This window comes from Candidatus Photobacterium acropomis (assembly GCF_030685555.1).
In the GTDB taxonomy this organism is placed as follows: Bacteria; Pseudomonadota; Gammaproteobacteria; order Enterobacterales; family Vibrionaceae; genus Photobacterium; species Photobacterium lucens.
Map to the genome: position 1 here is coordinate 2,362,027 of NZ_CP131609.1, position 230,686 is coordinate 2,592,712.

Genomic DNA, 230,686 nt, shown 5'->3' on the forward strand with positions numbered 1-230,686 from the left:
ATGCCAACATCATGTCATTAGGCGGCATCGCTATCGCTATTGGTGCCATGGTAGATGGTGCCATCGTGATGATTGAAAATCTGCATAAACACATTGAACGTACTCCACTCACCAATGAAAACCGTTGGCAAGTGATAGCTAAAGCAGCAGAAGAGGTCGGCACGCCTCTGTTCTTCTCGCTACTGATCATCACACTCAGCTTTGTGCCGGTGTTTGCACTGGAAGGTCAAGAAGGCAAGATGTTCTCTCCCCTCGCCTTTACCAAAACCTATGCAATGGCAGCAGCAGCAGGGTTAGCGATCACCTTAGTGCCCGTGTTAATGGGTTACTTTGTCCGAGGTCGAATTTTACCTGAAAGCAAAAACCCAATTAATAAAGCTCTGATTGCGCTTTATCGCCCGATGCTCAACATCAGCTTACGTTTTCCTAAAACCATCATTGCAATTGCAATTGCGTTAATGGCGTCGTCTTACTATCCGATCACCAAGTTAGGTAGCGAGTTTATTCCGCCATTAGACGAAGGCGATCTGATGTACATGCCGACCACCTACCCGGGGATCTCAATTGGTAAAGCCCGTGAGTTATTACAGCAAACCAATAAATTGATCAAAACCGTACCGGAAGTCGAAACCGTGTGGGGCAAAGTGGGACGTGCAGAATCGGCAACCGATCCCGCACCTTTAACCATGATCGAAACAGTGATCCAATTAAAGCCTAAAGATCAATGGCGAGAAGGTGTCACCAGCGAATCACTGCGTAAGGAATTTGATCAATTAATTCAATTTCCGGGCTTAACCAACGCATGGGTTATGCCGATCAAAACTCGTATTGATATGTTGGCAACGGGGATCAAAACCCCTATCGGGATCAAGATTGCAGGCCCAGATCTGCAAGTGATAGAGAAAATTGGGGCGGAGCTTGAACCTATCCTTAATAACATCACAGGGACAGCTTCTGTGTATGCCGAACGTGTTGCAGGTGGTCGCTACATTACAGTCGATATTAAACGTCGTCAGGCGGCACGATATGGCTTGTCAGTGAAAGATGTTCAACAAGTGATTTCGACTGCTGTCGGTGGTATGAACGTCAGTGAAAGTGTTGAAGGTTTAGAGCGTTACCCGATTAACGTGCGTTACCCGCAATCTTACCGAGATTCTGTCACTAAGTTACAAAACCTTCCGCTTGTAACACCCAATGGCGCACGTATTGCCTTAGCTGATGTGGCTGATATTCGCTATGAAGACGGTCCACCTATGATCAAAACCGAGAATGCTCGCCCTAATGGTTGGGTGTTTGTTGACATTGATGATCGCGACTTAGGCTCATACGTGGCTGAAGCACAAAAAACGGTGGCAGAGCAGCTTAAATTACCCGCAGGCTATTCACTGGCATGGTCTGGTCAATATGAATACATGGAACGTGCCAAAGCCCGACTCAGTATTGTTGCGCCATTAACCATTAGCATCATCATGCTGCTGCTTTATTTTAGCTTCCGCCGAGTTACTGAAGTGCTGGTGATCATGGCAACCCTACCTCTCGCAATGGTGGGTGGCTTATGGCTGATGTGGTACTTGAACTTTAACTTCTCGATTGCCGTTGGAGTTGGTTTTATTGCTCTTGCAGGTGTTGCTGTCGAGATTGGTGTCATCATGTTGGTTTATCTCAACCAAGCATGGAACTTTAAACAGCAAGATAGCGCAGAGAAAAACCTCACCACCGACGATCTCCATGCTGCGATTCATGAAGGTGCCGGACAACGTGTTCGCCCTGTCATGATGACAGTACTTACCGTGATCATCGGTTTAATTCCCATCATGTATGGTGCAGGAACAGGCTCGGAAGTCATGCAGCGTATTGCGGCACCTATGATAGGCGGCATGGCATCAGCGCTGATCCTCACTCTACTTGTCATCCCTGCCGTATTTAAACTTTGGAAAAATATGGCAATGAAAAAGTCGGCATAAACAAGCTCAATCACGTGGTTATCTAATCAGGGTAACCACGCTACTTACTTCAATATAAAGGAATAGAAAATGAAATTATTCAATCACACATTAGTTGCATTATTACTTACCACCTCAAGCGTGGCACTAGCTGAAATGGATCACAGTAAAATGGACCATAGTAAGATGGATCATGGTGAAATGAAAATGGATCACAGCAGTATGGATATGGAAGGTATGTCTGCTGTTGGTATGCCAGCGAAAGGCGCAAAACCTGATAAAGTAGTGCATGTTATCTTATCCGATGACAACAAAATCACCTTTAAAAAAGACGTGGATATCCAGCCCAATGATGTGGTGCAGTTTGTTGTAATGAATACAGGTAAGATTGATCATAACTTCACCATTGGCTCAGAAGAAGAGCAAGCCAAACATCGTAAAATGATGGCAACAATGGATCACAGTAACCATGAGCATGACCACGATGACGGTAGCAGCGTAACTGTCGCACCAGGTAAGGCTAAACAAATTTTATGGCATTTCCACGGTGATAATAATGTTGTTCTATCTTGTAACATGCCGGGACATTCAGAAGCTGGCATGACGAAAACATTAACGCTTTAAGTCAGATTCATCGCTATCTAATTTATCGTGGCTGTGATCCATGCAGCCACGGTAAGTTCATATAATAAGATAAGTAACTCTAACTATAATATTGGTCAAAAATCCTATCAATCACTCCAGAAAATAGTATTTCAGAGCCATATACTGGAATATCAATTGCCGTGAGTTTTTGCTCAATATCTGCTGCATTGGATGAGAAGAACAGTGTCGGTAAATGACTATAGCTACCTGTAATGCATTGCCCTTTCAGGGCTAAGTGATCGGCACTCATAGCAAAAATCATATGTTGAATTTCAGTTATTTCTCTTAATGAATCCACTTTAAAGCACACTGGCGTAAACCAATCTAAATTTGGTCGTTGGTAATTCATTAATGGCTCAGGTAATGCGGCTGATTGCCCTGTTTGGCTCATCAATGACTGTGCAAGTACCATAGAAGCATCGATGATTTCTAGCTCTTGTGGTAATAACCCCTGCTGTTTGAAACGCTGACAACTTTCAGCCGTTAATGCCAAGGGTAATTCAGTACATCCCAGTACCACTTTCTTACACCCTTGCTGAGCTACTTCATCACAAATTACATCACATAATAACTGCTCGGCTTGCTGCGTAATTTTGGCGGTTTTAATCCCATATTCGGAATGGTAAATCGCATCCATGACCTTTCGCTGATTCGTAGCAGAAGGCTTAGTCGCAGCAATACCATACTCTAGTAACGCTGATTGATATAAACCTGAATTCACTAAACTATCGACGCCCATTACCAATACGATATCTTGGGTATCCGATAAGCTTTCAGCTGTTTGCTTGATCATATCAACAAAATTAAATGGCAGTGCTGGCACCAGTTGTCGAAATAATTCATGAGCACTGTTACAAGCAAGCCCAACAGTCTCAGCGCCTAAATACTGCATTAATCTTAATGTATATAATGCAGTATCGTATTTACGCAATTCAGGTAAATCAGTTGGTTGCCATTGTGTACCCAACTCTTCAGGTCGGTACGCTAAACGCGCATTACCAAACGCAACAAACTCACGCTGTGGGTGAGCCTCCACCGTTGCCATTTTTTCAAGTAAATCAGCCATCGCTTCATTACCCATACCACCAATAATGCCAACACGCGTTCTTTCCATATAGGACTCCTTGTCCATCTAATCAAACTGTTAGCAGTCTAATGAGAAAGGCAAGGCGAATCTTTGACAGAATATGGCTATTTCATGTTTGCTATTTATGAATGTGTTAGTGAATATTTCGCTATTAATTATTCGTAACACCACAAGACTGATGATCTGTTTTACATACACAATCAGCTGCTTCTATTTGCACCGTAACATGCTCAATATCAAAGTGATCATGAACATGATGCTTAATATCATCAGCTAGTGATTGCGCTTGTAAATAATCGTCAACAACAAGGTGTACCGTCATGGCATTTTCCGTGGTACTCATCGGCCATACATGCAAATCATGGAAAGTAGCAACATTTGGTAATACTGCTAAATACGCTTTTAGCCCTACCATATCAACGTTGCTTGGTACTGCATCTAATGAATAGTTAATTGAATCTTTTAGCAGTCCCCATGTGCCAATCAAAATGACCACCACAATAGCTAAGCTGGTCGCAGGATCGAGCCAATCCCACCCCGTAACATTAATAATGAACGCTGAAAGAATGACACCAAGCGATACCGCAGCATCGCCTGCCATATGCAAAAATGCCCCTTTCATATTCAAGTCATGCTTTTGACCTTTAGCAAATAACATGGCAGTCGCTGCATTAATTAGAACACCGATAAAAGCAACCACCATTACCGTAGTACCTGCAACAGGGCGAGGATCTGAAAAACGCTGCACCGCTTCCCAAGCAATCGCACCTAATGCAAAAAGGAGCAACACGGCACTGGTTAATGATGCCAAAATAGTCACTTTACGAAAGCCGTAAGTACGATGATCTGTTGCCGCCTTTTTTGCGAGTGCAAATGCGCCCCAAGCTAACACTAATGTGACAACATCACTTAAGTTATGCCCAGCATCGGCAAGTAACGCTAAAGAGTCGGTAATAACGCCGTAAACTGCTTCGACAACGACGTAAATAAGGTTGAGTGCAATGCCGATGGCAAAAGCAAAATTGTAGTTTGAAACGCGTTGATGATGATGATGCGTGTGCGCCATTAGCCAATATCCAAATAATTATTTTCTATTGTTAATCTTACTACTATGGCAAAAAACAGCATGCAACCTCATCTTTCACATATAAAAAAAGCAGCCGAAGCTGCTTTTTTAAATACAAACTAGCAATTCAAGATGAATTATTCAGCGCTTGATTCATCACCACGTAAGTTAATTTGCAACGCTTGAAGGAAATTACGAAGCACTTGATCTTTACATACACGGTAATGTTTATGATCAACCTTACGGAAAAATGCACTTAGTTCGTGCTTGCTTAAACGAAAATCCACCAGCTTAAACAAATCCAATACTTCATCAGCCTTTAGGTTCAAGGCAATTTGTAGCTTTCTGAAAATAATATTATTGGTTAATTTTGTTTCTGGCGCAGGTTGTGGACCTTCTTTCTTACCGCGCTTTTGATTAATAAAACCATTTAAGAACGAAGCAAACTCTTCATCTGAACAGCTTTTGTAATCATCGCTATCATCAGGTTTAAGCCAATTACAGACTTGCTCACGAGTCACGGTTACATCCGCTTGAGCAAATATTTCAATAACTTGGCTATCATTTAAATCAAAGATATAGCGAATACGGCGTAAAATATCGTTATTAGTCACAATTTTTCCAGTTTAGTAGGCTGTCACACAAGGCATCACAGCAAAATTTGCGCCGATACTACCAGAAGCAGCGCGATTATTCACTGCCCTTCATCAATGAGGATACATCCACCGTAGCTATCATGGCTTTTGCTAACGGATTCTTTTCACTAGTGATCAAAAGCTGGTTATCTTTATACCAATGTACCGCTTCCCACTGAGAGTAAATACGTAATCGCTTGTACTTTGCACTCGGCCAATCAATTTGATTATCTTTCACTTTGATCAACCAAATAAACGAATACCCCAGTAATACTTCTTTTCGATAACCCAATAGCACTAACGTCGAAGTTTTAGGATCATAATCAGCACTAGTGATTAGCCCTTCAACTGGGTAATTGCCTTCAGGTGCCACCGTTTGTTGTTTTTTCATCGGGTTTAAGCGATATAGCTTGGTATGCTCATCTTGCCAGTTTTTACTAAACAGCCACAATTGATCACCCACAACCGTAATGGCTTCACTGTCAAAGTTATGCTCGTAAGTTTTGCCATGCTCAAAGTCTTTAAAGCGATAACGCAACGTGCTCACAGGTTTTACTGTACGCTTATTATTTAATGCACTTAGCGGCACCTTATAGATGATCCCACCATTACGACGGGTCGAGTTATTGCCCGTGTCACCGATATATAAATAACGTTGGCTTTGCGCTAACGCTTCCCAATCATAATTACGGCTATTCTGTACCGTTAATGTTTTAGTGATGGTTTTAAAATCAGACGATAATTGATAGATCTGATTCTTACTACCACTGTCATTATGTGACCATACTTTACCGTCAACAATCGCGATCCCTGATGATTCATCCAATGTTGTCGGTAAGTTAGCGATAACATCAACATCTAATGGTTTTCTCACTGAATAGGTTGTCGCTGAGCTACAGCCAGAAACACTTAACAACACCACCAGCAGATATACCTGTTTTTTGAACATCCCCATCACTTATATCAACACCCATTACTCATCATTTTTATCATCACTTTACGGTAACTCCGTTAGAAAAATGTCATCGCTAAATTCAGCAAAAAAAGCACATACCAACCATACTTAGAAAGTTGGAATTACCATGAACACGAAGTTTAGTGTTTAACACCTTGATATGCGAGACATTATGCTAATACGACTTTTATTCCTTAGTATTATATTCATGGCATCCGTCCCCACCTATGGTAGCAGTGAACAACAGCCACCTCCTCTTGTCTTACCTGAGATTCTACAACCTGATAAACCAACACCAAATGTAACACCATCACCTTTTGTAAGAACAGGTCCGACAATTCAAGTCGCTATTTTATTAGATGCGAGTGGCTCAATGGGCGGATTAATCGATCAAGCCAGAGAGCAAATCTGGTCAATCATTAATGCCATTGCACTGGCAAACAAGCATGATAAACCCGTGACATTGCAAGTTGGGCTGTTTGAATATGGTGTAGAACATCAATCAAAACATGATGGGTATATGCGTTTACTGTCGCCATTAACCTCAGATCTTGACCAATTTTCTGAAGCATTATTTGCAATCAAAATTGGTGGTAGTAAAGAATATGCACCTAAAGCGATTCAAGAAGCGACGAATCGATTACAGTGGAGCCAACATCCTGACGATTTACGCTTAATTATCATTGCCGGTAACGAAGAGTTTCAACAAGGTGATATCCCTATCAGTCACGCAGTGCCATTAGCTGTCAGTAAAGGGATCATTATCAATTCGCTCTACTGTGGAAATCATGCAAAAGGCCGTGATTTACAATGGGCAACCCCTGCGCTTTTAGGACATGGCCGCTATCTCAATATCGATCATAAGAAAGACGCCCCTCGCATTGAAACACCTTATGACGACGAGATTATTTTATTAGGGCAAAAGCTTAACGATACCTATATTGGTTATGGTGCTAAAGGTAGCAGTAAAAAGCAGCAGCAAATTGTTCAAGATAGCAATGCCTCTTCGCTATCTAAATCAAGCAGTACCGAACGCAGTATTGCGAAAGCAGGCAAACAGTACAAAACCCAAGATTGGGATCTAATCTCGTTAGCGGAAGAAAATTTAAGCCAAGGCATCGCGCAAGCCAAAAAAGATCAGCTACATTTTAAAGGGCTTAATAATGAAGAAATCAGTAAAAAGCTCAAACAAAAAATCAGTCAACGACAACACATACAACAGCAAATTGCTGATTTAGAAAAACAGCGTAACAGCTATATAAAACAAGCAAAAAATAATAACACCAACAAAACTGATGACTTGGGAAATGCGATCATTTTAACCATTCAGGATCAAGCTAAAACAAAAGGCTTTAGTTTCCAATGAACGCACAACACTATAAACGGATCCGCACATGGTGGATCTGTCTTTCCTTACTGCTCGCTTCATTTAGTGCCGTAGGGCTAACCCTCTCCCCACTAGCAGGTCCGACGTACACTGGTGATTTGGCTGTATTAGAAAAAAAGCGGGTTATTCGCGTGTTAGTCTCTGCCGATCTAGGGTTTTACTACATCGAAGATGGCTTACCAAAAGGGATCATTGCGGAATTACTCCATCACTTTGAACTCGATATTCATAAAACCAAACCTAAACTGAATCTACAAGTGATCCCGGTTCATCGTGATCAACTGTTAAAATACCTTGTTGCTGGATATGGCGATCTTGCGGTGGCGAATTTAACTGTCACAGAGCAACGGAAAAAAATGGTCGCTTTTAGTGATCCCGTACTTAGTGATATCAATGAAGTGATTATTAACAACCTTGATTCTCCTGAAATCACGGACATCGTACAGCTTAGCGATCAGGAGATCTGGGTAAGAAAAAGTTCGAGTTATTATCAAAGCCTACTCGAAGTAAATAACCGCCTCTTGCTACAACACCTCCCCCCGATGAAAATCCAGTTTATCGAAGAAACGTTAGAAGATTATGAATTGCTAGAAATGGTCAATCTAGGGCTAATGAACATGACCGTGCTTGATGAGCATAAAATGAAAATATGGAAAGATTTATTACCTAAACTACGAATTAATACCGCCTTTGTATTACGTAGTAATGGAGAAATTGCATGGGCTATGCGCAAAGACAGTCCTAAATTAATGGCACTGGTCAACGATTATATCGCACAAGTAAAATCTGGAACTTTATTAGGTAATGTTATTTATAACAAATATTTAGACAGCCAAGGTTGGATAGATAACCTACTTAGTGATAATAATATAGATAAAATGGAGAAGCTCTCTGATCTGTTTTACAAGTACGCCTCTGAATATAACTTTGATTATTTGATGATGATGGCACAAGGCTTTCAAGAGTCGGGCTTAAATCAGCATAAAGTGTCAAATAAAGGTGCCGTTGGTATCATGCAAGTATTACCAAGTACCGCCCGTGACAAATATATTGATATTCCAAATATATATAATTCTAATAACAATGTTCACGCAGGTATTAAATATATGCGTTACATTCAAAACAATTACTTAGATGATAATCGCCTTAATTATGACAATAGAATGTACATGACATTAGCTTCTTATAACGCAGGTCCTGGTAATATTCGAAAAATGCGTCGCTATGCTAAAGAAAGTGGTTATAACCCTGATATTTGGTTCAATAATGTAGAGATTGTAACGAGAAAACATATCGGTAAACAGCCCATCGTCTATGTGACTAATATCAATCGCTATTACATTGTTTATAAGCAACTAATGAGCTTGAAGAAATACCGTGAGAAAGGCGTAAAACCCTTTGCTCCCCCTTACCGATTTGATACTCCGAACGTGCTTGATTAAGGGTATTTTCTTACGTTGATAAGCCATCTATACAAGCTATCAACGTAAGTTAAACCCGCGCATTATTTAGACTTCAATCGTTTGTTCAGTCTGGTGTCATTGCGTTGTTCATGTTTATGGAAATACCATAACTTGCGATTTTTAGATGATTTTTTCATCTCTTACTTTCCACAATAGAATAAAATTAAAACAATTTAATTTTTTGATGCAAGGATGTATTGAATCATATTCTTCAAAAACTGATATTTTTTTATTCCAAAAATAATTTTCCAAATTTAATAAATACAATTAAAAATAACAATTTAAATACATATAAAACACAAGTGTTGAATTAACACTCAAATTATTCACTCCTCATCTTATAAATATTCAAAAAATTCCATTTCTAATGCTGTTAACTAAAAACTGAGTGAGATCCACTTCACACATATACCATTTCAGCATATTGCCGATAAGAATATTTAGGCGTATAACGACAGCTCAGTAAATACGGGGCTCTTTCGATCAGCAATCGTTTGCCGCAATCGTGATTCTTTGAAACATCTTTATTGGTGTTAATTTCACCAGCTTAAAAAATGAGATTTGAATCACTTTTAGAAAGAAAGAAATGATTAACCATAAATATATTGATTGATAAGCATCACACTGAGAGCAAACCTACATGGTCTATCTACATTTCATTTTTGGGCTAGTTGTTATTGCAGCCCTAGCACTTGTTGCGAGTAACAACCGAAAAAATATTAAGTTCAGATACATTCTCCAATTACTCATTATTGAAATGGGATTAGCCTACTTCTTATTGAACTCATCAATGGGTACAGGGATCGTTAAAGAGTTTGCCGATGGCTTTAATGGTTTATTGAATTTTGCAGCAGAAGGCACGAACTTCGTTTTCGGTAATCTTGCAAATAATAATGCATTCAACTTCTTCCTTAACGTGTTAATGCCAATTGTCTTTATTTCCGCATTGATTGGTATCCTTCAGCACATCCGACTCCTTCCTCTTGTTATCAAAGCACTTGGCTTCCTACTTTCTAAAGTTAACGGCATGGGTAAACTTGAATCCTTCAATGCCATCAGCGCGTTAATGGTAGGTCAATCTGAAAACTTCATTACCTACAAAGATATTCTTGGCAAGATGTCAGAGCGTCGTATGTACACCCTTGCTGCAACGGCGATGTCAACAGTATCTATGTCTATCGTAGGTTCTTACATGAAGCTTATCGATCCGAAATTTGTTGTTGCGGCACTGTTTTTAAACATGTTTAGCACCTTCATTATCCTATCGATCATTAACCCATATGATCACGAAGCAGAAATGAATATCGATGAGATGATGAAGGCAGAAAGCGGTGAGAAACTAACCTTCTTTGAAATGTTGGGTGAATACATTCTTACAGGTTTTAAAGTTGCGGTTATTGTTGCTGCGATGCTGGTTGGCTTTATCGCACTCATCTCGATGATCAATGCTGGTTTCAGCGCTGCATTTGGTATTAGCTTCCAAGATATTATCGGCTACGCTTTCTACCCATTTGCATGGATCATGGGTATCCCTGCTCATGAAGCCCTACAAGCGGGTAGTATTATGGCAACCAAACTGGTTGCTAACGAATTCGTTGCAATGATATCACTGCAAAAACAAGTGGGTGAGCTATCAACACATACTGTTGGCATCGTTTCTATCTTCCTTGTGTCATTCGCTAACTTCAGCTCTATCGGTATCCTTGCTGGTGCTGTTAAAGGGGTTAATGAAGAAAAAGGTAATATGGTGGCACGCTTTGGCTTACGCCTTCTTTATGGCTCAACCCTAGTGAGTTTCTTATCTGCTTTAATCGCCGGTATCATGATTTAATCTCACAAGCAGCTCCCCCATCAACGCCAGTCACCTTGACTGGCGTTTTTATTTCAGCCTGATTGTCTTACAAACATGACAATATTGATTACCGCTCGTCTATTTATTGTTCCCTTCCCATACTCCTAAAGTCACACGCTTAACAGCGAAACATTCGCCACTATGTTGGAAAATTAACTTCCAATTTCAGATATTTAATTTGTATGACAAATAATTAGAATTGCGGCACTCATCACATAAATTTCGAATTAACGAAGCATGTCCTGAGCCTAATTAACTAATAACAATAATTTTGAGGCTTATATGTCGGATAAAACCATTTCTGGTGCTGAACTTGTCGTTGAAACCCTAAAAGCACACGATGTACCCCATATCTTTGGTATTCCTGGTGCGAAGGTTGATGCCGTTTTTGATGCCGTTTGTGATAACGGTCCTGAAATCATTATTTGTCATCACGAACAAAATGCCGCGTTCATGGCAGCAGCAACAGGTCGTTTAACAGGTAAGGCTGGTATCTGTTTAGCAACCTCAGGTCCTGGTGCATCTAACTTAGTCACTGGTGTCGCAACCGCTAACAGTGAAGGTGATCCTGTTGTTGCACTAGCAGGTGCTGTACCGCTTTCTATGTATTCACACAACACACACCAATCGATGGACACTCGCTCACTGTTCAATCCGATCACTAAGTTCTCCGCAGAAGTCATGGACAGTGCTTCAGTGCCTGATGTGGTACACAAAGCATTTCGTATTGCAGAGCAACCAACCCAAGGGGCTAGTTTTGTCAGCTTGCCACAAGACATTCTAACAAATCGTATCCCATACCAACCTGTACAGCAGCCGAACCCTATTCTATTTGGTGGTGCACATCCACAAGCGATCCGCCAAGCTGCAGATCGTATTAATGCCGCGAAAAATCCCGTGTTATTACTGGGTATGGATGCAAGCCAACCTTTTGTTGCTGACGCTATTCGCCAATTGTTAAAACAGACCCCTATTGCGGTTGTGAACACCTTTGCCGCAGCTGGTGTGATCTCACATGATTTATACAATTGCTTCCTAGGTCGTGTTGGTCTATTTAAAAACCAACCGGGTGATATTGCGTTAAACAATGCTGATTTGATCATTACCATTGGTTACAGCCCAATTGAATATGATCCGATCCTTTGGAATAAAGATGCCAATACCCCAATTATTCATATTGGCTACCAACAAGCCGATCTCGAAATTAGCTACAACCCTGTGTGCGAAGTGGTGGGCGATCTTGCTGTTTCTGTTAGCTCCATTGCGAGCGAGCTTGATAAACGTGAATCACTAGAGCATAACCAGCAGATTCAGCTACTTCGTCATGATCTACAAAACATCATGCAAATGGGTGCGAATAAAACATCACGCCATGGTGTTCACCCTCTTCGCTTTGTTCACGACCTACGCCGCTTTGTCAGTGACGATACCACTGTGTGTTGTGATGTAGGCTCTATCTACATATGGATGGCGCGATACTTCCACAGCTTTGAGCCTCGTCGCTTACTGTTCAGTAATGGTCAGCAAACATTAGGTGTCGCACTGCCTTGGGCTATTGCTGCCTCTTTATTACATCCAAACGAGAAAGTGATTTCAATGTCTGGCGATGGCGGCTTCCTATTCTCATCCATGGAGCTTGCGACTGCCGTTCGCCACAAATGTAATATCGTGCATTTTGTATGGACAGATCACAGCTACGACATGGTGAAAATCCAGCAACTTAAAAAATACGGTCGTGAAAGTGCGGTTAGCTTTATGGGGCCTGACATTGTGAAATACGCTGAAAGCTTCGGTGCACACGGTTTAGCCATTAACACTGCTGACGATATTGAACCAGTATTGCGCAAAGCAATGAGTTTAAGTGGCCCTGTATTGGTTAACGTTAACGTTGATTACAGCGATAACAGCCGCCTACTTGATCAACTACACCCTTGCCAACAAGATTAATCACGGAGCTTTTTATGAGTAACTCAACCAACAATAAGACGTTTTACCAAACCTCCATGATGAGTGCGCTCATTGCTGGCTTATATCAAGGGGATTTCACTATCGGTCAATTACTTGATCACGGTAACTTTGGTATTGGTACTTTCAATGATCTTGATGGTGAGATGATTGTGATGGGTGATGAAGTTTATCAATTGACGAGTACAGGTGATGTTCACCTTGTTGATCATGACATCACAACCCCGTTTGCTTCTGTGGTTAACTTTGCACCAACAGACAAACTAAGCTTAATTGAGCTGAGTAAAAATGAGTTTGAAGCGTGTTTAGAACAAGACTTATTAGCCCATAACGCCATTAATGCGATTCGTTTAACCGGTAAGTTCTCATACGTAAAAACCCGTACAGTACCAGCACAGCATCGTCCTTACCCACCAATGGTAGAGGTGGTAAAACATCAGCCTATCGCTGAAATGACTCACGTCTCAGGGGTTATGATTGGTTTTAAAATCCCCGACTACATGATTGGTATTAATGTACCGGGTTTCCACTTCCACTTTATTAGTGATGATCGTACTCAAGGTGGTCACGTGAGTGATTTCATTTTGACTGAAGGCGAAGTTGAAGTTGAAGTGTTTAAAGATTTCCACTTACGTATGCCAGCCTCACAAGAGTTTGACCAAGCCGATCTTCATCCTGAAGATTTGAAAGCTGCTATTCATGTAACAGAGAAATAATTATTCATTTTCTCCTTATGAGCTTTGCAACTCATAAACCATAAAAAGGAGCCGTAAGGCTCCTTTCTTATTGATGTTTTCATACCTAAGTAACTTCAAGATGCTTGGGTATATATCAACTTATTGCTTTTCACTTAACTTAAAGTTATTGAGATCAAATACCCAAGTCTGGGCAGGGTTACCCGGCAAAGCGACTGTGATATCGTCTTTATTATTGGTAATTGTTGGCATATCACTGCAATTCCCAAACTCTGTTGTGATCAAAGGGAGTGAATCTTGCCTTGCCACAACGTACATGAACATGGCAGGACAAGCTGTGCCGCCTGTCGATAACCAAATCAAACTCACCTTGCCATCAGCGATAGGAAACTCTTTTTCAACGCCTAGATTGCCGTACTCGTCCGATGCATAAATTTCGTTATCATCTAAATATAAACTCGCAGTACCATCTCCAGTACTTTTGGTAAATTTTAATGGTTTGGCTTGTGGCGCTTGATCAAACTTAGGCTGAAAATACTGACTTTTATCGGTGTAAGTTAATATCGCCCCTTTTAATGTGATCTCTTGCCCCACCTTATCCATAATAAAAGGCTCGTTATTTTCATTAATACGTAATTCAAAGCTGTTCCCTTCAGGGGTAACTAACCAATAATTAAGTGTCGCATAATTTAATTTCCCCGTTAGTTTCGCTGGGATCATCGATTCTAGCTCTGCCCCATGAGCTGGCACTGCCGCTACAGCTCCAAGTAACAGTAATGATTGAAGAAATAACTGAGATTTTTTAAACATAGTAAAGCCTTCCAATGACATAACATCGACTAGTAGCACCTTTCCACTACTATTATCGCTGTATGTTACGCTCAAAAGCACTGATTTGTATGATGTATATCAATAACCTTTAATATCTCTTTATCCTTTTGTTTTTTAATCATATTTGATGATTTAGTACGATCACTTTTGATATTCACTACAGCTATAACAATAGAAAACCAACCCAACTAAATATCACGATATTCCCAAAAGACATTTTATTATTACCAATTAGTAAAGGTTATTTATGATTTATGGGTATTATCAATTCATAAGAAATAAATATACTAAGCACCATCACAGCAAAGTTAGTTTGTTTAAAAAAAATGACGCTTTGGCTCACAAAACTTGAATTTTGATGAATTTAATTGTCTTATATCAAAGAAATTCATCTCACAAATGATAGGGCATACCATTCCATATAGGTATACCCCAAAAATTAAACGAGTAGCAACGGATTAGCTCATTGATTTAACGATGGTAAGAACCATCCCCTGAGGAATGAAGTCCAGGGTGCCTTTTGAGGAATTCGTATGTCACGAATCGTTATTGTAGGTGGCGGTGCCGCAGGTTTAGAGTTATCGACTCTATTAGGAAAAACCGTACGTAAAGAAGATGAAATCATTCTTGTAGAACCAGAAACACACCACTTCTGGAAACCACGTCTACACGAAATCGCAGCAGGTACTTTTGATAGCGATCTTGATACAGTTTGTTATTTCACCCATGGCGCACGCCACGGCTATCAACACTATCAAGCAGCTATGACAGATGTTGATCGTGAAAACAAGATGCTATCAGTACGTCGTCCAGACGGCACTGAAGCGGCAATAAAATACGATTACCTTATCATTGCAATCGGTGCGGTAAGTAATGACTTTAATACCACAGGTGCTAAAGATCATTGTTTATTCTTAGATTCTGCAAGCCAAGCGCGTCAGGCATGGCACCAAGTAAGTCAAATTCTTCGTGCAAGCGAAGATCGTACAGTAAACATTGTTGGTGCTGGTGCTACAGGTGTTGAGCTTGCGGCAGAGCTAGCACGTGTAAGCCAAAAACTACAACGCTACAATGGTGCACCGCTTCATATCAACTTGATTGAAGCTGCTACTCGCGTATTACCTAATAGCCCTGAAAAAATGTCTGAAAAAGTACTCAAAGAGCTAGAGCGTAATAACGTGAACGTGCTTTTGGACACACGTATTCGTGAAGTAACAGACAAAGGTATGCTAACTGTTGATAACCGCGAACTGGATGCTGATGTTCAATTCTGGGCAGCAGGTGTTAAAGCACCAGATTGGCTAAACGGTATTGGTGGCTTAAGCTACAACCGTATGAACCAAATTCAAGTAAATGCGAACTTAACAACAACCGTTGACGACAGCATTTTTGCACTCGGTGACTGTGCATCTATCCCACAAGCGGATGGCAGCTTTGTTCCACCTAAAGCACAAGCAGCAAACCGTGCAGCAGTACACCTAGCGAAAAGCTTAGGCGGTATGCTACGTGGTAAACCATTAACTGACTTTGAATTTAAAGACAGCGGTATGGTTGTAGCAGTAGGTCACCACTTTGCAGTCGGTTCGTTTGCTCCAGGCTCAAAGATGGAAGGTAAAATGGTACTGCAAGGTCGTTTAATCCGTCGCTTATACGATACGATCTTCCGCCTACACCAGCGTACAGTTACTGGTATGTTCACTGTTTCACGTTTAATGATTGCTAAACGTCTTAAAGCGGTATTTAAGCCAAACGGCATTTAATCTGTACATTGCCTTTCAACTATAACGGTCAATATTACGACTATATTGACCGTTATTAATCTCTCTGATTTAAAATATAAATATCTAAAATCCTACTATTTTTATTAATAGTGAATCTGCACATCTAAATTAAATAAGTATAATAATGCTAAATCTATTTGCTAAATTTTTTAAACCTAAAAACAAGCCGACTATTATTAATATTCACCCTGCTGTTAATCATGGTCTTAACCCAACAAATAACACATTAAATGGTGGTAAATTACAATGCCATTGTCGACATAATAAAGTCGTTGTTAATTTAGAATCACAAACAGCACATAATCATATTTGTGGTTGCTCTAAATGTTGGAAGCCTAACGGTGCTTTATTTTCACAAGTGGCGGTTATTCCTCGTGACAAATTAAACGTAACCGCTAATGCTGATAAATTAGCGATTATTGATGATGCAACAGTGATCAAGCGTTATGCATGTAAAGACTGTGGTGTACACATGTACGGCCGTATCAAAGACACAAACCACCCTTTCTATGGCTTAGACTTTGTGCATACTGAGCTATCACCAACACAAGGCTGGTCTGCACCAACATTTGCCGCCTTTGTTTCTTCAATCATTGAGACTGGCACTGAATTGAAAGACATGGCAGCTATTCGTGCTCGCATTGAAGAATTAGGTATGGAATCTTACGATTGCTTATCTCCAGATCTAATGGATGCTATCGCTACCCATATTGCACAGCAAAACAAGTAATAATTAATTTCATTATTTCAAAACAGTAATAATCATTTACTGGAATGCTTATTGTTTAATAGCGTTAACAATTTAAAATACTTTTATTCTCTAATTAAACATAGTTAGTTGAATAATTAATATAAAATAAATAATACCCTACAAATAATTAAGAATACTAATATGACTATTAAATTACATCCATCCATTGATAATGGTTTTAAACCAACTAAAGAAAACTTTGCTGGTGGCGTATTAAACTGTAAATGTGAAAGCAATACAGTTCGCGTAAAACTTGCAGGTCAAACAGCACATAACCATGCTTGTGGTTGTTCTAAGTGTTGGAAACCTGAAGGTGCAATTTTCTCTCAAATCGCTGTTATCTCTCGTGACAATGTAGAAGTTATTGCTAACGCCGATAAGTTAGTGGTTGTTGATGAAAATGCAGTAATCAAACGTCATGCATGTAAAGAGTGTGGTGTACATATGTACGGTCGTATCGAAGATACTAACCACCCATTCTATGGTTTAGACTTTGTTCACACTGAGCTTTCTACTGACGAAGGTTGGTCTGCTCCTGAGTTTGCTGCTTTTGTTTCTTCAATCATTGAAACAGGCACAGATCCTAAAGATATGACTGCTATCCGTTCTCGCCTTAAAGAGCTAGGTCTAAATCCTTACGATTGCCTATCTCCAGCACTAATGGACGCTATCGCAGCTCACGTTTATGCTCAAAACCATAAAGACGCATAATCAATAAAACAAATCCAATAACGTTTTAAGCCCGAATCTTACCGCTAGGATTCGGGCTTTTTTCGATACTAAGCCTTCGTAAACTGCAAAATTATCTCACCTCGTTATTTTCCTGCTTCCAAAGCATCTTAGGGACTGAATAAGAAAAAGGTCTTCATGCAGTTCAGAATGCATAAAAAATCAGTTTCTCATCTGCGTATAATGGTAGAGTCACGCATGAAAGATTGCCCCAACTGATGTCCAACTTATGTAACAAGCGATTATTTGCATCTACGAAAGCAAAAAATTTTATATTAGATGATGTGAAATCTAAACGTTTAGTTTTGCTTCAATACACTATTATTTACTTCTCCTTTCAAATACCAATAAACGATTCCACCACATCAAACGAAATCAAAACATCAGAATAATAAAAACAACAAATACAATTAAATATCAATCAGTTAAAATAAATAAAGCAATAATCAAGCATTCCTTATTATCATAAACTACACTAGCCTATAGGTGTTCTATCATAGGTAGACACCGTTTTTTTATGCTTATAGATCAAGAAATAATTCGCAATTATTACCATTAAGTAATAATAATTTTCCATTTGATGGGATTATCAATAGGTAAGAAATAAATATAATGGTGCCATCAAGACGACATGGAGAGATAACTTTTCATGTCGACACGAACAAGAAAATCGCCATAAAGTTGGCTTAACGGAGTGAATGAAAAATGACTGATAAATTTATCAAATCAAAAGCAGCAATTGCATGGGGTCCTAAACAACCTCTTTCTATCGAAGAAGTAGATGTAATGCTTCCTCGTAAAGGTGAGGTACTAGTTCGCATCGTTGCTACTGGTGTTTGTCACACTGACGCATTCACCCTATCTGGCGACGATCCAGAAGGTATCTTCCCTGCAATCCTTGGTCACGAAGGTGGCGGTATTGTTGAAATGGTTGGTGAAGGTGTAACTGGTCTAGAAGTTGGTGACCACGTTATCCCACTTTACACTGCAGAATGTGGTGAGTGTAAATACTGTAAGTCTGGTAAAACAAACCTATGTCAAGCTATCCGTGAGACACAAGGTAAAGGCCTAATGCCAGACGGCACAACACGCTTCTACAAAGATGGTCAACCTATCTTCCACTACATGGGTTGTTCAACTTTCTCTGAGTACACTGTTCTTCCTGAGATTTCGCTAGCGAAAATCAACAAAGAAGCACCATTAGAAGAAGTATGTCTACTAGGTTGTGGTGTAACTACAGGTATGGGTGCGGTACTAAACACGGCTAAAGTTGAAGAAGGTAGCACTGTTGCTGTATTCGGCCTAGGTGGTATCGGTCTAGCAGCTATCATTGGTGCAACAATGGCTAAAGCAAGCCGCATCATTGCTATCGACATCAACGAAGACAAGTTCGACCTTGCTCGTAAACTAGGTGCAACTGATTGTGTTAACCCTACTAAGTTCGACAAGCCTATCCAAGAAGTGATCGTTGAGATGACTGACGGTGGTGTTGACTACTCATTCGAATGTATCGGTAACGTAAACGTGATGCGTTCTGCACTTGAGTGTTGTCACAAAGGCTGGGGTGAGTCTGTAATCATCGGTGTTGCAGGTGCAGGTCAAGAGATCTCTACTCGTCCATTCCAACTAGTAACGGGTCGCGTATGGCGTGGTTCTGCATTCGGTGGTGTTAAAGGCCGTTCAGAGCTTCCAGGTATCGTAGATCGTTACATGGCGGGTGAGTTCCAGTTAGATGACTTCATCTCATTCAACATGGGTCTAGACAAGATCAACGAAGCATTCGATCTGCTTCACGAAGGTAAGAGCATCCGTACTATCATTCACTTTGATAAGTAATTTGCCTCTTATTTAAGCAACATCCTGTCTTCGTAACGACTGCCTGTTACGAAGACAGGCGAGATTTTTATCTCACACCTTTGTTCAAAACCAGCTACGGATCAGCACTTCCTCTTTTAACGAAAGTCATACTAAACCGAATTTTTTCAGTCAGTCGTAAAGACAACAAACTTATCGTTAATTGAGAATTGGCATTTGCCACGCTCTGGTACTTAGTGTCAGAGCGTTTTTTCTTATACAAAGAAGTTATATCCAAGTGATTTCAATCGTCAGTGTTAACCATGACAACAAGCTCCACACTGCACCTTGAGGTTACTTAGCTATAACTACTCTAACTATTATATTTTTTAATTTTTATTCTCAACGAACGTTACAAGAGATTCTCATGCATCGCCGTTTATTAAAATCACTACCCTTTCAGCTACTTATAGCTGGCTTGTTAGCATGGGCGTTAGCAACACTGCTACCACTATCGTCAGAGTTTGAAACAAGCACAACATTCAAGCTCCTTATGCTATTAAAAACCACTTATATTGGTTTACTTAAAATGCTTGTTGGTGCCGTAGTGCTGTTTTCATTACTGCGTGGTATCACTAGCATTGGCTCTACCATTAAATTAAAAGCATTGGGTCTAAAAACAGTTTCGTTTTATGCCTTTACCTCAACACTTGCTATTGCATTAGCCCTAGGTGTTTCACTGTCACTGCCAAAGTGGCCACAATTAGTTGATACCTCAAAAGTTCATGTTGGTGATCATGTTCAATTAATTGATCAAACGTCGGCTTCTGGTGGCGCGATTGTTGAAAAGCTCTTTAACATGGCATTGGTAAACCCTTTCCAAGCCTTAGCAACAACTAACTTATTAGCGATTGTCGTATTTGCACTGTTACTGGGTATTGCACTGCTAGCAAGTTTGCCAGAGAAACACCCTGTATTTGAAGTTATAGATGGTATAAACAGTGCTGTTAACCGTGTGGTATCGTGGATCATCAAGCTAGCACCACTGGCTGTTTTTGCGATTGTTTTCCAATTTACCCTACAAAGCGGTAATGCCATTTTTGGTGAGCTTGCCCGCTTTGCGTTACTGGTATTTACCCTAACCTTTATTCATGGTGGTTTTGTTTTACCTATCATTGCAAAAGTGGTGACGGGTATTAAGTTCAAAGACTTGTTTAAAGCGCTGTCTGCACCAATGGCGATGGCATTTGCAACATCATCAAGTTCGGCAACACTGCCTCTTTCTATGCAAACAGCAGAAGAAGAGCTGAAGATTTCACAATCCACCAGCAGTATGGTATTGCCGTTAGGCTCTATTATGAATATGGATGGTACCGCGCTATTTGAAGGCGTAGCAGCTATCTTCCTAGCTCAGCTTTACGGCATCGATTTAGGCACAGGCGGTTTGATCATGATCTTTATCATGGCAATGGTTTCTTCTGTTGGTGCCCCAGGTATGCCATCAGGATCAATGTCAGGTATGCAGTTAGTCATGCTCGCTGTCGGTATCCCTTTAGAAGCGATTGCCATTCTACTGGTGATTGAGCGCCCATTAGATACCTTCAGAACAGCCGTGAATGTTGAAGGTGATTTAATTGCCGCATTAGTTGTCGATAAATGGCAAAACAAGTAATCAATTCAGAAAAGTGCATCAAATAACGTAATATTATGATGCACTTTTTCTTTTGACATTATTTTTACCGTTCAATAAAATCACCTCCACTGAGTCCCTTCTCAGTTGCAACACCATTCTTAACATCCTTTATATCACTAGGACTAAAATACTTACTTTGTTTATTGCAGGACGTTGATACAACTTAGGTTCAGTATTACTTGGTATGTTATGGAGCATAAAGGAACGCTCAATACGATGTTATTTAATTATTGTCTGAATTTATTTAACGATAAATTCTAATGAGTTAAAAGGTTACAGAATGTTAAAGCAATTTCTTAATAATGTATTTCATAAACGCCAAATCAATAAATCCCAACAATTAAGAACGCGTCTTGAATTTGTTATTCAGCAAAACCTCGGTCAGCGTGAAGCACGTTATAATCGTGAACAACGCCACTCGATAGACTAATCGTTCATTATCGTCACGTAGCTATTCATATAATTATTTATGAGATATGAACACTGTAATATTATTGATATTGATTGATTAAACAATAATTTATAAATTAACAATCAATAGACAAGCAAATCAAAAACCAGCAAGCGATTGATTTAAAAGAAATTAAACAAAAAGATAGAATATTTTAAATTTAGTCATCATTAAGATTTTTAACCTTTAAACCACCAATTAAAAGATATTTAACTCTGTTTAATTGTTATGTCTTAATAATGAGTCATCATTTTTAGTACAAAAATACTTATTAGGCATCATATCTATAATTATAAGAAATAAATGACACTCGTCGCACTACTCTGTAACTAACGGTGATGACTTTTTTGTTATATTATTGTTAAAAACAGAGATGAGGATAATTTATGATTAAACAATTGCTCGCATCTATAATGAATAAAAAAAACCAAAAGAAAAAACAGCAAGCATTAAAAAATCGTCTCGATTTTGCAATGTCACAAAACGTAGGAAATAAACCTAGCCCAAGCCATGATTAATATTAATTATCTCAATAAATCGGCTTAACGTTTATTAGCTATATCTTCTAGCCTTTGCTTTCGCTATTACAATAAGTCGATTTACTAACACTTTCTCTTTTGTGATATCCGCTTTCTTTAAATCACGTAATATTCTATTCAATTCTGTTTCTAAATATTTCGCTGTTTTGTTTTTTACCATACTGCGGATCAGCTTTTCTGCATTCTCAGGTAACGGTTGCTCAACCGCCCATAAATAACTGTAAGCAATGTTTCCATCTCGCCCTGATGCAGGTAATACAATTTCTACCGGCTCTGGTGCTGATTGCATGTGATCAATACGACCTAAACGGGTGTAGTAGCCCTGTACGATCGGGGATTTGTGATAAGGCAGCTCATTACCCTCTTGATACAACAATGGACCAATTTCTTGCGCTAATGGCGCTTTTGCTTCAAGAATAAATTGGCTAGCATTTTTATCTTTGCGGATATAACTCTCTTTCTTAGTATTCTCTACCGAGTAGTAGATCTTAGCGCTGTGTTTTGCGCGTGTGATGGCAACATACGCTAAGCGACGTTCTTCTTCAGTATCAGCAGCAATCCCAACCGACGAACGATTAACATATGGAAAGGCGTCTTTATCCCAATAAGGCAAATACACTTGACTATATTCACAACCTTTCGCCCTAAAGATGGTAGTTAATTGTACCTGTGACATTGAGGCTTCTGTTTGGCGTAATGAATCAGAGCGTTGGGTATAGTACTCAAAGTAATTCAACGCCTTTTCACACGCTTGATCCATAGAGGCTAGCACAGTCTCGACACTATCTAACCTTTCAACGGCTTCTTCGATCTCAGATGCTGTCGCTTCAGTTTTCCAAATCCAATTATCCAACTCGCTATCACGACGATATTGACGGTAAACATCTAACGCTTTAAAGCTACCTTTGCGGCGTAGCGTCATCAATAATTCGACGCGTGCTGTAAAGTTATCAAGATTTAAATTGGGTTGTACCTTCTCTGTTTTGCTTACCACGTTTAACCACTGTTCTATGGGGGTATTCGCCAGCTCATCACACAATGGACGTAAATTAGCATTCGGCACATAACAGTGAGGAAACGACATTAAGTTAAACACTAATGCCGCTTTTTCAAACGGCTGTAATTGGTTATAGCGTCCCGTTGCAAAACGCATTACATCCATCAGCAACTTTACTTCTCGGCTATTAGAAAGCACCGAGCCCACAGGCATATAAAACGGAATATTCTTAGTTAAGAACGCCAATTCAAATAACATGGTTTGTGACCAGCGACGAACCAAAATCGCCACATCAGAAGCATCACCACCTTGCTCAATAAATTCAGCAATGGATTGGGCAATTTCCCCTACTTGACGGGCGGTGCCGATCACCTCAACAGGGGTATCATTCACAGACTGATGAGAAATGGTCTGAAAATCATGGAAACGTTGTTTGTTATTGGCAATTAAATGACTCGCAGCGAGTGCTAGACTATGACCAAAACGGAAAGTATGCGACAAACTATAGGTTTTCGCTGGCGCAAAATCTTGCTCAAAATTAAGCATAAACTGCGGCGCACTACCACGCCATTTGTAGATACACTGATCCACATCGCCAACAGCAACAAGCTGTGCTTGAGGGCCTAATAACAGCTTTAATAAACGGTATTGTGCGGTATTAATATCTTGAAACTCATCAACCACCATAAACTGAATCTGCTGATGATAGTGGGCACGTAAAGCGTCATTGTTGCTAAGTACATTAACGGTTTCCACCAACCAATCATCAAAGAACAACTGCTTACGCTCTTTACGAATGGTTTCAAAATTCCAATAGGCTTCAATAATGAAATGGTATTCATCACTGATATCAGACAATTCAAACACTTCTTTCGGTGGCAGCATATGCGCTTTCACCAAGCCAATGAAGCTCATCAATAATTCAATAGTGCGAGGATCTTTAAACGTCTGCTGTTTTTGGTAAGACTTTTCGTTCGCAGCCATTTGACGCAGCAATTGTTTTGCAATCGCCTTATCACTATCCCCATTATTAAAATCAACCTGATAGCCCGTTTCAGCCAAATAACCAGACTGGCGTAATAACTGATAACAAAAGCTATGAAAAGTATGTACTGGGACATTGGCACCAATGCCATTGCGCTCAAGTTTAGCTTTAAAATCAGTGCGAATATCACGGTTGAACATCAGCACCAACATATTCTGTGGTGCAATTGTGGTTAATTTATTTTCAACTAATCCTACCAAGGTGGTGGTTTTACCTGTCCCCGCCCCCGCAACACAAAGTGCATTGCCAGTTTGGTGATTGATAAAAGCCGTTTGTTCAGCAGTAAAGCTTGTCATGACATGCACCACATGATGGTAGAAAAGTGAATGGGCGAGTATAGCAAGTACCGGATCAGGTTTAAATTCATTGCTGGTGATATATACAGCACTCAATAGTAACCAATTGCTATTGCACTATTATCTTGACCGACAAACGGTAGTATTCCCCCACTTCAATTGCTAGAATCTCGCCCAATTAGCCATATCTTGGGCTTACCTCTTTTTAAAACATATTCTGTGTGATCCACACTGAGAACAAACCTGCTATGAATAACAAAAGTTTCCTCACCAACCTTATTTCACTGATTTTGCTGCTCATTGGTTATATTACAAACCAACAAGTGATCTTGTACTGTGGTCTATTCGCTTTCTCTGGTGCTTTAACCAACTGGTTAGCTATCCATATGCTATTTGAGAAAGTGCCTGGCTTATACGGCTCAGGTGTTATTCCCGCACGTTTTGAAGAGTTTAAATCTGCTATTAAAAACCTGATGATGGAGCAGTTCTTCACCCAAGAAAACATCAGTCGTTTTCTTAACAAAGAGATGGCTGGCGCAACGAACTTAAACCTTCAACCTGTGATTGAAAAAATCGATTTTGCCCCAGCGTATGATTCACTATTAGATGTGATCATGAATTCACAGTTTGGTGGCATGCTTACAATGATGGGTGGTGCAGAAGCCTTACAACCGTTACGTGAACCCTTCATTGAAAAAATGCAAAGTGCTGTGACAGATATTAGCCAACAAGATAACTTCAAAGCGGCACTCAAAGATCAACTCGCAGCACCAGAATCTCTGCATGATATTGAAGGCACCATTGAAGAGATCATCGATCAACGCCTAAACGAACTAACACCTAAAATGGTGAAAGAAATGGTCCAAAAAATGATCAGCGAGCATTTAGGTTGGCTAGTGATTTGGGGCGGTGTTTTTGGTGGTTTGATCGGTATTATCTCAGCCCTTATAGCTGGCTAACTGATACTTCACTTTATACCCATAATAAAGCCTTGCTTGAATTGCATACATTCAAGCAAGGCTTTTTCTTGGATACATTGTTTGGATGTAGAGACACGCCATTTCCCACTCTATTTCTATAAAGACAGACAACTGCTCGTGTTCGATGGTTATTTATCCGAAAAAACATCAATTACATACTAAAAATGTGATATTGGTTGAAAATTATGACCGAAAAATGATAAATACAACTGTATAAATACCCAGTTGGACTCTTCTTCCTTGGCAAACTTTTCTACTCATTTCAGTGTTGCAGCCGTTGCTAGTGGTTTAACCGCCACCGCCTTTCTTTCGGCTGATCACATTACGCCTTCAATGGCGATATGGATGACCTTTCTAGGCACCATTGGTGGCTTATTGCCTGACATCGACTCAGATCACTCCACATCAATGAAAGCCTTATTTAATATTTTGGCTGGCTTTTGTTGTTTCATCTTGATCAGTCATATTTATACCCAAGTCACTATGCTAGAACTGCTGCTTTATACCGCAGCTTTATTCATTACTATTCGTTACATGGGCAAAGCAGTATTTGAGCGTCGTACCGTTCACCGCGGCTGCTGCCATTCCATTGCCTTTGTATTACTGATCTCTCTGTGCTGTGTACATGTGAGCTCTATTATTGGTCATACTGCGGAGACTAGCTGGCTTACCGGTGGTTTTGTTCTATTTGGGGGCTTAGTTCATCTAATGCTTGATGAAATTTACAGTGTGGATTTATCCAACCAGCGTTTAAAGAAATCCTTCGGCACTGCTTTAAAGCCTTTCTCATTTGCTAACCCTCTGATTAGTTTGGCGCAAATTGTTGCTATCGTCTTACTCTTTTCCACTGCCCCGTCCTACCACAAAACGCTGCATATTTTGAGTAACTGGCATCATTTTAAATTTAGCCCAGCGTGGTTTAATTGGTCAGATATAGAAGTATGGGTGAATCATTTTATTCATCAAGCCCCACAGAAATTGAGCACTATTCATAAGCTGTTCTAGAACAACCTTCGGCGATAATCATCTTAATGAATATCGCCTTTTTTATGCTTTAAAATCACGATGCAAACGTTTGCTTTTTCTCTGGCAGTCAATTCTATAACCTTGTATGATGCGTCTACGATGATGTTTAGCCATATGTTCTTATGGCAAAAACTCTGCATTTCTGCGTAATCATTTGAATAGGATTTTCACGATGAGCCTTGCCGATCAAGTTTTAGCTGTTAATGATGATCTCCCAATCCGTACTGATAAGCCTGTACACAGCGGTAAAGTACGCTCTGTTTACTGGCTGACTGAAGCTGACAGTCGACGTTTGATTAAGGAAAAAGGCTACAATGTCCAACCTGATGCACCATTAGCCATTATGGTGATCAGTGATCGTATCTCTGCATTCGATTGTATTTGGCATGGCGAAGGTGGCTTAAAAGGTGTGCCGGGTAAAGGCGCTGCACTGAACGCCATTTCAAATCACTGGTTTAAGCTATTTAAAGACAACGGCTTGGCTGATAGCCATATCTTAGATATTCCCCACCCGTTTGTTTGGATCGTCCAAAAAGCCAAACCTGTGATGGTTGAAGCCATTTGCCGTCAATACATCACAGGCTCAATGTGGCGAGCTTACAGCAAAGGTGAGCGTAACTTCTGTGGTATCGAACTGCCAGAAGGGTTAGAGAAAGATCAAAAACTGCCTGAGCTACTAATGACGCCATCAACCAAAGGTATTCTAAAAGGCATTCCTAATGTTCCTGAGGCTGATGATGTCAATGTCACCCGCGATGATCTCGTTAATAATTACGCTGCATTTAACTTCCGTAATACTGATGATATTGCGCAATACGAAAAGCTATTAGCTGAAGGCTTTAACGTGATCAGCGACGCGCTCGCAAACCTCGATCAAATCTTTGTCGATACCAAATTCGAGTTCGGATACGTCACAGATGCAAGTGGCACTGAAAAGCTAATTTATATGGATGAAGTAGGTACACCTGATTCTTCACGTATTTGGGATGGTGCTGCTTACCGTGACGGACAAATCGTCGAGAACTCGAAAGAAGATTTCCGCCAAGTGCTGCTAAACACTTTCCCTGATCCTGATATCTTATTAAATAAAGATCGTATGGAAGAACGTTTCGCTCTTGCTCGTGATAACGAGTTACCACAAGACGTACTGATGCAGATCTCTAAAGTTTATACTGGGATAGCTGAAAAAATCACCGGTGAACAAATCAAACTAAGCCAAAATCCAAAAGCTGAAATTATCGAGATTTTGCGCAATCAATATCAATTAATCGACTAATCACTTCAACGTCTTTTCTTCAACATAAAAAACAGGCCATAAAATGCCTGTTTTTTATTCTTTCCAACCATTAATATTGTTCATATTTAAACAACCTATAATAATTTTGATTATTCTTTCTTCCCTACTTGTATTATTTTATTGCTCTAATTGATACTTGTTTTGTTGTATTTGATTACAATCACCCAACTAATAAAACAATTACCACAATCAACCAACCCTATTCCCACGTTGACACTATTAATATATTTTTATATTTTATAATATTTATATTTATATCAATATTTGCTATTAATGTATTCGTTTAAAATCAAAAAACCCTTCAAAACATAAGCATAACCATAAAGTATTAATTGAATTATGTATGACGGTTACTTTATGATCGTTATATAAATAGATTTAATAAAAATATTTATATCTACTCATTTTTTACAAAACAGGAGGTTCTATGACCAGTGTGACTGATCAAGAAACCAAGCAAACACGTAGCCGAGAATGGAAGATGTTCCTTTTTATTGTCATCTTTTTGTTTCCTATTCTCAGCGTCATTTTTGTCGGCGGCTACGGCTTCACCGTTTGGATGCTACAACTATTTGTTTTTGGTCCACCAGGGCATGGCGGTTAATCCCTACTAATTACCGTGAGCATCCTTTTAAAGAGAATTAATAATGAAATCATTTTTAGCTAGAGCTTGGCAGACCCTATCACGCCCAAGCGTTCATATTAGTCTAGGTGTCCTAACCCTTGGTGGCTTTATTGCTGGTGTTATTTTCTGGGGTGGCTTTAATACCGCACTAGAAGCAACAAACACTGAAGAATTCTGTGTCGGCTGTCACGCTGAAAACGTTGCGCCTGAATATGCAAACACAATCCACGATAAAAACCGTTCAGGTGTTCGTGCAACGTGTCCTGATTGTCACGTTCCACATGATTGGACAGATAAAATCGCCCGTAAAATTCAAGCAAGTAAAGAAGTCTTTGCCCACATGGCAGGCTTTATCGATACTCCTGAGAAATTTGAAGAACGTCGTATTGTGCTAGCACAGCACGAGTGGGAGCGTTTCAAAGCAAACGGCTCACAAGAATGTCGCGACTGTCACGATTACAAAGGCATGGACTTCAATAAGATGTCTCCTGTTGCGCGTGTTCAAATGAAGAACGCTGCAGAGCGTGATCAAAGCTGTGTAGATTGTCACAAAGGTATTGCTCACCACTTACCAAAAGACATGGACACAAGCGGCGGTATGATTTCAGAGCTGGTACAACTTTCTCACAACACGTCATACAACAAAGGTGAAGAAGTTTACAGCGTACGTTTCCTTCCTGTGTACGAAGATAAAGATCTTAAAGTGGAAGCAGGTCTACTTAACCCTGCATCTGGCGTAAAAGTGATTGATGAAACCGACAACGCCGTTGAAGTTGAAATTGCAGGCTGGCGTAAAGATAAGGGTTACGGCCGTGTGATCCAAGAAGATTTCGGTATGAACATCCCTGTGGCTTCACTACTGAAAGAATCTGCACAAAACGACAAAGTTGTTAGCAAGTACGAAGAAAAAGTTGACGATCTAACAGGCCTTCCTTGGCAGCGCGTAACAGCAACTGTTTGGATGCCGAAGGATTCTCTTGTAAACGACATCACACCAGTTTGGGAAAAAGCGAAAACCGCATATACCACTAACTGTTCTGTATGTCATACCCAACCTGCTGAGAACCACTTCGATGCCAATACTTGGCCGGGCATGTTCGACGGTATGTTAGCGTTTGTTAACTTTGACCGTGACAGTGAAGCAGTTGTACGTAAGTACCTTCAGAAGCACTCTTCTGACTTCTCTGAAGCACAACACTAAGTATTGATGGAGTAAAGAATTAATATGTCTGTATCAAGAAGAAGTTTCCTTAAAGGCATTGCAACAACTAGTGCTGCTTCTGTGATTGGCCCTAGCCTACTTGCATCATCAAAAGTGTTTGCGGATGACACTATCGGTCAAGGCACGTGGCGTTTCTCTGGCTCACACTGGGGCGCATTCCGCGCCCACATCTATGCGGGTAAAGTGCAAGAAATCGAAGCGATTGAGATCGATAAGAACCCAACCGAGATGCTAAAAGGCATCAAAGGTGTGATCTACAACCCTTCTCGTGTTCGCTACCCAATGGTGCGTCTAGATTGGTTGAAGAAAAACAAATTCAGCGGCGAAACTCGTGGTAATAACCGTTTTGTACGTGTGACTTGGGACGAAGCGTTAGATCTGTTCTACCGTGAACTTGAGCGCATGCAAAAAGACTACGGTCCATGGGCAATTCACGCAGGTCAAACTGGCTGGCGTCAAACAGGTCAATTCCACAGCTGTACTAGCCACATGCAACGTGCAGTAGGTATGCATGGTAACTACATCACTAAAGTAGGTGACTACTCAACGGGGGCGGGTCAAACCATCATGCCTTACGTGCTAGGTTCTACTGAAGTGTACGCACAAGGTACTTCATGGTCTGAAATCCTAGATAACTCGAAGAACGTTATCCTATGGGCGAACGATCCTGTGAAAAACCTGCAGGTGGGTTGGAACTGTGAAACACACGAATCTTTCCCTTACCTAGCACAACTAAAAGAGAAAGTGGCTAACGGTGAGATCAACGTGATCTCTGTCGATCCAGTTAAAAACAAGACTCAACGTTACCTAAACAACAAGCACTTATACATCAACCCACAAACTGATGTGCCGTTCATGTTAGGTGTTGCTCATACCCTGTACACCGAGAACCTTTACGATAAAGAGTTCATCAAGATGTACTGTTTGGGCTTTGACGAGTTCATTGGTTATGTGAAAGGCGAAACCAAAGACAAAGTTGAGAAAACACCTGAATGGGCAGCTCCAATCTGTGGTGTTCCAGCAGAACAAATCAAAGAATTTGCTCGTATGCTGGTTAAAGAGCGTACTCAGATCTTGTTCGGTTGGTGTATTCAGCGTCAAGAGCACGGTGAGCAGCCTTACTGGATGGGTGCGGTTATTGCTGCAATGGTTGGACAAATCGGCCTACCGGGCGGTGGTATCTCCTACGGTCACCACTACTCAGGTATCGGTGTACCATCAACGGGCTTTGCTGCACCGGGTGGTTTCCCACGTAACGTAGACGAAGGTCAAAAACCTAAGTGGGATAACAACGACTTTAACGGTTACAGCCGTACTATCCCTGTTGCGCGTTTCGTTGACTGTATTCTAGAGCCGGGTAAAGAAATTAAATACAACGGTTCTAAAGTGATCCTGCCGGGTTACAAGATGATGGTGATCAGCGGTAACAACCCTTGGCACCACCACCAAGATCGTAACCGTATGAAGCAAGCGTTCCAGAAACTACAAACCGTTGTCACCATTGATTACGCATGGACTGCAACCTGTCGTTTCTCTGATATCGTGCTACCTGCATGTACGCAATTTGAACGTAACGATATCGACGTAATGGGCTCATACAGTGGTCGTGGTCTGTTAGCGATGCATAAGTTAGTTGACCCACTATACCAATCGAAAACTGACTTCGAGATCTTCACTGAGCTGACACGTCGTTTCGGTAAGAACAAAGAATACACCCGTGGCATGGATGAAATGCAGTGGGTTCGTATGCTGTACAACGATTGCCGTAAAGCAAACGAAGGCAAGTTCGATATGCCTGAATTCGATGTATTCTGGGAGAAAGGCTACCTAGATTTTGGTACAGGTAAACCTTGGGTTCGCCACGCAGCGTTCCGTCAAGATCCTGAAATCAACGCACTAGGTACACCATCAGGCTTTATCGAAATCACCAGTCGTAAGATTGGTCGTTACGGTTACGAACACTGTCAAGAACACCCAATGTGGTTTGAAAAGACAGAACGTTCACACGGTGGTCCTGGCTCAGATAAACACCCGTTCTGGCTGCAGTCTTGTCACCCAGACAAGCGTCTGCACTCACAAATGTGTGAAGCTGAAGAGTTCCGTGCAACATACACAGTACAAGGTCGTGAACCTGTTTACATCAACCCACAAGATGCAGCAGAAAAAGGCATTAAAGATGGTGATGTAGTACGTGTATTCAACGATCGTGGTCAGCTATTAGCAGGTGCCGTGCTTACTGATAGCTACCCTCGTGGTGTTGTGCGTATCGAAGAAGGTGCATGGTATGGTCCATTGAACGAAAAAATTGGTTCAATCGACACTTACGGTGATCCAAATACCCTAACTATGGATATTCCATCTTCTGAGCTTGCGCAAGCAACCAGTGCACAAACCTGTATTGTTAACTTCGAGAAGTTCAAAGGTGAACTACCACCAGTAACCTCCTTCGGTGGTCCAATTGAAGTAAGCTAATTCACTTCATTATGTAAATAAAAGGCTCCTCTTATGGAGCCTTTTTTACATCTGTTATGCCGTATTTAAATCAAATTGTTCTAAATCGCATAGCAACAATGATTCCAAAAAGGAATTTGTACATTTTTGTTTAATCATTTTATAACTTTTTTGTCATATTCAATCACTAGTATCAGCGCGTTATTGTTATTCTTATAAACATCAGGAAGTAAGTCATGACGACTAAGAACGTGCAATTTAGTGACATCATCAATAAAGGTTTAAGCCGCCGTAAATTTCTTCAAACGACAACTACCACGGCTGCTTTCTTTGCTGCATCCCCTACTATTGCATCTGCTACAACGCAAACGAAACAAAAAGAGCCTGCTATCAACTTCAAACCTGTACCCACTTCAGTTGCCGATACAGTCGTTGTGCCTGAAGGCTATCAAGCTGAAGTGTTAATTTCTTGGGGTTCACCACTGTTTGCCGATTCTCCAGCTTTTAATCCTTCAGCAAATAGTGAGGCTCAACTAAAACAGTTTGGCGATAACAACGACGGTATGGCGTTCTTCACCCTCACTAATGAGCGCGCAGTATTAGCTGTAAACAATGAATACACCAATTACGAATACTTATTACCAAACCAAGGTAAGACGCTCTCTGCTGACGATGTGAAAAAAGCCCAAGCGGCTGTTGGTAACTCAATCGTAGAGCTAGTAAAGAAAAATGGGCAATGGATCGTGAACCAAAACGGTCGCTTAAATCGCCGTATCACTGCGAATACACCAATGGAAATTACCGGTGTTGCAGCAGGTCACCCTCTTCTAAAAACCAAAGCAGATCCAACCGGTACACGTGCTTTAGGTACTTTTGCTAACTGTGCAAATGGTGCTACGCCTTGGGGAACGTACCTCACCTGTGAAGAAAACTTTGATGATTTCTTTGGTACTGATACAAATGTAGCGGTTGATTCGAACCAAGAGCGTTACGGTATCAGCCCTGAAAATAAAGACTACCGCTGGTATGAGCATGATCCACGTTTTGATATTGCTCAAAACCCTAATGAGCCAAACCGTTTTGGTTGGGTTGTAGAAATCGATCCAATGAACCCAAATTCAATGCCAAAGAAACGCACTGCATTAGGACGTTTTAAACACGAAAACGCCGCAGTTACTATCAACAATGACGGTTATGTTGTGGTGTATTTAGGTGATGATGAGCGTGGTGAACACTTGTACCGCTTTGTATCAAAGAACAAATATAACCCAAGCAACCAAGAAGCGAACCGTGATCTTCTTGAAGAAGGTACACTGTATGTCGCGAAATTCGACGCAAAAGACGGTGAATTAAAAGGCACAGGTCAATGGATTGAACTTACGTTTGGTAAAAATGGCCTGACACCTGAGAACGGTTTTGCTAGCCAAGCAGAAATCATGATCTTTGCTCGTAAAGCAGCAACACATGTAGGTGCAACAACCATGGATCGCCCAGAGTGGGTAGCCGTGAACCCACATACAAGCGAAGTTTTCTGTACCCTAACCAACAATAAGAACCGTGGTGTTAAACCGAATCAACCGGTTGACGCAGTGAACCCTCGCGAGAAAAACCCGTATGGCCACATCCTGCGCTGGAATCCATCCAACGGTAACCATACCGCTGAGACTTTTGACTGGGATCTTTACCTCATTGCAGGTAACCCAACGGTACACAAAGATTCATTGATGGCTGGTAGCAAGAACATTAACAAAGACAACATGTTCAACTGTCCTGATGGCTTAGGTTTCGATAAAGACGGTCGTTTATGGATCCTAACAGATGGCGATGATTCCAATGAAGGTGACTTTGCTGGTATGGGTAATAACCAAATGCTTTGTGGCAACCCAGTAACCGGTGAAATACGTCGCTTCCTAACAGGTCCTATCGCTTGTGAAATTACAGGTATTACCTTTAGCCATGATAGCAAAACTATGTTTGTTGGCGTTCAGCATCCAGGTGAAGAGCAAGCACCATCTCACTTCCCTGATGGCGGTCGCAGTACTCCTCGCTCTTCTATCATGCGAATCACTCGTAAAGATGGTGGCGTGATTGGCGCATAATTCACAGCGCTAACAACCAAGATCCCCCCGATGATTAAGGTTCGTTAAAATGTGATTACATATATTAAAGCCCTAGTATTATTTACATCTCTTATTGAATTCGTATCTAATGCTAGGGCTTTGTTTATTCTTTATTTTTACTTTTAACTAAACGGCATTGTGCCAATACTTGCTGCTTGTTGATTGGATACTGGCTATCAAGATCCAAAGAACAGGTATAGTTGGCATTGAATGTATTCAAGTTAAAATTAAGCGAATGCTCCCCCCAATGAAAATCTTCAAACCACATATCACCTTCAAGATCATCTTGTAAATTCACCACTTGATGATCAGGCAGTGCAACCTTACAAATCTGTTGCGATGATGTCAGCCCTTGGCTTGTTCCTTCTTTGAAGTTCTCAAGTGTAAAGCAAGGATTCACTTCTGAATTAAACACCACAACGCGAAAGGTGCCTAAGTTATCAATCCATTGGGTCGAAACAAAATCAATGTCGACCGATATAACTGGAGCAGGCTTGGCATGGACTTGAAATGCGGTGAGTAAACAAAACCCTAGCCATTTGGTGTATTTCATCATCTCTTACTCAGTATTTATCTAAATTAATGATGTTGCTTGTGCTGTTACTTTGAAAACACATGTAATAAAAAAGCCACCGCGAACGGTGGCTTAGTATGTTTACTGCGTTTAGATATTAAACGTCGTAAGTAGTAGAAGCAGTGTTACCGCCTGTACCAGTCCAGTTTGTGTGGAAGAACTGACCGCGAGGCTGATCGATACGCTCGTAAGTGTGAGCACCGAAGTAGTCACGCTGCGCTTGGATCATGTTTGCAGGTAGTTGTGCTGTTGTGTAGCTATCTAGGAACGTTAGACCAGATGTCATTGTTGGCATTGGTAGACCGATTTCTAGAGACTTCGCAGCAACCTTACGCCATGCAGCCATGCTGCTTTGTAGGATATCTTTGAAGTATGGGTCAGAACCTAGGAATTTAATGTCTGGGTTCGCTTCGTACGCATCACGGATATTGCCTAGGAATGCACTACGGATGATACAACCACCACGCCACATTAGAGCTACGTTACCATAGTTTAGATCCCAGTTGAATTCTTCAGACGCTTCACGGATAAGCATGAAACCTTGTGCGTAAGAAATAATCTTAGATGCTAGTAGCGCTTGACGTAATGCATCAACCCACTCTTTCTTATCACCTTCAACTGGTGTAATTGTCTTACCGAATAGCTCTTGCGCTTCTACACGTTGATCTTTCATTGAAGATACACAACGTGCGAATACTGATTCAGTAATTAGCGTTAGTGGAATGCCTAGATCTAGTGCGTTAATACCTGTCCACTTACCAGTACCTTTTTGACCAGCAGTATCTAGGATTTTCTCAACAAGTGGTTGACCATCTTCATCTTTGTAGCCAAGGATTTCAGATGTGATCTCAACTAGGTAGCTGTCTAGCTCAGTTTTATTCCACTCTTGGAAGATAGATTGCATCTCATCATGAGATAAACCAAGACCAGACTTCATGAAGTGGTATGCTTCGCTGATAAGCTGCATATCACCGTATTCGATACCATTGTGTACCATCTTAACGAAGTGACCTGCACCGTCTTTACCAACCCAATCACAACATGCTTCACCAGCATCTGTTTTAGCTGAGATCGCTTGGAAGATTGGTTTGATTGCAGGCCATGCCGCTTCAGAACCACCAGGCATGATTGAAGGTCCGAAACGTGCACCTTCTTCACCACCAGAAACACCAGAACCTACATATAGGATGCCTTTCTTCTCAAGTTCAGCAACACGACGGTTAGTGTCTGGGTAGTTAGAGTTACCACCATCAATAATGATATCGCCTTTATCTAGAAGTGGAACTAGTTGATCAATAAATGCATCAACAACGTCACCAGCACGTACCATTAGCATCACTTTACGTGGTGCTTCTAGCTTAGCGACTAGATCTTCTAGAGAAGTCGCGCCAATGATGTTTGTGCCTTTTGCTGGGCCTTCAAGGAATTCTTCCACTTTTGCTACAGTACGGTTGTAAGCAACAACTTTAAAGCCGTGGTCATTCATGTTTAGGATCAGGTTTTGGCCCATTACTGCCAAGCCAATTACACCGATATCGCCTTTCATATTATTCTCCTTGCGCCAGCAGTTTTGCCGCTGCTGAATCTAAAAACCATTCTGTTTTGCCATTGACGGCTTTAATCTTCGCTGCAGGATAAGCTAATATTTCTGCAGGATTATTATTAATTTCTTGTAGTACTTCAGCCTTGCTTTCACCTAACACTAGGTAGGTAATGCGATCTGCATTTTCAAGTAAGCGTGCTGTTTTTGAGATGCGCTTTTGACCGCTCTCTGGATGTGTTGCAATCACAGATAACGCAGGATCATCGAAGTTGGTTTGATTAGGGAACAATGACGCAGTATGGCCGTCAGTACCCATGCCCAATAAGATCCAATCAAATGCTGGCATACCATTTTTATGTGGGATAACCGCTTCCATCTCTTGGGTAAAGCGCGCGGATTCTACAGCAGGATCTTCTTCGCCACGAATACGGTGGATGTTTTCTGCTGGGATCGCCACATTTTGGAACAATAACTCGTTCGCTTCACCGAAATTACTTTCAGGATCAGTTGGCTCTACACAACGCTCATCGCCCCACCAAAAATGTAAGTTGTTCCAATTAACGTCTGTCGCATAGGGTGCTTGCGCTAATGTTTTGAACAGCAGTTTTGGTGTACTACCACCTGATAACGAGATATGTACAGGCTTTGGTTGCTTGCTCATCGTCATCATGGTGTCAGCCAATGAAACGACAACGTCCTGCGGTGTTTCAAATACGCGATAATTAATCATGCTTATAGCTCACAATAATCAGTGTTTGCTAAGTTCTTACAAGGGAAACGCCATTCACGATTGCTTGATGCTAATAAATCGTCAGCTTCTTTTGGTCCCCACGTTCCTGCGGCATAACCAAATAAGTGCTCTGGGTTTTCTTTGTATTCAAGAATTGGTTGAACAAATTTCCAACATGCGCGAACAGCATCAGTACGAGCAAACAACGTCGCATCTTGCTTCATACAATCAAGCAGTAGACGCTCGTAAGCGGTTAACATGTTAGTTTCTTCAAGTTTGTCGTAGTGGAAATCCATTGACACTTCTTGAGATTCAAAACCTGCACCTGGTTTTTTAAGGCCGAAGCTCATTAAAATACCTTCATCAGGCTGAATACGGATGATCAATTTGTTCTCTGGTGCTTTAGCGCCAAATACAGGGTGAGGTGTTTTCTTAAAGTGAATAACCACTTCAGTCACACGGGTAGGTAGTCGTTTACCAGTACGTACGTAGAACGGCACACCATTCCAACGCCAGTTTTCGATAAACATCTTCATACCGACGTAAGTTTCTGTACGTGAATCTTCTGCTACACCCGGCTCTTGACGGTAACCTAAGTAGTGCTTACCACGTACTTCAGATTCTGTGTACTGACCAAGCACTAGGTTATTCTTCAGATCATCGTCCGATAATGGCTTAAAGCTTTGCATTACTTTAACCACTTCATCACGGATAGAATCAGCATTAATTGCTGCAGGTGATTCCATACCCACCATTGCTAAAACTTGTAGCAAGTGGTTTTGGAACATATCACGTACCGCACCTGCGCCATCGTAGTAACCACCACGATCTTCTACGCCTAATGCTTCTGCTGCTGTGATTTCAACGTAATCAATGAAGTTACGGTTCCATAGCGGCTCAAACATACCGTTAGCAAAACGGAAAACCAGTAGGTTTTGTACTGTTTCTTTACCTAGGTAGTGGTCGATACGGTAGATTTGATGTTCTTTGAAACAAGCGTGAATTTGCTTATCTAGAGAAATTGCAGATTCCAAGTCGTAGCCAAATGGTTTTTCAACAATCAGGTTTTTCCAACCTTCTGTTTCATCATTTAAACCATGTGCCGCTAGACATTCAGGGATCACACCGTAAAGGCTCGGTGGTGTTGCTAGATAGAAAACCGCATTACCATGAGTGTTATGGGTTTCTTTAAAGGTATCTAAACGCTCTTTAAGTACACCGTATTCATTTTGATCTGATGTATTTAACGCTTGATAGTATAAGTGCTGACAGAAGTTAACCAATGTTGCTTCATCGACTTTTTCATTTTCTGTCAAAGATTGCTTTAACTTATCACGAAATTCTTGATCGCTATAAGATGTACGGCTTACCCCTAAAATTGCAAAATCTTCAGGTAATAACCCATTAGCATAAAGGTGATAAAACGCAGGTATTAATTTTCGGTGAGTCAAATCGCCTGACGCACCAAAAATTACAATTGAGTTATTTTCTGGTTTAACCATATCATTTTCCCATTAATTTCAGATCTTCAGACCTGCGGCAGCAATCAATTGCTTGGTATAACGGGGGCTTATTATGCCGTATTTTTTTCATCGATTACGCAAAAATATGAAAAAAATAAAAAGTTTTCGTTATACCTTATTATTTTTGTTAAAAAACGGAACGATTATCAACTTCATTCAATAACTATAAGACACTGAATGAATGGCGTTTAAATCCTTCACGCTGAAATTTATTGAGTTGTATGTTAACAACATTTGTTATCAGTGCCAGTCGAAATTACCTATCATGGTGATAGGCTACGCCTTTTATTATCACTGTTTCCTCATGTTATTTTTAAGCTAATCACTATTTAAAACGCTCGGCAATCTAAAATGAAGTCCGACCATTGCAAACGTTTAAACCCTCACCAAATCACACAGTTTATGTATGGTTATGTGCTATTCATTGTGGTTTTGTGCGCGCTAATACCCTGCGCTAACTATTGATAAGCGCCCTAATGGCGGTTATTATGCCCGCAATTTCAACCACCTTAGCGGTGGTTTTTTATTCATAACAATTAATCAAACACTTTAGTTTGATTACTTCATGGTAAGTAGGTTCACCCATGTCTAAATTCTTCTATAAAGGTCGTATCGAAAAGAAGCCGAAATACGAAAGCTTTGGCTACAACACGAAACGCGCAACTAAACTGGGCACGGAAACCAACCCTCTCACATTGATTGTGAATAGCGAAGAACGTAAACAAGAATTACTGCAGCAAATTGAAGAACATAACCTTTTTGCGAATATCACTGTAGATGCAAACGTGGCTGAAAATACTGCCGAGTTCGATGGTATCTTCAATAAGCCAAAAACAACGGTATTTGAAAAAACACCAAACCGTAATGATCCATGCTCATGTGGCAGCGGTCAGAAATACAAAAAGTGTTGTGGTAAATAACATTCTATAAAGCAGGTATTCGTACCTGCTTTGTTTTTTAAGCTTCATGTAAAAATTAAGTAGATAGTAGTATGAGTAAAAATAGCCAAGGTTATTCTTGTATTGGTCTTTTTAACCCTAAAACGCCAGAAAATGTCGGCTCCGTAATGCGTGCTGCTGGCTGCTACGGTGTCAACTCTGTTTTCTATACTGGCACGCGCTATGATCACGCTGCGCAGTTTTGTACAGATACTAAAAAAGCCGCTTTAGACATTCCGCTAATTGGTGTTGAAGATCTGCGTGATATCATTCCTGTTGGCTGTGTTCCTGTTGCCGTTGATCTGATTGATGATGCCAAGCCATTACCTGAATATAAGCACCCTAAACGTGCGTTTTATATTTTTGGCCCTGAAGACGGTACGTTAAAGAAAGACATCACTGATTTCTGCCGTGAAACCATCTATGTGCCAACTAAAGGCTGTATGAACCTTGCAGCAGCCGTTAACGTGATTTTGTATGATCGACTAGCGAAAGGCGATAATTTCTCAAACCATAAGTAATATTGTTATAGACGCCTATAAAAAAACCTCGATACCAATATCGAGGTTTTTTATTATTCATCCATCGGAATAAATGGCTATTAACGAGGAGTTAACCCTGTCGATTCATAGAATGCTTTTTTATCTAAATACATCGCTTTATCAGCAACTTGATAAATATTCTGTGCTTCATGCGATTCCGTACTTGCACACCCCATCGCAAAATGAATTTTCACTTTATCGCCAGAAGGCAAGCTTGCGTAATGTTCTTGTTCTAGCAATGATCTGAGTCGTTGCTTTAAGAACTCACAGCCTGTGTTATCGCCAAGTTTAACAATAATCGCATATTCATCCCCGCCTAAACGGTAAACCTTGTCCGTTTGACGACATACACTTTGAATTAAATTCCCGGTTTCAATCAGTAATTGATCACCCATATGGTGTCCATACTCATCGTTCGCTTGCTTCAGCCCATTCACATCTATCATAAATAAGCCAAAATACTGCTCTGGGTAACGTTGCGATACTTTCAGCCATTCTTCTAAATCGACATCAAACGCTTTACGGTTACTCAAACCTGTTAGTGGATCCGTAATCGCAATTCGCTCCAACTCTTCGTTTAGCAATCGACCTTCTAGTTCCGCTGAAAGTTGATACACGAACAGTGAAATCACTTCAAAGTCATCGCGCTCAATATTCGGGTATTTCATTACAATGACGCCTAATGTCTCATTATGGGTATCCATAATTTTGAAACATTGGAAAGTCTGATCATTTATCTTGGCACGAAAATACTCACTACAATGCGCATCAACATCAATGTCCACTAAAGCATCAGGATCAATGCCTTCACACACCCAATCTCGCTGATGATTTATATTCAATCTCATTGCCCATCCGGCATAAGGGTATAGACTAACAAGTTGCGTCATCACCGTTGAATGTACATCGCCATGTTGCAGTTTATTACTAAATGACAATAACGATTGCAGCATGGTACGGCGCTTTTCTTCACGCTGTAATGTCTGAGTTAACTGAAGTGTTTTCTCATGCACCTTCTTTTCTAATTGCTCATTAAAGCTCATCAATTTGGTATTTTTATCTTCTAAATCGTCAAATTGTGCTTTAATCGTGCTCGTCATTTTCTGAATTAAGTCATTAACCATAATTAACTCAGCAAAGCGTAAATCCTTGTCTGGAATACTATAACTGCCACTCAAGCAAGCGCGCACACTATCCATTAAATACGTTAATGGCTTAGCAAACCAACGGTAAGAGATAGTGGCAGTTAACAAAGCTAACATAACGATTATCACCGTTACGATAGAGAGTATTTTTAAGGAATTAGTAAAAGGATTCTCACCCAAATACTTATTCATAAACACTTCAGCCTCGTAAGACATGGGTTCTGAAACATATTTATTATCAATTGTCACAACTTCGGTTTTAGAAACCGTCGGAACTGATGGCTCTAATTTACCTTTAAAAACGGTGATGTTATCCATGCCGTTATGTTTAAATACGACATGCTCACCATCTTTTAAATAAGGGCGAAGGACTTTAATGATATTTTCAACAGGTACAATTACAATCAGATAACCTAATGGCTTACGCTTAAGCCCTTCCGTCAGTGTCGATTGATAAATAGGTACCCCTATCACAACCCCTTTACGACTAGGATTGAATTTTTCAGGCATCAACATTTCATCAACGTAGTTAAACACCCATTGATCACCGGATGTTTTGCTGGTACTGACGTGAACACTTAATAACTGCTGTAACCCTTCAAATGATTTTATCCCATTGATACCATTGTAATTTTCAACTTCATTCCAATGATTATCAACAAGATACGCCGCTTGAATCAATGGCGTATTATCAACAAGGTTTTTTAAGGTTGCATCAACATGACTAGTAAGAAAGAAGTCATCTATCCCCTGCACAAGCAACCTATCACGAGAAAGCACATCGAGTGCCGTGGAAAGTAAATAAAAGCGGTAATTGAATTCTTGCTTTAGGGTTGTAGATAAACGATCAATTAAGTCTAAACGGTAGTTAGTTTCAACTTCTGTTTGCTGCTTAATAAGTAAACCACCAATAATGGAGGCAGGCAAAACTGCCACAAAAACCATTAACAATGCGAGTGATGATTTGAGTTTTAATTTTAATTTCATTCGTTCTTTAACCGACGCATTTGCTGTATAGCAATATGCTGCATATATTTTGCAGATTCTTCGGCAGATAGCCCATCTTCATAACGTTTAAAACCAATGGCGATAGCCTGCCATGCAATCGACATTTTAATACTAGAGGGCATAGGTTTAGAAAGCTCAAATTGCTCAAAAAGTACTTTGTCACTCCCTTTTGCTTGCTTTTTATACTCATTCAGTAATTGTTCTGAAACTGGTAGTAAATGTGTTTTTTCATATACCAATTTCTGAATAGTTGGACGTTGAACAAATTTAACAAACTGTTCAATCAGTTTTCTTTTTTGTTTTGAGCGTACTGAATAGTTTGGCAATGAGATGACAAAGGTACTCTTCATCGAACGCATTTGCTTACCATCTATCGTCGGTAATAATGCGACACCTAGGTTATCACCCATGTTATTTTTGAGGTCTTGATACGCCCAATCACCATTAATGGCATACGCTTCTTTGCCTTGGATAAAATCCGCTTGCGAACAAGTATATTCACATTGCTCATTAACCATTTTTTGCTCTGAAACATAACGATAATATTTTAAAGCAGCCACCATTTCCGGCGTATTCAGCGTTATTTTATTATTCGTAATAGGCCAACCGTTAAACGCCGATAAAAACGGAATAAAGTAATACATATCTTGATAATTCCAGCCAATTGGCAAGATATTATTATCAATGTATTGCTGCTTTTTCGCTAACAGCGCTTCCCACGACTTAACAGGTTCAGGTACTAGCTTTTTGTTATAATATAACAGCAAATTATTACCTTGGATCACTGGCACTCCCCAATACTTTCCATCAGTAAAAGCGGTCACTTTTGCTGATGGTGAAATATCAGATAAAAACCAATCATCAGGGATACGAGATAATTTCATTAAACGATGCAAGCCAACAAAATCAGATGGAAAAATCACCAATTCTGGTAAACCACCATATTGAGCACCCAATAAAATTTCGGCTTTTATCTTCTCAGGATCAAATTGAACCAACGAAATATTGATATCATTTTCTTTTTTAAACTCATTAACTAATAGATTAATAAAACTATTGTCTTGATGAGAATACCAAAGTGTTAAATTCTCCTCAGCATCAGCTGAAACAGAAAATAAAGCATATAAAAACAATACGATACTTCTAAACATAACTAATTCAATTTCCTAACGATTCGCGTTAAGGATAAGACAAAGTTGAACTGAATACAGCAATCAAAAATGATAGGGACGACATCATATAGCATTCTCATGAAGAATAAAACACTGCATTATTATAGATATTCATCACATAAATGATGTTGTGTTTGATCATTGCTATAACGTAAACAATTTAACTGCTAAACCATCAACATGATAAATAATATTCAATTATATAATTTGAATAACCATTAAATTTGTAACTTTTATAAGTGAGAAATCAATAAGCTATATGTAATGAGGATGTAATGCCCTAAAAACAGTTACACAAAAAAAAGCAAAGCGTTATCATTAACATCTTAATCGCTCTGTTACTTATTGAAGCACCTAATTATCATTATGACATTACCAAAATCCACATTAGCGCTTTTCGGCTGCTCTCTTTTCTTTCTCGTTGCTTGTGAATCCACGGTAAATGCATCACCGCAAACAGAACAATCAATTAAAAAACCCGTTGTTACGACAACAACGCATCAAAAAACAGTAAAACACATCGCTAAAGCTCAACGACAAAAAGAGCAAGAGATGGTTAAGTTTGCTCGAAAATACATCGGCACAAAATATGTGTGGGGTGGCAATACCCCAAAAGGCTTTGATTGCTCCGGCTTTATAAAATACGTATATAACAAGTACGATATCAGTATTCCACGTACTACTGCTGCTTATCCTTCTCTTTTCTCGAAGAAAGTCTCATTAAAAAATGCGCAAGTGGGTGATTTAATTGTTTTTACAGGTACTAACCCTAATGTACGTAGACCTGGACACGCAGGCATTATCACTGAAGTAGGTAAAAACACTTTAAAGTTTGTCCATAGTTCATCATCAAAGAAACACTTTGGTGTGACAGAAACAGATTACTATAAGAGTGGTTATCCAAAGCGTTATTTAACCGTGGTTCGTATGTAATTTTCTCAATCAAAAAAGGAGCTTAGTGCTCCTTTTTTAGTGTCATTTATTCTTTACACTTCTGAAATTGCTAAAATTCCTATCATCTAGCTCTATAACCAGAAACTTTGTATCATCTGGCTCAACTAAGGTAATTGCTAACGATAGCTGTATCGTACTCCAATAGTCATTACCATTTGGTTATACAGGTTCGGTCACCTTGTATATACCAAGAATAAGGGGCTGTTAGATCGGTCAATCTAACAGCCCCACACTTTCCACTATCGTTAGGTTTAAATTACCTGAGCGCCAATCAAGAACAAGCCAAAGCCAAGGCAGATAGCCATCGCAACTTGTCCACCAGCAACTTCATAATGTAACTCATTCGCTGATACAGCCTGATGTGTTTTATCGTCTTTACGCAAGTGTCTTACCATCAACATCGGTATAAAAATAGCGATGAACACTAAGATTAATCCTGCATAACTTAACACTGGTAAGAACTTATCAGCGGCAAACAATGCCCCTAGCAATGGCAAAATAAATGTAATCACATAAGTTACAGCACGATTTTGCTTAAATAGATCAACGTTTTGATCAAACAGGGATAGCGCAACACCAAAGAACGATGTCAATAACGCTAGACCCGTAAACAGTGACAAAATCACATGAATACCATCAAAGCGTGCAGCTAAGACATTGATCAACTCAGACACATTATTAAATTGTGATAACTGCTCAGAAGATAAGCTCCCCACTACGGCATACAACCAAAGTAGGTAACATAACAGCGGGATAAAGGAACCAATCAGGATCATATTTCTAAGCTGTTGATGCGTCGCTTTATGGTTGTATGACACAAGCGATGGGATCACAGGGAAGAAGCCAAAACTGGTAAATAGCACCGCACTGGTTTTGATCAAATCAATATTGCTATCGTTACTTGAGTTAAAGAAATGTGCTAATGACATATTAGGCACAAGAGCAAATAAGGTAATAACCAACATCGCTAGCATCGATAAGAACAATACACGATTGAGTTTATCAATAACGCCAGTCCCTGCTGCTACAATCGCACCAGCAATTACAGTAAATATGATTTGGCTTTGTGCTAAAGACAGATCTAAGCCCACATTTAGCATGAGTTTATGAACTAAATCCCCTGCTCCAATGATGTAAGCCATTAATAAGCAGATCAAAAGAGCGTAAAGCAAACCATTGGTAATTAGCTGACCGCCTTTACCTAATGTCTGCTTAGCAATGGTATTCATCCCTAATCCGCCACCAACTTTGATGCTGGCTTCTAACAATAACAAAGCAGCGTAAGTTGTTCCGCTCCAAATAACTAACATCAAAATCGTGCCAGAAAGCAATCCAAACTGAGCTAATACCATTGGAATAGCTAACATGCCGGCACCAAGCGCCGTGCCCGCAATAATTAGCGAGCTACCTAATAATTTTAAATTCACACAAAACCCTTACTTCATACTTGCAGCACTAAGCCTCAGCGGTGAGCTGCTATTTCTCGAATATATAAAAACAATATTGGCGGCTTTTATAAGCCGTAACTAAATCGAGATGAAAATAAGGACTGAACTGGTAGGACAGACGACAGTAAATGTCGTTGTATTGATTTTTTTGAAAGGTCACACAACATTAATCGTACTCCAAAAACGATATTATTTATGATGAGTGGTCATGATGTATTGTTTCGGTCAAAACGCACATCGCTCATCTGTTGTCATACTAAAACACATTACAGTGGAATGAAATGGGATATTGTATCCTCAGACCAGCAAAATGCTTATAAAAGTCTTCAGTAGTTATAACTAAAGGCTTATCGAATACTTCAAAGAGGCAGTTCCTCAGAATAATGAGTGGCTACCCCATTTGTTTTTCAGAGGCAAGACTTACTAATGTTAAGCTGTTAAATGAACCTGGCTTTACCGCAATTAAACTACCATCACCAAACTGGATACCATCAAAAAATTGAGAGCCCCACTTCACACGTTTAAAGTGAGCATAACGCGCTTTGGCATACACAGTTTCTAATGCGTTCAATGCACCATCACGCTTTACTTGTTCAAGAATAGCTTGGCTCAATAATTTATCAGCAATAGACATAGTTGCCTCCTACAAAACAATTGCGTTTTTCCATATCCGCTCATTTCTTTGTACCAAACATAGCAATTTATGCAAGGGCACTATCCTCAGTTTATGCGTTTTTCCACTTATTAGTTTAAAATTCACCCATAAAAAAAGCTCAGCATGTGAATCTGAGCTTTTGAACTTAATAAAGATATTAATAGGTATTTACACCGTGAATGAACCGTTTTCTTGTTTTGGATTTGGCCCAAATCGGTTATCACCAGGCTTGCTGTCTTGTACCATAAAATAGATCAGCACTAAGATACCCACAATCGGAACAAACATGATCAATGCCCACCAACCTGTACGATCTTGGTCATGCAAACGACGGACAATCACGGCAAGATTAGGGATCACAATAAAGAGTGAATACAATGCTGCTAATAGCCCGTAGCCATCACCAAATGTAGGCAAGCCTAAAACACTATCTGCAACACCAAGTGCCAAACTGACTAACGCACTAATTAAAGTAAAAAACCAAAACTCTTTACGACGAGAACGTCCATTAAACTGCGCGTACTTTTTTAATACTGCAATGTACCAATCCATCTTTCTTCCCTTTATGCCAAAATATAGAACCGAATAAATATGTTTAAAATGTATGCCTTTTCAAGATAGTAGCCAAGTCTTTTATCAGTAACTTCAGATGTGAGGCTGCTCGAAATTAAAAATAATAATAACTGTCTATTTTATCGACACTGTGAGTAAGGTTATAAAGCCTATAAATTATGCATATAGTTTTACGCTTATTAACCTTTCCTATCTCATTATTAGTGCTACTAACACTAACTGCAATAGGGATAGACAATGCAAAAGACACTTCTTACCTGTGCATTAACCGTCGCTTTTAGCGCATCACAGGCATACGCAGCAGATTGTACCAATATCGATGAGTGGCAAGCTGATATCGCATATAACGGTGGCAGCCAGGTGCAACAACAAGGCAGCCTTTATAAAGCGAATTGGTGGTCACAAGGTAACGCGCCAAGTAGTCATTCAGGAGATTGGCAAGAATGGACGTTAGTTGATAGTTGTGATGCAGGTGGAAACCAAATGCCAACGGTTGCGCTTACCTCACCAGTTGATAATGCACAACTCAGTGAAAGCAGTGACATCACTATTGCAGCCAATGCAAACGATAAAGACGGTACAATCAAACAAGTTGAGTTTTTCTTAAACCAACAATCCATCGCAGTTATTGATAAGGCACCGTACCAGATCAATTGGACTACCATACTCGGTAACCACACAATCTCAGCAGTTGCGACTGATAACGAAAACGCAACCCAAACCGATATCGTCACTGTAAGTGTTATCTCTGCTAATGAGAACATAGCACCAACGGTTGCTATCAGCTCACCAACGGCAGATGCGAATGTAACTGAAGGCGATAGTGTTACGATAACTGCCAACGCGCAAGATAAAGATGGCTCTATTAGTAAAGTAGAATTTTTCGTTGATGATCAGCTTATTGCAACGAGTACATCATCGCCGTTCACAACTCAATGGACAGCCACTGCTGGCAGCCACCAGATCATTGCCAAAGCGACAGATAATGAAGGCAGTGCAACAACCTCAACAACAGTCAGCATTAATGTTAGTGAAGTCATCGTTGGCGGCGGTTGTGGCGATATTCCAACCTTTAAGTCAGGCTCTCAATATGCGGCGGGTGATTTAGTTGAAAATAACAACCATAAATATCGCTGTGATATTGCTGGTTGGTGCTCTTCCTCTTCAGATTGGGCCTATGCGCCGGGTGAAGGTCAACATTGGAGTGATGCATGGACTGATCTCGGTATTTGTGCCATTGCACCTGAAGTGACATTAACATCATTAAGTGGTCAACAAACTGTACTAGCAGGCACAACATTAACCATTGATGCTGAAGCCACTGATGCTGATGGTACTGTGACACAAGTGAGCTTCTACGCTAACGATCAGCTGATTGAAACAGATACCAGCGCACCGTACAGCGCACAATGGTTAGCATCAAGATTAGGTAATACCACCATCAAAGCTGTTGCAACCGATAATGAAGCCAATACAGGCGAAGCAAGCGCAACTGTGACCGTCAGTGATCAAGCCATAGTGACTAGCCTCACCTCACCTGCCAGTGGATCGGTAGTTACCTTAGGCAAAGCATTAACCCTTTCAGCAACTGCAACTGCACTCACAGGTGATGTACGTCAGGTTGATTTCATTATTAACGGCAATATTGTTGCTACTGATACAACAGCTCCTTACAGCGCATCTTGGACTGCCCAATCAGCAGGCAGTTACACCGTGACAGCCCTAGCAACAACTGGTAATGGTGAAACGGCATTATCTACAGCTGCTAGTATTAAAGTACAAGAGCCTATTGATACCAAACACAACCTAATTGGTTACTGGCATAACTTCGTTAATGGCTCTGGCTGTCCTATCCGTCTTGGTGATATTTCACCTGACTGGGATATTATCGACATTGCCTTTGCTGATAACGATAGAAACAGTAACGGTACCGTGCACTTCAATTTATACAATGGCGATATGCACAGCAGTTGTGCTCCGTTAGATCCCCAACAGTTTAAAGATGACGTACGTAAGCTTCGTGCCCAAGGTAAAATCATCGTACTATCACTCGGAGGTGCTGAAGGTACCATCACGCTAAATACCGATTCAGACCAAGCTAACTTTGTTTCAAGTCTAACTGACATTATCAACGAATGGGGTTTTGACGGTTTAGATATCGATTTAGAAAGTGGCTCTAATCTACTTCATGGCACTCAGATCCAAGCTCGTTTACCTGTCGCATTAAAACAAATTGAGAAAAATATTGGTGGTGATATGTATCTCACCATGGCACCAGAGCACCCTTATGTACAAGGTGGCATGATTGCTTACTCCGGTATCTGGGGCGCTTACATTCCAATGATTGATCAATTACGTGACATGCTGAACTTGCTTCACGTCCAGCTATACAATAATGGCGGTCTAGCCAATCCATACATGTCAGGTGCTGCACCTGAAGGCTCGGTTGATATGATGGTAGCATCAGTCAAAATGCTGATTGAAGGTTTTGAGTTAGCAGATGGTAGCCAATTTGCCCCACTTCGTGATGATCAAGTCGCTATTGGTTTACCTTCAGGCCCAAGCTCAGCTAACTCAGGTCAAGCGCCTACCCAAAACATTATTGATGCCCTTGATTGTGTCACGAAAGGCAGCCGTTGTGGTTCAGTTGTACCAACAAAACTCTATCCTAACTTTGGTGGTGTAATGACATGGTCAATTAACTGGGATATGCATGATGGTTTTAACTTCTCAGGCCCTATTGGGAAAAAACTGCAAGAAATGAATAGCCAGCGATAACGAAAGCAGTAAAAACAACAACGCCAAGGCAAATAGCTGCCTTGGCGTTTTTTATTCTTCTTATGACTTACAATTAGTAACGCTTAATTCGCACCACTTTCATGGTCTCGACTTCAAAGCCTGCAACCGTCACCGTTTCAGGGTAGTAGGTCATATTCACTTTCGCACCTTTTAGGCTTTGGTATTTTTTCTTTCGCTTAAACTTAAAAGGCACATCATAGCCTTCAATCATCAAGGTATGCAGGATCCAATCACCATCTTCACGTTGAGTATGAGAATACACTTTTAAACCATCGCTATGGATCAATTCAGCATGTTTAGTTACTAATTTATCAACATCCGATTTCATCGCATTTAGATCCTTTTAATCAATGAATAGCCCATACGAAAACAGAGAGCCTAAGCTCTCTGTTTAATCTTAACCGCTTACTGAGCGATGTTACTACGAAAGTGGAATAAATAAACCCGCTAACGTTGCACTCATTAAGTTTGCAAGGGTTGCTGCAAAGATCGCTTTCATACCCAAACGTGCAATCTCAGGACGACGTTGAGGAACGATACCGCCTAAACCACCCATTAACATTGCAATAGACGTTAGGTTAGCGAAACCACACAGTGCGAAAGTCACGATTGCTTGAGAGTGCTCACTAAGCTTTGCAATTGTTTCAGGCTTCATTAGCTCTGCAAATGCAATAAATTCGTTAACCGCAATCTTAGTGCCGATCAAGCTTGCTGCTGTGTTCGCTTCAGACCATGGTACACCGATTAACCAAGCAACAGGTGCAAATACGTAACCAAAGATCATATCTAAGCTTAGGTGATGTAGACCATTCCAATCAAAGCCTAACCATTGACCAACAGAAGCTAACCAATTACCAACATGACCTAAACCACCGTTTACTAATGCAATTAAGCTGATCACTGCAAGTAAGCTAGCACCAACCGCCATTGCAATTTGTAAGCCGCTAAGTGCACCACGAGATGCCGCATCAACCATGTTTACTGGTTCATCTTCTTCGCCATCGTCTTCTTCTTCCATGGTGTGCACACCTTCAGTTTGAGGAACAAGCAATTTTGCCATCATCAAACCTGCAGGCGCAGACATAAAGCTTGCAGCAATAAGGTATTTTAGCTGAACACCTAAACCTGCATAGCCCACCATCGTACCGCCAGCAACAGATGCAAGACCGCCAACCATGACAGCAAACAGTTCAGAACGTGTCATACGAGACAAGAATGGACGAACAACCAATGGTGCTTCTACTGAGCCAACAAAAATATTGGCTGTTGCCGACATCGATTCTGTACGTGTTGTGCCTAAAAAGTACTGTAGCACGCCACCAATACCACGGATCACCCACTTCATTACGCCAAGGTAGTAAAGCACAGAGATCAACGCAGAGAAAAATACGATAGAAGGAAGTACGTTAACCGCAAAAATAAAACCAAGTTTAAATTGTGCTAATTGACCAAATAGGAACTCTGTACCTTCATGACCATATTCAATGATGCCGGATACCGCACCAGAAACACTGTTTAAAACTACACGACCGATAGGCACGTATAAAATAAAGCCTGCAAAGATCACTTGCACGCAAAATGCACCTAATACAGTGCGCCAATTTACCGCGCGACGATTTTCAGAAAATAAAAAACCAACGGCAAAGATTACGATAATGCCTAAGATGCCGACCAAATAATGCATGGTCATTCCTCAATGTGTAGTAGTAAACGATTGCGGGGGGATTTTAGGGAGAAATAAAAGTGTGACAAGGATCAAATTGTTATTGCAATTAACGATTCAATAACAAGAACACTCTGATTCGCTGTTTTTTTCAGCTAAGCAAACGAAATTCGTTAGATTGGTTCCTATAAGGAATACTATTGTTTCCAGAGTTTACAATTGGAAACGTTTGCGACAGCGTTTGGCTAACCGTTTGCGTCATACTGTCGCTTTTTACATCATATAATTGGCGAAAATAAAAGCCCTTTACTGACGCTAAGTGACTTCAATAACGTTTGTTCATTATATATGGCAAGAAATATTCCCCAGCTCGATATGCTCACGAATAAATTCAATAAATAAATTTACCTTTGTCGGCAAGTATTTATGGCGAGGATAAACCGCATATAACGGCATATGCTGTGTTAATTGCCACTCCGGCATCAAACGAATAAGTTTGCCTTGGCGAATTTCATCTTTTAATAGATAAGTCGCTAAGTACCCTACTCCATTACCTGCAATAGTGGCATCACGGATAGCATCGGCAGAATCAACACGATAATTACCGGTCACTTTTACTTGCAACTCCTCTTCTTTTTGGCTGAAGTTCCAAATATTGTCTTTACGCTCACGACTGAAATAGGTAATACAGTTATGTTGTTTCAAATCATCCGGATGATAAGGCACACCATGTTTGGCAAGGTAGTCAGGGCTTGCAACTAAGACAAAGTCACAATTAGTAAGATGGCGAGCAACAAAACCTTCCGGTGGTGAATCCATAAAGCCAATCCACAAATCAAGTTGCTCAGCTATAAGATCAACACGATGATCAAACAGGCTTAATTCGAGATTGACCAATGGGTGACGCTCGTGAAATTCATTAATGTAAGGCGCAACATGGTTAGACGCAAAAGATTGAGCGATCCCCACCCTTAACGAACCTTGCTGGCTATCACCCAGCGCTAACAACTCACTTTCTGCTTCATTAATTTCATCGACAACCTTTTCACAATGCTTAGCAAAGATACGACCTGACTCAGTTAGAGCAAATGAGCGAGTGGTTCGCTGTACCAATTGAACCCCTAGTCGCTCTTCTAGTTGCTGTACTAATTTACTGACTTGGGTACGGGAGATCTCAAGTAACTGTGCTGCTTTGGTAAAACTCTGCTGTTTTGTCAAAGCATTGAACACAACCATTTGCTGCGCTTTTTTTAACATTGATAACCTTTATGACTTCAAATAGTTGTAATGACTTTTAAACGTAAAAGCATACTAAACAACATACTTTCCTATTCTACTATAGATAGAAAGAGCGACAACCAATTGAAACCTTGGAAGGAAATCACACTAAAATTCAGATTGAAATATGACTGTCATAAACTTATATGGTCATAAATATGTACCACTTCAGCACAATTAAAATACTTTCCAATATTTCATAAGACACCAAAAAATCAGATCTAGCCTCGCAAAAACATATACTTAAAAGAAATAACTTAATAAATATCAAATAATACGATCGAATTTAAATCAGTTTTAATTCCCATTAAGTATTTATGACAACATTCATAGAGTGTTCAAAGTTCTGAAACATAAGTGTCACATAACTTTCCTAATCTTTGTCACGTTCATTCAAACCTATAGTAATCAGCAAACACGAAAGGACTAGGAAAATGAAAACAAAGATTATCGGCGCAATCGCATTAGCAGGAACAATGGTCGCTAGCACTGCAGCAATTGCAGGCGAAACTATCTCTGTTGTAGGTTCAAGCTCTGTATCACCACTAATGGAAGTATTTGGTGAAACTTACGCAAAATCACATGATGTAACAGTAGAAGTTCAAGGCCCAGGCTCATCTGCAGGTATCCGTACTGCACACGATGGCTCAGCCGATCTAGGTATGTCTTCACGTGCTCTTAAAGCATCAGAAGAGTCACCAGAAGTAAAAGAAGTGGTTATCGCTCGTGACGGTATCGCCGTTGTTGTTAACAACAGCAACCCTGTTTCAGACTTAACTAAAGAACAAGTTGCTAAAATCTACAAAGGTGAAGTGACAAACTGGAAACAAGTTGGCGGTGAAGATAAGCCAATCGTTGTTGCTACACGTGATACAGCATCAGGTACTCGTGGTGCATTTGAAGACATCATGAGCCTTAAGAAAAAAATCAATGGTGTGAAAGTTTCTGCAATTTCACAAAAAGCACAAGTAGCAAGTGGTAATGGTCAGCTAAAAACAACTGTTGCTAACAATCCATTTGCAATCGGCTACATCTCTCTAGGTTCTGTAGATAACACAGTTAAACCTCTAGCAATCGACGGCCACAAGCCATCAGTTGCAGCTATCAAATCTGGTGACTACACCGTTCAACGTCCATTCCTTGTTGTTTACAAAGAAGGTCGTCCATCAGCTGAAGCACTTAAATTCCTATCTTGGATGAAGACTGCTGACGCACAAAAAATTGTTGAAAGCAAAGGCTTCATCTCTACGCACTAATAAGTATTTTTACGCTCAGCTCATTGAGCTGAGCGTTTTTTATTTTTCTCAGTAACTGGTCACCTTTGTACTGGTTCTGGAGTAAGTAATGACCATCGCGAATATTGAAAAAACAGCAAAGAAGCAAACTTCGCTTAAATCAAAAAAACGCATTGATTGGCGAGAAGTTTTCTTTAAAAACCTCTTCATGTTAAGTGCTGCTATTGGCATATTATCCCTTATCACTATCGGCTATTTTATTTTCCGTGAAGGCTATGCAGCTTTTGCTCAAGCCGGTGTAGCAGGTATCGTTTTAGGCACAGATTGGTTACCACCAGCGCTTTACGGTATCGCCCCTATGATTGTGGCTTCATTAGTATCTACAGCAGGTGCTGTGGTTATTGGTGTGCCTATCGGTGTTCTCACCGCTATATTTATCGCAGAAGTTGCACCTAAACGTTTAGCCGATCTTATTCGTCCTATGATTGAGCTACTGGCAGGTATTCCTTCTGTTGTTTACGGTTTCTTCGGTCTTGTAATTATCGTTCCACTTATCCAAGACTGGTTCAATGTACCTGCTGGTAATACGATTTTAGCCGGTATTATTGTTCTGGCTGTGATGATCCTACCTACGGTAATCACAGTATCAGAAACCTCAATTCGTGCTGTACCACGCGCATACAAAGAAGGCTCATTAGCGCTAGGTGCATCATCGATGTTTACTATTTTTAAATTACTCGTTCCAGCCGCTCGCTCAGGCATCATGACAGGCGTGATCTTAGGTGTAGCACGTGCATTAGGTGAAACAATGGCAATCATTATGGTAATGGGTAACTCCCCTGCCATGCCTGAAGGTTTACTTGAATCAGCGCGTACGTTAACCGCTAACATCGCCATCGAAATGTCTTACGCAACAGGTATCCACGCAAGTGCACTTTATGCTACCGGTATTGTACTGCTGGTCTTCATCATGCTGCTAAATGGTGCGCTTCTATTCTTAAACCGTGAGCGTGCGAGGTAATAAAGAATGTCTTTAACAGCAAATAATTCTGCACTTCAAAGTGCAAACCCTAAAGCCCAAAAGCGTAAAGATCAGATTTCTTTAGCACTCATTTGGTTATCAGCGGGTATCACTGTTGGTTTCTTACTTTGGGTTATCTGGTACATCTTAAGTAATGGCCTTGCTCATGTTAACTGGTCATTCATTACGTCGAATTACACCACTATCGGTCAAGAATCAGGTATCTGGCCTATGGTTGTTTCGACCATTTATATGGTGCTGGCATCCATTTCCGTTGCTGCTCCTCTTGGCATTATGACGGCCATTTACTTAACAGAATATGCAAAAGTAGGTAGTCGTTTAGTAAAAGTTATTCGATTCTGCACAGAATCGCTGGCGGGTATTCCATCGATTATTTATGGTTTATTCGGTATGACTTTCTTCGTGGTTGTGCTTGGTTTTGGTTACTCGATCCTATCGGGTGCATTAACACTGAGTATTTTGATCCTGCCTGTGATCATCCGTACCACTGAAGAAGCGTTAATGGCTGTGCCTCAAACTTACCGTGAAGGTTCTTATGGTTTGGGTGCATCTAAAATTTACACCATTTGGAGACTGATCCTTCCTAGCGCAATGCCAGGTATTGTCACTTCAATCATCCTCAGTGTAGGTCGTGTTATTGGTGAATCGGCACCTGTATTCATGACAGCTGGTATGGTTGCACGTATCCCTGAAAGTGTTTTTGACTCAGGTCGAACACTTACCGTGCACCTTTATAAATTAACTCAAGAACTTTACACCGTTCACGAATGGAATCAGGCCTACGGCACTGCCACTGTTCTGATTGTCATTGTTCTTGTTATTAACTTAATTACCAAACTGATTGCTAGCCGTTTTAACACTGCGACTTACTAATTTTGAGGAAGAGAAAATGAATAAATTTAACATTGAAAATCTAGACCTATTTTACGGCCAAAACCAAGCTCTAAAGAAAATCAACTTACCGATCCCAAACCGCCAAGTAACGGCGCTTATCGGTCCATCTGGTTGTGGTAAATCTACCCTACTACGTTGTTTGAACCGTATGAACGACCTTATTGAAGGCGTAACAATCAAAGGCTCATTAACAATGGATGACGAAAATGTATACGGCAATATCGACGTATCACAGCTTCGCATTAAAGTTGGTATGGTTTTTCAAAAGCCAAACCCGTTCCCAATGAGCATCTACGAGAACGTTGCATACGGTCTACGCGCTCAAGGCGTAAAAGACAAAAAAGTGCTAGATGAAGTCGTGGAGCAATCGCTACGTGGTGCAGCATTGTGGGATGAAGTAAAAGATCGTTTGAAATCACACGCATTTGGCTTATCAGGTGGTCAGCAACAGCGTTTATGTATCGCCCGTACCATTGCGATGAAACCTGAAGTGATTTTAATGGATGAACCAACATCAGCACTTGACCCGATTGCAACCAAAAAAATCGAAGATTTAATGGAGTCTCTGAAGAAAGATTTCACCATTGTTATCGTTACTCACTCAATGCAGCAAGCACGTCGTATTTCAGATCGTACTGCATTTTTCTTAATGGGTGAGTTGGTAGAACATGATGAAACACAAAACCTATTTACTAACCCTAAAGATGATCGCACTCGTGGTTATGTAAATGGTGATTTTGGTTAATAATCAACATATTCAGATTATTAACACTCTTCCTCCTCGCGTTTTTAAAAATAATAATAGCGATGGTACTTTTTGCCTCTTCTTCGGAAGAGGCTTTTTTGTTTCAATCACAATCTTTCTGATTGCATGTTTACTCAGATAATCATGACATCTCAACTGAGCACAAATGAAACCCATCACCTCTATAAGAACAACGTATTTTGATACATCACGTCACGATTTTTTACATCTACAAATAACCTTGTTAAATTTTTATCCACTTCCACACATGCTTATTAGAAGATAAAAATTCAGTTACTTATATTTGGCCATGAAATCAATAAACTAGGAAATAACACCTATTGTGATAAATAACTCACAACAACCAAACATACTTAATAAGTTGATACATCATTCTGATATTTTCCTATAGCGAAAAAACTAGATCCTGCTATATAATCCGCGCTAATTTTTTCAAATTTAAGCATAGTTATGTCATAAACCAACATAACTGTGACGATACTAATCGTATTAATCCCTGCAGGAGTTAATTACCCCATGCGCTTACTGGCACTCATGTTATTGCTAGTTTCTTCTCTTAGTTTTGCCCAAGCAACTAAGACAGAAGAACCACAACAAGCAGCAACGAACCCTAAAGTTGAACAACTTCTTGAGCTAAATAATGAGATTTCTACCTTAGCAAAAGAAGCCATGACCACAACAGGTTCATCTCTTGATGTTATCCGCTTGCAAGTTCTTAATAAAAACAATGAACTTCGTGATATTTTAGCATCGCTAATTGATACAAAAGATTCAGATAAAAAGCTATTACTTGAGCAAGTTAAAAAGCAAATCTCTTTTGTTAAAGAAGCCAATAAATACCTTGATGATAAGTTAACCCGCGATCAAAAAGCCCTTGATAAAGCAAAAGATGCAGAAAAACTTATCTCATTAAAATCACTGGCAGAAACTCGTCAATATTCCACATTGATCCTTAATGAAGAGTGGCAGAACTACCAATGGTTAGAGAAGCTAGATAAACCTTCACCTAAAGCTGTGAAAGAATTAACTGAGAAAGTTAATCACCGCCTAGACTTTATGTCTGCGTCACTAAGCTTTGATAGTCAAGCGCTTGAACTGGCGAATAAACAGCTAAAATCTGCAACAGAAAGCGAAAAAAGTGCGTTGCAAATGTCACAGATTCTTGCGCAACGCCAAGTTGATAGTGACACTGATAATCTAAAGCAACTGATTGTTATTGCAGATAAAATAGGGATTGACACTGCTGAGTACAAAAAGCAGTTATTTGAACAAACAGGTAATGTTACTGACGACTTACTTAATAGTAAGGTAATTTGGTCAATTGCGTCAGGTTGGACTTCAGAACTAAAAGAATGGTTACTTGATAACCTGCCACAAATGCTCTTTAAAGTGTTTGTTTTTATTGCAATCATCTTTGCATTTAAAACATTAAAGAACATTGTTAGAAAAATGGTTAAGCGTGCCGTTTCTGCAAAGAACTTGAAAATGTCGATGTTGATGCAAGAGTTCTTCATTTCGATGTCAGGAAAAGCGGTATTTGCGATCGGTATTCTGATTGCGTTATCACAAGTGGGTCTAAACCTAGCCCCTATCCTTACCGGTTTCGGTGTTGCTGGTATTATTGTTGGTTTCGCATTACAAGACACATTATCTAACTTTGCTGCTGGTATGATGCTGCTGATCTATCGTCCATTTGATGTTGGTGATCTTGTAGAAGCAGGTGGTATTACAGGTAAAGTAAGCCATATGAGCCTAGTTAATACCACAATCAAAACGTTCAGTAATGAAATGCTAATGATCCCAAATAGTAAGATTTGGGGTGATATCATCAAGAACGTAACCCATGAAAAAGTACGTCGTGTCGACATGGTCTTCGGTATTGGCTATGGCGATGACATTGAAAAAACTGAGCGTGTATTAAATGAAATTGTCTCTGAGCACCCTGCTGTACTACGTAGCCCAGAGCCAACAATTAAACTACACACATTAAACTCATCGTCTGTTGATTTCATCGTTCGCCCTTGGGTGAAAACTGATGATTACTGGGATGTTTACTGGGATATTACGCGTGAAGTGAAGATGCGATTCGACCGCGAAAATATTTCGATTCCATTCCCACAGCAAGATGTACATCTGCACATGGTTGAAAAAGCGTTAGAAACTAAAGACGCATAATTCACTTTTGTGTAAACCGTACAAGGCAAGAGTTAACGTTAAAAACGCGACTCTTGCCTTTTTATTAGCCAACTATCTTCATATTCATTATTCAGTAAGTCTTTCACTGTTAATGTATAATTCATGCGCCCTAACACGTTATAATCCGTTTGCTTAACCAATTAGGTTACATTTACTTACGTAAAAGACTGTAAAGTAATACACAGGCAAAATAAATTCAGCTATAGTGCCTGCACACAATGAAACAGCGTACAATTTCGCTGATATAAAATTAAAATGTGTTTGTCGCGCTTTAATCTCTTTAAAACAGACTTTATTCAGGAATGATTATTATGAAAAAGCGTCTTCTGTCAGTTTTGGTACTTCCTATGATGCTAACAGCATGTGCAAGCAATGGCGTAGTTAAGGCAACTACACCTCATAAAGTTACAGCTAACGAAATCAGCAATGGCAGCTGGGAGCTAGTTCAAATCGATAACCAAGATGTAAAACTGCCAGAGCCTTTCCAAGCACCAAACCTTGAGCTTGCATCAGATCTTGCTGCCAATGGTAATGCAGGCTGTAACCGCTACTTTGGTCAAGCTGAGCTGAAAGATGGTCAACTACGCATTGAGAAAATGGGTATGACAATGATGCTATGTCCAGACGAAGCAATGAAAGTTGAACAAACTTTTGCAGACTCACTGGCCGATTGGAACAAAGTTTCGGTTTCTGATGACACGCTAACGTTAACCAATGCTAAGCACACCTTAACGTTCACTAAAAAAACAGCTGATGCACAATAATTATTTGTACATCAAACTCTAAATTCAAAAGGCAGCCTCATCGGCTGCCTTTTTCATTTCTGTTTTCCAATACCAGCTATATATATCATCACTCACACTCTGAAAACCTAGTGTTCTCAAGTATCTTTTCGTTCTCTATCTTTCTTATGTTGTACTTGTGAGAATTATAACGCATTCAAACAACTACAGACGTTTAGCCATCTAGATGTTTACATTAAACATCAAAGCCGTTAGATTGGTGAAGAAATACCCATGTTGACAAGGATTGTGAACACTTATGATTGAGATAAAACACCTCAGAACCTTAACCGTATTGCGCGATACAGGCTCACTTACTGCAACAGCCAATACACTGTGTTTAACCCAGTCTGCCCTGTCACATCAGCTAAAAGATCTCGAACAGCGTCTTGGTGGTCAACTTTTTTTGCGCAAAACTCGCCCTGTTAAATTTACCGCAGAAGGCGATATTTTATTAAACTTGGCTGATGCCATTATTCCTCAACTCACGCAAGCTGAGCATGAACTTGCCAATATTAAGCAAGATGCGAATGGTCGCTTACATATGGCCATAGAATGTCACTCATGTTTCCAATGGTTAATGCCAGCCCTTAAGGAATACCAAATTCATTGGCCGAGTGTGACCCTCGATTTTTCTTCTGGTTTTGGCTTTGATCCTATCCCTGCTCTAGCCTGTGGTGAGTTGGATTTAGTGATCACTTCAGATATTCAACCACGCAGTGAAATCCATTATGAGCCCCTGTTTGATTTTGAAATGCGGTTGATTGTGAGCGTTAACTCACCACTTGCAAATAAACCCTATATCACACCGCAAGATATCGCAGAACAAACCATGTTGAGCTACCCAGTTCAGAAAAATCGTTTAGATGTCGTAAAGCATTTTCTTCAACCAGCAGGTCTTGAACCCAAAGCATGGAAACAAGCAGATAATACTTTGATGCTGGTACAGATGGTTTCGGCAGGATTAGGTGTAGCGGCACTACCTAACTGGGCAATACATGATTTTGCACGCCAAGGATTGGTGGTGAGTAAACCGTTAGGAAAAGGATTATGGCGACGTTTATTTGCGGCCATTCGTGCTTCAGAGCAACAACGGCATTATTTACAAGCATTCTTTGCTACAGCTCGTCAGCAATGCCAGCAACACTTAGAAGGCATAAAATCTGCTTAAAATATCTCGTAGTAACCAGTAACCCCCTTCATATAACAATAAAGCCTCTCACTAATGACTTTTAGCAGGAGGCTTTATTCATTGATGACTAACGAAATTGATTGGTCAATGGATCATATTGATAGCCTAATTGTGCCATCTTATCGATGAGTTCATTCTCATCCAGTTCGTAACGGCTTATAAGTTCAGACATGCTATTGCACTCTAAACGTAAGCGCTCATTAACAATACCAATCACAATATTGCCATCCATACCTAATAAGTTATTAATTTCCATACGTCCTCCAACTCCTATCTACAGCCAGATCAAGATGCATTCAACGTTACTTATAAAGCATAGTCGTCAGATGATAAAACATAGAAAAAAAGCCGCTGAATCAGCGGCCTTATCATGCTTTTCTTTGATTTTAAAACAAGACTAATTGCAAACCTGCTGAAAAAACTAACACCACCAGTGCAGTCGCAATCTGCCAATTATTTGCCTTTTTATTAAGTAGAATATGACCTGCCCAAATCACAAGGCCAATCACCATCAATGCTAATGCTGTGATGATTTCGACCATATGGTGACTACTTTTCACCTGACCTAATGTCATGATCTGCCAAATCATAAACAGGATCGTTAAAATCGCACTAATAAAGCCGACAAAAGGTAAAATACGATGGAATGCTTGCAAGCGAGTACGGGCAAATATCAGTAACATATGTGCTAATGCACTACCGTACAATGCTATCGCAACTAAGCTAATCGCAATTTCTGGCATATTCAATGTAGGTAGCAGCACTAACCAACAAACAAACGCCAGCACGTCACTGCCATACAACACCTTAATTGGCCCAGCATCGCGAGTTTTACCCGTTTTCACCTTCATGGTAAAGAACGCTAACGCCAGTAAAGGCAATACGGCCAGTGGTTGAGCAATAGCTGCTACTAACCAACCCACCAGCAATACAGGTAACATTTTGTGTATACGACCACGCTGTCCAGGACAAATTTCGCCCTTCGTTAGCACAATAGTCAGAATAAGTTGCGCTCCAAGTAACGCAGGAACAAGAAACGTGAGGTAGCCAGCCATGATAAACGTCATTAAATAAATAAAAATTGTCGCAATTATACCTAGTTCATCGGTGATGTGAATCCGTAGCATGATGCATCAAGTATCGCCACGCGCCTCTAAGCTATTTATCATCGCTATACCTTTATTATTTCCAAGACAACTTTTGCATATTTCAATCAGAATTTCTTAACTCTAAGAAATTCTCATATTCAAAATATATCTATAAGGACAAGGTATAAAATTAAAAAGAGGTTTAGCTATTTGACGTTTTCTTCAATTCTCATAACACTAACAAATAGCAGGAGATAACTATGTTAAATGTAAAACTACTTCCATTGTTGTTCCTTATAAGCAGTTCACCAACATGGGCTGCTATTTATTCTTGTGCCGACATACCTTCTGGAAAAAATGCTTTAGAAACCAATGACTCCAACGTTAATGCCTATTATGTTATTAATTGTACCGAACAAACATTAACTTATAGTTATCAATATAATCCGAGCTCTTACAATGCTGAGCAATTAGACGGTTTAGCAAAAGAAATGTTAAACAGCATGCACTACGACAAAATGATACTTAATCAACAATATCCTTTTGTTAATTTTCTGAGCTTTAAGATTTATCATGGTTCGACATTATTAGATTCGGTTGTAGAGAAAATAAAATAATGTATTTTATAGAAATGATATTAAATCTTCAGTGGCAGCATCGTCATCAATTAATATATCTAAATCATGCTCGCTTGCCACTTCTCTTACACGACGATCAGGATCATTAACCAATATATCAATGCATTTTCCTTGCTCTGCAAGCACTAAACGCTGCTGTACCGTTAAGTGATAAATTAGGCTTTTATCTTCCATAAGCTCACCTGTGGCATACAAACAATATGCACATAGAATAGCTTAAAAAAAACGTATTGTTAGTTGATTTTTTTGCCATCAAAACAAAAGCTGTTTATTGTCACTAGATACGCATTCATTTTAAGCATTGATATACTTGCCTTATGTTATCTCCATTTCTTTGATATCACTTAACTGGATCTCACAATGAAATTATTCTCTCGCGTCAATACTGTCTTGCTTACGCTATGCCTAAGCCTATTTTCTTTCTCTGCGCTAGCTGCAAACAAAGTCCAAGATGTCCACTTTAAAAAAGGGGCAACCAGTGCAGAATACACAGGCAAAGTCCAAGGTTACGATTACAATGAATACGTTTTTTACGCTAAAAAAGGTCAAGCATTAAAAGCAACATTAGATACTAAAAGTACTAAATTATGGTTTATTCTTCTCAACCAACACATTGAAAACCGCGTAGATTTATCTGAATATTCAGAATCATTGACCCCTCAAGGCACTTATATTCTGCCATACAGCGGTAAGTATACGATTCGTATTGGTCAATACCGCGCTTTTGCTCGACGTGGTGAGCACAGTGAATACAAACTGAAGATTGAGATTAAATAATGCATCTTGTGCGTTATAACTCAGTTACCGAGCTATAACGCACCTATTTTAATGACTATACGGCAGGTTGTACCAATAAGGATTTATTGCGTTCAGATACTTTTGCTAGTAACCAACAAAGTACAAACATTGCTCCATAAAGCACAGTACCGCCAGTAACAACACCACCCCATGCTCCATGCTGCCAGCAGTAAATCAGTAAGAAACCACCAACACTACCGCCCACATAATAATGAACTAAGTACATGGCTGTGGCTGTCGCTTTTGCTACCTGAGCATTTTTGCTAACCCATGCATAAGCCAGCGAATGGGTAAAGAAAGCACCAGAGCTGATCAATAATAAGCTTACAAATATCATTGAGCGAGCTTCTACTAAGCCAAGCCACATACCAACTAAACTCACAATGCCACCCAATAACATACCGCTGATCGGACTAAATCTATTTGCCCATTTACCACTCATTTTCGCTGTTATTGTGCCACTTAAATAACAAAGGAAAATCAATGCAGCCCAACTTAATGGCAAATTAAATGGTGCGGCCACTAACCTAAAACCAGATACCGAGTAAAGATTCACAAACAGTGCAAAGTTAATACCGCCAATCAGCATCGCTAGCCATAAAACAGGCTGTTTAAGGTGATAAACAAGGTGTTTCGAATGTGCCTGTAAACCTTGACGATTAGGTTTAAAATGCTGTTGCTCTGGCAATAGCTTAAAAACAATCACAGCACCAATTAAGCTAAAAATAGCCAAACCCAACACTGCTAAGTGCCAGCCATAATGCTCACTGATAATGCCGCCGTATAATCGACCAACAATACCACCTAAGGAATTAGCACTAATATAGCTCCCGACTGCAACCATTAATGCTTTGGGGGTAAATTCTTCTGCCATATAGGCAACCGCAACGGCAATAAAGCCTGCCACCGAAATTCCCATTAATGCTCTTAATATGGTTAGCGTGAGTAATGAATTACTGAAAACCATGACCCCACCAACAATGGGCAGTAACGATAAACTCACTAACATGATCACTCGTCGACCAACCACTTCTGAAGCAATCGCCCACGGGATCAAACACAATGCCAACATCAAGGTTGTTGCTGCCAACACCCAGTTAATCGCTGTCGCACTCACACCAAATTCTTGCGCCATAAGCGGTAACATAGGCTGAAATAAATACAAATTACAGAAAACAATGAATGAGCCTAAAGCAAGGGCAAAACACGCTTTTTTATAATGAGAGGAGTGGAGTTCAATCATACATTCACCAAAAGGAATACTCGACACGATACCCCTAGTTCTGTGTGTAAGTACAAAGATGGTAAAGCGTGATCTAGCTAAAGAGAGCTGAACGGTATCAATTGCTAGGTGATAAAGAAAATATATAATAACTATCACCACGATAACTTTGGTTTATAGCGATGGACTCACGTCAACTCACTCACTTTTTAGCTTTAGCAGAAACAAAGAATTTCACTCGTGCCGCAGAAAAATTGCATATCGCTCAACCTGCATTAAGCATGACAATCAAGAAGTTAGAACAACAACTTGGTTTATGCTTATTTGCGAGAAATGATCGTAAAGTAGAATTAACCGATGAAGGTAAAGTGCTATTACCTCACGCTAAAGCCATTATTCAGCAGATCAAGGATGCACAAACTGCAATGTCTGAACTAAAAGGATTAGAAAAAGGCGAAGTGCGTGTCGGTATACCTAGCATGTTAGGCTCTTATTTCTTCCCTGAAATCATGATGGGATTTAAAAATGAATATCCAAACTTAAAGCTCAGTATTGTGGAGGCTGGCACACAATCTATTCGAAAAATGATCATTGATGGCGAATTAGATTTTGGCGTGATCATCAATCATGAGTTACCAGAAACACTGCATCCAGAACCCATTTTAAAATCACAAATGGTAGCCGTTGTTTCCGAACAACATGAGTTTGCAACGCGCAAAAGCCTTTCATTTAATGATTTCTTTAGTCAAGAATTGGTGATGTTTAAACATGGTTATTTTCATCGAGAAACCATTGATAGTATCTGTGAACAGCATCAATTTACGCCAAATATTTCCTTTGAAACCAACCTACTTGCAATGATTTTCAAAATCGTAAGGCAAGATTTTGCGATTACGACCCTACTTGAAATGGTGACTGAATATGAGCCACAGCTGATCCCTATTCCTTTTGAAGATCCCATTCAATTAGATATCGTCATGGCATGGCGAAAAAATGGCTATTTATCATTAGCAGATAAAGCGTTTATTGACTATGTGAAACAACATTGCCCTAGTTAATAATATTCATAACAAAAATGAACGCCTGCTATTAATATTTATATTATTTGTATAATTAATAAGCATTCTAATTTATTAAATAATAATAAATACTATTTACACACAGTTATTAACGTTATTACACCACTATTAAAAACAAATTAAATCATTGTGTTATCATTCCTATAACATAACAGTTAAAATACTGCTTTAGATCATAAGTTACATCATTAAATCTCGTTAATAATTTTATTTTTAGTTAAATTAACCGTCGCAAACACTTCTGAATAGTAACAAGTTTTAATAATTAGATATTTGTGTAGTAAAGGAGTTTCCATGACGGAGCTATTAATAGGCTTGGTGATCACCATCGCTGTGGGCTATTACATTGTAAAAGGATATAAGGCTGCGGGTGTGTTATTAACCGCAGGTATTTCTCTATTAATTATTGCAGGTTTATTAGGGCATTCAGTTCTACCCGCTAAAGTAGCGTCAACGGGTAACTTATTCACTGATTCTCTTGAGTATGTGAAATACATGCTGCAGTACCGAGGCGGCGGCTTAGGTCTACAGATCATGTTACTTTGTGGTTTCGCTTCTTACATGACACACATTGGTGCTAACAATGTTGTTGTTAAACAATTCTCTAAACCACTGTCATGCATTAAATCACCGTATGTTTTGCTGGTTGCAGCTTACATCGTGGCATGTTTAATGTCGCTTGCCGTAAGTTCAGCAACAGGTCTTGGTGTGCTATTAATGGCAACCCTATTCCCAATGATGACAGCAATGGGTATTTCACGCCCAGCAGCGGCTGCAGTGTGTGCTTCTCCTGCGGCAATCATCTTATCGCCAACATCTGGTGATGTTGTTGTTGCGGCTGAGAAATCAGGCTTACCACTACACGTGTTTGCGGTAGAAACCGTTCTTCCTGTTTCTATCTGTGCCATCATCGTAATGGCTGTAGCGGCTTTCTTCTGGAACAAATATCTTGATAAGAAAGACAACACCCCAATGGAGCGTGTTGATATTTCTGAAATGGAAGTGAATGCACCGGGTTACTACTCTATCCTACCGTTCCTACCAATTATTGGTGTATTCGTATTCAACGGTGAAACAATCCCTGGCTTGAAGCTAGATATTTACACTATCGTTGTTCTGTCGATTGCCATCGGTGCATTGGTTGATTTCTTAACTAACCGCCTAAACGGTAAGATCACCCTTGATAACCTAGAATCTTGCTACGCAGGTATGGGTGACGCATTTAAAGGCGTAGTGATGCTATTAGTGGCTGCGGGCGTGTTTGCACAAGGTCTAATGACGGTAGGTACTATCGATAACCTACTAGCACTTGCTGATAAAGCAGGTGCAGGCGGTATCGCGCTAATGCTATTACTAACAGCACTAACAGTAGCTGCTGCAATTGCAACGGGTTCAGGTAATGCACCATTCTATGCATTCGTTGAGCTTGCACCACAGCTTGCGGGTAAACTAGGCCTAAGCCCTGCTTTCCTTATTATCCCAATGCTTCAAGCATCGAACCTTGGTCGTACCATCTCACCTGTTTCTGGCGTTATCGTTGCAACATCAGGTATGGCAAAGATCAGCCCATTCGATGTAGTTAAACGTACGGTTGTTCCTGTGGTTTGTGGTCTAATCACTGTGATTTTAGGTACGCTAGTATTAGTGCCTATGTACGCATAAATATTGCAATAAACTCAATACGAAAGCCTGTTACCGATGTAACAGGCTTTTTTTATGAGCGTTAACACGGCAAAATAGCGCACCACTCTTTTTATAAGTGCTTTGAACGTGGATAAACAACAAGCTATTTTCCAAATCCTCAGTTTTGGTCCTCAGCGTGATGAGGCTTTTTCTGTTTACCTAAATGCGGAATCTCAACCTGATGACGCCCCTTTTCTTGTCACAAAAACATTACTCATAAGCGTCTTACATCAATATTTAGCGCAAACCATTGATGACGACGATTTAGAACAATGGGCAAACCTGATCAACTTTCGTGACGATATTAACGGAGAGGCAATTGAAGACTGGCTATATGCGCTAGCCAATCAAGAGATGATGGGAAATGGTGATAAAAAAGCGAACATTGAACGTATGCTCGCTTTACTGAGTGATAGCGAATAAGGCGTGATTAACCTGCTCTCAGGGCTAAAATCGTCTCAATATCTAATGGCTGATCATATTGGCTAAATGGCATTTCTTGCTTATCAACAGCTAAAATCGACATGCGATCTGCCAATTCATTACCTTCAATACCAACGTGACCATTCACATGATGAATTTGGATCTTACTTTTAAGTGACTGATAACGCTCAAACATAGGCTTAATTAAATCAAGGTTCTTGATCTCGCCCCCTGCTTTCTTCCAACCATTTTTCTGCCATGTAACTGCCCATTGCGTGATGCATTGGATCGAGTATCGAGAATCACAAAAGATAGCGACAGTTTGATTCTTTTCAATCATGCTTTGCGCCATGATTAAAGCCTGATTTAGGGCATTTAATTCCGCTGTGTTATTTGTGCCATTGGGGTTATATAAGCCAAACCACAACTCACTTAGTTGATTATTGTTATATACCGCAAGCCCAGATCCCGCTTTACCCGGATTAGGATCGCAACCACCGTCTGTAAAAATTTTAATTTTAGTTTCTACTGCCAATACTTGTTCAGCAGTCAGTGAGCCTTTACTGGTTGTTGGCTTTTTAACTGGGGCTTTTGTCACTGATGTACGAGAATATGTCGGTGCTTTGTTACCAAAAGCGGCTTGTGCTTCTGCTTGCGTTGGAAAAGACTTATATTTTGCACCTGCAAATTTATCGACCTGTTGTTTGCAACTCGCCCAATCGGTATAAATTCCCGGCGTTCGTCCTTGCCATACTACATAAAACTTTTTAGCCACATCGGTCTCCGGCATATATCATTGTGTATTCAGTTATATACTAACCTTGTCAGGTAACTTTTTCAGGTAACTTTTCAAGTATCAGAGCAGTTTTATTTTCGCCAACATCACTATTAAATGGAGAAAACAGTTGAGTAAAGAGATACGCGCAGATATTGCCCATGTTTTATCTCAAGTAGGTATAAACATTGAGCCACAAGATAATATTTCTACTGCCTTTTTTATGGTGCTATGTTGTGCGGGTGCTTTTCTATGCTACGTCATTGTGCGCTGGGGATTACTTAAAATCGTCAATGCTATGCTTAGGCGATCCCAAGCCACATCAGGACCTATTATTGTCAAACATGCGGTTTTTGAAAAATTATCTCTAACAATCCCAGCGATCGTTCTTAACTTATTAATCCCTTTAGTACTTGATAAGCATGCCATTTTAAGTGGGCTTTTCGATCGAATATTAAGCCTATGGTTGCTTTTTGCACTAATACGAAGCATCTATGCCTTACTTGATGCAAGCAACGATATTGCTGATGTGAAATTGATGAGCCGCGATTTACCTATTAAGAGCTTTGTTCAATTATTCAAATTGATCATTTTCTTAATTGGTTTCATTATTGCGATCTCAGTGCTCGCTGAACGTTCACCTATTTACTTCCTCAGTGGCTTAGGTGTGGCTACAGGTTTTATGCTGTTAATCTTCCGAGATACTATCTTAGGTTTTGTGGCAGGTATTCAATTATCAGCAAACCGTATGGTCAAAGTCGGTGATTGGATCCAAATGGATAAGTACGGTGCAAATGGTAATATTGATGAAGTGTCATTAACTACCGTCAAAGTAAAAAACTGGGATAATACCGTCACTAATATTCCAGCTTACGCACTGGTTCAGGACTCCTTTATCAACTGGCGACAAATGCAAGAGTCGGGCGGTCGTCGAATAAAACGAGCCATTTTAATTGATATTGATAGCATTAAATTTATTAACAGCGATGAAGAACAGCAGCTACAAACGATCGATTTTGTACCTGCTGTGATTGCGAATATAAAACAAAACTTAAATCCATATAGTGGGCTAACAAATATTGCTGTATTTAGAGGCTACCTTGAGGCTTACCTCAAACAACACCCAAAAATTCGTCAAGATATGACATTTCTAGTACGCGAACTCGATCCTTCACCTGAAGGTTTACCCGTTGAGATCTATGTCTTTGTTAATGATACGCGTTGGGCATTCTATGAAGCGGTTCAGTCTGATATTTTTGATCACATCTTTGCTATTCTGCCGCAATTTAACCTTGCCGCTTACCAAAGCCCGGCATCATTTGATTTACGCAGTTTAAAAACACCAGAAGAGCCGACTCCAGAATCACCGTCGCTTTCGCAACGCAACAATATAGAGGCCGAATAAGCCCAAAAGCCATCTTATCTAGAAAGATCACGAGTAAGATGGCTTTTTCTCGAGTACCTAATGTCATCAAATAAATTTCTCATTATCAGGTAATTTCACACTGCGTCTAAAAACATTCTGCATCGGAACATAATTACAGTAATAACCTTGAATATTCGCTTCTAACCATTGTTCTGCAGTCACGCCACTAAAGTTAATGTTATAGCCACAATTAATCACAATATGCTCAAACAAAATCCGTTGGGTACGCCCGTTTCCCTCTCTAAAAGGATGTAAGACATTAATATCACAATAATACTGCGCTAACCGTTCCACCAACTGTTCAAATGGCAATCCCACTAAATAATGCTCTGATTCTAACTGTGCAAATAAACGCTCAGCTTCAAGTTGTAACCGATTCACATTACAAAAACGGGTGTCATCTTTTGATATGTCAATAGTTCGACATTTCCCCGCCCATTCAAACAAATCATCAAATAGCCATTTATGCAATTGGCAAAAATACGTGAAATCATAAGGCGGCGCTGAAAATTCAATCCCCATGGCGGCAAGGGTATTAAATTGTGTTTCCGCTTCATCTAATAACACTTCATCGTAAATATTTAATTTGTTGATCAAGACGCCAGTGTCATCATATGTGTATGGGTCTTGCTCGGTACCGTACTTATTTGCCACATCTACACCTTTTCAGTGTCTGCCTGCTTATAATGACGAATGAGTTGCTGGCGTAATTCATCACGTTTACGCACATTTTCTACTAACGAAGGAACTTCAATTTCGTAGCCTTCTAACCGCATACTTTGCGCAAAGTTTTCCATTTTCACTTGCTCACAATACGCATGTTTATCAGCAAAACTCGTTAATGGTGACGGTTCCTGTTGTCCTTGCTTCTCCTCTTTCATCTATCCCCTCGCTTAATCGTTATATGTATATTTGTAGTTATGAACTGCTCGATAAAACATTTTTAGCATAGTTGGCTATTATAAAAATGATGCTTCAGTATTGATTTATCCTTAAAAATTCTCAGGTTTTATAAGGGCTAGTCAGTGATACTGCTAACCGCTATAATTCCCGCCTCAAAATATAGAGGTCAAAACATGCACACTAAAGTAACACCAATTAATAGCTACCCGAAATATTGGGCTGAGTGCTATGGCACAGCACCATTCTTACCGACATCACGTAAGGAAATGGATGCGTTAGGCTGGGATAGCTGTGACATTATTATTGTTACTGGTGATGCCTATGTCGACCACCCTAGTTTTGGTATGGCGGTTATCGGTCGCCTACTTGAATCTCAAGGTTTCCGTGTCGGTATTATTGCCCAGCCTAAATGGGATAATAAAGATGAATTCATGAAACTGGGTAAACCAAACCTATTCTTTGGTATTACCGCAGGTAACATGGACTCTATGATCAACCGCTACACAGCCGATCGTAAACTTCGTCACGATGATGCTTACACCCCGAACAATGAAGGGGGTAAACGTCCTGATCGTGCCGTATTGGTTTATTCACAACGTTGTCGTGAAGCATACAAAGAAACACCGATTGTACTTGGTGGTATTGAAGCAAGTCTGCGCCGTTTAGCGCACTATGATTACTGGTCTGACAAAGTACGTCGTTCAGTATTAATGGATGCGAAAGCTGACATTCTTCTCTTTGGTAACGCAGAGCGTGCACTGGTAGAAGTTGCTCACCGTCTTGGTAATGGCGAAGACATCAAATCGATGACACGCATTGCTGGTACTGCTGTGATGCTAAAAGACGTACCTGAAGATTACAAAGAAATTGATTCTTCACGTATCGAAAAACCAGGCCGTGCGATGGTGATGCCAAACCCATACGCAACGGAAGAGAACTGCGATAACAACAAGCAAGAACAAAAAGAACAAGCACAAGTAGTGCGTGTTCAACCTTCTCGTCACGATGCTGCATCAACAGTCGTTCGTCTACCATCGTACGAAAAATTGGCTAATGACCGTATTCTTTACGCTCATGCAAGCCGTGTGATGCACTTAGAAACAAACCCTTATTCTGGCCGTGCTCTCGTGCAGAAACATGCTGATCGTGAGCTTTGGGTTAACCGTGCACCTATTCCTCTAACTACAGAGGAAATGGACTTTGTATTCGGTTTACCGTTCGCACGGATTCCTCACCCAAGCTATGGTAAAGCGAAGATCCCTGCTTACAACATGATCAAAACATCCGTTAATATCATGCGTGGCTGTTTTGGTGGTTGTTCATTCTGTTCAATTACCGAGCATGAAGGTCGTATTATTCAAAACCGTTCAAAAGAGTCGATTTTGAATGAAATTGAAGAGATCCGTGAAAAAGTACCGGGCTTTACTGGCACCATTTCTGACTTAGGTGGCCCGACTGCGAACATGTACCGTTTAGGCTGTTCCGATGAACGTGCTGAAGCGAACTGTCGTCGCCCTTCATGTATCTTCCCTAAGATCTGTGAAAAGCTTAATACCGATCATAAACACACGATCGATCTTTACCGTGAAGCGCGTAACTTAAAAGGCGTGAAGAAGATCATGATTGCATCGGGTGTACGTTATGACTTGGCGGTTGAATCACCAGAATACGTTCGTGAGCTTGTCACTCACCACGTGGGTGGTTACTTAAAGATCGCCCCAGAGCATACCGAGAAAGGCACGCTTGATCTGATGATGAAGCCGGGTATGGGTACTTTTGATCGCTTCAAAGAAATGTTTGATAAATACAGTAAAGAAGCAGGTAAAAAACAGTACCTGATCCCTTACTTTATTTCAGCGCACCCAGGCTCTACTGATGAAGACATGCTTAACCTTGCATTATGGTTAAAGCAAAACGATTACCAGTGTGATCAGGTTCAAAACTTCTATCCATCGCCAATGTGTAATGCTACTGCGATGTATCACTCTGAAACCAACCCACTGAAAAAAGTGAAATACAAAGGTCGTGACGATCTGTTTGTGGCTAAAGGTGAACGCCAGCGACGCTTGCATAAAGCTCTGCTGCGTTACCATGATCCAGCAAACTGGGCGCTAATTCGTGACGCATTGATTTCAATGGGTAAGAAGCACCTTATCGGTAATCGTCCAAGCTGTTTAGTACCGCCTGCAGGTACAGAAGCAGAAATGACACCTGCGGAGCGTCGCGGATCGGGTCGTCATGGTGCAAAACGCTTTGCGACTAAGCACCCTAACCAGCCAGATATTCGCAAAGATGGCAAACGTAGCCCATCAACTCGCAATGGCAAGCCAGCTGGTAATAGCAAACCGTCTGCAAACGGCGGTAACGGTAACCGCAGTAATAACAACGGTGCTAAGCGTCCGACATCAGGTAATAACGCTGGTGCTCGTAATGGTAAACCAGCAACAAACCGTAACGGGAAAGCGGGTCGCCCAAATAAGCCAACACGTAGTCGCGCTGGTGCATAATTCCTAACAAGAATAAACAATGCTATATAAAAACGCTGCTTTTAATGCAGCGTTTTTTATTTAACCAAACATTGACAATTGATATGTATAATAGGAACGTATTGATAGTAAGTAACTAAAATATCTTATATTTTATTTACGTAAGTATTCATAACGACTTATTCAGGGAAGTTTATTCACTGTGAAATCTATTACTCATTTTTTCTTATTCACGCTATTCACTGCGCCCACAATGGCTTTAGCCTCATCTGACGACGACTATGACGCGTGTCTATTAAACGCAGTAAAAAATCAAAGCGGTGAATTGACCATTAACCAAATCCGTACCCGTTGCCAGAAAATCGTCACTCATGCAGATAATACGCCTGAAACTCCGATGATCACGCAACGTCTACAACATGAACGTGAGACTACATTTGACCCGTTTGTGATCACCCCTCATCGTATGAACTACTTTCTGCCAGTCACGTTAACTGACAGTATTAACCGCGCTGCGTATGCAGGTTCTGAGTGGGATAACCATTTAAAAAATGCTGAAGCCGAATTTCAGATCAGCTTTAAAACCCCACTGAATTACGATGATCTGTTAATTGATGGTGATGGGCTATTCCTTGCCTTTACGCTTAACTCGTACTGGCAGGTTTATGCAGGTGATATTTCTCGTCCATTTAGAGAAACTAACTATCGACCAGAAATGTTTTATCTTGCACCAACCCCTTGGACACCATTTGGTGGTAATACATGGGCAACCATAGGTATTGAGCACCAATCGAATGGCAGAACTCAAGGGCTTTCGCGTAGTTGGAACCGTGTATATACGGATTTGATTTTTGAAAAAGGTAACTTTGCCTTTACTGTACGACCTTGGTGGCGCATTCCCGAAGACGACAAGAAAGAGCCTAATTCTCCGTCAGGAGACGACAACCCAGATATTGAAAAATACATGGGGCATTTCCAAGTCGGCGCAGTTTATAAGTGGGATGATTATGAATTTAGCTTTGTTGGTCGTGAAAACTTCGCCACCCATAAAGGCTATGGTGAATTAGGCTTAACCTTCCCACTATGGGGTAAACTACGTGGATATACTAAGTATTCTACGGGTTATGGTGAGAACCTAATTGATTATAACCACAAGCAGCAACGTATTGGTGTCGGTATCGCACTAACAGATCTACTGTAATTACGGCTAAAGTAAGATACTAAAAGACAACAAAAAGGCATGAGAGATCCTATCTTCTCATGCCTTTTTATTAACGAAATAATTCAAACGCCATAAAAATAATCGCAGCGCTTCCCAATACCGAAAACAGACCAAGCACCACTTTTCGTTGATTGGTTGGTGACATAAAACGCATCACCCAGTATGCAAAAAGTAATAGACCAATAATCACTGTAATCTTTATCATTCGTGTCTCCTATCAGCCTTAATTACTTTTAATCCCCTAAGTGTACTATCACACGCAGACGTTAATTCTTCCTTAAAATACACTAGCTTATTAATGCTTTATCTTATTAGCTTAACACATAGTTCAAATTTAGAACAAAAAGTGAACACAAACAAAAATAGCGCAAAACTGCGCTATTTTATCACTCACCAATGCGATTAAATTTCAAACATAGGTACATCTTTAAGTTGCGGGATCGCTTGTTGAAGTTGCTTCTCTTGCTCCGCTAATCCTTCAATCGAGCCACAAAGCGCATTCGCCTTCACTTTCATTTCATCACTTCGCTGTACCATTTGCTCACTTAAACGATTCTTTAAATCAGCAAACTTACTCTGTAGCTGAGTAAAGTCTAAATTACCATTTTTCATTTCTTCAGAAAGTGCTGCAAACACCCCAGCGACGGATTCAACGCTCACTTGTTTCATGGCAGATTCAAACTCTGTTTTCCAATCACCATCCATTGAAGAAAAGACCTCAGCTGGCATGACAAATTCGCCTTTCGAGTTATAAAACTTGTCATGTGCTTGCTCACCTAAGTGATTAATCAAACTTTGCACCTGATTAAAGGCATCTTTAGATTCAAAACTATTAGCAACCGTGCCTAATACATCTGTCGCCATCCCTACCCCTTCTTGGGCTAATTGCGCCATTTGTGGCAAATAGATTTGAACATCTTTACTGTAAGCATCTATCGCTTTTTGCTGCACCGCTGTTAAATCCACCTTTGAGCCATTGATGTACAGATCATTATTTTTATCGATCACCAATTTAGGCTGACCTTGTTCATATACAGAAATACCGCCATTTTCAAAATGGATAGGATTGGGTACATCAATCGGACAGCTCTGAGCAAAAGCAGAACTTGACGTTAATAACAAACCGCCAATCAATAACTTATTCATATGTATCGCATCTCTTAAATCGTCTAATGACAATATTTTTCTTTTTATTAAGACCACATTTTTCTGTTTTTATTCCATCTAGTATCGCAACAGTATGCGTTTAACGCCTAATACTTAACTTACTGATGAAAAAACAAGCAAGAACGGTACAGTGTTCAATAAAAGTTGAATTATCAACGTCAATTCTGCACCATAGCCTTTATATTCAACCAATTTGGAATTCTCGTGGAAAAAGTTGCTATCTTTGTCGATGTACAAAACATCTACTACACAGTAAGAGAAAAATATCACGCTAACTTCGACTACAACGCCTTCTGGTCTGAAGTATCACAAGACAGAGAAATCGTTGCAGCTTACGCCTATGCCATCCACAAAGGTGATGAGAAACAGAGACAATTTCAAAATATTCTGCGAGCAATTGGATTTGATGTAAAACTGAAGCCCTTTATCCAACGTAGTGATGGCTCAGCTAAAGGTGATTGGGATGTGGGCATCACGTTAGATGTGATTGAACATGCGCCAGAAGTGGATCGTATTATCCTACTTTCAGGTGACGGTGACTTTGATCTACTGGTTGATAAAGTACAAACCAAATATAACGCCATCGTTGAAGTCTACGGCGTCCCAGGATTAACAGCTGCTTCTCTTATCAATAGCGCAGCGCATTACCGCGAAATTGAAGATACCCTTTTACTCGGTCGCTAAATTTACCGAATAAAAATAAGGCCAGTTCTATCGTAATAGGACTGGCCTTATCTTATTTATTTCATTTCATCGCATGGGCAAACTGATGACCATGATGATGGTGAATATCTAATAACTCGTGAACTGAATGCCATACCATTTTTACTGGTACAATGATGAAGTATACAGAAGCTAACACTACCATCACTGGATCGGCATAGGTTGCGTAGTCAGCATATTTCGTCATCATCAATAATTTCGCGATAAAGAAACCAGCTAAAACAGCCACACTGATCACGGTATCCATCACCCACTGCTTAGCTTCAGCTTGTGCTAATGCAGAATCAATGTTCTGACTTTTTAATTTAATATAACGGTATGTAGCATAACAACCCACTACGCTTACCATACCAAAGGCTAGTGCTACGCCTGCGTTAATGTCACGACCACCAGCTAAAATTGCTTCTACTGCAGAGTAGAAAGACCATAAACACATCACCGCAATTACACTACCTTTGATAGCTATTACAGATGGTTCAATCATTGCAAATTGAGGGGTGTTTTTATCCACTTCAGGCTTATTAATATAGTGCGCTGCACCAAGTGATAGCATTGTTAATGCTAAGCTGACCAGTGAATAGGCACCATCAAACACAATTACCAACGAGCCAACAATTGACCCTAAAACAATCCCTATTACCGCAAATGAAAATGATGATACTGTTGACAACAACAGCAAACCACGCTCTTGTTGTATCTTGCTAGACATATAAACCTCAATCGACAAATTATTCGTCGTTTTTAACTTGAAAAATGATTCTGAATACAGAATAACGTGAGTTATAGTTATAGCATAATCACTGAGCGACAATTTTTTCGTCGCTACATTGAGCATCAACGTTCTTATTCTTAACTGGTGATACCCTGTATGAGAACCAACCAAATTGAAATGTTTTTGTATGCAATAAAAACAGGTTCTATCGCAGAAGCCGCGAGAAAACTCGGAAAAAGTCGTACAACAGTCAGTGCAGCATTAAGTGCATTAGAAGATGAATTAGGAATAGCCCTATTAAACCGAACGGGAAACCAAATTATTCCCACCGACGTTGGTGATGCCATTGCTAACGATTTCGAGCGTATGTTGTTAATTGCCCGTGACATAGAAACACGCTGTGCGCAGCATCTTGCAGGTGTTGAATCAACTATTCGTATCGCGCGTGATGATTCGTTGCCTGAATCGGTATGGCGAAAACTATTACGGGAAATTCGTCATCAATTCCCGCAAACCAGTGTGTCTATCTATAGTGCGCCACCGCAAGAACTAGAAGATATGGTGACGCAAAACCTTGTTGATGTCGCATACGGCTTAATACCTGACACTCATCAACTCTCACGTTTACATCAAATCGATTTAGGCCAAATTCGTGTCATGTCAGTGGCGCACAAAGATCACCCTTTGAGCCAACTGCGTAAAGTGACCAGTGCCGATCTTGAACGCTTTACTGAAATTGCCGTGGCTTACATTGATGAAGAAAACTTAAAAATCGTCACGCCGAAAGCTGGTAAATACATAGCCTTATCATTTTACGAGCATTTGCGTGATGCGGTATTAGATCAAACCGGTTGGTCATACTTACCTGCAATTTTAATCAAGCAGCACCTACGTGAAGGTACATTAAAAGTCATTAAATATAACCGCGCCATGAACTGGCAAGCATATGGTGAAGTGGTAGAAAGTGAGTCTCGTCGAACACCTGTGATCAAATGGCTCTCCGATCAAATTGAGACTTACCTGTTTGACGAAAGTGATTAATGCTTGTAAGCAAAGTAAAAAATCGCGACACCGGAAGTTCATCAAATAGCCACCTAAGAGTCATATAACAGCGATAGCGTAAAAATTCATCCTAAACAGAGTACTGTTGATCATGAATATCAATACTTATCGCACCCTATGGTTATCCGATATACACCTTGGCTGTCGCGATTGTAAAATAGATTATCTGCTCGATTTCTTTGAGCATAACCAAGCAGAGACCATTATTTTAGTTGGCGACATTATTGATCTCTGGTCACAAAAACATCGCGCCTACTGGCCTCAAAGTCACCATGCCCTTCTTAACCTACTCATAGATAAAGCACATCACGGCTGTAAAGTCATTTATATCCCAGGTAATCACGATGAGAAAATTCGTGACTTCTTACACTACGATTTTGGTCATATCCAACTCGAACGCCAATACATTCATACCACGGCAATAGGAAAAAAAATCTTAGCGCTCCATGGTGATGAGTTTGATGATTACGTTACCGTTAACCGTTTTCATAGCTATTTAGGCGACAAAGGTTATGACTTTTTACTGTTCCTCAATCGTTGGTTACACGTCACTCGTCGCAAAATGAACAAGCCCTATTGGTCACTGGCAAGCTATTTAAAACAGCGGGTCGATAAAGCTCATCAAGCCATTGCTCGTTTTCGCCAAGCAGCTATTAGACATGCTGAAAGCCAACAGGTCGATGGCATTATTTGTGGCCATATCCACCAGCCTGACTTACGTCTATGTAAGGAAATAATGTATGCCAACTGCGGTGATTGGGTGGAAAATTGTACATTATTGACCGAAACCCATGATGGCATGATCCAACTTCGCCATTGGACTGACACACATTGCCATATAATTGCTGATACAAAAGACTTCTTTAAAAGTGAAAAAACGACTTTACGACCACCTTCACACGATCACGCAGCATAAGAATACATTTACTCAACAATTTTCGTAACTCGTTGATTAACTGACATAAAAATGACAATTTAAGAATTTTCACCACCTTTAGCTTTCGTAATTTTTGCTATAATAACCATGAATTTAGTTGAATTAAGATAAATTAAGATAATTTAACTTTATAAAATATGGACGTCTCTAGATTGAACGGTGTTTTTAATTCATTATGTGCGCCGTTTTTAGTTAAGTAAGGAAATGAAATATGATGAAAAAATTGGTTGCCGAGTTCATCGGTACATTCTGGTTAGTGCTAGGTGGTTGTGGTAGTGCTGTTCTTGCTGCTGCTTATCCAGATCTTGGTATCGGTTTCCTAGGTGTTGCACTAGCATTCGGTTTGACTGTTGTAACTATGGCATACGCGATTGGTCATATTTCAGGCTGTCACCTAAACCCTGCTGTTACTGTAGGTCTATGGGCGGGTAACCGTTTTCCAGCAGGTGAAGTCGTTCCATACGTAATTTCTCAAGTTCTTGGTGGTATCGCTGGTGCTGCTGTGCTTTACGTTATTGCAAGTGGTCACGCAGGTTTCGATCTTGCTGGCGGTTTCGCCTCTAATGGCTACGGTGAGCACTCTCCAGGTCACTACTCACTACTATCTTCTTTCGTAACTGAAGTAGTAATGACATTCATGTTCCTATTTGTGATCCTAGGTGCAACGCACAAGTTAGCATCACCACAAATGGCTGGCTTAGCAATTGGTCTAGCACTAACACTAATCCACTTGATCAGTATCCCTGTAACAAACACATCAGTGAACCCTGCTCGTAGTACTGGTCCTGCTCTGTTTGTTGGTGACTGGGCAACATCTCAACTATGGATGTTCTGGGTTGCGCCACTTATCGGTGCGGTTCTAGCAGGTTGGGTATACCGTTGGTTAGCACCAAATAACGACTAATATCGTTATTGCATCAAACACAAAAAAAGCGAGCATCAGCTCGCTTTTTTAGTATCTACGCTTGATCAAATCATTAAGCTTCTTGTACCGCTTTTAATAGCACTTGTACTGGATGCTTAAACTTAATGTGTTCAAAACGTTTTACTTGGCTTCGGCAAGAATAACCTGTTGCCATACAACGTGAATTATCAAGTTGCTCAATATTTGGTTTCCAGCTTAAGTTATACACCCCTTTTGACGTCTCTAACTTATCTTTCTCATGACCAAACGTTCCTGCCATCCCACAACAACCCACCGCAATAGATTGTAGTGTGACACCAAAGTGATTGAAGATCTCTCCCCACTGCTTTTCCGCATTTGGCAGCTTGGTTTTTTCTGTACAGTGAGCAAAGAGATACCAAGGCTTATCATCCGTTGAACTGTATTGCTTTAGCTCTGGTAACAAAGGTAATAACCACTCATGCGCAGTTAACACTTCAAACTTACCACGGGTTTCTTTCAATACTTCTGCGTACTCATCGCGATAACACAGCACCAGAGCAGGATCGACGCCCACCATTGGAATATTGAGCACAGCTAATTGATTCAAGAAATCAGCGGTATTACGTGCAGTTTTAGCAAATTGACGTAGGAAACCTTTCACATGCTGCGCTTTACCATTGGGCTTAAACGGCACCAAAATCGGCTTTTTACCAAGCTTTTCAATTAAAGTAATGAAGTCTTTCACCACTTCAGCATCATAGAAACTAGTAAATGGGTCTTGAACAATCAAAACGTAATTCTTACGCTCTTGCTCTGACAAAGCCTGAAGCCATTGCAGATCAAAACGCAATGCATGATGTCCATCTAGCTGCTCGTTCAACGTTGGTAACGACAGTAATGGCATATCAACATAACCGATGGCTTTTTCTGTCAGCTTTTTCGACCACTGCGGACGTGTAATCGCATTCATCACACCCGGCGCTTTTGCCATTAATGGCAAGTAACTTTCAACGTAAGCCACCAGATAATCTTTGGCTGGACGTTGATATCGGCTGTAGTAAATGTTCATAAAACGAGAACGGAAACTAGGTACATCGACCTTGATTGGACACTGACTCGCACACGCTTTACAGGCTAAACAGCCATTCATTGCATCCATGACTTCATGAGAGAAATCGTACTGTTTACGACGCTCACCATAACTGTTTTTTAGACGATCAATGATTTGTTTAATCGTCGGTGTGGTGGTTAGTAGCTTTTGCTCTAACTCATCAGCATTAACGCCTTGCTCTGCTAATTGACGCAACCATTCACGAACAAGCCCTGCTCGCCCTTTTGGTGAATGACGACGATCAGCGGTGATCTTCATGGATGGACACATAGGTGAGCTTGTATCGTAGTTGAAACACAAACCATTACCGTTACATTCCATCGCTTGTTTAAAGCTATCACGGGTATTAACTGGGATCTGGCGATCGTAGAAACCACGCTTACGATCATCAACTTTCACTAATTGATCATCGCTACCGAGTGGCGTACAAATTTTACCCGGATTTAAACGGTTATCAGGATCAAATGCCGCTTTAATACGACGAAGTTCAGTAAATAACTCATCACCAAAAAATGCAGGACCATATTCAGAGCGGAAACCTTTGCCGTGTTCGCCCCACATTAAACCGCCATACTTCGCCACCAGCGCAACCACTTGATCAGAAACTTCCTTCATCAAACGTTCTTGCTCAGGATCGCACATATCAAGAGCTGGACGCACATGAAGCACCCCTGCATCGACGTGACCAAACATGCCATAATTCAGCTGTTTTTCATCCAGTAACTGGCGGAACTCAGCGATAAAATCGGCCAAGTTTTCAGGTGGGACACAAGTATCCTCTGCAAATGCAATCGGCTTTTTACTGCCTTTAGCTGCACCTAATAAACCTACTGCTTTTTTACGCATGGTGTAGATCTTTTGAATGCTGGCTAATTCATCACACACTTGATAGCCAATGATCCCTGCTTGGTTAGCAGCAATCATTTCATCGAGTTTTTCACACAACGCACTCACTTGCTGCTGGTTTTCTGCCACATCATTACTGGCATACTCCACCATGTTAATACCAAGCATTTCTTTACCCGGTACATCGGTCAGCAAATCATTTACGGTGTTCCAAACAATATCTTGCTTCGCTAGGTTTAATACTTTTGAATCAATAGTTTCAACAGATAACGCCTGCGCTTCAACCATCATAGGTGCATTACGCAAGGCAGAATCAAAACTGTCGTATTTAATGTTCACTAATGTGCGCGATTTAGGAATAGGTGTAATGTTCAGTTTGGCTTCTGCGATAAATGCCAGTGAGCCTTCTGCACCACACAATAATCGACCAATATCAAACTGAGTCAGCGCATCATCGTAAACATTTTTTAAATCATAACCGGTAAGAAAACGGTTTAATGGTGGGAACTTATCAATAATTTGCTGGCGTTTATCACGACAAATCTGTGCCGTGGTTTTAACGACTTTCGCCGCAAGATCATCACCATCAATCGCATTAATTTGAGTATAGTCTAATGCTTCTGTTGTTAATACCGAGCCATCGACTAACACCGCAGTCAGTGATAATACATGATCAGACGTTTTACCGTATTTTAGTGAACCCTGCCCTGAAGCATCAGTGTTAATCATGCCACCCACGGTAGCACGATTACTGGTTGAAAGATCGGGTGAGAAAAAGTAACCGTGTGGGCGTAACGCATCATTCAGTTGATCTTTCACAACACCGGTTTGAACACGTACCCAGCCCTCTTCAGGATTGACTTCTAATACCTTGTTCATGTGGCGAGAAATATCAACCACCACACCCGGTGTTAATGATTGACCATTAGTACCAGTACCCCCACCACGAGGTGAAAACGTAATTTTCTGATATTTATCTTGCTGACCAACTTGGCCAAGCAGTTTCAGATCATCAATATCTTTTGGTAAAACGACAGCTTGAGGAATAACTTGATAAACACTGTTATCCGTTGCCACTGCAAGACGGCTGGCATAACTCTTTTCAATGTCGCCACGAAAGCCAGCTGCTGATAATTCGTCAAGATAAGACAGTACCAATTGCTCAATACTGTTTTGATGGGTTAATGCAGGTAACATTGTGCTCCTTTTCCAGTGTGCGCTATCGCTGATAGCGAAGTCGTTTCCTACGACTACTGGCCTTCTCTAATTGAATATTTATGGAGCCGTGAACACTAAGAATATACTCACGGCAAATCAAATTTTAGAAATAGTTATCCCTTCACTTTACCTTACAACGACATGGAACAAAACAAGCAATCGCACTTAGGCTGTAATCACTCAATAAGTTTTACGCCCATATCTTCGGTAGATGTAATCTGTTAAAGCAAAAGTGGCTCCAACCAGTGCCATAACCGTGATGACTTTAATCAGCAATAGCGCAGCTGTACTGATCACTATATGGGAAAGCCCCAGTCCTGCAGCACTGATGACAACGACAGCCATGATTAAACTACACCCTAAGAAGAAACGAGTTGACCAAGCAATTGTGTTGTCCTGTCGTTTATGCAAAACAAAAACAACGCTGCTGATCGCTAATGTACATGCCAGTAGATAGACTTGTTGAGGTACTTGGAAATAGCACACTGCAACAAAAATCACGGCACTAAATAAAGCCCAGCATCGCCAGTTCCAAATATTATTTAGCATCAAGCCTTTTCGCTGCCATTGAATCAAGGCTAAAGCGAGTAGCATTCCAACAGTTACACCCAATAAGGTATCAGACATAAAATGTACCCCTAACCATACGCGTGCGACGGCTTGCAGCACGATAGCCAAGATAAAAAACGGCAGTACCTTCATACGAAATACTTTTATATTCGTAATCGCATCTGTTTTAAAACGGTTAATGAATAAAGGTAAGTTGTACCAAAGCATTAACCACAACACCGTCGCCATAAAGGTATGCCCACTCGGCAATCCAAAACCGCTGGCAGAGGCTTGTTGTAACTCAGGCCAAATATAAAAAGGTCGAGGAGATGCCAACCAAAGCTTCATCACTGATGCGGTAAAAGTCACAGATAACAAAATACTCGCAAGAGCAAGCAAGCCTGTTGTACCAAATCCAATCGCAGCAATGAGTAATAACACACCAATAAATGGTTTCTCACCCGGTAAATTAAATACCTGCATTACAGTGTTAAAAATACGATAAGTGAGCTCTGAACTATGCTTAATTGTTTGCTGAAACGCTTGGATCTGATGTAACTCCCACTGATGTAGCGGGCTAATTGATTGATAATCTAACCCGTTATCAGTCACAGCGCTTTCTGGTACTTGTTTAAGCCAAGGGCTAAGCAATGGCACATCATTCGGGTAGCGATAATCAGCTTTAGTAATATTATCAACCGAGAGTAAATATACCCGCTTCACTTCTTTGGCAAAATGCTTGGCTTGCCATGCGCTTACCAATAAATCATCGGGCTCTATTTTGGCTAATGGCTTTAAGTAAGGCGTTACTTTTGAGGTAGGGATCGGCTGTTTAGCCACACAAGCAAATACCGTGGTATTGCCACGAAGTTTTAGCAGTTTTACTGCTTCAACATGTAAACCCGTTTCTTCATAAACTTCACGCACTGCCGCTTGTTCTGGCGTGTCATTTGGATCGATTTGTCCGCCGGGTAACGCTAATTTTCCTGATATTTCTTCTTTGATCACAAGCACCTTATCACCATGACGAATAACACATGCCGACCCCACTAATGGAATAGCTTGTGCTGGCAATGCAGAGAAGAAGAAAAGAATAAATGACAATATGCCTAGCAATGATTTAAATACAGTTAGATTAGATTGAGGCATATCGATTCTCATCATGAAAAATGCCATCATAACAGGAATGAAGAAAGGAAAAATAGCTAAGAAACATCTTGTAACTTAGCTACTTAATCATTTAACGCTTACACAGTATGCGCACGAAAAGGCTTATAAGCCCCCCATTAAGGTATATTTCATCTCAGTATATTCTTCGAGTCCTTGATGCGCCCCTTCTCGGCCAATACCGGATTCTTTTACCCCGCCAAATGGCGCAACTTCAGTTGAGATCAAACCTTCGTTTACCCCAACCATACCGTATTCCAATGCTTCACTGACTCTAAAAGCGCGTGATAGCGATTGAGTGTAAACATAAGCCGCTAAACCTGAATCAGTATTGTTGGCACGATCGATAACATCTTGATCCTCAGTGAACTTAAACACGGCTGCCAATGGGCCGAAGGTTTCTTCACTCGCCACCAACATATTATCAGTCACATTGCCAAGAACTGTTGGCTTTACAAAACATGTCGCTGATGGTTCACGAGTACCGACAACAAGGTTAGCCCCTTTCATCATTGCATCGTTGATATGTTTCTCAACTTTTTCTACCGCAGCACGATTGATCAACGGACCAATGGTAACGCCATTGTCTAAACCATTACCGACAGTCAATGCAGACACTTTTTCAGCCAATTTATCCATGAATGCATCGTAAATATTGCTATGGACATAAATACGGTTTGTACATACACAAGTTTGCCCAGCATTTCGAAATTTCGCGATCATCAATCCATCAATAGCACGATCTAAATCAGCATCATCAAAGACGATAAAAGGCGCATTACCACCAAGCTCTAATGAGACTTTTTTTACTGTTGGTGCTGATTGCGCCATCAATAATTTGCCAACAGCAGTAGAGCCAGTAAATGAAATTTTACGTACTCGTTTATTGCTCGTAAGCTCTGCACCAATTTTTACTGCATCACCAGTGATCACGTTAAATAAACCTGCAGGAATACCGGCACGATGCGCAAGTTCAGCTAGGGCAAATGCAGTATAAGGAGTATCAGGTGCAGGTTTTAATACCACCGAGCAACCTGCAGCAAAAGCGGGACCGCATTTGCGCGTGATCATTGCGGCCGGGAAATTCCAAGGCGTGATTGCTGCAACCACACCAACAGGTTGGCGAGACACTAAAATACGCGCATCTTCTTTATGGCTAGGGATCATTTCGCCATTCAAACGTTTTGCTTCTTCAGCGTACCACTCAACAAAGCTTGCTGCATAAGCGATTTCACCTTTTGCTTCCGCTAAAGGTTTACCTTGCTCTACAGTAAGAATATGAGCTAATTCATCACTGTGTGAAACAATTAACTCATACCACTGACGCAAGATCGTCGAGCGATGTTTCGCCGTGGTTTTTGACCACAAACGATAGGCTTTATCTGCCGCATCAATCGCAATATTGGTTTCTTCAACACCCATATGTGGAACATGACCAATCACTTCATTTGTTGCAGGATTGGTAATATCCATAGTTTTGCCAGAAAAAGCATCGCTCCACTGACCATTAATGAATGCCTGTTGTTTAAACAAACTACCAAAAGAAAGGGACATTTATGTTTCCTATAATCTCATCAATATAATGAGTAATAACTCATGCCCAATTATTGTATTACAAAGAAAACATAGGTGCAGTAATAGTCATAAAACATGTGTTATTTCTTATTCTGCAATAACGATAATATTACTTTATTGCCTTATTTTTATTCTGAGAAAACACTAAGATAGGAATATTGAAGAAGGGGAAAATGACAACGAATACGTTATAAACTGTTGATATAGTATTGTTTTTAGATATGAAAGATGAAGCGGAATAATCCGCTTCACTAAAACCTGATATTAACAGCGACCTTTCTTCGCAAGACCTGGAGGACAGTGACCACCGTGGCTGCCTTCAATAACAACACCTGGAACCTTAATGGTTGCTGGCTTGATTGAAGGACCAGAAACTGTACATCCACCTAATGCGATAAGACCTAGAACTAAAATAAACTTTTTCATAACCACTCTCTATATCTAAAAGGGTTTTCATTCAAAAATGTTAGCTGAATTCTAAATGTCCCCCTAATTCCTTATGTTAAATTAAAGTGAGGATTGATATTTATTTAGCCATTCCAATTTATTTGACCTTCACTTTGTCGTTACTTTATTAACAACAAATCCTGCAAATCAGCCTATTAGCAACTAGGCTTTAGAAGAGTTCAATATTTCTTTTAAAGGTTATAGATGAACGTGTTTTCTAGTTTTACGAAAACAGGTAACAGCAGCAATGAATAGAAAAATTGCAGCCATTCGGCATGGCGTTAAACATGGCAATATCATCACCTATATCGATAATCATCATCTTCCTGATACCAATCCTTTTATCCTTTGGGATCATTATCTCTCTATTAACCACTCACAAAGCGAATTAGATCTTCATGGTCATTCAGGCATTGATGCCATTAGCTACCCTGTTGTTGGAACAATTCTTCATTTTGATAGTATTACAGGTAAAAATCGGATTAAAAGTGGCGATATTCAGCTCACGAGTTGCGGCAATGGAATGGCGCATAAATCACTGATGATGCACCATCATGGTACTGCAGAAGCGTTCCAAATGTGGACAGCATCACCTGCTAACCTTCAAGGTGAGATGGTAGCGCCTTCAAGTACGCAGATAACCAATGAACAGCTACCGTTAATTGAAGATATTCATGCAACAACTAAGGTACTTATAGGGAGTTATGAAGGTGTAGAAAGTCCATTAAAACATCGTTGTAATATTATTTATTTCGATATTATTGTGTCATCTTACGGATGTTGGACATTTACCCCCCCAGAGACGCATCAAGCTGGGTTTATTTATGTGCGTTCAGGTCAAGCATATGTAGCAAACAACCAATTACACCCAAATCAAATGGGGCTCTTTGAACACTCCTCACAGCCAATCAAGGTATTAACGACAAATCATAGTGCGCGATTTTTTATCGCCTTAGGTGAACCACTGAGCCAACCTATCATAACTGAAGAAGGCTCTGTTCATTCATCACCAGAGAACCTTAAAAAAGCATTAAATAATATTAAACAGTGTATTACGAGGCTAAAACAACAAGAATAGTCCAGATGCAACAACGCCCTGTAACGCACAGAGATGTTTGCATTACAGGGCGTAATATTATGGTCGTGACGCTAATTGATAAGTACCGTTTGACTGGAACCACAACGCTTGTTTTTGTTTACGACCAAGTAAGATTGGGCCGTCATCAAAAAACAAAAAGTTCTTCCAATTGCGCTTAAATACGCCCCATTTCGTCTCTATGATGTTGTACTTTTCATAGCAGAAGTAAACAGTCGTATTATCTTCCCACTTAATTGCCTCAAGAATAGCTTCAGGCAATGCTGGTTCGTCATCATCCCAAGCATCTTGCCAATCTTCAGCTGTTGACCAGATTTTAGCATCAAATGCCCAGTCACCATGTTCAAAGTGATCAGCATCAGGACTTTGTTTACTAATATGCTCTTGCCAAAGCTGCGCAGAACGCGACTGGGTTAATGGCTTTATTTGTTCAAGATCTGCCGTAGGAACTGGCATTGAAGCGTGGGTAAAAATCCATTTACGCGTGTAATTATCGAGTTCAGTATAATTCATCAATTAGCCTAAAAATGTAAAGACACCGCAATGTACAACAGACACACTGTTTGTTCCAGTTGCCGATGAATAAAAACCTTACTTCAACGTATTCCTCACGATCAAAAAAGGTACGATCTCAACCGTACCTCATCCATCACTTCCAGCGAGTGTTGCTATCCTATTTTGGTTCGTCCCATAAATTGCTTACCCAACCACCCGCATGATCGTCATAATGACTGTTATCAAAAGTCGTTTTAGGTTTTACAGGTCTATCGTTTTTATGACTTTCTAGTAGCTGTGAGATATGCATCGCCATAGGATCATCAGTCGATTTCATACGTTGTCTAGTCGCAACTTCTTTTATGATCTGTAATCGATATGACGAGTTCATTTTTTTCATCACTCACTCCTCTTTCTTTAGACATAAGCGAATAAAAAATAGACACCTCACAACAAAACGTCAAATTACTGCCTTCATAATGTCACAACGATAATGTAAAGCCTTTTGAACGAATTCTGTTAAATAACAATATGTTATATTTTAGTAAAATTTCCATTTATTCATTATCACTTCAGCTTTCGTTTAACCTTATGATTTATAATAAAAAGACTAAATATTAATTTTTTATTTCATTTGATTCTTATTATTAAAAATAAGCTATAAGAATAAAGATGAGACACTAAATATCTGACACTTATAATTGAAACTGTTGTTAGTATTTAATCCGTGCTAAATGATCATCTTGTTATCAAATCTGGTAAACTATGAAACGCTATTATTCTTTATATTTTAATGCTGTAGGAGTGCTTGTGCGTTTATTGTCTTTATTTGCTGCGTCAATTTTACCCTTGTTAAGTGTCTCAGCTATGGCTGCGGCTACGGGGAGCACAGAAGTAACACAACAAACACAAAGTCATGCTGCTTACGCATTTCCAAACAAGTTTCACCAGTGTAAAAAGACACTGAATTACAATGTCTATTTCAAAGGCTCAAAAATCGGCAACTACCAACGTAGAATTGTATGGAATGGTAACCAAGCAGATATCTACACAACTGCTGAAGCGGATGTATTGATCACTAAATCAAAAATGAATATGCATTCTAAGTTACATTGGTCTAATGAACATCAACGTTTTCAAACTGATTCGTTCCAACGTAATATTCGTGGCTTGATGGCTGGTAGCGTCAGCGCAACATTCAGTAAAGATGGCCGTAGTAGTACGGTGATTGAAGATGGTAAAACCCAAAAATACACTGAAGATCTTATGCCGATAATCGATGGTGATACCATTGGTAGCCAAATGCGTCTTGATCTGATTGAGGGTAAAAAGAACTTTGATTTCATCATGCAAAATAGTGATGAAACCAGCCACTACTACTTCACAGTAGCAGGTACTGAAACTATTGATACTAACTTTGGCAAAATAAAAGCTATTCGTGTCAACCAAACACGTAAAAGTGATCGTCAGCTATCACTATGGTTTGCACCATCGTTAGATTATCAATTAGTAAAAGCGACTTATCATCGTAAGATCATTGATTTAAATGCGGTGCTAATGAGTCAAAAGATTGATTGCCCACCAAAGCAGTTGTTTAAATAATAGAAAGCCGAGTGATAATCACTCGGCTTTTTCTTTCTATTTCATGATAGCTTTGCCACCAATAATTTTAAACGCTGGCGTTCCTCGAATAAGCGTATCACGGGCAAATATACCGCCACATTCAGGACAAGTAGCTGGTTCTATAGTGAAATCTTTTACAATACGTTCTTTAAAACATTTCACTAAGGCGCCTTTACCCCCTTTACGGTATTTAAATAAAAGCGTTTTACATTTAGAACAACAAATATCGACGGTTTTCGTTGGTCCTTTTTTATTCGGTTTCGCCACCGTTTACTTCACCTTGTTATTTATAATTCGTCACTGCAAGCGAGCTTGCGATAACCTCTTCAATCAGCAAATCTATTAACTCTCTCGCTTTATCATCAACCCCAGCCAGATTGCCATATTTCGGTTGATGGCGATCATTGCAATACGGATGCTGCCAGCCTGACGTCGTTGCCACAAACATCTCAGCAAATTGATAAGAAACAGATAGACAGCCAGCAATCACGGTATCCACATAAGTTTGAGTAATTGGATACTGCTCACAAGGATCTTGTGCCCTAGTGTTAATATAAACCCAAATAGGCTCAGCAAGTGCTAGCCCTGTATGTTCTAATAGCTCAACTTGCTCTGCAGAAATTTGAATACGTTGATAACCGTGTTCACGTAGATCAAAATCACGTAAACCTTGCTCATCCACTTCAATCAACACACCGTTACATACCCCTTTGCCAGGCTTAACTACCAAAGGTGCGATAGGATAACTACCATCCACATTTCCCCATGCTCGTTGCAAGCCATGTACCAAAACAGGATAAGACTTGCCTGTATTACCAGTACGATTTCGAGAACACGTGTTGATCAGGCTTCCATAGCCAAATATATACATCCAATCACCTTTATTTCTTCTGCTGTTAGGTCTGAAAAACATTAAAGAATCGACAGAAAGTAAACCATTTCTGCTGTTCTAGTTCAAATTGCTGCGGTGTTAAACATGCAAATCGAATACTGTCACCGGGTTTTAGCTGGCAGACTAAGGACAAATCGTGCTGCGTAATACAACCAATGATTGGGTAGCCGCCCAGCGTTTGCCGATCATTGAGTAACACAATCGGCTCTCCATCTGGTGGCAGTTGAATCGCTCCCTTTGCTATCGGCTGTGATACTAATGTTGTTTGCTGTGGCATTATTTTCTCGCCAGTTAAACGACAGCCCATACGATCACTATGCTGGGTAACTTGATACGGCGACGAATAAAATCGTGATTTTTGCTTAGCAGTAAAGCTGTCTGCTTGATACGACTCAATCACAGATACGGTTATTTCATGCTGATAGTGAGGAATAAAACGGGCAGGTACCGCTTGATAACAATATGGGCTAGATGATGCCTTCGCATAGAAACATTGACCAACAGCTAGAGCATTACCTTTACCATCAGCTCCACCCAAATGATTACGCTGTACCGTCGAAGCACTACCAAAGCATTTAGGACCATCAAATCCTCCTTTGATAGCGAGATAAGCACGAAGCCCATAACGAGCATACCCAAAACGTAATAGTTGTCCTTGAGTTAATTGATATGTTTGCCACGGAGCAAGCACATTGCCATCAAGTGTGGCATGCATATCTGCTCCCGTTAACGCAATACAGCAATCCTCTAGTACCTTAAAACAAGCTTGACCCAACGTAATTTCGATCTGCGTGGCATTTGGATCATTATTTAATAACAAATTAGCCCAGCAATAGGCATGGAGATCCATTGCACCACCCTGGCTTAATCCATGCTCGGCAACACCATACCGTCCTAAATCTTGCAGTTGGATCAGCATGCCTGACTCAAGGATCTCTAACGCTGCCATAACTGCCCTCCCAGATCGAAAAACGCTTCTCTGGTGATCGAAACAAACTGCACACGATCCCCAATAGAAAAAATGGATAACGGATAGCGACCTTCAACAAACAGTGATTGAGGGCAATTACCAATAATGTGCCACCCACCAGGGCTTTGATCGGGATAGATCGCTGTTTGCTGATCAGCGATACCAACGCTTCCTGCTGGAATTTGTAATCTTGGTGTTGAATGTCGTGGTATGGCTATCTCATCATCTACTGACGATAAAAAGGCAAAACCTGCGGTAAAGCCAATCGCTCCTACGTCATAAATCTTATTGCAATGATGTTCAATGACCTGCTGCTGCGTTAATCCTTTTGCCTTAGCAACAACCGCTAAATCAAGAGCAACATCCTGATGATAGTAAACAGGTAACTGGTGTAATTGACGTTGCATACTGCTGTGTTTTGATTCGTGACTTTGTCGGTCTAGATGCCATGATTCAATACCAGCGATCATCGTTAGATACACATTTGAATGTGGACGATATTGCACCATGACTTTGGTGTAAGACGGCGTGATATCAATACAATCGTGCTGAAATCTATCTTTCATAAACGCAATAAATTCTGAAATGATCAAGGTTGTTTCTGAACAAATTTCTTGCCCAAACTCGACCATAAATGCATTTTCAGTTACAGGAGAAATCTTCATACTATCTCCCATTTAACTTTGTGCGGTATTCAGCAACTGCGAGAGCTCTTTAATCGTTGCAATAGATTCAGGATTATCCCCATGCACACAAATAGTATCGACAGGTAATGAGAGTAATTTGCCACATGTTGTTTTTACTTTCCCTTGTGCCAGTTGCAATACCTGCGCCTTGATAAGATCTGGGTGATGATGTACCGCATTAGGTTCTGTTCGTGGTACTAAGAAACCGTCAGGGGTATAAGCTCTATCAGCAAACGCTTCAAATAACAGTGTTACACCATATTGCTGCGCTATTTGACTGTAAGCCGTATTTTTTGCACCTGATAAGATCATTAATGAAAGCGGATGTGGACGAGAGAAATTCAATTTAGAAACAGTAAGAACAATAGCTTCAAACAAAGCCGGATCTTTCATCATGTCATTATATAAAGCCCCATGTGGCTTAACGTACACCACCTGAGTTTCATGTAACGCACACAATGCATCAAGCGCACCGACTTGATAAGCAATGCTATGGCGGATTTCATCTAGCGTATGCGGAATATAACGACGACCAAACCCCTCTTTATCTTGATAACCTGGGTGAGCACCGATCATCACATTATATTGCTGTGCAAGTGCGACTGTTGTCGCCATCACATTAGGATCTGATGCATGAAAGCCGCAAGCAATATTCGCCATATTAATCCATGGCATGACTGAAGCATCATTGCCCATTATCCAAGCTCCGAAACTTTCTCCCATATCGCAATTTAATTTCATCCCGCCCTCCTTGCGATGCATTCACGTTATTACGCTATAAATTTCAAAATAAGTATCACGTAAAATGACAATTATTTCTTTTAAAGTACAGCATCAATACCACGCTTTGTCATTGAAATATGACACAATTTTAACAAGAAACCCGTTAAAAAATTTGCTAATCATTAACCTTTCAGCCATTCTTGCTGCGTGTGAGTTACTTGCAAAATTTTAACGCTAAAACAATTAGCAAATGATGTATAAAGGAAATAAGATGAAAAAGTTATTGGTATTATTAGGTGCAGTAACGCTATTAACTGCATGTTCACCAGAAGTAGGAAGCGAAGACTGGTGTAACCAATTAAAAGACAAGCCAAAGGGTGATTGGACAGCTAACGAAGCGACTGAATTTGCCAAAAGCTGCATTATTCGCTTCGGTACAGATAGCGAAAAATAATGAAGAAGAGCCTGATGGCTCTTTTTTATTTCATCATTTTTATAAAAAATATTGATAAACGTTATTGAAAACTAACAGGCGAAAAAAAAGCCCATCAACTGATGAGCTTTCTTAATAGATGGTGCCCCGGGCCGGACTTGAACCGGCACAGCGCGAACGCCGAGGGATTTTAAATCCCTTGTGTCTACCAATTCCACCACCAGGGCACGCAATTTATTGCGATGGGTAAGACACCATCTGTAGATATCGCTTTACGCCATATCCTTTAATTCAATTTTTATACTTAAAAGTAAGATGGTGCCCCGGGCCGGACTTGAACCGGCACAGCGCGAACGCCGAGGGATTTTAAATCCCTTGTGTCTACCAATTCCACCACCAGGGCACGCAATTTCTTGCGATGGGTAAGACACCATCTGTAGATACCGCTTTAACGCCATATCTTTTAATTTGGAGCGACACACGAGGTTCGAACTCGTGACCTCAACCTTGGCAAGGTTGCGCTCTACCAGCTGAGCTAGTGTCGCAATAGATTCTCATAAGAGAATGGAGGCGCGTCCCGGAGTCGAACCGAGGTCCACGGATTTGCAATCCGCTGCATAGCCACTCTGCCAACGCGCCTTTGTTTCTCACCGAGAAGCTAGCTGCTCTTCGGTATGGGGTGCATTCTACGGAATGTAGCATTTGAGTCAATACTATTTTTTAGAAATTAATGCTAAGCGATTATTTTGCAACCAGATTATAGAATTCAGCTCGTAAGTTATGCATGCATTACATCATATCCCGCATCGCTGCAGCAGGGATCACAGCAGTAGGATGCTCAAGTACTCTCTGGGACAATACTTTTCCTAGCTTCACAGAATGCTCCACACTTTTTCCACTGATCCTGCCAGTCAGATAACCAGCAATAAATGCATTATCAGTAAAATAAATTGTACTTATATTTGGTTGTATCGCTTGGATCACCGATACACTCACTGATGTGTGTCCCGAGGAAACAGCAAAATCATCTAACTGACGTTGATAATTATAAAGGGATGGGTATTGCTTAATGATCAACTCACGACAATTAACACGGTTATACCGCTCAATGATCTTATCTTCTTTTCCCCATATATATTGCTCATCTTTCGCATCAATAAAAGCAATATCAATATAAGGTAATAACTGGCATATCCAATATTTTGCTTGTTGTGGCGTCCACAATTCTGCTCGATATCGGTTATCAAAATAAACCTTACCTCCTTTTCGTTTAAATTTTTCTATTAAAACTAGCAGGATGGCTTTAGCCTCTTCAGTTAATAAACCAAAACTGACCGCACTAATATAAATAGCATGGTAATTATATTTATGAAGAGCAACTTCAAGCGGTGATATGCTTGATGAGAATGTACCAGATGAAAAGTAATAGCGAGCTGCATTATCTTTATTCCAAAAGTGTCGGAAGTACATGCCTTCACTATCGGTTTCGATATAACACAAGTTGGGAAATTTAGTCGAAAAGTAACGCACCAAACTAGTATCTATATTCTCCTGCTGCCAACATGCCAATAACGATAAAGATAGCTTATCCGTCCCTAACGCCGTCGCATAGCTGACTGAGATAGAGCGTGATTGCCCTAGGCGAGAGAGATACAACGCAATATTCGGAACATCCCCACCATAAGTAGAAAACTTAGTAGAGTGATTAATTTCAACAAGCGCTTCACCAAAGAAAACAATTCTCACACTGATACCCCATCGTCAGATATCTACATTATGCTTCCCTTCATGACACTACAGATCTCACTTCCTTAAAGCCTAATACAGTTTCATTTTATATTGATACTACAATCACCTAGATTAACCAAATTTTCAGATTAATATATTGAAATACATCCATTCTCTTTTTTGCATTCTATTAAAATCAATTTACAAACTGACTTTTTTGAAAATATATTATTCTTAATAATATATTTCTGTCTCATTAATACGAATAAGCCTATTAAATAAATGGAATTAAAAATTCTATTTTTTGTCGATAAGATCCCATCTTGAAATATTTTTTTTGCAGTCACTTATTCTCAAGCTATTATATTTAGTCGTTATTATGTTATTTGACTAAAGGATTTAATTTACATGGAAGTGTTAGATTTTATTCAAGCCGTGTTATTTAGCTTAGGTGTACTTCTCTTTGCCATGTCGGCTGGCTTCGCTGTTTCATTTCTAACCATAAAACATGATGAAGTTGATGATGTAGCAGAAAGCCGTATTGAATCAGGCTTTTTTTCAGGTGCTTGTCTTATCGGCAGCGGCTTTATCGCTTACTTATTGATGTAATTCAATAATCCCCTATAATTTTACCTATCTTTAACGCTTGCTCCTCTAGCAAGCGTTTCAATTTTCACCTTTATGCTTTACCCTTATTTGTAAGTTATAAGTTAAACAATTCATACTTAATAATTAATCTTAATTGTCTTTAAGCCAGAATATTAAACATGATAAGTGACAATTAAGTATTCAACGCAAAATAACGGGACTCAAATGGAAGCGGAACAAATAGAAATTCTTAATTTTATCTCTCAATATCCGCCTTTTGATAATTTGCCAGAAGCACAGCTTCATGAGCTTGCAGTAGAGATAGAAGTCGCCTATTACCGAGCCAATACCATGATCCTTAATACGGGTGATAGTATTCATGATTTATTTCTTATCCGTAGTGGCTCCGTTGAAATTTATCGTCGAGAAGGTGAACTCTATAATCGCTTAGATGAAGGTGACATTTTTGGGCAAATGGGGCTACTTATGAATAATAGAGTCCGAATGCCAGCCAAAGCGCTAGAAGATACCCTACTCTATTGCATCCCTAACGCCCTATTTATCAAACTTTGCGATCAATACGATAGCTTTGCTGATTTTGTCGAAGTCGAAGATGGTGCTCGTTTACGTCACGCAGTGTCTAGCCAACATAACGAAAATGATCTCACCACATCCAAGCTTCGCACCTTAATTACCCGTGATGCAGTGATCATCGATAAACATGCATCGATTCAGACAGCAGCGCAAACCATGGCAACTGAAGGTGTATCTGCTCTGCTGCTAAGTGACAATACCGCAACAGAAGATGATGACGAAACAGATTATGTCGCAGGTATTATCACTGATCGTGATTTATGTACCCGTGTTCTTGCCGAAGGTGTCTCGACATCAGAGCCTGTATCTTCAGTGATGACTGCCGAGCCAATTACGCTCGATCATAACGCCTATGTCTTTGAAGCCATGTTAACCATGCTGCGCTATAACATTCATCACTTACCTGTATTGCGTAACAAGCACCCTGTTGGTGTGATCAGCGTCTCTGATATTGTTCGTTACGAATCACAAAACAGCCTGTTGCTTGTAAGCAGTATTTATCAACAACAATCGGTAGAAGAGCTGATCCAGCTTTCTTCTCAGGTCAAAGATTGTTTCGTACGCATGGTCAATGAAGATGCTAACTCGCACATGATTGGTAGTGCGATGGCTGAGATCGGACGTAGTTTCAAACAACGTTTATTAGAACTTGCTGAAGAAGAACTTGGCCCACCACCTATCCAATATTGTTTCTTGGCTCTCGGCTCTATGGCTCGTGATGAACAACTTATTGTTACTGATCAAGACAACGCGATTATTCTTGATAACAACTACGATCACGATAAACACAATGCTTATTTTGAAGCTCTGGCTAAATTTGTCTGTGATGGTCTTGATGCCTGTGGCTATAGCTATTGTACTGGCGGTATCATGGCAACCAATCCTGAATGGCGTAAAACTCGTCAGGAATGGGAGCAATGCTTTGCAGATTGGATAGATAACCCTAAACCTCAAGCGTTATTAAACAGCTCAATCTTTTTTGACTTGGGCGGTGTATGGGGAAGATTACGTTGGGCAAAACAACTGAACGGTTTTATTGTGCGTCGTGCACGTAACAGCCCACGATTTTTAGCTTGTTTAGCTCGCAATGCAATTAATCGCACTCCACCACTCGGCTTCTTTAAAGACTTTGTGATGGAAAAAGATGGTCGACACAACAACTCGATTAACTTAAAACGCCGAGGTACTGCCCCACTTGCGGATCTTATTCGTGTCCATGCGCTTGCTGTGGGTTCACGCTCACAAAACTCATTAGAGCGTTTAGATGACATTATCGAGAGTGGCATTCTACCACCGGGTCGAGCGCAAGATTTACGTGATGCAATGGAATACATTTCCCTGGTACGTATTCGTCACCAAGCATTGGATGTAGAAGCCGGGCAAGAAGCTGATAACAGCATTGAACCTGAAAATATGTCTGACTTTGAACGCCGCAATCTGAAAGATGCTTTCCAGATCCTTAGTAAAGCACAAAACTTTGTCAAATACCGTTACCAAGGTAACCGTTAATAGTACCCGTTATGTTTAGAGAAGCATTCAAACAAACATCTTCAGGCCATTTTATTCGTCATACTCGGATACTTGATTGGCAGCAAACGTTCCTCGACTTTGCCCAAACAGCTAAAGATCCCCGTATTGCTCAATATTATCAACATGGCATGATCGCCGGTGATACTCCACTCAGCGAGGTTGAGTTTGTTGCCCTTGATTTTGAAACCACAGGATTAAATGCCACTAAAGATGACATTATTAGTATCGGTTTAGTGCCTTTTACCATTAACCGTATTTACTGCAAACAATCTCAACATTGGGTCGTAAAACCTAAAGCTAAACTGGATGAAGAATCGGTGATCATCCACGGTATTACTCACTCAGATATACAAACAGCGCCCGATCTCCGTCGTATTTTAGAATCAGTATTAGATTCATTGGCTGGTAAAGTGGTGGTGGTTCATTACAAAGCCATCGAACGCCAATTTATGGATAAAGCTTTGCGGGTTCGCCTAAATGAGGGAATACAATTTCCTGTTGTTGATACCCTAGCTATTGAAGCGCAAATTCAAGCACAACAATACCGAGGTTTTTGGGCCAAGTTACAAGGTAAAAAGCCCGGCTCTGTTCGATTAGGCAAATGCCGTAGCCGTTATGGACTACCCACCTATCAACCTCATCATGCGTTAACAGATGCGCTGGCAACAGCAGAATTACTCCAAGCACAAATTGCTTACCATTTCTCGCCAGATACGCCCATCAATCATCTTTGGGAATAAAAAAACCGCAGCGAACGCTGCGGTTTTTATTTACCTTTTACGACAAATTTCATCATCAAATAGCTAAGTTATTTATACTTTTCAGTTCTAAAACCAAGTAGCAAACTTAGACACATCAGTAGCAAAATAATCGTAAATGGTAACGCTGTAGATATCGTACCGGCTTGTAGTGCCTCAATGGCTTGAGTACCACCTACCCACAATAGTGCAATGGCAATTAACCCTTCGATGACCGCCCAAAACACACGCTGAGCAACAGGATTATCCACTTTACCACCAGCGGTAATACTATCGATAACCAATGAGCCTGAATCTGATGAAGTAATAAAGAACACTAATACCAGACCTACCGCAATCACAGAAAGAACAGTCCCCATTGGCAGCGCATCAAACATTTGGAACATAGCCAATGGCACTTCAGTGATGCCGTGCTGACCTAACGAGCCAATTTTATCCATCACTTGGTGAATCGCCTGACCACCAAATACTGACATCCAAACAGTTGTTACTAGTGTCGGTACAATCAGTACAGCAATCAAGAATTCGCGAATAGTACGGCCTTTTGAAATACGAGCGATAAATGAACCAACAAATGGTGACCATGAAATCCACCACGCCCAGTAAACAACGGTCCAACCATGTAGCCATGCCTGATCCGTTCGGCCATAAGGATTACTCAGAGGAATAAAGTTCTCGACATAACCCATGATAGTCGTTGGAATGGTATGCATCGAAACAGAAAAGCCCACCGCGCCCACAAACACCAGTAAGATCAACGCCACAATCATATTGATATTACTTAGCAGCTTCACACCAGAGTCAATACCTTGAGCTACTGAGTAAATCGCAATTAATGTCACGACAACAATAATACCAATTTGTAAGCCTAATCCGCCCTGTGTACCAAACACATGATTAATACCACTGGCTGCCTGTTGCGCACCTAAACCTAATGACGTTGCTAAACCAAATAACGTCGCAAGTACCGCTAAGATATCAACAATATGACCAGCCCAGCCCCATGTACGGTCACCTAAGATTGGGTAGAAAACAGAGCGGATAGAAAGTGGCAAACCTTTGTTATAAGCAAAGAATGCCATTGATAATGCGACAACACCGTAAATAGCCCAAGGATGTAAACCCCAGTGATACATGGTTGCACCCATCGCAACTTTAAACGCTTCAGGTGTTTCTGGTGTCACATTTAAAGGAGTGCCACCCCATCCAGTGTAATAAGCGGCAGGCTCTGCCACACTCCAGAACATCAAACCGATACCCATACCCGCGGCAAATAACATTGCCAGCCAAGATAGCGTTGAGTGTTCAGATTCTGCATCCTTACCACCTAAACGAATGCGGCCATAAGGAGAAATGATAAGTCCTAAACAAAAGATAACAAAAAAGTTACCTGCCCATAGAAACATGGAATCAAATTTATTCACGATAGCGGTTTTAACACTATCTAATGTTGCTTTTGCTGTTGCAGGATCGCTGATAAGAATGGCAGCTAAGAAAAGAACGATCAGCCCAGCACTCACACCAAATACCGCATTGTGGACATCGAAGCCCCATTTTTGAACATTATCTTGTCCAATCGTGTAGTCGGTATTTTCAATACTATATTTATCGTGCTTACTCATTAATAAAGTCCCATTATGATTATCGCCCAAATGAACAATATTTAGTCCTGTAAATAAAATTCGAGCTGCAATATATAAACATTTGACTGTCACAACTGTCAATAGAGAGCATAACTGACTAAAAAACGGATAATTAGCATTCGAGATGTCACTTCACCCATCAAAAAACAGAATATACACAACAAAATAAGCCCAATATTTACATCGTATTCTAACTATTATCTCATCAACATTAGACTATTTGATTATAGATAACGTAAAATTTTGCACCACCTTATAAAAAAGACTATTTTTTCTTTTTATTCATATGGATAACTAACTGGTGCAGACAGAACACACAGAAAATAAGCATGATTTGGATGAAAATAACTCTCTTGTTGTCGTAGATACAAGAATAGTTTCCCAAGTAACCGCTTCAGAGTGGCAATAAAGTAAAGAAAAGGAGAAATAATACTAAGAAATGCTGAATAACATGCAGAGAATAAGAATAGTATAAACAGTGCAAGTGCTGTTTTTTTAAACAGAGCATGAATAAATAAACAGCACAATTGTTTATGAAAAATCTAAATGAATATGTGTACAGCCTTTTTGGCATGCAATGCCCGGAGTATCGCTTTGCTCAGGAGTGATCAGAAATAAGGCTTGGCCGCAATCAGAGCAATTCACTGTTTTACCTTGCATCACTTTCTTTATCGTTGCCTGTTGATCACCAAAAGATCGCTTGGACTGTTTATTCAATTGTGAGAAATCGAGTTTCATTAAATAACCTTTAAATACCGTATAAACAAAAAGGGCTTATTAGCCCTCTTTGTTATAATTCGAAATCATCAAACTCAGATGTTTCTACTTGACGTTCAAGAAAAGCGACTAAATCGTCATGACCGCCAATGTATTTACCATCAAGAATGATCTGAGGCACTGTACGAACCGTTATACCTGTTTTCTGCTCAATAAAATCGACCATTACAACTTTAGATAACTCTTGGCCTAATACAAGAGTTGTGTACTCTGTACCACGCTCATCCAATAATACCTTTGCCTTTACACAGTACGGGCAATTAGGTTGTGTGATAACCAGATTTTCATATTGCTCAAGTTGTTCGATAGTAAGATTTTGTGCTTCAGTCATCGCTCTGCCAATTCTATGGTTAATTCAAGTCAGTCAAGATAATGGAAAGTGTTTCGATAGTAAAACATCTGTTTTCTTAATGTTTAGATTATAAACAATATATCGATTTATTTTTATTGTTCACTTTCTGTTCTTAAATTTAGTTAAAAATAACAATGAACAATATTAAAAACGGACAAAGATATCTTAACCAACTGTTTTAAATGGACTAAAACGAGTAAATATCCGTAAAAATATTTATTACTAACTTAACAAATTTTAACCTTTCGCATATTGAAAATTAGTAGAAAATAGCTGATATTGATTCTCATACTATTGTTATTCGTTCCTTCATATCTATACCCAAGTGACTTCAAGATAGGCGATTCAAACGTGGTCACGACTTCGAGTTCAATGCACACTGAACCGTGTAATAGCTAACATCTTCTCAGTTGCTAAAACATAATCAAAGGTGTCATACATTTGCTCGTCGGCATACAAAGCCACTCTCGCTAAACCTCGTACCTTGAGGTTATTTGGGTATACATGTAAAAACGCTAATAGTTTCTAAAAAGCATAAAAACCAAGATAAACAACAATAAATTGCTTTTATTACACGGAAATTTGCTGCTCTGTAACACAGAGTAAAGGAGAACGTTGTGGCTATAATATCTGCTTCACCACTAACCTATGATAAAGGTGAATTAACACAGTTACTTGATATTGCACGTAATGCAATTCAAGACCATTTTTCAGATCAATCAATTGATGCCCCACGGCTTGAGCATTACACACGAAAAATGCAGCAGCCCGGTGCATGCTTTATTACTTTAGAAGTAAACAACGAATTACAAGGTTCAATGGGCACAACAATCCCGTCCCGTCCGCTGGTTATTGAAGTACACAATAAAGCCATTGCAAGTGCCTATGAAGATCGTCGTTTCATGCCCCTTTCAGAAGAGCAACTGGATGATTTAACAATTGAAGTCGAAGTGTTGTCACCATTAGAGACGGTCGACATTACCTCACATCAAGCATTAGTTGAGTACTTAAAACAAAAACCTGTTGGTGTTGTTCTAACTGACCGTCAAACACAAGCGATCATCTTACCGAGTCGCTGGAAAAAAGGCGTTACACCTGAACAATTTGTGCAACAATTAAAACAAAAAGCGGGTTGGGCACCGCATTATTGGTCGCCAACCATGGTTGTTAAAACATTTACAACTGACTCTCTCAAAGAAAAGTACGCAAAAATCCGCAGTAAATATTTCTGATCATCAAAGCAAACAGCAGTAACTACTGTTGTTTGCTTATTCAGAACTTTTCAGTATTCTATTTATAAAATTTAGCTCATAATGTTCACTTAACAATCAATCATTTATGTAGGTGAATAACTTATGGTCGCATTTTTACGCACATTTTTACTAGGTACCTTAGTCATACTGACGCTAAATGGATGTAACAGTACACCTAAAGTAGAAAAAGATGGCTGGGTAAAAATTGCTACTAAAACAGCTAACTTTAAAAGTGAAGAAGATGTCGTCGATATTAATAACTATTTCTCTAAGCAGAAATACGATGCACTTAAGCTCACTTGTATCCAAGGCACGGTGAATATTAAAGATATTAATGTGAGTTATGCTGATGGCAAGACCCAAAGTTTACAAACACTGGGTGTACTAACAACTGACAGTTCAACTCGCCCATTGATCTTAAACACTAAAGAACAAACAATTAATAAGATCACGCTAAGTTATAAAAGCCTAGGTAGCCTTGCATTAAATGCAGCAGGTGTAACAAAAAAAGCGAAGATTGAAATTTGGGCACGTAAACCTAAAGAAACAAACTAAGCATTCACGAACAATAAAAAAGGTGAAGTCGATATCTCGTACTTCACCTTTTGTATTTTCTACCGTTAACAGCTTATTTAGCAATCAAGCCGTAAGGAACATGTTTAAACATATCTGGCTGACGATTCACCGTAGGGCCAATATGCGCCCCTTTCCAATCAAGCAGCATAATGGCAAGTACATTACGATGCTCACCAGATTCTAAATCAAAATCCCCTGTCACAGATGGGATCATCCCATGCTTATCATTAATTGCATGTTGGATAGCATAGCGTGTTTTATCAACAATAGGATCATTCTCAAGACCGGCTAATAAGAATGACACGCCAACTTCAGCAATGACGTCTTCTTTGGTGTTTTTGATAATGTGATCGATATTTTTACGGTAGTAATCAAAAATCCATTGAAAGTCTTTTTCTTGAATAGGTAACTGGTAATACTGCGATGCAGCAAAAATTATATGGGTTAATATATAAATTTTATTGCCGTATTGCTGCTCCGATAACTTACTATCTTGGCTGTCAGGGTAAGTTTCACGAAAGGCAATAACGAACTCATTCACCACATCTTGTTCACCCAGTTGACGTAACCAATAAACCTGATTGGCTAATTGTGCGCCCCATGCACGGATCATTTCAGGATCAGTCGCATACTTTTTGAAATCATAGCGACGGATCACTTCTCTTAACTTAGTGTCATCACGGTGTTTTAAACCATATTCATTCGCACGCGCCATTGAGCCGAGCAACCCTACCCCTAAATACATATATTCAGGCATCGCTTTGGTTGCAGCTAATCGACGTTGACTACGTTCTTTAGGGGAATCTTTATAGCTTTGTAATCGCTTTAAACCATATTGTGTGATCTGCTCTGGTGTGGTGAGTTCAGCTGAAAACTTATTAAGGTTGCTGGCAACACGTGCCATATCTTGCCAAATAGCAGCACTGTATTTAGGATCTAAGGATTGGCGATACATTCTTAAGCCATAATGTCCCGCTGTAAACGCTGGCAACGTATATAACTGAGGCTCAAAAGTTTGGCGAATTTGCTCAGCACTTTGCTGATAGGAAATCGTAAGCTGTAAACTATTCGCAGCATACGACCAGCAGAATAAAAGAATTAAAATCCAAGAACGAAAAGATAGCAAACGCATAATCACTCAACAGTCAAAGCAAAAACGAGCGCGCAGATTATCATTTTATCTATCGCAAGCTATTAATTTTTCATCATATACTATTCATATGACCCATAATTGTTAGCATGATCACAGACACAATCTACTGAGAAACAGTGATATCAACCCACACCATTCGGTGATCTGAACCTGCCGTTGGCTTTTCTTTCCCTTTACAATCGAGAATTAAATGACGTAAAGGATCGTGTTTATCAGGCCAAAAAACACCGCTATTCATTACGGTTAAGTGCGTCGAAGGTAAAACATAATCTAAACGAAGACCTGCCAGATGTGTCCATTCATTTTTACGACCTTTGCGCTTTTGCCAAGGATAGTAATGCTGTCCACCTTCACTTTTCGGTGTATTTACTCCGCGACTAACTGCACGATTGATCTTATCGTGTTTAAGCAAATGCTGAATAGCAGACTTAATACCGTCACCATCATCCATATCAGCATTAAGATCCCCCATCACAACAAAAGCATCCTCAGGCTGTAAACCACCAGCTTGCTTTTTATCATCAATAAGATACGGCGCATTCTCTATGATATCGATTAACAGTTGGATTTCATCATGATTTCGTTTGGCGTTACGACGCTCATTGCCATCAAATACTGGTGGTGTTGGGTGACAACACAGTAAATTAATTTCTTTACCATCAACTAAAACAGGCACTACGACATGGTTTTTTGATGATAAGCGAAGGACTTCTTGTGCCGCTTTTGAATAATAATCGGTAGGTAACAATGCATTCGGCATCGTTTTCCACAGTAACGTCTGCCAAGTGCGAATTTTATCTTCATTTAATGGGTATTTAGATAAGATCACAAAGCTAAAATGACCATGAAATTCACCAAAGCCCAAACCATCTTCAGGTAATGTACACACACCATCACCATTAAGATCGACAGGACTCAATAAGCCAGTGTTGGACGGAGGACAATAACGATAAGGATAGTGAATTGCAGCTTGTTGATATTGAGACTGTGCTAAGTAATGCTGACAAAAGTTATCAAGACTGCCGTCATCACCACCTTGTCCGAAATGATCAAATTCGCACAAAAGTAATACATCAGCATTAACGTGTTGAATGATCGCAGCTAACCGCTGAAACCTTTTGTTATCAGTTTTTGCCGTTTGATGTAGGATACGCCCTGATTCAGGCTCTGACATCGAAACATTGAACATAGCAACACGTATAGATTTATCCGTATCTAGAAAAGACGATCTACTCTCAGCCACTCGATTTCTCATCATCAATAATTAAAGTGGCATTGTAATCATCCCGTTCCAGTTAGCAAATGCAAACCTCGAAACTTAATTTTTCTAAATATAAAGAATGAATTAGGATGGTTTAACAAGAGTATCAATCACTAAACGTATTTGCGTGGCATCATAACCCGCCTGATGTTTCATCTCGCACAAATTATCCAATGCCAACTTAAAATGCCCGCGTTCTAAACCATTTTGATTTTTAAGCCAATGGCTCACTTCTGTTAAAACAAAAGAAGGACGCATATGTGCGGCATGATAAAGACGCCCTAACCAAAATAAATCCCATTCACTATCACAAAATACCAATTCATACGGACCTAATACCTTGTTTAAATGCTGGCAAACATCCATCACTTGCATGCCGTGTTGCTCTAGCGTTTGGCGAGAGATCTTATGGATATCTGATTGCGCAGTTTGATCCCAATGCGTCCAGTTATCTGAAGCCGATAATGGATTAATGAATATACTATTGCTTGTACCATCAGGCAGTGAATACCCTACTTCAATAGGATAAGAATGCTCTGATAAACCTGATGCTTCAAAATCGACAATTGCCCACATTACACACTCCCTGTTTATATTATTTGGTTGTTAATCATTCACCTCCATGCAATGACAACAACGATAAAATAAATTGCTAGTGACGAACTCATCACTTTTTAACTTTAGACCGTGAGGTTAAACGCAACAAAATTTCCTAGCAAAAGATTATATTTAAGACACTCCAACCAAAAATAATAAGAGACAATAAAAGGCTTATCTCTGATTTAATTGTTCGAAAAGTCCTCTCTTTCTGCCTTTCCCTTTTCATTAACGGTATAATTACCTGCATTATTTCTTCTCACAATGATGCGCTATGATTACGTCCACAACTCCTTTGATTGGCTTTGCCGGCTTTAGTGGTTCAGGTAAAACAACCCTACTTGAAAAAGTCATCCCTTTATTAACACAAAACGGCATTCGTCTCGGTTTAATTAAGCATAGTCACCATGATATTGAGCCTGATGTTCCCGGCAAAGACAGTTACCGTCTGCGTCACGCAGGTTGCGGGCAAACATTACTGGCCACCAAGTCACGTCATATGTTGTATTTCGAGTATCCAGAAGAAGAGCGAAAAGATCCTGAGCTTAATGACTGTTTAGCACAGCTCGATCACAGCAAATTGGATTTAGTATTGATTGAAGGCTTTCGTGAACAACCTTTCCCTAAAATTGAAATTCATCGCCCGTCTTACAATAAGCCTTTGCTATACCCAAACGATCCCTACATCATGGCATTCGCAACAGATGACAACACGCTATCCTGCCCGTTGCCTCTGCTTGATATAAATGATCCACAAGCGATTGCACAATTTGTTTTAGATTGGTTAAGGGAACAACGTGAGTCATAGTCAGCCTCGCTTTTGTCCTCAATGCGGGCAAAAAACACTCTCTCAATACAGTGCAAAACAATTTGTATGTACACATTGCCAATTTACTTATTTTCACAATCCTGCAGCTGCAGTGATGATTGCCATTACGGTTGAAGATGAGTTACTCATTGCAATTCGAGGCAGAGAGCCTGGCTTAGGTGGTTGGGACTTACCCGGCGGTTTTGTTGATCCAGATGAATCATTAGAGCAAGCCGCGATAAGAGAAATTCAGGAAGAGCTTGGTATTACCATTGATACACTTACTTACCAAGGTTCTTTCAGCAATACCTATCGCTATAAAGAGGTCGAATACAAAACTTGTGATACCTTTTTTGTTTGCTCTTTACCAAGTAAACCAACGTTGGTAGCACAAGATGATGTTGCCGAAGTATTATGGGTTAAAAAACAGGATATTGAGCTAGAGCGATTTGCTTTTCTCTCCACGCAACATGCTGTTTCTCAGTGGTTACAGCAAAAGTAATAGACATAAAAAATCTCAGCACATCTCATCATGGCTGAGATTTTTATTAGGTGACTCGCACTTATTTTGCTGTTGTTTCCGCTTTTTTCAGAGGAACACGAGAATAAATCATCACACCAAATTGACCATTAACACGGTAAGACAAAGCAAGTTTGCCTGCAAAATAGGTAAATTGACTGACACCGCCCAACTGCTCCAAATAGCGTTGTTGCTGCTCTGCGGCTAACGGGCTACTGCATTGTTTCTCTGTCACTGATACATGATTTTCTAGTACATCGATAAAGCCCGGTTGGGTTTCTGACTTAACCGTTACCGTATACCGATTACAAGCAACGTTCCCCATGAAATGACCATTCGCATAGCGAAGGCTAATATTGGTATTGTCACTAACAGGATCACCGTAACGCCAGCTTTCTAATTGCCATTGAGTATTAGCTAATATATTCGGTGTTAAGCGAACTACTTTATGTAATATTGGCTCTTCTACTAGCTTATTCTGCCCGTTTAAATACCAAACATGCTGTACAACATCACCAGGGCAACAAGCAGGATCCCCCTTACCTGGTTGAATCACATCTAAAATAATCTTCTTATTAACAATCTTCAGATCTTTAACACGGAAACGATCACCAACAAACGTCGTCGCTATATTGTTTAAATGACCACTTTGCTTATCCACGACAGCAAGGTAAAGAAACTGTCCCGTACCGCCAGGTGAATAATTAAGTAACACAACGGCCATATCTTTATTGCTAACCGTTAATGGCCCCACCGCTTTAATATCATCCAATAAAATCACTTGTGGCATCACAGATCCACCAGGCTGGTACGGCTCACCAGCCCATAAACCATGTTGGAGTTTAATAGAAGTACCGATGTCTTCAATGCCTTTAAAGCGTGCTTGTTTTAAATCTTGAAAACTGTAGGTTGCTAAAGGAGGTAGGATGGTTGCATTGATCTCTTTAATATTTTGGATACGAGAACGATAACTATCAATCAAACAACGTTGTGGTGCTGAGTGCTTCAAACACAATTGACGAGCTTCTAGCCAATTTTTCTGTGTCTCTTTCATCACAGCAGCTTCATTCACCATCGATTGAGTCACCGCTTGTTGATAAACCTCAGATAACTGCTTATTGAGAACAACCAATTCAGCATCATGACAAATAAGCTTATCAAGCTCGGATGAGACTGAATGACAATCTGATGCATCTAAGCTGGCAGCCATTAGCGCTGGGCTAAATATAACAACAGCTCCAGCAAAAAAGGGCACCAAACGTTTCATACTGCTTCCTCTACTTTCTACTTTCACTGTTTTTGAAAACAGCTTAATAATCAATTTCGACACAGTACTTAGTAATAAGTTCCTTTCCTAAGCTTGGTATTAACTTAGCAATATATTCGCAGTGTTTACGCTTTACTTACGCGCCATCAATTGTATAACAAATAAAATTCGCTAGAATGTGGCCTCGTTTGCTCATACCGCAGCTCTAACAGGTTTTTTATGCGCGCTTTAAATCAACTTTTTGTGACATGTCTTTTAGCTATCAGCAGCTCATGTTTTGCTCAAGCAAACACAGTGTCGATGCCGATCACGACATTCAAACAATTAGCCCAACAACAAGTCGATCCAGACATTCAAGTAATTGACTGCCGAGACAGTAATTACTTCAATGGCTGGCCTCAAGGTAATGCAACACGCGGCGGTCATATTCCCAATGCGATTAATATCGATAGCAAATGGTTAACATTACTCACCCCAGAGCAACTAACTACCTTTATTAAAAATCGAGGATTATCACCAACAAAACCAACTGTTTTATACTGCGATACAGATGGCGTATCAGCCATGAAGAAGGCATTAAAACAACAAGGCTTTACATCTCTATCAAGCATTACAGAGCCGGTGACTGACTACCAAGGTAAATTACAAACCTTGGCAAACTTCGAGCACCTTGTTTCCGCGCAATGGGTGGATCAGCTTATCAATCACAAGCAGCCTCTTTACGCACCGCAACATGGTTACAAAATCGTAGAAGTAGAATGGGGACCACCATCAACCTATTTGCTTTCCCATATTCCTGGCTCGCTATATGTCAATACCAATGACATCGAAAGCAAACCTTGGTGGAACAAAGTCAGCAATGCAGATCTTAAAAAAGTGATCAATGATCTAGGGATCCGTTACGACACGACTGTGATTGTTTATGCTCGTAACAATATGTCAGCAGCCCGTTTCGCTAACTTCCTCATGTATGCAGGTGTACAAGATGTACGCTTACTCAATGGTGGTTGGAATGCATGGGTAAATGCAGGCTACCCTACTCAAGCTTTTATTAATGAAAACCACGATGACGTCAGTTTTGGCAAAACCATTCCAGCCAATCCACAATACTTGACGAATTTACAACAAGCTAAAGCGTTATTACAGCAACCTCGTGATACCCATTCATTAGTCAGTATCCGTACTTGGCAAGAATATATCGGTAACACCAGCGGTTATGACTACATCAAACCTAAAGGTCGAATTAAAGGGGCGAAATGGGGTCATGCGGGTTCAGATTCTTACCATATGCAAGATTTCAACAACCCTGATGGCACCATGAAAAGCGGCGCACTAATCGCAAAGCAATGGGCGAAATGGGACATTAAGCCAACTCAAAAAGTTGCTTTCTTTTGTGGTACAGGCTGGCGAGCATCTGAAGCCTTTTTCTATGCCTATGTCATGGGCTGGAAAGATATTAGTGTCTTCGATGGGGGCTGGTATCAATGGAGTGCAGATAAGAATAATCCAATTGCTGAAGGCGTCCCTGCACACACACCTTACGCTTCACATTAAAAAACGGTAGCCATTGTGCTACCGTTTTTCTTTAAAATTTAGAATATTTATCTTTAAAATCATCACAAAATAGGTTGCTGACAATTCTCTAACCAATAACTTACTAGAAGCTTACAAAAGCCATATTGAACAACATCTAACCACCCATTAGCATTTGCGCTCTTTCATTATTTACAAAGAGGCAAAGCTATTTATGTTTAACATCGCCCCTGTCTATTTAGTGAATAATCACAGTAAAAGAGCACGCTACGCACAGGCAAACATACCATCAACGCCCCCCAATAACACGACGACTCAAAAAACCGAATCCACCACGCTGCGCTTTCATGGCTATGATCATCGTGGAGAAATACAGCCTCAAACGACAGTAAAAGACTGTACTATCAATGTTAGCGTTTAACACAAATCTCTGAGCGCAAAGGGACTTGCTCGATTTCTGCCATCACCTTACTTGGATTGGCTTGATAGGCTTTATTTAGCGAAGATACGCCCAACTTATGTTTAAGATAATTGGTGTAATCATTAAATTTGTATTCGCTGTAAGCTTTAGGGTACATACGACTACAACTGTTATACCACTCTACATAATGCTTGAAGAATAATGTCGCTTGCTGCGCACTCATCGTCGACATCATCACTGCCATTTCTTTTGATAATTGGAAATGCTGATAATCAATTGGCGAATTCCAAAAACCGCCCCAGTATAAGAAGCCATTGCGAGCAAAGATATCTACAACTGTTTCAGCCATCCCTTTTCTATCAGGCTTACCATAACGATAGATTTCACGGTTCGCATATTTTGTTCCCTCTACCGGACTATATTTCGCTTGCCCTGGACGAGGAAAAGTCACAAAAGGATTCTGAACTGGATTTAAATCAATCGCAGCACCATAAGCATGCAAAGATAAACTGCTCGTTCCTTCTACCGGACGGTAATTAAAAGCAGAAGTATTATTGTCCGTCATTGATTTCGTATCATCGCCACGATACTTTTCAATCGGTACCGCTTTATGAATAGGAAAACCGACTTGATATAACTCATCAAAAATCTTACCTACATAAGGAGCAACCGCATCCATCACAATGATCTGACCATTACTGTGACTACGCCCAGAAAAATCACGGTATTTAAACGCCACCTTTTTTAAGCGCTGACATTGAACAGGTGCTGAAGTACTCATTACGCCTACACTCGACATCGCCTGACATTCAGCTGAAGTTATCGATGTTACCGTTGCTGCTGTTGCACTACCAACAACGCCCATCATACCTAGAGCAAGTCCTAGTTTAATTAGTTGCTTATTCATCATCCATTCTCACTTAATATACCCAAGTGACTTCAATATGCCTGATTCAGAGCGAGGTCACTGAGTTGAATTCAAGGAAGACAACGAAGCGGAATAGCGAGCTCTTTCCAAGTTGTCTGACGCAAGAAGTCGGTTCAGTGACACGCTCCCAAAGGGCGAGCGTCCTTAGCTCTCAGACTTTGTTAACAAGAACCACTATATCTACGAATCGTTGCCGCGCCTGAGAACTAAGGTCATCTCGCTGAACACTGCATCTTGAAGTTACTTGGGTATAGACAATAAAAAGACGCCACTCTGTGCGCCTTTCTTTTATATCTCTTTTAGCTATTACGATTAAAAGCTAATTGGCTTACGACCTGTTGCTGTATCCGCTTTCGCTTCAGTCGCTTTATTTGCCGCTTTCTTCGTCACGGAACGATTACCAGCAGCCTTTGGCTTATTACTCGGCGCTTTTTTCTTATCCGCTTTTTTAGGTGTAGGCTTAGGCACTGGTTTAGGTTTTACTTGCTCAACCTGCTCTTGTACTGGTTGGTCACAAAGCACAACGTAAAATTCACCGTTAAACTCAATCACATCACCGTCATACATTTTACAACGCTTACGCAATTCAACTTCACCATTCACTGCAACATAGCCTTCAGAAATGGCATATTTTGCTTCACCACCACCACTTACAAGGTTGGCAATCTTTAGCACTTTATAAAGTTCGATAGGTTGAGCTGAAACTTCAATACCAATCGCTTCAACTTCAATTTCTTCAGACATGTTGATAACTCAATACGAGATTAAAAAGGAATTTGATACCAATTCTAACCCACATTGCAACATGAAGGAAAAAAATGACGAAATAGAACAGCATTTCGTAAAGTAATACTCAAAATCATTGATAGTAAACAGCAAAATGTTCAGTAATCTTTACAAGATATGTTAATTATTGTGGATTCTCATCCCAAGAAACATGACAAAAATATAACTTTTTCAACTTACATTTCCCAAAAACCTAGGCTAATCTTTTTTTTTGTAGTCTTATTTGCTTGGTTATTGGGCAAGAAAGCGGATTGCTAGAATAAAAAGCAAGCGAATAACGATTTAATTACGCATAGCTATGTTCTGATTGACATAAGTAGTGCTATAATCCGCCACCTCACATGTGACAGTAATTGTTTATAGAGAAAAACAATGACAGATTTATCTAAATACAGAAACATTGGTATTTTCGCGCACGTTGATGCGGGTAAAACTACTACTACTGAGCGTATCCTTAAGCTTACTGGTAAAATCCACAAGATCGGTGATACTCACGACGGTTCAACTACTACTGACTTCATGGAGCAGGAAGCTGAGCGTGGTATTACAATCCAGTCTGCAGCAGTTAGCTGTTTCTGGAACGATCACCGTCTAAACGTTATCGATACTCCAGGACACGTTGACTTCACAGTTGAAGTTTACCGTTCTCTTAAAGTACTTGACGGCGGTATCGGTGTATTCTGTGGTTCTGGTGGTGTTGAGCCTCAGTCTGAGACTAACTGGCGTTACGCTAACGAATCAGAAGTATCTCGTCTGATCTTCGTTAACAAACTAGACCGTATGGGTGCTGATTTCTACCGCGTTGTTGACCAAGTTAAGAACGTACTAGGTGCTACACCTCTAGTTATGACTCTACCAATCGGCCGCGAAGAAGACTTCGTAGGTGTTGTAGACGTTCTAACTCGTCAAGCTTTCGTATGGGATGACACTGGTCTTCCAGAAAACTACTCAATCCAAGAAATCCCTGCGGATATGGTTGATGACGTTGAAGCTTACCGTGAAGAGCTAGTTGAAACTGCTGTTGAGCAAGACGACGACCTAATGGAAGCTTACATGGAAGGTAACGAGCCTTCTATCGAAGATCTTAAGCGTTGTATCCGTAAAGGTACTCGTGACCTAGCATTCTTCCCAACTTTCTGTGGTTCTGCATACAAGAACAAAGGTATCCAACTTGTTCTTGACGCTGTTGTAGATTACCTACCAGCTCCAGACGAAGTTGACCCACAACCTCTAACTGATCCAGAAACTGGTGAAGAGACTGGCGAAGTAGCAACTGTATCTGCTGACGAACCATTCCGCGCACTAGCGTTCAAGATCATGGACGACCGTTTCGGCGCCCTAACTTTCGTACGTATCTACTCTGGTAAGCTAAACAAGGGTGACACTATCCTTAACTCAGCTACTGGTAAGACTGAGCGTATCGGCCGTATGGTTGAGATGCAAGCAGATGAGCGTAACGAACTAACTTCAGCTCAAGCTGGTGATATCATCGCTATCGTTGGTATGAAGAACGTTCAAACTGGTCACACTCTATGTGATGTTAAGCACGAGTGTACTCTTGAACCAATGATCTTCCCAACTCCAGTAATCTCTATCGCTGTAACTCCTAAGGACAAAGGCGGTTCTGAGAAGATGGGTATCGCTATCGGTAAGATGGTTGCAGAAGATCCATCATTCCAAGTTGAGACTGACGAAGAAACTGGTGAAACAATCCTTAAAGGTATGGGTGAACTTCACCTAGACATTAAGGTTGATATCCTTAAGCGTACTTACGGCGTAGACCTAATCGTTGGTCAACCTCAGGTTGCTTACCGTGAAACTATCACTCAACCTGTTGAAGATAGCTACACGCACAAGAAGCAGTCTGGTGGTTCTGGTCAGTTCGGTAAGATCGACTACCGCATCAAGCCTGGCGAGCAAGGTTCTGGCTTCAAGTTCACATCAACAGTTGTTGGTGGTAACGTGCCTAAAGAATTCTGGCCTGCAGTAGAAAAAGGCTTCGAAGGCATGATGAACAACGGTGTTCTAGCTGGCTTCCCAACGCTAGACGTTGAAGTTGAGCTATTCGACGGTGGTTTCCACGCAGTTGACTCATCAGCAATCGCGTTCGAAATCGCAGCGAAAGGTGCATTCCGTCAATCTATGCCTAAAGCTGGTCCACAGCTTCTAGAGCCAATCATGCACGTTGACGTGTTCACTCCTGAAGATCACGTTGGTGACGTAATCGGTGACCTTAACCGTCGTCGTGGTATGATCAAAGACCAACAAGCTGGTGTTACTGGCGTACGTATCAAGGGTGATGTACCACTTTCAGAAATGTTTGGTTACATCGGTACTCTACGTACTATGACTTCTGGTCGTGGTCAGTTCTCTATGGAGTTCGCACACTACGCACCATGTCCTGCAAACGTTGCTGAAAAAGTAATCGCTGAGCAGAAAGAAAAGAACGCTAAGAAGTAATTTTTAATTACTCTAAGTGATCTTTTTAACCCCGAGGGCTAGGCTCTCGGGGTTATTTTTTACCTGAAAACTATGCAACCATCACAATAACAGATCACCATTAATTCTTTTCTGGTATATCTTATTTCTCTTCTTGTACACTTCTCTATCCCATCGCAATAGGTATTTATCACAAAGGATAAGGATAGTGCATGAAACACCGAAAACAGATTGGCTTTACCTTAATTGAATTAGTCATTGTTATTGTTATTCTTAGTATCATCGCTGTAACTGCTGCCCCCAAATTTCTCAATATTTCCAGTGATGCTAGAGTAGCCGTACTCAAAGGTATTGCAGGTAGTATCAAAACAATCAACACGATAGTGAATACCAAAGCGATCATTCAAGCTGTACCAGATAAAGGCTTCGATACTAACAGAACCATCACAACTAATTTAGGCCCTGTTGATACTTGGTATAAGTATCCGGAAAGTGTGGCAGAGAAAGGCAAAGGGTTGGGAATTGCAGAGCTCATTGAGCTTGAAGGGCACAATATTACTATCTTTAATGAAGATAAGAGTAATCCGCAATGCTATTCGATTAAAATGGGTTATAACGAAACAACCTGCTATGTAAAATATACAGAAGCATGTAGTACAACAGTACCAGCTAAAGTCGAGGTTGTTTCAAGCCAGTGTTAGCTTAGAAACACCTATTGCAGATAGTAAAAAGGGACGCTAGACGTCCCTTTTATTTTATATGTAGCCTAACGTTTAACTGTTAATAAACGTTGTTTCCAATATCGCGACGGATTGTTCAAAGATAGTTTGTAATAAACTAGGATCAAGTCCATCAATCGAGCCTTCTTTGGAACCTTTTTCAAATTCTAAACAGATCTGATGTAACTGCATTAAGCCCATCGTACCAGCAGCGCCTTTTAATGTGTGCGCATCTTTTGCTACATCTTGCAGATTATTATCTTCAATCGCTTGCTGCAGCTTAGTCAATGTTTGGCTAGATGAGTCGCCAAATAAATGAATTAACTGTTTAACTTGCGCCTCACCCAATACTTTTAAGTCACTGCCTAACACTGACTCTTGTAGTAAAGGAATTGAGTTTTCAGTTTGCTCAGGCTCTATCACTTCGCCTCCAATACCTTTTTCTATGATCACGCGTTTCTCACCTTTTAAGATGCTGTTCATCGTATCAATCAGCTGTTTTTCGACTAATGGCTTAGGTAAGAAACCTGCAAAGCCCGCATTCAAGTAAATTTCCACTTCTTCACGGAACACATGAGCTGAGAATGCGACCATTGGTGTCGGCTCTTCCCATGATTCATGGTTATTATCTTCTAAGCGACGTAAGCGTGATAACAATTGTACGCCATCGGTATCCGGCAAATTAATATCTAACAGTGCGATATCAAAGCGTTGATTTTTATATATCTCTTCCGCTTCAGCACCGTCAGCAGCGGTAACAACAGTATGCCCTAAACGTGTTAAGAAACCTTCTGCCACCATACTATTTACTGGGTTATCTTCCACAAGAAGAATGTGAGCTGATGGCATATGAACACGTTGGTCATCTGATTCTAATGAGCCTTCACCATGCTCTAACGGTAATGCAAACCAGAAACAGCTACCTTCACCTACAACAGAATCTAGGCCGATTTCACCATCCATTGCAGCAACAATATGCTTACTTATCGCAAGACCTAAGCCTGTACCTTCGATAGACTTCCGCCCTGCTTCTGCTTGCTTAAAGGCATTAAAGAGTAGGTTTTGCTCTTCTTCATCAATACCGATACCAGTATCTCGTACCGAGAACAGTAGTTCATCTGGCATATCTGGGTGAGGCTCTACGGTGATAAACACCTTACCGTTATCAGTAAATTTAATCGCATTACCAACAAGATTAACCAGCACTTGGCGAATTCGGCTCTCATCGCCGTACCACATGCCCTCCACTTCAGGTGCAATGTGATATTCCAAACCAATACGTTTGGCTAGTGCCCGCCCTTCCAGCATATTAGCAACATCCGTCACCATACGTGAAACCGAGAAGTCGCTAGGACGGATATCAAGATGCCCAGCTTCAATTTTTGAGTAATCAAGAATATCGTTCAATATATCAAGTAAGGTTTCACCACTGCGGTTGATCACATCAAGGTAACGTTTCTGCTGTGACGTCAATTGTGTATCGGCAAGTAAGGATGCTGTGCCCAATACACCATTCATTGGAGTACGAATTTCATGGCTCATGGTTGCCAAGAATGCAGATTTTGCTCGGTTAGCTTTCTCGGCTTCATCACGAGCTTTATAGTGGTTATACACCTCTTCATTTAGACGACTGTTGATCTTCTCTAACTCACCAGTACGTTTAGCCACTAGACGTTCTAAACTCGCTTTATGTTGTTGCAACTCTTGACGGGCTTTTGATTCGGCTTGTGCTAACCGATACCTTTCATTAGCAGTATCACGAGCAACCAAAATCGCTCGTCCCATTTGCGCCAATTCATCATCACCACGTACATTAATACGAACACCCAAATCACCACGAGTTAATGCTGATAGTGCACGGCTGTATTCATTAATTCGGCAAATCACACGAGCGTAAACAAAACGCCACATGATCAATACCAGTGCCATTAAACCAATCGCCGAGATCACAATCAGCGTATTGCGGGCAAGGGTTAAGGTATGATCAACGCGTTTAACCGCTTGTTGAGTATTAACATTCGCTGCATCAATAATGTCATCAACGGTATTATTTAATTGCTGGAATAACACCAAGTTTTGCTGATCAAGTCGCTCGACATCTTGTTTGGCATAAATCAATTGTTCAATTACGCCAAATAATAGCTGCCCACGATTCAACTTGGTGGTTAATGCTGTTAATTGCTCTGAACGACTTGGATCTTCGACTGATTTCACTCGCTGACTCATAATACGAACCGCATCGTTATAACGTTTCTTGAGCGCCACCAGCGATTTAATGTCTGCCACACGATTAGAGTCATCGAGCATATTGATCACTTGCAGCGATAAAAAGCGCAATTCAAACAAACGCTCAGACAAATCCATATCCACTTCAACCAGACTATCAAGCGCTTTATAAACAGCTGGCTTATTGCCATCAGCTACAAGATCATAAATACGCGAAACGTTGGCAACCGCAATGGTGTTAGCATTGGATACTTGCGATTGGGAAAGATTATCAATTTGGTGGGTAGCCTTAGTCATATCTGCTGTCAGCTTATCTAACTGACTTTGCAGATCAATTTGTCGCCCTACTAACAAACCAAGTAGGGCTAAATTATCGACGATACGTTTCACATCATCTTCAAGTTTTGCCATTAACGGTTGATCAAAGGAATACTGCTCTAACGAGTGTAAGCTACGATTCAACGCTTCAATATGAATCGTCAATGCTCGCCCTTGGCGCATACGTTCAGATTCCGCTTTTGATTTCGCTAGCACTTGCGCATTAAAAATAATACGAGAGCTTAAATCAGAGAGTTGGCGAGCCTCAGCCAAAGAGGGAACGGCTGAATTAATTACGGTTCTTTCTGTTTTAGCCACTAATGAAAAGCCAGCTACCCCAATCATTACAGCAATGATCATTAGGCCAGCCATGGCGGAAAAGGCTAATAGCAATTTTGCTCCGATACCTTTTCGGGTAAACGTCATAAATAGTCTCTACATCAAAATGGTTGCAACCCATATATAATATCGTATATCTGTCGTTGCTCAGTCATGCTTTCTATTTCACCTCAGGAAATAAAGCGGTACTATTTTGCCAGCGATACCGCTTTAAACCTAAAAATAATGTTGGTAAGAATGCGCATTTTTTGTCTTGTTATATTTTTATTATCTATCCAATCCGCTTTTGCTAGAGAAGTAATTTCATATCAGCCACCTTTTCAAGCTGATAAAAAAGCCACGAAAATTCAATATGATTTTTTAACATCTGTCACTAAGCCGTGGAAGATTTGTGCAGTTTACCCACATTTAAAAGATTCGTATTGGTTATCGATCAATTATGGAATGGTTAAGCAAGCAAAAAAATTGGGTATCACCTTAAAAGTCATGGAAGCTGGCGGCTACCCTAATTTGGATAAGCAGACATTACAGCTACAAAGTTGCCGTAAATGGGGGGCTGATGCGATTATTTTAGGTACGGTAGATAGCCAAGCATACAACGGTAAATTATCCCAACTCATTGGTGATATTCCGGTATTTCTAATGACTAATAATATCGACTTCTCTGATCCTGATATTCGCGAACACGTAAAAGCCAAAGTGGGTGTCAATTGGTATGACATGGGTAAAGCCGCTGGTGAGTATTTAGCGAAACATCATCCTAAAGGCTCAGGTGTTGTAAAAGTAGCATGGCTGCCAGGCCCTCAACTTCGTGGTGGTACAAAACCAGTTTCTCGAGGTTTTAGAGATGCAATTAAAAACAGTGATGTGGAAATTGTTACCACACTTTGGGGCGATAACAGTAAAGAGCTGCAACGAAATCTAATCCAACATCTATTTGCTACTAACGTAGATTTTAACTACATCGTCGGTGGTGCAGTTGCCGCAGAAGTTGCCATTAGTGAGCTGCGTACACACAATATTCATGATGTGAAAATTGTTTCGACTTACTTAAGCCATGGTGTTTACCGTGGTCTGCGTCGTAACCGTATTTTGTTCGCGCCTACAGATAAAATGGCAGAGCAAGCAATGCTATCGGTCGACCAAGCTGTGCGCTATCTTGAACATAAGCCAGTGGTACTTGATGTTGCGCCATCCATTGTTAATTTAACACCAAACTACTTACCACCAAAAGTAATTGCCGAATCGCTATCTCCAGCTGAGTTTCGCCCATCATTTTATGTGAAAGATCATAAAGTAAAACATTAAAGCTCTCCCCTACGTGATCGTTTGATCACGTAGGGAAATACCTGTCTCCAATAATACCTGTGTCACCACAAAGATTTAATCTATTGTATTTTACTCGTAACCAAGGTTCTGCTATTCATACGTGGCAACACGTTGAATATAGAACCTCATCGCAAGGAAGTATGATGGATAGAACAACCCGTACAATGGCACGCTCAAAACATATCGCTCTTGTTGCTCACGATAACTGTAAAAAAGATCTTCTCCGCTGGGTAACTGAGCATAAAGATAAGCTCGCATCTCATGAGCTTTACGCCACAGGCACAACTGGTCATCTTCTATCGAAAGAAACGGGCTTACCAATCACCTGTTTGATCAGCGGTCCAATGGGTGGTGACCAACAATTAGGCGCACTGATCTCTGAAGGCAAAATCGATATGATGATTTTCTTCTGGGATCCACTCAATGCCGTTCCACACGATCCTGATGTAAAAGCACTACTACGTATTTCCGCGGTTTGGAATGTTCCTGTAGCCACGAACCGTGCGAGTGCTAACTTTATGATCACATCTCCACTACTTGATCAAGAAGTCGCGATTGAAGTACCGGACTACGACTCCTACCTCGCAGAACGTATCAACTAACCCCTTTCCTTTCTAAAAAAGCCTTTTATAAATGTCCTCATTTAAATAATCGTATAAAAGGCTTTATTTGCTTTTTCTATGTGAGAGTCCTCTCATTAAGCGAAATTTCATCCTGTTTTAACACTATTCCAACAACTTCATCATGAAAACTTGTGTAATGCGTTATATTGTTATTTAGATTAGCAGCATAGTAGAGGAAGTTGCCTATGAAAGCGTGGATGTTAAAGCAGCCAAATGGAATGAGTGCACTATCTCTCGAAGAAACCGATAAACCAACCCCCGCATCTGATGAAATCTGCATTAAAGTTGCCGCTGTCGGTGTTAACCCTATGGATTACAAATTAACGGAATGGGGTTACGCAACATGGAACTACCCTCAAGTCATTGGGTTAGATGTGGCAGGTACCGTTGAAAGCATGGGGAAAGATGTAAAACAGTTTTCAACCGGTGATAGAGTGATCTTTTTTGCCGATCCAAGAACAGCAGGAGGCTTTGCCGAATACGCATGTGTAAAAGCTTCAGCAGCCAGCCGTATTCCGCTCACTCTCTCATTTACCGATGCTGCCGCCTTACCGTGTGCAGGTTATAGTGCATGGATAGCAGTACATGACAAACTCCAAGTACAAAAAGGTCAACGCATAGCTATTACCGGTGCCGGTGGTGGCGTGGGTGGTTTTGCCGCACAATTAGCCAAAAAAGCAGGTGCGACCGTCTACGCAATCGCAGAGCGTCAGCACCATCAACGTTTACTGAGTTATGGACTGGATGCTGTTATCGCTCCCGATCAAAACGTGGCATTGGAAATCATTAACCTAACCGAAGATCAAATGCTACACAGTGTGATTGATTGTGTTTCAGCCCGCTCCGGCAGCATGATGAGTGCCTTGATCCGTTATAACGGACATATCGTGATGGTGGCTGATCAATTTGACCAAGTGCCACTACTTGCTACGACTAAAGCATTGAGTATTCATGAAGTCGCATTACATGGCACCTATGCCCATGGTGCACCAGAGCATATTGCGCATCTTGCTAATATTGGTAACAAACTCAGTGAACTTGTTGCAGATAATGAGCTTAAAAGCATGGTGGGAAAAATCCTCCCCTTTGAAAAACTGCCTGAAGCACTAAATTGCATTAAAGAGAAAAAACATAGTGGTAAAGTGATCGTGTACGTTAACGGCTAGACAAGACGATTATTTATTAAAAATACGTTATATACCCAAGTGACTTCAATATGCCTGATTCAGAGCGAAGTCACTGAGTTGAATTTAAGGAAGACAACGAAGCGGAATAGCGAGCTCTTTCCAAGTTGTCTGACGCAAGAAGTCGGCTCAGTGACACGCTCCCAAAGGGCGAGCGTCCTTAGCTCTCAGACTTTGTTAACGATTCTCAATGTAGAACCACTATATCTTCGAATCGTTGCCGCGCCTGAGAACTAAGGTCGTCTCGCTGAACACTGCATCTTGAAGTTACTTGGGTATACAGGACTCTTAAAGAGTCCTTTTTATTTGCCTCCCCTCCTACTTCTAAATCTTCTTTATCTATCACATATACCTTTTAAGATTCGTAGAGCAACTATCAATATGTTCAAAACCATGAGCAAGTTAACAATTCAGATACATAAAACAACAACAAAATGCTCGAACGCTCATTTTCAGTGTCTTTTTGTTTTCGAAATGTGAATATTGTGGAAAATGCTCACCGTGCTCAACCAATAACAAAACATTCGGTATAACAAGGATAATAAAGATGAAAACAACGAAACATCCCTCACTCCTCGGCGAATGCATTGCTGAGTTTATAGGAACCGGACTATTAATCTTCTTCGGCGTAGGCTGTGTTGCCGCTTTAGTATTAACGGGGGCTGACTTTGGTCAATGGGAAGTCAGTATTATCTGGGGCTTAGGCGTCACAATTGCAATCTATTGCACAGCAGGTGTTTCAGGTGCACACATCAACCCCGCAGTAACTATCGCCCTTGCTGCTTTTCATGGATTTGATAAAAAGAAAGTTGCCCCTTACATTATCAGCCAACTTTTAGGTGCATTCTGCTCAGCAGCCCTTGTCTATGCGCTTTACAGCAACTTATTTACCCAATACGAAACCACTCATCACTTCATTCGAAGCAGTAATGAAGCTCTTGCTACTGCTGGCATTTTCTCAACTTACCCACACGCTAGCATTTCACTCTTTGGTGCTTTCGCGGTTGAGTTTGTTATCACTGCAGTATTGATGTTCGCCATTCTTGCTCTCGGTGACGAACATAACGGTGCTTCTCGTGGCGCATTGAACCCATTACTTATCGGTATCTTAATCGCGGTGATAGGTAGCTCTTTAGGTCCATTAACCGGATTTGCCATGAACCCTGCTCGTGATTTTGGTCCTAAATTATTTGCCTACTTTGCTGGCTGGGATAAAGCACTATCAGGTGGCTTAGACATTCCTTACTTTATCGTACCAATTTTAGCACCTATTGCAGGAGCTTGTTTTGGTGGTTGGTTATATCCAAAAGTCATTGCCCAACATCTGCCACAAAAAGGTCAAGGATGTACGATCCCCAATCAATGTGAAGAAAACAAAGACGTAGAAGTGCGCGTATAAAACAAAAACGACTAACTATAATAACAATGCTCTGAAATAAAGGACCAAACATGAACGAACAAAAATATATCGTCGCGTTAGACCAAGGTACAACAAGCTCACGTGCCGTTATTCTTGATCACGATGCCAATATCGTTAGTGTGTCACAGCGAGAATTCACCCAAATTTATCCCCAAGCAGGTTGGGTTGAACATGATCCTTTAGAAATTTACGCGACGCAAAGTTCGACACTGGTTGAAGTGCTGGGTAAATCCGGTATTCGCAGTGATCAAATTGCAGCAATTGGTATCACAAACCAACGTGAAACCACCATTGTATGGAATAAAGAAACGGGTAAACCAGTATATAACGCAATAGTTTGGCAATGCCGTCGTACTGCAGACACCTGTGAAGAGCTCAAAAGCCGTGGTTTAGAAAACTATGTTCGTGACAGTACAGGTCTTGTGCTTGATCCTTACTTCTCAGGCACTAAAGTAAAATGGATTTTAGATAACGTCGACGGTGCACGTGAAGATGCCGAAGCCGGTAAACTGTTATTTGGTACGGTCGATACATGGCTAGTATGGAAGATGACACAAGGTCGTGTTCACGTAACAGATTACACTAACGCCTCTCGTACCATGCTATTTAATATCAACACACTAGAATGGGATCAGAAGCTACTCGATGAGCTTGGTATTCCAGCCTCTATGATGCCTGAAGTGAAACGTTCATCTGAAATTTACGGCCAAACAAACATTGGTGGTAAAGGCGGTACACGTATTCCTATTGCAGGTATTGCGGGCGATCAGCAAGCCGCATTATATGGGCAAATGTGCGTAGAGCCAGGACAAGCGAAGAATACTTATGGCACTGGTTGCTTCTTATTAATGAATACCGGACAAGAAAAAGTTTCGTCAAACCACGGGCTTTTAACAACGCTAGCTTGTGGCCCTTCAGGAGAGCCATCTTACGCACTAGAAGGTGCGGTCTTTATGGGTGGCGCATCCATTCAATGGTTACGTGATGAAATGAAGCTATTGGCGGATGCAAAAGACTCTGAGTACTTTGCCACAAAAGTCGATACATCCAATGGCGTTTACGTTGTACCTGCGTTTACCGGATTAGGTGCGCCTTATTGGGATGCTTATGCGCGAGGTACCATCGTTGGGTTAACCCGTGGCGTGAACTCAAACCATATTATTCGTGCAACCCTTGAAAGCATCGCTTATCAAACCCGTGATGTAATTGATGCAATGAAAGCAGATTCAGGAATTCAACTTGCCGCACTGCGAGTTGATGGAGGTGCTGTTGCCAATAACTTCCTAATGCAATTCCAATCAGATGTGCTTGATACTGAAGTACACCGCCCAGAGGTTACTGAAGTGACAGCATTAGGTGCAGCTTATCTTGCTGGATTAGCTGTCGGTTTTTGGGGAAGCCTTGATGAGTTAAAAGATAAAGCCGTACTCAATCGCACATTCTACCCTCACGCATGTGATGATAAACGCGACCGCCGCTATAAAGGTTGGAAACGCGCAGTCAAATGCGCACAAGCTTGGGCTGAGATGCATGATAGCGAAGATTAATCGTTAAAAATGCGCGTAAACGATAAAAAGAGCGTTCTTTGTAACGCTCTTTTTTCATTTGAGAACAGATAAGAGAATTGAATCACTTCAATGACAAAGAGAATTGACGCACAATAGATCAGGATAAACGAACATTTGGCAACGCCAAGTCATACAAGGAAAATGTTGTGAAACAAATACCAAGACACCAAGAAATTGTAGAGTTGGTGATGAAACAAGGTTACGTCAGCACAGAAGAGTTAGTGGAGCGTTTTAACGTCAGCCCTCAGACCATACGACGCGATCTTAATGAATTAGCCGACGCTAATAAAATACGTCGCTATCATGGCGGCGCGACAACACCGCTAAGCTCTGAGAATACCTCTTATAACACCCGTAAATCGCTGCACTTCAGTGAAAAAGATTTGATTGCTGCAAATCTTGTTAAACATATTCCTGATGGCGCTTCTTTATTTATTGATATCGGTACGACACCTGAAGCCGTTGCACGTGCCTTATGTTTACAGCACAAGCAATTACGCGTTGTGACCAATAACCTAAACGTCGCCACTATTCTACTACCTAACCCAGAGGTTAAAGTCATCCTCGCAGGTGGCGAAGTCCGCGATCATGATGGCGGTATTATTGGCGAAGCCACTCTCGACTTTATCCAGCAATTTCGTCTAGATTTCGGCATTTTAGGTATTAGCGGCATTGATAATGACGGCTCATTACTGGACTTTGATTATCATGAAGTTCGTGTGAAACAAGCAATTATTGAAAATAGCCGTAGCGTGTTCCTAGCTGTTGATCATTCAAAGTTTGGTCGTAACGCCATGGTAAAATTAGGCAATATTTCACAGGTTGATGCCCTATTTACTGATATGTCTCCACCTGAACATATTTTATCTATCATTAATGAGCATCAAATCCGAGTTGAAGTGATCGCAGCAAGCGACATAGATGAATAATTTCACCAAAATTCTCGACTAAAATTGGCGCATTTTTTTATATAAATCACATAAACGAGCAAAAACGAACAATAAACGAAAACTTAACATGATCATAATCGAAACTTATCCTATGATTGATTCATGCTCATTTATGTTCGTTTGCTCATTTAAGGTCGATTTATGGATATCTCTAAAAACAAAAACGCAACAACTCTATTTGATATTATCGTTATTGGTGGTGGTATTAACGGTGCGGGTATCGCAGCAGATGCAGCAGGTCGCGGTTTAAAAGTAGGGTTATATGAATCCAACGACTTTGGCTCAGCAACATCATCCGCAAGTTCAAAACTTATCCATGGTGGTCTTCGCTATCTTGAACACTATGAATTCCGTCTAGTTTCAGAAGCCCTTGCAGAGCGTGAAGTATTATTAAAGAAAGCCCCTCACATCGCTCAACCAATGCGTTTTCGTCTACCACATCGCCCTTTTCTTCGCCCTGCTTGGATGATCCGTTGTGGGCTATTTCTTTACGATAACCTTGGTAAACGAACAACATTACCTGCCAGCCAAAAAGTAAATCTTGCTCAATCAGGCTTACTGAAACCTGAAATGAAAATCGGTTTTGAATACTCCGACTGCTGGGTTGATGATGCACGCCTCGTACTACTTAATATTATTGCCACCCAAGAAAACGGTGGTGAAGTCGCTAACTATTGCAAAGTAGAGCGTGCTGTTAGAGAAGGTGATATTTGGCGTGTCACTATGGTTGATCAACGCACAGGAGAAACCTTTGAACGTTGTACAAAAGCATTAGTTAACGCGGCAGGTCCTTGGGTTAAGCAATTCTTTGATATTGGTTTAGAGACCCCATCACCAAGAAATATTCGCTTAATTAAAGGCTCACACATTGTTGTTCCTCGTATTCACAATGAAGAACAAGCATATATTCTACAAAATAAAGATAACCGCATTGTTTTTGTGATCCCTTACCTTGATGACTTTTCAATTATTGGCACCACGGATCTTGAATACAAAGGTGATCCACGTACTGTTGCTATTGACGATACTGAAATCGACTATTTAATAGATATTGTTAACCAACACTTTGTTAAACAACTGAATCGAGAAGATGTCGTTTGGACATTTAGCGGTGTACGCCCATTATGCGATGATGAATCTAATTCTCCGCAAGCAATTACGCGTGATTACACATTAGAACTTGAACAAGAATTAGACCAAGCTCCTCTTCTGTCTATTTTTGGTGGAAAATTAACCACTTACAGAAAGCTGTCAGAATCGGCAATGAAACACTTAGCCCCTTTCTTTCCACAAATGGGCGCATCATGGACTGCAACACAAGCCTTACCTGGCGGTAATTTCAGCTGTTCACGAGAAGAATTGGCCAATAGTCTGCAACAACGCTACCCATGGTTAACCACCAAACAAGCATTACGCTATGTAAAACAATTTGGCAGCTACTGCCACAAAATGCTTGCAAATGTAGACTGTATTGAAGATATGGGAATACAGTTTGCTGATGGTGTGTTCCAAAAAGAAGTCGACTACATGATCCATCATGAATATGTAAGAACAGTGGAAGATTTCTTGTGGCGTCGAACTAAGTTAGGACTTTATCTGAATCAAGAACAACAAGATCTAATTAAAACCTACATTGAAACCAACGTACCATCAAATAACATTGTGAGTTTACATAAAGTCAGCTAAAGCAAAGTCTAAACTAACGGAAATAAAAAAGCCGACCTCATGGTCGGCTTTATATTATTTGTAACGTTTTATCTTGTTATTCACTGGATACTTATCATCAATTAATTCATTGATAAACGAAGAAGTATTGTGTGAATTTGCACAAACCCAAACATGTTTACGAGCACGCGTTAAGGCAACATAGAACAAACGACGCTCTTCTGCATCAGTGTAGTTCTCAGTACGTGGCTGCATCACTGCCGCCAAGCCCGTTTCACGATCAGGTGATGGGAAAATACCTTTGTTCACATCAACAATGAACACATAATCCGCTTCACGACCTTTACTTGCATGACACGTCATGTATTCCAAGTTCAATTGCGGCCATTGTGCTTGCCATTCATCAAACTTCGCAGGGCGTTGCTTGTTGTTACGACCTAAAATCAACACGCTTGTTTCTTTATTTTCATAAAGTTTGGCTAAACGTGTTAGATCTTGCAGCATTAAGTCGCTATCTAGCAAGGTTACCGCTTTCTTACTTTGTTTAGTAAAACTAGTGAGATCCTTTTTGATTTGGCTTGGGTTTTGTTGAATAAACAAGTTTGCCACTTCACCAATCATGCTATTAAAGCGATACGTTGTAGAAAGCTCAGTAATGCAGCTAGAACCAAAACGACCTTCAAAGTCTGTAGTTAGGTTAACATCGGCTCCCGCAAAACGGTAAATCGCTTGCCAGTCATCACCCACCGCAAACAGCGTTGGAGTTGATTGACCTGCGACTTGCTGCTCACATAACGCTTCAATTAACGCTAAACGCTGCGGTGAAATATCTTGGTATTCATCAACCATGATAAAGCGCCAAGGTGAAGTAAACTTACCTTCTTTCACATACTTGGTTGCCACATCAATCATGCTGTTAAAATCAATTTGCTTCTTCACTTTTAAGTGCTGAAGGTATGCTTGATAACACGGCCACAATAACTCCAGCTCACTCTTCATACGAGGACGCATCGCAGGGTTATTGTTATTTTGGATCTCTTCGATAAGCGCGTCTTTACCAAGACTTGATTGACCAAGCAACTCGATATGACGCCAAACCCAAGCTTGTAACTGCTCGTTCTCAGCTTGCTGCTCCATTGAGTTTTCTTTACTGAAACCCGGAACACGCCATTGCGTTAAGTGACGCTGCCACTTCTTCGCTGATTCCGTTTTGTTCCACTGCTCAATCAGCATACGTGCAATCCAAGCAGCACGAACACGAGGATCAAGAGTAACCGCAGCAACGTTTGGCTTTTCACCTTCAACTTCGGTGATGATCTGCGAACCTAAGCTGTGGAAAGTCGCCACTTTAACGCGATCGCTGACTTTCTCACGCATACGCTCAGACATCTCTTCTGCTGCTTTACGACCGAAAGCCAACATTAGAATATCTTCAGGTACCGCTTGCTGACTCGCAATCAAGTAACCTGCACGCGCCACTAATACACTTGTTTTACCTGTACCTGCACCTGCTAATACAAGGTTGTGATCTTCGTTAATTAACGCTGCTTCACGTTGTGAGTCATTTAATGGTGAGCTTTCAAAACTATCAAACCATGAGCCCCACTTTTCAGATTGTTGTTGAATCCACTTCGTATTGTGCTCTTCAACCCAATCTTGATGTTCTTCTAACCAAGGTGAGATTTTTTCAAAACTACGAGGACGGAATGACGCAGCAAGCTCGGGCGTTAAATCCGTTTCTGCCAGAGATTGATGTAAGAACTGATGTAAAGATTCATGTTCAGAACTACGTAAATACCCCGGTTGCGATGAGAACTTGCCAATACGCTGGAGAATTTCAGGCAGTACGGAATCAAGTTTATCGACACGGTTTCTCGCCCAATCTTGATAAGTTCGGATAAGGAAAGCTGCAAACGGTTTACATTCACCCCATGGCAAGCCATGAACAGTCCAACAATATTGTTGATCGGAAGAGGTAAGCTCTAACGCTCCCCATAATACGCCGCGGTGAATTTCAATTGAGCCATCCCAATCATCGAATGAGATCACTTCAGAACCCACTTGGCTATCTAATACCAAGGAGTTGTCATCCAAAGCAATACTGTAATAATCACCCTGCACTAACCACTGTGCTAGCCAACTGGCACTTAATTGCATTATCTCACCAACTTTTCCATATTCTTATATGGGTGTAATACTGAATATAGCCGCGTAAAATGTGCCGCTAAAATAGAAAAAGTCCAATCCGCCTTGGGATCGGAGTACCCAAAATCGCTTGGGGTTATATCCCTATAGAGTACCAATAACTCATGCTCAGCCATAGCACTCTAGGCTTTATTTGCTGATAAATTCTTCGAGAAAAGTAAATCGGCAATGGCTTTTGATCTCATCATTTAAACAAAGTTCAGTAACTGAACAAAAGTTATACATTTTTGATTAAACTAATCTTTCTAAACAGAATGGATCAAGTAACGATGTTTAAATTCTGATATCGTTAAGCCTATTTTTAACAAAAAATGCCAAATAATTTCGTTATTTACATGAGCTTATTTGGAACATATTTATTACTAGATTATTCTAGTTGTTTCGTTGTAATTCTTTATCAGAAGATTGTTAATATCCATATGCAAACTAACAGGTTACATCTCAATTTCCGACGCTATTGGGTTAACGATAGAATTAACTATTCTATCCGTGTACTCATCGCCTTAGTTGGCGTCGTGCTACCATGCTGGTATTACAATTCAAACAATGAAGTCACGCCGTTAGTACTTGGTGTTATTGCCGCCGCTCTGGCTGAAACTGACGATAACCTAATCGGTCGAATTAAAGCCCTAACCCTGACTTTACTGTGTTTTCTTATCGCTTCTATTTCTATTGAAGTGCTATTCCCTTATCCGATTTTATTTGCGATAGGATTATTCACTTCAACCTTTGGCTTCATCATGCTGGGCGCGATGGGGCCGCGTTACGCCAGTATCGCTTTTGCCTCATTGTTACTGGCGGTTTACACCATGCTCGGCGCTGATCATAGTGTGAATCTATGGTATCAACCGATGTTGTTACTAGGTGGTGCATTTTGGTACGGCTGTTTGTCGTTAACATGGCATATTTTATGGCCTAACCAGCCAGTACAACGCAGCCTCGCTAATGTCTTTAGTGAGTTTGCCGATTATCTTGACCATAAAAGTCAGCTTTTTGAACCTGTCGCTGATCTCGTGCCTCAACCTTTACGTTTAAAAGCAGCAAGCCAAAACGCGCGCGTGGTGAATGCTTTAAACACCGCTAAAGCAACACTATTGCATCGTGCTCGCCGTGGACAACCTAATACCACAGGCGATCGCTTCTTGACCATTTACTTTATGGCGCAAGATATACACGAACGTGCCAGTTCTTCACATTATCGCTATCAAGATCTGGCGGCTAACTTTAATCGCAGCGACGTATTGTTCCGCTTCCAACGTTTATTACGTTCACAAGCGGTTGCATGCCGTGATATTTCCACTGCATTAGCCATGGGAAAATCATACTCCCACGATGAAAAGAGCCTAAAAGCATTAAACGAGCTACAAGAGTCACTGCAATATTTACACGATCAAAATAAGCCTGAGTGGAAGATGTTGCTGATCCAGCTCGATTTTCTATTCAACAATTTAGCGACCGTTGAACGTCAGCTAATGAATATCAATAACCCCGATGCCACACATACAGAAGAAGAAAATGATATTCAATTAGCCGATAACGAAGCCCATGGTATTAAAGAGTTAGCAAAGCGTATCAGTGCACAATTTAATACTGACTCAATGCTGTTTCGTCACGCAATTCGAATGGCGGTTGCATTAACTGTCGGTTATGGCTGTATTCAAGTCTTGGATTTACAACGTGGTTACTGGATTTTGCTCACCACGCTATTTGTTTGTCAGCCCAACTACAGTGCTACTCGCCAAAAACTTCGCCAGCGTGTGATAGGTACTATTGCTGGTATTTTAGCGGGTATTCCCCTGCTCTACCTATTTCCGGGGCAAGAAGGTCAGTTAGTGCTAATGGTGGTGGCTGGCGTGCTGTTCTTCTCGTTTAGAATGGTCAAATACGGTTGGGCAACAGCATTTATTACTTTGCTGGTATTGTTCTGTTTTAACCAATTAGGTGAAGGTTATGCGGTTATTCTGCCTCGTTTAGGCGATACCTTGATTGGCTGTTTACTGGCAGTGTTAGCAGTAACCTTTATTCTGCCAGACTGGGAATCTAAGCGTTTACACAAAGCAATGTCTGGGGCGATTAATGCCAATAAAGATTACTTAGCGCAAATCATTGGTCAGTACCGTATCGGCAAGCGTGATAGCTTGAGTTACCGTATTTCACGTCGTGATGCCCACAATACCGATGCGCATTTAAATACAGCGATCAGTAATATGTTGGCAGAGCCTGAGCGTTACCAAATTGACGCGAATGAGAGCTTCCGTTTCTTAACCTTAAACCATGCCATGCTGAGTTATATTTCGGCATTAGGTGCTCACCGAACGCAACTTGATGATGACAAGACGCATCAGTTAGTGTCAGAGGCACACCGTATAATTCACACTCACTTAGAATGTTTAGCGGCGCAGCTGGCAGGCAACGCATGTCAACAAGCACCCGCGCTAGATGTCGATTTAGATCAACGTTTAGGGCAATGGCGTGATGAAGATTGCACCTCTGTACGAATGGTGTTACAGCAACTTCACTTGATCCACCGTATGCTACCTGAAATGCACAAACTGGCAGATCAGCTTGCGCCTCAAGTGAAAAAGCAAGAAGTGATTGCATAAGACAAGTTAGCGCAATAAACAAAAGGACTGGATGGTGACATTCAGTCCTTTTTTAACGATAAGACATTCTTTATAACTCAGCCGCTAATATTTATATACATCCCAATGGAGACTCACAATGACGGCTAAAGATCAAACTTTAAAAGATACTGATACAAAACATTTAGCGAATAAAATTAATACTGCCTTTGACAAGTTTAAAAATGGCAAATCCGTATTTATCGCTCATGACTTAGCTAAATTACGGTTAGAGAAATATAAAGCCAATATTCGTAGTAAATACTAAATAACTCTGAATCATTTTATAACAGTTCAGACCTAAAGATCTAAGCACATTTAGAATGGAACAAACCACAAACAAAAAAGGGAACCTGATTTCTCAGATCCCCTTTCGGTTATTGGCATTACGTTTAACGCAAGCTATCTATTTTTCAACGAGTGATTTACTCAGTTGCTTGCTCAGCCGCAGCTTCTGCTGGTGCATCTTTAGCGTGAGCTTGTAGATATTTAAGTAGTACACGCTCTTCGTTCTTATCAAGTGTGTAGTACTGTTGCATTGCTTTTAGACCATCAACCCATGCGTTTGCAGTTAGGTGTTTTGGATCTGGCGTTGCGTGACACTGATTACAGCTTGCGTCTAGGATTTCTTTGCCGTAACCCCAGATTGGTTTGATGCTTGCAAGCATGTCACGTTGTGTCATCCACGCTTCAACTTGTACTTGCTGCCATACTTGACCATCAGTCGCTGTTTGTGTGTTTAACACTTTTTGTGTTTTTTGTAATTCAGGATCGATAGACGCAGTTTGGATTTGCTTCGCCATATCTTGAACTAGCATACCAGCTGTTGAGCCTTTGATTTCCCAACCAGTGATTTCAACTTTTAGCATGTCGCCACTTTGACCAACCACTTTCACTTCAGATGCTGGGTATAGTTGACCTTGTGCATCGTCAGAAGCTGCATCTTTCACAAATAGTTGCTTAGACGTTAATGAGTAAAGCGTTGTTGCTTCAGGTGCTTTCGCTGCATTAATGCTTAGCTGTTTAAATGTTGCTTGGAAGTCGTTATTAATGTGAGGTAGCTGGTGAGCAATACCTTTGTGACATTCGATACAGTTCATGTCTTTCGCTGCAGCACCTGTCATTGCAGCCGCTGCTGCTGGTGATTGCTTAGCGTGATCCATCGCTGAGTAAGAGTGACAGCTCTTACAAGGCGCTGAATTGGTATCTTTCATCATTTTCCAAACATTTTGCGCCATACGTAGACGGTTCTCTTCGAACTTCTTAGGCGTATCAATATCTTTACCAATGAATTCGCTGTAGATATCGCCAATACCGCCCATTTTCGCTTTCATGAATGCAATTGGGTTGTTTTCTGGGATATGACAATCACGACACTGAGCACGTACACCATAAGCGTTCTTAAAGTGGATGCTTGTTTTATATTCGTTGTAGTTTTCCTTCATTGAGTGACACGAAGTACAAAACTCGTTTGTTGATGTGAACTCAATTGATTGGTGGAAAGTAAATACGCCTGCAAGTGTGATTAAAATACACACAACAGCAATCGCTAATACAGAATAGCGACTACTTGGCTTAATAAGAAAGTGCCAGAGCTTCTTCATTGGTGGTCCAAAATGAATTAAACGTCAAACTAACGTTAAAAGAAAATGTTATAGATAAAAATAGCAGTCGGATATGAATACGGCAACGCAATCTATTAATAAAAACAAATTTATTATTAATATAATTATTTACCTGCGCTTAACGCATAATTATAACAAAAAAAAGATTAGAGCACTAAATAGTTATCTTGTGTCAATAGACTTTTACCACCTGTTACATAATCTTAAGAAAACAACGAAACATCAATATTTGTCTTTTAAAATCAACATATTATTTTTGTTACATTAAATACAAAATTTCTTATTTGATATAAATCAACATGTTACTGATAATGATTTTCAATTAAACTTTGCTTAATACGCTAAATATTCTACGATTTATATCGACCATTAAACATCTTGATCTATGGCGACTAATAATGAAAACTAATTTTCCAATACACCCTATAATATATTTCTTATTTCCGTGTAGCCTATCAAGAATTAATAAAAAAATAGGCATCAAAACCGAATGAATATTAAGCACTAATTGTGCTTTGGTTTATTTATTACTCGGACTGTCTCGGAATTAAATTATGACCCTATCACGTCGAAACTTTTTAAAAGGTTCGGTAGCAACAGCGATTGCTGCTAACGGACTTACCCTTTTCCCAGCAGGTAAAGTATTTGCAGACGACACGCAAGTTATTCCATCTGCATCCCACTATGGTCCGTTCAAAGCTGTTGTTAAAAACGGTAAATTAATTGGTGTTCAACCACTAAACGATGTTGACCCATTCCCAACAGAAATGCTGACGAAAGGTGTATTAAGCCGTACTTACTCTGACACACGTATTAAGTACCCGATGGTACGTAAGTCACTACTGGAAGATCCACTGGGTAACCACAACCCCCACCTACGTGGTAAAGAACCGTTTGTTCGCGTTGATTGGGACACTGCAATTGCCCTCACCGCTTTCTGTATTGCTCGTACAATCGAAAATCACGGTAACGAAGCAGTATTCAGTTCTTCTTACGGTGGTTGGTCTCACGCAGGTCTTAACCGCCCACAAACCCTACAAGGTCGTTTCTTCAACCTGATCGGTGGTCAAAGTATCTGTGCCGGTGACTACTCTGCAGGTGCCTCTGAAGTTATTCTTCCTCATATCATTGGTGATATGGAAGTGTACTCGCCACAAACCGCATGGAAAATTATTGAAGAGAACACTGAGGCTGTTCTATTCATCGGTTGTGATCCTTGGAAAACCAACCGTATTGAATTCCGTGTTGCTGATCACTCCATGCAAAAACACTGGGAAGCGTTTAAAGAGAAAGGCATTAAGTTTATCTCTATTAACCCTCAGAAGACCCAAACTGACAAAGCCCTTGGCAGTGAGATGATCAATATTCGTCCTAATACGGATACTGCACTATTTACTGCAATGTCTTACCACCTATGTAAAACAGGTAAGAACGATCAGGCTTACTTAGATAAGTACACAGTAGGTTTTGATAAGTACCTTGATTACCTAATGGGTAAAGAAGACGGTATTGAGAAAACACCTGAGTGGGCAGAAAAAATCACAGGTCTTCCTGCCGCTAAAATCGTTGAAATTGCTGAGCTTTGTGTAACTAAACGTACTCAAATCGCAGCAGGTTGGGCACTACAACGTGCTGACCACGGTGAAATGATCCACTGGTCAATCATCAACTTTGCCGCTATCGCAGGTAAAATTGGTAAGCCGGGTGAAGGTGCGGGCTTTAGTTGGCACTATGGTAACGGTGGTATGCCTTCTTCTGGTAAGCGTCTACCTATCGGTCTTTCTCAAGGTCGTAACCCAATCACTAAAACATGTCCGGTTGTTATGATTTCAGACATGTTGAAAAATCCGGGTAAAGCCTACACCCGTGATGGTGCAAACCTAACGTTACCTAAAGCGAAATTGATCTATAACGCAGGTAACAACCTTCTTTCGCACCAACAAGATACAAACGAGTTAATCCAAGCACTTAACGAGAATATTGACACAATTATCTGTCAAGACCCTTGGTGGTGTGCAACGGCGAAGTACTCAGATATCGTGCTACCAACAACCACAACACTAGAGCGTGACGACATCACTTCTGGTGGTACTTACAGCAACAACAAGATTTATGCGATGCGTAAAGTAGTTGAGCCTGTAGGTGAAAGCCTAGACGATTACGAAATCTTCTCTCGCCTTGCATTCATGTTTAACGTACATCAAGAGTTTACTGACGGTAAAACCATGTACCAACACATCAAAGCCTCTTACGAAGCTTCTGATGCAACAGATGATTTCAAAACATTCTGGCAAAACGGTATTACTCACCTATCAACACCTGCTGATGCTAACAGCTTTGTTCGTCATGGTGACTTCTACGCTGATCCTGTTAAGAACCCACTTCATACACCAAGTGGTAAGATCGAGCTTTACAGTGAAACACTAGCGAAATTTAAAGCGTTTGAGTGTCCACCAATGCCACAATGGATGCCTCCATTTGAATGGTTAGGTAATGCGAAGAAGGATCAAGTTCACGTACTAAGCCCACACCCATGGATGCGTCTGCACTCACAAATGGCTAACGCTGATGTGAATAGCTACGAGTCTGTTGACGGTCGTCAGATCGTACTTATCAACAAAGATGACGCAGCAGCACGTGGCGTGAAAGATGGCGATGTAGTTGAAGTGTACAACGACCGTGGTGCGCTACTTGCTGGTGCTCGTATTACTGATGAAGCAATGCCGGGTGTTATTTACATTCACGAAGGTGCATGGCTACAGCTTGATGAGAAAGGCCGTTGTAACTCTGGCTCTATCAACATGCTAACCAGCAGTAAAACAAGTAGTGGTTTAGCACAAGCAACCAGTGCAAATACCTGTTTGGCTTACTTCAAGAAATGTACTGATGTACTAACACCAAACAAAGCTTACGAGCCACCACAAATTGTTAAGTCTAAATTCCAAGTGGATATTTGGTCACTACAATTAGGTAAGCGCTTGAAAGCGGTAGCGGCAGAGCAAGGTCCACAGCAATCTCCTGGTGAGAAACTGTTCTACGGTAGCTGTACTCTATGTCACGCAGCACCACACCCAAGTGACTTCACTTACAAGCAGTGGAAAGGTATTACAACAAGTATGTTCCCACGCGCAGGTCTAAACGATAAAGACCGTCAGCTTGTACTTGATTTCTTAAAAGAGAATGCAAAGAAAGAGTGATTTAACCCACTCTCTTTAAACGCTGAAATATTATCGGTGACAAGATAATAAAAACAAAACGCAGCCAACTCGGCTGCGTTTTCTTTATCGATAACACACGACTAATGCGCTAAGATTCGATAGCGTTATTGTTCTTTTTACGCTTGAACTTTTGCACCATCAAATACACGCTTGGCACAACAAATAATGGATCAACAATACCTAAAGCCATACCTGCAATAATAATGATCCCCAATGAGCCCATCGCATTTGCCCCAGGACCTGCTTCCCACAATAATGGCAAAGAGCCTAATATCATGGTCAGTGAGGTCATTAGTATTGGACGCAAACGGGTTTTCGTCGCTTTGAGTATCGCTTCTCGCGGTGCTAATCCTTCAGCTTGCAGCTCATTCGCAAATTCAGTGATCAATATACCGTGCTTACAAATCAAACCAATGAGTGTGACCAAGCCTATTTGCGAATACACGTTTAAAGTAAAATCACTAAAGTACAATGCCCAAAGTGCTACAGATAAGGTGATAGGTAATGACAACATCACTACTAATGCATCAACCACACTTTCAAATTGCGCACTCAGTACCATGTAAATAAAAACAAGTGCAGCCACAAAGACAAACAGCATTTGTTGGTTTGCATCCAGATACTGTTTCGCTTCGTCCACATAAGCATAACTTGCATTCGCTGGTAGAATATCAGGCAGCATTTGGTTTAGCGCTGCAATCCCTTCTCCCATACTTACGCCATCTTCTAATCGTATAGATAATGATGCAGACGTGGCTCTGTCGTATTGCTCAAGTGAACGTGGCCCAACTTCATTTTCAATATTTATCAGCGCCGACATCGGCACTAATTGCCCTTGTTTATTAGCAATCATCAATTGTTTTAAGGAGTCAGGTGTTAACGTAAATACTGATTCTAACTGCACATGTAGCGGATAATTTGCCCCTTGATAGCTCATATCATTACTGAAACTTTTACCACTCATTGCTAGTTTCAATATTTGTTGAATGTTACGTAGAGGCACATCATATTGTGAAGCTAGTACCCGATTAATGGTGATCTTAAATTGGTTCTGATCGAATTTAAGATTACTTCGCGCATTAGAAAATAACGGTGACTGCTGAATTTTATAAGTAACTTCAGTGAGCTCTTTCGCCAGCACTTGCTCATCAACACTACTGCTAACATTAATGTCGATACCACCACTGTTACCACGACGACCGCCGCCAGTTTCAATCGCAGGGATCACACCGGTATAAACACGATTACCACCCTCTTTGAGCCTAGCGTTGATCATTTCACTGATTTTCTGGGCTGATAAATCACGTTCTTGCCACGGTTTTAACGTCACAAAACCACGGATAAAATCGCTACTGGTAAGGATAGCGACATGAGCAATATCAGGAATATGCTTTAATTGCGTATTCATGTTATCGATCATCTTTTGCTGACTAGCTTCATCACTACTTCCCACCAATGGCTGGAATAAAAAGATTTGCCCTGAATCCTCAGCAGGTAGCATTTGCGACGGTGTTTGGGTGAAGGGCCAATAACTACTCGCAAAAATAACGACCATCACCAACAACGTTGTTTTACGCCAATCAATGGTGGCAGAAAGCACATTATGATAAGCATGAGAAAGACGATCTAACTGTTTATTCACCCAATTTTCAAAACGTCCAGCAGGTTTATGATTCATCATTGTGCTGCACATCATGGGCGATAATGTCAGTGCAACAACACCAGAAATAATCACAGTGCCCGCTAAAGTAAAGGCAAACTGCTGGAATAATTGCCCTGTAATACCGTCAACTAACCCCACCGGAATATATACCGCAGCCAGAGTTAAGGTTGTGGCAATAATGGCAAAACCAATTTGACGACAAGCCACTGCGGTAGCTTTAAATACAGAATCATGATGACGTAACTGACGGTGAACGTTTTCTACCACAACGATGGCATCATCTACCACCAGCCCAACGGCTAATAGCATTGCAAGCAAGGTCAGGGAGTTAATGCTAAAACCTGCCAACTTCAGAATGATAAATGAGCACGATAAACAAACAGGAATGGTAACAATTGGAATTAACGCAATTCGCAAGTTACCAAGGAACAACCAGATAACACCAGCAACCAGTATGACGGCTAGACCAATCGCAACATACACATCTTCTAGTGCGGTAATAATAAAGGTCGATTTATCCAGTAATACTTTTGCTTGCATGCCGCTAGGTAGGGTCATTGACTCTAATAAATCATGTACCTGCTCAGATAATACCAGTGGATTTGCCGTGGCGGTGTATTGTGGATTTAATACGAACAACATGGCATTTTTCTTCGAGAAATCCACCAGCGGCTTTACTTCACGTTGGCTACTTGGCGTGCCGATTTTTATATCAGCCACTTGCTCTAATCGGATAGGTTGCTGCTGATAAGTAGCAATAATGATGTTTTTAATATCATCAAGGCTTGCGATCGCCCCTGTAGCAATAAGCTGATACTGACTTTCGGTTCCAGACGTTTTACCACTGATAGTTGTAATGCTATCAACATCAGTAATTTTATTAATCACGCTATTAAGCGTTAAACCATAAAAATAAACCTTGTCAGGATTTAAGGTGATCAGTACTGATTGCCCTGCACTCGGTGCCACACTTACGGAACCTGCTGCGGGTAGCTGCTCTAACTGGGGTAATAAGGTATCAGTACCATATTGATGAAATTCATATTCCGCTTGATGAGGACCGGGGGTTAAGCCAATCAACATTGCAGGCATACCCTGATCATCAGATTTGGTCACTTTCGGCGAAATATCATCAGGCAATTTATTTTCAATGTTGCCAATATCATTATGGATTTCACTAACTAGCGTATCGATTTCACTGTCATCAATACTCGATGCCACATCAATAATGATATTGCCTCGCCCTTGTCGCGCTGTCGCTGACATATGGCTGATCCCTTCTGTACCTGCAATGGCATTTTGAATAGGAATTAGCACTTCCGTCATCATGTTTTGTGCCGCTAGCGCGCTATCATGAACAGTGACTTGAATTTTAGATTGGCTGATTTGTGGGGTATAACGCCAAGGTAATTTTTGACAAAAAATCAAACCAATAAAGACAGGGATCAACCACAGCACAGTACATAGCACCGGACGGCGTAAACACAGCTCAGTTAACTTCATTATTTACCTGCCGTCTCTGACTGTAATGATTGCGTCGGTTGATCTTGTTTATGAGCAGAGAACACTTCAACTTTTTGATCGGTACGTAGATAGTTTTGACCATTAACCACTAATTGATCGCCAACCGCCAACCCCGACACGATCTGCACATAACCATCATAGTATTGCCCAACTTTCACATCACGTAGACGTGCTTTGTTATTCACAACAATAAACACCTGCGCACCTTGGATATTAGTCATTAACGCAGCAGTAGGAATCGTAACTTGTTGTAATAAGTCTCGTGTTTGTTGAACCACTTTAACGTTTTGTCCTGGTGAGAACTGTTTAGCATCAGATAACTGTGCTTTTAAACTCACCAACCCTAAAACAATATTAGGTGAAACATAGCTCACCGTACCTTGAGCGTGCTCTGTCGGTGTTAACTCCGAATAAACCGTCACTTGTTGCCCCAGCTTATAAGCTGACTTTTGTGCTGCTGGCAGTTGATATTCAATGGTTAATTGATCTGGTGTGTACAAGGTGGCAAGGGTGTTTCCCACCGTAATAACATCGCCAACATGATAATCAGTTTGGCTGACCACCCCATCGAAAGGCGCTTTAATAGCAAGCTCAGCAAGCAGCGATTTATCTTGCTCTAATTGCGCTAATGCCTGCTTATAATCACTCTCGCTATCATCATAAGTACTACGAGCGACAACACCTCTATTCACCAACTCTTTTTGACGTAACCATGTTTGTTTAGAGGCGTTTAGTAAGGCTTGATCTCGAGCAACTTTGGCTTTTGCGGCACTGGGATCAAATTGCACTAGCACCTGCCCCTTTTTAACTGTTTGCCCGGCTTTAAAATGAATAGCTGTAATTTGGCTAGTTTGTAGGCTCTTTAACACAACGGAATTATGACTTTTCACCACACCATAACCCGTGATTTGTTCGGTTAGTGTTCGTGCTGTCACAGGCTGCGTTTCTACTTGAGTAATTTTAGAGCCATGTTTCTTAGGGTGGGATGCTAATTGGCTATCCTTGTCACAGCCAACAAGCACTAACGCCATAGCAGCGAAAACCATCGCTGTAATGCATTTTTGTTTCATCATGATCAACTTATCTGAAAATTAAACAATATAAGCAAGTCGCTGATATTAATTTCCAGCACCTCCTAACATACCTTTAAGGAATTATATATTAACAAGGCAGTTAAGTGGTTTAAGTCAGAGTTGTGTCGCTTTACGTTTTTTTACATTCATATTTTTCATTATGTTAAGCGTTTTATACGCTCTACAAATCATTTAAAAATATTCTCACCGCCACAAAAGCAAACGTTTGCGTTTGTCGATTTTTTATGTAAAATCCTGCGCAATTTTAAACAACCCTCTGCAATAAACTTTATAAGCAGCTGAAATAACGCTGATTTTTACAATTAGAAACATTTTCATCCACTCATACGATTTTCAACGCTGGTTTTATTGGCGTGCTTACTGGTAGATAAAAACCATGATTAATATTGATGAAAAAATCTCGTTACCTCGTGCGCTATCGCTAGGCGTTCAACACGTTTTAGCCATGGATCTGTATATTGTTCCCATTATTCTGGCTGGCTTACTTTCCTTAACTGTGGCAGATACTTCATCGCTGATCCAAATGACCTTTGTCGTCGCAGGTTTAGCGACTATTTTACAATCAACGCATCTATTGAAAATGCCAGTAATGCAAGGGCCTTCTTACATTCCTATTGGTGCGATTGCGGCTATTGGCAAAACCTTGGGTATGGGTGCGGTATACGGGGCATTAATTCCTGTAGCGTTGTTTATTGCTCTACTCGGCAAGCCGTTTAACCTATTTAGCGCCATTGTAAGAAAGCTGATCCCACCCATTGTCGGTGGCACGGTGATCATTGTGGTCGGTATTTCACTATTACCGATTGCCTTTAATGGTATTTATAACAGTGAACAACCTAGTGCCAATATCGTCATTGCACTAGCAAGCATGACATCGTTATCAGCGTTTATCTTACTCGGTTGTTTATTTAAAACCTTACATTGGCTGCGTTTAGTGTCGGTATTAGGCGCAATTGTGATTGGTACTGCCACTGCTTCCATGTATGGCATGGCAGATTTCTCATCGGTAAAAGAAGCAGCATGGTTCCAACTTCCAAGCCTGTTACCTTTTGGCGAATTGGTGTTTGATCCTATCGCTATCCTAACCATGCTATTTATCTCGGTTATTGTGCTGGTTGAAACCACTGGAACATGGTGTGCGGTCAGTGCTGTTACCAATGTACAACTAACCGATGATCGCCTAAATCGAGGGGCAACCGGTGAAGCGGTGGGTAATCTATTTTGTGCTGCGATTGGTGGAAGCCCAGTAACCGGTTATTCAACCAATGCTGGCATTATTGCCGTCACTGGCGTGGCTTCTCGTCGCGCTATTATTGCTGGTGGCTTTATCTTATTGCTACTCGGTTTAATGCCGAAACTCACCAGTATTATTGCCTCTATTCCGCACCCTGTGATTTCGGGTATTTTTGCGGTGATCTGTGTGGTTATTGCAATGAATGGCTTCCGCGTTATTCAAAATATCCAACTCAATGAACGCAATATGTTGGTAATTGGTTTACCGATTATGCTGTCACTCGGTGCAGTGCTGATGCCGCGTGAATTAGTCTATGCCCTACCTCAACTGTTAGGCTACCTAGTTAATTCCGGTATTGCGATTGGTGCTATTGCAGCTGTTGTGCTTAATTTTCTGCTGCCAGTAAGCCAAGAAGAAACTGTAGCAACGGAGAATGAACATGCTTGATCTAGATAATATTCAGTTCGCTATTCAAGGTGATAGCTATCATTGTCCGATTAAAGGTGAGATTGAATTTAATCCTAATGGCTTGATCTTAGTTGATCATGTTGGTGACATTATTGCCACTTACCGCCAAGACGATCTGCAATACACCCAAGTATTAGCGCAGCTACAACATGCCAATAAATTACAGGTGTTAAACAAAGGGCAATATTTACTACCGGGTTTAGTTGATTTACATTGTCATGCATCGCAGTGGCCACAAGCAGGTAAAGGCTTAGACTTACCACTGTATGATTGGCTACAAAACTATACGTTTCCGCTAGAAAACCGTTATCAAGATAATCAATTTGCGACTGCGGTTTACCAAGATGTGAGTCAACGTTTACTTGCTAACGGGACAACCAGTGCGGTGTATTTTGCTTCGATTTATCGCCAGTCTACAGAGCTATTGGCTAAAACTTGTTTATCCATCGGTCAACGTGCGTTCGTCGGCAAAATCAATATGGATAACCCAGCGCAATGTCCTGATTATTACCGTGAGGCCAGTGTCGCTGATGCGATAGATGATACCGAGTTATTCATTCATAACGTTCAGTCCCTACATGGTAATCAGGCTGGATTAGTCAAACCTGTGATCACCCCACGCTTTGTGCCAAGCTGTAGCCATGAATTACTAAAAGCCTTAGGTGGTTTAGTCCAACAACACGATTTGCACATGCAAACCCACTGTTCAGAAAGTGATTGGGCACGAGATTACAGTCAGCAACACTACAATATGACGGATATTGAGTTATATGCCGAAACAGGGCTATTAACCAATAAAGCGATTTTAGCGCATTCGATCTTTTTAACCCAATCAGACATTGCCACTATCAAGCAAGTGGATGCAGGTATTGCCCACTGTCCGTTATCTAATATGTTCTTTGCTAATGCAGCCATGCCTGCTCGTGAGCTATTAAATCAAGACATTCATATTGGTTTAGGCAGTGATATTGCAGGCGCGCCAACCCCTTCAATTTTCCGCTCGGCTTTTGATGCGGTATCTCACTCTCGAGTGCGTGAAGAAGGTGTCAACATTTACTTATCTGCAGAGCAACGCGGTATCGCTAATAGCCGTATCAGTTTCAATGAAGCATTCTGGATGGCAACTAACGGTGGCGGGAAGGTATTAAAAGAGAAGATTGGTATATTTGTGCCAAGTTATCACTTTGATGCCATTGTAGTGGAAGCCAAAGCGCAAGTCGGCAATCTGCGTATCTGGCCTGAGTTTGATTCGCCACAAGATGTGATTGAGAAGATCATCGCTTTAGCACAACCAGAAAACGTATCTAAAGTTTGGGTACAAGGTAAACAGGTAATTTAATCACTTCTTAACTCTTTAGGGGTTAAGACTGAGAAAAATAAAAGGGTGATGGTACGTTGAACTCGCTATAGTCAGTATCCATCACCCTTTTGTTATTTTGTTGTTTGGCTTATATCACACTCAAGCCAGCATCTGCTCCATGGCTTGATGCGGAATATTAGCTTCCATAAACTCATCACCGTATGGCATGAAACCTAGCTTACGGTAAAAATCGACAGCATGGGTTTGCGCGCCTAAGTCCACTCGTGGGTAGCCTTGCTGCTGGGCATATTCGACTAACGCTTGAACGACTTTCGCCCCTAAGCCTTGTCCACGTGCCGCTTTCATAATTGCAATACGACCAATATGACCGTCCGCTAAAATACGACCTGTACCTAATGGTTGCTCGCCATCCATCACCAGTACATGTACCGCTTCTGAGTCTAAATCATCAAATTCAATCTCAGGATCGATGTGCTGCTCTTGAATAAAAACCTGATCACGTACTGTGCGGATCAACCCTCGATGGGCGTCATCAAAAGCGACAATCTTAATCTCTACCATGATACTTTTCCGTTTTACTTCCTAGCCTAAGTTAACTGATGAACTTACAAGCCTTTCTTATATTGATGATGGATCGTGCCAACAATGGTTTGCTCTAGCGTTTCACGAGCACTCATATCACCGTGAATGTAGGCATTAAACAGCGATACTAGCGTTGCTTTATCAGCACTGATTTGTGTGTCCGTTTTAATATCACGAAGATCAATCATAAAGCGAGTAAACTTGTCAGGGAAATCTGTAACCGCTTGTAAGTTCATGTAGTTCTGCTGACTGTATAAGGCGTTATGCGCACCTCTTTGTTTATCTAATACAAACGAGGCATCTTTTAAGCTCAAGATAGACGCTGACTTATCACACTTACGTAAGCACTTATTATCAAAACGCTTTTTCTTACAACCCACAGTTTGATGGAATAAACACTGACGGCTCATTAGCATCATTAATGGGTGGTAAATGCTATAGTGCAACTCAAAGTTTTCAGGGCACACCAACGGGTTAATTTGCTTACGATTGATCTCGTTAGAAACAAATGCACCCTTCGCATTAAATTCATCCGCAATACACTGCAAACTAAAGGAGTTCGTCAGGTTCAGATAAGGACCTGCAATCCAATCAATCCCCTGCTGGTAAGCCACATACGCAATACCGTTATTGTTAGTAACAAGTCGAGTCGGTTTAACACGCTCAATAAACGCCACTGCCGCTTGGTAGTTTTCACCAATTAAGATCGCAGGGAACCAAGGGATGAGGTGCGGATTTTCTTCAAACAGTGCGACGGTTTTCTCCAACTCCATTGATAAACCTTCAGCAATGGCGTAGTAAAGTACCGCATCGTTATCTTGATTTAATGCCACATAACTTGGCTCTGAAATCAAAATGGCCAGCTCTGGCTTAATGCCTGTAGGTTTACGATGACTTGCGCTGTTACGTGGTTTTGGTGTATCAATCGGCGCAACAATCGCTACTTCACCATTTAATACATAACCAATTTGATCTTTAAGCTGTGCTAGCTCAGCAAACGGAATCGATGTGCCTTCCGCCAAATCTGAAGTATTGAATTCAGTGATTTGGTATTCACCTTCATTTGCCAAACTTTGGAAACGCTTTTCCAGCATGTCATGGGTTAAGGTGTGCTTATGGCTACCGATCAGTGCCGATTCAGATTGCAGCGTGATATTTTTCTCAGGCGCGGTTACTACAATCGTTAATGGTTGTCCTTCTTGACCACTAAAGACAATACTGAGTGGTAGCGAGCTAACATCCATATCTTTAGTGACAGCTTCAACGTTTTGGATAATCGCCGTTTTATCGTCATACAGCTTTTGCTTAACACCTTTCACATCATCAATGGTGGTCGCTTGATAGATTTGTGAGAAGTGCTTCACCGAGTTATCTCGTGGGTTATCAATAAACATACTCTTATTGATATCGCCTTGTAGGTACGAGTTAGAAAAGTCACGGTTAAAAACGGTAAACAGTGATGTGGTATCGGTTAATAGCGGCTTTTGCTCGCAGTAACGGTCGATCTGCTGACGCCATTGATCCACCACGGTATAGACGTAGTGTGATTTCTTAATACGTCCTTCCACTTTTAATGAATACACGCCAGCATCAGCAAGCTCCGCCATATTGCCGAACGCTGAGTTATCTTTCATGTTCAGTGGAAAATCTTTACCCGCAGCGGTGGTTTGGTATTGATCGCGACAAGGCTGACTACAACGACCACGGTTACCTGAGTTACCATTTTTCACAGAGCTGATGTAACACAAGCCAGAGAATCCAATACAGTAAGAGCCGTGAACAAAGACTTCCATTAACACATCATGCTGATGACCAAACTGCGCCAGATGTTTAATTTCACCAATATTTAATTCACGGGATAAGTTAACACGGCTTGCTTGTAGCTGTTTTAAAAACAGAATTTGACCATCGTTATGGGTATTGATCTGAGTAGAAGCATGCACATCCAAGGTAGGGAAATGCTTTTTAATGATGTGGAACAAGCCTAAATCTTGCAAAATCACACCATCAACCTTGGTATTGACTAGCTTATTTAATAAACGGATCACCGCAGGAATTTCGCTATCTAATACTACGATGTTTAAGGTCAGGAAGATCTTACAATTGTTCTGATGAGCCAAACGAATGATGCCGCTGAGAACATCAAAGGTTAAGTTAGTTGCTCGGTTTCGTGCGTTGAAACTGTCCAAACCACAGTAGATCGCATCCGCACCCGCAGCAATAGCTGCTTTAATGGATTCAATATCACCACCGGGTGCCAATAACTCAAAATTCTCTTTCATCGCAACATTGCTCATCAACAACTGCACCTTTATAACCGCATTTTTTGTATGGACGGCTATTTTACGCGTAAGCTTTTAACAATGTCCAATAGTGAGATTTAAATCACATTAATTTGTCATGATGTTTATTAACACTCATAACAGCAATGTCTGATTACAGATATTCCAACTGATAACTGATCTCGATATGATGAAGAAAATTGGCAAGTAAGCAGTTATCTACTAGCTTGTTCTCACTGTCTGTAGGATAAAAACAATGACAAATGCAAACCAAGTTGAATTAACAGAAGCACAAAAAGAAGCGATTGAAGATATGGTGATCAACCGTGTTAACGCGATGAACAACGACAAAGTGCTTTGCGATGCCATTGATGCCAAAGTTCATGAAATGGAAGAGCACCTAAAAGAATATTTCCACCAGCGTTTCCACTTTCACAGCAACAAGGCGTAATACGCTGATCTGTAACTGTACCAATATTAAAAAGATCGCTTCTATTATTAGTAGTGATCTTTTTCTTTATCAGCTTCGATACCCAAATTAATTAGGTATCGCAATGACAAAAAGCTAACTGGTACTAAAGCTCGATTGATTAAATAGCTCAGTAATAAGCTGGGTACTGGTTGCAGTATCCGCTAAGCCTAAATCAGCTGCTTGGATATTATCTAAGGTGATATTTTGGGTATTACTGTTACTGGCTGTTACCGTCAACTCAACTTTGCCACTGGATGCATCAGCATTAATGCCTGCCAGTAAATCATCTAAATTCAGCCCATCCCCTGCACTGTCATCTAATACTTCAGTGAGATCGATCTTATCTTCACCCAAAGTAAAGTCAGTGATCACATCCGTTGAACCATCAATATCACCCAGTTGCCACACAAACAGATCATCACCTGCGTTACCCGTTAAAATGTCGTTACCACCACGGGCATAGAAAATATCATCATCATCACTGCCGATTAAGGTGCGATCTTGATCATCATCGACAATCAATTCACCACTACCACTAGGTGATGTACTGGCATCTATCGTAGTAACAGTATCGGGTTCAACATTAATGTTTAAGGTGATAGATGTTGCAGATAATAAGCTATCACTACCGACGGTAGATTCGGCTTCCACCGTTAACGTATTGGTGCCAGCAGCAAGTCCTGTGAGATATAAATCCTCTAAGCTGCTAACAGGTACACGATACGTACCTGCTGAAATTTGTGTGCCGACAATGGTGCCATTGCCATCGACCAAATCCCCATCATTTAAACCACTGATAACAACAGACAGCTCATTAGGCGCAGGATTGACCACCGATGCCATTAACCCTATTAACGGTAATAAAGAGCCAGCCACAGTGTGGATATTGGCAGTTTGTGGACGTTCTAACTCAATAATCGGTACATCGGGCTGTGGGGCGACCGTGATCTTGGTTTGAGTACTATCAATTTTCGCACCACCTGATCCTGTATTGCCATTATCATTGGTGAGCATGGTTAAAGTGTCGTCACCAAAGAAATTAACATCATTGAGATAATGCACACCTGCGGCTAATGCATCATTCAGGTTAGTCAGCGTGCCCGTTAAGGTAACTGAAGCGGAATTATTATCGGTGACTGTAATTGCAGTGGTACTTAATACATTTAATACACCATGTTCAACCGATAAGGTTACCGTCATATTGCCACTTTCAGCATCAACATCTTTCACGCTGATCCCTGAAATAATCACACCTACATCTTCATCAGTATTAATACCGGCAGGTAATGTATTCACAGGGGCATCATTTACCGCAGCAACATCAAAGGTTAAGGTTTTAACCACCGCTAAACTGTTATCTGCCAACACGCCATTATCGACAGAGCGCATATCAAAATTCATGGTGTAATTGCCGTTAGCATCACCAGGATGATAAACCAGTGTATCTAACGTTGTGCCGCCAGAAATAATAATCCATGAACCATCGGGCTGCTTTTCAGCACTGCCGCCAGCTGGTGCATCAAAAGAGCTTGAATCTGGCACATCAGTAATAACAACATGCAATTTTTCAGGGGCATTTTCAGATGTATTAGATTGGGAAGGCACGATGCTATCTGCGTTATCTCGCACCGCTAAATCTAGTGTAATAGTAATAGGCTGATCTTCAGAACCGGTATAGGACGTGGTTACATCGGAATCAATTTTATCGCCGACTGGTAACACCTCAAGATTCACTGTTGCTTCATTTTGCGCAATATCAGTGAGCAAATCTTCTTTGGTAAACACCAACACGCCAAGAGCTAAAGTACCGCTATAGTTTTCCGCTGGCACCACATTCACCCCAGCTAAACTGCCAGATTGCATTCCTACAGGCAGCGACACACTCCACTCACCACTACCTAAGTTACTTACTGGTCCTGTTAATACGAAACCATCAGGCACGTTGGTGATTTTGGCAGAAATAATTTGCTCAGAGCCATCACTGTCACCGACATCAAAACTGATACTACCAAGGCTAATACCACCAGCCTGATCTTCATCGCCCTTAATAGTGGTATCAACCCCAGTAAATTTGACCGGATCATCAACGGGGATCACATCAAAATCAACCGTGGCAGTAAACGTGCCTGTCGCTTGCGCGGTTGCTGGGGTGGTAAAGCTATACGTCACATCATCTTCAACAGTAGCAACCGCAGACATGGAAACATTACCGCTAAAATCTTTCACTGGCTGAAATGGAATATTATCGAGATTTACCTTATCAACAGTGATGGTTTGTACCAAGCTACCATCACTTTGGACAAATGCCCCTTGGCTGGCATCAACCGTCAGTTCAACCTGCTTTAAACTCTCCAGCCCTTCATTCAGCGTCGTGCTAATGTCTTTTAAGGTAGCTGAAATGCCTAAAACGACTCGACCATCTTCGTAAGCTTGCCCATTGATGATCACTTCCGCCTTACCCGTATCAGGTACAGGTTGCTCATCAACATCAAGCTTTTCTGTACGTAATACTTCAATAGAAAGGGTTGGCGTACCATTTGGTGGTACATCTACTACAGGCTCAATACGTACGGTAACAGGCTTAATTAAGTTTTTAGTATTACCACTGGTGGTATCGGTGTTAACAATATGCAGATCAAACTGAAAATCACCGGCAAAATCTGTCGCTGGATTTAATGCGATACCACTTAAATCAACGTTACCTGCACCATCGACAGGCACAATCATGACGTATTCGCCATCAATAAAGTCAAAGTCAGTCCCTGATATTGTCACTCCACTTGGCAGATCAGACGCTTTAATAACGATGGTAACAGAGTCATGATTTTGCTCGCCATTAACCGAGCCAATGATAATGTCACCTTCAATCTGATCGCCGAGATTAATAGGATCATCTTCAAACCCTGTTACCACATCAGGATTAAAGACAATATCACCGGCTAATTCGGTGATCATGCTGGTATTAGGGGTAAAATCTAATGTAATGGGAGTAGTAAAGGGAACAAGAGAGCTAACATCACCTTCACCATTATCACCAAGATCTTGCACCTCAGCACTAATGGTTATATCTATTGTGGAGTTAAACCCTGTTGGTGCAGTGATTTTCAAATTATCTAATTGCGATTCAGGTACCGTCCACGCCCCTGCACCATCGCTGATCCCGCCAATGACCACGAAATCCCCGGGCTCTGCCACTGATTGAGGAAACTTCACCACAATGCGACGTATCACTTCATCACTATGATCAATAACGACTGGTGTTGATTCCCCCGTAAAAGACACCCGCCCAATAGAAGCAGCATCGGTTGATAAATCAATCACACCACCTGTGGTACTGGTGAGCGTGGTCAGAATCATATCGCTACTATCACGTACCGCCAGCACACCATCAGGCTCTACTACTGCCTGAATATCGACTTCTAATTGGCCAATGATTTCTTTTATTGCAGTGTTTTCACCATCATTATCGGTTTGCTCAACAGTGAGATAGGACTGGAACGTTAAATCGCGATCAGAGTCTTGTGGCGCACGTAGTTGTAGTGGCTTGCCTGCCAGTAGTTCATCACGCTGACTATCACTTAAGGTGATCTCTCCTGCCACCAGCATCAGCGGAGTGCCGTCAATTAATAAGGTGTAATCCGATGGAATACCACCAAAGCGAATTTGCGTAATGGTTTCAGCACTATCGGTAAAACCTTGCGCTGCAGTTGGTCGCCACAAAACAACATTATCTTGATCTTCTAGTACATTGTTATCACTGACAATGGTGTAGTTTGCCGCATCAATAACAGGCTGAATATTAATCAGAATTTTTCGATCAAAACTACGTACATCACCATCATTTTCAGTGACTAATATCTTGGCATCAAGTTCAATATCTTGAGTACTGTTAAGTGGTGGGATCACCTGAATATCTTTTAGTGATGATAACTCTACTTCATAAATAGGATTGCCTTCAGCATCGTAACCAGCAAACACTAAACTTTGCTCATTCCCCTCTGAGTCTTTTAACATCACACCTTCAGGAATACCCGATAACACCAAGCTCAAGGTTTCTGAATTATCATCTGGTTGTTTAAAAGGGGTTTCGCCACTGACGATTGAAAAATCAAAGACCGCAGCACTGTCTTCATCAATTAAGGTTTCAATGCCTTGAGTCGGATCATTGTTGATATACGCCCACTCATCAACATCTAATACCCCATTACCGTTACTGTCGATATTGATATCAAAAATCGGAATATCTGCGACACCTTTTAAACTCACTTCAAGTTGCTGCGTAGGTGTTAAGTATTCATCGTTAGCATTCACCACCACATTACTGCTGTTAGTAATACTGGCACTGTCTTTCACGACACCTTGTACTGTGATTTCAAAATCTACATTACTTTCTGGAGTAGGTTTTAACTGCGCATTGGCAATATCGGCGTAATTAACCTCATAAACGCCAGAGCCCGCAGGGCTCTCAACGACCGCGGTACCGTTTAACAGAATTTGTGCACCAACGGGTAAATTTGAAAAACGTACACATTCAATTTCAGAGCCATCTTGATCGACGGTTTGTGACAAGCTGACATGACTGGCTAAATTAATCAGTTCATCTTCATTAGAAGATACCCGAGTCACTTTTAATGTGGTTTCATCAGCGATGGGCTCAACATTGATAATAATGTCACGCACCACCGAATCAGCCGTTTGTTTACCTGTAACAAACACCACTTCTTCTTTACTTTGCGCCACGGCAGTTAGCTTTATATCACCACTGTAATTGGCATCTGGCGTGACGACTAAACTTCCCACATCAGCGGCAGCAACTTGGTATTGGTTATTGCCTAAATCAACCAAGTTATTACCTTTTAACTCACCATGTATATGGCCTTCTCCATCGGGTTCCATGGTGATGATATACGACAAGGTTTCTGAACCATCGGTATCATTCAAGTCAGCTTTTAACTGTAAGCTCACTCCTGTTGAATCTTCATCAATGGTGTAATGTACTTGGGTTTCACTGTCATCCCACGTTGGAATATCGGCAATCCCTTCAACTTTAATTTCAAAGGTTGTCACAGCTTCTGGTAATGGTGTACCCGATGTCACCCCCACTTGCGCTTTGACTTCAAATTCCAAATTGCCATTCGCGGTAGAAAAGTCAGCATCAGGAATAAAACTGAGCCCAGCTAAATCGTAAATAATGTTATCTGTGGTGGTAAAATCAGTCACCGGAATAACATAAGACAGCCCATCAGCACTGGTCGCAAGTGCAGTGCCATTTAAATAAAAAGTGCCGTGAGTTTCGGCTGGAATAGTGATTAAAACTTGCTGTAAGAACTCGCCACGATCATCATCACCCACATTGATTTTCAGTGAGACTGGCGCACCACTCGGTGGCTCAATGAGCACTTCACTCGGATCGTCTTCTCGTCCAACATCTTCATAAGTAACTATCGGATCAGGCTCGATAATGATCTGTGCTTCACCATCTTCAATTTGTAAAGTAATGGTACGCAGCTCAGTATCACCATCACCATCGGTGACACGGTAATTAAAGGTATATTCAAGCAACGCATCGGTTTGAGTAATATCAGTTGCTGCGGTGAACTTGACCGTCCCATCAGGTTTTATCGACAGTTCACCCAGCAATTGCCCCGGATTAGTAGTATCACCGCCCTCATGAATAGGAATAACAGTAAAATCGGTGCCTGTAAGGGGTTTTTCTTCACCTAAATCAATCACACTGACGACAGTGGCGTTATCGGCCCCTTCTCGAGCATTAGTTAGTAAGGTTTGCCCTGCAACATTTTCTTCCCCTTCAGATAAAGCAATGGTGATGTTACGTCCATTGGCAATATCATCGACCACAGTCACTCGAATATTGGCAAAAGCACTTTCATCACCATCATCATCAATAGCCGCCACAGGTAGGATAATATCTTTGCTGTCTTTACCGGGATCGGGGTGATCGATCGCACCAAACAGGTTAACGGCATATTCCCCATCTGGCGTAAATATCACAGTAAATATGGTGCGAGTATCAGCAAAGCCTGAATAAGTACCAATCTCATGTTCATACAAGGTCACTGCTGTACCTTGGCTAGTTAACGTCGGATTAAGCGTGGTAAATAAATCGCTATCTAAGCGAAAGTTATTGATGAAATCACTGCCTTCATCTAACACTAAGATCCCAGATGCACGATCATCACTGCCTGATGGTGTTGAACCTTGATGATTTGGCCCATCTTCACGAATATCACTCTCTTCTACGGTTAAATCTTGAGTGCTGATAATAGTTGGATCAAAACCATCATTAATATTGATCGTCACAGGTACAGGGGTATCTAAATGATCACCATCGGTATCTTGGATTTGTACTTGTAAGTTAATACTGATCAAATCACCGCTTACTTGTACATAGCCGCTATCGTTACCTTCTTTATTATGATCAAGCGGTAAAAATTGCTCATAGGTCACCAAGACTTCTGCATCTTTACTGCCCACCACATTGGCGGCAGTTAAACTGATAGTAAAATAAGTATTACCATCATATTGGGCGGTTAAAGTGTGGCTATTTTGATCAAAGCTATAGTTAAGTGTTTCACCACCAAGTGTCGTCACTTCAGACTGTAACTCACTCAATAAATCATTCAGGAAAGGATTAACAAAAGTCACCGTATCAGGATCTAACCTGTCTACTCCTGCTGTTAACGTAAATAAGGCCGAATTCGATACTGGGTAACCATTAGGCGATCCAATGGGTTCACTAACATCTCCTTCCGTCACATTAATATTAGTGGTGCCTACAAAGTTACCAGTTGGATCTAACCCATCTACAATAGTGATGTTAATTTCACCGTCAGTAGCACTCACATCTAAATCTTGATCGGTAGCGCTAACGGCTAGGGTTATTTCTAATTTATTAGTCGTTTTTAACTGATCTAAGGGTTGATATTGCACCACCCTGTAATCACCAGTTTGGTCTAACTGAACCACTAACACTTCAATGGTGGAATCATCTTGCCTGACTACCGTCACTGTATTACCCACCACATTATATTGCGTGGCATAGCCGTTACTGGTCAGTGAGGCTAACGAAGGTTGATCGGCTTTTAAATCAATATGAATGATTTCATCACTGCCAACATTGAGCGCAATATTACCTTCAGCTGTATTAATTTCCGTAAATTCAGTATTCGTATCTGCGCCAAAACTCGGTAAATCCCCATCCGCAAGATTAACGGTTAAGACTGTGTGATTTTGCAATGGGTCATCATCAGCATCATGCAATTGAAGTGGAATACCAATGGCTAAATTGGCTTGCGTCATGGTTACAAGCCCTGTGGTGAGCACATCATTAAGATGATCAATCGGTAATAATTCCACCAGCTGAGATTGCAGCTCGACGTTACGTCCGTTTTGCACCGGAGTAATGGTTAGTTCAAAGACGGTATCTTTCGCTGGATTGTCTTTAGTCATGACCAGTGAGATAACCTTGCTGGTGGTATCTTGCGTTAGCGCCACTAATACCGCTTCACCTTGCGAGGTGATCTGTTCTAATGCGGTTTTAATGGCAGTAATGTTATCAGCGGTTAGCAATAAACTGTTAGCAACTAAAATGTCATTGGTTGCAGGAACGATAGTGGTGTTATTCGTCGTAACCGGATTGGTTGATGTCGATGGGCCAATCGTTGGCGGAATTAAATCCCCTTCAACCACATTAAAATCTGCGTTGACTCCATTCGGATCGATACCATCTTTGATTATAAGTTGTAGTGTTGCTACATCACTTTTATCCCCATCAAAATCTTCTAACTGAACACTCAAATCAATCACGTTTTGGTTCGGTATGACAGGTTGATCAATGGGAAGGCTTTGGCTAATGGTGTAACTGCCATCTGGCGTAATAGAGACACTTAATACTTCTGTGGTAGTTCCAGCTAATTGCACTTTAAATTGATTAGGCGTTGCGGGATCAAACACCACTTCAAGTGCAATACCATCACTGGTGATCCCCGCAAAGGCTTGGCTTGGATCGATGAACAGAACTTCTTTTATCGCATCACTGTGACTGCCATACACCAGCGAACCCGTAATTTGTTGTGGCTGTGTAATCGCACCATCAAAGCCTTCTGTCCACGTTATAGATTGCTCATTAATGATAGGAGCAATACCATCACGAAATACCATTTCAATATTAACGGGCTCGACCAGTGGATCAAAGTCCGTATCATGCATAGTAATCGGCACCGTTACCTTAATATTGCCCTCATCTACTGATACATAGGTACCATCTGAAAATTTGGTAGGATCGTGATCTAATGGCTGATACTGAGTTAACACCATATCCACTTTAACGTTATTACCTTGCTGGATAGGCGTTAGGGTTAAATTAAAGACCTTTTCTCCACCTGATAGCTCATTGACTTCAACTGTTAGCACCCCATTTGGCGCATTAATCACTTCCACTTCAACTGCTTTACCGCTGGTGGTTAACTTTTGTAGCTCTCGTCCTAGCGTAAAAAAGACAAAATCAGTGACATTTAAACTAGAAGGTACCAATGCATCATTTACCGCAGGGACAATAAAGCTGCCTGATGACGCAACAGGATAGCCTTGATCATCACCGGTTGGGTTTAAGTCTCCTTCCGTGACTTCAACTTCAGCAATAACACCTGCGCCTGTTGGGTTTTCTCCATCATTTATATGAATAATAAGCTGACCTACATTGCTGTTATCGCCGTCTTTATCTGTGACAGTCACATCTAATGCGAGGTTATTTACATTGGTATCAAAATTTTGATCTAGCGGCCTATCTTGCTCAACGCTATAGCTCCCATCGACATTAAACGTAACGGTTAATACGTTTTGCTCTGAGGTAGTGCCACTGGCAGGAACATAGAGTTGTAATACATTATCGTTAACCCGATAACTGGTCGCTTGAGCGTTACTGGTTAACCCATTCAAAGTCGGTTGAGCGATGGCAATATCCACATGGTCGATATCATCACTGCCAATTTCAATCGGGATCTGACCTTGCTTAACCTGTGTTGTCATGATCTCGGTATAGTCGGTTCCGGGATCTTTCCCTAATACTGGATCAACACCGTCTTTAACAATAATGACTAACTCACCTTGGGCTTTATCACCATCATAATCTTGTCCTGTGATAGCAATTTTCAAGGTATCTTCATTAGACTCAACAGGCTGATTTAATGGTAAATACTGAGTTACGGTGTATTTACCATCAAGCCCAATTACGACACTTAATACTACGGAATCATCACTGGCTAATCGCAGGGTGAGATTATTACCGAATGATTGAACATAAGTTTCAGTACCATTACTTAACCATCCCGTTAAGCCTGTTTGGACGCTATCAAAAGTAATGGTTTCAAGATTATCACTGCCCAATTCAATCCCAATTTCCCCCTCTGCCACACTGGCTGCAGCCCCTTTTGTCGGATCAGTGATTGTCGTGCCCGCATCAATATCAAACTCAGGGTTAGCCCCATCTTTTATGCTAATGGTCACAATGGCTGGCTGAGTAAAAGGATCATCATCACCATCATGCATCATCAACGGCACTGCGATGTCTAAGGTATCGTCTTTTAAAGTGACATAAGTACCACCGCTATCCAGCTGTTGATCAAGCGGCAATAACTGTTGCCATTGAATTTGCAACTCGGCATCTCGTCCATTTTGAACAGGCGTAATCACTAAACTAAAAACATCTGCTTTCGTGACACTGTCTACTGCCGTAATGGTTTGCGCGCCACTAACACTGTTTGCGGTATGCAGAATAGTTAATGCTTGCCCTGATGAGGTTAAGCTAGCCAACTCGTTTTGTAATTCAGTCAATACACTGGGAGTAATCGATAACGAGGTAGCAACAAGACTGTCATTTGCCGCCACTATGGCTAAATTTTTACTGCTTTCTATTGGGTATAACGAGGTTGATGGCGCACGAATTGGCGCAGCGAGATCCCCTTCCACCGTGGCTATAGTGGTGTTGGCTCCCGTTGGATTTTGACCATCGGTGATCACTAACGTTAGTGTGGCATCATTACTGCTATCACCATCAAAATCGACCACATGATAAGGTATCGCAATGGTATTCGTATTGGGTGTGACAGGCTGATCAATCGGTAGATACTGAGTAATATCATACTTACCATCCGTGTCGATGGTGAGTGATAACACAGGCGTGGTAGTCCCCGTTAAATACAAGATGACTTCATTGGTTTGCGAATCTGCCAGTCTCGCATCTAACGCAATACCATCACTGGTTAAACCAGCAAAAGCAGAAGTAATATCGCCTAATACTACCTGTTTGATTTCATCACTGTGCAGTTCAAAACTTAACTGCCCATTGATTTGTTGCGGCTCTGCAACTGTGCCTGAAAAATCTTCCGTCCATGCTTTGGTTTGATCGGCAATCACGGGCGGTTTGCCATCTTCTAATGTGATCACTGCATTTACAGGCACAACTAACGGGTCGAAATCACTGTCATGCATTTCAAGTGGTACTCGGATATCAATGCCATCCCCCGTCAGTGAGACATAATCACCACCTGAGTACACAGTAGGATCGTGATCCAATGGTTTTAATTGCTCAACGTCCATCGTTACGGTGACGTTTTTAGGATCTTGAGTTGGCGTAAAGCTAATAATAAGCACATCAGCATTGTTACTGTCTTTGCCTACTAAGGTCATAGTGCCATTAGCACTCTCAGGCGAGAAACTAAAGCTCATGGCTAAACCTGTTGCAGTAAGCTGCTCTAACTCACTAATCAGTTGTGATTGCACATCTGCTGCAATCGTTAAGCTCGATGCCACTAAATCATCATTGACCGCTGGAACAGTAAACTGAGACTCAGCTTTTACCGGGTAACCACCGTTTTCGGTTGTCTCTGATAAATCTCCTTCTATGAGCGTGACATCAGCAGCAATGCCTTCACCTGTAGGGTTCTCGCCATCATTAATATTGATCAACAATTGCCCGACATTACTGGTATCACCATCAGCATCCGTTACGGTCACATCAAGGGCAAGGTTATTCACATTAGTATCAAAATTCTGATCTAACGGTTGATGCTGAACAACGCTATAACGCCCTGTGGTTTCAAGGGTAACTGTTAATACAGGTTGCAAAGGCTCACTGCTTGTCGCTGGTACAAATAGCTCAAGGACGTTACCAGAGATAGTGAAATCCGTCGCTTGCCCGTTACTGGTTAAGCCATTTAAAGTGGTTTGCTCTGCGGTGAAATTAGCTTGAAGGATATCGTCACTGCCAACATCTACCGTGATTTGGCCATCAAAGGTTTGCACTGCCATGGTCTCGGTAAAGGTGATCCCTTTATCGGTATCGATAACAGGGTTAGGCCCATCAACAATAGTGATATTGAGCTCGCCCACATTACTTTTATCACCATCGGTATCTATAGCAATAACACCAATAGCCAGTTTATCTTCATTAGTACTAACGGGTTGGTTTAAGGCTTGATATTGAGTAACGGTGTAATCACCAGAGTTATTAATTTCAATCGTCAATACATCAGTTTGTGGCGCATCAGCAAGACGTAAGGTGATTTTATTGCCGTCGACCACATACACCGTTGGCTTATCATTACTCAAGAGCCCAACTAATGTTGGCTGCTCAGATTCAAATTCCATTGCCGCAATTTGATCGCTTCCTACATCCACAGGTATTCGCCCTGCCACCGTTTGCGGTGTAGCAATATCTTGGTCTTGTTCAACAATCCTTGTGCCAGTATCAATACCTAATTCAGGGTTAGCGCCATCATTAATATTAATGATCAATTCACCCACATTACTAACATCACCATCTTTATCTGTGGTGGTTAGTGCCAAGGCTAATTGAGTTTGATCTAATGCGTTATCTTGGTTTAGGGCTTGATATTGGCTAACGGTGTAACGTCCATCAGTGTTGATTTCTATGGTTAATACCAACGACTGATTATCACTACGGACAACCGTAATAGTACTGCCTGACACGCTATAGCTGGTGGCAACATCATTACTCAATAATCCCTCTAACGTAGCTTGTTGCTGGGCAAAGGTCATTACGCCAATTTCATCACTGCCAATTAAGACTGGGATTTCACCTGTCACCACTTGAGGTGTTGTTATATCACTATCTTGCTCTGTAAATGTGGTGCCATCATCAATACCGAGTCCGGGGATTTTTCCATCTTCAATCACAGCGACAAAATCAATCGGGGCTTTAACAAGGTTGCCATTACTATCTGCAATTTGAACCGGTAAAGATAAGCGAATTTGCTCACCATTGATCACAATCGGTGCACTAGTAGATTCCCCTGCAAAGTGATCTAGCGGTAAAAATTGTGTCACTGTCATGGTGACATTGGCATCTCGTCCATTAGTCAACTCAGCCACCAAACCTATGGTGAGTACCGTACCCTGATCGCTACTGCCTATGATTTGATTACTTACGGTGTCATAGCGAAAGGTCATTGGGCGATCACTGGATGATATTTTCTCCGTCATCAATGCCAGCAACCCAGCAAGTTGTGTCGTTTCAAATGCCACACTATTGGCATCTAAAGGCAGTGTTGCAGCCGCAACAGAGACACTGGCACTGTCCGATACTGGATACGTGATCGGCACTAAATCCCCTTCGACAAAGAAAAGATCATCATCAAATTCGCCACCATCAGGCGGCAATATAATTAACGGTGTATCTTGTTGGCGAAGAGAAGCTGGCACATAAGCAGTATCAAACCCCGCTTTAGCTAAGATCTGATCATTGTCATAAGGAATCGTAATAGAATCGGTAATAGATGAGCTTAGATCACCAGAAGCACTGGGGTTTGATGCTGGCCCCGCCGCCGTTGCTTCTTGTGTTTTAGTGGGATCTTCCCCACCAAGAATAGCCGCTTGCAATGCTGCTATACCGGGATCTAAATCAGGCTCAGGCAAAGGGAGATGTATTAGCTTTTGGTCAGAAAGACATGCCTTACAATGTTGGTTCAGCCACAGATCTGTACCATCGAGATCCACTAACACTTCGCTGCGATCAGCAAAAAATAACACCGCTCCAACAGAAAAACTATCGCCAACTTTAACGGGAACATAATCACCATTATCGGTCAGAACAAACACTTGCCCCTTTACTTGTTCAATAACGATGTTTTGATCAACATTTATTCTAAACACTGCGCTTTCCCCTTAGCCAAAAGGATCTTTTAAGTATGAATCAGACGCAGAGTTTTGAGGTTATTCACACCTCTTAAATGTAAGAATGTAATAAGTTTGTTACCATCAGCAATTGCCAAACAATATAAACCTTCAAGTTAAAAACAAAATTCAAACATATGGATTACAAAATAAGTAAATAGTGGAAAATTAAACCAATAAATACGCAAAACAAATGAATTAATCACTATCGACAGGTAGAATATGTTCCCCTGCTCAACTTAGTTAAAAAGCCATGATTGATTTAAACGTATTACCCCTCTATTTAACTGCGGTTATCGCACTGTTATTAATTCCCGGTCCCGACATGCTTCTGATTGCCAGCTCAAGCCTAAGCTATGGGCGTAAGGTTGGTATCTTTGCCAGTTTAGGTAATGCGACATCAGGTATTCTATTAACCATCATGGCTGCTATGGGTGTATCTGCATTAATTGCTGTTAACCCAATCGCCCTGCAAGTACTTCGTCTATTAGGTGGTGCTTACCTATTAAAGATGGGTTGGGATTGTTTACGTACGCCACCAGTCGATGCCCCAGAAGAGCTAAAGAAAAGCAATAAAATGGCCGTTACGCTTTACCGCCGTGCTGTATTTAGTAACTTACTTAATCCAAAAGCACTGATTTTCTTCGTTCTGTTTTTGCCACAGTTTGTTTCGACTCATGTAACAGCGACTTCTGGTCAACAAATGCTGGTACTTGGCTTACTGCTTAACGTACTTGGCTTATTGTTTAACTTATTCCTAGTGACCACAGTCGGTACGTTTGGTAAATCACTACTGAAAAGTGAGAAATTCCGCGCTAACCAACATAAGTTCATGGGACTCGTTTTCTTTGTACTAGCGATCTGGCTATTAGCATCACAGCTACCTAACCCTGTGACTCACTAATTGAGCAAATAGCACAACGAAGCAACAGCTTATTATTTAATCTATAACGCCATCTTTTTTAGATGGCGTTATGCTTTTTAAGAGCATTAAATTGTTAATTAACAATAATGGAATACGTAGAGATCATTTATCGATATCTAATAATGAAAAATAAAATCCCTGCGTGTTTTAGGCTTGAATTTCGCATTCAAAATCCTCATATAACCTATTAAAGTGTGCTGCGTGCCCCTTTATTCACTTCTCATTAATTAATGCGCGCACAAAATATGCCCCCATAAGAATTTGGCGCATTAAGGATTATTATGATTATTCATGTTGGTATTATTGATCAGGACCCCGTCCGTTTGATCACTCCCTTGCTTGATGAAGCAGTCCCCGTTCGAAAAATGGTATTTATCGGGACTGAAATTCAGCGAGAACAATACGACCGCTTAGCTTCTATTTTGACACCAAGACACATCGATGTTGAATTCTTCGTTATTCCAGACATCATCAACATCAGCCAAATTCGCGACCGAATTCATCAACTCGCAGAACAGCTAAAAGACACGGGTTGTGACGTTTGGTTTAACGCAAGCTGCGGCTTACGTCACCGTCTACTTTCTGCTTACGAAGTATTCCGCTCTTATCACTGGCCAATTTACGTTATCGAACCTTACAGTGATGAAATGTGCTGGCTATTCCCATCTGATCGCGAACAACAACAAGTTCAAGACCGCATTCAAATTACCGATTACCTGACTATTTTCGGCGCTCGTTGTGAGCTATCAGAAAACCCAATGCCTGAATCCCTAAACGCACAGCTTTGGGAACTAGGACAACGCTGGGCAAGTTCAGCTCTTGAATTAGGCCCAGGTTTAGCGACCTTAAACTATCTAGCAACGACCTGTCGTAAAGAACAAATCCTGCATGTAGAACTGAGTGAAAAGCAGCAAGGCTACAAAGAGCTCGGTACACTATTAGCGGATTTAGAAGAAACAGGCTTAGCCACTTATAGCGATGGCGTTCTAACATTCAAACACGAAGAAGCGCGTCGATTTGCTAATGGCGAATGGTTAGAAAACCTTGTTCACAGCACAGTACGTGCGATTCAAAACGAACTGCCAACAATCCAAGACCACTCATTAGGTGTGCAGGTTTACCGTAAGATCGGTGAGCGTGAGGTACGTAATGAATTGGATGTAGCAACTATCGTTAATAACAAGCTACACATCATTGAATGTAAGACCAAAGGCATGCGTGACGATGGTGATGATACGTTATACAAACTTGAATCACTGCGTGACCTATTAGGTGGCTTACAAGCCCGCGCAATGCTAGTGAGTTTCCGCCCACTACGTCATCACGACTTAGTACGTGCACAAGATTTAGGTCTAGCAATCATTGGTCCTGATCAATTAGGCGATTTACAAACGCACCTTTACGAGTGGCTTAAAGGCGCAGGTGGTGAAGCACACATCCACAACCCTGCATAAACCTTACGCTCAAAAAATAAAGCACACATAAACAAAAAGACCTCACATGAGGTCTTTTTTAGTTTCTAACTTAAATTTCTATTATACCCAAGCAACCTCAAGATGCAGTGTTCAGCGAGACGACCTTAGTTCTCAGGCGCGGCAACGATTCGTAGATATAGTGGTTCTACATTGAGAATCGTTAACAAAGTCTGAGAGCTAAGGACGCTCGCCCTTTGGGAGCGTGTCACTGAGCCGACTTCTTGCGTCAGACAACTTGGAAAGAGCTCGCTATTCCGCTTCGTTGCCTTCCTTGAATTCAACTCAGTGACCTCGCTCTGAATCAGGCATCTTGAAGTCGCTTGGGTATATTTAGATAACATTAAGCTACGCCATGCCCCTTTGAGGCTTCTAATAGGCGATACCATTGCTCATGGGTTAGATCGAGTTGCTGTGCTGCCACAGCGGTTCTCACACGCTCTATCTTGCCCGTTCCAAGTAATAATGCCGGTTTTGTTGGTAAACGCATTAACCATGCAAAGATCACCTGATCGATGCTGTCTGCATTTAACTCTTCTTTTAATACATTCAACGTATCACGCACACGACGTGCTTGCTCTGAATCACCGTTATAAATATCGCCGCCTGCTAAACATGACCACGCCATAGGACGAACACGATGTTGCTGTAATTGCGCTAATGTACCGTCTTCAATCGCTTGAGCATGTAGAGGGTTAATTTCGATTTGATTGGTGACTAATGGCTTTTCAACACGCGATTGCAACAGAGCAAATTCATCTTTCGAGAAATTCGATACCCCGAAATGTTTCACTTTGCCTGCTTGATACAGCTTTTCAAACGCGTCATTAATTTCATCGGCATCCATTAATAGATCAGGACGGTGAATAAGCAGAATATCGAGGTTATCAACACCTAAACGTTGCAGTGATTCATCGACCGAGCTCAAGATATGGCTAGCACGACTATCGTAGTACGCCACCTGAGATGTACCATTCACCTCTTTGCCCGGCACAATACCGCACTTAGAAATAATGGTCAGATCATCACGTACGCTTGGCTGTAGCTTTAATGCTTCACCGAATAACAATTCACAAGATGGTTTGCCATAAACAGGCGCATGATCAACCGTTGTAATGCCCAGCTCCATATGCTGTTTAATAAAGGTTAATCGCTCTTGCGCTGTCATTCCCCACTGCGCCATGCGCCAATAACCTTGAATAAAGTCAGTAAACAAAGCGTCATTACGTGGTTGTTGGTTCTTCTCAGTCATCTTTACATCCATCTTGTATTTATCGTCAGCACAATTTGCGCTCACCGAACGTAACACAGGGATACAATGACTAAAGTGACAGGTTTCAAAGAATTTTGTTTGTTTACCACTAGCATTCAAAACTAAGCATGGTGGTTGCTATACCACGCATAGCTACGGCGTAGCGTAAACACAGTCAACGCTAAGTAATACACCGCTAATATAATCGCAGGAAGTGCATCTCGATCTGACACACTGATAATGGAATACCCGCAGTACACAACAATAATGGCAGGAATAACCAAGGCAGGTTTTACCGAAGAATAAAGGTTGGTAGCAAGAAGCACCACATGCGCTATTACTAAAATCAGTGGTAAGGTAATCATCAAAAACCACAACATAATCAATCCCTTTATCTATCAGCAAGCTACACATCATAGCTCTGAACAAGGTTTGCGCCAATACATTGTGGTTCAGTGATAGATAACTATACCTAAGTGCTCTGGGTATAAAGGCAGTTAAGCTACACCGTTGCTCCCCAAAGGTTATCTAATTTTGCTAATGGCTGATTTATATTAATCGATAATTCCACATAGCTGTGCGCTAACTTAATTTGGTGATCATCGTTAAAGTCACGCCCCCAGATATTTGGATCCGATAAATCAAATGGTTTTGGTATCACCTTTTTTAGCCCTGATTCAGGTTTTCGATCATTAAGTTCTAATTGAATCAGTGATTGTTGAGCCGCTTGCTGTGCTAATTCTTTGTAGCCTAGTTTATCGAGTAGAAATATGGCGTGAGCATGAGTAATACCATGCAATTTATCACCAGAGAAAAAATGCTCATCAGTATTATGATGAAGATCTTGTGTGCTGCGAGTCACGGCAAGAATACAAAGTTGATGAATATCTATCTCGCCTTTATTTAATAAGCTTGTCGGCTGGTATTGACGGTAATCCGCCAAGCCATAATAACGCCCCCAATTATCATCCATACAATTTATAATAAGTTTGGCAATATTGGTAACCATACGTTCAGTAACAACAACGCTATTATTTGTAACTGCATTTAAAAACAATGCGCCATAAATGATCCCATGACCTGAATGGCATAATTGCTGTGCGTTGAGCGCAATGGCATTTACTACTTTACTGTAATCGGTGGTTTCAGGGCTGGCTGCTAATGGATTCATTAAATGCAGATTATCATCAACAAACTGAGCTAATCTTTCTTGCAAACTCTGCTTAGCTAAATCATTAAGCACCCCACTATGAAGTAATGAGTTACCTGCCAGTAATGCCGCCCCCGTATGCCCTTGAAACCATGCGTTACTGTCAATTTCCACTACATTCGCTAACGCTAAAATCCCTTTATCAACAAACTGTGTCATTGTTTTTCTCCTTGCTTTAATTTCTGTAATTTCGCCACCAGCGAGATTGATTTAAAGCAAGGATAAAACCTCAAGTTAAGTTGAGGTCAAGGATCGTAGTTAATAACTTTAAGCTTTGTGGTATTTTATTATTTATCATAAAGTTATAGAGTTTTAGAGAATGAAAAACAGTATTACTGATGAAAAAATTTCAAATTTTAGGGATTTAGTAAATTCCAATTCAAACTTTGTCTTTAATGCTTATAGTAATAACAATGGAAAGAACCACTGGAATTTAATTTGCTCTTGTATGGATTGGTTGACCGTATCAATAAGACACTTGCAGCACGCTCCAGAACTAGATGAAAATATTGATGTTCGTGTCATGCAGATGTTCTCTCTAATATCATCAATCGATCTTGTTTCTGAGTCTATAGCACAACTGCATCGTGTATTTATAAATCCCAAAACAGTACCTTTCTCGGGAGAGAGAATCTGCTTTTCACAACGAATATTTGATGAAGATGATAACAGTTATTTTAAATCGATAAGAGCGTCATTCGGAGCTCACCCTGTAAACCTTAACCAATCGACTTCTAAAAGATTTGCAAGCTGGCCATTTGATAGCTACTCCAATGACGGAGAACTTACCGTCCATCTATATAGTAATAAATTAGATGAAGATGATTTAGTTATGAACCTTAATTCAAAAGAGCTCATGCTATTTCTTATTACCAGATACAACTACTTAGATGTGATTTCTAAAAAAATTAATACTTTATATGATAATTTCAAGAAAAAGTTATCACTGCAACGCATTGAGACTAAAGATAATTTCATTGAACAATTATATATTTTAAAAATCGAATCAACCAAAAGACTTAACAATGATTACTACAATGATGTTATTTCCAATCTGATCACAATTTTTGAAAATGATATACATCAGCAAGAACTTGAAATAATGTTTGAAGATTACAAAAAAGCACTTGTACCTCTCATCTATGAAATAAAAGATAATCTTCAATCCATGAATATAGTAGATTTAGAGTATGCATCTCTTCTATCACCACGTTCAGATTTCAGCCGCAAAGTCAGTTACGAGTTAGGCAAGTTTTACACTTGGATTAACAGTAGTAAATATGATCCACTAGCTGATTATTATTTAGATAGATTTAATAGCGAAACAAATTTCAAATATCACTTTAGTAATAACGACTCATCAAACTGCTTATTTATTAAAGCTAAACTAATGCTATTCAACCAACGTCTTGATTAATCATTTATCTCAAACAAAAAGCCGCTCCTAAGAGCGGCTTTCTAATATATTCTTTAAAAGAATTAAATTTTATTCAGCTAGCATTTTACGTGCAGCTTCTACCACGATCTTAATAGATTTCGCTTCTGTTTCTTTAAGCGTTGCGTGGTCTGGAATCTCTTTTTGAGTACGGTTGATAATAACACCAGCGACACAACCAGCACGTAAGCCAGAGCTTGCACACATAGTTAATAGCGTTGCTGATTCCATTTCAAAGTTAAGCACGCCCATTTCCTGCCACTCTTTCATCGAGCCTTGGAAACGACGAACAACACGGCCAGAGAATGTATCGTAACGCTCTTGACCTGGGTAGAAGGTATCACTTGATGCAGTTACACCTGTGTGTACTACCGCATGTGCTTCATCACACGCTTGTTTCATTGCTGTTGCCACACCGAAGTCTGCCACTGCAGGAAATTCCATTGGAGCAAAGTGCAGGCTTGCACCGTCTAAACGTACTGAACCTGTTGTTACAATCATGTCACCTGGGTTGATGTTTGGCTGGATTGCACCTGTTGTACCCACTCGTAGGAACGTCGTTACACCAAGCTGTGCTAGCTCTTCTACTGCGATAGACGTTGATGGACCACCGATACCCGTTGAACACACCACAACAGATTTACCGTCTAGTTGAGCACGGAAAAGTGTGTACTCACGAGAGCTTGCAAGAAACTCTGGGTTATCCATTAAGTTTGCAATCTTCTCAACACGTGCAGGATCGCCAGGAATGATGGCAAGCTCAGCACCATTAAGATCAGCTTTATTAACACCTAGGTGGAATACTTTATTGTCAGACATAATGTTACCCTTTAGTTTAAACGGCTCTGTTGTAGGTTCAGAGAGGTTCCATGAAACTCATTATTAATAGAATGTTTTGATAGAAAGAGTCAAAAACATAGCAACATGCTCTATCAAAAGACCTAGTTACAATACCCAATGATTTAATGAGTTTTAGTGAGCCCAATCACACCTACAAAAAGTAACGAAAAATTTTGTTACATGTAAATATGATTCAAGTCACAAGTAAACGTTATCTTATTGCAACAATCACAAAAAATTTTCTCATTCTGCTCGGTTATTTTTCTTAAATTCTCCACTTTTCTAACAAATCAGCCCCATAAAAAAACGGCATAACTCAGCGCTTTGCTCTGTCATGCCGTTTAAAAGATTAGCTCAATTGCTAATAACTGTAGTTATTTTTTAGGTTTAAAGCGAAGTAAGCGCAATGCGTTTAAGGTTACCAATGCAGTTGCACCACTATCTGCTAATACCGCGACCCAAAGCCCTGTAAAGCCAAGTAATGTAGTGACTAAAAAGACCACTTTTAAACCGAGTGCTAATGTGATGTTCTGACGAATATTGCTCAATGTAGCGCGAGACAATTCAATCATCACTGGCAACTCTGACACCCGGTTATGGGTGATCGCCGCATCTGCTGTTTCTAGTGCCACATCCGTACCACCGCCCATTGCAACACCAATGGTGGCAGTTTTCATCGCTGGCGCATCGTTAATACCATCACCAACCATAGCTACTGTGTGATTGGTATTGAGTTTACGCACTTCAGAGACTTTATCCTCTGGCAGTAAACCTGCGCGGAAATCAATGTTGATCTCTTTAGCAATCGCTGCAGCGGCACGTGGGTTATCACCCGTTAGCATGACTGAATTAACACCGATGCGTTTTAGTTTGGTAATCGCTTCAAGTGCGTCACTGCGTAAGTTATCACGCCATGCTACAAGACCAACCGCTTGTTGATTACGTACGGCAACCACCAGCGTTTTACCTTCTCCTTCTAGCGCAATGCCTTGCTGCTCTTGCTCTGCTGTTAAGCTAATGGTTTCTGGAAGACGATCGGCTGCACATAACATGAAGTGATCGTCTTCGGTTGTGCCTTGAATACCACGACCAGCTAACGCTTCACGGTTTTCAGCTTCAACCACTGGTAGTGATTTTTCTCGCGCAAGGTTCACAACAGCTGTTGCTAATGGGTGTAACGAGCCAGATTCAACCGCTGCTGCTTGACGCAATAGTTTGTCGTCATCGTTATCCCAGCTAATTAAATCAGTCACAACAGGCTTACCTTCCGTTAGCGTGCCGGTTTTATCAAACGCCACGGTTTCAATATGACCCAGTTGCTCAAGGGCTGCACCACCTTTTATTAATGCGCCACGACGTGCTGCTGCTGCTAAACCTGAGGTGATCGCTGCAGGTGTTGAAATGACTAGCGCACATGGACAAGCAATTAACAGTAATGCCAAGCCTTTGTAGATCCACTCATCCCATGATTGACCAAAGACTAATGGCGGAATGATGATGACTAATGCAGCCAATAGGATCATTGCAGGTGTGTACCAACGACTGAATTTATCAATGAAACGTTCTAGTGGCGCTTTACGTGATTCAGCTTCTTCAATCATATGAAGAATACGGTCGATAGCATTTTCACCTTGGGCAGAAATAATGGTTAAGCGCACCACTTTATCTGACGCCATGCTACCTGCCATGACTTTCTGACCGGGTGTACGCTCTACTGGCACAGATTCACCCGTTAATGCGCTTTCATCAAAGCTCGCAACCACATCTAACACTTGACCGTCGGCTGGTAAACGCTCACCCGGTACGACTTCAATCACATCACCCGGTTGTAGCTCGCTAGCTGGCACTTTTTTCTTTTCACCATTTGGAAGCACAACATTGGCTTGTTCTGGTACTAAGTCCATGAGTGCTTTCACGCCACTACGGGCACGAGATGCAGCATATCCTTCTAATTGTTCACCAATTAAGAACAGTAAGATAACCATTGCTGCTTCAGCGGTTTCCCCTAAGTACAACGCGCCAATAGCAGCGATACTCATTAGGGTTTCAATTGAAAATGGCGAGCCTGATTTACCTAAGCTAATGGCTTTTTTCACAATCGGCACTAAACCGACAATCGTCGTTAAGGTAAAAGCGACCAAACCAACGCTGTGTGACACTTGGTTAATGAGGAAAGACACAAACATCATTGCCGCAATCACAATGACTTCTAAATGCGTTTGGATAAATGATTTTTTCGGCAACGCTTCTGCTGCCGCAGCATTAGCAACTAAAGTAAAGCCAGTATCTTGCGCTTTATCTTCAATGCGTTTTTTTAGTTGCTCTGTTGTCGCTTGCTGAGATGGCTGCATATTCACGATCAGTTTTTCTGTCGCAAACATCACTTTTGCCGTTTCAACTTCAGCAAGGCTTGAAATAGATTTTTCTAATTTAGCGGCGCAGCTTGGACAATCCATCCCAACTACTTTCCAGCTAAAGGTTTGACCATGTGCCGTTTGCGCCAGTGTTGCTTCGAGTGCTTGTTCTTGCTCTTTGGTCATACTCGGTGCAGACGATGCGCTACAGCTTTTTACTGAGTGTGAATGGGCATGATCATGCTCTGAATGCGCGTGATGAGAATGCGTTGTTGCTGATGAAGTAGCAGAGGCTATCTTAAAGGCAGTTTTGGGTGACGCAGAATGGATCGCATCAACCTGAGGTGATGTTTTAGATGAACAACAGGAAGCGGGGCCGTCGGTATCAGATTCTCCACAACCTTCCGTGTGTTTTTTCACACCGTCAGCAGGTGTTGATGAGCAGCAAGACGCAGATTCACAAGATTCTACCGTTACTGTCGCTTTGGTTACTGCCGTTGGTTTTGCCGCATGAATGTGCGGTTTCTTATTATGGCATTGAGCACACATAATCGTTCTCCTTGAGTGCTATTTTGATTATCTGTGACTAACTATAAACCTTGGAGTAAAGTCCAAGGTCAATAAAAAAAGCCAAATATTTACTATTTGGCTTTTTCCGTAATCACACTCAAAGGGCTAAACGAGTAGCGTTAATGTTAACGTAAACGACGTAATACCGTGGTGTTATCTAACACTTCACCCCATTCTTGGTAATCAAACCCCATATCGAAAATGTATTCCGTCAACAGTGTTCTGGCGCAGCTTACCAAAGTTTCTGCATCCCATGGTTTTTCAAAATAGCTTTCAATACGGGCTTGGTTGATTGCAGCAATGGTATCTTGGTGCGTTGCTTGCCCTGTTAGTAAGATCTTTTTGGTTTTGATAAAACGACTATCGTTAGTAACATCAGTTAATAACTCCACGCCATTTTTACCCGGCATAACATGATCTGAAATCACTAAACCAATGTAGTGCCCTTCCGCATCTAACTCATCCATTAGCTCTAGTGCTTCTTCACCTGAATCACACTCTTCAATCATAAAGGAAGCCTGTAACGGTGAGAGATCTTTTAGCACTGCGCTTAATACTTCTTGTTGATCATCAACACAAATAACGACTATTTTTTCCATAACTCATCCCTTAGATTATCGGTAGCTTAATCCGAAACGTGGTACGTTCTTCATCACTTTTCACCACTACCGAACCGTCATAGCTTTGTATGATCCGTTGTACAATTGATAAACCTAATCCTAATCCAAACGATAACCCGCCTTTCTTAGTAGTAAAGTTGGGATTAAAGATCTGTCTGCGCGTTGCTTCATCAATCATGGGACCATTATTGGTAATAGTAACTAAGATTTTATTTTTCACATGGCGTGTCACTATCTCAATTTGCGGTGCTGTGGTGTGCTCCATCGCATCACAAGCATTCTTGATCAAGTTTACCCACACCTGTACTAACTCGGTAGAGCTTGCCATTAATGGTGGCAATACCGCTGGGCGCAATATCACTTCAACAGGACGCAAATTACTTTGTAACAACGCCAGTGATTTATGTAGTGTTTCATTGATATCAACATCAGGTTGTCGCACATGATCGCTACCCCCTAACTGTTTTACCGATTTCACAATGCTGGCAGAATGCCTTGCCGCTAAGCGCATATCACGTAAATCACGACCACAGTCCCAATAGCGTAAGGCTTCGTCTAAATCCACAAACCATGACGCTGGCACTTCGCCTTCAGGTATTGCTCGGGCTAAAGTTTTGGCTTTATCGCGTGGTAAGTGATATTGCTTCATCAATACTTTAGCTCGTTCACGCACTTGCTGAGAGCCAGCTGCTTGCCCAACGTTAATACCATGTTGGAGAAAAGGCAGCATCTCCGGCTTTATTGCCGTCACAAAATCCATGATATCGGTTTGGATATTCTCGGTCTTACTGCTAATCACACCAATCGCATTATTTAGCTCATGAGCAATACCCGCAGCAAGTTGACCAAGGGTGCGCATTTGCTCGCTAGAGTAAAGTTTTTGTAATGCCTTTTCTTTCTCAAGCGCTTCCATCCCCGTTAGCATTTGTCGACGTGCCAATTCATGTACCATCACTGGCATAAATTGCTCGGCAAGTGAACCATAGGTTTCAGGTTCGACAGCCTGTGTTAACAGATCAATCCAAGCTATTTCACTGTCTTTTTCTGCAACAACGGTCGTGGTTGCCATTAAGGTTTGGGCAAAGAAGCTATGCACCCCAAAGAACATCCCTTCTTTAACCACAAACACCTTGGCACTTGGCCCCTGCTCATCATTTTTTAAATACCCCGATAACTCACCACTTTTTACCCAGTACAGTTTATCGTTGTAATCATTCTGACGAAGCACTTGCGTCCCAGCTGTCACTGACATGGTTCGCTCCGAATCACGGAAATAAGTATCAATGATCCGTGTTAATGCTTGGGGTTGAACCATTTCTGTATCCTTATGGTTAAGCAAATATGCACTCATTAAATATGATCAATTAAGTGCAAGACCCAAATCATGGCAAAGCTCATTGCAACACCGACCACACCGATGATCACCCCGACTTTCGCCATTTGGTTACTTTCAACATGACCTGTTGCGTGTGCCAATGCGTTAGGTGGTGTACTGATTGGTAATGACATACCCAGTGATGCCGCAAAAGTCACCACCAGAATCAAGGTCACTTCTCCACCTAATGGCGTAAGAGAAGTCATAGATGTACCCAATGCCGCCATGATTGGCATTAACAAGTTCGCGGTTGCGGTGTGTGACATAAAGTTAGCCATCACTAAACACAGTGTCGCCGCACCGATTAATACGATGTATGGCGAGAAGCTATCAAACGGAATACTGTTGACCACCAGCTTAGCTAAACCTGTTTTATCCAGCGCTAACCCTAATGCAATACCGCCCGATACCAGCCACAACACATCCCAAGAGATCTTCTTTAAATCTTCTTTATTGATGATCCCTGTTAGCGAGAAAATTGCCACAGGAATAAGTGCCACAGTGTATGAGTTCATACCGTGAGTAGAGCCCATTAACCAAAGCAGGATCGTTAATGCAAAAGTGACATATACCGTGATTGCTTTTGGTGTTTTTAAGAATTTACCTTGAATGGTTAACTCGATTTTCTCTTGTTTAGCAGGGTAAAACGCATTAATAAGCAGCCATGCAAACACTAACAATACCGCCACAAATGGCACACCAAAGAACATCCACTCACCAAAGGTGATCATGTTCTCTGCTGACAAGTATTTAAGTGCAATTGCGTTTGGTGGCGTACCAATTGGGGTGCCGATACCACCGATGTTCGCAGCCACTGGAATACATAATGCAAAAGCAATTTTACCGGGATCTTTTGCACCAAACAGCGCAATCACAGGTGCGAGAATCGATAACATCATGGCTGTGGTTGCCGTGTTCGACATGAACATTGAGAAAATCGCGGTGATCAGCATTAAACCAAACATTACGTATTTCGGTTGATGACCAAAAGGCTTAAGTAACACTCGCGCTAAGTTGACATCTAAACGGTATTTGGTTGCAGCCATAGCAAGGAAGAAACCACCTAAGAACAGCATAATGATTGGGCTGGCAAAGGTTGCCATGATCGCACTGTAATCAAGCAGTTCACCAAAATGGGGTTGCCCATGATCCATTCGGAACAAGTACAAACCTTTATCAGAAAGCAGTAGCAATTCTAAAACGATGATCACAACAGAAGTTGCATAAATTGGAATTGGCTCTAATACCCAACATAAGGCCGCCAATAAAAAGATCGCAATAACACGTTGCTGAATAACTGTCAGTCCCTCAACCGGAAAAAACGAAGCCGGTAAAAGCAGGATAATTAATGGCAGCAAAATAGGTATGATGTAACGAAGACTTTGACGCATATAGCATTATTCCCTTAACAATAACTACGCCATCACCTTTTTATTCCAAACGTAAAAGATGAAGTAAATGGCAAAATCACAAGACTGAATAAATGGGCACCAAATGAGACTCTCCCATCATAGTCAACACTGTGATTAAAAGCGTAATTATTGTGTAATGCTGATAGGCGAATTTCACCGCGTTAGATCAATAAAGCGGTGAAATTTAAGTTTTTTTGCAAAGTTTGCGGTCACTAAATTCGGCTTTTTCTGCCAACAAATGAAACGCCACAATCGAAAAATTTCGGTTCAATCACAGTTATCGATTTACTGTGATTGAACGCTAATTTATGACTTTTTCTGCTCACTCTTTTCACTGTCTGTTTCTGACTCGCTATTTATCACTTCTTCTAATACCCCATCCGTCCCCATATAAGTACGAGAAGAACAAAATGGCGTAATAGGAACCACTGGCTCTAAACTCTCGTGATCTTCAATATCTTGATGCTCATGAGCAACGCCCATTTTCTTCACTTGCTGAATAATTAAAGCAAAGCCTAGAATACCAAACACCACTGAGCCCACTGCTTGCCCGACAAGTACACCGCTAGCGCCTGCTAAATGGCCTCCAATAAGCACAAACGGAATCGTACCTATCGTCGCTTTACCCATGTTCAATGCCGTTGACCATGTTGGACGATTCAAATTATTAAACGCCGCATTTGCCACAAACAATGCACCATTAAAGATAAAGGTCACCGCAATAAAGGTACAAAATACCCCAACAATTTCAGCCGCATCACCAGTTAAGCTAAATATTGAAATTAAGTAATCTTGTCCCGCCCATAGCGCCAGCGACACTACTACACAGTAGGCTGCGGTAAAAATCATGGCATCGCGTAGCACTAACTGAATACGATCCCAACGCTCAGCACCAAAGTTCTGTCCGATAATTGGGCCTACAGCACCTGATAGTGAAAATACCAAAGCAAAACAGACTGGCATAATACGACCAATAACGGCGTAACCTGCGACAAAATTCTCACCAAACTGGGCAATATTGCTGGTTACCACCGCATTACCAATCGGCGTTGCGGTATTAGTTAAGATCGCTGGAAATGCAATTTTAGCGACTGTCGGAATTGCTTGCTTAAAGCCAGTAAAATCAGGTTTTGCTAATAGCTGATGCTTATAAATCACCACATAAAGCGAAAATAGCATCACAGCTAAACGCGCAAACACTGAAGCTATCGCTGCGCCTTGGATCCCCATTGAAAAACCAAAGATAAACAACGGGTCCAGCACTGCGTTAACGGCACCACCAATTAAGGTTGCAATCATTGAACGTCTTGCATCACCCACTCCACGCAGTGCTGCACCAGCCGCCATTGAAACAGCAATCAGCGGTGCGCTAGGTAATAAAATCGTTAAATATTGGCTTGCCGCTTCTGCTACATGCCCTTTTGCACCAATTAAATCGAGTAACAACGGCAATTGCCATAGCATCAAAGAAACCATCACGACACTAATCAATACCGCAAACAACATAACATTGGTTGCCATACTTTTAGCATGTTCACGATCATTTCGACCAAGCGCACGAGAAACTAACGCCCCTGCTGCGATAGATGTACCAATGGAAATAGAGGTAGAGAAAAAGACTAAGGTACCGGCAAAACCAATCGCAGCAGCAAGCTCAACTTCACCCAATAAACTAATGAAGAACATATCAAGTAAATCGACCAAAAACAGTGCCATTAAGCCTATTGCACCCGTTCCTGACATCACTACGATGTGCTTCATCGGTGAACCGGTAACAAATTTTGCTTGATGCACTGGCTCTGCTTTAGATGATGATTGTTTCACATAAACCTCTAGTTAATTGCCTTAAATAATTCAGCAAATTGTTCATTGTAAAGACAAAAAGAAAGGCGCTAAAAAGCGCCTTTATATCATGGTTAATTTTTAATATATCGCATCACAGTGGATGTTTAAAGCTGTCGCCAATTTGATTGCTGATCGCAGTCAACACATCACGACGCGTGATCACGCCTTGTAACTGCCCGTTATCCACTACAGGATAAATTTTCGGTTTCTGTCCTGTCATAATTTGTGCTAATTCAATAATTGAATCATCACCTGTGACCGTCAGTACATTCGTATGCATACAGTCTTTCACCGTATGAGAGTCTTGGCAGTGATAACCCACTTGAAGCAATCTATGGAGCATATCTTGCTCTGAAATAAACCCAACCACCTGCTTGTATTCATTAACCACAGGTCCACCAATTTGTTTCGCTGTTAAAAGCTTGTCGAGCGCAACTGATAATGACATAGCTTCGCTAAATGTCACTGGGCGGACATTCATATAATCTTTTACTTTTAATGATTCCATATATCCCCCAAACAACCTTTTGAGTAACAATTGACTGACAAGCTTTATTATTATTGTGGCTAAAAACCTGCCCCTACTTACAAGTAAAGTTCATTTCTTTAAAATTACTAAATTAAAATTTTTATTTTTATCAACGACTAATGAGAACTGGCTCAAAAGTAATACACCTGAATTGACTCAGATACAAAAAAGCGCCTCTAAAATAGAGACGCCTTTCACTATTAAACCAGACTATTAATTAATGCATCATTAGCATAGATAGCATAGCCAGTGGGATCTTAAGGCCAGAGCCAAAGACTAACTGTGAGTTTTCAATCTTCACCGTTAACTGATAACTATCTTGATTTTCAGTGATCATTTTTTGCTTTAACAAGTTCGGAATTTGCTCTGCTAATAATGGCTCATTAGCAACAAAGCCTTTTGGCATTGCGATATTCACATTACCTGCCAATTTACTTGGTAGTGCTGCAAGGTTTTCTGAAGCACGCGCTAAACCAGGTTGAAGCTCAAGTAACAGTGAAGCATTCACTTTACCTTGCTTCGTCATCACGCTGAGATCAGATAAATCAACTGTTGCACCTTTTGCCACCAGCAGATCAAGTGCCAACATCGCTTCTTGCATTTGCTGTTGTTGCTGCTCGTGATTTGTCACTTCTTCCATTGCAGCTAAACGACTTACCGCTTTGTAATTTAAGTCTTTCAATGCCAGTGCAAAGTTAAAATCCGTGTACTCATGACCATCAAGCGTCACAATTTTCTTCACTGATACATTATTAGTATTCGTTACTTGCTGCGTTTCCTCATTCGGTGCTTTCTCATCTTTCGGCTGGCTTAACGCGTTCTTCATCACGACATTCATGCCATCAATTTCAACGTGATGTTGATTATCAAAAGAAGCGAAGTTAGCTTTACCAAGTGTAAATGTTTGCTCACCAATCCAGAAGTTACCTTCCATGTGGCCTTTACCATTACCATCAAGAGCCGTTACTTGCATGGTCTCACCGCTGTCTGTTTTCACATTTAGTGTTGGTAATGAATAGCTGAAATCACCGGTACCTTTGGTATCAGCGGTACCTTTAAGCACAAAAGCTTGGCTGTTAACAAAGGCATCTGCATGCTTGTAATTAACTGGGCTGATTGTCATGGTGAAATCAGTATTACCTGTTAGCGATGAATCCGTCACTAAGGTAATAGGTTGAACGTTCTCACCCCAAATGTCTTTTACAGTTGGTGCAATGTTCTTATCAATTTCCAACTCACTGGTTGATTTCACGCCCAAGAAACCATTTTTGATGTGATGTTTCACCAGCCATGTTGTTGGTAAACCTTCATTTTCAAACGTCGTTTTTAGCGTATCTTTTAGCTCAATACGAGATACCGCATCTGACGATAAGTAACCACGCTCAAAACTTTGATTAGTGATTGTCATATATGGGCTGTGATAGTTCTTAATTGCACCCATGTATAAGCTTTCACCAATTTGACCTGTCGCTAGCGGCCAACAAAGGATCACGGCAACCGCACCTGCTCCTGCAACAACGTTCTTCAACAACATATTGAATCCTGAATAATTAAATTTAAGTGCAAATGAATTGCCACATCATCAACTTTTTACAGGGCTTACGTCAACTAGAACTCTCTGATAAATAAGAAAACCGATCAAGTTTGCAATATGTCTTTTTGATCCTTTTATTATCAATAGTTGAGTTATTTGATATGGTATTTAATAAATACAAATGATAATAACGAATAGATAGGTAGTCAGTCTTATGAAAATCGCACTCTTTAGCGCCAAGAAGTATGACGAAGAGTCCTTCTCTAAAATGAATCAACAATTCGGTCACGATATTACTTACTTTGATTTTCCACTCAATGAACAAACCGCCAAAATGAGTGAAGGTTTTGATGCCGTTTGTGCCTTTGTTAATGATGATCTTAGTGCGCCAACCCTAAGGTGCCTCGCCAAACAAGGGATTAAAGTCATTGCGATGCGCTGTGCAGGCTTTGACTTAGTCGATTTAGAAGAAGCAAAAAAACTGGGAATGCAGATCGTGCGTGTACCTGCATACTCACCAGAATCAATTGCTGAACATACTCTTGGCTTAATGCTAAGTCTTAACCGTCATATTCACCGCGCATACCAGCGTACTCGTGATGCTAACTTCTCCCTTGATGGTTTAACTGGTTATAACTTCCACGGCAGAACGGTCGGTGTCATTGGTACCGGTAAAATTGGTTTAGCTACGATTCGAGTTCTTAAAGGCTTTGGTATGAATATCTTAGCCTTTGACCCATACCCAAACCCTGCGGCGGTTGAATTAGGGGTTACTTACGCAAGCCTTGATGAAATTTACAAAGTGGCAGATGTGATCACATTGCACTGCCCTATGTCAGAAGAAAACTATCATATGCTTGATAAAGCGGCCTTCGACAAAATGAAAGATGGTGTCATGATCATTAATACCAGCCGTGGTGGACTAATCAATTCAAGCGATGCTATTGAAGCGCTGAAATCACGTCGTATCGGCGCGCTAGGTGTGGACGTTTACGAGAACGAAAAAGATTTATTCTTCCAAGACAAGTCTAATGATGTGATCCAAGATGATGTCTTCCGTCGCTTATCATCTTGTCATAACGTACTGTTTACAGGTCACCAAGCTTTCTTAACCGAAGAAGCCCTTGGCAATATCGCAGAAACGACACTGCAAAATTTATCTGATTTTGAGCAAGGTAAAACATCAGGTAACGAAGTATTAAACTAAGCCTATAACGCAAAACGTCGCTAACATTAACCTGTTAGCGACGTTTTATTACTCTGTTACAGACTAACTTGTAGCACTTCAATTTGAATATTCAGCGTCAATTTCGCTAAATAACCAGTCTCGAAATGCTTTGATTTTCGGGGTGTTCTGCATGTTCTGACGACACACCACATAATAACTAAACGGTGAATTTGTCATCATATCAAATGGCGTCACTAATCGTTGTTGGGCAAGTTTCTCAGCAATGAAAGATTGTCGTCCCATTGCGACTCCCATACCACACTCTGCCGCCTGCAACGCAAGATCTGAACGATCAAACGTACATTCAGATTCTGGCAATTGAATTCCGTATTGCTCTGCCCATAATTGCCATTCGTCATTGCGTCCCGCTCTCGCCCACGGAGCAGCATCATGCAATAACAAACAACTCATTAAGCTTTCAGGATGATCATATAAATTATGCGCTACTGCATAATCATGACTACACACAGGCTGCATGGATTCATCCATCAACTTACAAGTATGCAACCCTTGGTATTCCCCTTTACCAAAGTAAATTGCACAATCGAAACTTTCCGTTTGAAAATCCACCAGATCATTACGTGTTCGCAGATGAATTCGCATGGAAGGATAAAGATCAATAAAAGATTTTAAGCGTGGTAACAGCCATGTTTGCGCAAATGTAGGTGGCACTGAAATATTAATATCACCACTTAATTCAACATTTTTCAGATCGCGAATTTCATGGGCGATATCACCGAAATTAGCCGCTAATACTTGTTTTAATCGCACGCCTTCATCTGTCAGGATCAACTTACGTGGCTGACGAATAAATAATTGTACGCCTAAAGCATCTTCAAGATTTTTGATTTTATGACTTACTGCACTTTGCGTTAAAAACATAACTTCAGCAGCACGAGTGAAACTCATTTGCTCTGCCGCAATAAGAAAACAATGTAAACCAGAGAGGACTGAACCAGAAAGGTTAGTTAGTTGCATAGTACCGCCACGTAGAAAATCTTGTAGCAAGCATAGCAAGAAAATAATCGGGGCTCAGCTTTAAAATGCTATTCCCCGATGTTTATCAATTAATTAGCAACGCTGTGATATTGCTCAAGAAGATTTGCTTTGAAATCATCTGTTAATAATTGCCAATGACATCCTTCTACCGCACCAGCAAAAATCCATAACAGCTTACGATCAAGCTCTTGTCCATTATGTTCACACACTTTGCGGTAAACATTTAACGCACCCAACTCAAGAAAAGCAGCCACATCTGCAATACCTGCTTTTTTCACCATACGCTCTAGCGTTAATCTCATATTAGGTAAATCGCGTAAACGCTTATTAGCGCCAGACTGCTTATACGCTTTATCCTTACATGAAAATTCAATTGATTTAGCGACAAGCTCACTACACGTTTGTGGATCTTTTTCAAAAAGCTCTCTTATCTCGTAATAGTTCACTGTGGCTGTTTTACTTTTTTTAATATGTCTAAACTTTGAGCACCCTAACTTTACTAACTGTGGATCCAACTTTTCACCGCCACGAATGTACATAGATGCAGGAGTCACAATGGCAAACATTGCCCCATCCATAAACACACCCGTACCACCAAACATGGATCGCTTTTCTTGTTCTCCGAATTTCTTTAAATAGTTTAAGTAATCGTCCTTAAGTGATGTCACAACTAATTCTCCATAACTCGGTGATAATCAATTATTCCAAACACGTCAAATAACCTAGCCAAACAATAGATTACATTGTCAATTATTCGACGAAGCAATTGTATGCTTTTACTTACAATGGATTAAATAACCATCAATCAAATATGAGATTACTCGCATATTTTTTGTCGCAAAATAATGTAATCAAAATAGATTTGCAGCTTTTATCACGCAAGAATCAATAATTGGTTGCATCTCTTATCATCATTATTATCAGCGACGACTATCTTTAAGATATTCAGTCTCATTAACGGTATTCGCTGTAGCTATGATCAAAATTCCTCTCCTGCCACACACAGAGCATGTACTGCCTTCAGGGCGTGTCAAACTAACGATCGCTCAAGCTCATCATGTGCGTATGGTAAAAGAGGCCTTATCGTCTAATGAGGGATTTGTCATGGCAATGGTAGATAGCAATAGGAAGGATCGTGAAATCACCGAAGTCCCTGCACTGACAACTCGTGTACAAATTATTGACTTTCATCGCTTAGCTGGTGAATTGTTGGGGATAACGGTTGAAGGCGTTGATATTTTAAGAGTCATGAAAATCGATGTCGATTATGACCACTTATTACTTGCTGACTGCAAACCTTATTTTATTTGGCATTCCATCCCGGTTAATTCCACTAATCAGTCCCTTGCAGACAAGCTACAACAACTTCATAGCAGTATTCCTGATGTTGGTGAGCACTATCCCACGCCATGCTATAACGATATCACTTGGGTGTGCCAACGCTGGCTTGAAGTGCTGCCCATTGATGTAAAATACAAACAATTATTGATCCATCAAGAAAGTCCTAAACTGGCTGTTCGCTTCCTAATGAAACTGCTACAAGATAAGAATTTAATTTATTAATGGGATATGCATACGTAATTTGTAAATTATAAGCTACTCACTTCAAAGAAATAACGTGACAAACTACTCGGTAACTCGATAAACCGTTAGAATTTCGAAAATGTCTTATAACGTTAGTTTTGCATGTCACACTTATCTTTTTTTTGGTTAAAACACAGTCGAGATCATCAAGTTAAAGCGCTTGAATCTGAGTTCTGCAACTTAGTTAAACAGTCTGCGCAACAAAATAAACTTGCTCTTCCTCCGATCCCTGATGTGTTAATCAAGCTGCACCAGCTTTGTAATAATGATGATACAACGATCCATGATGTTGCTGATTTACTGCTCGATGATCCAGCCTTAACTGCCACCATTATCCGAACCTCAAATACGGTTTTATTTAATCGTCGTAATGTGGTGTGTAACGATCTACTGACTGCGGTTTCTCGTTTAGGTCTACTCCGTGTTCGTGATATTGCAACAGCGCAAGCCATTGCTGAATTACGTAAAAGTCAGACCGAAAACATTGAATGTAATCAACTACTCAATCAAAGCGCACTTCGCTCTCGCCAGTTTGCGGGTACAATGGCGCTGATTTGCCAAACCCTCATCAAGCGTAGTGAAAAGCCGCTAAAACTGGAGCCAGAAAAAGCTCTACTGACTGGTTTATTAGCTGATATCGGTGTCTTTAGTTTGATTTATGAATATCTGAACTATTTAAAAGACGGTAACTATTTAGATATTGATATTGCGAAATTTATCTTCCAAGAAACCTGTACCCAAACAAGCTTGGTGGTACTTAAAGAGTGGGGATTTGATGATGACTATCTTGAAATCGCATCAAATAAACGCATGGCATACCGCACTCAGCAAGATTCCCCGACCTATTTAGATATTGCTCGTATGGCGCATCACTTATTGCTATTTAAAAATGACGATGATGCCATTGATGAAAATGACGTAGAGCTGGATTTACTTGGTGCTGAAGTCATGTATGAGCTAACCAATCTACCTAATGAAGAATTCCACCAGCGAGTCAAAAATATCGCACGTGAAAGCGGTTTTTAATACTTTAGCCCATCTATCATGATGGGCTTTTTATTTGCCCACAAGTTTCTCCCTCTATACTCCCACTTCCTTGCTGTGTTACATTTCCATTATGTTAAAAATGTAAACGAAGCGCATCAATATCACTGCGTTAGCTTGTTTAGATAAACACATCCACTATCACAGACCATCACACCCGATGATTACATTTAAGGATTGATATGTTTTCAGGGATCTTATTGATTTTTTTACCACTGATTATTGGCTACCTTATTCCTGTCCATAATAAAAAGCACCTCGAGTTTATTAATACTCAAACAAGTCGACTGGTTCTAGTTATTCTAACACTTATGGGATTAAGCCTTGCGGCACTTGATAACCTCAGTCAAAACCTCAGCCAGATCCTGATCTATACCACCACATTCTTTATTGCAATTAGCGTGTGTAACTTAGCAGCACTGCCCTTTTTAGATCGCTTGTGGCCAACCGAAACCGTTGATGGACATCATCATTTACCCATGAGCAAAATGATGGTGGAATCGGTGAAGTTAGTCTTTGTTGTTGCGGCAGGATTAATTGTAGGTCTTGCGCTTGATATCGATTTAAGTTGGGTAGATCAAGCCAGTGAAGCTATTTTACTTCTTCTACTTTTCTTTATTGGTATTCAACTGCGCAACAGTGGCATGACACTCAAACAAATCGTGCTAAACAAAAAAGGGATCATTATTGCCGCAGTGATCATTGTGACTTCGTTTGCTGGCGGGATCATTGCAGCACTGATCCTTGATATTCCCATTACTCATGGTTTAGCCATGGCATCAGGATTCGGTTGGTATTCACTGGCAGGTATTTTGATTGGTGATGGTTTAGGAAGTGTATTTGGTGGTGCCGCTTTTCTTAATGAGCTGCTACGTGAAATGCTTGCACTTATGCTGATCCCACTGCTTATCCATCGCTACCCTAATACGGCTATTGGCTATGCAGGCGCAACGGCAATGGACTTTACGTTACCAGTGATCCAAAACACGGGTGGTGTTCGTTGTGTACCGATTGCGATTGTCAGTGGTTTTATTCTTAGCTTACTCGTACCTGTATTTATTTTGTTTTTCTTATCACTTTAAACCCGCTTTCTAATAAATATAGATATAAAAAAACCGCAGCTTTTGCTGCGGTTTTCATTTTAACGCTCTACCACATTAGTATGATTTTTCTTGTCATGCCAAGGTGGATTGGTAAACGTAAGGTATTGCACACCAGCGTAGAGGGGGTACAAGCCCAGTGTGGCAATACAAAGATAAATCTTGTCAAACTCACGTTTTAAGTAACGTTGCTTAGTGAGTAACTCATCGTCATTAGATACCACTTTCACGCTTAACAACACACGTGATAATGACGTACCTAGTAAGCGATAACACAACCAGTGATAACCCATAAAGACACCAATAAATAACGCCATGATGCCAATAATTAACAGTAACAACACTGGTAGCGCCATCGAATCGTTAAGCGATAACGTGACCCCTGTGCCATTGGTGATATAACCAATTACACCAAGGAAGATATCTTTGGCAATCATTGCAAACATCTGCACGATAGCCATATCAATCATAAATGTACCGACACGCCTATATTTTAACGAAAAGCTACTCATCACTAATTACTTACCTAGTTTCGAGTTAATTTGTGCTTTAAAGCCAGCCGCTTGTGCACCGTAGATAGCTTGGATACCCGTACCGCCTACTTTCACTAAGCCTTTCGCACCTAGGTTTTCAGTCCAGTACTTGTTGTCTTTAACCAAGTCACCATCTTTAACTGTGATACGTAGACGTGTAATACATGCATCAACGTCAACGATGTTATCTTTACCGCCTAGCGCTTCGATCATCTCATCAACTTGGCTGTCGTTAGCACCGCCCGCTTTTGCTTCTTGGTAATCTTTCTTACGAACAACCGCTACAGCACTACCCTTACGACCAGGCGTCTTGATATCGAACTTCACGATGAACCAACGGAACAACAAGAAGTACACAGGACCATAAATTAGACCTAGTAGTGGGATGTAGTACCAATGGTTCTCAGTACCCGTTAGGCCAGGAAGCATACCGAATAGTGCGAAGTCAATGAAACCACCACTGAACGTCATACCTACTTTCACGTTTAGTAAGTCCATGATCATAAATGATAGACCTGCTAGTGGCACGTGGATGAAGTAGTAAAGCGGTGCAGATAGGAATAGGAATGTGAATTCGATTGGCTCTGTAATACCTGTTAGGAACGCTGTTAGCGCAACAGAGAATAATAGGCCACCTACTTCTTTCTTATTCTCTTTATCAGCTAGTGTGTACATTGCGTATGCAGCAGCTGGTAGACCGAACATCATGAATGGGAATTTACCAGTCATGAAGTTAGTTGAAGAGAACTGAGAGTAATCACCATTAGCTAGAGAGCCAAAGAAGATGTTTTGTGTGCCTTTGTAAACCTGACCTGCGATTTCAGCTGTACCGCCGATCTCTGTCTGCCATAGTGGAAGATAGAATACGTGGTGTAGACCAACAGGGATAAGTGCACGCTCAATGATACCGAAGATGAATGATGCAATGTAACCGTGACCAGATGCAGTCATTTCACCCAGTGTTGCACCGATAGAACCGAATGCAGCACCGATGTAAGGCCATACGAATACTAGCGCAATACCGTAGAACAATGCAGAGAATGCACTTACGATAGGAACGAAACGTGCACCACCGAAGAAGCCTAGGAATTCTGGTAATTTAACGTCATGGTATTTGTTATGCAGAATAACAGTGATACCACCTGCGATCAGACCACCAAAAACACCCATACTTAGCGTATTTTGAATGCCTAGTACGTCTGCTAACACACCAGCGTAATGGTTACCCATTAACACAACAGTATTGTTAGTAGTATCTACCATGCCAGCAACAGAAAGCGTTTTCGCAATCGCAACGTTCATTACTAGGTATGAAATAGTTGCTGCTAATGCTGCTGCGCCTTTTTCAGCACGTGCAAAACCAATCGCAATCGCTAATGCGAACATTAATGGTAGGTTTGCAAAAACGATACCGCCCGCTGCGGTCATAACCTGTAAGAAACTATTTAAAAGTGTTCCGTCTTGCAAAATACCAATGTTGTATGCGTCGATCATACTTTGGTTGGTGAAGCTACCACCTAGGCCAAGCATAATACCGGCTGCTGGCAGTAGTGCTATCGGCAGCATTACCGCTTGCGATAGTTTACTAAAGAAGGCTTTCATTACCTTATCTCCTCGATATGGGATCTAAACTTGTATCAAAAAATAACTCAGACTTTATTGGTCTTTTTTAACATTATTTTTACTTCAATAAGCGTAGTAATGAACACTTACGTATGCGAGACAAGCTCAAATCACCGAGGTGAATTGATACGTTAGTGAACATTGTGCTCCTGAGTACAATATTGGTTGAAATAACATAGACACTAACGACATACCCCCGTAGCCATACTGTTAGTCTCTATTTTTTGCTATTTCGGCATCAGTATAGAATGCGGTGGCTAATATAACTTGATGAATGTCATATTTGCTAATTACATCGATGACTAATATTGCAAAATATAAGCATGATCACAGCGGGTTACATCTGTTAACTTTGAACAGAATAAACATAAGCCATTGATTTAATTTGATTATGAAAAGTAAAAGCAAGCCAAATACTGCATATTTATTTCACCAGCGCAACGTTTGTAACGCTATGTAACAGAGCGCCATCATTAAATAGATTTAAGAGAGATAAAGGTAAGTATTATTTCGAAGATAATAAGCAGAATAGCTAATATATTAATATTCTCCTTTTATTGCCAATATTTTATAAATAGATTAAATATTAACGTTATTCAATAATAACAAATATTTCTCTGCTTATTTAAAACAAAAAAAAGACCGCATAATGCGGTCTTTATCTATTGTTATTTCACTCAGAAACGTATTCGCTCTTGAGCCTTAGTAACAACAATTATTTTTTGTTTTCAGCCACTTTTTCTTCTGCCGTACGGTAGTCGAAGAAGAAGATAAGTAGCATAGGTACTGCAAACGCCACTGCAATCGCAATTGCGTATACCCACATAGGGTTAAATACAGGGATGGTTAGCAGTGAAGTAAATGCAAATGCAGTTGTCTTCACACCACCGTATGGTGCACCAAGAATAGCAATCACAAGACCACCCGCTAGACAGCCTGGAAGCATACGAGAGTACACTTTCTTAAAGCGTAAGTGGATACCGTATAGTGATGGCTCAGAGATACCACCGAACAGACCAGCCGCTAGTGCACCTGATGCTGTTTGACGCATCACTGCATTCTTCTCACGTAGTGCAATAAGTAATACACCTGCTGTTGCACCGAAACATGCAAAGTTCCAAACACCCATAGGACCTTGAATGAAGTCATAACCTAATGTTTGAATATTCATTAGCATTAAGGCATTTAGCGGCCAGTGTAGACCTAGTGGTACTAGGAATGGGTATAGTAATGGGATCAGAATCGCAAACACGAATGGTGCGTTAGTATTCAACCATGCTAGACCTGTACCTAGGTAAGTACCAATCCAAACACCTAGAGGACCAATCAAGAACGCAGTTAGCGGTACCATGATAATTAGCGACAAGAATGGTACGAAAACCATATGTAAATTATCAGGAATAAGTTTCTTTAAGAAACGGTAAACAAGCGCTAATACAGCTACCATGATCAAAGGCACGAATACGTTACCTGAGTAATCATTTAACTGCATTGGTAAACCAAAGATATGCGCAACATGACCAACAGTACCTAAGGTTGCATCTTTAACTGTTGTTGTAGAAGCCATTGTTGATAGCTTGTGGAATTCAGGTGTCATTAATGCACCCATGATCGCAGCACCTAGCCACGGATCCACATTCAGTTTCTTCGATGCGTTGTAAGCTACCATGATTGGCAAGAAGTAGAAAACCGCATGCCACATTGAGTCAACGAAAACCCAACCAGCTGATTTTTCACCACGGAAATCAACAATATGAAGCGCATCAAGTACAGATGCTAAGGCGATGATCAGTGATGCACCAAGTAAAATACCTAAAATTGGGCGGAATGAATCTGAAAGGTATTCAAAAAAACTATCAACCCACGCCACTTTACCTCGGATACCTTCCGAACGCTTAGCTGCTTTAATATCATCGATAGATTTTTCATTGTTTGCAGGAGCCGCAGGTGCTTCACCGCCTTCACCTGATTCAATCATCTGCTTTAGCGTGTTATGCATAGATGCAACACCACCACCAACAACGATTTGGTAACGGTCACCACTTTGTGGAATGCTACCCATCACTTCTGGAATAGCGTCTAATGCAGCTTTATCAACAATTGATGCATCATTTAATTCAAAGCGTAAACGTGTAGCACAGCATGACAAGAACTTAATGTTTCCTGCCCCACCAATCCCTTTCAGAATTCCTTCTGCTGCAACTTTATTCGACATAATTTTTGCCTTTCTGTTCTAAACCCAAACTAGCAAGTAAACCGTACTTACTAGTGAAACCTAACAATTATTTTAGCTGATTGATTAACATCGACTTATTTATGTGCTTTGTTTACTTTAATAAACTCTAGGGAACTCAATGAGTATTAGCACAATATTACCAGCAAGCAATAACGAACATGATAATAACAATCAGGTTACTCATAAAAATTAATTAAAGTATTTTTTACTCATTATAATGACGAATAAAATCAACTCGATTCGAGTATGTTCATTAATATACATCAAAGATAATTCTGAAATATAAAACATTGATCACAATAAAATGAACACCGCAAAACATTAAACCATAACCAATTGATTTTATTTAAATCATTTGTACAACCAAGATCAGAAACTATTATTTCATTAATGAAAGTAATACAGGTTAAAAAACGTTAATTTAAATAATAAAGGTATTTCTTTTACTTTATTGTCAACGCTTACTTGTGTTTCCATTTCAAACAAAGGCGTTATTTTTTAAACAGAAATAGCCAAACTCAACTAATCAATAGACATAAAAACTTTATAAACATCAGCAACCTCTTAGATTAAATCCATCTTCTATAATATGTTACATCTGTTACGTAAGTAATAATTCACCTAATAAATAATAAACCGCTTTATCATAAATAAAAAAAGAGAAGCCTGAGCTTCTCTTTTGTATTTCTCGTGTTTCAATTAGCGTTTCGCTAGAGAAAACAGTGTAAAGAAATTATTAGTCGTAGCCTCTTCCACTTCTTCCACTGAGACACCTTTCAACAACGCAATGTATTGCGCTACTTCACGTGTATAAGCAGGTTGATTTTGTTTGCCACGATATGGGATAGGCGCAAGAAATGGTGAATCGGTTTCAACCAGTAAACGATCAAGAGGGAGTTGGCTCACCACATTTTTCAGATCGCTTGCTGTATTAAATGTCACGATACCTGAAATCGAGATATAGAAACCCAACTCAATCGCATCTAATGCCATTTCTAATGATTCAGTAAAACAGTGAAGTACACCACCACACTTTTCAGCCCCTTCTTCACGTAAGATACGCATAGTATCTTCACGAGCCATACGAGTGTGAATGATCAAAGGCTTATTAAGCTCTACTGCAACACGTACTTGCTGACGAAAGATCTCTTGCTGCAACTCGGCAGTATCAGGTTGGTAATGGTAATCCAAACCTGTTTCACCAATCGCCACCACTTTTTCATGTTGAGCGAATGCCTTGAACTGTTCGTAGTTATAACCTGACTCAACATCTAATGGGTGAATACCACAAGATGCAAAAACGTTATCGTAAGGAGCGATCATTTCCATCATCTTTGGAAATGCTGCAAGTGTTACCCCAACAGAAAGAAAGTATTCAACCCCTCTTTCTTTCGCTTTATTAATTACATCATCAATCCCTGTGTGTAACTTTTCATAATCGAGTTTATCGAGATGACAATGTGAATCGACTAACACGGGCCTTCCTCTTTTATTTCAGAATGTTGCTTATATAACTATAAATGCTAATGAGTAATATTACGCTTAACCTTGAATAAATCCAGTTAACCATTCAACAACAAGCAATTCAATATTCAAGCCAGTATGCTGCTCAAGCTTGCGATACAAGGTATTAATCTTACGCGATTGCTCGATTAATAGCGCTGTGGGTACGCTTGATGCCACCTGCTGCACTGATGCAAAGGATTCAACATGAACAAAATGATCACCCACACCTTGTTGGTACTTAATACAATCAACCAAAAAGTAACTCAGCCATTTGAGCGTTACGATACCATCAGCCGTACACAACGCAGTCACATCATAGATACCTAAATTAGGCGGCTGAAGAAAATCTGCAAAGGCTTTGATCAAATTACCATGACGAATATCCATCCCACTTTCAACAAACGATAATGTGGAAAGTGGCGCACCACTATTAAGACGGATTGACTCCTGTTTAATAGATTGCATCAGTTTATGTTCAACCCATTGCTTCACATTCACTTCAGCGGGAATAGGTAAACGCCATTTATTACAACGACTAACAATGGTTGGTAATAAGCTATCTAAACTTTGTGCGGTTAGAATAAACTGACAACCTTGTGGTGGCTCTTCTAAGGTTTTTAGAATCGCATTCGCACCCGCTTCACCCATGGCATCCGCATGTTCAATTAAAATCACACGTTGACCATTAAGCTGAGATGTTTCCGTTGCCCAGCGGTTACATTGACGTACCGCATCCACACCAATTTGCTTGCCTTCTTGCTCTGGTTTAATTACATGAAAATCAGGGTGGTTATTCGCTTCAAATAATTTACAGCTATGACACACGCCACAAGGCTCTGTTTCACTGTTTTGGCAAAGTACCGTTTTAGCAAGCTGTCGAGCTAAGACATCACGTCCACTTCCCTTCACCGCTAATAATAAAATAGCGTGGTGTAAGCGACGTTGCTCCAGTAACTGTTGCCAGTTTTGCCATAAAGATTCTTGCCATGGATACAACATCTTATTGTTGCTCCAACCAAGTGTTAAGTGCAGAGCGCAGATCGGCTGTTACTTGTTCCAGAGTTTGGCTTGCATCAATGATGATCACGTTAGGTTGATTTTCAGAAAGCTCAAGAAAACGTGCACGCGCGCGATGGAAGAAATCGATATTCATTTGCTCAATACGATCTAATGCGCCACGGCCACGCGCACGTTGCAGACCTAACTCAGGATCAATATCCATGTAGATAGTCAAATCAGGGCGAAAATCACCCAATACCGTATCTCGTAGATTTTCCATCAAGGCCTTATCAAAGCCACGACCACCACCTTGATACGCTTGTGATGACATATCATGACGATCGCCTACCACCCACTTGCCTTGGTTCAATGCAGGTTTAATAACATTATCAACAAGCTGAATACGTGCTGCATAAAGAAGTAGTAACTCTGCCATATCAGTTAATGGCTCATCAGGATGCCCTTCTTTAACTAACGCACGCATTTGCTCTGCTAGCGGGGTACCACCCGGCTCACGGGTTGACACAGGATCATTAATGCCATGCTGAGCTAATGTATCCATCACCTGATTGATTGCTGTACTTTTACCAGCCCCTTCTAGGCCTTCGATGACAATAAATTTACCGATCATTGTGCTTGTTTTCTTAATGTTTGCAGGTATGCACGAACCGCACGGTTGTGCTCAACCAAAGTTGTAGAGAATTTGTGTCCACCTTTACCATTGGCAACAAAGTAGTAGTAGTCACTGGTGTCTGGGTTCACTGCCGCGAATACTGATGCCTTACTTGGCATCGCAATCGGCGTTGGTGGTAAACCTTTAATGGTATACGTGTTATATGGTGTTGGTGTTCTTAGATCTTTTTTACGAATATTACCGTCGTACTTATCACCCATACCGTAAATAACCGTTGGATCGGTTTGTAATGGCATGCCTTTACGAAGACGATTCATAAATACAGATGCCACCAAACCACGCTCGGCAGGTACTGCGGTTTCTTTTTCAATAATCGATGCCATGATCAATACTTGATAAGGATCTTTTAACGGCAAATCTTTTTGACGTTGATCCCATGCACTCGCTAGCTCTTTATTCATTGCTGCATAAGCACGCTTTAAAATCGCCAGATCAGTGGTACCCGCTGTGTAATGGTAGGTATTCGGGAGCAAATAACCTTCCACTTTCACATTATCAATACCTAATGCCTTAGCAATCTCAGGCTCTGTCATATTATCTGTGACATGCTTTAATTCTGGCGCAGCTTGGATCTGCTTTAGCCATTCACTAAAGCGTTCACCTTCAACCAAAGTGATCGAATATTGAAACTCTTTACCCGAGGCAATAAGTGCAAGCACCTCTTTCAATGTTTGCTTTGGCTCAATGCCATAAGTACCAGCTTTGATATCCGTTAAACTTGGATCAAGTTTTCCTACCCAACGTGTCCATGATGATTCTGTGATCACCTTATCTGTAACAAGCTGATTAATTAATCCTCTAAACGATGTCCCTGTCTTAACTGTTAACATTACCTGCTCAGTGTTAATCACGGGCTGCTCCAGCTCGTTCTTCACTTGGGTATACGCCCAACCAGCAGCACCTGCCGCTAATGCAGCAAGAATGAAAACAATAAGAATCAACTTCTTTAACACGTATATAGCCTCTTTTGTAATACGTCGAGTAGTAACTGTTCTTGAAAGTGAGTAGTGCTGACGGTGTTCACTGGCACTAGCTCCATTAGCGCATTGGTTATAAAGACTTCATCAGCACAAAGCAAATCAGCTAATGAATAATCACCAAACTCTAACGAATATGGCAAAGTTGAAAGTAATTCAATGATGTGTCGACGCATCACGCCTTCAACGCCAGATCCGCTTAAATCCGGCGTATAGACGACATTTCCTTTACGCCAGAATAAATTAGATGCAGTAGTTTCGACCACATGCTGATTTATATTAAGTACAACAGCATCTAACCACTGATTTTGTTCGACTTCCTGTTTTAAAAGCACCTGCTCTAAGCGATTTAAATGCTTCATACCAGCAAGCATTGGGCTATAACCTATCTGTTGCTGGCAAATACCAAGATCTATCCCTTCTTGTTGCCATTGCTCATAATGAGCAGGCCACGAAAAAGAAGAAAAGATCACTTGAGTATCACTGCAACCTGTTGAGCTATAACCTCGGCCACCACTTCCCCGGCTAATTAATATCTTAATCCCACCACGCTCAGCGAAAGATTGAGCAAGTTGATTAGCCTGTAAAAAGACTTGCTCCCAATCAGGCTCTGTAATACCTAATCGTTTTAGCGTGGTCTGCAAGCGCTCAAGATGAAAAGGCCAAAGCAATAACTTTCCTTGTTTAACGCCTATTGTCGTAAAACAGCCATCGCCATATTGCGTCGCGCGATCGGTGATCGCCAATTGCGGCTGTAGCTGACTGTTAATAAACGTCATAACACATCCTTTTTCAGATAAAAAACAGCCCGGTATCTATAAAGAAACCGGGCCGCTTATAATATCAGGTTATCAAAGGATTTTCCTGATGGTATTTGTTACGAATGGCGATTAAATCTTCTTAAATAGTAGAGAGCCGTTCGTACCACCGAAACCGAATGAGTTACATAGTGCATACTCTAGGTTAACTTGACGCGCTTCACCTGGTACGTAATCAAGATCACAACCTTCACCTGGGTTTTCCAAGTTAATTGTTGGTGGAACCACTTGATCAACAAGGCTTAGAATTGTGATGATTGATTCTACAGAACCTGCAGCACCCAATAGGTGGCCTGTCATAGATTTAGTAGAAGACACCATTACGTTATCAACTGCGCTACCCATAGCACGTTTGATACCTAGTGTTTCAGCAACGTCACCTGCAGGTGTTGATGTACCGTGTGCGTTGATGTAACCAATTTGGTCAGCATTAATGCCAGCATCACGAATACATGCTTCCATTGCTAGTGCACCGCCTGAGCCGTCTGCACTTGGTGAAGTCATGTGGTAAGCATCACCACTCATACCAAAGCCTACAAGCTCAGCATAAATTTTAGCACCACGTGCTTTTGCGTGTTCGTACTCTTCTAGCACGATAACACCTGCACCATCACCTAGTACGAAACCGTCGCGATCTTGGTCCCATGGACGAGAAGCCGCTTGAGGATCATCGTTACGCGTAGATAGTGCTTTTGCTGCTGCGAAACCGCCCATACCTAATGGCGTTGATGCTTTTTCTGCACCACCAGCAACCATCGCATCTGCATCGCCGTAAGCGATCATACGCGCTGCATGACCAATGTTATGAAGGCCAGTCGTACATGCGGTAGAGATTGCGATATTTGGACCACGTAGACCGTACATGATAGACATGTGGCCTGCGATCATATTTACAATTGTTGAAGGAACAAAGAACGGGCTAATTTTGCGCGGACCTTTTTCCATTAAAGCTTGATGGCCAGCTTCAATTAGACCTAAGCCACCAATACCAGAACCGATAGCAACGCCAATGCGTGCTGCGTTTTCTTCAGTAACTTCAATACCAGAATCTTTAAATGCTTGTACGCCAGCAGCGATACCGTATTGGATAAATAAATCCATTTTACGCGCATCTTTCTTAGACATGTAATCTTCACAATTGAAGTCTTTTACCATACCAGCAAACTGAGTCGCGAAACCGCTAACATCAAAATGTTCGATAGTGCTGATACCGCTAGTGCCTGACTGTAAAGCTTTCCAAGAAGATTCAACAGAATTACCAACCGGGGTCAGCATACCCATGCCAGTTACAACTACACGACGCTTCGACACGATTAATTTCTCCGGGAATTGAGGATAAAACAGGTAGTATAAAAAAATCAGGCGGTCATGAAGACCGCCTGGAGGTGTTCGTTATTACTGTGCGCTGTTAACGTAGTCGATTGCAGCTTGAACAGTAGTAATTTTTTCAGCTTCTTCGTCTGGAATCTCTGTATCGAATTCTTCTTCAAGAGCCATTACTAGTTCAACTGTGTCTAGTGAGTCTGCACCTAGATCGTCAACGAAAGATGCTTCGTTCTTAACTTCTGCTTCGTCTACGCCTAGTTGCTCAACGATGATTTTTTTTACGCGTTCTTCGATGTTGCTCATACTAATATATTTCCTTAACAAGAATTCGCTAATGCGATTTGCTGTAGTTTATTCATTACGACAAAAGTTGCAACACTCATAGTGCTGGTCAAACCACGATTTTACCACAAAACCTGACCAGTTTGACGTGGGTCATCAAGTATTGCAAATCTTTTGATTAAATCATGTACATACCGCCGTTAACGTGCAAAGTTTCGCCCGTTATGTAAGCAGCTTCATCAGAGGCTAAAAATGCAACTGCTGCTGCAATTTCACGCGGATCACCTAGACGACCAGCAGGTACGTTTGCAAGCGTTGCTGCACGTTGGTCATCATTAAGGGCTTTAGTCATATCGGTTTCGATAAAACCAGGCGCTACTGCGTTCACTGTAATACCACGAGAAGCTACTTCACGTGCCATTGATTTAGTGAAACCTAATAGGCCAGCTTTTGCTGCTGCGTAGTTCGTTTGACCCGCATTACCCATTGTGCCTACCACAGAACCAATGCTGATGATGCGACCATTGCGCTTTTTCATCATTGCACGTAGCACTGCTTTAGATAGACGGAAGATCGATGTTAGGTTGGTATCAAGGATATCTTGCCACTCATCGTCTTTCATACGCATCAGTAGATTATCACGAGTGATACCAGCGTTATTCACGAGAATGTCAACATCGCCAAAATCTGCTTTAATTTGTGCAAGAACAGCTTCAATTGATTCAGGTGAGGTTACGTTTAATGCAAGACCTTTACCTTTATCACCAAGATATGCGCTGATAGCTTCTGCACCACTTTCAGATGTTGCAGTACCAATCACAGTTGCGCCACGCTCTGCTAGAATTTCAGCGATAGCACGACCGATACCACGGCTTGCACCAGTAACTAGTGCAACTTTACCTTCCAGGCTCATTATTATTCCTCTTTAAAGCTGAATGACTACTTAGCCATTGCTGCTTCTAATGAAGCAATATCATTAACTGCAGCGCCGCCAAGTGCGCGATCAATACGCTTAGTTAGGCCAGTAAGTACTTTACCTGGGCCCATTTCAAGTAACTCTTCAATACCTTCAGCAGCCATACGCTCTACAGACTCCGTCCAACGAACTGGGCTGTATAGTTGTTTAACAAGCGCAAGCTTAATCGCTGCTGGATCAGTTTCCGTCGCCACATCTGCGTTATTAATAACAGGGACAGATGGTGCGTTAAATTCGATAGATTCTAGTGCTACTGCTAGTTTATCTGCAGCAGGCTTCATCAGTGCACAGTGAGATGGCACTGAAACAGGAAGAGGCAATGCACGCTTAGCGCCAGCTTCTTTACATAAAACGTTTGCACGCTCTACGGCTTCTTTATTACCCGCAATAACAACTTGACCCGGTGAGTTAAAGTTAACAGGAGAACAAACTTCACCTTGTGCTGCTTCTTCACATGCTTTCGCAATTGCATCGTTATCAAGACCGATAATTGCAGACATTGCACCAACACCTGCTGGTACTGCTTCTTGCATCAGTTGACCGCGAAGCTCAACCAATTTAACCGCCGCTTTAAAATCGATAACACCAGCACATACTAGTGCTGAGTATTCACCTAGGCTGTGACCTGCAAGAACAGTTGGTTGCTCACCACCTTGTTGTTGCCATACACGCCAAATTGCAACAGATGCTGTTAACAATGCAGGTTGAGTACGTTGTGTTTGATTTAAATCTTCCGCTGGACCGTTTTGAACTAGTGCCCAAAGATCGTAACCTAGCGCATCAGATGCCTCAGAGAACGTTTCTTTAACCACATCAAATTGTTCTGCTAACTCAGCTAGCATACCAACGGTTTGAGAGCCCTGACCTGGGAAAACAATCGCGAACTTAGACATTCGAGAATCCTTCTTTATTGACTAATCATTAGTCGATTAATATGCATTAAAACTAATATATCGCTTACTAGTTTTAATGCACTAAAAAATAGATGCAATTTAGCTATTTGGAAGGTTTTATCTTACTAGATTAAAACTTCACCAATGCTGAACCCCAAGTGAAACCGCCACCAAACGCTTCTAATAATAAAGTTTGGCCACGTTGAATACGGCCATCACGTACCGCTTCATCTAATGCTGTTGGGACTGTTGCAGCTGACGTATTACCATGACGATCAAGCGTAACAACAACTTGATCCATCGACATTGACAGTTTCTTCGCTGTCGCAGAGATAATGCGCATATTCGCTTGGTGAGGTACCAGCCAATCTAACTCTGACTTATCCATATTATTTTCAGCAAGCGTACTTTTTACTAAGTTCGATAACTGTGTCACCGCTACTTTAAATACTTCGTTACCTGCCATGTAAAGCCACTTATTTGGATCAAAGTCTTTACCATGCTCAGGGACAGCAAGACTTAATAAACCGCCAAAATGACCATCAGCATATAGATGCGTTGAAATAATGCCAGGCTCTTCACTTGCGCCAATAACAACAGCACCTGCAGCATCACCAAATAAAATAATGGTTGAGCGATCTTCAGGATCACAGCAATGAGATAATGCATCAGAACCGATCACTAACACATTTTTTGCCATACCCGTTTTAATATGCTGATCAGCAACACTTAACGCGTACACAAAACCAGTACATGCTGCAGATAGATCAAATGCAGGACAGCCTTTAATATCTAACATGCCTTGCACTTGGCAAGCTGCTGATGGGAATGTGTGACTTGCACTTGACGTTGCAACGATAATCAGATCGATATCTTCTTTATCAATGCCCGCCATTTCAATTGCTTTTAATGATGCTTGGTAGCCCATTACAGCAACAGTTTCATCTTCAGATGAAATACGGCGTTCACGAATACCTGTTCGTGCTACGATCCACTCATCACTTGTTTCTACCATTTTTTCTAAGTCCGCATTAGAGCGCACTTGTTGCGGCAGGTAGCTGCCTGTTCCTAGAATTTTGCTATACATGAAGACTAATAGTGCCTCTCGAGTAGGACCTCTTCTAAACGGTCACTGATTTTGTTCGGTATTTGTCGTTTAACTTCGTAAACCGCTTCGCTTATCGCATTGGCAAAAGCGACAGTATCAGCACTTCCATGGCTTTTCACCACAATACCGCGCAATCCTAACAGACTTGCACCGTTATACTGGTCGGGGTTCAACTGCTGTAAGCCATCAAATAGCTCACTAAACAGCCATTTAGCAATAATGCGTCGAATTGGGTTACGACCAATGGCGTGTTTTATCCGTTCGATAAATAAATTTGCGACCCCTTCACTGGTCTTCAAACTCACATTACCGACAAAACCATCACACACGATCACATCCGCTTTATCTGAATAAAGCTGATGTCCTTCAACGTAACCAACATAATTAATATCAGGAGATTGGATCAACATCTCTGCACAACGTTTGACCAAATCATTACCTTTGATCTCTTCTTCGCCAATATTAAGCAAAGCTACACGCGGTTTTTCGCCTAATGATTGTTCCGCCAATACAGATCCCATTACGGCAAATTGGAATAAGGTATCTGCATCACAAGAGACGTTAGCCCCTAGATCAAGCAACCACGTAGGATGTTCACCACGGTTAGGAATAGCAGAAATTAATGCAGGTCGTTCAACGCCAGGTAATTGCTTTAACACATAACGAGAAAGAGCCATTAGCGCACCGGTATTACCGGCACTAACACAAGCATCGGCTTGACCACTTGCCACCGCATCTAAAGCCATGCGCATGGATGAACCTTTACTATGACGAAGCGCTTGTGATGGTCGTGTTTCGTTGGCTATGACGTTATCGCAATGCACGATAGTTAGCCGAGGATGATTTAGCTTATTGAGGAGAGTTAATTGTGCTGTGATTGCACTCAGATCACCAAAAAGAATCAGTTTGAGCTCAGGCGAATGCAACAGTGCCTGCACGGCGGCAGGCACTGTTACTTGAGGACCGAAATCCCCGCCCATTGCATCAAGTGCAACGGTAAGACCCATCAAGGTTCAACCTTACTTGTTGATAACCTTGCGGCCACGGTAGAAACCGTCAGCTGTCACGTGGTGACGTAGGTGAGTTTCACCAGATGCTTTATCTACAGAAACTGCTGCTGTAGTTAGCGCATCGTGTGAACGACGCATACCACGTGCTGCACGTGATTTTTTGCTCTTTTGTACGGCCATTAACCCTACTCCTGTTAAATTTAACTCTTAAGATTTTTCAATACTGCAAACGGATTCGGACGCTCATCAGCAACGGGGATCTCACCAAAAGACATGTTCTTCGAGCCAATATTACAATCAGCATCGTCGTGCATTGCGACTTGTGGTAATTCCAGAATCAATTCGTCTTCAACGAGTTGAATCAAGTTGATCTCGCCATTTTCGTCGACAATAGCCGGCTCATAGGCTTCCGGTAACTCATCTACGGCTTCTTCGTTGCGAACCGGACTATAACAGAATTCCACATGAATATGATGTGGAAACTCTCCCTGACATCGCTGACAGGTCAACATCACGTCTACATCGGCGATACCGCTGATGAAAGGGATACGACGTTGGTCAAGGTCAAAAGACAAGTTGACGTTTGCATCACTTATTACGCTCTGGGTTGATTCAGCTAAACGAGACAAAATCTCGGCTTTGATGATGCCATCATAGTCGAGTCTTTTTTGTGCTGCGCGTACTGGATCTACCGTTAGCGGCAATTTTACCTTTTGCATAGGGCGCGAATATTAGCCTTATAGTCTGTTTGAGTCAAAGGAAATGTGTGTGAATTAACAGCTTTTGACCAATTCTCATGCTGTGATGAAAATTACAAAACGCTTATACAGCACATCTCAGTAATAAAATTATAAATGTCTGCCACTCAACCACTTGATGACATCATTACAATCGATGAAATAACACTCACCTTTGCTTAAAGAATAGCTAAATGTCAGCGTAATCTGCTTTAAAAGCGAACTTATACATTGTCACAAATTCAACAGAAATCAGCATCACCGAATTATGTTCGCGAACATACACTGAAACGTAAGCAGAGACAACAAGCTCTCAATGATTACAGCACAACAACTATGGATACAAAAGATACCGCCCAAAGCTTGTGAATTCAGCTATGATAGCGTTAATCTCAACCCTAATCATTTGTATCCTAAGCTTATGACACAACCATTATTGCTTGCTTCTACTTCCCCATTTCGTAAAGCATTATTAGAAAAACTATCGCTGCCATTTGAAACTGCTGATCCACAAACAGATGAAACCATACTAAATAATGAATCTGCACAAGACTTGGTATGTCGCCTTGCCGAACTAAAAGCAAAGGCATGTGCTAGTCGTTACCCTGAACATGTAATCATCGGTTCAGATCAAGTCTGTGTCATTGATGAAAAAATTCTAGGCAAACCGCACACAGTTGAAAATGCATGTTTACAGCTCAAAGCAGCCAGTGGCAAAACTATTACCTTTTATACTGGGCTTTGTTTATACAACGCAAAAACAAATCAAGCGCAGGTGATTTGTGAACCTTTCCATGTTCACTTTAAATCTCTAACCGAACAGCAAATTCAAAACTATGTAGAAAAAGAGCAACCACTGTATTGCGCAGGTAGTTTTAAGAGCGAAGGCTTAGGCATTGCTCTGTTTGATAAGTTAGAAGGTCGCGATCCCAATACCTTAGTTGGATTACCTTTGATTGCACTGACTGAAATGTTAACCAATGAAGGTATCTCTGTTTTGTAACCGGCGAGTATCGTTCACATAATAAAAAGGCGAGCATTGTAGCCCGCCTTCTTGTTTTACATTTGACGCAATTTTGCCAGACATCGCTCAAGTACAGGCTCCATTGGCGCGCTGATATCCATTGCTTCATCCGTATTAGGGTGAGTAAACTTGATATTAGCCGCATGTAGGAATAAACGTCCTAACCCTGTTTTCTTGGTATAAGCATCAAATCGTGGGTCGCCATAACGATCATCCCACGCAATTGGATGCCCTTCATATTGACAATGCACACGGATCTGGTGCGTACGGCCTGTCACAGGGCTTGCTTGTACTAATGTCGCCTGAGGGAAACGCTCTAATACCTTAAAGCGTGTATCAGACGGCTTACCTTGTGGATTTACGCGTACGATACTGTTCACTTCATTTTTCAACAGTGGCGCAGTGACTTTCTTGCAACTTGCCTTCCATTCCCCCATCACTAAGGCAAAGTAATATTTCTGCACCGTTTTATTTCTAAATTGCTCTTGCAGTTTACGCAGCGCAGAACGTTTCTTCGCCACCAATAAAATACCAGAAGTATCTCGGTCAATACGGTGAACCAGTTCCAAGAAACGTGCATCGGGACGTAATGCTCGTAACGCTTCAATCGCACCAAATTTTAAGCCGCTACCACCATGAACTGCCGTTCCTGAGGGTTTATTTAGAATCAACATGTGATCATCTTCATAAATGATGCAATGTTCTAATTCTGCCACTTTATTTAATTTGGTACTCACCTGCTCTTGTTCTTCTTTCTCAGGAACAAAAATTGGCGGTACGCGTACTAGATCACCATCCTGCAATTTATATTCAGGTTTAATACGTTTTTTGTTTACTCGCACCTCGCCTTTGCGCAAAATGCGGTAAATCATGCTTTTGGGTACGTTTTTAAGCCTTGCGCGGAGAAAATTATCAATCCGCTGGCCTGCAAAATCATCGCTAATGTCGATGAATTGCACTTTAGGTTTATCTTCTGTCATGGGTATGATTGTATCACGCAAATAAAGCAGATTGCCGCAAAAAAGTGAGCCTGCTATCATTGTGTGCTGAGATAGGTTTTTTTGCCTATTTCACTGACAAGGCGAGCATGAACTCACCTTAACGGCTATTTTTTATACAACTCAGATAACAAACGCAGCAGATGGCGTAAGACGTTAGGGTTATCGGAGTTTTTTTTAGTACGTCAAATTACACTTTTTTTTGATGTGACAGATACAACCACTTAAGTGTGGTGATACCAGCTGTATATTTCAGATCTAACCATCTCACATGCAGTTGGCTGATAAGTGTGGCCAAAAAGCACTCCTGAATTTCCAACCGTGAGGTTGCAACCGTACAATCAGTCTTGGAGTCCGGCGCCATCGAAAAGTAGATGTAATTAGCGTACTAATACAACGACAATAAATGAGTACAATATAATGAAAAGAATGTTGATTAACGCAACTCAGAAGGAAGAGTTGCGCGTCGCATTAGTTGATGGCCAAAAGCTATTTGATCTTGATATCGAAAGCCCAGGTCACGAATCTAAAAAAGCAAATATCTACAAAGGCCGCATCACTCGCATCGAACCAAGTCTGGAAGCAGCGTTCGTTGACTATGGTGCAGAGCGTCATGGTTTCCTTCCTCTTAAAGAAATCGCGAAAGATTACTTCCCTGCCAACTATTCTTACCAAGGTCGTCCTAACATCAAGGAAGTCCTTAAAGAAGGCCAAGAAGTTATCGTGCAAGTTGATAAAGAAGAACGCGGAAACAAAGGTGCAGCCCTAACAACTTTCATCTCTTTAGCTGGTAGTTACCTTGTTCTTATGCCTAATAACCCTCGTGCTGGCGGTATTTCTCGTCGTATCGAAGGTGAAGAGCGCACCCAACTTAAAGCAGCACTAAGCACGTTAGAACTACCACAAGGTATGGGTCTAATTGTTCGTACTGCAGGCGTAGGCAAATCAGGTGAAGAACTTGAGTGGGATTTAAACGTTCTACTTAACCACTGGAACGCAGTAAAAGAAGCAGCAGATTCTCAACCTGCACCGTTTCTAATTCACCAAGAAAGTAACGTTATTGCACGTGCTATTCGTGATTATTTACGCCGTGACATTGGTGAAATTCTGATCGATAGCCCGAAAATCTTCGACCGTGCACGTGATCATATTAAATTAGTTCGTCCTGATTTCTTATCTCGTGTTAAGCGTTACGAAGGTGAAGTACCACTATTTAGCCACTACCAAATCGAAAGCCAAATCGACTCAGCGTTCCAGCGTGAAGTTCGTTTGCCTTCTGGCGGCTCTGTCGTTATTGATCCAACAGAAGCATTAACATCTATCGATATCAACTCGGCTCGCGCAACTAAGGGCGGCGATATCGAAGAGACAGCACTACAAACTAACCTAGAAGCGGCTGATGAAATTGCACGTCAATTACGTCTTCGTGACTTAGGTGGTCTTGTGGTTATCGACTTTATCGATATGACACCTGTACGCCATCAGCGTGAAGTTGAAAACCGTCTACGTGAAGCTGTTCGTATGGACCGTGCACGCGTTCAAATCGGTCGAATTTCACGTTTCGGTCTACTTGAAATGTCGCGTCAACGTCTAAGCCCTTCTCTAGCAGAAGCAAGCCACCACGTTTGTCCTCGTTGTACGGGTACTGGTGTTGTTCGTGATAATGAGTCGCTATCTCTTTCTATCCTACGTTTAATTGAAGAAGAAGCGTTAAAAGACAACAGTGCGCAAGTATTAGCGATTGTTCCTGTACCTGTAGCCTCTTACCTACTTAACGAAAAGCGTCGTTCTGTACAGCACATTGAAAAATACCATGGTGTTCGTGTTGTTATTGTTCCAAACGCAAACATGGAAACACCACACTTCGAAGTGCTACGTGTACGTGAAGGTGAAGAGCAAGATACGCTTTCTTACCACATACCGAAAGCACTTGAAGCAATGAAGGAAGCTGAAGCTATTGAGTCTCCGCAGCCTGAGCGTATCGTTAAGAAACGTGAAGAGCCAGTACTTCAAGGTTTTACTGCGCCTAAACAGCCAGCTCCTGTAGCGAAACCAGCAACAAAACCTGCACCTGCTGCTGTAACTAAACCAGCAACAGCACAGAAGCCAGGTCTACTGAGCCGCTTCTTTACTGCTTTAGCATCTTTCTTCTCTGGCAGTGCAGAGCCACAGCAAGAGAAACAAGTAGAAGCGAAGCCAGAGCAAGATAACAATCGCAACAACCGTCGTAACAATAACCGTCGTAATGACCGTAACGACAACCGCCGCAACAACCGTCAAGACAATCGTCGTAATAATCGTCAAGATAACGATGTAGACAACAGCGGTGAACGCCAAGAGCGTAACAACGAGCAACGCCAGAATCGTCGTCGCAACGACCGTAATGACAAAAACCGTCAAGACCGTCAGCAACAAAACGAGAAGGCAGCAAAAGCACCTCGCCAAAATCGTAATAACGATGAAGCGAAAGAGCAAAAACGCCAAGCTCGTAAAGAAGAAATTCAAGCTCAAAAGCAGCAACGCCAGCAACAAAATGAGCAAAAAGCAACGGATCAAAACACGGTAGATGCACAGCGTGACAACGAAGAGAAAGCCGTTAAGGTGAAACAACGTCGTCAACGTCGTCAATTACGTAAAAAAGTCCGTATTACTGACGATGTAGAAACACGTGCAGAGCAGCAAAATGCTGTTGAAAACGTTGAAGCTGTAGTAGAGAAAACACCATCTCCATTGATGGCACTAGGTACAAGCATTGCTAAAGAGGCGCAAAACCAACCTGAGCAAGAGCCTGTTGCTGCAAACGAGCAAGGTGAAAATACTGAGCAAGAAGGTACTCAACGTCGTAACCGTCGCTCTCCACGTCACTTACGTGCAAGTGGTCAACGTCGTCGCCGTATGCGTGATACTCGTGTTGAAAAACCTGAGTTTGCAAATGCTGAAGCACCAGTGGAAAACAGCGTTGCTGATGCTGTAGAGCATGCTGTTGTTGATGCAACTGATTCGATCAGCGATATGGTAAATGTAGTTTCTATTGTTGAAAAACCAAAAGCTGTTCGCCCTGCTACAGGTGTCGCATCTCCTGAAATGGCAATGGGTAAAGTTTGGTCTCGTATCAAACCTTCTGTTGAAGTGCCAGTTGTCGAAAAAGCAGTAGAGCAAACAATCGTGGCTCCATGTGTTGAAGCTGAAATCATCGACGAAGTAGAAGTTAATGACATCATCATTAACACGCCAGTTGTTGAACCAAAAGCACAACCAGCTGTAGTAGAAGCACAACGCACTCAGCTATCTGGTGTGGCAATGCCTGAAATGGCGATGGGTAAAGTTTTCCCTCGTTTTAAAGCAGAGCCTGCAGCCGTTGAGGTAGTAGAGACCGCGACGACTGAAACAGTAACAGAAGAGCCGACTCCTGCTATCATTGAACAACCAGACGTTGTTGAAGCTGTAGTTGCTGAGCCTGAAGTTATTGAACCAGCGTCAGTTGAGCCTACTGCATCAGTTGAAAAAGCAGACAACAATGTCGTTGAGCTTGCGACTAAAGCTGCGGTTATGGCAACGTCTCCTCGCGGTTTCCATGCAGTTTCTGGTATGGCGAAAGCACCTGCACCAGAAGAGAATGTTGTAGCGACTGTCGTTGAAGCGGCACCATTACGCGAGCTTGCAAACGCACGCCCAGCCGGTAGCCAAACAGCAACAAATCGTGCAGCTGCACCAATGACGAAACCTTTATTTGATTAAGCGCTAAGTTAACACTGACAAAAAAGCCATGCTTTTGCATGGCTTTTTTATTTTCTAAATTTGAGTCAATTTCAGCGCACTTTCTGTTTGATTATTACATATGCTTCTAAATTTTTGCTTGTAACCAGAGTAAATGTCGTAATAAGACAACTAAAGTTGATGCAAATAACAACTTTCTGTAGCATTCTGTTAACCAAAATGCGCCAATTTCATACAGCGAATAATAGAAGAATTATTAACTCTCATGCTAGATTTTCCCCAAAAAACACATCAATCCGTCAAAAATGACGTTCTTTCAGGTTTAACTGTAGCGCTTGCACTAGTACCTGAAGCCGTTGCTTTTGCCTTCGTTGCAGGTGTCGACCCAATGGTTGGTCTGTACGCTGCATTTATTGTCGGCTTAGTCACCGCTATTCTAGGTGGTCGTCCTGGTATGATTTCAGGTGCAACCGGCGCAATGGCCGTGGTTATGGTAAGCCTAGTTGCTGAGCATGGTATCCAATACCTATTTGCAGCCATTATGCTAGCAGGTCTATTACAGATCCTTGCAGGTGTCTTCCGCCTCGGTAAATTTATCCGTATGGTGCCACACCCTGTTATGATAGGTTTTGTAAACGGTCTTGCGATTGTTATTTTCTTAGCCCAATTAGGTCAATTTAAAGTACCTTCTGTTAACGGTGGCTTAGAATGGATGCACGGCACACAGCTTTACATCATGTTAGGCTTAGTCGCATTAACGATGGCGATTATCCACTTCTTACCTAAGCTAACCAAAGCGGTACCCTCTTCACTTGTTGCCATTCTGACCGTGACTGCGTTAGTTCATGTACTTGGTTTAGAATCTCGCACCGTGATTGATTTTGTTCGCACCATGAGTGGTGATAGCAATGCAACACTTGCAGGCTCTCTCCCAACGTTTGCTTTACCTGATGTAGGCTTTAACCTAGAGACTCTAAAAATCATCTTGCCATATTCATTAATTTTGGCAGCTGTTGGTTTAATTGAATCACTACTAACCCTGACAGTAATTGATGAAATGACTAATACCCGCGGTAAAGGTAACCGTGAGTGTGTCGGTCAAGGTGTTGCAAACATTACCTGTTCAGTATTTGGTGCGATGGGTGGTTGTGCGATGATTGGTCAGTCAATGATCAACATTAACTCTGGTGGTCGTGGTCGCTTATCAGGTATCACAGCAGCCATCGGTTTACTGTTATTTATTCTATTTGGCTCATCATTTATTGAAATGATCCCACTTGCAGCACTTGTTGGTGTGATGTTCATGGTTGTGATCGGCACATTTGAGTGGGCAAGCTTTAAGATGATGCGTAAAGTGCCTAAGCATGACTTCTTTACCATTATTCTCGTAACAGGTGTAACCGTTATTGCTGACCTTGCTGTCGCGGTATTAGTCGGTGTGATTTACTCTGCACTTGTGTTTGCTTGGAACCATGCAAAACACATCTACGCATCAAGCTACATTGATGAAAATGACGCAAAAGTGTACCAAGTGAACGGCCCACTATTCTTTGGCTCTGTTTCGCATTTCCTAGAGTTGTTTGATGCGCCGAATGATCCAAAAGAAGTGATCATTGATTTTGCTAAATCACGTGTTGCAGACCACTCAGCTATCGAAGCGATTGATACCATTGCTGAACGTTACGCTAACCGTGATAAAACAATCCACATTCGCCATTTAAGTCCTGAGTGCCGTAAGCTACTACAAAAAGCAGGTAACTTAGTAGAAGTGAATGTTCTGGAAGATCCAACCTATAAAGTCGCTTCTGACGTACTAGGTTAATATACCAATCAGCCCACTACCTCAGTGGGCTGTTTTCTATCTATTATCTATCTTTTCATTCATTTGCTTTATTCCTTCTCCCTTTCTGTTCCTTTTTCTGGAACAATAACTGCATTAAACAATTAATAGTGAAACATTCGGCAAAGGATAATGACAGTGTTTACCATTTCTCCTATAGATAAATCTCAAGCAAAACAAATCAAACATCGCATTGATAATAAGACAAAACCATTAGGTGCATTGGGACAATTAGAATCTCTTGCTGAGCAAATTGCACTGATCCAGCAATCAGACACACTCACGGTCACTAACCCTCATTTGCTAATTTTTGCTGCTGATCATGGGATATCACAACACGGTGTCAGTATTGCTCCTGCTGAAGTCACCACTCAAATGGTGCATAACTTTCTCGCTGGCGGCGCTGCGGCAAACTGTTTTTGTCGAAGTAATGATATGGCGCTGAAGATCATTGATGCAGGGATTTTAGGAGAGATCGACAATCATCCCGCTCTAATCAAGCAATCTTTAGGTAAAGGCACAAAAGATTTCAGCGCTGAAGATGCAATGTCACTAGAAACGGCACAACAAGGTATTGATGCTGGTGCTCATGTTGTGAAGTCACTTCATCAATCAGGCTCTAACCTTGTTGCTTTTGGCGAAATGGGGATCGGAAATACCAGTAGTGCAGCCGCTATTATGGCATTACTGCTTAATCTTCCTGCCGAAGCGTGCACTGGTCATGGTACGGGAATTGATGACAGCCAGTTCCAAAAGAAACTGTCTTTGATCCGCCTTGCTTGCAAACATCACTATGAATGTACAGGCGATCCGATGAAAGTACTTGCTGCTGTCGGTGGGTTTGAAATTGCCCAAATCACCGGTGGTATATTACAAGCAGCTGAAAGTCGAATGATAATCCTCATTGACGGTTTTATTGTTACAGCAGCAGCACTGCTAGCTGTCGCAATTAATCCCAATGTGCGAGATTACTTGGTGTTCTGTCATCACTCGGAAGAAGCAGGACATAACCGTATGCTGCAACATTTAAATGCAACGCCTTTACTTAACCTTGGTTTACGCCTTGGTGAAGGCACTGGTGCGGTGCTCGCTCTGCCATTAGTAAAATCAGCCTGTGCTTTTTACAATGATATGGCAAGCTTCGATGACGCCGGAGTCACAGTGTGAACACAGATAAAGCACAAAGCCAAGATGTCTCAAACGGCTGGCAATACCAATGGCAGCTATTTCTCGTTGCCTTGGCTTTTTTCACTCGTATCCCGATCCCCAAAGAGACACCTTTTACCACAGAGCGATTAAACCACGCTAATCGTTATTTTGGTGTCATTGGTATTGTTGTCGGCCTACTTGTTAGCTGCGTCTATTTAGTTAGTTCGATACTGCTTCCCGTTTCCGTTGCGATAGCATTAGCCATGATCAGTGGATTACTCATCACCGGTGCTTTTCATGAAGATGGATTGGCTGATGTATTTGATGGTTTTGGCGGTGGCTGGACAGTGGAATCCAAGCTCAATATCATGAAAGACTCCCGGCTTGGGACTTATGGGGCTGCCGCGCTATTTATGGGATTAGGCATTAAATGGGTAGCCCTTATTGAACTTGCCAAGTTAAATCCTTTATTACCAGTTTATGCCTTTATTGTGGTGCATTCACTAAGCCGAGTCGCGGCTGCAAGTCTTATCTTCTCATACCCTTATGTACGAGCCGATCAAGACAGTAAAGTGAAGCCGTTAGCCAATCAGCAAACACGTAGTGATCTACAGATACTATTAGGAACTGCGGTTATTACTCTTCTTGTATTACCTTGGCCGATTGCCATTATGTTAGCAATTATCACTCTGCTAGTACGACAAGGCTGTGGTTATTGGTTCCAACGTCAACTTGGTGGTTATACCGGTGATTGTTTAGGTGCCACACAACAACTTGCAGAAATCGCAGGCTATCTGACATTATTAGCTTTTGCGACCCATTATCATTTTTAAGGAATTTCCATGACAGATACAACGAGCAAGGATGATCGCCACAAAGCTCGCCAACAAAAACTCAAAGAACAAGTAGATGCCAAAATTGATGCCGCCCAAGATGAAAAAGGGTTAGTGCTGATCATTACAGGCAACGGTAAAGGTAAATCAACTTCAGGTTTTGGTATGGTGGCGCGCGCAGTTGGTCATGGTCAACATTGTGGTGTCGGGCAATTTATCAAAGGTACATGGGATTGTGGCGAACGTAACTTGCTAGAGCAACACGGTGTTAAATTTGCTGTGATGGCGACAGGCTTTACCTGGGAAACCCAAAATAAAGCCGCCGATACAGCAGCAGCCCAAGAAACATGGCAGCAATGTAAAAAAATGCTTGCAGATGAAAGCCTTGATGTAGTGCTGCTCGATGAACTGACTTATATGATCACGTACGATTATATCGATTTAGAAGAAGTGCTCCACGCGATTGAAAACCGCCCCGCGATGCAATCGGTGATCATCACAGGGCGTGCTGCTCATCGTAAACTTATTGAAATTGCAGATACGGTATCGGAAGTGCGTAACGTAAAACATGCATTTGAAAGTGGCATCAAAGCACGTAAAGGTATTGATTGGTAATTAACTTTAGCCATTACAAGAATACTTACTCTTTTTATGGCTAAATTTCACACACTTAATACTTATTTTACATCTATTTACTATCTGTAAAGCTATAGCTTCATATAATAGCAGTAGACTTATACCCAAGTAACTTCTGCCTTTTGTTGGAGCTATCATGCCTTCGCATTTACCTAAAGCGTTTAGCAAACCTTTTCTCAAAGTTTTTCATATTCTCGAAGCCATTCTTTTAGTCGGTATCACCCTTTCTACTGTTGTGGCTATGTTTAATGAGTTTATGCATGTCATTGTAGAAAGAAAGATTTTGCTTACCGATATTCTATTAATGTTTATCTATTTGGAAATTTTAGCCATGGTTCAGCAGTTCGTTGCGAATGGTAAAATTCCAGTACGGTACCCTATTTATATCGCCATTATGGCAATCGCTCGCTATATCACGCTTGGCATGAAAGAGCTAGATGGCCCCTTTATTATCTGGCTATCATTAGCCGCTTTTGTTCTCGCTGCAGCAACGGTACTTATTCGTGTTGGTCATCACTACTGGCCGTATGAAACTCCAGAAGATCCACGCCGAAAGCAAGCAGATGATTAATAATGGGTATTTAACTCATAATAAAAAAGGCACCTGATTGGTGCCTTTTCTCTATTGCTATCTTTTAAACTAATTAGCGTTTAAAGGTAACACTTTCAGATTGTTCTAAATGAATTTGCGTTACCGCAGGTTGAGTCTGCGCGATCACTTTACCGTGACGCACTGAGTATTGAACTGGCACTTGGCGACGCACCGCATCAAAACCATTCTCAGCAGGTAAAACCAATAAACTGCCCGGCTTACCAATTTCAATGCCGTAATTATCTTGAATATTTAAGGTGCGTGCTGAGTTTTTGCTGATCAAATCTAACGATTGATTAATTTGCTCATACCCCATCACTTGGCATACATGCAGACCCATGTGAAGCACTTGTAGCATGTTTGCCGTACCTAGCGGATACCAAGGATCAAACACATCATCGTGACCAAAACATACGTTGATCTCAGCCCCTAGCATCTCTTTAACACGTGTCACACCACGACGTTTAGGATAATCATCAAAACGCCCTTGCAGGTGAATATTTACCAACGGGTTAGCAACAAAGTTAATCCCTGACATACGTAATAAGCGGAACAAGCGTGAAGCATAAGCACCGTTGTAAGAGCCCATTGCAGTGGTATGGCTTGCTGTTACTTTCTCGCCCATATTATATTTATGTGCCAGTGCGGCTACTGTTTCAACAAAACGTGACTGCTCATCATCAATTTCATCACAGTGCACATCAATCAATCGATCATATTTACGTGCTAATTCAAACACGTAATGCAGCGATTCAACACCGTATTCACGAGTAAATTCAAAGTGTGGGATAGCACCGATAACATCAGCACCAAGCTGTACTGCTTCTTCAAGTAGCTCTTTACCGTTTGGGTAAGACAAAATCCCTTCTTGTGGGAAAGCAACAATCTGAATATCCACCCAAGGCTTCATTTCTTCACGTACTTCAAGCATCGCTTTTAATGCAATCAAGGTCGGATCGGAAACATCCACATGGGTACGAACATGTTGAACACCATTAGCAATTTGCCATTTCAAGGTCTGCTTAGCACGTGTTTTTACATCTTCAATCGACAGTAACGGCTTACGCTCAGCCCAACGCTCAATACCCTCGAATAAGGTGCCTGAAATATTCCAGCTAGGCTCGCCTGCTGTTTGCGTGGTATCTAAGTGAATATGTGGCTCACAAAATGGCGCTACGACTAAGCCACCAGCGGCATCTAGCATCTCACCTTGGTGATCTGTGATGGTATGGTTATCTACGATTTGTGTAAAAACACCATTCTCAATCAGAATTTGCTTTAAGCCGGCTTCATTTTGCAACGTCGCATTATTAATCAATAAACTTGTCATCATTTTCCCTTACGCCACTTGCTTTGCTGCATGTGTCTTTTTATTCATTGCTGTATTTAGTAGTACATAACTTATTGCACCACCTAATACCGCATTCACTGGCACAATCCCCGGTAGGAAATGTCCTGCCACAACACCGATAGCTATCGCTAACATGCCAGCCCAATTAACTGTTTTAAATTCTGCTTTAGTAAAATCTTGGTAGCGTTTACGGTTGATAAAGAAATCCGCAATGATCACACCACCAATTGGAGGGATCGCTAACGATAGAAATGTTAGCCAACCCACGAAATTGTTATAAAGCCATAGCGCACAAAGTGTGCCGATCAAACCATTCACCACTGAAATATACTTACTCGGTAACCCCGTGATATTTGAAAAGCCTAAGCCTGAAGCATAAAGCGCATTATCATTGGTCGTCCAAATATTAAGACCTAATACGATAATGGCAGGGATCAATAGCCCTTGTGCAATCATCACTTCAGAAATATCAGAATGTCCTGTTACTGCGGCCCCTGCTGCGCCAAAGATAAACATCAGCGAATTACCCAAGAAGAAAGCAACCATGGTCACGAGTACTGCTGATTTAGGCTTCTTACCAAAGCGAACGAAATCTGCGGTTAACGTTCCCGCACTCACAAATGAGCCAACAACCATTGCAAGTGCTACCGTGAAATCAATAGGCTCGACTGGTTTCATCATCTTTAACTGATCGACACCACCAATGCTTTCAATGGCTTCAACAACAGAATAACTTCCTAACAATGCAATGGCAGGTACTGCAATAGCAGATAAGATCATTAATGCAGACATACCAAAGTACACAGTAACCGTCATCAATATACCGGATACGACAATTAATACATTGGTATCAATACCTGTAGCTTTATGAACAGGGATCGCAAACATCGCAACACCAACGCCAAACCAGCCAACTTGTGTACCACCAAGCAATGCAGACGGTAACCATGAACCTTTAATACCAAAAGAAAAACGAGCTAGAAGATGGGTAGAAAGTCCGGTGGAAGCACCAATATAGCCAAGAAAAGAAGTGTAAATACCGAGGATAAGATTGCCGATGAGAACAGCAAGGAAGAAGTCGTCAAATGATAGTCCAGTACCCAGTGAACCACCGGTCCACATGCTAGCGGAGAAAAAAGTGAGACCTAACATGACCATTGTCAGTGAAGCGACACCCTTTCGAGCGGTAAGGGGTACAGGCCCTAAACTGTAATTATTATCAGCAGCCATTTTTATCTCCGATATGAATAAATTCGTAAATCCAAGTTAAACGGCGCGCATTATGCTGATAATAAAAAAGCAATCAAGAACAATAAATTCCAACAAATATGTAAAAAACAGCAAATAATAAATAAATTACTTTAAATACAGTCAATTAAAAAAATGAAATGGAAATCATACTGTACAATTTGAAACACTTAATTATTAACCTAAGAATAATTATTCATTTTAACTATTAATTATTCTAAATAGACATCAGAATTACAGCAAACTTCTCAGGTAAGAGTAAATACAATAAAGGCACCCAACGGATGCCTTTCAAAAACTCATAAATCCTTATTAAATAAGTACTTGTGCAATGGCGTAACCAATACAACAAGCTGATACCACACCAATTAAACCTGGCATCATAAAGCTATGGTTAAAGTACCATTTACCAATTTTCGTTGTGCCCGTTACATCAAAGTTCACGGTTGCAATGTCTGACGGATAATTAGGAATAAAGAAGTAACCATATGTAGCAGGCATTAAACCAATTAATAACGCAGGGCTTAATCCCATCGCTAAACCAACAGGTAACATCATACGTGCTGTTGCTGCTTGTGAGTTAACGACCACTGATACAATAAATAGCGCTAGTGCGAACGTCCATGGATACTGCTGAACCATTTCCGTAATGCCTGATTCAAACGATGGCATTGCATACTGGAAATATGTATCACTCATCCATGCAATACCAAAAATCGCAATCGCAGCGACCATACCAGATTTAAATACCACCCCTTCTGGTACTTTCTGCACATTGGTACGCGTTACTAATAGAATTAAACCACCGAAACCTAACATCATCATCTGAATAATCAATGACATAGAAATAGGTTTTGCATCACCAATCGTGCGAATTTCCGGTACCATCGCGACAATGACAATCGTGATTAACGCTAAAATAAACAGCATTACCGCATGCATGGCTGATTTTGGTAACTCTTCATTTAATGATGTTGAAGTGGTATGCAGAATTTGATCGCGCCAAACTGGGTCATTTAAACGACGTTGATACTCAGGATCATCAGCGAGCTCTTTACCACGACGTAAGCTATACAGAGACAGTAATAACGTACCGCCCAAAGTCGCAGGCACAGTTACCATCAAAATAGATAACAAACTAATAGATTCATTAATGCCCGAAAGTTGAGCAAGATAATACACTACAGCGGCAGAAATAGGACTCGCCGTGATCGCTAATTGCGATGCGACAGAAGATGCAGCCATTGGTCGCTCAGGACGAATACCATTTTTCAGTGCCACATCACCAATGATTGGCATGATTGAGTACACTGCGTGACCCGTACCTAGCATGAATGTCATCACGTAAGTGACTAATGGACCTACGATAGTCACACGTTTTGGATTACTACGTAGAATACGCTCTGCAACTTGCAACATGTACTTTAAGCCACCAGCGGCTTCAAGGATCGATGCACATGTCACTACCGCCAAAATAATCAGCATCACAGTGATCGGTGGTGATGTTGGTGGCATACGGAAGATAAACACTTCCACCAACAAACCTAATCCAGATACAACACCAAGCCCGATACCACCAAACCGACTACCGGCATAAAGCACGATAAGTAGGAATATAAACTCAAGGTACAACATTACCCTTCTCCCTGTTAATTCAATATAAAATCCATCTCTAGGGGTAAGGTCGCAATATTTCGCTTAGTGTTTATTGATAACAATCACAGTCTAAACAGGTGAAAAAATAGGCTTTCATCTCTGTGACTCGCACAGCGAAAAAAGCCTATTAGCATTACTAAATCAACACATAAGAAAACAGTGAAAGAAACGTTATATTTACGTTTTTATAACAGTTTTACTGGGGCATTCATTGATATGGCATAGATCGGCATTCACATCTTGGCTGCCTAATAGACGTAGCCATAATGCAGGAAGGTGCTTGGGTTTCACTTTTCGCTCTTCCATTTTTATCGGGGTCATTAATTGCCAATCTTGCTGCGGTGACTGCTTGGCAACAATAAAACGAAATGGCAAATATTCGATTAATCCTAATCGCAGATCTGTCACCACTAATTGATCATCAATCGTTTGATACTGAACGAAATCTCTCGCAAACTTGGTTAGCATTGCAACATGCTTTGAAGGCTGTTTTAACGGTAGCGTACCTCGTTCTCGCTGCGCCCATTGTATAGGGTAACCATCATCATCTTTTGGATCGAGCAAAGATGAAAAGCCCTCATAATATTTATCACCATCAAGAATAATAAACCGCCACAGTACCGTATTAAACGGGGTTGGACTGATAAACATGGGCTTATTAGCTAACGGTGTGTGCTTTAATTCTTGCTCAATACGATGCTCTATGACCTTATAAGCAACGACTGACCATGCTAAGTAAGTCATTGAAATGATAAGTCCAATACCACAGAGTTTTGCCATTTTCTCGCGCCACATCAAGCTTGCAATCAGCATGATAAGCAAAGGCAATGTATAGAGTGGATCGATAATAAAAATACTCGATACCGCAATACTGTTATCTAAAGGCCAAAACAGTTGCGTGCCATAAGTGGTAAAGGAATCAAGTAATGGATGTGTGATCAAACATGCGGCAACTAAGAGCCATAATCGACCAAATGATAATACTGTAGGTCGATAGTGATGCCACAATGCTGTGAGTAATAAAGAGAATGGTAACAACACAAAAAGTGAATGGCTAAAGCCACGGTGCTTCACCGTATCTGAAATAGGATCACCATAATCAATAAAAACATCTAAATCAGGTAACGTCCCTAACGCAGCACCAATCAATAATGTTTTAGGCTTACAGTGACGTCCAGCCACAACCGCTGCAACAGATGCCCCTAATGCAGCTTGAGTTATTGAATCCACATACACTCCTTTGTATTTAGCTTCATATCTAGCATGAAAAACTATTGCTATAAATACAGAATCATTATTAATATATTAATCAGTTAACTATACCATGACAAAGTTTTTACATTACTCAGTCAAACGATACTCCTACCTTCAGTAATATGACACCACTGATATAGACAAGGATGTAGTTCGCATATCTGGCGTTGTAAGTCTATTAAAGGTAATAAAATGAAGAAAACTTGTCCTTGCTGTCAGCATAAAACCTCAGTACCAACACTCAACCAAGATACCCTCTCTTTTACCTGTGAGAACTGTGGCATCCATCTCCAACATAATGAAAACCAAGTGATCGGTTATAGCATCGCCTATATTGGTATTGTTAGCCTGGTTTTAATTGTACTCAATATCAATGCCTTTATTGCCATCGCTATTGCAACAGTCAGCTATGCCATGATCCGCCGTAAGTTCATCGAGCCAAGAATTGGTCTTCAAGTTAGCCAAATCAGCCATTTTCTAAAACAACTCAATATTGCAGAGTGTAATAAAAAAGGATGACATAGCGTCATCCTTTCTTGTATTCATAACAGAATAAAGCCGTTATTCTTCATCAGTGATCGGTGTAATACGATGTTCATTTGCTGTCGCAATCCAAGCGGCACAAAATAGTGTCAATCGTGCAAAAAAGTAGAAAAACGCCATCAAACCTATAATTGAACCAAAAGCAGCTCCTGATGGAGAGCTCGCTAATTTAGGTAACATAAAGGTCATCGCAAACTTAATCGCTTCAAAGCCAACAGCCGCTAAAAGCGTCCCTTTCATTAATGCCCAACGATTAAATCGACGCTTTGGTAGCATCCAGAAGATCCATAAGAACATTAAATAGTTAGCACAGATAGAAATGGTTAATGCTGTTGCTGTGAGCACCGGACGTAACCACGTTATATCTTCGAGCCCTAATGCATGTACGATGGTTGCTTGAGCAGAACCTGCTACTGAGGTTAATACTACGGTAAAAATCAAAGCGGCAACCAAACCAGTCAAACCAACGAAATCTTTTAAGTATTGCAGAAGGAAATGATCTTTATCTTCTGGTTTTCTTTCCCACACATCACGAGTTTGTGCACGAATTGCTTCACGTAAGTTCCCCATCCAACTCACGCCAGAATACAGCGCAATTGCTAAACCACTTAAACCTACTGTTGTACGCTGGCTAATCGCTATATTGACGGTATTTTTCAGTGTTGTCGCTAAGTTAGGATCTGTTACTCCCGCTACAATTTTATCGATAATGCTATTTAGCAATGAAGCGTTAGACGCAAGAATAAAACCGGCAGCAGCAAATAACACCATTAAGATTGGGATTAATGACAAAAATGAGAAATAGGTAATGGCGGCACCGAACTGGCTACCTAAGCGGTCATTAAAGCGATCTGCAGCACGAATAAAATGATCAATAGGTGGAAACGCTTTGATCTTATCTACAACAAAAGTCACAACCTTCATTACTTTTGCCATGAACGTTGACTTTTCTTCTTCAGTTGACGTTGGTTTATCTATCATAGTCCTTCACTATGGCGTCATTTAATGCATAACGAATGACATGTTATAAGTCACTGTTATCGTTCTCATTACAAAGTCGCCATTTACTTTATAATTTTAATACATACAAAATAGAAAAGGCTTGCCTAATGAAGCAAACCTTTTCATTCTTATCGTGAGCAATCTTCAATTAACTCAGTTAAATAGCCCTTTTAACAGCTGATCAGCAACATTCTTGATCTTTTCATCTTTGGCTTTATCACCAAATAACTTTTCTAGACCACGATTGAGTTCTTTCTTTGCTTTCTGCTCTAATTCGCTATTTTGCTTAAATAAATTTTTCAGATCTAACTGATATTGAGGCTCTTGCCAAGTTCCTTTTATTTTAATCGGAACAGTAATGCCTTTCAATTCATCAAGACCTTTGCCACTAGCAACAATTGCAGTATCGACAGAAAAATCCATTGATTCATTATTTAAATCAGTAACACCACGACCATTAATATCAATCAGCGGTGAAGCTAGATGCAAATTATCAACCGTTGCCTTACCTTGGCCTAACTTGAGTAACGCTGTTAAAGAAGAGAAATCTGTTTTTTTCTCTTTCTTATCATCAGCTAACTTCTCGCCTTTTAAACGTGCTTTTGCACTGCGGATCATCTCTGAAATATTAACGCCATAAACAGCACCATCAGTAAGCTTGACATCAATGGTTCCAGCAACGCCATTACGTAAACGCTCAACAGATAATCCTGTACCTGACAGGTTTGTCGTAATGTTGGCAAGACCTGATAATTGTTTATTATCCGCAATATCTTCCAATAATGGTTGTATTTCGACCCCATTGATTTGGTTATGGAATTGATATGTAGCCAGCGGTGTATTTACATTTAACTTACCCGATGCGGCAATGGTGCCTTGATACAACTTAGCATTTAAATGACTCAGCTCTGCAATGCCATTTTTAATCGACAATGCTAACTGCACATCAGATAAGTGAGCATGAGCAACCACAAATTGTTTCGCACTAATAGTACCTGCAACATCAATCCCCTTTAATAGAGATAAGTCAGGTTCATGATTTGTGGTATTAACAGGAGCACTTGGTGCTTGAGCCTTAGAGGGTGCAGCACTACTAGAAGTCGTAGCTGCAGCGTTGTTAGATGCGGTTTCTGGTGTTTTCTTTTGCTCAGTAGGTGCTGAGCCCTCAGCTGTCATCCAGCGATCCAGATCAATCTTATCACTTGAAAAATTAAAGCGAATAACAGGCACATCATGATTAACAAATGACGCATTACCCGATACTGCTAACTCATCAGCATTCGCACTGAACTTCGATAAGGTTGCAGTCTTCGTTGCAACATCATAACTCGCATTGGTTTTCAGGTTTACCTGCATATTAGGGCGCGGTAATGTTTTACCTGATAGGCTGTTTTCTAACGACAAGTTTTCAAGCGTTAAAATATTTTGATCAGAAGATAAACTTAATTGCGTCTGACCTTTGGTTGCAAAAGCAATATCAGATAATTTACCTTCAGCTTGCAATGTTAATGTCGCCCATTCACCAAACTTAAAGTGATCGACATTAATTTGCGCATGTTTGATGTCAGTCTTCGCATCTTTCGCGGTTAAAGATAACTGTAAATTTTTTAATTCACATAGCTTGTATGACGTAGACAAATTAAGCTCAGTGCTACCTTGAGTAGTGAACTGTAATCCATTAGCCACACCCGCCATATCAAATTGTGCTTTTGTCCACGTATTAGGCGCTAGTGTATCTAAGGTGAAGTTCACCTTATTTAAAGCGATATTTGAACCTGTTTTCTCATTGACGAGATCAACACTGGCATTCAGTAATTTAACGCCAGCTAACGATACCTGCCATGGCTTTTCAGCCGCTTTTGAAGCTGTCTCCTTTGCTGGCTTAGACGCTGGTGCTGCTGTACTTTCTTGCTGAGTGGTTGATGTTGACTGTTTCGTCAAATCATCAAGATTACTGCGACCATCTTTTAGGGTTTGAACAAAAACATGTGCGCCATCCAAACTGACGGTACCAATATCTAACTTGTGAGATAACAAAGGTAAAACAGCAACAGACAGCTCTGCTTGTTTAAACTGAATTAAATTCGGTTGTGCGAAACCTTGTGGGTTTTTTAATGCGGTTTCGCCAACATCCAATCCTAAAGTAGGGAAAAAGCGCCAGCTGATATCACCACTGATCACCAGATCACGACCAATTTGTTCTTTCACCTGCTCTGCAATAACAGGCTTAAATTGATTCGGATTGACTAGCGTGACTAACGCAACAATCCCAAGTACTACAACAATGATAATACCGAGCAACACATACAGTAATTTTTTCATACTCGCCTCTTTTCACCACAGCACTTATCAATTGTTGCACTGCAATGAAAATCTCTATCCATATACCAACAAAGGTTAATTATTTACTGTCATAACAGTAAATTACCTTGCTACGACAACTATTTATAATAATAGTTTCATACGGAACATCTTGTATCAACAACAAAAAAGGCAACCCATGGGATTGCCTTTTTATTTATTCATTAACGAATACTTTTACTTAGCTTGCTTTATCGTCTTCGTTAATACGACTAGCAACAGCACCTTGCTGGTTTTTATACTTCGCATCAACACGCTTGTTATACGGTTTTTCTGCTTCACCAGATAGGGTTTCAAAACTTAGCGCACCAATTGGCATATGTGGACGTAGTGCCAATGGCAAACGACCTGAGTTATAAAACTCAAGTACAATGCGACCAGACCAACCAGGATCGATTCGGTGTGCTGTTACGTGTACCATTAGCCCTAAACGTGCTAATGATGAACGACCATCTAACCAACCTACAATGTTTGCAGGAAGTGTTACTGATTCATGAGTAACGGCTAGTGCTAATTGCCCAGGGTGAAGGAAGAAAGCTTCTTCTTCATTCACTACAATCTCATCACTCATTACTTTATCAAGTTGCGCCGCAACATCTTCTTTCTTACCAGAAAGATCGATAAAAGGAGCACCATGATCGTTAAAAATACGGAATTTATTTCCAAGGGTCACATCAACCGTTAAACCACTAATACAGTCATCTGACGGACGTGGTTCAATGCTGATCTTTCCTTCATCAAGGTACGCCTTGATATCCTTGTCGCAAAGTCTCATTTGAGCTTTCTCCTGAATAGCAAAACACACGTAATATCAACAAAATATAACCTGTGTAGGCAAATCTTAACAGGGTTTCCCCAAAGATAAAAATAAGGCTGGCAATTGCCAGCCTTATAAAACATTAAGAACGTAATAACTTCGCTATATGCGCTTTTAGTACGTCGATAGCAATTCGGTTTTTACCACCGCGAGGAACGATGATATCAGCATATTGTTTTGACGGCTCAATAAATTGCATGAACATAGGGCGTACCGTCTTTTGATACTGAACAAGCACTGATTCCATAGTACGACCGCGCTCTGCAACATCACGTTGTAGACGACGAAGTAAACAGATATCAAGTGGTGTATCCATAAATACGCTAGCGTGCATAATTTCACGAAGGCGTGGATCAGTAAGCAACAAGATACCTTCTAAAATGATCACCTTCTTCGGTGTCATTAGTGTAGTTTCCTTCATGCGAGTATGTTCGCTGTAGCTGTACTGAGGCACTTCTACTGCTTCACCCTTCATCAGTTGCTCTAAGTGATCACAAAGTAAATCGTGATCAAGCGCATTTGGGTGATCGTAGTTAGTTTTGACCCTCTCATCCATGGTCAGGTGGCTTTGATCGTTGTAGTAACAATCTTCAGTAATAACACCGATCTGATGATCGCCTACTTTTTCTTTTAACTCTTTGTATACAGTACTGGCAATCAGACTTTTACCAGATGCAGAAGCACCTGCAATACCAATAATTACGCATTGGTGTGAATTTTCAGACATATCAGAAGGCACCTGTTAGATCACGTGGCGAGATAAATAATTAAACCGCCTGATTATAAGCAGTTGTGGTGTCAGATGCCAACAAAAATGAGACATCTGACACATTTAACTATAAAACGGGCGAAGCCCATCTCATATATTTGTTACATCGTACGAATAGTAATCTGCTCTACTGCAGTTTCACCCTGCCAGTAAAGACGGCTAGCAACAGATGCTGCTAAATCAATGTACGCTGCCGCTTGTTCTGAGTTCGGCGATGCAGCCACTGTTGGCTTACCATTATCAATATCTTGGCGAACTTTAATATCAAGCGGTAACTGCGCCAACAAGGGAACTGAATACTCTTGTGCCATTTTCGCCGCACCACCAGTACCAAAGATATTTTCATGATGTCCACAGTTACTACAAATGTGGTAACTCATGTTCTCCACAATACCAAGCACAGGCACATCCACTTTATTAAACATGCTGATCCCTTTAATGGCATCGGCTAATGCTAAATCTTGTGGCGTAGTAACCACTAAAGCCCCTGTAACAGGAATTTGCTGAGATAAGGTTAATTGAATATCACCCGTACCTGGTGGCATATCAATAACAAGGTAATCTAAATCAGGCCACCACGTTTCATTGATAATTTGAGCAAGAGCTTTAGATGCCATTGGACCACGCCAAATGGTTGCACTTTCCGCTGGTACTAAATATCCCACCGAGTTGGTGTATAAACCGCAAGACTCAATTGGCATCATCATTTTACCATCTGGTGATTGTGGTTTTTGATCCACAGTACCAAGCATCATTGGCACTGATGGACCATAAATATCTGCATCAAGTAATCCAACTTTAGCCCCTTGTTGCTGAAGACCTAAAGCTAAATTAACTGATGTTGTTGATTTACCAACCCCGCCCTTAGCAGAGCTCACTACGATAATGTTTTTCACACCACGTAAAGGTTGTTTGTTTTCAACCGCCAACGTCGCAACTTTACAACGAACATTAAAAGCAACATTTGCAGCAATAGCGCCGCAGCTTTGTTGGTTTGAAATCCAATCTTCAAGCTCATTAATCAGCTCAGCGGCAGCAAACGGAATTGTGATGTTAATCAAGCCATCAGCAGACACAGAAACTAAATTCGGTACATCTGCCCACTCAGGATTAAGAAGAGGGTGTTCAAATAAATTCAGCCATTGGCATATATCACCAACACTCTGAAAACGATGAGTGACATCGTTAGTCATGTTAACGCTCCACATAATGTATTAGCAATTAAGCAACAAATTGATGCTAATTAAAGCAATTAACCCACTGTTGCATCGCTATTTTTGCTTGTTTTACTCAATGCTACCACCAAAGCAATACCACTGCCCTATCTCACGTGTTTTTAAACAGAGAAAACCGTATCTGATGCTAGGAATAACGCCTGCCATCAGGTAGTATTTACAGCTACGTTTTTTACCCATCATGAGCGAAATAAGTAATTATGGCTGCAAATCCAAGAAAAATTCTGGTTACCTGCGCCCTACCGTACGCTAACGGTTCTATCCACTTAGGTCACATGCTTGAGCATGTACAAGCGGATATTTGGGTGCGCTACCAGCGCCTTCGCGGCAACGAAGTTCATTTCATCTGTGCAGACGACGCACACGGTACTCCAATCATGCTTAAGGCCCAGCAGATGGGTATGGAACCTGAGCAAATGATTGCTGAAGTTAGCAAAGAGCACCAAGCTGATTTTGCTGGCTTCGATATTGATTTTAGCAACTACCACAGCACGCATTCACCAGAAAACCGTGAATTGGCGTCTTTTGTGTACACTCAGCTAAAAGAAAAAGGTTTTATTACTAGCCGTACTATTTCTCAGCTATTTGACCCTGAGAAAGAAATGTTCCTACCGGATCGTTTCGTAAAAGGCACTTGTCCTAAGTGTAAAGCTGAAGATCAATACGGCGATAACTGTGATAACTGTGGCGAAACTTACAGCCCAACAGATTTGATCAACCCTAAATCTGCTGTATCTGGTGCGACACCAGTAATGAAAGATTCAAAGCACTTCTTCTTCGACCTGCCTCAATTTGAAAGCATGTTAAAAGAGTGGACAACATCTGGCGCACTTCAAGACGAAACTGCAAACAAAATGCAGGAGTGGTTTGAGTCTGGTCTACAACAGTGGGATATCTCACGTGATGCACCATACTTCGGTTTTGAAATCCCAGGTGAAACTGGCAAATACTTCTATGTATGGCTAGACGCACCTATCGGTTACATGGGTTCATTCAAAAACCTATGTGACAAGCGTGGCGATCTAAACTTCGATGAGTTCTGGAACAAAGACAGCTCTACAGAGCTATACCACTTCATCGGTAAAGACATTGTTTACTTCCACAGCCTATTCTGGCCAGCAATGCTAGATGGTGCAGGTTTCCGTAAGCCAAACAATGTATTCGTACACGGCTACGTAACCGTAAACGGCGCGAAAATGTCTAAGTCTAAAGGTACTTTCATTAAAGCAGGTACCTACTTGAAGCACTTAGATCCTGAATGTCTACGTTACTACTACGCTGCGAAACTAAATAGCCGTATTGACGATCTAGATTTGAACCTAGAAGACTTCACACAGCGTGTTAACAGTGACGTTGTAAACAAAATTGTTAACCTTGCTTCACGTAACGCAGGTTTCATCGCTAAACGTTTTGACGGCAAGCTATCAGACAACTTCGTAGAGCCTGAGCTATACGCAGAATTCGTTGCAGCTGCTGATCGCATCGGTGAACTATACGAAAGCCGTGAATACGGTCGTGCTATTCGTGAAATCACAGCGCTAGCTGATAAAGCAAACCAATACGTTGATGAAAAAGCACCTTGGGTTGTAGCGAAACAAGAAGGTAAAGATCAAGAACTACAAGAAATTTGTACTGTTGGTATTAACCTGTTCCGCGTGCTAATGGCTTACCTAAAACCTGTAATGCCAAAACTTGCAGAGCGTAGCGAAGCATTCCTAAACGAAACACTAACGTGGGAATCAATTGCTCAGCCACTCACTGCGCACGAAGTAACGAAGTTTAAAGCACTATTTAACCGCATCGATCCTGCACACGTTGCAGCGATGGTTGAATCATCTAAAGAAGAAGCAGCAGCAGATAAGGCAGCGGCTGAAGCGGCAGCAAAACCTGCAAGCCCGCTTACAGAAGAGCCTATTGAAGCTGAAATCGAATTTGATGATTTTGCTAAAGTTGATCTACGTATTGCTAAAATCGTCTCTTGCGAATCAGTACCAAAAGCTAACAAACTGCTTAAATTCCAATTAGATATTGGCGGTGAAATGCGCCAAGTATTCTCTGGTATTAAGGCAGCTTATGAGCCAGAAGAGCTTGTAGGTAAGCTAACCGTTGTTGTTGCTAACCTGAAGCCTCGTAAGATGAAGTTCGGCATGTCTGAAGGCATGATCCTAGCGGCAGGCCCTGGTGGTAAAGATCTTTGGATCCTTGAACCACACGAAGGTGCGCAACCAGGTATGCGTGTTATGTAAGTTAATCTTACCTAACGAGAAGGGCACAATATGTGCCCTTTTTTTTATCCCTCAATAAACCTCAGAATACACTATTCATTTTTTAAAATAATTATTCATTTAATTTTACTTAACCACTACCTTATTTTATAAAATAAATAAGGTATTTCTGATATTTTTATCGATAGCAAGCCCATATTCTTAACAGATAAGAACATCACTAAAATTTATACCCAAATTCTCAATCAGTAAAAATCGTGAGCTACCCATAGTAAAAACCACTCACTTGTTAAGTAATGGTTACAAATACCACCAAATAACTTTAATAAAATATAAAAAACGTGACGAAAGCCATATAGTTAAATTTTGATCGTATTTTTACTTAGGTTGATGGATTGAACTCCTGATAGTCTCTTTGTTGCTCTGATATACAGATGGACAGAGTGCATAATTATAAGGAAGAACCCATGTCAACAACGAAGAAAAAAATGTCTCTTACATCCCGAGTCATTCTCGGTATGGTATTAGGTATTCTCACCGGATTTTTAATTCGCACCTTTTTTGCTGATTTCTCTTTTATCCATGAATACATCGTCGATGGTTTATTCGATGTTGGTGGAAAAATTTTCATTGCCAGCTTAAAGATGCTTGTTGTTCCGCTAGTGTTTGTATCACTTGTTTGCGGTACGAGCTCGCTTAAAGATATTGCAACACTAGGACGCTTAGGCGGTAAAACTGTTGCGTTCTATCTAGCAACCACTGCGATTGCAATTACCCTTGCACTATTTCTGGCTAACGTTTTCAAACCAGGTGCTGGTGCAGATCTAAGTGCAGCAACGACTTTCGTCGCAAAAGAAGCGCCTACGCTAGGCAGCGTAATTGTAGGTATGTTCCCAACGAACCCAATCAGCTCAATGGCGAACGGTAACACCCTTCAAATCATCGTATTTGCTGTGTTATTCGGTATTGCTATCAGTGCTGCGGGCAAACCAGGTGAACGTATTGCCGAAATCTTCAAAGATCTTAATGAAGTGATCATGAAGCTAGTTGCGCTACTGATGAACATTGCCCCATTTGGTGTGTTCTTCTTAATGGCGAAACTGTTCACAGGTTTAGGTCTAGATGCCATCTTTAACCTGATTAACTACTTCTTAGTACTTGTTGCTGCATTACTGATCCACGGTTTAGTCACCTACAGTGCAATGCTAAAAATCTTCACAGGTTTAAGTCCAATTACTTTCCTCAAGAAGATGGAAGATGCCGTGATGTTCGCATTCTCAACTGCATCGTCAAACGCAACAATTCCAGTAACTATGGAAACAGCAACTAAACGTTTAGGTGTTAACAATAAAATTGCATCGTTTACTGTACCGCTAGGTGCGACCATCAATATGGACGGCACAGCAATCATGCAAGGTGTGGCGACAGTATTCATCGCGCAAGCCTTTAACATTGATTTGAGCATGGGCGACTATGTAGCCGTTATTGTTACAGCAACTTTAGCTTCTGTAGGTACTGCAGGTGTACCAGGTGTTGGTCTAATCATGCTTGCAATGGTACTGAACCAAGTAGGTCTACCGGTTGAAGGTATCGCTATTATCATGGGTGTTGACCGTCTACTTGATATGATCCGTACTGCAGTGAACATCACTGGTGACTCGGTTGTATCATGTATTGTCGCGAAAACCGAAAACGAATTAGACGTTGAGCGTTTTAATGACCCACAAGCCGCTGTTGAAGATGAGAAAGTTAACTTCCATCCTCTAAAGCAAGAATCATAGAAGATCATAAAACTCTTCATCTATAAATAAGGCGCCTTGATGGCGCCTTTTTCCTTACTGCTGCTTACCTTATCTCAAACGCGCTATCTTGGTGCAATTGAACAGATGTCGTTCAATAAATAGCTTATAAGCTTACCCGAAAGTTATTAATTCATTGTTTTTAAATGATTAAAAAATGGGCACAGGGATTGCCTATTTAGTAAAAACACATTAGATATCGAGGGAAGCGTTATGTGGTTAGTAGGAGCTCTGACTATTGCACTGTTGGCTATTTATTTGTGGTTTCAAAAACTACAAAAAAATAATAACCAATTAAAAAAACAGTTTGAACAAATAATGATGCTACGACAATTGATAGAGTTCATTCGCTATCACCGTCGTTTTTGCCACCAGAAGCTAGCTCATCCAAACAAAAACGTTGAATTCGATGAATCCGTCAACGTCAAAACCCATATTATGAAGGAAACCTTAACGGTATTAATTCATCAGGCTGACAGCAACCACAAACCCATGTTTCGGATCTTACGCAAAGAAATACAGACCTTATTAACTGAATGCCATGAGTATACTTTACAGCGCAGCCAAGCCGTTCATGGACGCATTATTCGCCATATCATGTATCTTATTGATGATGTAGTAAGCTCCGCCTTATTAACCTCAGAGAAAGATCATGCGTTCGAGCACTACCAAGCGGCTTGGCCTATTATCTTAAACTCACTAGATAATCTTCACCGTTTTCGATGGACGATAGATCACTACCCAATCAAAAGTAATATTTATCAACGTGAGCTTAAAATTCATATCAAAATGATCCAACGACGTTTAGGGCAAATTCAAATGCTTAGCCAACAACAGCCACCGACTTGGCCGATTGAAAAGCTGCTACCTAATTTTCTAGCTCTGTCTTTTAACAAACCCAATGAAACAGAATTAAAGCAAGGGCTATATAGCTACTCATTTCAAATCTCAGACACCATTTTCCAATACTTTGATTTGATCTTAGCGGATATAGCCGATGAACTTGCAATTGAAGCCCCGAGCTTAACAGCATGTCTCGCTGATCATGACTGTCAAAAATAAAAAAACCCAGCACGATGGCTGGGTTTTCAAACAACAAATCAGAAATTAACCGATGTGTGTCATACCGTTCATGTACTTACGTAGCACTTCAGGAATTTCAATACGACCGTCAGCTTGCTGGTTGTTTTCTAGGATAGCAACCATTGTACGACCAACTGCAAGACCAGAACCGTTTAGTGTGTGTAGAAGCTCAGGCTTCTTCTCACCCTTACGGCGGAAACGCGCTTGCATACGACGTGCTTGGAAATCCCACATGTTAGAACAAGAAGAGATTTCACGGTAAGTCTCTTGAGCAGGAACCCATACTTCAAGATCGTAAGTTTTGCATGAACCAAAGCCCATATCACCAGTACAAAGAACTACTTTACGGTATGGAAGCTCTAGCAGCTGAAGTACTTTCTCAGCGTGGCCTGTTAGCTCTTCTAGTGCAGCCATTGAATCTTCAGGCTTAGTGATTTGAACAAGCTCAACTTTGTCGAACTGGTGCATACGGATAAGACCACGTGTGTCACGACCGTAAGAACCAGCTTCCGAACGGAAACATGGTGTATGTGCAGTCATCTTCACTGGAAGATCAGCTTCATCAGTGATGGTGTCACGCATCATGTTTGTTACAGGCACTTCTGCTGTTGGAATTAATGAAAGCGTACGTGGCTCTTCATCATTCACTTTTTCAGTTAGTGGCTGAGTGTGGAATAGATCTTCACCAAATTTTGGTAGCTGACCTGTACCGAATAGGCTGTCTGCATTTACTAGGTACGGTACGTACATTTCTGTGTAACCGTGCTCTTCAGTGTGAAGATCTAGCATAAACTGTGCAATTGCACGGTGTAGACGAGCAAATTGACCTTTCATTACGATGAAGCGTGCGCCAGTGATTTTTACAGCACTTGCAAAGTCAAGGCCACCAGCCATTTCACCTAGATCTACGTGATCTTTCACTTCGAAGTCGTAAGTTTTTGGCTCACCCCAACGAGAAATTTCTACGTTCTCTGACTCATCTTTACCTACTGGCACAGAATCATCTGGAATGTTTGGTACAGATTGAGTGATAACATCCAATTCTGCTTGTAGTTCAGCCAACGCTTTTTTCGCTTCATCAAGCTCAGAACCTAGGTTACCCACTTCAGCCATGATACGTTCAGCTTCTTCGTGATCGCCTTTCGCTTTTGCCTGACCAATCGACTTCGATCGCGAGTTACGTAGAGCTTGAAGCTCTTCTGTCTTAACCTGAAGGGACTTACGCTTCTCTTCAAGGTTACGTAAAGTTTCAACATCAAGGGTAAAACCACGACGCGCGAGTTTTTCAGCTGTTTCATCCAGCTCTGTTCGAAGTAATTTAGAATCTAGCATGCTAATCCTGTGCTCTTAATATTCTGAAATGCACGTTATTTAGGCTATTTTAGTGAAAATAGCCTGTAATGTAGGAAGGCAGTTCTCTCATGTCACTGCCAGTGGTTTAACGATACCCAAAAAGCCTTATTATTGGTAGCGCTTTAACGGGCTTTTTGCATCTAAAGAAGCAAGATAATCCAACTTTTCGGATATTTTCATTTCTAAACCACGGTTTGACGGCTGGTAATAAACCCTATCGCGTATTTCTTGCGGTAAATACACTTCTCCTGCCGCATAGGCACCAGGCTCATCGTGAGCATAACGATAGCCTTCACCGTAACCAAGCTCTTTCATTAGCTTAGTTGGTGCATTACGCAGGTGATGCGGCACTTCAAAGTCAGGAAATTCACGTGCGTCAGCTTTAGCTTGATTAAACGCCACATAAACCGCATTACTTTTAGCAGCACAAGCTAAGTACACAATCGCTTGAGCAATGGCACGCTCTCCTTCGTAAGCACCAACACGGGTATAACAATCCCATGCAGATACAGCGACTTGCATTGCACGAGGATCGGCATTACCAATATCTTCTGAAGCTATCGCCAACAAACGACGTGCGACGTACAAAGGATCACAGCCAGCTTGCAGCATACGAGCAAACCAATACAAAGCACCATCCGGGTTAGAGCCTCGAATTGATTTATGTACCGCAGAGATCATGTCGTACCAAAGATCACCTTTGTTATCAAAACGTGCAACTTTTTCACCCGTCACTTCTGCTAATAA

Annotated in this window: 186 protein-coding genes and 4 tRNA genes (2 of these 190 running past the window's edge); 88 read left to right on the forward strand and 102 right to left on the reverse strand. The window is 41.0% G+C overall.

What is annotated here, in order from left to right; translation table 11 throughout:
* Nucleotides 1-1,964, forward strand: the 3' portion of a protein-coding gene (locus Q7657_RS17810) for an efflux RND transporter permease subunit (RefSeq protein ID WP_107165233.1). Its footprint begins 1,159 nt before the window's first position; 1,964 of the gene's 3,123 nt are visible here — the last part of the coding sequence; the start codon falls outside the window, past its left edge; the stop codon is at nucleotides 1,962-1,964.
* A gap of 69 nt (nucleotides 1,965-2,033) precedes the next feature.
* Entirely contained in the window at nucleotides 2,034-2,567 is a 534-nt protein-coding gene (gene copI, locus Q7657_RS17815; RefSeq protein WP_107165234.1) for a copper-resistant cuproprotein CopI, read from the forward strand.
* A gap of 79 nt (nucleotides 2,568-2,646) precedes the next feature.
* On the opposite strand, the gene Q7657_RS17820 is transcribed toward copI, so the two are convergent.
* From Q7657_RS17820 to Q7657_RS17835, 4 genes are all read right to left on the reverse strand, one after another.
* Nucleotides 2,647-3,702 (reverse strand): aspartate/glutamate racemase family protein, encoded by a 1,056-nt coding sequence (locus Q7657_RS17820; RefSeq protein WP_107165235.1) that lies wholly within the window; start codon nucleotides 3,700-3,702, stop codon nucleotides 2,647-2,649.
* A 124-nt stretch (nucleotides 3,703-3,826) separates the two neighbouring features.
* Nucleotides 3,827-4,741, reverse strand: a complete 915-nt coding sequence (locus tag Q7657_RS17825; RefSeq protein WP_498827372.1) for a cation diffusion facilitator family transporter — start codon at nucleotides 4,739-4,741, stop codon at nucleotides 3,827-3,829.
* 137 nt (nucleotides 4,742-4,878) lie between these two features.
* A complete protein-coding gene (locus Q7657_RS17830; RefSeq protein ID WP_107165237.1) occupies nucleotides 4,879-5,355 on the reverse strand; it encodes a YehS family protein in 477 nt (158 codons plus the stop codon).
* A 76-nt stretch (nucleotides 5,356-5,431) separates the two neighbouring features.
* The gene (locus Q7657_RS17835) at nucleotides 5,432-6,325 is read right to left on the reverse strand and encodes a hypothetical protein (RefSeq protein ID WP_258178219.1); all 894 of its coding nucleotides are present in this window, start codon (nucleotides 6,323-6,325) and stop codon (nucleotides 5,432-5,434) included.
* 214 nt (nucleotides 6,326-6,539) lie between these two features.
* Between Q7657_RS17835 and Q7657_RS17840 the strand changes: the two genes are divergently transcribed.
* From Q7657_RS17840 to budA, 5 genes are all read left to right on the forward strand, one after another.
* Nucleotides 6,540-7,697, forward strand: a complete 1,158-nt coding sequence (locus Q7657_RS17840; RefSeq protein WP_258178220.1) for a vWA domain-containing protein — start codon at nucleotides 6,540-6,542, stop codon at nucleotides 7,695-7,697.
* On the forward strand, nucleotides 7,694-9,160 hold the full coding sequence (locus tag Q7657_RS17845; RefSeq protein WP_107165240.1) for an MltF family protein: 1,467 nt from the start codon (nucleotides 7,694-7,696) through the stop codon (nucleotides 9,158-9,160). Before Q7657_RS17840 ends, Q7657_RS17845 begins: the two co-directional genes overlap by 4 nt.
* A 661-nt stretch (nucleotides 9,161-9,821) precedes the next feature.
* Nucleotides 9,822-11,012 carry a NupC/NupG family nucleoside CNT transporter gene (locus tag Q7657_RS17850; RefSeq protein ID WP_053986757.1) on the forward strand — a complete coding sequence of 397 codons (1,191 nt, stop codon included), beginning with the start codon at nucleotides 9,822-9,824 and terminating at the stop codon, nucleotides 11,010-11,012.
* Nucleotides 11,013-11,315: 303 nt separating this feature from the next.
* Nucleotides 11,316-12,980: an acetolactate synthase AlsS gene (gene alsS, locus Q7657_RS17855; RefSeq protein ID WP_107165241.1), complete on the forward strand. Its 1,665-nt coding sequence runs from the start codon at nucleotides 11,316-11,318 to the stop codon at nucleotides 12,978-12,980.
* A gap of 14 nt (nucleotides 12,981-12,994) precedes the next feature.
* Nucleotides 12,995-13,714 carry an acetolactate decarboxylase gene (gene budA, locus Q7657_RS17860; RefSeq protein WP_023931856.1) on the forward strand — a complete coding sequence of 240 codons (720 nt, stop codon included), beginning with the start codon at nucleotides 12,995-12,997 and terminating at the stop codon, nucleotides 13,712-13,714.
* Between the two features lie 120 nt (nucleotides 13,715-13,834).
* Here the strand turns inward: budA and Q7657_RS17865 are convergent, their stop codons facing one another.
* Nucleotides 13,835-14,503 (reverse strand): hypothetical protein, encoded by a 669-nt coding sequence (locus tag Q7657_RS17865; RefSeq protein ID WP_053986760.1) that lies wholly within the window; start codon nucleotides 14,501-14,503, stop codon nucleotides 13,835-13,837.
* 554 nt (nucleotides 14,504-15,057) lie between these two features.
* Here Q7657_RS17865 and Q7657_RS17870 point away from each other — a divergent pair.
* From Q7657_RS17870 to Q7657_RS17900, 7 genes are all read left to right on the forward strand, one after another.
* The gene (locus tag Q7657_RS17870; RefSeq protein ID WP_107165242.1) at nucleotides 15,058-16,284 is read left to right on the forward strand and encodes an NAD(P)/FAD-dependent oxidoreductase; all 1,227 of its coding nucleotides are present in this window, start codon (nucleotides 15,058-15,060) and stop codon (nucleotides 16,282-16,284) included.
* A gap of 145 nt (nucleotides 16,285-16,429) precedes the next feature.
* A complete protein-coding gene (gene gfa, locus Q7657_RS17875) occupies nucleotides 16,430-17,035 on the forward strand; it encodes an S-(hydroxymethyl)glutathione synthase (RefSeq protein WP_107165243.1) in 606 nt (201 codons plus the stop codon).
* 162 nt (nucleotides 17,036-17,197) lie between these two features.
* On the forward strand, nucleotides 17,198-17,767 hold the full coding sequence (gene gfa, locus Q7657_RS17880; protein WP_107165244.1) for an S-(hydroxymethyl)glutathione synthase: 570 nt from the start codon (nucleotides 17,198-17,200) through the stop codon (nucleotides 17,765-17,767).
* A 723-nt stretch (nucleotides 17,768-18,490) separates the two neighbouring features.
* A complete protein-coding gene (locus tag Q7657_RS17885) occupies nucleotides 18,491-19,621 on the forward strand; it encodes an S-(hydroxymethyl)glutathione dehydrogenase/class III alcohol dehydrogenase (protein WP_107165245.1) in 1,131 nt (376 codons plus the stop codon).
* Between the two features lie 385 nt (nucleotides 19,622-20,006).
* Nucleotides 20,007-21,251: a dicarboxylate/amino acid:cation symporter gene (locus tag Q7657_RS17890; RefSeq protein ID WP_107165246.1), complete on the forward strand. Its 1,245-nt coding sequence runs from the start codon at nucleotides 20,007-20,009 to the stop codon at nucleotides 21,249-21,251.
* 301 nt (nucleotides 21,252-21,552) lie between these two features.
* Complete coding sequence (locus Q7657_RS17895) at nucleotides 21,553-21,702, forward strand: hypothetical protein (protein ID WP_164488049.1); 150 nt, start codon at nucleotides 21,553-21,555, stop codon at nucleotides 21,700-21,702.
* A gap of 407 nt (nucleotides 21,703-22,109) precedes the next feature.
* On the forward strand, nucleotides 22,110-22,241 hold the full coding sequence (locus Q7657_RS17900; RefSeq protein ID WP_258178221.1) for a hypothetical protein: 132 nt from the start codon (nucleotides 22,110-22,112) through the stop codon (nucleotides 22,239-22,241).
* A gap of 34 nt (nucleotides 22,242-22,275) precedes the next feature.
* On the opposite strand, the gene Q7657_RS17905 is transcribed toward Q7657_RS17900, so the two are convergent.
* Nucleotides 22,276-24,600: an ATP-dependent helicase gene (locus tag Q7657_RS17905; protein WP_107165247.1), complete on the reverse strand. Its 2,325-nt coding sequence runs from the start codon at nucleotides 24,598-24,600 to the stop codon at nucleotides 22,276-22,278.
* A 248-nt stretch (nucleotides 24,601-24,848) separates the two neighbouring features.
* On the opposite strand from Q7657_RS17905, the gene Q7657_RS17910 reads away from it, so the two are divergent.
* From Q7657_RS17910 to Q7657_RS17940, 7 genes are all read left to right on the forward strand, one after another.
* Nucleotides 24,849-25,559: a DUF445 domain-containing protein gene (locus Q7657_RS17910; RefSeq protein WP_107165248.1), complete on the forward strand. Its 711-nt coding sequence runs from the start codon at nucleotides 24,849-24,851 to the stop codon at nucleotides 25,557-25,559.
* A gap of 261 nt (nucleotides 25,560-25,820) precedes the next feature.
* Nucleotides 25,821-26,585, forward strand: coding sequence for a metal-dependent hydrolase (locus tag Q7657_RS17915; protein WP_107165249.1), 765 nt, complete (start codon nucleotides 25,821-25,823; stop codon nucleotides 26,583-26,585).
* A gap of 193 nt (nucleotides 26,586-26,778) precedes the next feature.
* Nucleotides 26,779-27,882: a phosphoribosylaminoimidazolesuccinocarboxamide synthase gene (locus Q7657_RS17920; RefSeq protein WP_107165250.1), complete on the forward strand. Its 1,104-nt coding sequence runs from the start codon at nucleotides 26,779-26,781 to the stop codon at nucleotides 27,880-27,882.
* 448 nt (nucleotides 27,883-28,330) lie between these two features.
* Nucleotides 28,331-28,507 carry a trimethylamine N-oxide reductase system protein TorE gene (gene torE, locus Q7657_RS17925; protein ID WP_053986770.1) on the forward strand — a complete coding sequence of 59 codons (177 nt, stop codon included), beginning with the start codon at nucleotides 28,331-28,333 and terminating at the stop codon, nucleotides 28,505-28,507.
* A gap of 43 nt (nucleotides 28,508-28,550) precedes the next feature.
* Nucleotides 28,551-29,729, forward strand: coding sequence for a pentaheme c-type cytochrome TorC (gene torC, locus Q7657_RS17930; RefSeq protein WP_107165251.1), 1,179 nt, complete (start codon nucleotides 28,551-28,553; stop codon nucleotides 29,727-29,729).
* 24 nt (nucleotides 29,730-29,753) lie between these two features.
* The gene (gene torA, locus Q7657_RS17935) at nucleotides 29,754-32,222 is read left to right on the forward strand and encodes a trimethylamine-N-oxide reductase TorA (protein ID WP_107165252.1); all 2,469 of its coding nucleotides are present in this window, start codon (nucleotides 29,754-29,756) and stop codon (nucleotides 32,220-32,222) included.
* Between the two features lie 215 nt (nucleotides 32,223-32,437).
* Nucleotides 32,438-34,300 (forward strand): PhoX family protein, encoded by a 1,863-nt coding sequence (locus tag Q7657_RS17940; RefSeq protein WP_107165253.1) that lies wholly within the window; start codon nucleotides 32,438-32,440, stop codon nucleotides 34,298-34,300.
* Nucleotides 34,301-34,424: 124 nt separating this feature from the next.
* Here the strand turns inward: Q7657_RS17940 and Q7657_RS17945 are convergent, their stop codons facing one another.
* From Q7657_RS17945 to zwf, 4 genes are all read right to left on the reverse strand, one after another.
* Nucleotides 34,425-34,877, reverse strand: coding sequence for a hypothetical protein (locus Q7657_RS17945; protein ID WP_107165254.1), 453 nt, complete (start codon nucleotides 34,875-34,877; stop codon nucleotides 34,425-34,427).
* 115 nt (nucleotides 34,878-34,992) lie between these two features.
* Complete coding sequence (gene gnd / locus Q7657_RS17950) at nucleotides 34,993-36,441, reverse strand: decarboxylating NADP(+)-dependent phosphogluconate dehydrogenase (RefSeq protein ID WP_107165255.1); 1,449 nt, start codon at nucleotides 36,439-36,441, stop codon at nucleotides 34,993-34,995.
* Between the two features lies 1 nt (nucleotide 36,442).
* Entirely contained in the window at nucleotides 36,443-37,168 is a 726-nt protein-coding gene (gene pgl / locus Q7657_RS17955) for a 6-phosphogluconolactonase (RefSeq protein WP_107165256.1), read from the reverse strand.
* A 2-nt stretch (nucleotides 37,169-37,170) separates the two neighbouring features.
* Complete coding sequence (gene zwf / locus Q7657_RS17960) at nucleotides 37,171-38,670, reverse strand: glucose-6-phosphate dehydrogenase (RefSeq protein ID WP_107165257.1); 1,500 nt, start codon at nucleotides 38,668-38,670, stop codon at nucleotides 37,171-37,173.
* Nucleotides 38,671-39,275: 605 nt separating this feature from the next.
* On the opposite strand from zwf, the gene Q7657_RS17965 reads away from it, so the two are divergent.
* Both Q7657_RS17965 and Q7657_RS17970 read left to right on the forward strand, forming a co-directional pair.
* A complete protein-coding gene (locus Q7657_RS17965) occupies nucleotides 39,276-39,611 on the forward strand; it encodes a PBPRA1643 family SWIM/SEC-C metal-binding motif protein (protein WP_053986778.1) in 336 nt (111 codons plus the stop codon).
* Between the two features lie 71 nt (nucleotides 39,612-39,682).
* On the forward strand, nucleotides 39,683-40,150 hold the full coding sequence (locus Q7657_RS17970) for an RNA methyltransferase (RefSeq protein WP_008987356.1): 468 nt from the start codon (nucleotides 39,683-39,685) through the stop codon (nucleotides 40,148-40,150).
* Nucleotides 40,151-40,230: 80 nt separating this feature from the next.
* On the opposite strand, the gene Q7657_RS17975 is transcribed toward Q7657_RS17970, so the two are convergent.
* Nucleotides 40,231-42,303 carry a diguanylate cyclase domain-containing protein gene (locus tag Q7657_RS17975; RefSeq protein ID WP_258178222.1) on the reverse strand — a complete coding sequence of 691 codons (2,073 nt, stop codon included), beginning with the start codon at nucleotides 42,301-42,303 and terminating at the stop codon, nucleotides 40,231-40,233.
* Nucleotides 42,300-43,475, reverse strand: coding sequence for a sugar ABC transporter substrate-binding protein (locus tag Q7657_RS17980; RefSeq protein WP_053986779.1), 1,176 nt, complete (start codon nucleotides 43,473-43,475; stop codon nucleotides 42,300-42,302). The genes Q7657_RS17975 and Q7657_RS17980 overlap by 4 nt, the downstream gene beginning before the upstream one ends.
* Nucleotides 43,476-43,862: 387 nt before the next feature.
* Between Q7657_RS17980 and Q7657_RS17985 the strand changes: the two genes are divergently transcribed.
* On the forward strand, nucleotides 43,863-44,429 hold the full coding sequence (locus Q7657_RS17985; protein ID WP_053986780.1) for a C40 family peptidase: 567 nt from the start codon (nucleotides 43,863-43,865) through the stop codon (nucleotides 44,427-44,429).
* Nucleotides 44,430-44,701: 272 nt separating this feature from the next.
* Here the strand turns inward: Q7657_RS17985 and Q7657_RS17990 are convergent, their stop codons facing one another.
* From Q7657_RS17990 to Q7657_RS18000, 3 genes are all read right to left on the reverse strand, one after another.
* Nucleotides 44,702-45,877: an amino acid permease gene (locus Q7657_RS17990; RefSeq protein WP_107165258.1), complete on the reverse strand. Its 1,176-nt coding sequence runs from the start codon at nucleotides 45,875-45,877 to the stop codon at nucleotides 44,702-44,704.
* A 412-nt stretch (nucleotides 45,878-46,289) separates the two neighbouring features.
* Complete coding sequence (locus tag Q7657_RS17995; RefSeq protein WP_008987362.1) at nucleotides 46,290-46,532, reverse strand: hypothetical protein; 243 nt, start codon at nucleotides 46,530-46,532, stop codon at nucleotides 46,290-46,292.
* 189 nt (nucleotides 46,533-46,721) lie between these two features.
* Complete coding sequence (locus Q7657_RS18000; RefSeq protein ID WP_107165259.1) at nucleotides 46,722-47,105, reverse strand: DUF805 domain-containing protein; 384 nt, start codon at nucleotides 47,103-47,105, stop codon at nucleotides 46,722-46,724.
* A gap of 258 nt (nucleotides 47,106-47,363) precedes the next feature.
* Between Q7657_RS18000 and Q7657_RS18005 the strand changes: the two genes are divergently transcribed.
* Nucleotides 47,364-49,904: an Ig-like domain-containing protein gene (locus tag Q7657_RS18005; RefSeq protein ID WP_107165260.1), complete on the forward strand. Its 2,541-nt coding sequence runs from the start codon at nucleotides 47,364-47,366 to the stop codon at nucleotides 49,902-49,904.
* A gap of 73 nt (nucleotides 49,905-49,977) precedes the next feature.
* Here Q7657_RS18005 and Q7657_RS18010 read toward each other — a convergent pair whose 3' ends face one another.
* From Q7657_RS18010 to Q7657_RS18020, 3 genes are all read right to left on the reverse strand, one after another.
* A complete protein-coding gene (locus Q7657_RS18010) occupies nucleotides 49,978-50,253 on the reverse strand; it encodes a hypothetical protein (RefSeq protein ID WP_107165261.1) in 276 nt (91 codons plus the stop codon).
* Between the two features lie 93 nt (nucleotides 50,254-50,346).
* Nucleotides 50,347-51,609, reverse strand: coding sequence for a NupC/NupG family nucleoside CNT transporter (locus tag Q7657_RS18015; protein ID WP_107165262.1), 1,263 nt, complete (start codon nucleotides 51,607-51,609; stop codon nucleotides 50,347-50,349).
* 321 nt (nucleotides 51,610-51,930) lie between these two features.
* Nucleotides 51,931-52,845 (reverse strand): LysR family transcriptional regulator, encoded by a 915-nt coding sequence (locus Q7657_RS18020; protein ID WP_107165263.1) that lies wholly within the window; start codon nucleotides 52,843-52,845, stop codon nucleotides 51,931-51,933.
* A gap of 455 nt (nucleotides 52,846-53,300) precedes the next feature.
* Here Q7657_RS18020 and Q7657_RS18025 point away from each other — a divergent pair, with 455 nt between their 5' ends.
* The 7 genes from Q7657_RS18025 (at nucleotide 53,301) to metR (ending at nucleotide 60,952) form a co-directional block, all read left to right on the forward strand.
* The gene (locus Q7657_RS18025) at nucleotides 53,301-54,122 is read left to right on the forward strand and encodes a phosphate ABC transporter substrate-binding protein (protein WP_053986788.1); all 822 of its coding nucleotides are present in this window, start codon (nucleotides 53,301-53,303) and stop codon (nucleotides 54,120-54,122) included.
* An 88-nt stretch (nucleotides 54,123-54,210) separates the two neighbouring features.
* On the forward strand, nucleotides 54,211-55,122 hold the full coding sequence (gene pstC, locus Q7657_RS18030) for a phosphate ABC transporter permease subunit PstC (RefSeq protein ID WP_053986789.1): 912 nt from the start codon (nucleotides 54,211-54,213) through the stop codon (nucleotides 55,120-55,122).
* A 6-nt stretch (nucleotides 55,123-55,128) separates the two neighbouring features.
* Nucleotides 55,129-56,016, forward strand: coding sequence for a phosphate ABC transporter permease PstA (gene pstA / locus Q7657_RS18035; protein ID WP_053986790.1), 888 nt, complete (start codon nucleotides 55,129-55,131; stop codon nucleotides 56,014-56,016).
* A 16-nt stretch (nucleotides 56,017-56,032) separates the two neighbouring features.
* A complete protein-coding gene (gene pstB / locus Q7657_RS18040; protein WP_053986791.1) occupies nucleotides 56,033-56,782 on the forward strand; it encodes a phosphate ABC transporter ATP-binding protein PstB in 750 nt (249 codons plus the stop codon).
* A gap of 537 nt (nucleotides 56,783-57,319) precedes the next feature.
* A complete protein-coding gene (locus Q7657_RS18045) occupies nucleotides 57,320-58,978 on the forward strand; it encodes a mechanosensitive ion channel family protein (protein WP_107165264.1) in 1,659 nt (552 codons plus the stop codon).
* A gap of 332 nt (nucleotides 58,979-59,310) precedes the next feature.
* Nucleotides 59,311-59,763, forward strand: coding sequence for an META domain-containing protein (locus tag Q7657_RS18050; protein ID WP_053986793.1), 453 nt, complete (start codon nucleotides 59,311-59,313; stop codon nucleotides 59,761-59,763).
* Nucleotides 59,764-60,040: 277 nt separating this feature from the next.
* Nucleotides 60,041-60,952: an HTH-type transcriptional regulator MetR gene (gene metR / locus Q7657_RS18055; protein ID WP_107165265.1), complete on the forward strand. Its 912-nt coding sequence runs from the start codon at nucleotides 60,041-60,043 to the stop codon at nucleotides 60,950-60,952.
* Nucleotides 60,953-61,040: 88 nt separating this feature from the next.
* Here the strand turns inward: metR and Q7657_RS18060 are convergent, their stop codons facing one another.
* Together Q7657_RS18060 and Q7657_RS18065 are read right to left on the reverse strand one after the other, a co-directional pair.
* On the reverse strand, nucleotides 61,041-61,229 hold the full coding sequence (locus Q7657_RS18060; RefSeq protein WP_008987377.1) for a DUF4250 domain-containing protein: 189 nt from the start codon (nucleotides 61,227-61,229) through the stop codon (nucleotides 61,041-61,043).
* A gap of 130 nt (nucleotides 61,230-61,359) precedes the next feature.
* The gene (locus Q7657_RS18065; RefSeq protein WP_258178223.1) at nucleotides 61,360-62,100 is read right to left on the reverse strand and encodes an HI_1241 family integral membrane domain; all 741 of its coding nucleotides are present in this window, start codon (nucleotides 62,098-62,100) and stop codon (nucleotides 61,360-61,362) included.
* Nucleotides 62,101-62,321: 221 nt separating this feature from the next.
* On the opposite strand from Q7657_RS18065, the gene Q7657_RS18070 reads away from it, so the two are divergent.
* A complete protein-coding gene (locus Q7657_RS18070) occupies nucleotides 62,322-62,678 on the forward strand; it encodes a hypothetical protein (RefSeq protein ID WP_107165266.1) in 357 nt (118 codons plus the stop codon).
* 6 nt (nucleotides 62,679-62,684) lie between these two features.
* Here the strand turns inward: Q7657_RS18070 and Q7657_RS18075 are convergent, their stop codons facing one another.
* A complete protein-coding gene (locus Q7657_RS18075) occupies nucleotides 62,685-62,873 on the reverse strand; it encodes a hypothetical protein (RefSeq protein WP_107165267.1) in 189 nt (62 codons plus the stop codon).
* Between the two features lie 186 nt (nucleotides 62,874-63,059).
* Between Q7657_RS18075 and Q7657_RS18080 the strand changes: the two genes are divergently transcribed.
* Nucleotides 63,060-63,476 carry a hypothetical protein gene (locus Q7657_RS18080; protein WP_107165268.1) on the forward strand — a complete coding sequence of 139 codons (417 nt, stop codon included), beginning with the start codon at nucleotides 63,060-63,062 and terminating at the stop codon, nucleotides 63,474-63,476.
* A 55-nt stretch (nucleotides 63,477-63,531) separates the two neighbouring features.
* Here the strand turns inward: Q7657_RS18080 and Q7657_RS18085 are convergent, their stop codons facing one another.
* Nucleotides 63,532-64,740 (reverse strand): MFS transporter, encoded by a 1,209-nt coding sequence (locus Q7657_RS18085; protein ID WP_498827404.1) that lies wholly within the window; start codon nucleotides 64,738-64,740, stop codon nucleotides 63,532-63,534.
* Nucleotides 64,741-64,901: 161 nt separating this feature from the next.
* On the opposite strand from Q7657_RS18085, the gene Q7657_RS18090 reads away from it, so the two are divergent.
* From Q7657_RS18090 to Q7657_RS18100, 3 genes are all read left to right on the forward strand, one after another.
* Nucleotides 64,902-65,777, forward strand: coding sequence for a LysR family transcriptional regulator (locus Q7657_RS18090; protein WP_107165269.1), 876 nt, complete (start codon nucleotides 64,902-64,904; stop codon nucleotides 65,775-65,777).
* 315 nt (nucleotides 65,778-66,092) lie between these two features.
* Nucleotides 66,093-67,460 (forward strand): anaerobic C4-dicarboxylate transporter DcuC, encoded by a 1,368-nt coding sequence (gene dcuC, locus Q7657_RS18095; RefSeq protein WP_107165270.1) that lies wholly within the window; start codon nucleotides 66,093-66,095, stop codon nucleotides 67,458-67,460.
* Nucleotides 67,461-67,568: 108 nt separating this feature from the next.
* Entirely contained in the window at nucleotides 67,569-67,904 is a 336-nt protein-coding gene (locus tag Q7657_RS18100) for a hypothetical protein (protein WP_008987385.1), read from the forward strand.
* A 7-nt stretch (nucleotides 67,905-67,911) separates the two neighbouring features.
* Here the strand turns inward: Q7657_RS18100 and Q7657_RS18105 are convergent, their stop codons facing one another.
* The gene (locus Q7657_RS18105) at nucleotides 67,912-68,679 is read right to left on the reverse strand and encodes a ribonuclease H family protein (RefSeq protein WP_107165577.1); all 768 of its coding nucleotides are present in this window, start codon (nucleotides 68,677-68,679) and stop codon (nucleotides 67,912-67,914) included.
* Nucleotides 68,680-68,809: 130 nt separating this feature from the next.
* On the opposite strand from Q7657_RS18105, the gene Q7657_RS18110 reads away from it, so the two are divergent.
* On the forward strand, nucleotides 68,810-70,084 hold the full coding sequence (locus tag Q7657_RS18110) for a mechanosensitive ion channel family protein (protein ID WP_107165271.1): 1,275 nt from the start codon (nucleotides 68,810-68,812) through the stop codon (nucleotides 70,082-70,084).
* Between the two features lie 66 nt (nucleotides 70,085-70,150).
* Here the strand turns inward: Q7657_RS18110 and Q7657_RS18115 are convergent, their stop codons facing one another.
* Together Q7657_RS18115 and Q7657_RS18120 are read right to left on the reverse strand one after the other, a co-directional pair.
* Nucleotides 70,151-70,759, reverse strand: coding sequence for a putative adenosine monophosphate-protein transferase Fic (locus tag Q7657_RS18115; protein WP_107165272.1), 609 nt, complete (start codon nucleotides 70,757-70,759; stop codon nucleotides 70,151-70,153).
* A gap of 2 nt (nucleotides 70,760-70,761) precedes the next feature.
* On the reverse strand, nucleotides 70,762-70,986 hold the full coding sequence (locus Q7657_RS18120) for a YhfG family protein (RefSeq protein WP_107165273.1): 225 nt from the start codon (nucleotides 70,984-70,986) through the stop codon (nucleotides 70,762-70,764).
* 195 nt (nucleotides 70,987-71,181) lie between these two features.
* On the opposite strand from Q7657_RS18120, the gene Q7657_RS18125 reads away from it, so the two are divergent.
* Both Q7657_RS18125 and Q7657_RS18130 read left to right on the forward strand, forming a co-directional pair.
* Complete coding sequence (locus Q7657_RS18125; RefSeq protein WP_107165274.1) at nucleotides 71,182-73,515, forward strand: YgiQ family radical SAM protein; 2,334 nt, start codon at nucleotides 71,182-71,184, stop codon at nucleotides 73,513-73,515.
* 181 nt (nucleotides 73,516-73,696) lie between these two features.
* Nucleotides 73,697-74,695: a phospholipase A gene (locus tag Q7657_RS18130; RefSeq protein ID WP_107165275.1), complete on the forward strand. Its 999-nt coding sequence runs from the start codon at nucleotides 73,697-73,699 to the stop codon at nucleotides 74,693-74,695.
* A 70-nt stretch (nucleotides 74,696-74,765) separates the two neighbouring features.
* Here Q7657_RS18130 and Q7657_RS18135 read toward each other — a convergent pair whose 3' ends face one another.
* Nucleotides 74,766-74,921: a hypothetical protein gene (locus Q7657_RS18135; RefSeq protein ID WP_164488050.1), complete on the reverse strand. Its 156-nt coding sequence runs from the start codon at nucleotides 74,919-74,921 to the stop codon at nucleotides 74,766-74,768.
* A 197-nt stretch (nucleotides 74,922-75,118) separates the two neighbouring features.
* Nucleotides 75,119-75,862: a YggN family protein gene (locus tag Q7657_RS18140; RefSeq protein ID WP_107165276.1), complete on the reverse strand. Its 744-nt coding sequence runs from the start codon at nucleotides 75,860-75,862 to the stop codon at nucleotides 75,119-75,121.
* A 225-nt stretch (nucleotides 75,863-76,087) separates the two neighbouring features.
* Between Q7657_RS18140 and Q7657_RS18145 the strand changes: the two genes are divergently transcribed.
* The gene (locus Q7657_RS18145; protein WP_053986806.1) at nucleotides 76,088-76,567 is read left to right on the forward strand and encodes a LabA-like NYN domain-containing protein; all 480 of its coding nucleotides are present in this window, start codon (nucleotides 76,088-76,090) and stop codon (nucleotides 76,565-76,567) included.
* A gap of 61 nt (nucleotides 76,568-76,628) precedes the next feature.
* Here Q7657_RS18145 and Q7657_RS18150 read toward each other — a convergent pair whose 3' ends face one another.
* Nucleotides 76,629-77,315, reverse strand: coding sequence for a cation efflux transmembrane domain-containing protein (locus tag Q7657_RS18150; protein ID WP_053986807.1), 687 nt, complete (start codon nucleotides 77,313-77,315; stop codon nucleotides 76,629-76,631).
* A gap of 159 nt (nucleotides 77,316-77,474) precedes the next feature.
* On the opposite strand from Q7657_RS18150, the gene Q7657_RS18155 reads away from it, so the two are divergent.
* The 3 genes from Q7657_RS18155 (at nucleotide 77,475) to aqpZ (ending at nucleotide 80,221) form a co-directional block, all read left to right on the forward strand.
* Complete coding sequence (locus tag Q7657_RS18155) at nucleotides 77,475-78,359, forward strand: LysR family transcriptional regulator (RefSeq protein WP_061013806.1); 885 nt, start codon at nucleotides 77,475-77,477, stop codon at nucleotides 78,357-78,359.
* 112 nt (nucleotides 78,360-78,471) lie between these two features.
* Nucleotides 78,472-79,296: a UDP-2,3-diacylglucosamine diphosphatase gene (locus tag Q7657_RS18160; RefSeq protein ID WP_107165277.1), complete on the forward strand. Its 825-nt coding sequence runs from the start codon at nucleotides 78,472-78,474 to the stop codon at nucleotides 79,294-79,296.
* A gap of 235 nt (nucleotides 79,297-79,531) precedes the next feature.
* A complete protein-coding gene (gene aqpZ / locus Q7657_RS18165; protein WP_219908789.1) occupies nucleotides 79,532-80,221 on the forward strand; it encodes an aquaporin Z in 690 nt (229 codons plus the stop codon).
* A 73-nt stretch (nucleotides 80,222-80,294) separates the two neighbouring features.
* Here aqpZ and ydiJ read toward each other — a convergent pair whose 3' ends face one another.
* From ydiJ to Q7657_RS18185, 4 genes are all read right to left on the reverse strand, one after another.
* Nucleotides 80,295-83,357, reverse strand: a complete 3,063-nt coding sequence (gene ydiJ / locus Q7657_RS18170; RefSeq protein ID WP_107165279.1) for a D-2-hydroxyglutarate dehydrogenase YdiJ — start codon at nucleotides 83,355-83,357, stop codon at nucleotides 80,295-80,297.
* A 201-nt stretch (nucleotides 83,358-83,558) separates the two neighbouring features.
* Nucleotides 83,559-85,091, reverse strand: a complete 1,533-nt coding sequence (locus Q7657_RS18175) for a bifunctional NUDIX hydrolase/phosphatase PAP2 family protein (protein WP_258178224.1) — start codon at nucleotides 85,089-85,091, stop codon at nucleotides 83,559-83,561.
* Nucleotides 85,092-85,199: 108 nt separating this feature from the next.
* Nucleotides 85,200-86,648 (reverse strand): NAD-dependent succinate-semialdehyde dehydrogenase, encoded by a 1,449-nt coding sequence (locus tag Q7657_RS18180; RefSeq protein WP_107165280.1) that lies wholly within the window; start codon nucleotides 86,646-86,648, stop codon nucleotides 85,200-85,202.
* Nucleotides 86,649-86,933: 285 nt separating this feature from the next.
* Nucleotides 86,934-87,095: a hypothetical protein gene (locus Q7657_RS18185; RefSeq protein WP_164488051.1), complete on the reverse strand. Its 162-nt coding sequence runs from the start codon at nucleotides 87,093-87,095 to the stop codon at nucleotides 86,934-86,936.
* A 268-nt stretch (nucleotides 87,096-87,363) separates the two neighbouring features.
* Here Q7657_RS18185 and Q7657_RS18190 point away from each other — a divergent pair, with 268 nt between their 5' ends.
* Nucleotides 87,364-88,194 (forward strand): pirin family protein, encoded by an 831-nt coding sequence (locus tag Q7657_RS18190; RefSeq protein WP_107165281.1) that lies wholly within the window; start codon nucleotides 87,364-87,366, stop codon nucleotides 88,192-88,194.
* A gap of 57 nt (nucleotides 88,195-88,251) precedes the next feature.
* On the opposite strand, the gene Q7657_RS18195 is transcribed toward Q7657_RS18190, so the two are convergent.
* Entirely contained in the window at nucleotides 88,252-88,725 is a 474-nt protein-coding gene (locus Q7657_RS18195; protein WP_107165282.1) for a DUF2947 domain-containing protein, read from the reverse strand.
* A gap of 160 nt (nucleotides 88,726-88,885) precedes the next feature.
* Nucleotides 88,886-89,107, reverse strand: coding sequence for a hypothetical protein (locus tag Q7657_RS18200; protein ID WP_053986816.1), 222 nt, complete (start codon nucleotides 89,105-89,107; stop codon nucleotides 88,886-88,888).
* Nucleotides 89,108-89,517: 410 nt separating this feature from the next.
* Between Q7657_RS18200 and Q7657_RS18205 the strand changes: the two genes are divergently transcribed.
* Nucleotides 89,518-90,309 (forward strand): DUF3108 domain-containing protein, encoded by a 792-nt coding sequence (locus Q7657_RS18205; protein WP_107165283.1) that lies wholly within the window; start codon nucleotides 89,518-89,520, stop codon nucleotides 90,307-90,309.
* A 36-nt stretch (nucleotides 90,310-90,345) separates the two neighbouring features.
* On the opposite strand, the gene Q7657_RS18210 is transcribed toward Q7657_RS18205, so the two are convergent.
* From Q7657_RS18210 to Q7657_RS18230, 5 genes are read right to left on the reverse strand one after another with little or no spacing between them, the layout of a single operon-like run.
* Nucleotides 90,346-90,597 (reverse strand): hypothetical protein, encoded by a 252-nt coding sequence (locus Q7657_RS18210; RefSeq protein WP_107165284.1) that lies wholly within the window; start codon nucleotides 90,595-90,597, stop codon nucleotides 90,346-90,348.
* Between the two features lie 16 nt (nucleotides 90,598-90,613).
* A complete protein-coding gene (locus Q7657_RS18215) occupies nucleotides 90,614-91,201 on the reverse strand; it encodes a gamma-glutamylcyclotransferase family protein (protein WP_107165285.1) in 588 nt (195 codons plus the stop codon).
* Between the two features lie 25 nt (nucleotides 91,202-91,226).
* On the reverse strand, nucleotides 91,227-92,171 hold the full coding sequence (locus Q7657_RS18220; protein WP_107165286.1) for a 5-oxoprolinase subunit C family protein: 945 nt from the start codon (nucleotides 92,169-92,171) through the stop codon (nucleotides 91,227-91,229).
* Complete coding sequence (gene pxpB / locus Q7657_RS18225; protein ID WP_107165287.1) at nucleotides 92,159-92,857, reverse strand: 5-oxoprolinase subunit PxpB; 699 nt, start codon at nucleotides 92,855-92,857, stop codon at nucleotides 92,159-92,161. The genes Q7657_RS18220 and pxpB overlap by 13 nt, the downstream gene beginning before the upstream one ends.
* A 12-nt stretch (nucleotides 92,858-92,869) precedes the next feature.
* A complete protein-coding gene (locus Q7657_RS18230; protein ID WP_107165288.1) occupies nucleotides 92,870-93,619 on the reverse strand; it encodes a 5-oxoprolinase subunit PxpA in 750 nt (249 codons plus the stop codon).
* A 253-nt stretch (nucleotides 93,620-93,872) separates the two neighbouring features.
* Here Q7657_RS18230 and Q7657_RS18235 point away from each other — a divergent pair, with 253 nt between their 5' ends.
* Entirely contained in the window at nucleotides 93,873-94,055 is a 183-nt protein-coding gene (locus Q7657_RS18235; RefSeq protein ID WP_053986823.1) for a DUF3012 domain-containing protein, read from the forward strand.
* Between the two features lie 119 nt (nucleotides 94,056-94,174).
* On the opposite strand, the gene Q7657_RS18240 is transcribed toward Q7657_RS18235, so the two are convergent.
* From Q7657_RS18240 to Q7657_RS18260, 5 genes are all read right to left on the reverse strand, one after another.
* A tRNA-Leu gene (locus Q7657_RS18240) sits at nucleotides 94,175-94,261 on the reverse strand.
* An 89-nt stretch (nucleotides 94,262-94,350) separates the two neighbouring features.
* Nucleotides 94,351-94,437, reverse strand: a tRNA-Leu gene (locus Q7657_RS18245).
* A gap of 66 nt (nucleotides 94,438-94,503) precedes the next feature.
* A tRNA-Gly gene (locus Q7657_RS18250) sits at nucleotides 94,504-94,579 on the reverse strand.
* Nucleotides 94,580-94,599: 20 nt separating this feature from the next.
* A tRNA-Cys gene (locus Q7657_RS18255) sits at nucleotides 94,600-94,673 on the reverse strand.
* A 150-nt stretch (nucleotides 94,674-94,823) separates the two neighbouring features.
* Nucleotides 94,824-95,780 (reverse strand): PfkB family carbohydrate kinase, encoded by a 957-nt coding sequence (locus Q7657_RS18260; RefSeq protein WP_107165289.1) that lies wholly within the window; start codon nucleotides 95,778-95,780, stop codon nucleotides 94,824-94,826.
* Between the two features lie 390 nt (nucleotides 95,781-96,170).
* Here Q7657_RS18260 and Q7657_RS18265 point away from each other — a divergent pair, with 390 nt between their 5' ends.
* The 3 genes from Q7657_RS18265 (at nucleotide 96,171) to Q7657_RS18275 (ending at nucleotide 99,214) form a co-directional block, all read left to right on the forward strand.
* Entirely contained in the window at nucleotides 96,171-96,371 is a 201-nt protein-coding gene (locus Q7657_RS18265; RefSeq protein ID WP_053986825.1) for a hypothetical protein, read from the forward strand.
* 204 nt (nucleotides 96,372-96,575) lie between these two features.
* On the forward strand, nucleotides 96,576-98,453 hold the full coding sequence (locus Q7657_RS18270; protein WP_053986826.1) for a DUF294 nucleotidyltransferase-like domain-containing protein: 1,878 nt from the start codon (nucleotides 96,576-96,578) through the stop codon (nucleotides 98,451-98,453).
* Between the two features lie 11 nt (nucleotides 98,454-98,464).
* On the forward strand, nucleotides 98,465-99,214 hold the full coding sequence (locus Q7657_RS18275; protein ID WP_107165290.1) for a 3'-5' exonuclease: 750 nt from the start codon (nucleotides 98,465-98,467) through the stop codon (nucleotides 99,212-99,214).
* A gap of 68 nt (nucleotides 99,215-99,282) precedes the next feature.
* Here Q7657_RS18275 and Q7657_RS18280 read toward each other — a convergent pair whose 3' ends face one another.
* The 3 genes from Q7657_RS18280 to Q7657_RS18290 all read right to left on the reverse strand — a co-directional run bounded on the left by Q7657_RS18280 (nucleotide 99,283) and on the right by Q7657_RS18290 (nucleotide 101,983).
* A complete protein-coding gene (locus tag Q7657_RS18280) occupies nucleotides 99,283-100,854 on the reverse strand; it encodes a BCCT family transporter (protein WP_498827373.1) in 1,572 nt (523 codons plus the stop codon).
* A gap of 552 nt (nucleotides 100,855-101,406) precedes the next feature.
* Nucleotides 101,407-101,613 carry a hypothetical protein gene (locus tag Q7657_RS18285; protein ID WP_053986829.1) on the reverse strand — a complete coding sequence of 69 codons (207 nt, stop codon included), beginning with the start codon at nucleotides 101,611-101,613 and terminating at the stop codon, nucleotides 101,407-101,409.
* A gap of 52 nt (nucleotides 101,614-101,665) precedes the next feature.
* Nucleotides 101,666-101,983, reverse strand: coding sequence for a glutaredoxin domain-containing protein (locus Q7657_RS18290; protein WP_107165292.1), 318 nt, complete (start codon nucleotides 101,981-101,983; stop codon nucleotides 101,666-101,668).
* A 638-nt stretch (nucleotides 101,984-102,621) separates the two neighbouring features.
* Here Q7657_RS18290 and amrA point away from each other — a divergent pair.
* Together amrA and Q7657_RS18300 are read left to right on the forward strand one after the other, a co-directional pair.
* Nucleotides 102,622-103,236, forward strand: coding sequence for an AmmeMemoRadiSam system protein A (gene amrA / locus Q7657_RS18295; RefSeq protein ID WP_053986831.1), 615 nt, complete (start codon nucleotides 102,622-102,624; stop codon nucleotides 103,234-103,236).
* Between the two features lie 123 nt (nucleotides 103,237-103,359).
* Entirely contained in the window at nucleotides 103,360-103,812 is a 453-nt protein-coding gene (locus tag Q7657_RS18300) for a DUF2541 family protein (protein ID WP_053986832.1), read from the forward strand.
* A 73-nt stretch (nucleotides 103,813-103,885) separates the two neighbouring features.
* Here Q7657_RS18300 and Q7657_RS18305 read toward each other — a convergent pair whose 3' ends face one another.
* From Q7657_RS18305 to Q7657_RS18315, 3 genes are all read right to left on the reverse strand, one after another.
* Nucleotides 103,886-104,965 carry a DUF3541 domain-containing protein gene (locus Q7657_RS18305; RefSeq protein ID WP_107165293.1) on the reverse strand — a complete coding sequence of 360 codons (1,080 nt, stop codon included), beginning with the start codon at nucleotides 104,963-104,965 and terminating at the stop codon, nucleotides 103,886-103,888.
* A gap of 124 nt (nucleotides 104,966-105,089) precedes the next feature.
* Nucleotides 105,090-106,160, reverse strand: a complete 1,071-nt coding sequence (locus Q7657_RS18310; protein WP_498827405.1) for an endonuclease/exonuclease/phosphatase family protein — start codon at nucleotides 106,158-106,160, stop codon at nucleotides 105,090-105,092.
* Nucleotides 106,161-106,331: 171 nt separating this feature from the next.
* A complete protein-coding gene (locus Q7657_RS18315) occupies nucleotides 106,332-106,823 on the reverse strand; it encodes a hypothetical protein (RefSeq protein WP_107165295.1) in 492 nt (163 codons plus the stop codon).
* A 295-nt stretch (nucleotides 106,824-107,118) separates the two neighbouring features.
* On the opposite strand from Q7657_RS18315, the gene mobB reads away from it, so the two are divergent.
* Together mobB and Q7657_RS18325 are read left to right on the forward strand one after the other, a co-directional pair.
* Entirely contained in the window at nucleotides 107,119-107,652 is a 534-nt protein-coding gene (mobB, locus tag Q7657_RS18320) for a molybdopterin-guanine dinucleotide biosynthesis protein B (RefSeq protein ID WP_107165296.1), read from the forward strand.
* Nucleotides 107,642-108,154, forward strand: a complete 513-nt coding sequence (locus Q7657_RS18325) for an NUDIX hydrolase (protein ID WP_107165297.1) — start codon at nucleotides 107,642-107,644, stop codon at nucleotides 108,152-108,154. Before mobB ends, Q7657_RS18325 begins: the two co-directional genes overlap by 11 nt.
* Nucleotides 108,155-108,215: 61 nt before the next feature.
* Here Q7657_RS18325 and Q7657_RS18330 read toward each other — a convergent pair whose 3' ends face one another.
* Complete coding sequence (locus Q7657_RS18330) at nucleotides 108,216-109,439, reverse strand: META domain-containing protein (protein ID WP_107165298.1); 1,224 nt, start codon at nucleotides 109,437-109,439, stop codon at nucleotides 108,216-108,218.
* Between the two features lie 219 nt (nucleotides 109,440-109,658).
* Between Q7657_RS18330 and Q7657_RS18335 the strand changes: the two genes are divergently transcribed.
* The gene (locus tag Q7657_RS18335; RefSeq protein ID WP_107165299.1) at nucleotides 109,659-110,993 is read left to right on the forward strand and encodes a rhodanese-like domain-containing protein; all 1,335 of its coding nucleotides are present in this window, start codon (nucleotides 109,659-109,661) and stop codon (nucleotides 110,991-110,993) included.
* Nucleotides 110,994-111,382: 389 nt separating this feature from the next.
* On the opposite strand, the gene Q7657_RS18340 is transcribed toward Q7657_RS18335, so the two are convergent.
* Complete coding sequence (locus Q7657_RS18340; protein ID WP_107165301.1) at nucleotides 111,383-112,303, reverse strand: M15 family metallopeptidase; 921 nt, start codon at nucleotides 112,301-112,303, stop codon at nucleotides 111,383-111,385.
* A 330-nt stretch (nucleotides 112,304-112,633) separates the two neighbouring features.
* On the reverse strand, nucleotides 112,634-113,065 hold the full coding sequence (locus Q7657_RS18345) for an RNA-binding S4 domain-containing protein (protein WP_107165303.1): 432 nt from the start codon (nucleotides 113,063-113,065) through the stop codon (nucleotides 112,634-112,636).
* A 414-nt stretch (nucleotides 113,066-113,479) separates the two neighbouring features.
* Here Q7657_RS18345 and fusA point away from each other — a divergent pair, with 414 nt between their 5' ends.
* Nucleotides 113,480-115,567: an elongation factor G gene (fusA, locus tag Q7657_RS18350; protein ID WP_107165304.1), complete on the forward strand. Its 2,088-nt coding sequence runs from the start codon at nucleotides 113,480-113,482 to the stop codon at nucleotides 115,565-115,567.
* A 191-nt stretch (nucleotides 115,568-115,758) separates the two neighbouring features.
* Nucleotides 115,759-116,247, forward strand: a complete 489-nt coding sequence (locus tag Q7657_RS18355; RefSeq protein ID WP_107165305.1) for a prepilin-type N-terminal cleavage/methylation domain-containing protein — start codon at nucleotides 115,759-115,761, stop codon at nucleotides 116,245-116,247.
* Between the two features lie 72 nt (nucleotides 116,248-116,319).
* On the opposite strand, the gene torS is transcribed toward Q7657_RS18355, so the two are convergent.
* A complete protein-coding gene (torS, locus tag Q7657_RS18360; RefSeq protein WP_107165306.1) occupies nucleotides 116,320-119,235 on the reverse strand; it encodes a TMAO reductase system sensor histidine kinase/response regulator TorS in 2,916 nt (971 codons plus the stop codon).
* Between the two features lie 150 nt (nucleotides 119,236-119,385).
* Between torS and torT the strand changes: the two genes are divergently transcribed.
* From torT to glpD, 7 genes are all read left to right on the forward strand, one after another.
* Nucleotides 119,386-120,456 carry a TMAO reductase system periplasmic protein TorT gene (gene torT, locus Q7657_RS18365; RefSeq protein ID WP_107165307.1) on the forward strand — a complete coding sequence of 357 codons (1,071 nt, stop codon included), beginning with the start codon at nucleotides 119,386-119,388 and terminating at the stop codon, nucleotides 120,454-120,456.
* A gap of 164 nt (nucleotides 120,457-120,620) precedes the next feature.
* Nucleotides 120,621-121,079 (forward strand): methylglyoxal synthase, encoded by a 459-nt coding sequence (locus tag Q7657_RS18370; RefSeq protein ID WP_008987436.1) that lies wholly within the window; start codon nucleotides 120,621-120,623, stop codon nucleotides 121,077-121,079.
* A gap of 206 nt (nucleotides 121,080-121,285) precedes the next feature.
* Nucleotides 121,286-122,266: an alcohol dehydrogenase catalytic domain-containing protein gene (locus tag Q7657_RS18375; protein ID WP_107165308.1), complete on the forward strand. Its 981-nt coding sequence runs from the start codon at nucleotides 121,286-121,288 to the stop codon at nucleotides 122,264-122,266.
* A gap of 565 nt (nucleotides 122,267-122,831) precedes the next feature.
* Nucleotides 122,832-123,683, forward strand: coding sequence for an MIP/aquaporin family protein (locus Q7657_RS18380; protein WP_107165310.1), 852 nt, complete (start codon nucleotides 122,832-122,834; stop codon nucleotides 123,681-123,683).
* A gap of 50 nt (nucleotides 123,684-123,733) precedes the next feature.
* Nucleotides 123,734-125,251: a glycerol kinase GlpK gene (gene glpK, locus Q7657_RS18385; protein ID WP_107165311.1), complete on the forward strand. Its 1,518-nt coding sequence runs from the start codon at nucleotides 123,734-123,736 to the stop codon at nucleotides 125,249-125,251.
* A 167-nt stretch (nucleotides 125,252-125,418) separates the two neighbouring features.
* Complete coding sequence (locus Q7657_RS18390) at nucleotides 125,419-126,201, forward strand: DeoR/GlpR family transcriptional regulator (RefSeq protein ID WP_053986848.1); 783 nt, start codon at nucleotides 125,419-125,421, stop codon at nucleotides 126,199-126,201.
* A 162-nt stretch (nucleotides 126,202-126,363) separates the two neighbouring features.
* The gene (glpD, locus tag Q7657_RS18395) at nucleotides 126,364-127,908 is read left to right on the forward strand and encodes a glycerol-3-phosphate dehydrogenase (RefSeq protein WP_107165312.1); all 1,545 of its coding nucleotides are present in this window, start codon (nucleotides 126,364-126,366) and stop codon (nucleotides 127,906-127,908) included.
* A 54-nt stretch (nucleotides 127,909-127,962) separates the two neighbouring features.
* Here glpD and helD read toward each other — a convergent pair whose 3' ends face one another.
* Nucleotides 127,963-130,044, reverse strand: a complete 2,082-nt coding sequence (helD, locus tag Q7657_RS18400; RefSeq protein WP_107165313.1) for a DNA helicase IV — start codon at nucleotides 130,042-130,044, stop codon at nucleotides 127,963-127,965.
* A gap of 467 nt (nucleotides 130,045-130,511) precedes the next feature.
* On the opposite strand from helD, the gene yccS reads away from it, so the two are divergent.
* Together yccS and Q7657_RS18410 are read left to right on the forward strand one after the other, a co-directional pair.
* Nucleotides 130,512-132,695: a YccS family putative transporter gene (gene yccS / locus Q7657_RS18405; protein ID WP_107165314.1), complete on the forward strand. Its 2,184-nt coding sequence runs from the start codon at nucleotides 130,512-130,514 to the stop codon at nucleotides 132,693-132,695.
* Nucleotides 132,696-132,813: 118 nt separating this feature from the next.
* Nucleotides 132,814-132,981, forward strand: coding sequence for a hypothetical protein (locus Q7657_RS18410; RefSeq protein ID WP_181319789.1), 168 nt, complete (start codon nucleotides 132,814-132,816; stop codon nucleotides 132,979-132,981).
* Between the two features lie 157 nt (nucleotides 132,982-133,138).
* On the opposite strand, the gene torC (Q7657_RS18415) is transcribed toward Q7657_RS18410, so the two are convergent.
* Nucleotides 133,139-134,317, reverse strand: a complete 1,179-nt coding sequence (gene torC / locus Q7657_RS18415) for a pentaheme c-type cytochrome TorC (protein ID WP_107165315.1) — start codon at nucleotides 134,315-134,317, stop codon at nucleotides 133,139-133,141.
* A 575-nt stretch (nucleotides 134,318-134,892) separates the two neighbouring features.
* Between torC (Q7657_RS18415) and Q7657_RS18420 the strand changes: the two genes are divergently transcribed.
* Nucleotides 134,893-137,535: a molybdopterin-dependent oxidoreductase gene (locus tag Q7657_RS18420; RefSeq protein WP_107165316.1), complete on the forward strand. Its 2,643-nt coding sequence runs from the start codon at nucleotides 134,893-134,895 to the stop codon at nucleotides 137,533-137,535.
* A gap of 109 nt (nucleotides 137,536-137,644) precedes the next feature.
* On the opposite strand, the gene Q7657_RS18425 is transcribed toward Q7657_RS18420, so the two are convergent.
* A complete protein-coding gene (locus Q7657_RS18425) occupies nucleotides 137,645-140,722 on the reverse strand; it encodes an efflux RND transporter permease subunit (protein WP_107165317.1) in 3,078 nt (1,025 codons plus the stop codon).
* The gene (locus Q7657_RS18430; protein WP_258178225.1) at nucleotides 140,722-141,816 is read right to left on the reverse strand and encodes an efflux RND transporter periplasmic adaptor subunit; all 1,095 of its coding nucleotides are present in this window, start codon (nucleotides 141,814-141,816) and stop codon (nucleotides 140,722-140,724) included. The genes Q7657_RS18425 and Q7657_RS18430 overlap by 1 nt, the downstream gene beginning before the upstream one ends.
* A 397-nt stretch (nucleotides 141,817-142,213) precedes the next feature.
* Here Q7657_RS18430 and Q7657_RS18435 point away from each other — a divergent pair, with 397 nt between their 5' ends.
* On the forward strand, nucleotides 142,214-143,518 hold the full coding sequence (locus Q7657_RS18435; protein WP_107165318.1) for a solute carrier family 23 protein: 1,305 nt from the start codon (nucleotides 142,214-142,216) through the stop codon (nucleotides 143,516-143,518).
* Complete coding sequence (locus Q7657_RS18440) at nucleotides 143,511-144,878, forward strand: amidohydrolase family protein (RefSeq protein ID WP_107165319.1); 1,368 nt, start codon at nucleotides 143,511-143,513, stop codon at nucleotides 144,876-144,878. The genes Q7657_RS18435 and Q7657_RS18440 overlap by 8 nt, the downstream gene beginning before the upstream one ends.
* Nucleotides 144,879-144,998: 120 nt before the next feature.
* Here Q7657_RS18440 and Q7657_RS18445 read toward each other — a convergent pair whose 3' ends face one another.
* Nucleotides 144,999-145,421, reverse strand: coding sequence for a GNAT family N-acetyltransferase (locus Q7657_RS18445; protein ID WP_107165320.1), 423 nt, complete (start codon nucleotides 145,419-145,421; stop codon nucleotides 144,999-145,001).
* Between the two features lie 44 nt (nucleotides 145,422-145,465).
* Complete coding sequence (locus Q7657_RS18450) at nucleotides 145,466-147,739, reverse strand: peptidase U32 family protein (RefSeq protein WP_107165321.1); 2,274 nt, start codon at nucleotides 147,737-147,739, stop codon at nucleotides 145,466-145,468.
* A gap of 241 nt (nucleotides 147,740-147,980) precedes the next feature.
* Between Q7657_RS18450 and Q7657_RS18455 the strand changes: the two genes are divergently transcribed.
* Nucleotides 147,981-148,175 (forward strand): hypothetical protein, encoded by a 195-nt coding sequence (locus Q7657_RS18455; protein ID WP_008987455.1) that lies wholly within the window; start codon nucleotides 147,981-147,983, stop codon nucleotides 148,173-148,175.
* A gap of 114 nt (nucleotides 148,176-148,289) precedes the next feature.
* Here Q7657_RS18455 and Q7657_RS18460 read toward each other — a convergent pair whose 3' ends face one another.
* Nucleotides 148,290-161,387 (reverse strand): retention module-containing protein, encoded by a 13,098-nt coding sequence (locus Q7657_RS18460; RefSeq protein ID WP_107165322.1) that lies wholly within the window; start codon nucleotides 161,385-161,387, stop codon nucleotides 148,290-148,292.
* A 274-nt stretch (nucleotides 161,388-161,661) separates the two neighbouring features.
* Here Q7657_RS18460 and Q7657_RS18465 point away from each other — a divergent pair, with 274 nt between their 5' ends.
* Nucleotides 161,662-162,312, forward strand: coding sequence for a LysE family translocator (locus tag Q7657_RS18465; protein WP_107165323.1), 651 nt, complete (start codon nucleotides 161,662-161,664; stop codon nucleotides 162,310-162,312).
* A gap of 302 nt (nucleotides 162,313-162,614) precedes the next feature.
* Entirely contained in the window at nucleotides 162,615-163,787 is a 1,173-nt protein-coding gene (locus Q7657_RS18470) for a Card1-like endonuclease domain-containing protein (protein WP_107165324.1), read from the forward strand.
* A gap of 361 nt (nucleotides 163,788-164,148) precedes the next feature.
* Here the strand turns inward: Q7657_RS18470 and Q7657_RS18475 are convergent, their stop codons facing one another.
* The 3 genes from Q7657_RS18475 to Q7657_RS18485 form a co-directional block, all read right to left on the reverse strand.
* Entirely contained in the window at nucleotides 164,149-165,057 is a 909-nt protein-coding gene (locus Q7657_RS18475) for an aldo/keto reductase (protein ID WP_107165326.1), read from the reverse strand.
* A 122-nt stretch (nucleotides 165,058-165,179) separates the two neighbouring features.
* Nucleotides 165,180-165,437 (reverse strand): hypothetical protein, encoded by a 258-nt coding sequence (locus Q7657_RS18480; RefSeq protein ID WP_107165327.1) that lies wholly within the window; start codon nucleotides 165,435-165,437, stop codon nucleotides 165,180-165,182.
* Between the two features lie 122 nt (nucleotides 165,438-165,559).
* Nucleotides 165,560-166,426 carry a hypothetical protein gene (locus Q7657_RS18485; protein WP_107165328.1) on the reverse strand — a complete coding sequence of 289 codons (867 nt, stop codon included), beginning with the start codon at nucleotides 166,424-166,426 and terminating at the stop codon, nucleotides 165,560-165,562.
* 160 nt (nucleotides 166,427-166,586) lie between these two features.
* On the opposite strand from Q7657_RS18485, the gene Q7657_RS18490 reads away from it, so the two are divergent.
* Nucleotides 166,587-167,684, forward strand: coding sequence for a hypothetical protein (locus tag Q7657_RS18490; RefSeq protein ID WP_107165329.1), 1,098 nt, complete (start codon nucleotides 166,587-166,589; stop codon nucleotides 167,682-167,684).
* Between the two features lie 69 nt (nucleotides 167,685-167,753).
* Here the strand turns inward: Q7657_RS18490 and udp are convergent, their stop codons facing one another.
* From udp to Q7657_RS18530, 8 genes are all read right to left on the reverse strand, one after another.
* Entirely contained in the window at nucleotides 167,754-168,521 is a 768-nt protein-coding gene (gene udp, locus Q7657_RS18495; RefSeq protein ID WP_008987464.1) for a uridine phosphorylase, read from the reverse strand.
* 395 nt (nucleotides 168,522-168,916) lie between these two features.
* A complete protein-coding gene (locus Q7657_RS18500; RefSeq protein ID WP_107165330.1) occupies nucleotides 168,917-171,445 on the reverse strand; it encodes a zinc/cadmium/mercury/lead-transporting ATPase in 2,529 nt (842 codons plus the stop codon).
* A 146-nt stretch (nucleotides 171,446-171,591) separates the two neighbouring features.
* Nucleotides 171,592-172,065, reverse strand: coding sequence for a response regulator (locus Q7657_RS18505; RefSeq protein ID WP_107165331.1), 474 nt, complete (start codon nucleotides 172,063-172,065; stop codon nucleotides 171,592-171,594).
* A gap of 10 nt (nucleotides 172,066-172,075) precedes the next feature.
* Nucleotides 172,076-173,401 carry an ATP-binding protein gene (locus tag Q7657_RS18510; protein WP_107165332.1) on the reverse strand — a complete coding sequence of 442 codons (1,326 nt, stop codon included), beginning with the start codon at nucleotides 173,399-173,401 and terminating at the stop codon, nucleotides 172,076-172,078.
* Between the two features lie 35 nt (nucleotides 173,402-173,436).
* A complete protein-coding gene (locus Q7657_RS18515) occupies nucleotides 173,437-174,852 on the reverse strand; it encodes an SLC13 family permease (RefSeq protein WP_107165333.1) in 1,416 nt (471 codons plus the stop codon).
* 327 nt (nucleotides 174,853-175,179) lie between these two features.
* Complete coding sequence (locus Q7657_RS18520; RefSeq protein ID WP_258178229.1) at nucleotides 175,180-176,616, reverse strand: MATE family efflux transporter; 1,437 nt, start codon at nucleotides 176,614-176,616, stop codon at nucleotides 175,180-175,182.
* A gap of 193 nt (nucleotides 176,617-176,809) precedes the next feature.
* Nucleotides 176,810-177,226: a CBS domain-containing protein gene (locus Q7657_RS18525; protein WP_053986871.1), complete on the reverse strand. Its 417-nt coding sequence runs from the start codon at nucleotides 177,224-177,226 to the stop codon at nucleotides 176,810-176,812.
* Between the two features lie 238 nt (nucleotides 177,227-177,464).
* Complete coding sequence (locus Q7657_RS18530; RefSeq protein WP_107165335.1) at nucleotides 177,465-178,781, reverse strand: DUF945 family protein; 1,317 nt, start codon at nucleotides 178,779-178,781, stop codon at nucleotides 177,465-177,467.
* A gap of 214 nt (nucleotides 178,782-178,995) precedes the next feature.
* On the opposite strand from Q7657_RS18530, the gene Q7657_RS18535 reads away from it, so the two are divergent.
* Nucleotides 178,996-179,988 carry a 2-hydroxyacid dehydrogenase gene (locus Q7657_RS18535; protein WP_107165336.1) on the forward strand — a complete coding sequence of 331 codons (993 nt, stop codon included), beginning with the start codon at nucleotides 178,996-178,998 and terminating at the stop codon, nucleotides 179,986-179,988.
* 78 nt (nucleotides 179,989-180,066) lie between these two features.
* Here Q7657_RS18535 and dsdC read toward each other — a convergent pair whose 3' ends face one another.
* Together dsdC and Q7657_RS18545 are read right to left on the reverse strand one after the other, a co-directional pair.
* A complete protein-coding gene (gene dsdC, locus Q7657_RS18540; RefSeq protein WP_107165337.1) occupies nucleotides 180,067-180,987 on the reverse strand; it encodes a DNA-binding transcriptional regulator DsdC in 921 nt (306 codons plus the stop codon).
* 89 nt (nucleotides 180,988-181,076) lie between these two features.
* Nucleotides 181,077-181,676, reverse strand: coding sequence for a TfoX/Sxy family DNA transformation protein (locus Q7657_RS18545; protein ID WP_053986875.1), 600 nt, complete (start codon nucleotides 181,674-181,676; stop codon nucleotides 181,077-181,079).
* A 307-nt stretch (nucleotides 181,677-181,983) separates the two neighbouring features.
* Between Q7657_RS18545 and Q7657_RS18550 the strand changes: the two genes are divergently transcribed.
* From Q7657_RS18550 to Q7657_RS18560, 3 genes are all read left to right on the forward strand, one after another.
* Nucleotides 181,984-182,571 (forward strand): LON peptidase substrate-binding domain-containing protein, encoded by a 588-nt coding sequence (locus tag Q7657_RS18550; protein ID WP_107165338.1) that lies wholly within the window; start codon nucleotides 181,984-181,986, stop codon nucleotides 182,569-182,571.
* Nucleotides 182,572-182,694: 123 nt separating this feature from the next.
* Nucleotides 182,695-183,618, forward strand: a complete 924-nt coding sequence (locus tag Q7657_RS18555; protein WP_107165339.1) for an HDOD domain-containing protein — start codon at nucleotides 182,695-182,697, stop codon at nucleotides 183,616-183,618.
* Between the two features lie 200 nt (nucleotides 183,619-183,818).
* Nucleotides 183,819-184,718, forward strand: coding sequence for a LysO family transporter (locus Q7657_RS18560; RefSeq protein ID WP_107165340.1), 900 nt, complete (start codon nucleotides 183,819-183,821; stop codon nucleotides 184,716-184,718).
* Nucleotides 184,719-184,777: 59 nt separating this feature from the next.
* Here the strand turns inward: Q7657_RS18560 and Q7657_RS18565 are convergent, their stop codons facing one another.
* The 16 genes from Q7657_RS18565 to yceD form a co-directional block, all read right to left on the reverse strand.
* The gene (locus Q7657_RS18565; protein ID WP_107165341.1) at nucleotides 184,778-185,248 is read right to left on the reverse strand and encodes an RDD family protein; all 471 of its coding nucleotides are present in this window, start codon (nucleotides 185,246-185,248) and stop codon (nucleotides 184,778-184,780) included.
* A 6-nt stretch (nucleotides 185,249-185,254) separates the two neighbouring features.
* Entirely contained in the window at nucleotides 185,255-186,871 is a 1,617-nt protein-coding gene (locus tag Q7657_RS18570; protein ID WP_008987479.1) for a PTS transporter subunit EIIC, read from the reverse strand.
* Nucleotides 186,872-187,607: 736 nt separating this feature from the next.
* Complete coding sequence (locus tag Q7657_RS18575; protein WP_053986881.1) at nucleotides 187,608-189,107, reverse strand: PTS transporter subunit EIIC; 1,500 nt, start codon at nucleotides 189,105-189,107, stop codon at nucleotides 187,608-187,610.
* A 720-nt stretch (nucleotides 189,108-189,827) separates the two neighbouring features.
* Nucleotides 189,828-190,604: a TatD family hydrolase gene (locus tag Q7657_RS18580; RefSeq protein ID WP_053986882.1), complete on the reverse strand. Its 777-nt coding sequence runs from the start codon at nucleotides 190,602-190,604 to the stop codon at nucleotides 189,828-189,830.
* Between the two features lie 66 nt (nucleotides 190,605-190,670).
* On the reverse strand, nucleotides 190,671-191,633 hold the full coding sequence (holB, locus tag Q7657_RS18585; RefSeq protein ID WP_107165342.1) for a DNA polymerase III subunit delta': 963 nt from the start codon (nucleotides 191,631-191,633) through the stop codon (nucleotides 190,671-190,673).
* 1 nt (nucleotide 191,634) lies between these two features.
* Nucleotides 191,635-192,264: a dTMP kinase gene (gene tmk, locus Q7657_RS18590; protein ID WP_053986884.1), complete on the reverse strand. Its 630-nt coding sequence runs from the start codon at nucleotides 192,262-192,264 to the stop codon at nucleotides 191,635-191,637.
* On the reverse strand, nucleotides 192,261-193,280 hold the full coding sequence (gene mltG / locus Q7657_RS18595; protein WP_107165343.1) for an endolytic transglycosylase MltG: 1,020 nt from the start codon (nucleotides 193,278-193,280) through the stop codon (nucleotides 192,261-192,263). Before mltG ends, tmk begins: the two co-directional genes overlap by 4 nt.
* Nucleotides 193,274-194,083, reverse strand: coding sequence for an aminodeoxychorismate lyase (gene pabC, locus Q7657_RS18600; protein ID WP_107165344.1), 810 nt, complete (start codon nucleotides 194,081-194,083; stop codon nucleotides 193,274-193,276). Before pabC ends, mltG begins: the two co-directional genes overlap by 7 nt.
* A 111-nt stretch (nucleotides 194,084-194,194) precedes the next feature.
* Complete coding sequence (fabF, locus tag Q7657_RS18605; protein ID WP_053986887.1) at nucleotides 194,195-195,433, reverse strand: beta-ketoacyl-ACP synthase II; 1,239 nt, start codon at nucleotides 195,431-195,433, stop codon at nucleotides 194,195-194,197.
* Nucleotides 195,434-195,517: 84 nt separating this feature from the next.
* Entirely contained in the window at nucleotides 195,518-195,751 is a 234-nt protein-coding gene (gene acpP, locus Q7657_RS18610; protein ID WP_004406112.1) for an acyl carrier protein, read from the reverse strand.
* 157 nt (nucleotides 195,752-195,908) lie between these two features.
* On the reverse strand, nucleotides 195,909-196,643 hold the full coding sequence (gene fabG / locus Q7657_RS18615; RefSeq protein ID WP_053986888.1) for a 3-oxoacyl-ACP reductase FabG: 735 nt from the start codon (nucleotides 196,641-196,643) through the stop codon (nucleotides 195,909-195,911).
* Between the two features lie 26 nt (nucleotides 196,644-196,669).
* Nucleotides 196,670-197,599: an ACP S-malonyltransferase gene (gene fabD, locus Q7657_RS18620; protein WP_053986889.1), complete on the reverse strand. Its 930-nt coding sequence runs from the start codon at nucleotides 197,597-197,599 to the stop codon at nucleotides 196,670-196,672.
* A 130-nt stretch (nucleotides 197,600-197,729) separates the two neighbouring features.
* Nucleotides 197,730-198,686, reverse strand: coding sequence for a beta-ketoacyl-ACP synthase III (locus tag Q7657_RS18625; RefSeq protein ID WP_008987489.1), 957 nt, complete (start codon nucleotides 198,684-198,686; stop codon nucleotides 197,730-197,732).
* A gap of 5 nt (nucleotides 198,687-198,691) precedes the next feature.
* Nucleotides 198,692-199,717, reverse strand: coding sequence for a phosphate acyltransferase PlsX (gene plsX / locus Q7657_RS18630; RefSeq protein ID WP_161118494.1), 1,026 nt, complete (start codon nucleotides 199,715-199,717; stop codon nucleotides 198,692-198,694).
* A gap of 9 nt (nucleotides 199,718-199,726) precedes the next feature.
* On the reverse strand, nucleotides 199,727-199,897 hold the full coding sequence (gene rpmF, locus Q7657_RS18635) for a 50S ribosomal protein L32 (protein ID WP_005368719.1): 171 nt from the start codon (nucleotides 199,895-199,897) through the stop codon (nucleotides 199,727-199,729).
* Nucleotides 199,898-199,917: 20 nt separating this feature from the next.
* A complete protein-coding gene (gene yceD / locus Q7657_RS18640; RefSeq protein WP_008987491.1) occupies nucleotides 199,918-200,436 on the reverse strand; it encodes a 23S rRNA accumulation protein YceD in 519 nt (172 codons plus the stop codon).
* Nucleotides 200,437-200,875: 439 nt separating this feature from the next.
* Between yceD and Q7657_RS18645 the strand changes: the two genes are divergently transcribed.
* Nucleotides 200,876-201,457 carry a Maf family protein gene (locus Q7657_RS18645; RefSeq protein WP_107165580.1) on the forward strand — a complete coding sequence of 194 codons (582 nt, stop codon included), beginning with the start codon at nucleotides 200,876-200,878 and terminating at the stop codon, nucleotides 201,455-201,457.
* Between the two features lie 56 nt (nucleotides 201,458-201,513).
* On the opposite strand, the gene rluC is transcribed toward Q7657_RS18645, so the two are convergent.
* Entirely contained in the window at nucleotides 201,514-202,458 is a 945-nt protein-coding gene (gene rluC, locus Q7657_RS18650) for a 23S rRNA pseudouridine(955/2504/2580) synthase RluC (RefSeq protein ID WP_053986892.1), read from the reverse strand.
* Nucleotides 202,459-202,896: 438 nt separating this feature from the next.
* Here rluC and rne point away from each other — a divergent pair, with 438 nt between their 5' ends.
* The 6 genes from rne to Q7657_RS18680 all read left to right on the forward strand — a co-directional run bounded on the left by rne (nucleotide 202,897) and on the right by Q7657_RS18680 (nucleotide 211,222).
* Entirely contained in the window at nucleotides 202,897-206,214 is a 3,318-nt protein-coding gene (gene rne / locus Q7657_RS18655; protein WP_107165345.1) for a ribonuclease E, read from the forward strand.
* A gap of 244 nt (nucleotides 206,215-206,458) precedes the next feature.
* The gene (locus tag Q7657_RS18660; protein WP_107165346.1) at nucleotides 206,459-208,015 is read left to right on the forward strand and encodes a SulP family inorganic anion transporter; all 1,557 of its coding nucleotides are present in this window, start codon (nucleotides 206,459-206,461) and stop codon (nucleotides 208,013-208,015) included.
* 150 nt (nucleotides 208,016-208,165) lie between these two features.
* On the forward strand, nucleotides 208,166-209,200 hold the full coding sequence (cobT, locus tag Q7657_RS18665; protein ID WP_181319791.1) for a nicotinate-nucleotide--dimethylbenzimidazole phosphoribosyltransferase: 1,035 nt from the start codon (nucleotides 208,166-208,168) through the stop codon (nucleotides 209,198-209,200).
* Nucleotides 209,197-210,015: an adenosylcobinamide-GDP ribazoletransferase gene (locus tag Q7657_RS18670; RefSeq protein WP_107165347.1), complete on the forward strand. Its 819-nt coding sequence runs from the start codon at nucleotides 209,197-209,199 to the stop codon at nucleotides 210,013-210,015. Before cobT ends, Q7657_RS18670 begins: the two co-directional genes overlap by 4 nt.
* A 9-nt stretch (nucleotides 210,016-210,024) precedes the next feature.
* Nucleotides 210,025-210,630, forward strand: coding sequence for a cob(I)yrinic acid a,c-diamide adenosyltransferase (gene cobO / locus Q7657_RS18675; protein WP_107165348.1), 606 nt, complete (start codon nucleotides 210,025-210,027; stop codon nucleotides 210,628-210,630).
* A gap of 157 nt (nucleotides 210,631-210,787) precedes the next feature.
* Nucleotides 210,788-211,222, forward strand: coding sequence for a phosphate-starvation-inducible protein PsiE (locus Q7657_RS18680; protein ID WP_053986897.1), 435 nt, complete (start codon nucleotides 210,788-210,790; stop codon nucleotides 211,220-211,222).
* A 73-nt stretch (nucleotides 211,223-211,295) separates the two neighbouring features.
* Here Q7657_RS18680 and Q7657_RS18685 read toward each other — a convergent pair whose 3' ends face one another.
* From Q7657_RS18685 to Q7657_RS18700, 4 genes are all read right to left on the reverse strand, one after another.
* Entirely contained in the window at nucleotides 211,296-212,573 is a 1,278-nt protein-coding gene (locus Q7657_RS18685; RefSeq protein WP_107165349.1) for a cytosine deaminase, read from the reverse strand.
* 9 nt (nucleotides 212,574-212,582) lie between these two features.
* Nucleotides 212,583-213,824, reverse strand: a complete 1,242-nt coding sequence (codB, locus tag Q7657_RS18690; protein WP_107165350.1) for a cytosine permease — start codon at nucleotides 213,822-213,824, stop codon at nucleotides 212,583-212,585.
* A 330-nt stretch (nucleotides 213,825-214,154) separates the two neighbouring features.
* Entirely contained in the window at nucleotides 214,155-215,477 is a 1,323-nt protein-coding gene (locus Q7657_RS18695; protein ID WP_023931694.1) for an anaerobic C4-dicarboxylate transporter, read from the reverse strand.
* A 198-nt stretch (nucleotides 215,478-215,675) separates the two neighbouring features.
* Nucleotides 215,676-216,728, reverse strand: coding sequence for a metal-dependent hydrolase (locus Q7657_RS18700; RefSeq protein WP_107165351.1), 1,053 nt, complete (start codon nucleotides 216,726-216,728; stop codon nucleotides 215,676-215,678).
* 216 nt (nucleotides 216,729-216,944) lie between these two features.
* On the opposite strand from Q7657_RS18700, the gene Q7657_RS18705 reads away from it, so the two are divergent.
* On the forward strand, nucleotides 216,945-217,271 hold the full coding sequence (locus Q7657_RS18705) for a hypothetical protein (protein WP_107165352.1): 327 nt from the start codon (nucleotides 216,945-216,947) through the stop codon (nucleotides 217,269-217,271).
* Between the two features lie 42 nt (nucleotides 217,272-217,313).
* Here Q7657_RS18705 and yhjD read toward each other — a convergent pair whose 3' ends face one another.
* The 5 genes from yhjD to apbC form a co-directional block, all read right to left on the reverse strand.
* Nucleotides 217,314-218,276, reverse strand: coding sequence for an inner membrane protein YhjD (yhjD, locus tag Q7657_RS18710; RefSeq protein ID WP_107165353.1), 963 nt, complete (start codon nucleotides 218,274-218,276; stop codon nucleotides 217,314-217,316).
* A gap of 174 nt (nucleotides 218,277-218,450) precedes the next feature.
* A complete protein-coding gene (locus Q7657_RS18715) occupies nucleotides 218,451-220,619 on the reverse strand; it encodes an AsmA family protein (RefSeq protein WP_107165354.1) in 2,169 nt (722 codons plus the stop codon).
* 220 nt (nucleotides 220,620-220,839) lie between these two features.
* Entirely contained in the window at nucleotides 220,840-221,433 is a 594-nt protein-coding gene (gene dcd, locus Q7657_RS18720; protein WP_053986904.1) for a dCTP deaminase, read from the reverse strand.
* Nucleotides 221,434-221,557: 124 nt separating this feature from the next.
* Nucleotides 221,558-222,202 (reverse strand): uridine kinase, encoded by a 645-nt coding sequence (gene udk, locus Q7657_RS18725; RefSeq protein ID WP_053986905.1) that lies wholly within the window; start codon nucleotides 222,200-222,202, stop codon nucleotides 221,558-221,560.
* Nucleotides 222,203-222,345: 143 nt separating this feature from the next.
* A complete protein-coding gene (gene apbC, locus Q7657_RS18730; RefSeq protein ID WP_107165355.1) occupies nucleotides 222,346-223,437 on the reverse strand; it encodes an iron-sulfur cluster carrier protein ApbC in 1,092 nt (363 codons plus the stop codon).
* A gap of 242 nt (nucleotides 223,438-223,679) precedes the next feature.
* Between apbC and metG the strand changes: the two genes are divergently transcribed.
* From metG to Q7657_RS18745, 3 genes are all read left to right on the forward strand, one after another.
* The gene (gene metG, locus Q7657_RS18735; protein WP_107165356.1) at nucleotides 223,680-225,725 is read left to right on the forward strand and encodes a methionine--tRNA ligase; all 2,046 of its coding nucleotides are present in this window, start codon (nucleotides 223,680-223,682) and stop codon (nucleotides 225,723-225,725) included.
* Between the two features lie 446 nt (nucleotides 225,726-226,171).
* Nucleotides 226,172-227,485, forward strand: coding sequence for a dicarboxylate/amino acid:cation symporter (locus Q7657_RS18740; RefSeq protein ID WP_053986908.1), 1,314 nt, complete (start codon nucleotides 226,172-226,174; stop codon nucleotides 227,483-227,485).
* Nucleotides 227,486-227,716: 231 nt separating this feature from the next.
* Nucleotides 227,717-228,565: a hypothetical protein gene (locus Q7657_RS18745; protein WP_107165357.1), complete on the forward strand. Its 849-nt coding sequence runs from the start codon at nucleotides 227,717-227,719 to the stop codon at nucleotides 228,563-228,565.
* A gap of 45 nt (nucleotides 228,566-228,610) precedes the next feature.
* Here the strand turns inward: Q7657_RS18745 and serS are convergent, their stop codons facing one another.
* Complete coding sequence (gene serS / locus Q7657_RS18750) at nucleotides 228,611-229,918, reverse strand: serine--tRNA ligase (RefSeq protein ID WP_008987513.1); 1,308 nt, start codon at nucleotides 229,916-229,918, stop codon at nucleotides 228,611-228,613.
* Nucleotides 229,919-230,047: 129 nt separating this feature from the next.
* Nucleotides 230,048-230,686 carry the 3' portion of a replication-associated recombination protein A gene (locus Q7657_RS18755; protein ID WP_061013327.1) on the reverse strand. The gene runs 702 nt beyond the window's last position, so the window shows 639 of its 1,341 coding nt (coding positions 703-1,341); its start codon lies off the right edge, out of view; the stop codon is at nucleotides 230,048-230,050.

Bases quoted from the DNA above. Each gene is read 5' to 3' on its own strand.
- copI (WP_107165234.1), top strand. From the start codon at position 2,034: ATGAAATTATTCAATCACACATTAGTTGCATTATTACTTACCACCTCA.
- Q7657_RS17820 (WP_107165235.1), bottom strand. From the start codon at position 3,702: ATGGAAAGAACGCGTGTTGGCATTATTGGTGGTATGGGTAATGAAGCG.
- Q7657_RS17825 (WP_498827372.1), bottom strand. From the start codon at position 4,741: ATGGCGCACACGCATCATCATCATCAACGCGTTTCAAACTACAATTTT.
- Q7657_RS17835 (WP_258178219.1), bottom strand. From the start codon at position 6,325: ATGTTCAAAAAACAGGTATATCTGCTGGTGGTGTTGTTAAGTGTTTCT.
- Q7657_RS17840 (WP_258178220.1), top strand. From the start codon at position 6,540: ATGGCATCCGTCCCCACCTATGGTAGCAGTGAACAACAGCCACCTCCT.
- Q7657_RS17845 (WP_107165240.1), top strand. From the start codon at position 7,694: ATGAACGCACAACACTATAAACGGATCCGCACATGGTGGATCTGTCTT.
- Q7657_RS17850 (WP_053986757.1), top strand. From the start codon at position 9,822: ATGGTCTATCTACATTTCATTTTTGGGCTAGTTGTTATTGCAGCCCTA.
- alsS (WP_107165241.1), top strand. From the start codon at position 11,316: ATGTCGGATAAAACCATTTCTGGTGCTGAACTTGTCGTTGAAACCCTA.
- budA (WP_023931856.1), top strand. From the start codon at position 12,995: ATGAGTAACTCAACCAACAATAAGACGTTTTACCAAACCTCCATGATG.
- Q7657_RS17865 (WP_053986760.1), bottom strand. From the start codon at position 14,503: ATGTTTAAAAAATCTCAGTTATTTCTTCAATCATTACTGTTACTTGGA.
- Q7657_RS17870 (WP_107165242.1), top strand. From the start codon at position 15,058: ATGTCACGAATCGTTATTGTAGGTGGCGGTGCCGCAGGTTTAGAGTTA.
- gfa (WP_107165243.1), top strand. From the start codon at position 16,430: ATGCTAAATCTATTTGCTAAATTTTTTAAACCTAAAAACAAGCCGACT.
- gfa (WP_107165244.1), top strand. From the start codon at position 17,198: ATGACTATTAAATTACATCCATCCATTGATAATGGTTTTAAACCAACT.
- Q7657_RS17885 (WP_107165245.1), top strand. From the start codon at position 18,491: ATGACTGATAAATTTATCAAATCAAAAGCAGCAATTGCATGGGGTCCT.
- Q7657_RS17890 (WP_107165246.1), top strand. From the start codon at position 20,007: ATGCATCGCCGTTTATTAAAATCACTACCCTTTCAGCTACTTATAGCT.
- Q7657_RS17895 (WP_164488049.1), top strand. From the start codon at position 21,553: ATGTTAAAGCAATTTCTTAATAATGTATTTCATAAACGCCAAATCAAT.
- Q7657_RS17900 (WP_258178221.1), top strand. From the start codon at position 22,110: ATGATTAAACAATTGCTCGCATCTATAATGAATAAAAAAAACCAAAAG.
- Q7657_RS17905 (WP_107165247.1), bottom strand. From the start codon at position 24,600: ATGACAAGCTTTACTGCTGAACAAACGGCTTTTATCAATCACCAAACT.
- Q7657_RS17910 (WP_107165248.1), top strand. From the start codon at position 24,849: ATGAATAACAAAAGTTTCCTCACCAACCTTATTTCACTGATTTTGCTG.
- Q7657_RS17920 (WP_107165250.1), top strand. From the start codon at position 26,779: ATGAGCCTTGCCGATCAAGTTTTAGCTGTTAATGATGATCTCCCAATC.
- torE (WP_053986770.1), top strand. From the start codon at position 28,331: ATGACCAGTGTGACTGATCAAGAAACCAAGCAAACACGTAGCCGAGAA.
- torC (WP_107165251.1), top strand. From the start codon at position 28,551: ATGAAATCATTTTTAGCTAGAGCTTGGCAGACCCTATCACGCCCAAGC.
- torA (WP_107165252.1), top strand. From the start codon at position 29,754: ATGTCTGTATCAAGAAGAAGTTTCCTTAAAGGCATTGCAACAACTAGT.
- Q7657_RS17940 (WP_107165253.1), top strand. From the start codon at position 32,438: ATGACGACTAAGAACGTGCAATTTAGTGACATCATCAATAAAGGTTTA.
- Q7657_RS17945 (WP_107165254.1), bottom strand. From the start codon at position 34,877: ATGATGAAATACACCAAATGGCTAGGGTTTTGTTTACTCACCGCATTT.
- gnd (WP_107165255.1), bottom strand. From the start codon at position 36,441: ATGAAAGGCGATATCGGTGTAATTGGCTTGGCAGTAATGGGCCAAAAC.
- pgl (WP_107165256.1), bottom strand. From the start codon at position 37,168: ATGATTAATTATCGCGTATTTGAAACACCGCAGGACGTTGTCGTTTCA.
- zwf (WP_107165257.1), bottom strand. From the start codon at position 38,670: ATGGTTAAACCAGAAAATAACTCAATTGTAATTTTTGGTGCGTCAGGC.
- Q7657_RS17965 (WP_053986778.1), top strand. From the start codon at position 39,276: ATGTCTAAATTCTTCTATAAAGGTCGTATCGAAAAGAAGCCGAAATAC.
- Q7657_RS17970 (WP_008987356.1), top strand. From the start codon at position 39,683: ATGAGTAAAAATAGCCAAGGTTATTCTTGTATTGGTCTTTTTAACCCT.
- Q7657_RS17975 (WP_258178222.1), bottom strand. From the start codon at position 42,303: ATGAAATTAAAATTAAAACTCAAATCATCACTCGCATTGTTAATGGTT.
- Q7657_RS17980 (WP_053986779.1), bottom strand. From the start codon at position 43,475: ATGTTTAGAAGTATCGTATTGTTTTTATATGCTTTATTTTCTGTTTCA.
- Q7657_RS17985 (WP_053986780.1), top strand. From the start codon at position 43,863: ATGACATTACCAAAATCCACATTAGCGCTTTTCGGCTGCTCTCTTTTC.
- Q7657_RS17995 (WP_008987362.1), bottom strand. From the start codon at position 46,532: ATGTCTATTGCTGATAAATTATTGAGCCAAGCTATTCTTGAACAAGTA.
- Q7657_RS18000 (WP_107165259.1), bottom strand. From the start codon at position 47,105: ATGGATTGGTACATTGCAGTATTAAAAAAGTACGCGCAGTTTAATGGA.
- Q7657_RS18005 (WP_107165260.1), top strand. From the start codon at position 47,364: ATGCAAAAGACACTTCTTACCTGTGCATTAACCGTCGCTTTTAGCGCA.
- Q7657_RS18010 (WP_107165261.1), bottom strand. From the start codon at position 50,253: ATGAAATCGGATGTTGATAAATTAGTAACTAAACATGCTGAATTGATC.
- Q7657_RS18015 (WP_107165262.1), bottom strand. From the start codon at position 51,609: ATGCATTATTTGGTCGGCATCTTAGGCATTATCGTAATCTTTGCCGTT.
- Q7657_RS18020 (WP_107165263.1), bottom strand. From the start codon at position 52,845: ATGTTAAAAAAAGCGCAGCAAATGGTTGTGTTCAATGCTTTGACAAAA.
- Q7657_RS18025 (WP_053986788.1), top strand. From the start codon at position 53,301: ATGAAAACAAAGATTATCGGCGCAATCGCATTAGCAGGAACAATGGTC.
- pstC (WP_053986789.1), top strand. From the start codon at position 54,211: ATGACCATCGCGAATATTGAAAAAACAGCAAAGAAGCAAACTTCGCTT.
- pstA (WP_053986790.1), top strand. From the start codon at position 55,129: ATGTCTTTAACAGCAAATAATTCTGCACTTCAAAGTGCAAACCCTAAA.
- pstB (WP_053986791.1), top strand. From the start codon at position 56,033: ATGAATAAATTTAACATTGAAAATCTAGACCTATTTTACGGCCAAAAC.
- Q7657_RS18045 (WP_107165264.1), top strand. From the start codon at position 57,320: ATGCGCTTACTGGCACTCATGTTATTGCTAGTTTCTTCTCTTAGTTTT.
- Q7657_RS18050 (WP_053986793.1), top strand. From the start codon at position 59,311: ATGAAAAAGCGTCTTCTGTCAGTTTTGGTACTTCCTATGATGCTAACA.
- metR (WP_107165265.1), top strand. From the start codon at position 60,041: ATGATTGAGATAAAACACCTCAGAACCTTAACCGTATTGCGCGATACA.
- Q7657_RS18060 (WP_008987377.1), bottom strand. From the start codon at position 61,229: ATGGAAATTAATAACTTATTAGGTATGGATGGCAATATTGTGATTGGT.
- Q7657_RS18065 (WP_258178223.1), bottom strand. From the start codon at position 62,100: ATGCTACGGATTCACATCACCGATGAACTAGGTATAATTGCGACAATT.
- Q7657_RS18070 (WP_107165266.1), top strand. From the start codon at position 62,322: ATGTTAAATGTAAAACTACTTCCATTGTTGTTCCTTATAAGCAGTTCA.
- Q7657_RS18075 (WP_107165267.1), bottom strand. From the start codon at position 62,873: ATGGAAGATAAAAGCCTAATTTATCACTTAACGGTACAGCAGCGTTTA.
- Q7657_RS18080 (WP_107165268.1), top strand. From the start codon at position 63,060: ATGAAATTATTCTCTCGCGTCAATACTGTCTTGCTTACGCTATGCCTA.
- Q7657_RS18085 (WP_498827404.1), bottom strand. From the start codon at position 64,740: ATGATTGAACTCCACTCCTCTCATTATAAAAAAGCGTGTTTTGCCCTT.
- Q7657_RS18090 (WP_107165269.1), top strand. From the start codon at position 64,902: ATGGACTCACGTCAACTCACTCACTTTTTAGCTTTAGCAGAAACAAAG.
- dcuC (WP_107165270.1), top strand. From the start codon at position 66,093: ATGACGGAGCTATTAATAGGCTTGGTGATCACCATCGCTGTGGGCTAT.
- Q7657_RS18120 (WP_107165273.1), bottom strand. From the start codon at position 70,986: ATGAAAGAGGAGAAGCAAGGACAACAGGAACCGTCACCATTAACGAGT.
- Q7657_RS18125 (WP_107165274.1), top strand. From the start codon at position 71,182: ATGCACACTAAAGTAACACCAATTAATAGCTACCCGAAATATTGGGCT.
- Q7657_RS18135 (WP_164488050.1), bottom strand. From the start codon at position 74,921: ATGATAAAGATTACAGTGATTATTGGTCTATTACTTTTTGCATACTGG.
- Q7657_RS18140 (WP_107165276.1), bottom strand. From the start codon at position 75,862: ATGAATAAGTTATTGATTGGCGGTTTGTTATTAACGTCAAGTTCTGCT.
- Q7657_RS18150 (WP_053986807.1), bottom strand. From the start codon at position 77,315: ATGTCTAGCAAGATACAACAAGAGCGTGGTTTGCTGTTGTTGTCAACA.
- Q7657_RS18155 (WP_061013806.1), top strand. From the start codon at position 77,475: ATGAGAACCAACCAAATTGAAATGTTTTTGTATGCAATAAAAACAGGT.
- Q7657_RS18160 (WP_107165277.1), top strand. From the start codon at position 78,472: ATGAATATCAATACTTATCGCACCCTATGGTTATCCGATATACACCTT.
- aqpZ (WP_219908789.1), top strand. From the start codon at position 79,532: ATGAAAAAATTGGTTGCCGAGTTCATCGGTACATTCTGGTTAGTGCTA.
- ydiJ (WP_107165279.1), bottom strand. From the start codon at position 83,357: ATGTTACCTGCATTAACCCATCAAAACAGTATTGAGCAATTGGTACTG.
- Q7657_RS18175 (WP_258178224.1), bottom strand. From the start codon at position 85,091: ATGATGAGAATCGATATGCCTCAATCTAATCTAACTGTATTTAAATCA.
- Q7657_RS18180 (WP_107165280.1), bottom strand. From the start codon at position 86,648: ATGTCCCTTTCTTTTGGTAGTTTGTTTAAACAACAGGCATTCATTAAT.
- Q7657_RS18185 (WP_164488051.1), bottom strand. From the start codon at position 87,095: ATGAAAAAGTTTATTTTAGTTCTAGGTCTTATCGCATTAGGTGGATGT.
- Q7657_RS18190 (WP_107165281.1), top strand. From the start codon at position 87,364: ATGAATAGAAAAATTGCAGCCATTCGGCATGGCGTTAAACATGGCAAT.
- Q7657_RS18195 (WP_107165282.1), bottom strand. From the start codon at position 88,725: ATGAATTATACTGAACTCGATAATTACACGCGTAAATGGATTTTTACC.
- Q7657_RS18200 (WP_053986816.1), bottom strand. From the start codon at position 89,107: ATGAAAAAAATGAACTCGTCATATCGATTACAGATCATAAAAGAAGTT.
- Q7657_RS18215 (WP_107165285.1), bottom strand. From the start codon at position 91,201: ATGTATATATTTGGCTATGGAAGCCTGATCAACACGTGTTCTCGAAAT.
- Q7657_RS18220 (WP_107165286.1), bottom strand. From the start codon at position 92,171: ATGGCAGCGTTAGAGATCCTTGAGTCAGGCATGCTGATCCAACTGCAA.
- pxpB (WP_107165287.1), bottom strand. From the start codon at position 92,857: ATGAAGATTTCTCCTGTAACTGAAAATGCATTTATGGTCGAGTTTGGG.
- Q7657_RS18230 (WP_107165288.1), bottom strand. From the start codon at position 93,619: ATGAAATTAAATTGCGATATGGGAGAAAGTTTCGGAGCTTGGATAATG.
- Q7657_RS18235 (WP_053986823.1), top strand. From the start codon at position 93,873: ATGAAAAAGTTATTGGTATTATTAGGTGCAGTAACGCTATTAACTGCA.
- Q7657_RS18265 (WP_053986825.1), top strand. From the start codon at position 96,171: ATGGAAGTGTTAGATTTTATTCAAGCCGTGTTATTTAGCTTAGGTGTA.
- Q7657_RS18270 (WP_053986826.1), top strand. From the start codon at position 96,576: ATGGAAGCGGAACAAATAGAAATTCTTAATTTTATCTCTCAATATCCG.
- Q7657_RS18275 (WP_107165290.1), top strand. From the start codon at position 98,465: ATGTTTAGAGAAGCATTCAAACAAACATCTTCAGGCCATTTTATTCGT.
- Q7657_RS18280 (WP_498827373.1), bottom strand. From the start codon at position 100,854: ATGAGTAAGCACGATAAATATAGTATTGAAAATACCGACTACACGATT.
- Q7657_RS18285 (WP_053986829.1), bottom strand. From the start codon at position 101,613: ATGAAACTCGATTTCTCACAATTGAATAAACAGTCCAAGCGATCTTTT.
- Q7657_RS18290 (WP_107165292.1), bottom strand. From the start codon at position 101,983: ATGACTGAAGCACAAAATCTTACTATCGAACAACTTGAGCAATATGAA.
- Q7657_RS18300 (WP_053986832.1), top strand. From the start codon at position 103,360: ATGGTCGCATTTTTACGCACATTTTTACTAGGTACCTTAGTCATACTG.
- Q7657_RS18305 (WP_107165293.1), bottom strand. From the start codon at position 104,965: ATGCGTTTGCTATCTTTTCGTTCTTGGATTTTAATTCTTTTATTCTGC.
- Q7657_RS18310 (WP_498827405.1), bottom strand. From the start codon at position 106,160: ATGTCAGAGCCTGAATCAGGGCGTATCCTACATCAAACGGCAAAAACT.
- Q7657_RS18315 (WP_107165295.1), bottom strand. From the start codon at position 106,823: ATGTGGGCAATTGTCGATTTTGAAGCATCAGGTTTATCAGAGCATTCT.
- mobB (WP_107165296.1), top strand. From the start codon at position 107,119: ATGATTACGTCCACAACTCCTTTGATTGGCTTTGCCGGCTTTAGTGGT.
- Q7657_RS18330 (WP_107165298.1), bottom strand. From the start codon at position 109,439: ATGAAACGTTTGGTGCCCTTTTTTGCTGGAGCTGTTGTTATATTTAGC.
- Q7657_RS18335 (WP_107165299.1), top strand. From the start codon at position 109,659: ATGCGCGCTTTAAATCAACTTTTTGTGACATGTCTTTTAGCTATCAGC.
- Q7657_RS18340 (WP_107165301.1), bottom strand. From the start codon at position 112,303: ATGATGAATAAGCAACTAATTAAACTAGGACTTGCTCTAGGTATGATG.
- Q7657_RS18345 (WP_107165303.1), bottom strand. From the start codon at position 113,065: ATGTCTGAAGAAATTGAAGTTGAAGCGATTGGTATTGAAGTTTCAGCT.
- fusA (WP_107165304.1), top strand. From the start codon at position 113,480: ATGACAGATTTATCTAAATACAGAAACATTGGTATTTTCGCGCACGTT.
- Q7657_RS18355 (WP_107165305.1), top strand. From the start codon at position 115,759: ATGAAACACCGAAAACAGATTGGCTTTACCTTAATTGAATTAGTCATT.
- torS (WP_107165306.1), bottom strand. From the start codon at position 119,235: ATGACGTTTACCCGAAAAGGTATCGGAGCAAAATTGCTATTAGCCTTT.
- torT (WP_107165307.1), top strand. From the start codon at position 119,386: ATGCGCATTTTTTGTCTTGTTATATTTTTATTATCTATCCAATCCGCT.
- Q7657_RS18370 (WP_008987436.1), top strand. From the start codon at position 120,621: ATGGATAGAACAACCCGTACAATGGCACGCTCAAAACATATCGCTCTT.
- Q7657_RS18375 (WP_107165308.1), top strand. From the start codon at position 121,286: ATGAAAGCGTGGATGTTAAAGCAGCCAAATGGAATGAGTGCACTATCT.
- Q7657_RS18380 (WP_107165310.1), top strand. From the start codon at position 122,832: ATGAAAACAACGAAACATCCCTCACTCCTCGGCGAATGCATTGCTGAG.
- glpK (WP_107165311.1), top strand. From the start codon at position 123,734: ATGAACGAACAAAAATATATCGTCGCGTTAGACCAAGGTACAACAAGC.
- glpD (WP_107165312.1), top strand. From the start codon at position 126,364: ATGGATATCTCTAAAAACAAAAACGCAACAACTCTATTTGATATTATC.
- helD (WP_107165313.1), bottom strand. From the start codon at position 130,044: ATGCAATTAAGTGCCAGTTGGCTAGCACAGTGGTTAGTGCAGGGTGAT.
- yccS (WP_107165314.1), top strand. From the start codon at position 130,512: ATGCAAACTAACAGGTTACATCTCAATTTCCGACGCTATTGGGTTAAC.
- Q7657_RS18410 (WP_181319789.1), top strand. From the start codon at position 132,814: ATGACGGCTAAAGATCAAACTTTAAAAGATACTGATACAAAACATTTA.
- torC (WP_107165315.1), bottom strand. From the start codon at position 134,317: ATGAAGAAGCTCTGGCACTTTCTTATTAAGCCAAGTAGTCGCTATTCT.
- Q7657_RS18420 (WP_107165316.1), top strand. From the start codon at position 134,893: ATGACCCTATCACGTCGAAACTTTTTAAAAGGTTCGGTAGCAACAGCG.
- Q7657_RS18425 (WP_107165317.1), bottom strand. From the start codon at position 140,722: ATGAAGTTAACTGAGCTGTGTTTACGCCGTCCGGTGCTATGTACTGTG.
- Q7657_RS18430 (WP_258178225.1), bottom strand. From the start codon at position 141,816: ATGATGAAACAAAAATGCATTACAGCGATGGTTTTCGCTGCTATGGCG.
- Q7657_RS18435 (WP_107165318.1), top strand. From the start codon at position 142,214: ATGATTAATATTGATGAAAAAATCTCGTTACCTCGTGCGCTATCGCTA.
- Q7657_RS18440 (WP_107165319.1), top strand. From the start codon at position 143,511: ATGCTTGATCTAGATAATATTCAGTTCGCTATTCAAGGTGATAGCTAT.
- Q7657_RS18445 (WP_107165320.1), bottom strand. From the start codon at position 145,421: ATGGTAGAGATTAAGATTGTCGCTTTTGATGACGCCCATCGAGGGTTG.
- Q7657_RS18450 (WP_107165321.1), bottom strand. From the start codon at position 147,739: ATGAGCAATGTTGCGATGAAAGAGAATTTTGAGTTATTGGCACCCGGT.
- Q7657_RS18455 (WP_008987455.1), top strand. From the start codon at position 147,981: ATGACAAATGCAAACCAAGTTGAATTAACAGAAGCACAAAAAGAAGCG.
- Q7657_RS18465 (WP_107165323.1), top strand. From the start codon at position 161,662: ATGATTGATTTAAACGTATTACCCCTCTATTTAACTGCGGTTATCGCA.
- Q7657_RS18470 (WP_107165324.1), top strand. From the start codon at position 162,615: ATGATTATTCATGTTGGTATTATTGATCAGGACCCCGTCCGTTTGATC.
- Q7657_RS18475 (WP_107165326.1), bottom strand. From the start codon at position 165,057: ATGACTGAGAAGAACCAACAACCACGTAATGACGCTTTGTTTACTGAC.
- Q7657_RS18480 (WP_107165327.1), bottom strand. From the start codon at position 165,437: ATGTTGTGGTTTTTGATGATTACCTTACCACTGATTTTAGTAATAGCG.
- Q7657_RS18485 (WP_107165328.1), bottom strand. From the start codon at position 166,426: ATGACACAGTTTGTTGATAAAGGGATTTTAGCGTTAGCGAATGTAGTG.
- Q7657_RS18490 (WP_107165329.1), top strand. From the start codon at position 166,587: ATGAAAAACAGTATTACTGATGAAAAAATTTCAAATTTTAGGGATTTA.
- udp (WP_008987464.1), bottom strand. From the start codon at position 168,521: ATGTCTGACAATAAAGTATTCCACCTAGGTGTTAATAAAGCTGATCTT.
- Q7657_RS18500 (WP_107165330.1), bottom strand. From the start codon at position 171,445: ATGTGTGCTCAATGCCATAATAAGAAACCGCACATTCATGCGGCAAAA.
- Q7657_RS18505 (WP_107165331.1), bottom strand. From the start codon at position 172,065: ATGGAAAAAATAGTCGTTATTTGTGTTGATGATCAACAAGAAGTATTA.
- Q7657_RS18510 (WP_107165332.1), bottom strand. From the start codon at position 173,401: ATGGTTCAACCCCAAGCATTAACACGGATCATTGATACTTATTTCCGT.
- Q7657_RS18515 (WP_107165333.1), bottom strand. From the start codon at position 174,852: ATGCGTCAAAGTCTTCGTTACATCATACCTATTTTGCTGCCATTAATT.
- Q7657_RS18520 (WP_258178229.1), bottom strand. From the start codon at position 176,616: ATGTCAGGAACGGGTGCAATAGGCTTAATGGCACTGTTTTTGGTCGAT.
- Q7657_RS18525 (WP_053986871.1), bottom strand. From the start codon at position 177,226: ATGGAATCATTAAAAGTAAAAGATTATATGAATGTCCGCCCAGTGACA.
- Q7657_RS18530 (WP_107165335.1), bottom strand. From the start codon at position 178,781: ATGTTGTTGAAGAACGTTGTTGCAGGAGCAGGTGCGGTTGCCGTGATC.
- Q7657_RS18535 (WP_107165336.1), top strand. From the start codon at position 178,996: ATGAAAATCGCACTCTTTAGCGCCAAGAAGTATGACGAAGAGTCCTTC.
- dsdC (WP_107165337.1), bottom strand. From the start codon at position 180,987: ATGCAACTAACTAACCTTTCTGGTTCAGTCCTCTCTGGTTTACATTGT.
- Q7657_RS18550 (WP_107165338.1), top strand. From the start codon at position 181,984: ATGATCAAAATTCCTCTCCTGCCACACACAGAGCATGTACTGCCTTCA.
- Q7657_RS18555 (WP_107165339.1), top strand. From the start codon at position 182,695: ATGTCACACTTATCTTTTTTTTGGTTAAAACACAGTCGAGATCATCAA.
- Q7657_RS18560 (WP_107165340.1), top strand. From the start codon at position 183,819: ATGTTTTCAGGGATCTTATTGATTTTTTTACCACTGATTATTGGCTAC.
- Q7657_RS18565 (WP_107165341.1), bottom strand. From the start codon at position 185,248: ATGAGTAGCTTTTCGTTAAAATATAGGCGTGTCGGTACATTTATGATT.
- Q7657_RS18570 (WP_008987479.1), bottom strand. From the start codon at position 186,871: ATGAAAGCCTTCTTTAGTAAACTATCGCAAGCGGTAATGCTGCCGATA.
- Q7657_RS18575 (WP_053986881.1), bottom strand. From the start codon at position 189,107: ATGTCGAATAAAGTTGCAGCAGAAGGAATTCTGAAAGGGATTGGTGGG.
- holB (WP_107165342.1), bottom strand. From the start codon at position 191,633: ATGTTGTATCCATGGCAAGAATCTTTATGGCAAAACTGGCAACAGTTA.
- tmk (WP_053986884.1), bottom strand. From the start codon at position 192,264: ATGATCGGTAAATTTATTGTCATCGAAGGCCTAGAAGGGGCTGGTAAA.
- pabC (WP_107165344.1), bottom strand. From the start codon at position 194,083: ATGACGTTTATTAACAGTCAGCTACAGCCGCAATTGGCGATCACCGAT.
- acpP (WP_004406112.1), bottom strand. From the start codon at position 195,751: ATGAGCAACATCGAAGAACGCGTAAAAAAAATCATCGTTGAGCAACTA.
- fabG (WP_053986888.1), bottom strand. From the start codon at position 196,643: ATGAGCCTGGAAGGTAAAGTTGCACTAGTTACTGGTGCAAGCCGTGGT.
- fabD (WP_053986889.1), bottom strand. From the start codon at position 197,599: ATGTCTAAGTTCGCGATTGTTTTCCCAGGTCAGGGCTCTCAAACCGTT.
- Q7657_RS18625 (WP_008987489.1), bottom strand. From the start codon at position 198,686: ATGTATAGCAAAATTCTAGGAACAGGCAGCTACCTGCCGCAACAAGTG.
- rpmF (WP_005368719.1), bottom strand. From the start codon at position 199,897: ATGGCCGTACAAAAGAGCAAAAAATCACGTGCAGCACGTGGTATGCGT.
- yceD (WP_008987491.1), bottom strand. From the start codon at position 200,436: ATGCAAAAGGTAAAATTGCCGCTAACGGTAGATCCAGTACGCGCAGCA.
- Q7657_RS18645 (WP_107165580.1), top strand. From the start codon at position 200,876: ATGACACAACCATTATTGCTTGCTTCTACTTCCCCATTTCGTAAAGCA.
- rluC (WP_053986892.1), bottom strand. From the start codon at position 202,458: ATGACAGAAGATAAACCTAAAGTGCAATTCATCGACATTAGCGATGAT.
- rne (WP_107165345.1), top strand. From the start codon at position 202,897: ATGAAAAGAATGTTGATTAACGCAACTCAGAAGGAAGAGTTGCGCGTC.
- Q7657_RS18660 (WP_107165346.1), top strand. From the start codon at position 206,459: ATGCTAGATTTTCCCCAAAAAACACATCAATCCGTCAAAAATGACGTT.
- cobT (WP_181319791.1), top strand. From the start codon at position 208,166: ATGACAGTGTTTACCATTTCTCCTATAGATAAATCTCAAGCAAAACAA.
- cobO (WP_107165348.1), top strand. From the start codon at position 210,025: ATGACAGATACAACGAGCAAGGATGATCGCCACAAAGCTCGCCAACAA.
- Q7657_RS18680 (WP_053986897.1), top strand. From the start codon at position 210,788: ATGCCTTCGCATTTACCTAAAGCGTTTAGCAAACCTTTTCTCAAAGTT.
- Q7657_RS18685 (WP_107165349.1), bottom strand. From the start codon at position 212,573: ATGACAAGTTTATTGATTAATAATGCGACGTTGCAAAATGAAGCCGGC.
- codB (WP_107165350.1), bottom strand. From the start codon at position 213,824: ATGGCTGCTGATAATAATTACAGTTTAGGGCCTGTACCCCTTACCGCT.
- Q7657_RS18695 (WP_023931694.1), bottom strand. From the start codon at position 215,477: ATGTTGTACCTTGAGTTTATATTCCTACTTATCGTGCTTTATGCCGGT.
- Q7657_RS18705 (WP_107165352.1), top strand. From the start codon at position 216,945: ATGAAGAAAACTTGTCCTTGCTGTCAGCATAAAACCTCAGTACCAACA.
- yhjD (WP_107165353.1), bottom strand. From the start codon at position 218,276: ATGATAGATAAACCAACGTCAACTGAAGAAGAAAAGTCAACGTTCATG.
- Q7657_RS18715 (WP_107165354.1), bottom strand. From the start codon at position 220,619: ATGAAAAAATTACTGTATGTGTTGCTCGGTATTATCATTGTTGTAGTA.
- dcd (WP_053986904.1), bottom strand. From the start codon at position 221,433: ATGAGACTTTGCGACAAGGATATCAAGGCGTACCTTGATGAAGGAAAG.
- udk (WP_053986905.1), bottom strand. From the start codon at position 222,202: ATGTCTGAAAATTCACACCAATGCGTAATTATTGGTATTGCAGGTGCT.
- apbC (WP_107165355.1), bottom strand. From the start codon at position 223,437: ATGACTAACGATGTCACTCATCGTTTTCAGAGTGTTGGTGATATATGC.
- metG (WP_107165356.1), top strand. From the start codon at position 223,680: ATGGCTGCAAATCCAAGAAAAATTCTGGTTACCTGCGCCCTACCGTAC.
- Q7657_RS18740 (WP_053986908.1), top strand. From the start codon at position 226,172: ATGTCAACAACGAAGAAAAAAATGTCTCTTACATCCCGAGTCATTCTC.
- Q7657_RS18745 (WP_107165357.1), top strand. From the start codon at position 227,717: ATGTGGTTAGTAGGAGCTCTGACTATTGCACTGTTGGCTATTTATTTG.
- serS (WP_008987513.1), bottom strand. From the start codon at position 229,918: ATGCTAGATTCTAAATTACTTCGAACAGAGCTGGATGAAACAGCTGAA.